Origin of the sequence: Brucella pseudogrignonensis (genome assembly GCF_032190615.1) — a bacterium.
Lineage (GTDB): Bacteria > Pseudomonadota > Alphaproteobacteria > Rhizobiales > Rhizobiaceae > Brucella > Brucella pseudogrignonensis_B.
Window position 1 is genome coordinate 1,120,016 of sequence record NZ_JAVLAT010000001.1, and the last position, 229,805, is coordinate 1,349,820.

Consider the following 229,805-nt stretch of genomic DNA (forward strand, 5'->3'; position numbering starts at 1 on the left):
TCAGGAATATTCTCGAGGCCTTCAATCACGTAGTCGGTGCCTGCAATATATTTCTGCAACCACAGATTAACACGTGCCCATGTCTTCGGTACGATCCATGCCTTCTTGCGCGGAAGCAAAAAGTAAAATGGTGTGTAAAGAACCATCTGCACGAATGTGCCGATGTAGAAGGCGAGATTGAACAAAATGGAGCGCAGATAGAGAAGCATCGTATCGGCGATAACCTTGGTTATACCCATTACTCCAAATTGCAGCATTTGGAGCAACTAAGCAGAGAAACTGAATGCTTTTGTGAGAAAGCAGCGGCACCCGATATATCAGGATGCCGAGAATTTTCCATAAGGAAATCGTTGCACAAGACGATCAATAGCGCATGATCACAAAAGGATTAGGCCGCTTCGCCGAAAATCTTCGCTCCGCCCACACGAATGGCCGCGCCAATATATTTAATATACTCGATAAATAGCACGCGCAGCGTATCGCTTTCAGCCACCCAGCTATGAGCGCGCTTCTCACCGTTGACCACCGGATAAGGCACGAATTCCACGTCCTGCATCCGCGATGACATCTCAAGAATACTGCGTGGGATGTGGTAATTGTTCGTAACGACAATCACGCGGCGATACTTGTTGGCACGTATCCAGCGTTCACTTTCAGTCGCATTCCCCACCGTATTCAGCGCTGAGCGATCAAGATCGACGCAACAGTTAAACAGGCTCGCATCCGTATGTGTGGCGCGCTGCAAATCTTTTTCATTGGTCGAAGGATGCACGCCACTGATCAGCAGTCGCTTGCCCTGCTTATTTTTCAAAAGGTCAAGCGCCGCCTGAATACGCGACTGGCCACCTGTCAGAACGACAATTGCATCAGCAGGCGAATCCAATGCAGGCGATTGCATGCTTGTCACTTTCTCACTGAACACAACAAAGCCGATCAGAAAGGCGACAATCACCAAAAACAGAAAAATGGAAACAGGCTGAAGTCGACGGAATATACGCATTAAAAGCGACCATAGAAATTTAGCGCCCGCCAGTGCAAGTCCAGAGGGCGGGTCAATAGTGCTACTGCGGCGCCATACCACAGCGCCCATATGCGCCCCTGCTTCTTGGCGTGCCGCTGCATCATTGCTTTCCCGATATTCAACTGCGTGTTCGTTCGACTTGCCATCATAGCTACCATTGCGGCGATATGTCGGAAAGCTGCCAGAAATTCGCGATTTGCGATCGGTATGAGCAAAAAAAGCTGTCATTCAGCCCGTACTCCCGGACCATCCATCGTAGCAAGCTGGCGAACAACCGTCAGCCGGCTTGTCAACATCGTCAAAAAGCTCACAAGAATGATGATTGCTGCAGCACCGATATAGCCTTCACGACCAATAGCAAAATTGCCAAACATGGCCGCAGCCTGATCGCCAGCCGGTGTTCCCATACGTCGGGACGCCCACCAGGAAAAGCAGAAGAACACAAACATAGCCGTACCGCCGCCAAACAAGGCGCCCTTGAGCGCCGTGCGGAAGAAGTGCCATTCAAATTCGCGCGCAACGAATTTTGATTCTGCGCCGATAAAATGCAGAACTTCAATGATATGGCCGTTGCCTGACATCGCGCCGCGCGTGGCAAAAATCACCGTCAAAACCGTGGCAGCAATAACCAGTGACAGAACGCCAGTCCCTATAAGCACAGTCGTATTGGCCATCGAAACAAGTCTGTCGACCCAGGTGCGATGATCATCAAAACTGGCACTTGGAATAGCGCGCGAAATCTCCGTCCGCATGGTTTCAAAATCCGGCGGCGCGTTTTCATCGATCGTGACCACGACAAGACGCGGCACTGGCAGTTCGTCAATATTCAGACCACTGCCAAGCCATGGCTCAAGCAACCGTGCCGTTGCGTCCTTGTCGATAATATTGGTGTCTTTGACCCCGGAAAAACCGCGAGCAATGCTGCTGGCATCCGACAGCGCCTTATCCATGTCCAGCCCGTCGACAGGCCTGATCTGGATAGTTGCTTCACGTGCAATCTGGCTTTGCCATTGCGCAGCCGATGTTCGCACAAGGGTGACACCGCCAAGCGTGAGGCAAGCAAGAAAGGTCATGATCGCAATGACGGTGACCAAAGCTGTTCCGGTTACACTTCCATCAGGAACAATGGGATTTGGTCCCTGACGCTTTCTGCGTTTACCGATGCGCACCAGCAGCATATCTTTGAGATCTTCAAAGCGTATGCGGAGATCTGTCATGGCTTTCGCGAAAGCGTTTTGGCTGTTTCTGCGCGCATTATTCATAAATATCGAGCCGTCCATGTTCTATGATCATACGGCGCGCATTCACCTGATCCATCAAAGATAAATCATGCGTCGCAATAATAACCGCGGTGCCCGAACGATTAAGCTCAGCGAAAAGCCGTAACAAACGCTTTGCAAGTGGAGGATCGACATTGCCTGTCGGCTCATCGGCCAACAGCAGTTCCGGCTGATCAATCAGCGCACGTGCAATCGCCGCGCGCTGCTTTTCTCCACCTGAAAGGACAGGTGGCAGCACGTTCATACGATCACCAAGACCAACCCAATGCAAAAGCTCTTCGACTTCATGACGATAAGTGGCTTCTTCTTTGCCACGTACACGCAAAGGAAGCGCAACATTTTCATAGGTCGTCATGTGATCGAGAAGACGAAAATCCTGAAACACAATTCCAATACGGCGCCGAAGTAAGGGCACAGCTTTATGGTCGAGACGCGCAACATCTTTGCCGAAAATATTGATAAGTCCACGAGTTGGCTTCAGCGCCATGAACAGCAGTCGCAATAGCGAGGTCTTGCCCGCGCCTGACGGGCCAGTCAGAAACTGGAATGAGCGCGGTGGAATATGGAAGCTGACATCCCTCAGGATTTCTGGCCCCATGCCATATCTCAGGCCAACATTCTCAAAACGTATCACCGCTGCGCTTCTCTGAATTGTCCGCCCACCAATCGGTGCTGCGGATGAAATCTAATTTAAAATGACCTTTAACCCCCATGGTTAATGTGAGGTTAATTATATTAAAATCACCTGTAAAAATTACGAGAGATTTGATTTTCTATAACGCAGAAAAATTTGGCAAATCTTGGAGCGGACGCACCAAATCACTCCGCAAAAAATAATTGCGGAATAAACGATGCAAATTATCCACGAAAGCCGATGTTAATTATTCCCAGCAGCCCAGATTACGGCCCTTGAGGTTATGAGAGTCAATGTCAGTGACGAGGCGCGCGTCTTCCCGCAACAAAATCATCGTCGTGCGCTGTTTAAGATCAATCCTCTGCCAGCCTGCACATTCCGTTGGCATTGGTGGCCTGCTATCGATCCTGACCGTTTCTGACCACGTCGTCGCGGTGCACCCGGAAACAGCCGCACCGATTCCAATCACCATGGCCGATTGTAAAACCAATCTGCATGTTCGCGCCTGAAATTGACTATTCAAGACTGGCAACTCCCTAAAACGCCCCACGAAACACCCGCGTACCTAGATCGATTTCATCGCAATTATCTGCCTGAACAAGCTTCTTATAGCCCGTGCTCACCCATTACCGCAATATACTCGCCAAAAACAAACACGATTTAAATTAAGGCATAAAGGCGGCTAAATTACGGATTTATAAAGTATATTTAATATTTCACCATAAATTGAAGCAAAATCCATCAATCCAAATGTACTTTATATTAACACATTAAATATTAGAAATATTTATTAAATATAAGTCCTATAAAATGCGATTGAAGCAATAAATTCATAGATATATATTTGAGAAATTGATTCGCATTGGCATCATCACGACACCAACACTGGGGACTTCCATGTTGAATAAATTGTCTGCGGAATTTTTCGGAACATTCTGGCTTGTTTTCGGCGGCTGCGGCAGCGCCATATTTGCTGCTGCATATCCTGAGCTCGGCATTGGCTTTGCCGGTGTCGCTCTTGCTTTTGGCTTGACGGTCCTGACAATGGCTTACGCCGTTGGTGGCATCTCCGGTGGCCATTTTAACCCAGCCGTCTCGCTCGGCCTTCTGGTCGCCGGTCGTTTTGAGGCCAAAAATCTCATCCCTTATTGGGTCGCGCAAGTTTTGGGCGGCATTGCTGCGGCTGCGATTCTCTATCTTATCGCCACAGGCAAGGCTGGCTTTACAGTTGGTGGCTTTGCATCCAATGGCTATGGTGAACTTTCACCCGGCGGCTACAGCCTAACTTCTGCATTGATTGCGGAAATCGTGCTGACAGCATTCTTCCTCATCGTGATCCTCGGCTCAACATCCTCTTCTGCGCCAAAAAGCTTTGCACCGATCGCCATTGGTCTTTCCCTTACGCTGATCCATCTTGTGGCTATCCCCATCAGTAACACCTCGGTGAATCCAGCACGTTCAGCGGCAGCAGCTCTCTTTGCCGAAACCAACGCGCTCGGCCAGCTGTGGTTATTCTGGGTGGCTCCACTACTTGGGGCTGCGATCGGTGCAATTATCTGGAAAGGCCTACTCGGTAAAGACTGATCAGCATCCCTAGAGCATTTCCAGTTTTCATTGAATCATTAGAAATGCTCTATCTTTTTGTTTTTTATGCGCAATCATCGAAAAGGCCGGGTCAAACCGGTCTTTTTATTTTTCAACTATGTGTTTTAAAGCAAACCACACCAGATCTTTCAAAAGTTTCGATTTTCCAAGAAAAAGTGATCATTGCTCGCAATAAATTACTATAAGATAGAACTCCCTTTTACAGATGTTCTGAGCAATGTCCCCCAGCACTGATGCCACCCACGCGGATCGCTATGCCGCATTCCGTCATACGTCGTTCAAAAAATATTGGGCCGCACGCTTCCTGAGCGCATTTGCCGTTCAGATCGTCAGCGTCGCGGTCGGCTGGCAAATTTATGACCAAACCCGCGATGCCTTCAATCTTGGCATGGTAGGGCTCGTACAGTTTCTACCCGCCCTGCTGCTGGTTTTGTTGACGGGTGCCGCTGCTGACCGGTTTGGCCGACGCCTTGTCATGGGCTTGTCGCTCATATTGGAAGCAGGTGTCACTGCATTTCTGCTTTTGCTCACGCTGTTGAGTGATTTCGAGCCGATAATTGTCTTCGCAGCCCTTCTGGTGTTCGGGATTGCCCGCGCATTTCTTGGACCATCGTCAGCCTCTCTAGTTGTAAACCTCGTTCCGACAGAAGATTTTGCCAATGCAGTTTCATGGAACTCATCAGCCTGGCAGGTAGCAACAATTGTCGGCCCGGTTGCCGGTGGATTGCTCTATGGTATCTCACATCTTGCAGCTTATGGCGTCGCAACAGTTTTTCTGATTTCAGGCTCGGTCCTGATTTTCTCGATCTCAAAACCAAGGCAACATACGACGATGGAGGAGCGTTCGCTCACCTCCATGCTTGCTGGCTTCCGCTATATCTGGAAAGAAAAGATTGTTTTGGGAGCCATCTCGCTTGATCTCTTCGCTGTTCTGCTTGGTGGCACGGTCGCGCTTTTACCGATTTATGCCCGCGACATTCTCGATCTCGGACCATGGGGATTAGGTCTGCTACGCTCTGCACCCGGTATTGGCGCCGTCCTGACCGCGATCTGGCTTGCAGGTCACCCGATCCGCGATCATGCAGGTCGCGTGATGTTCGTCTTTGTCGGTCTATTTGGCTTATTCAATATCATCTTTGGCGTGTCGACACTCGTTTGGCTGTCGATTATCGCTTTGGCTCTTGCCGGTGCTGCCGATATGATCAGCGTTTATATCCGCGAAACGCTGATGCAGCTCTGGACGCCAGACCACGTGCGCGGACGCGTCAATGCGGTCAATATGGTGTTTGTCGGCGCATCAAACGAGCTGGGTGAATTCCGCGCCGGGCTTATGGCCGCAGCTATTGGTGCGGTACCTGCCGTTGTTATTGGCGGAATAGGTTCCATCGTTGTTGCGGCTGCGTGGGCTGCTATGTTCCCGCAACTGCGCAAAGCGCGCAATTTGCAAGGGCGCACCTAATTTCCGATCAGAGCGTCAGGCATCTGACGCGCTGATATTCCCGGCCTGAACACGCGTTTCGATCTGATCCCGATCTTCAGCTTTGATGCCAATCAGATCGGCAACACGCCACATCACATCAACCTCGACTTCGCTTGCAACACCATCGGCATAGACAATGTTCCACATCAGGGCGATGAAATCGAGCCGAGCCTGATAATCCAGATGGCGTTTGAGAACAGACGTAAAATCCGACAGGCTGATTGATTCCTGATCAGCCTCTTCGGCAGCTCGGAGAAGCTGCTTAAGAGCATCGCCCTTTAGTCCATATTTCTGTGCAAGCGTGACCGAAAGCTTGGCGCGCTCTACTTCACGCGCATCACCATCAGCATCCATGATGTGAAACATCAGCGCTGCTGCAGCCAGTCTTGGATCATCGTCGGAAAACTTTTCGCCCCGCTCACGTAAACCGCTTCCAGGCAACTCTTTCAGAAAATCCAGCAACCGCTCGAACATTCACCCTCGCCAAGTCTCAAACCGCAAAAGACCAACTCGGTCTGCTCTTCTTTAGAAACTTTAAAACTAACGGGATGGAAATATGAGACAAGACTGGAAAGCGACGATGCCGTCTTTCAACAGCGAAAGACGGCATCGCGTGGTCTTTAAGCAACAATCTACACGCCAATGCGCCAATTCAGAACAGACGAAGCCCGCTTTGCGGCTTTTGCGATGCTTTGCTTTCATCAACACCCGGGTCATCCACAATGATATGAGCCGTCCGTTTTTTGTCCGTCTCATCACTGTCCGGCCCGGCTGCATCGATAAATGCGGGCTTCTCAACCTGCTGAATTTCAGGTTTTGGGGGTTCTGGCTTAACCTCAACAGGCTTTGGCGATACCACCTCCGCCTCAATCACATCATCATTTTGCGGCTTGGGTTTAAGTTTTTCAGCCGGAATAATCGCATTGCTTGTCAAAACAGAATCTTCAACAGCCGCTGCAATTTCGGGCTTTTCCACTTCAATCACCGGTGAAAGCTGCTCGACAGGTACTTTCCACTCAAAGCTGTTCAGGCGTCCGGTCACAGGCGATACAGGCGACCACTGTTCAGACACATAACCATCAGCGGTCCATGCCGGATCGCGCGGTGCTTTCACCGCCTGTGCAAGCCACTGACGCACCTTGCCCTGATCGCCTGTTTCGGCTTCCTCAATGTCTGCCAGCAAAAGATAAGCGCTTTCACGCGGCGACCCGCGCAACACCTTATCGGCATTTTCTCGCGCCAGACGATAATCGCCCGCATCGTAAGCAGCCCGCGCAAGCGCCAGACTGCCTTCGGCATTGTTGGACCTGAGCGTCACCAGGTGCTTTGCCCGCTTGAGACGGTCCTGCACCGTGTCTCCAGCGCGACCATAAATATAGGTCGATGCAATATCGGGATGCGGAGCACGCTTCCACGCAGCCTCTAGAATTTTCGACCCCTTGCGCACTTCGCCATCAGCAAACAATGCCCGCGCTGCAACGACAGCCGCGGGCACCAGATCAGGCGCAAGCTTGTTGGCTTCAAGCGCAATCGCCTTGGCATTTGCATGATCGACATCAACAGTTGCGATTGCTTTGGCCGTCAGAAGCGCTGCACGCTCCTTCTTCACAACATCTTTGCTATGCGAGAGGGCCTGTTTACGCGCATCAACCAATTTAAGCGCGCCATCCCAGTCACCTTCCGAGCAAAGCTGCCCCATAACGGCAGACGACGCCCATTCAAGCTGCGGTGCATGTTTCGCGGCTTCTGTCGCATAGTGACGTGCCGCTTCGCGTGCGCCCACGCGCTGCGCCTCAATATAAAGTCCGCGCAAGCCCAGAAGTCGGGTTTCAGGGTCCTCAACCATGGCCTCAAATGCCTTGCGCGCATCATCCGAACGGCCTTCAAGCATGGCCGTCTGAACTTCCAGCAACTTGATCATCGGCTCCAGATCAGGATCAAGCAGGGTACCGGCCTGCTTTGCCATACGGCGGGCAGCTTCTGCATCACCGGCACCAGCGGCAATCAAGCCTGTTGAAAGCGACTGATACCCCCGGTCGCGTTTGCGCGAACGAAAATGACGGCGCAACGTGTAAGGCGACTGAATGGTGCTTTTGATGACCCACCAGAGGATCAGAATTGCAGCCACAATTGCCACGACACCTGCGGCAGCAGTAATCAGCGGCACATTGTAATGATTGCCAGCAAAGGTGACATCAAGTTCGCCGGGTCGATCAGCCAGCCATGAGAAACCAAAACCGAGAGCAACAACGATAGCGAAGTAAAAAATCACACGCAGCATGAACGGCTCCTTAGTTTGGCGCCGTGGCGTCTGTTGCGTTCTTTGGCTTAATGCTTTCAGTGACGACGCGCTGAATAAGCGCATCAGCGTCACGACGCGCCTTCATCTGGCTCGCAAACTCTGCCGAAACAGCTTTCGCGTCAGGGGTCAGCTGCTCCCATTCAGCAATCGCGCGCTCAAGATCACCAGCATGCAGGGCCGCTTCCATGCGGGCCGTTGTCGGACCTGCGCCAGTGCCGCTGACATTGCCCGCGACGGGACGCACACTGACAAGCCCCTTCGCGCTGGCTACCAGCTGATCCCACACACCGGCATCGGCAGGCAGCTTGTTTTCAGTGGCGATGATTTTGTTAGCGACCGGCCCAAACCATGCATTCAGATCAGCAACTGTCGGCACACCTGAATGTGCAAAGGCATTCAGTCCTTCAATTGCCTTATCCTGCGGAGCAACCGAGGCATATGTATCGAGCTCAGCCTTATATGAACCACCGCGATCAATCGCAGTCTTCAGTGCATTGGAAGCAATCAATACGGACGCATCGGGCTGGCGCGCGTTTTCACTCACCTTGCCCTCAAGCGAAACCAGCTTCTGTTCAAGGTTTGAAATTGTGCCGCTGTTGCCAGAAACACCAGCTGCCGCCTGATCAGCCTGATTCTTTGCATCACTTAACTGCGTTTCGAGCGCACTAAGGCGCTCCGTCAAGGCCGAAATGTCCACGGGAGCGGCATCTGACTTTGGAAGCGACGCAAACTGCTGTTGAACTTCTGTCAAAGTTGCGGCCACGGCTTCCGCCTTAATTTCAGCTGCCTCAACATTTTTCTGCAAATCTGCAAGCTGCGCCTTGCTGGCGTCATCAAGTGGCGCAGGCGCTGGATTGGAGCGTAAATCTGCAATCTGCTGCTCCATATGGGCCAGCTGTTCGGCGGTGAATCTTGCGCCGGGCGATGGCACGACATTGCCCCACTGCAATGCAAAAAGACCAGCCAGTGCAATCACACCACCTGCAACACCTGCCAGCAAGTGAGAGCCGCCTGAACCCGATTTCTGCGCTGGTACGGAAGTAGCTGCACTAGCACGCGGTGCCTCCGGCTTCACGCCCGCAGTAAAGGGCGGCTTTTCTGTCTTAGCTTCTGGCTTGAACACAGGCTTTTCTTCTGGCTTGGGGTCCATTTTCACTGCTGCATCACCCACTGGCTCAGCAGCCGGCGTCACCTTCGGCGCTGCTGCTTCATCAACGCGTTTAACATCCGACGGATCAAGACTGATCGTCACGGGTTTGGTGGTCGGTTTGGAATGCCGCGGAGTGCCAGATTTCGCCATGGGTCCTCTCGGTGTGCAAAGAATTTTTGTGAAGCTTATCAGATAAAATCACGAGATGAAGGAAGGTTGCGCCCAAAAGAGTCAAAGTTTGGAAAACAAACGAAAAATTCCCTTCTCGTCAGGATGATCGGCGATGCGTCTCTGCGCTTTCCATTTCTCCGGCAATTGCTCCGCAACCCGGCCAGAAATGCACAAAAACTGCGTATCCGAGCCAAATGCGGCCTCAATCTGCGGCGCGATCCGAGCCAGATACTGCGCAGCGACGCCCGAATAAAGCAAAACCGCGACAAATGGACTTTGGGGCAAAAGCGCTTTGATTTCATCATCTGAATAGCCAATCTGCTCGACGTCATAAACATCGCAGACCCGCATTTTAAGGCCAGCCTGCAGCACACGTTCTTCAAAGATTGGCTGACGTATCCGTCCAGCGAGATAAAAAACCCGTGCGCCTTTTGGCAAATGTTCTGCCATGCTCGCCGCCAGACGAACGGCATCACCGCCGCCCTCAATCACCTGATCAAAACCCGCTGCACGCGCGGCACGCGCCGTGCCCTCACCAACGGCAAACAGCGGCAATGCTTTATAAAGCTGGAGAAAATCGTCCTGCACATGCCGGAATGCATTGGCGCTGGTCACAGCAAGTGCGTCGAAGGATTGATTCGCGGCAGAAAACTCCAGAGCAACCGTACGGCTTAAAGGCATCAAAACCGGCGAAAAACCGAGTGCGGCAAGCTTTGCTGCCGTCACTGATGCCGATGGTTCGGGCCTTGTGATCAGAACAGGGCCGCACGTTCCTGTCTTGTGCTCAGCTGCCAATGTTACTCCCAGCCCTCAAAAAAATCTGGACCCGCTTCCGCGCGCACGCGCTTGGCGGCATCCGATCCAAGCTCGGCTGCATCGGACGCCAAACCTTCAGCCGTCACTTCGTGCGCCTCACGACCATCCGGCGTCAGGATCATCCCACGAAATGAAATCGTGTCACCATTCACAATCGCAAGACCGGCAATCGGCGTGCGGCAAGAGCCGTCAAGCGTCGCGAGGAATGCACGTTCACAGGCCAGCGCCACATGCGTATCATGATGCGCCAATGGCTTTAACAGCGCATCGATTTTTTCATCGCCAATACGAGTTTCAATCCCGATTGCACCCTGTCCCGGCGCAGGCAGAAACGCCGACGGATCGAGCAGATCGGTAATTACATCTGCCAGATCAAGCCGTCGCAAACCGGCACAAGCAAGAAATGTTCCATCCACTTCGCCTTCTTCGAGTTTACGCAGACGTGTCTGGACATTGCCACGGAACATCACCACCTGAAGATCAGGCCGCAGACGTTTGATCATCGCCTGACGACGCAACGAAGATGAACCGACCACGGCACCCTGCGGCAGATCGAGAAAGCGCTTGGAGGTGCGACCGACAAAAGCATCACGCGGATCTTCGCGCTCAAGGAATGCGGAAAGATGAAGACCTTCCGGCAAAACAGTCGGCATATCCTTGGTAGAATGAACAGCCAGATCAATGCGGCCATCTTTCAGCGCTGCTTCGATCTCTTCGGTAAACAGCCCCTTGCCACCAACCTGCGACAGCGGGCGATCCTGGATACGATCTCCGGCAGTGGACATGGGCACGATTTCGATCGCATCTTCATTGAAGCCATGCGCGGCAATCAGACGGGAGCGCGTTTCATAGGCCTGCGCGAGCGCAAGCTTGCTGCCCCTTGTACCGATCTTCAAGCTGCCAATCTTCAAGGATGCTGTTTGCATATCGCGCCGTCCATGATACCGGGTTTCCGGGAAATATTATGTAAAGTTATGAGACAGGCAGGGTCTAACCGCAAATGCGCGTTCTTGGAATAGAAACAAGTTGCGACGAAACAGCCGCCGCCATCGTTGAACGCGACGATAGCGGCAAAGGGCATATTTTGTCCAATGTGGTGCTCAGCCAGATCGCCGAACACGAACCTTACGGCGGCGTGGTGCCGGAAATTGCCGCCCGCGCCCATGTTGAAGCGCTCGACCGGCTGGTGGAACGTGCGCTGAAAGACGCCAATGTGAAGCTCGATGATGTGGACGCGATTGCCGCGACCGCCGGTCCGGGCCTTATCGGTGGTCTGATCGTCGGCCTGATGACCGCCAAGGCGATGGCCATGGCTGCGAACAAGCCGTTTTATGCGGTCAATCATCTGGAAGGCCACGCGCTCACCGCACGACTGACGGACAACCTGCCATTTCCTTATCTGCTGCTGCTGGTATCCGGCGGTCACACACAGATGGTGCTTGTACGCGGTCTTGGCGATTATGAACGCCTTGGCACGACAATCGATGATGCGCTGGGCGAGGCTTTCGATAAGACTGCCAAGCTGATGGGCCTGCCTTATCCGGGTGGTCCGGCTGTTGAACGCATGGCGCTAACGGGCGACCCGAAAAGGTTCCCGCTGCCACGCCCACTTAAGGGTGAAGCCCGGCTCGATTTCTCATTCTCTGGCCTCAAGACAGCTGTGCGCCAGACCGCAACAGAACTTAGCCCTCTTTCTGATCAGGATGTAGCGGACATTTGCGCATCGTTTCAGGATGCGGTTGCCGATACGTTGTCAGATCGTGTGAAGCGCTCGCTCGAGCGGTTCAAGGATGAGTTCCCGGATTGCGACACACCCTCGCTCATCGTCGCGGGCGGTGTTGCCGCCAACAAGACGTTGCGCGCCGCGCTGGAGAAGCTTTGCGAAAAGCATGGTTTCAGCTTCATCGCCCCACCGCTCAATCTCTGCACCGACAATGCAGCGATGATTGCTTGGGCAGGTGCCGAGCGGGCTGCAACCAAAGGCCCTGATTCGCTCAATCTTGCTCCGCGTTCACGCTGGCCGCTTGATGAGAAATCAGCGCCCATGTTCGGCACCGGACGACGGGGAGCAAAGGCATGAGTGAGCGCGCTAAAATCGCCGTTCTGGGTGGCGGCGCGTGGGGAACAGCCCTTGCAGTCATGGCAGCCATCAACGGTCATGACGCATGGCTTTATGCACGCGATGCGCAAATTGTGACCCAAGTGAACGACCAGCGCCGCAATCCCTCCTATCTCGGCGAGATCGAATTGCCCGCAGGCATTCGCGCCAGCACGGATGCCAAGGCTGTCCTTGAAAAGGCCGATGCGGTTCTCGTTGTTATTCCAGCACAGGCTATGCGCAAAGGACTGATGGAACTAAGCGCGCATATTCCGCAATCCGCACCCGTCATTCTTTGCGCCAAAGGCATCGAGCGCGAGACAGGACGCCTCATGTCAGAAGTGGTGTCGGAAGTGCTTCCACACCATACAATCAGCGCGCTGTCCGGCCCAAGTTTCGCAACCGACGTAGCACGCGGTCTGCCAACCGCAGTCACCATTGCCTGCGAAGACGCCGCCATTGCCGATCAACTTGCAGCGATGCTCTCCGGGCCAGCCTTCCGCTGCTATTCGACCACCGATCTCAAAGGCGTTGAAATCGGCGGCGCGCTGAAAAACGTGCTGGCGCTTGCAGCAGGGGCTGCCATCGGGCGCGGCTATGGTGCCAGCGCGCAAGCAGCCCTTGTTACGCGCGGCTTTGCCGAACTGCGCCGTGTTGCGCAGGCCATGGGCGCAAAGCCAGAAACCATTATGGGCCTTTCCGGACTTGGCGATCTGATGCTGACCTGCTCATCATCGCAATCGCGCAACTATTCTTACGGGCTGGCAATCGGTCGTAGCGAAGATCTCACCAACCGCCCACTGGCCGAAGGTGTGGCGACCGCTCCGATAGCTGCCGAACTTTGCAGACAACATGACGTGCCTGCACCAATTATCACGGCAGTCGCTGCACTTCTTGCAGGAAAAATCACGATTGATGAAGCCGTTACCGCGCTTTTAAACCGACCACTCAAGACCGAGGATTAAAGCATGATCCTGAAAAGTGCGTAGCGGTTTTCAGATAAGATCATGCTCAAACAAAATGCATGATCCCGAAAAGTGGGAAGCCAATTTCGGATAAGATCATGCATAAACAAAAAGGTTAGAATAACATGCTTTTTGCTCTTTTGTGCAACGACAAGCCCGATCATCTGCAAGTGCGACTTGATACGCGTCCGGCCCATCTCGACTATCTCAAATCGCTGGGTGATGTGCTGAAATTCGCAGGCCCATTCCTTGGTGAAGATGGCAAGCCAAATGGCAGCCTCGTCGTTGTGGAAGCCGCCGATAAGGCAACAGCTGAAAAGATCGGCGCGAATGATCCTTACGCACTGGCTGGCCTTTTTGCTGATGTGACCGTGCGCCCATGGAACTGGGCGATCAACAATCCAGCAAACGCATAAGGGCAGGTCATGGCTTACTGGCTGTTCAAGTCTGAACCATTCAAATGGTCATGGGAAATGCAAAAAGCCCGTGGCGAACAAGGCGAACAGTGGGACGGCGTGCGCAACTATCTGGCACGCAACAACATGCGCGCCATGAAGATCGGCGACAAAGGCTTTTTCTACCATTCCAACGAAGGTCTGGAAGTGGTCGGCATTGTCGAGGTCTGTGCGCTTTCGCATCCTGACAGCACCACAGACGATCCGCGTTGGGATTGCGTGGACATAAAGGCTGTGCGCGATATGCCGAAGCCGGTGACGCTCAAAGATGTGAAAGCCAATCCGAAACTCGAAAAGATGGCGCTCGTCACATCCATGCGCCTTTCGGTGCAGCCGGTAACGGAAGACGAATGGATTGAGGTCTGCCGCATGGGCGGATTGGACGCTAAAGATATTTAATGCATGTTGCGGAAAAGTGGAGACCGGTTTTCCGATAACGACATGCACAATGAGAAAAATTGATGCTTGATCCGGCACATAAGGCGACGCGCGATTTCATATTGACCAATACAGGCCTGCAAGCACCGCCACATGTGCCGGAAATCAACCTCTATCTGGCCGATGAAGCCCACGACCTCTGGCATAAAACCGAGGAAGAACTGGCAACCATCGGCCTGCCGCCGCCTTTCTGGGCCTTTGCCTGGGCGGGTGGTCAGGGCGTAGCACGCTATATTCTCGATCACCCGGAAATGGTCTTCGGCAAAACTGTGCTGGATTTCGCTTCCGGCTCAGGTCTGGTTGCCATTGCAGCGATGAAAGCAGGCGCAGACAGCGTGCTTGCTTCCGATATTGATCCATTTGCGCTGCCAGCTATCGAAATCAACGCGGCTGCAAACAGTGTTACCATCACCCCGACACTCACCGATCTGATCAATCAGGATCATGGATGGGAAGTGGTGCTTGCCGGCGATGTGTTCTACGAAAAGCCGCTCGCAGATCGTCTGATCCCATGGTTTGCAAAGCTTGCCGCTCGCGGTGCCCACATCATCGTCGGTGATCCGGGCCGCGCCTATCTGCCCAAAGACCGGCTTGAACAGCTTGCCGTTTATACAGTGCCTGTCACACGAGCGCTTGAGGATGCCGAAGTCAAACGCACGACAGTCTGGGGATTCATATAACGCTTGTCGTTATCCCAAAACTGGTTCCCACTTTTGGGCGACAAGCTTGTCTAAGCAAACCGTTTGGCTCCAGCCACGCAGAGCACCACCACACCGGCAGTCAGCACCATACCCATACTAACCGGTTCACCGGCAATCGATGCGGCCAGCATCAGGCCAAAGAATGGCTGTAACAATTGCAGTTGGCCAACGGCTGCCGCACCGCCTTGCGCAAGCCCGCGATACCAGAAGAAAAAGCCGATCAGCATCGAGAATAGCGTCACATAGGCAAGTCCACCCCATGCCATGGCGCCGATGCCAGCCCATGTCTCAGGGCGTGTGAGAATGCTGAGCGGCAACATCACCGGCAGCGAGAAGACCAGCGCCCAGCAGATCACCTGCCAGCCACCCAGCCTGCGCGAAAGGCTCGCACCTTCTGCATAACCAAGCCCACAGGCAATGATCGCGCCGAGCATCAGCACATCGCCCAGTAACGTGGACTGAGAACCCTGCCCGTAAGCATAAGAAGCAACAATAGCGCTACCCGCCACAGAGAACAGCCAGAACAGTGGGCGCGGGCTTTCACCGCCACGCAAAACAGCAAATACGGCTGTCGCCAAAGGCAGCAGGCCAATAAACACAATTGCATGGGCAGAGGTCATGTGTTGCAGTGCAATGCCTGTCAGCAATGGAAAACCCACCACCACACCAAGCGCCACAACAATCAGCGAAACAACGTCATTTCGGCTGGGAAATGGCGCGCGGAAGGCGAGCAGCAGCGCAAGGCCCAGCAGCCCCGCAATCGACGCGCGCGTCATCGTTAAAAACGTCGGGTCTATATCGATCACCGCCAGACGTGTTGCGGGTAACGACCCACTAAAAATAAGAACACCGATAAATCCGTTAATCCAACCCGCAGTCTTGTTCATATGTGTTTTCGATCTGTTGCAGTTTCATGGAGATGATTCTGGCAAAGTGTCGTGAATTCGGCAAAATAAGCAGAGACAGTTTCCATACAATTTTGCTAAACTGTACTGATACGAAGGATGGTACAGATGATTTCAACAGGCCTGTTACGCAGTCTTGAAGCAGTGGAAGCCGCATATCTCGGTGGCAACAGCGAAGAGAAAACGACTGCTGAAAAAATCTCGCTCGTTGAAAAAGTCATGACGATTATTCGTGACCGTATTGCCGCTATGAGCCTCGCACCCGGAGCACGTCTGCCATCAATCCGCCGTCTGGCCGAAACCATGAATGTCTCGAAATCCACTGTGGTTGAAGCCTATGATCGGCTGGTAGCGGAAGGCGTTATTCAATCGCGCCGGGGTGCAGGGTTTTATGTATCTGAGCGCGGACGCCAGCCATTTACGGTTGCTGCAACCACACCATACAAAGACCGGCAGATTGATCCTTTCTGGGTCATGCGCCAATCTCTTGAAACGGATAACGAAACCTATAAGCCCGGTTGTGGCTGGCTGCCTGATCAATGGCTGCCGCTTGAAGGCATTCGTCGCGCCATGCGCACCATCGCACGCGATGAAGACAGCAATCTCGTCGCATATGGAGAGCCGCTCGGCTTTCTTCCTCTGCGCAATCATCTGGCGCGCAAACTGTCTGAACAGGGCATTGATATGTCCGGCGGCGATATCTTGCTGACCGATTCAGGCACACATGCTATCGATCTCATCTGCCGCTTTCTGCTGCAGCCCGGCGACACAGTGCTGGTCGACGACCCCTGCTATTTCAACTTTCAGGCTTCGCTTCTTTCGCATCGCGTCAAACTGATCGGCATCCCCTACACCCATACAGGCCCCGATCTGGAGGCCTTTGCCAAGGCCGCTGAAGAACAAGCGCCAAAGCTGTATATTTCCAATGCTGGGCTGCACAATCCGACGGGCGGCATCATGACGCCCGCCACAGCACACCGTTTGCTGAAGCTTGCCGAAATCCACGACATAAAGCTTGTAGAAGACAATATCTTTGGCGATTTTCATCCGTCACCAGCACCGCTTCTTGCCGAGCTTGATGGCTTTGACCGGGTGCTCCATATCGGTAGTTTCTCGAAGACACTCTCGGCCGCAGCGCGTGTCGGCTATATCGCAGGTCGTCGTGACTGGATCGACGGAATTACTGATCTGAAACTTGCGGCCTCATTCAGCAGCAACGTTCTGTCCGCCCAGATTGTGCACGCCCTGCTCACCGATGGAACCTATCGCCGCCATATCGACGGCCTGCGCGCTAAACTCGCTGACACCATGACCATGACGGCAAACCGGCTCAAAGCAATCGGGCTGGAACTCTGGACCGAACCGCAGGGCGGTATCTTTCTCTGGGCACGCTTGCCTGAAGGCATGAATTCAGGCCAGATTGCCCGTTATGCGCTTGAGAAGGGCGTATTGTTAGCACCCGGCGACGTCTTCAGCCCATCGCGCAGTGCAACCCGCTATCTGCGTTTCAACGTCGCGCAATCACTTGAGCCTTATATCTTCACCGTTCTCAGTGATGCCATGCGCGAAGCGCCTGCCTAACCCATTAGGTCGCTTACATCGAAAACAACTTCAAGCAAAAGCAATGCAGTCAGTCTGTGTGTGAGGAATATACTCGCCCCCTGTCTTTGAGGAGAGACATCGGGAGGAATAATCGTGAATGCACACCCAACAGGGATGATGGCCAGTCCGCGTCCTGAAGACGAAAAACTATCCGTCGCCGCCAATCTTGCCTATGGATTTCAGCATGTTCTAACCATGTATGGCGGCATTGTCGCCGTGCCGCTGATTATCGGTCAGGCGGCAGGCTTGAGCGCCAGCGAGATCGGTTTGCTGATTACCGCGTCGCTTTTTGCCGGTGGCGTCGCAACCGTCCTGCAAACCATCGGCATTCCATTTTTTGGCTGCCAGCTTCCGCTGGTGCAGGGCGTATCATTCGCTGGTGTTGCGACGATGGTTGCCATTGTCACCTCTGCCGAAACCGGCGAGGCAGGCATTCAGGTCGTGCTGGGCGCAGTGATAGCAGCAGCGCTCATAGGCTTTCTCATCACCCCAATCTTCTCACGCGTCACACGTTTTTTCCCACCCCTTGTTACAGGCATTGTGATCACCACCATCGGTCTCACTCTCATGCCGGTTGCCGCGCGCTGGGCGATGGGCGGCAACAGCAAAGCGCCCGACTTTGGCAGCATGGGTAATATTGGTCTTGCAGGTCTCACACTGCTAATCGTGCTTTTGCTCAGCAAAATCGGCAATGCCACGATCTCACGTCTTTCGATCCTGCTTGCAATGGTCATCGGAACAGGCGTCGCATGGTTGCTCGGCATGACAGATTTTTCGCGTGTAGCAGAAGGCCCGGTGATGGCCCTGCCCGAAATCTTCCATTTCGGCTGGCCGATTTTCAGCATCGCAGCAACGCTGTCGATGTTCATCGTAATTGTCGTGACACTGGTTGAAACCTCTGCCGATATTCTGGCGGTCGGTGAAATTCTGGGAACCAAGGTCAATTCCCGCCGTCTCGGCGATGGCCTGCGCGCCGATATGGCGTCGAGCATTCTCGCACCTGTCGTAGGCTCATTCACTCAGAGTGCCTTCGCACAAAATGTCGGTCTTGTTGCTGTAACAGGTGTGAAAAGTCGCTATGTGGTTGCCACGGGCGGGCTTATCCTGATCACGCTTGGTCTTCTTCCGGTGATGGGCCGTGTGATCGCCTGTGTGCCGCCAGCCGTGCTCGGCGGTGCCGGTATCGTTCTGTTCGGAACGGTTGCCGCAAGTGGCATCCGCACACTGTCAAAGGTCGATTATCAAAACAATATCAATCTGATCATCGTGGCAACGTCGATCGGCTTCGGTATGATTCCGATTGCAGCACCCGAATTCTATCACCATTTTCCGGCATGGTTTGAGACGATCTTTCATTCGGGCATCAGCTCAGCTGCATTGATGGCAATCGTGCTCAACCTGATGTTCAACGAGTTCAAAGCTGGCAACTCAAACCAGATGTCAGTCTTTGCTGAGGGCACGGAACGCATTATTCGCCACCACCAGATCGCAGAACTACATGATGGCGATTATATTCAGAACGGTAAACTCTACGATGTTGAGGGCAATGAAGTGAAAATCGTTCCGGCGGGGGCACACTAATTACCTGACAACACGAACAACCGTTCTATTGGTCAGATGCGGTAAGAGGCGCGCCATGTCGGCGCGCTTCAATGCTATACAGCCTTCGGTCGGCGTATAACCCCGACGCGCAAGATGAAAGAAAATCGCGCTGCCACAGCCACGTTTGCGCGGGCTGATATTCCAATCCATTACAATGCAGGCATCGTAAACGTCATCATTGCGCCACATCTTCTCGTGGCTTGGCTTAAAAGGAAGATGGACCGGACGATTGTAATTGGCGTCGTTGGGCGCATCGCACCAGCCATCGAGCTTGCGCACACGCTTCAACGGCAAAGGCGTGAGAGGCCATTGCCGGGCATCGCCACGACGATATCCATAAAGCAACCGCATGGAAGAAAGTGGCGTCGCACCGTCACCTTCGCGCTTGAAAGCGCTGATTCCCCCCTTGCCAAGCGCACATTCGAGCACCAAATTGCCAGCAGCAAGCAGGCCGCGCGTTTTATGGCCGGGCTTTGCCCGTACCTCGATGACGCCAATTCCGCGGTTGTTGTGATATTTGGACAAGCCTGCCTCCGTTTTCTGCCTGCTGGTAAAGTTTGGGTGATCGCCTGAAAAGCTGCTCTGTTTTTTCACGGCTTCAACTTGTCGCCATTAAATGTCATAAAACACGAACCACTATTTGAATCAAAGAGTAACGAGGACAGGCATGACAGGTCGCACAATACTGCTCGTGGACGATGACGAAGATCTCCGCTCCATCCTCGTAGAACAGCTGGAGCTATGCGAAGAGTTCCAGATTCTTCAGGAAGACAATGCCACCAAGGGCATTCAGACGGCGCGCAACGGCATTGTTGATCTGCTGATCATGGACGTTGGTCTGCCGGATATGGACGGTCGCGAAGCAGTCAAGCTGCTGCGTAAAGGCGGGTTCAAGGCGCCTATTATTATGCTGACCGGTCACGACACCGAATCGGACACGATTCTCGGTCTCGAATCAGGTGCGAATGATTACGTAACCAAGCCGTTCAAGTTTGCCGTGCTGCTTGCGCGTATCCGCGCGCAATTGCGCCAACATGAGCAAAGCGAAGACGCGACATTTATCGTTGGGCCTTACACATTCAAGCCGGGCCAGAAGCTGCTTCTCGATGAGAAGGGCAGCAAGATCCGCCTGACCGAAAAAGAAGCGGCGATCATCAAGTATCTCTATCGCGCTGGCGACAAGGTCATTGGCCGCGATGTGCTGCTTGAGGAAGTTTGGGGGTATAATTCTGGTGTCACAACACACACGCTGGAAACCCATGTTTATCGTCTGCGTCAGAAAATCGAGAAGGATCCATCCAATGCATCGCTTCTGGTTACAGAAAGCGGGGGATACAAACTTGTCCCATGATGGACAGCGCATGATGCGGGTGTCATGACAAGCTATGGCGCTCGATGACGATATCCGCATTCTCAGTTTAGTCAGCCTGTTCGAGTCTTTTTCACCCGAACAGTTGCGTCTGCTCGCTTTCGGCGCAGAACGTCTTGTGCTGCGTGCTGGTCGCGAATTATTCCGCGAAGGCCAGAGTGCTGATTGCGGCTATATTGTCGTATCGGGCAATATCAGCCTGTTTCACGATACAGACGAAGGGCGGGTCACAATCCGCCCCGTCGGCCCCGGCGCCATGCTTGGCGAAATGGCGCTGATTGCCCAAACCTCCCGTATGACCGGTGCGCTGGCTGAGGAAGAAACCGAAGTCATCCGCATCAGCCGCTCAGTGTTTCGGCGCATTTTGGAAGAATATCCGGAAGCTGCAGCCTCGCTACACGCGCATATCAGCAGAAACCTGCTGCAACTGATTGCCGATATTGAAAAAGTAGCACCTCAATTTGACGGCAACGACTAAGTCATAATTCAATGACCCGCTCGATACCTATAGCGTCGAGAAATGCCTGATCATGGCTCACCAGCAGCAGGCCACCCTCATAATCATTCAGTGCTGTTTCCAGTGCCTGAATTGAATCAAGATCGAGATGATTTGTCGGCTCATCCAGACTAAGCAGTTCAGGTCTGCGCGTTCCTGCAAGCACACACGCCAACGCTGCACGCAGCAATTCACCACCGCTTAAGCTACCTGCCAGACGTGACGCACTCTCACCACGAAATGAGAAGCGCGCCAAAGCCGAATGAGCATCATTATCACTGGAACCTTTGTTCAACCTGCGGAAATTCTCATAGAGCGTCGCATCTCGATCCATCAAGCTCATCTGCTGATCAAACACGGCAATAGACGCAAAGCGCTTCACCTCACCTGAAACAGGCTGCAAATCGCCCGTGATCAATCGCAACAGCGAGGTTTTGCCAGCACCATTTGCGCCGCGAATGACAATGCGTTCTGGCCCGACAATTTTCAGCGAGAAGTCCCGGATAACTGGACGCTCCGGTACTGGCCCGCCAGAAACATTGAGCATTTCCAGCATCACACGCCCGGAAGACGAAAGCGCAGCCTCAATATCAAAACGCATTGGCTTATTGCGTTCGACCTTGGCTTGCGCTTCACGCAACTGGTTTTGCGCGCGCTCTGCATTGCGCTCAGGAAGCAATTCACCACGACCGCCAGTCTTTTGCGCCTTATCGGCACGCGCATCCAGCAGCAGCTTGCTCATGCCCGCATCGGCGCGAGACTTTTTCCCTCGTGCATCGCTTTTTGCCTGCCGTTCGGCAGCTTCCTGCGCCTTGAGCCTGACCTGTTTCACATCGCGCTGCGCAAGCTCAAGATCACGCTGCGCCCCTTCCCGCTCTGCTTCCTTCCGCTCGTGATAGAAATCCCAGTTGCCGCCATAAAGCGTCAAAGCGCCTTGCGAAAGCTCGGCTATCGCATTCATTCCCCGCAACAATTCACGATCATGACTAACGACAACAGCAGCCCCCTGCCATTTCGCAAGCATGTCAGCGACAGCCTGACGACCATCGCGATCAAGATTGTTGGTGGGTTCATCGAGCAGAATAAGATCGGGCTTCTGAAACATTAAAGCTGCGAGTGCTGCCCGTGTCTGCTGCCCGCCGCTTAATGCTGAAAGCAGGGTTTGTGGCGCAAGCGAAAGCCCAAACAGCTGCAAGGCTTCATCAAAGCGCTGTGGCAACAGCCAGTCGGCCTGCTCGAAATCAGCATCAGTGCCCGCACCTGCTTCGATACGCGCAAGCATGTCAAAGGCAGCACCCGCCTCAAACAGATCGGCTACAGTCTGCTGACCATCACTGCCGATATTCTGCGCAAGCACACCAATCCGGCCAGTGCGCGCAACATTGCCACTTGCAGGCAACAACGCCCCGCTCATGATTTTCAGAAGGGTGGATTTGCCAATACCATTCCTCCCGACAAGTCCAATACGGCCTTCAGTGACGCTGAAATTGATACCGGAAAAGAGTGTGCGGCCATCAGCCGTGAGCGCGGAAATACCTTGTAGCGTGAGAAGAGAAGACATGAAGAACCCCGGAAACGTTGCAAACACTGGTCATTGAAAACAGTGCTGAACGATCCATGCTCTTATCTCCTCTTCTAAACTTCGCTCTATATAGGCTTGCGCGTTCGATTAATCCAGATTGAATGTCGCAATCACTGGTACGTGATCGGATGGACGATCCCAGCCACGCGCTTCGCGCAGAATTTGCAAGCCTTGCATATGCGCTTCCAGATCAGCAGAACCCCAAACGTGATCGAGCCTGCGGCCACGATCGGCTGCATCCCAATCCTTCGCGCGATAGCTCCACCATGTATAGATTTTCTGGTCTGCTGGAACAACCTGACGCATCAGATCGCTCCAGCCGCCTTTGACGCGAAGATCTTCAAGTGTGGTGGTCTCGATCGGTGTATGGCTGACGATTTTTAACAATTGCTTATGCGACCAGACATCGTTTTCCAGTGGCGCAATGTTGAGATCACCCACGAGGATCGACGAATTGCCATCCTGCCTGTCAGCAACAATCGCGCGCATCTCTTCAAGGAAACCAAGCTTGTGCGCAAATTTTGGATTGATTTCCGGGTCCGGCTCATCGCCACCCGCCGGCACATAGAAATTGTGAATGCGCAGTTTTTTGCCGCCTGCTTCGACGACCGCGCTTAAATGACGGCAATCGCCCATTTCGCAAAAACCGACCTTTTCAACGTCGCTCAGCGGCCGTTTTGAGATCGTTGCAACGCCGTGATAGCCCTTCTGGCCACTGATCGCGATATGCTCATAACCAAGCGCACGAAAGCCTTTGGAAGGAAACTGATCGTCGGGACATTTTGTTTCCTGAAGGCAGAGAACATCCGGCTGATAATCGCTTAAAAACTGCTCAACCAGCGGCATACGCAGGCGAACGGAATTGATGTTCCAGGTAGCAACAGAAAATGTCATGGAAATAAGACTCACAGCCATCAGAAGATGGCCGCGAACCTAACGATTTATCCGAAAAATGCAAATATCGAGCGTAAGATTTACTGGCCCTTGCGCTTCATCGCGATGCGCTGATAGTCAATCTTGAACATGTCGTCGGTAAAGCGAACGCCACTGCGAACATTAAACACCATGATCGTTGTGTCGAGCCCCTGCGCGTCAGTGATGGTCCATTGCTTAAGGTCCATGGTCTTGGGCTCAAACATCATGGTTATTTTTGAGTTTCCAAAAGCTGATTTGTCACCAACCACCAGTGTGGTCATGTCAGGGTCTTGTTTGACGCTCTGAAGGCGGCCGCCACCCAGATCAATCCGGTCAGCAAGAAGCATCCGCAAAGGCGTTGTGTTCAGCGCGTACATATCCCAAGTGTCGAGCTTGCGATTGTTGATGACAACCTGATTGCCATCGGAAATCACGCGGATTGGCGACTTGTCATAGTTGAAACGAATCTTGCCCGGACGTTCCAGATAGAATGTGCCGCCTGTCTGTTCACCCTTGGGGCCGAATTGAACAAATTCACCGGTCAGCGTCCGCAATGATGAGAAATGATCTGCGATCTGCTGTGCAGCGGCAGCACCGCTTGCGCCTTGTGCATGGGCTGCCACCGGCACCAAAGCCGGAGCCACAACACCAAGACTCAATGCTCCCAATCCGAGGACGGCCACTAAGCGGCTGGCTTTCATAAAGCTCGAAATACGGGAGATCATCATGAGCAAACTCTCTTTTTTCATCATTCTCTTAAAATAATCGGGCAGTTAGGCACGAGTGTGGCAACCATCAAGCCGATGAGATCCTGAGAATTAATAGTCGTCTTCTGTCGGCACAAGTATCTCGCGCTTACCCGCATGATTGGCAGGACCGACAATGCCTTCTTCTTCCATGCGCTCAATGATTGAAGCCGCACGATTATAGCCAATGCCCAGGCGACGCTGGATATAGGACGTTGAAGCCTTCTTATCGCGCAATACCACCGCAACAGCCTGATCATAAGGATCGTCGGAGTTTTCAAGGTTGGACGTTCCAGCCGGACCGCCACCTTCGTCTTCTTCCTCATCCTCGGTGATCGCGTCGAGATATTCCGGCACGCCCTGAAGCTTGAGATGCTGAACAATACGCTCAACCTCGTCATCGCCCACGAATGGACCATGCACGCGCTGAATGCGACCGCCACCGGCCATGAACAGCATATCGCCCTGACCAAGCAGCTGCTCAGCGCCCTGCTCACCCAGAATGGTGCGGCTATCGATCTTAGAAGTAACCTGGAAGGAAATTCGGGTCGGGAAATTCGCCTTGATCGTACCCGTGATCACATCGACCGATGGACGCTGCGTTGCCATGATTACGTGGATACCTGCCGCACGCGCCATCTGCGCCAAACGCTGTACTGTGCCTTCGATATCCTTGCCCGCAACCATCATCAGATCGGCCATTTCGTCGATAATCACGACGATATATGGCATTGGCTCCAAATCAAGCTGTTCGGTTTCATAGATCGCTTCGCCCGTGTTCCGGTCAAAGCCGGTCTGCACAGTGCGCGCGATGTTCTCACCCTTTTTCTGGGCTTCGCCAACGCGCTGATTGAAGCCGTCGATATTGCGCACACCAACCTTGGACATTTTGCGATAGCGGTCTTCCATCTCCCGCACAGTCCATTTGAGCGCAACCACCGCCTTCTTCGGATCGGTCACAACGGGCGTCAGAAGATGCGGAATACCGTCATAAATCGAAAGCTCCAGCATCTTCGGATCAATCATGATCAGGCGGCATTCTTTTGGTGTCATGCGATAGACCAGCGACAGGATCATCGTGTTGATCGCAACCGATTTACCCGAGCCCGTCGTACCTGCCACCAGAACATGGGGCATTTTTGCGATATCGGCGATGACCGGCTCACCATTGATGGTTTTGCCGAGTGCCAGCGCAAGCTTTGCTTTGGTTTGCTCAAAATCACGGCTCGCCAACATTTCGCGCAAATAAACCATTTCGCGCTTCTGGTTTGGCAGTTCGATGCCGATCACATTGCGCCCCGGAACAACAGCAACACGCGCTGCAATCGCGCTCATCGAGCGGGCAATATCGTCAGCCAAGCCAATCACGCGGGACGATTTGATACCCGGAGCAGGCTCAAGCTCGTAAAGCGTAACAACAGGCCCCGGCTTCACATTGATGATCTCGCCGCGCACGCCGAAATCTTCCAGCACACCTTCCAAAAGACGCGCATTCTGTTCGAGCGCTTCCTTGGACAGCGATGCATCGCGCTGCACAAGCTTCGGTTCAGCAAGGAAATGCAAGGATGGCATTTCAAATGCGCCACCATCTTTCAGGAACGAAGACTGCGCTTCACGCTGAATGCGCGCACCGCTCTTTGGTGCTGGTGCACGTTCAGCGATCCTCGCTTTAGAACGCTGCGGCGGTGCATCGTGCCACTCTTCACCGGCAAGCGGCATATCATCGCCATCACCATCCATATCAAATGGCGGTTCTTGCGAAGATGCGCCTCCAAAGCCCGGCTCATGGCGGGCACTGCCACGCGCTTCCGCACTGCGGCGTACCTGACGCATATCGCCATATTCATCTTCGCGCGGCTTGCGGCGGTTCATTCCGGTCAGACGTTTGAAAGTTGCAGTTGCGCTGTAAATTGTGTGGGTAAGAGAACCAACAAACGCAGAGAGGCCACCAGAAGGTGCTTCATCGTCTGCATCTTCATAATCCGAATAGTCATCTTCAGCCGATGCGCCGCGTTCGCTCGCGCCATCAGTCGCGGCGTTGCCTCGTCCGATGATCCCGCTTGCAAACAAGCACAGCCAAAGCGCCGGGAAAGCCAGAACCAGCGCAATGCCAGAAGCAATTGCGCCTTGCGGGAAGGAACCTAAAAAGATGCCGGGGATGCGCAGAACCAGATCACCGAAAACACCGCCAAGACCAATCGGCATCGGCCAGCTTTCGGGAACCGCAAAGCAGCTTGCTATGGCTGCAAACAGCAAAGCCGCGCCAAACCATGCGATACTGCGCTTTGCGATCCGGCCAATGCCACCGCGCGTCATCATTAGCAGCGACCAGACTGCAAGCGGCAAAAGTGCAGGAACACTGGCAAGGCCGAAGAACTGCATGGCAATATCGGAGAAGACCGCACCCGGATAGCCAAGCGCGTTGGTGACGGGATTATCCGTGGCGTGGCTGAGGCTGGGATCAGCCACATTCCATGTCGCAAGCGCGCCAACAGCCATCGCTGCCAGCGAAAGCAGCGCCAACCCAAAGAGGATATAGAACTGCCTGCGGAAGATATTGACCAGTCGCAGTCTATCTTCCGAAATCCGCTCGTCACGCAGCGGGTATGAGGGCGAATATCCTTGCCGCATAAAGCCTGTCCCGAACTATGGTTTGTTGCCCTCAGGCTTAAATGGCCCTGGGCGCAATGAATCGGGACGATCCTAGCCTTGCGATGGTTAATTCCTCATTAACCATGCAGCATCCTGCACAGGCAAATAATGCTGAACGTGAAAAAGGCGCGGTTTCCCGCGCCTTTTTCTTCTTGAGACAACCCTGTTCTACTGAACAGACTCGCCGTGCAACGCGATGTCGAGACCTTCCATTTCTTCCTGCTTTGTCGGGCGCAGACCCATGATGGCCTTGATCACATAAAGGATGATGGCTGTCGCAACTGCGGTGTAAACAATCGTAACTGCCGCACCGAAGAACTGCTTGCCCATGGTTGCACCTTCACCAGCAGCATTGATTGCCACATCAGCAAAGAAGCCGGTCAGGATCGCGCCAACAAAGCCGCCAACACCGTGTACACCGAAGGCATCGAGCGAGTCGTCGTATCCAAGGGCGTGCTTGAGCTTAACCGCTGCCACGTAGCAGATAAGGCCTGCAATGATACCGATGATCAGTGCGCCCGTTGGGTTGACGAAACCAGCGGCAGGCGTAACGGCAACGAGACCTGCAACGGCACCCGAGATGATGCCAAGAACGCTTGGCTTACCGGCGATTGCCCATTCAGCAAACATCCAGGCAAGCGCTGCACCAGCGGTCGCAACCTGTGTGTTGAGCATAGCCACAGCAGCGAGCGAATTGGCACCAGCAGCCGAACCAGCGTTGAAGCCGAACCAGCCCACCCACAGGAGAGCCGCACCAATGACCGAGAGAACGAGGTTGTGCGGTGCCATGTTGATGTGGCCGTAACCATCGCGCTTGCCAATGATAAGGGCTGCAACAAGACCGGCAACACCAGCATTGATGTGAACAACCGTACCACCAGCAAAGTCGAGAACACCGTCAGAACCGAGGAAGCCGCCGCCCCATACCCAATGCGCCACCGGCACATAGACGATGAAGAGCCACAGAACCATGAAAACGAGCATGGAGGAAAATTTCATTCGTTCAGCAAACGAACCTGCAATCAGCGCAGGCGTGATAACCGCAAAGGTCATCTGAAACACGATGAAGAGATATTCAGGAATGGTTCCGGTGAGCGATTCCATCGTCACGCCCGACAGGAATGCCTTATCGAAACCACCGATGAAAGCGTTCATCGAACCGCCATCGGTGAAAGCAAGCGAGTAGCCAAAGAACATCCACAAGACCGACATAAGGCAGGTGATGGCGAAGCTCTGCATCACAGTGGAAAGCACATTTTTCTTGCGAACCATACCGCCGTAGAAAAGTGCGAGACCAGGAATGGTCATCATCAGCACGAGCGCGGTTGAAGTCAGCATCCAGGCGGTGTCGCCCGTATCAAGGCTCGGGGTCGCTTCGGCTGCATCCTGTGCAAAGGCTGTTCCCGCTAATACGAGCAGCGCAGGAAGGGTGGCAAATGCCGTCTGCTTGAATCTTTCAGTTATGAGCATCGAGTATCTCCGTCGAATGGCGGCTTCAAACGCGTCTGCGCTGAAAAGACCGGTTCGAACTAAGAGAAACAAAAATCGTGCCAGTTATCGACCACCACTCCATAGAAATGCAATTTTTCTGATGTCTCATGCTCAATGATGTCTCAAAACTATCAGTTGGACGCTATATTTTCGCCCAAAATGCGGGCTTTTCGGTAAACTCGATAAAAGGTGAAAGCACCGAAAAATCTTTCGATGAGAAAATAAAAGCGGTCTCGCCCGGATGGGCAAAACCGCTTTAAGTGATTCATCGGATTCAATTTTTAGCCGTAGAGTTCATTTTACGCCAACGACCGTTGCATAAAAATTAAACACGCGCATTGCCGATGATTAAAATATCATCATTTGGCTTTTTCATGCACACGAATAAGCCCTTCCTGCGCAACCGACGCGATTAACAAGCCATCGCGGGTGTAAAGGGCACCACGGTTAAATCCACGTGCGCCGGAGGCGCTTGGGGTATCCTGCGTGTATAAAAGCCAGTCATCAAGCCTGCATGGGCGATGGAACCACATCGCATGATCAAGGCTCGCCACCTGCAGATCACGATCAAAAATCGTGCGTCCATGCGGGTGAAGCGAAGTGTCCAGCAATGTCATATCGGAGAGATAGGCAAGAATGGCCGCCTGAAGCGCACGATCATCCGGCACGATGCCGCGCGCGCGCACCCATACATGCTGTCTTGGCGCCAGTTTTTCCCGCGAAAAATAGTGTTTGAGCGACACCGGCTTAATCTCGATGGGACGCTCCTGCTCCCAGTATTTGCGCACACCCGACGGAGCCAGATGCAGATATTCGTCTTTCAGATCATGATCGCCCACCAGTTGCTCAGGCATCGGCAGGCCCTCCGGCATTTCGATCTGATGATCAAGACCCGGCTCATCAATCTGAAATGAGGCGGAGAGAGTGAAGATCGCCTTACCGTGCTGCTTTGCCAAAACGCGACGCGTGTTGAAGCTCGAACCATCGCGAATACGGTCAACTTCATAAATAATCGGGATTGCCGGATCGCCCGGACGCACGAAATAGCCATGCAAAGAGTGAACCTGCCGCTCTGCCTCCACCGTGCGCTGGGCTGCAATCAGCGCCTGACCGATCACCTGTCCGCCAAAAACCCGCTGCCAGCCCACTTGCGGGCTGTTGCCACGGAAAAGATCCACTTCCAGCGTTTCAAGATCAAGCGTTTCAAGAAGCTGCTGCATGGCAGCCGTTTGCTCGGCCTTTGATAGATTGGTCTTTTCATTATTGGACATGGACAGCCTGTCTCCTGAAACCCTATATAGAGAACATATTCTTGATGAACTGTTTGGGCTTGCACAAGGGAAACTGTCAAGTTCCCACAAACTGTCGCAGCCTTATCTGCTTCATCGAAGAACGATCTGAAAGGAAGAGCTATGTCCGCCGAAGCCACACAAAATGCAGCCAACAAACGCGATCTGGTGATTGCAGGTGGTGGCTATGTCGGCCTTGTGACTGCTGTTGCTGTCAAATCCGCAGCCCCGCATCTTTCCGTAACCGTCATTGATGGTGCACCGGCTGGCGCATGGAAAAATGACCCGCGTGCTTCTTCCATTGCCGCTGCAGCCTCGCGCATGCTTGATCAACTTGGCTGCTGGCAGGAGATTGTCACAGATGCACAGCCAATTACCGAAATGGTCGTCACAGACTCCCGCACCTCTGATCCCGTGCGTCCAGTCTTTCTGACATTCTCTGGTGATGTTAATCCCGGCGAACCCTTTGCGCATATGGTGGAAAACCGCGTTCTCAACACCGCCCTTCACAGAAAAGCGGATGAACTCGGCATCACCTTTATCGAAGGCATGAGTGTCGAGAATTTTGAAACACTGCCCGAATCCGTCACAGTTTCTCTGGCCAATGGCGAAACAATCTCCACGCGCTTGCTGATTGCCGCTGATGGAGCGAAATCGCGCCTGCGTGATATTGCAGGCATCAAAACCGTTAACTGGGATTACGACCAGTCCGGCATTGTTTGTAATGTTTCCCATGAACGCCCACATGGAGGCCGTGCCGACGAACATTTCCTGCCTGCTGGTCCATTTGCAATCCTGCCGCTGAGAGGCAATCGCAGTTCACTCGTCTGGACAGAACGCACCGCCGATGCGGAGCGTCTCATCCGGGAAGATGACTTCATCTTCGAAACAGAACTCGAACAGCGTTTTGGCCATCGCCTTGGCGCACTCACAGTCGAAGGCCCACGCCGCGCCTTCCCGCTCGGCCTCACCCTGGCACGCGAATTTGTAAAACCGCGTTTCGCGCTTGTGGGCGATGCAGCCCATCGTATTCATCCGATTGCAGGCCAAGGTCTCAATCTCGGTTTCCGCGATGCTGCAGCGATTGCAGAAGTGATCGTCGAGACAGACCGCCTTGGCCTCGACATCGGCTCTTTTGCGGCACTGGAACGCTATCAGGCATGGCGCCGGTTCGACACGGTACAGATGGGTGTCACCACAGACGTGCTGACCAAACTCTTCTCCAACGACAATCCGGCTGTGCGCACCATTCGCGACATTGGGCTGGGTCTTGTGGATCGCGTTCCGAGCCTCAAGTCGTTCTTTATTAAACAGGCGGCTGGTCTTTCGGGCGACACTCCGCGCCTGCTGCAAGGAGAAGCGATTTAGTCTCAGCACGACCACTGGAAAAAGCTTTCACGTCTGCTAAAAAAGCGAAATGTAATATAGGCGTGGGGGCCTCGGGGCATGTATATCAATAAACGATTGATCGATGTGATCCTGCACGCCCAGGCAAGCTTGTGGTCAACCACACGCGTACACAAACTATCCAAAATAGCGGGTGCGATTGCTATCATTACCGCTATGGCGTCCGCCGTCATCTATTCAGCCGTTAAGCCTGACAATAATTGGGATATGATCGCCTATATCGCGACAGCCCTGGAAAACCGTTATCCCGATGCAGAACAGCTACATACGGAAACATGGCGGCAAGTCGCCGAAGTGGCATCAGAAGGTGAACTTCAAGTCTTGAAACACGATGGGGGCTTTCGAAGTGCCCAATGGGAGAGCCCCGACAGTTTCAAATCACTGTTGGTGATGTATCGTGTCAAGGCTGGCTATATTCAATTGCTGCGCTGGGTTGAGCCTTATACAGGCCTTGTGCGCGGCGGCCATCTTATCAGTATTGCAGCCTCGATTACGATTGGGCTTCTCACGCTGTGGTTGCTCGCCAGCTATCAATCGCTTCAGGCTGGCCTCATCGTGGGCCCCGTACTTTTGCTAGCCGGCTATGGACCGATATCGTCAGCTGTGTTTCCTGATATCATCATGGCAGCGCTATCCCTCGCTGCCATTTTTGCCATTCTGCGTAAACATGACTGGCTGGGTGCGATGCTACTCGTGCTCTCCTTCACAGTTCGCCCGGATAATATCATCATGATATTCGCCCTATTGATCACAGCATTCCTGTTCGGCTGGCGAAAACTCCCACTTCTGATCGCCTTCGCAGTGTGCATCGCAGCAGGATTAATAATGGAGAAAACTGCGGGGCATCCGGGGTGGTGGGCGCACCTCTATTTCACTTGCATTAATATGCCAAACTCTATGGCTGGTTTTAATCCGGATTTTTCGCTCGTCCTTCTGATCAAAGCCTATATTCGAGGTATCATACTCGCACTTTATCTCGAAAGCTGGCCCTCAATACTTCTGATAGCACTGGTCGCATGGATCGCAATGGCGAGAGCTGGGATCCGGTCAGATATACCGCGACTAAATGGTATCATCTTCGCTATGGTCATCGGAATTCTTGGAAAGTTTGTTTATTTTCCGATGCCCTATGATCGCTTCTTCTTCAACATGATTGTAATCATGGTCCTCATGCTTTCACTGGCATGGGCAGACGATACAAACCGTAAGATTGGCCAGAGATGACACTGGAACCCATCTGAATGCGCCCTATGTGGTTTTTAAACCCAACAGAGGAGTTTCATCATGGATAGAAAAGCAACAGCCGTCTGGAAAGGCACGCTCAAAGAAGGCAAAGGTACGCTCAATACACAGAGTGGTGCCTTGAAAGATCTGCCTTATGACTTCAAAGCGCGCTTTGAGGATGAAAGCGGCCGCGCTGGCACCAATCCGGAAGAATTGCTTGGTGCAGCGCATGCAGGCTGCTTTGCTATGAACCTCTCAGCACTTCTGACAAAAAATGGCACGCCGGCTGAAAAGCTTGAAGCAACAGCGGCGGTCACAGTGGTTCCTGCCTCTGGTGGTGGCTTTGAGATTACGCGCAGTGCTTTGACGCTGAATGCAACCATTCCCGGCATATCAAACGACGATTTTCAGAAGCTCGCTGAAACAGCGGAAAAGACATGCCCGCTTTCTAAAGCACTTGGTGCCATAGAAGTTACGCTGGACGCCAAACTGGTATCATAAAATAGAAGCGGGCATTGCCCGCTTTTTCATTCTGGCAGATGACAGACGGCTTCGATGTTATGGCCGTCGGGATCGGTGACGAAAGCCGCATAATAATCGGGGTGATAATGTTCTCGGATTCCGGGTTTACCATTATCGCGCCCACCAGCCGCGATAGCCGCCTCGTAAAAGCGGTCGACTTCAGACCGGGTTCCCGCTGAAAAGGCCACATGCAAAACGCCCTCCAGCTTTGAACCCTTCTGCTTGCCAATCCAAAACTCCGGCTTACCGTTGCGGCCATAGCCAACCCAGTCACCAAATTCCATCGCACGCGAAATACCAAGTGGTTTTAGCGCGGCATCGTAGAATGCACTGGACTTGGGCATGCTGGAAATATTGAAACCGATATGATCAAGCATGATGAAACCTTCAAACGAGGAGTAAACTTCTGCTTTCTGATCAGATATGGGCAACACGAAAAAATCAAGTATCAGCCAGATCGTCGGCAAAAGAAAAGGGAGGTAAAACCTCCCTTTAATTCTTCATTTGACTGCCGCGATTACACGCGGCGCTCAACCATCGTTTTCTTAATTTCGGTACAAGAGGCGTTGAGGCCACAGGCCGAAAGGGAAACAAAAAGGCGATTGCCGCGATTACACGCGGCGCTCAACCATCATTTTCTTAATTTCGGTACAAGAGGCGTTGAGGCCACAGGCCGAAAGGGAAACAAAAAGGCGATTGCCGCGATTACACGCGGCGCTCAACCATCATTTTCTTGATTTCGGCAATCGCCTTGGCAGGGTTAAGACCCTTCGGGCAAGTCTGCGCGCAGTTCATGATCGTATGGCAGCGATAGAGACGGAACGGATCTTCGAGATTATCGAGACGTTCGCCCTTGGCTTCATCGCGGCTGTCAATCAGCCAGCGATAGGCCTGAAGCAGCACAGCCGGTCCGAGATAACGGTCGCCGTTCCACCAGTAGCTTGGGCACGAGGTCGAGCAGCAGGCGCAAAGAATGCACTCGTAAAGACCATCGAGCTTCTGGCGATCTTCGTGGCTCTGCAACCATTCCTTCTGTGGCTCTGGAGAAACCGTCTTGAGCCATGGCTCAATCGAACGGTGCTGCGCATAGAAGTTGCTGAGATCAGGCACAAGATCCTTCACAACCGGCATATGCGGCAGCGGGTAAACCTTGATAGAACCCTTGATTTCGTCCATGCCCTTAGTGCAGGCAAGCGTGTTCGCGCCGTCGATATTCATCGCGCAGGAACCGCAAATGCCTTCACGGCATGAACGGCGCAGCGTCAGCGTCGGATCAATCTTGTTCTTGATATAGAGAAGACCGTCGAGCACCATCGGGCCGCAATCGTCGCGGTCGATATAATAGGTATCGATGCTCGGATTTGCGTCGTCATCCGGCGACCAACGATAAATGCGGAACTCCGTTACATTCTTGGCTCCATCTGGACGCGGCCAGGTCTTGCCTTCCTGCATACGGGAATTCTTGGGAAGTGCGAGTTCAACCATTGCTCATTCCCTCGATTAGTAAACGCGCTTTTTCGGCGCGATTTTGGCCAGACTGATACCGCCTTCTTCCTCGGTCGTCAGCGGATCGAGATGGACAGGGCGATAATCAAGCTTCACGTCGCCATTTGGCGACAGCCAGGACAGGGTGTGTTTACGCCATTCGGCGTCATTACGATCCGGAAAATCCTCATGCGCATGTGCGCCACGGCTTTCCTGTCGAGCTTCAGCCGAAACAACTGTCACCATGGCGTTTGCCATCAGGTTTTCCAGTTCCAGCGTTTCAACCAGATCGGAATTCCAGATCATTGAGCGGTCAGACACCTTAAGATCAGGCAATTCTTTCCAGATTTCCGCCATACGCGCCACGCCCTGCTTGAGCGATTCTGACGTCCGGAACACGGCGGCATCTTCCTGCATCGTGCGCTGCATCTTTTCGCGCAGTTCTGCGGTTGGCGTATTGCCGTTCGCATAACGAAGACGATGGAAACGTTCCATGATCTTGTCGCACGCAGCTTCGTTGATGTCCGGGATCTTTGCAGAACGATCAATAACTTCGCCAGCGCGGATAGCCGCCGCACGGCCAAACACAACAAGATCGATCAGCGAGTTGGAGCCGAGACGGTTTGCACCATGGACCGATGCGCAACCAGCTTCACCCACAGCCATCAGGCCCGGCTGAACGCGGTCCGGATCTTCCTTGGTCGGGTTGAGCACTTCGCCCCAATAATTGGTTGGAATACCGCCCATATTGTAGTGAACGGTCGGCAGAACCGGGATCGGTTCCTTGGTCACATCAACGCCTGCGAAAATCTTGGCCGACTCGGAAATACCGGGCAGACGTTCATGCAGAACAGCCGGATCAAGATGGTCGAGATGCAGGTAGATGTGGTCTTTGTTCTTGCCGACGCCGCGACCAGCGCGGATTTCCATAGTCATGCAGCGCGAAACGACGTCACGTGAGGCCAGGTCCTTGGCAGAAGGTGCATAACGCTCCATAAAGCGCTCGCCTTCGGAATTGACGAGATAACCGCCTTCGCCGCGTGCGCCTTCGGTAATCAGGCAGCCTGCGCCGTAAATGCCGGTCGGATGGAACTGAACAAATTCCATATCCTGAAGCGGAAGGCCCGCGCGTGCCGCCATACCGCCACCGTCGCCGGTGCATGTATGCGCGGAGGTTGCAGAGAAGTACGAACGGCCATAGCCACCCGTCGCCAGAACCACCATCTTGGCAGAAAAGCGATGGATCGTGCCGTCATCAAGGTTCCAGGCCACAACGCCGGTGCACACACCGTCGGTCATGATCAGATCAAGCGCAAAATATTCGATGAAGAACTGCGCATTGTTTTTCAGCGACTGGCCGTAAAGCGTGTGCAGGATCGCGTGGCCGGTACGGTCGGCAGCAGCACAGGTGCGCTGAACCGGAGGGCCATCACCAAAGTTCTGCATGTGGCCACCGAACGGGCGCTGATAAATCTTGCCCTCTTCGGTACGCGAGAACGGCACACCGTAATGTTCAAGCTCGTAAACCGCAGCAGGAGCCTCACGCGCCAGATATTCCATCGCGTCGGTGTCACCCAGCCAGTCCGATCCCTTAACGGTATCGTACATATGCCACTGCCAGCTGTCCGGGCCCATGTTTTTGAGCGATGCCGCAATTCCACCCTGCGCTGCAACCGTATGGGAGCGCGTCGGGAAAACTTTGGTGATACAGGCTGTCTTCAGCCCCTGTTCGGCCATACCAAGTGTTGCGCGCAGACCGGCACCACCGGCACCCACCACGACAACATCAAATTTGTGATCAACGAATGTGTAGTTCTTTTCGCCCGCAGCACCAGCTGCATTGTTTTGTGCACTAGCCATCGGGCTATCAACCTCCGAAGCTCAGCTTGAGGATCGCGTAAACGCAAACCACGCCTACAACCACCGTGAAAAAGGTGTTGAGCATGACCAGCAGAACCTTCAGGCCTTCGCTGTGAATGTAATCTTCAATAACAACCTGCATGCCAAGACGCATGTGGTAAACGCCGGTCAACACGAACAGCGCCATCACCAGAGCGGTGAAAGGATGCGCCAGAACGGCTTTCACTTCCGCATAGCTTGCGCCTTGCAGCGAAATGACGAGACCAACGAAAAACAGAACCAGCGGAACGAGCGCCAAGGCGCTCATCCGCTGAAACCAGAAGTGGCCCGTGCCTTCCTTGGCAGACCCCAGACCGCGAACCTTGCCGAGAGGTGTACGCATATCGTTCATGTCAGAACTCCTTTCAGCGCACTGCTAAAGCAACAACCCAGACAAGGATTGTTACAGGCAATGAGAAGGCAAGCGTTGCCCAGGCAATCTTGCTGGCTGTGTGCTTTTCAAGTCCGGCACCCATGTCCCAGATGAAATGGCGCACGCCACCAGCCAGATGGTGCAGCAACGCCCAGGTGTAGCCAAACAGAACAATGTAGCCGATCCACGAATTGTAGACCCAGCTCACAGTGTTAAAAGCGTCTTCACCGATGGCAGCGGCAATCAGCCAAGCAGCGAGAAGAACGGTTCCGAAATAAAGCGCAACACCGGTGATACGATGGATGATCGACATCGTCATCGTAATCTTCGGTCGATAAATCGACAGATGTGGCGACAAAGGACGCTGACGCGTAACAGTCGGTTGTGTCATGGCTCTCGTGGGCTTCCCTGACGTTTCCACCCGCCTCATCACTGACCAACTTTGTTTGGCATGACGAAGCAGATGTGGGCTTGTAAAAAGCCCAGTTCGATGTCGTTCGCAGCGCAAGGAAACAGAATTGTTCGATCCTGCGCCAGCACGACCCAGAAAATATGGCTTGATCGTGTCGAACGACCCTATGTGGCGCTTTCTACTGCGCTTTTACCACCACGTCAAAGAAGCTTTTTCACGAAAAGACTAACAATTGGTCGCACCTGGACGACACTTTCACGTGATTTAGGAATTCAAACGATTGAAGCCCCGTATTTGGCAAAACATGTGTAATTTCATCCACTTTTACCAATGAAACTCAGCTCCCGAAGCGAATCACATAGCTGGACCAGTCAGCGGCCGTAGCGACCTGTTCATAGAGCTTGCGACCATCTTCCGGAACGCGCGGCGCATTGAGCACAAGCTTTGACCAGCTGCGCTCTTCGGCCTTGTCAGCCAGAACATCAATCAGCGCTTTCGCAATGCCTTTGCCACGATGATCATGATGAACGTAAATGTGATCCACCTGCCCTGCACGCAGGCCGGAAACCGGCTCCGGCAGATCAAAGAAAATGACAAAACCAACAAGATCGCCATCAACGCGCGCACCAAGGATTTCGGTCGCACGATCCTGCAACAGATGCTCGGCATAAAAATCATCCGGTCGACGTGGCGCACCGCGTTTCAATGCCTGCGCATAGCTTGCAAGCAGAGGCGAGAACTCATGAGCATCACGCAAATGCAAAAGTGCAATATCGACGGCATGATCTGTGGTCATTTCAGTCCTTTCCTCCAAACGCATCCCCAAAAACGGGAGTGCGGCGATTGTAGACAACAGCCCGCCCATAGGTAAAGCATATCCGTATAATTCAACGTGTTTTATCGGGCTCTGTTGGTGCCACGCAATTCGACAACATTGTCATCAAGCATCATAGGTAAAGCCGTGCGGACGCAATTACGGCCATTCTTCTTGGCCTCATAAAGTGCTGCATCAGCGCGTTTGTAGACATCAGAGAAAAAGTCATCAAACTCCATCTCAGTCACACCGAAACTGACCGTGAATGTAACTTCACCACCGGAGGTGGGCAGGGAAATATCGGCACAAGACAACCGCGCACGCTCCGCAAAACGCCATGCTGACTGGATCGTATGACCGGGCAACAGCACAGCAAACTCCTCGCCCCCCATACGTGCCGCAATGCCACCCTTCGCTGCTGCCGTGCGGCGTAACTCATCAGCAAATACCGCGATCACCCGGTCACCCAGAGCATGTCCGTGCGTATCGTTGATGAGTTTAAAGTAATCAATGTCGCAGACGATCAGCGACAGTGCCTGCCGCATCCGTTTGGATTTTTCGATGGCGGCTTCGGCTCTAAATTCGAAACCACGCCGATTGAGCAATCCCGAAAGCTGATCAGTCTCCGAACGCAGCGTCACATCGGAAATCAGCTCTCCCATGAGGCTTAAAAGCAGCAGCAAACCTCCAGCGACCGAAAGCCCTGCACCAATCGACTGGACCAAAAGCGCATAGTCCGTGCGAATATAATCATCAGGCGATGCACCAGCCCCACCAACCAGATTGGCCAGCACAGGCTTGATCAGAAAATGAATTGCACTCACCGTAAACAAGCCCGCCATCAAGCCATCAAGAGCACCCCAGGCACGGCCAAAAGGCCTTGTACGAGCTCTACTGCTTGTTCGGCTATGAATCACAATCCAGACTGCAAGCATGAGGATTAAAAAATACGGCAATTGATAGAGAATACGACCCAGCATTTCACTGCGCGCAATATCGTAAATACTATAAATTAACAGCAGGGAGGCGGCAGAAAGAATACCCAGCGGTAGCCATGGCACGGGCAACGAATACATCCGTGCAAGGCCAATCACGAGAAATGCCATCGTGAGAAAATACATACTAAAGCCAAGCATGTAGGCGAATTTCGGGTTTGGAATTGACGGCGTCAGAAGCTCTGTGAGGAAGTAGAGCATCGCAAAAACAAAGCCGATGCCAAAAACCGGTGCCGCACTATTGTCACGCGCATAGGCCGCAATACCAAAAAAAGTAAGCGCAAACAGACCGGAGACGGTCATATTGATCAAAAGTATGAACTCAGCGCCGTCCATCCGTGCGTCCCGGCATATATGTTTGCTGACGCTAAATAACGGCGTCTTTTAAAAAACTATATTAGACCAAAAAAGTGAAAAAGCATCTAATTTAGATCAATACATCGCGTGCCCTTCAAAAAACAAAAAGACCGCCGGATTGCTCCGGCGGCTTTCAGATTCATAGACTGGAAAAATCAGTTCCAGTCGCGAATGTCGACGAAATGACCGGCAATTGCCGCAGCCGCGGCCATCGCTGGCGACACAAGATGTGTGCGGCCCTTGAAGCCCTGACGGCCTTCAAAATTACGGTTCGAGGTCGACGCACAACGTTCACCTGGCTTCAAGCGATCATCATTCATCGCAAGACACATTGAGCAGCCCGGCTCACGCCAGTCAAAGCCTGCTTCGATGAAAATCTTGTCGAGACCTTCGGCCTCCGCCTGCTCCTTCACAAGACCAGAACCCGGAACGATCATGGCGCTGACACCTGCAGCAACTTTCTTGCCAGCAGCCATACGGGCTGCATCGCGCAGATCTTCAATGCGTCCGTTCGTGCACGAACCAATGAAAACACGATCGATCTTAATGTCGGTCATCTTGGTGCCCGGCTTCAGATCCATATAATCAAGCGCACGCCACTTCGATGCGCGCTTGGTTTCGTCCTTGATTTCGTCTGGATTCGGAACGATGTCGGTCACAAAGACCACGTCTTCCGGCGAAGAACCCCAGGAGACAACTGGCGAAATTTTAGCAGCATCCAGTTCAACGATCTTGTCGAAATGCGCACCTTCATCCGAATGCAACGTCTTCCAGTAACCGATTGCCTGCTCAAGAGCCTCGCCCTTCGGCGCGCGTGGCTTGTCGGCGACATAAGCAAAAGTTGTTTCGTCTGGCGCGATCAGTCCGGCGCGGGCACCACCCTCAATCGACATGTTGCAGACGGTCATGCGACCTTCCATCGAAAGAGAGCGAATGGCGCTACCTGCATATTCGATCACGTAACCGGTGCCACCTGCGGTGCCGATTTCGCCGATGATAGCAAGTGTGATGTCCTTGGCGGTAACGCCCGGAGCCAGTTCGCCTTCAACACGCACCAGCATGTTCTTGGCTTTTTTCTGGATCAGCGTCTGGGTCGCGAGAACATGCTCGACTTCCGATGTGCCGATACCGTGTGCCAGCGATCCGAAAGCACCGTGAGTTGACGTGTGGCTGTCACCACAAACAATCGTCATGCCCGGCAGCGTAAAGCCCTGCTCCGGTCCGACAATGTGCACAACGCCCTGACGTCGGTCCCGTTCCGAGTAATATTCGACATTGAAGTCGGCCGCATTTTTTGCAAGCGCTTCAACCTGAATACGGCTTTCTTCGTTATTGATACCGTTTACGCGGTCTTTTGACGTTGGAACGTTATGATCGACAACCGCGAGCGTCTTCTCAGGGTGACGCACTTGCCGACCCGCCATGCGCAAGCCTTCAAAAGCCTGCGGGCTTGTCACTTCGTGCACAAGATGGCGATCAATATAAAGGAGGCAGGTACCATCGTCCTGCTGGTCCACTACATGGTCATCCCAAATCTTGTCGTAAAGTGTACGCGGCGCGCTCATTGCGAGAGTTCCTTTGAATAGTTCTTAATTTGAGCTGTCATATGCACCCGCCTTGGCGTTTCGTCAAGAAACACAAACCGCAACAGGGTGTCGCAGTAACAATCTTGCGCAATATTGGCGGAATTATGCAATATGTTACGCAGGCATTTGGATTTTGCAAATAAAAAAGGCGGTCCGGAGACCGCCTTTTTCAGATTCTTGCGAAAACTGGCTTATTCAGCAGCAGTCTTTGCAGCTTCTGCCTTAGCAGCAGCGGCCTTGTCGGCCTCGCGTTCTGCCTTGGTGCGGTTGTCTTTCTTCTCAGCAATACGTGCAGCCTTACCGGTGAGGCCACGAAGGTAGTAAAGCTTCGCACGACGGACCTTACCGCGGCGAACGAGTTCAACACCTTCTACGATTGGCGAGTAAACTGGGAATACGCGCTCTACGCCTTCGCCGTAAGAAATCTTACGAACGGTGAAGCTTTCATTGATGCCAGCGCCGGAGCGCGCAATGCAAACGCCTTCATAGGCCTGTACGCGGGTACGTGTACCTTCGGTAACGCGAACCTGAACGCGAACGCTGTCGCCTGGCTGGAAATCTGGAAGCTTACGCTTTTCTTCGATCTTTGCTGCCTGTTCGGCTTCAAGCTGACGAATAATGTCGGTCATCGTCTGACTCCTTTACGAATTATTCTCAAACAGCCAGAGCGCTCTGCACTTACCACCAAGCATCTTGGCCCTGTGGTTATGCCCGATAAATCAGGCAGGAGCGGTGCACCATTTATTAGTTAAAAGACGTCGGGTTTTCCCGAACTGGCGCGGCAATACACCATTGCGTGAAATGAATCAATATCAAGACGACGATTTCACGACTTACCGCCAATGCGTCCAAGATGCGTGTCCTGAAAACCAGTTCCATATTTAAGGCCAAAGCCGAGGGCGCGATCAATACCAATATGAACCGCCCAGATAAGCGCAAGCGCGAAGCAAAGCGGCCAGCTCATCACCCAGCCAAGAACTGCCACAAGCACAACACCAATCCAGCTATGCGCGATATTGTAAATGATAGCGCCCGTGCGCGGACCTTTGAGATAGGCAAAGAACGACAGATCAGGCGCGAGGATGAGAATCGCAAACAGCCACCAGCTCACGCCACTCACCCAATAAGCACCCAGCGCCAGCAGCGCGAGTGAAAGACTTTCGAGCCGCTGAATCAGGTTCATTTGCGTTTGCCCTCGCAATAAGTGTTCCAGAGATCAGGACGCCGCTCTTTTGTAATTCGTTCAGCCTGCGCATGACGCCATTTCGCTATTGCACCATGATTGCCCGATGTCAGTACATCAGGGATTGCACGGTCTTCCCATACTTGCGGACGCGTATAATGCGGATGCTCCAGAAGCCCGGTCTCAAAACTTTCCGTCTCGCCGGACTCCTGATTGCCCATTACACCCGGAAGCAACCGGACAATCGCATCAAGCAACACAATCGCCGCCGTCTCTCCACCTGAAAGAATGTAATCGCCAATTGAAATCTCTTCGAGTTGACGAGCTTCAATCACCCGCTCATCGACGCCTTCAAAACGACCGCAGAGAATGATGGCACCCGGACCGTCGGCCAGTTCGCGCACGCGCTTTTGCGTCAAGGGCGCACCACGCGGGCTCATCAGCAGCATTGGGCGATCATCAGAAACAGAATCAAGCGCACGCGCAACCACGTCCGCTTTCATGACCATGCCAGCGCCGCCACCCGATGGCGTGTCATCGACCATGCGATGCTTGCCTTCGGCAAAATCACGGATCTGAATTGTATCAAGCGACCATGTATTATCAGTAAGCGCTTTTCCTGCCAGCGATACACCCAGCGGTCCCGGAAACATTTCAGGATAAAGGGTCAGCACCGAGGCATGAAATCCCTGCTTATCTGTTTCAGGCAAATCACTCATGACTTCTTCGGCCGCTTCTGTTGTTTTTCAGATCTATCACGCGCGTTGAGCGGATTATCATCGTCATCAGCAATCAGCCCGGCAGCATAAGGCTCGACGGTAATCGTTCCCTTGTCAAAATCAATGTCCGGCACAGCCGCTTCCGTGAACGGAATCAGCATCGGACGTTTTCCCTTGAGGCTCAATTCAATCAGATCACCGCCGCCAAAATCAAAAAGGGCACTGATAACACCGTAAGATTTGCCGTCAGCATCAAAGGCTTCAAGTCCGATCAGATCAGTCTGGAAAAACTCGTCTTCATCGAGTTCTTCATCATGAAGCTGCGAACGGTCGATGAAAAGCTCGGTGCCGTTCAAGGCTTCAGCAGCATTGCGGTCATTGACGCCTTTAAAGCGAACAACAACGACAGTCTTGGCCGCACGCGCTTCAAGCACTTCATACGCCTTGCCCTGCGCATCATAAAGCTGGCCATAATCGGCAATAGCGAGCGGATCATCGGTATAAGTCTTAACTCTCACTTCGCCACGGATGCCATGAGCGGCGCCAACAACGGCAAGCTGGATTGGATTTTCTAGGCGCGACATGAATATTTCCGTATTTGAAGGGTGATTTTCTATCGCTTACCCAATTTCCCCTAAAAACGCCAAGAAAAACGAAAAGCGGTATCTTTACCGCCCGGCAACCTATCGCTGGCAAACTACACCAAGCCCTACTCAAGCAGCGAATCCCGACCATGACGAGCAAAAGCGAATTCCTTATCCCTGCCCGCGCGGATCTTGCGGCTGCACGCGAGGAGTGGCTGAAAACGCTCAAAGACATGCGTCGGCTGTCGGAAAATACGCTGGAAGCCTATGAGCGCGACACCCGCCAGTTTCTGCAATTCATGACCGGGCATTTGGGCGAGCCACCGTCCATCAAAGATATTGGCAGTCTGCGCGTCGCTGATCTGCGCTCCTATCTGGCAAACCGCCGCAGCGATGGTGCCGGTGCCCGCACATTGGGGCGCGGTCTTGCTGGCGTCCGCTCCCTGCTCAAGCACCTGGAAAAACGCGGTCTGGTCAATGCCGCAGGCGCGAGCGCCATACGCGCGCCGCGTCAGCCAAAATCACTGCCAAAGCCCTTGACCGCAGAGGATGCGCGCAAGGTTGTCGCCGCCGATGGCCAGATGGCGGAAGAGCCTTGGATTGCGGCACGCAATGCGGCTGTTCTGACATTGCTTTATGGCTGCGGTCTTCGTATTTCCGAAGCACTGGGCCTCGCGGGTGATGCATTGAGTGACGCGTCAGCGCTTTCGATCACGATCACGGGTAAAGGCAGCAAATCCCGCATGGTGCCGCTGCTTCCGGCAGTCCATCGCGCTGTTGCCCAATATCGGGAACTCTGCCCGTTTGATCTTTCTGCCGACAAGCCTTTGTTCAGAGGGGCCAAAGGCGGCGAACTTCATGCAGCCATCATCCAGCGCGAAATGCAAAAGCTGCGTGCAGGTCTCGGCCTTCCTGATACCGCAACGCCACATGCGCTGCGCCATTCCTTCGCAACGCATCTGCTGGGCCGCGGCGGCGATCTTCGCACCATTCAGGAACTGCTTGGCCACGCAAGCCTCTCAACCACGCAGGTCTATACCGGCGTCGATAGCGCAAGGCTTCTGGATGTTTACGACAAAGCGCATCCGCGCGCTTAATCAGGGGTGCTATCCGCCGCTAACCACCCTATATTCGGCTTATGAAAAAGCTGTTCTTTCTTTTTGCCTGCGCCCTCATCGTCAGTTCCGCCCACGCCCGGGCTGAAAGTTCGGAAGTCACCTGTACTCCACACGGCGTCAATCTGATTGATGGTCTGGACAAAAAAGACCCAAAACTCTGGTCCGAGCTTCAGAATGAAGCGATCAAAATGCCCAATCACAAGGGCATCTTTTGGAAAATCAAAAAGGATGGGCTAAAGCCATCCTATTTGTTTGGAACCATTCATCTGAGCGATCCGCGTGTGATAGCCCTGCCCGAGGCCGTAACGAAAGCCTATAATGATGCGGACAGGATTGTCGTCGAGGCCACAGATATTACCGATCCGAAAGCGTTTCTGCGGGTTAAACTTGAACAGCCGGAACTGATCCAGTTCACCGATGGCTCCACGCTGCAATCGCATCTGCCACAGGACCAGCTTAAAGAAATCGATAAGAAACTGGAAGCGCGCGGCATCATTCTTGGTGCCGTTAGCAAGATGAAACCGTGGATCATCACAAGTCTGCTGGCGCTTCCCAAATGCGAAAGACAGAGAAAACTCGACGGTGCAGACTTCCTCGATGAATACTTGATCACAGAAGCGCAGGATCAGGGCCGGCCAGTTCTCGGCCTTGAAAACGCGGTCGAGCAGCTTGAGGCGATGAACCGGCTTCCGCTCGATTTTCATATTCGCAATCTGATATCTGCCGCGCAATATGGCGATAACATCGAAGATGCCATGGAAACCACGATTGCGCTCTATCTTCAGGGTGAAATCGGGATGATTATGCCCGCATTGCGAAAAATCGTGCCGGACAGTCTGTCAGAGGAAGACTACGATCTTTTCCAGAAAGTTTTGCTCACAGACCGCAATCATATCATGGCAAAACGTGCAGCCCCAATTCTTGCGAATGGCGGGGCTTTTGTTGCTCTTGGTGCATTGCACCTTCCCGGAAAAGAAGGGCTGATCGAACTCCTGCGTGCGCAGGGCTACACCATCACCGCAATGTAATCCGGAACAATTGCAGCGTGCTCGCGTTCAATCTTCCAATGGTCACGACCAAAAGGAGGAGCGCAAATGGTTGACCCACTCAATCCCAGCAATGATCCATTAAACAATCCACGTCAGACGGACCCGCTTGCAAACCCGGCTGGACGGCCTCCACAGCCAAAAGGAAGTAGCGGCCTTGTGCTTGCCGTCATTTTGCTCATCGCAATCCTTATTATGGGTTTCTTCTTTTACAGAAGCGGAACCAGCGATACGTCAGCGCCGCCTCCACCTGCGACACAGAGCGAAACAACAATGCCATCTGCGGCACCGCCCACAACACCACCCGCACAGAACTAATCATACGAAAAAGGCCCGCCTAAGCGGGCCTTTGATTTTTTAGTAGAAACCAGATCTTACATGTGAATTGGCTTGGCAAAAGTTGCCAAGGCCGATTCACGCACCGCTTCCGACATGGTTGGATGCGCATGGCAGGTGCGTGCCAGATCTTCGGACGAACCACCAAATTCCATCAGCACAGCCAGTTCGTGAATCATTTCACCGGCATTATAGCCGAGGATATGAGCACCCAGAACGCGATCGGTGGCCTTGTCGGCAAGGATCTTCACGAAGCCGTCTGTATGCTGCATGGCGCGTGCACGACCATTTGCCGTGAACGGGAACTTGCCGATCTTATATTCAACACCAGCGGCTTTTAGTTCTTCTTCGGTCTTGCCAACGGAAGCCACTTCCGGCTGCGTGTAAACAACGCTTGGAATGACGTCGAAGTTTACGTGTCCGGCCTGACCAGCGATGATTTCAGCAACCGCAATGCCTTCATCTTCCGCCTTATGCGCCAGCATCGGACCCTGAACCACGTCGCCAATCGCATAAATGCCTTCGATATTGGTACGCCAGTGGCCATCAATGGCCACGCGACCGCGATCATCGACACTCACGCCAGCTTCCTGAAGACCCAGACCATCGGTGTAAGGACGACGCCCCGTCGAAATCAGAACTGCATCGGTTTCGATGGTTTCTGCGTCGCCACCCTTAACCGGCTCAAAGGTCACTTTCGCGCCCTTAGCCGACTTTTCAACACCGGTTACCTTTGCGCTGAGCTTAAACGCAATGCCCTGCTTTTCCAGCAGGCGCTGGAACTGCTTGGACACTTCACCGTCCATCGCGCCGAGCACCTTGTCGAGATATTCGACAACAGTCACTTTCGCGCCGAGACGCGCCCACACAGAACCAAGTTCCAGACCGATCACACCGCCGCCAACAACGACGAGATGCTCAGGAACCTTGTCGAGCGCGATTGCGCCGGTCGAAGAGAGAATAACCTTCTCGTCAATATCGACCTTAACCCCAGGAATGCCAGCAACATCCGAACCGGTTGCGATGATAATGTTTTTCGCTTCAATTTCCTGAACGCTGCCGTCTTCGGCAGTTACAGAAACCTTACCCTTGGCAACGATCTTGCCGGTGCCGATGAAAGCAGTGATCTTGTTCTTCTTGAACAGGAATTCGACGCCCGATGTGTTCGACTTAACGGTCGCATCCTTATGCGCCATCATCTTTTCGAGATTGAGCTTCGGCTTGCTGATTTCAACGCCGAGCGCATCAAATGAATGTCCGGCTTCCGCAAAAACTTCAGATGCATGCAGCAGCGCCTTGGAAGGAATGCAGCCAACATTGAGACAGGTGCCGCCAAAGGTCTTGCGCTTTTCCACGACAGCGACCGATAGGCCAAGCTGTGCCGCCTTGATTGCAGCAACATAGCCGCCGGGGCCGGTACCAATGACAACCACATCATAAGACATTGAACTATCCTTCTTACGTCTGAGCCACTCCTGGCTCGTCAACTATTTTCAACCAGAAATCCGGTTATTCCTCAGGTGTGCAGGATTTAAAGCGGAAGCTTTCAAACTGAAGCGGCTTATCCGGCTTCGCTGCACCAAAATCATATCCGTCCAGCGCCGACACCAGATCGGGAAACAAAATTGCCTGCGCTGCCGGTTCATCGGCCTTTGGCAAGACATCAGCTTCCGCTCCCTCTTTCAACGCATAGACGACACTCTGCCAGAGGCTGCAATCATCCAGATCTTCCGGATCAGTACCGCCATTCTTGCAATTATAAGTGATCAGCGCATAAGGACGCGCAACGCCCTCTTCCGGCCAGATCACAAGGCCGGACAATTTGAAATCCGGCTTATCATCAGCAGTGATTGTGAATTCATTGGTCGGTGCCGGGCTCATCTTGAGCGCATTCGACTGCGCCTCGTTGAAGGTGAGCGTGTAAGCATCGCCCTGATCGCGATAAGTCGCGCGATTCTGCGTACAGGCGGCCTGAGCAGCGCTCGAGAAAACAGTCACAGCAAGCGCTGATGCAGCCATTACCTTGAAAAGCTTTTTAACGTCATGCATCTGTCGGTTCTCCTCAATCATCCGGCAGCGATTACTGCGCTTTAGCGATGGCAAGTTTGAGACCAAGGGCAATGAAAACCACGCCGCTTGTCCTGTCGATCCATTTTGAAGCACGCGAGAACACCGCGCGCATCTTAGGCGTCGTCATGAAAAGGCTGACACCGATGAACCACGAAATCAATGCCGAGGCCATCACAACACCATAGCCGAGCTTCACTTCATTGGGGGTGTGCAGACTGATAACGGTTGAGAAAATCGAAAGGAAGAAGAACACGGCTTTGGGGTTCAGCGCGTTGGCAGCAAAACCGAGACTGAAAGCTTTCAGTGCACTCTGCTGAACACGCGCTTCCTGTGTGCTTATATCGACATCAATCTTGGTTGAACCGGCACGCAATGCCTTGATGCCGATATAGACCAGATAGGCCACACCGCACCATTTGACGATATTAAACAAATAGATCGACTTGGAGATAATCAGTCCAAGACCCAGCACCGTATAGGTGACATGCATCATCAGTGCAGCGCCAATACCGAAACTGGTAATGATTGCCTCACGACGACCATGCATCAGTGACTGACGAATAACCATCGCCAGATCAGCGCCCGGCGAAACGATAGCAAAAACGAAAATCGCCATCAGAGATGCAAGTTCAAACAGATAGGGATGCATCGCTTTTCCTTCGCCCGGCACCGTTCAGATGCAGGAAATCGCCTAAAAAACCAGATTGAAAAACATGAGTGCAAGCCCGGCCAGCGAACCGACCCAGACCAGCGAGCGGATATACGGAATACCCGCCAGGTAAAGCGGCACATAGATGATGCGGCAGATAAACCAGATCCACGCACCATAAAGCCCGAGAGTTGCCGCATCGCCCTTGAACACAAGCGCAAGTGCGAGCGCAACAAATGCAGGGTAGGTCTCGCGGAAATTGTTGGACGCGCGTTCCGCACGACCGGCCAGATGACCAGAGGCTTTCAAGCCATTATCGCGCGGACCCGCATTCCATTTGGAGCCGAGTTCCCTTGTCACCGTCCAACCCTGCAGGAGGATATGAACCACCAGCAAGACAACACTCCAGCCAATCAGCGGGAGAAAAGGCGACGCGGAAAAGATACCCGGCTCCATAGCTCTATTCCTTACAGGTCAAGAACCAGACGTTCTGGATCTTCCAGGCTTTCCTTGACGCGAACGAGGAAGGTCACGGCTTCCTTGCCGTCAACGATACGGTGATCATAGGAAAGCGCAAGATACATCATCGGGCGGATGACGATCTGGCCGCCGACAACAACCGGGCGCTCCTGAATCTTGTGCATGCCGAGAATACCCGACTGCGGCGAGTTGAGGATCGGCGAAGACATCAGCGAGCCGTAAACACCACCATTGGTGATGGTGAAGGTGCCGCCCTGCATGTCAGCCATCGAAAGCGAACCATCGCGCGCAGCTTTCGCAAGACGACCGAGTTCCTTTTCAACGCCAGCAATCGACATCTGATCGGCATCACGGATAACAGGAACAACGAGGCCCTTATCGGTGCCGACAGCCATGCCGACATGCGCAAAGTTCTTGTAGATGATGTCGGTGCCGTCGATCTCAGCGTTAACAGCTGGGATTTCCTTCAGCGCGTGCGTCACAGCCTTCGTGAAAAAGCCCATGAAGCCGAGCTTGACGCCGTGCTTCTTCTCAAAAATGTCCTTGTAACGAGCGCGAAGCTCCATCACAGCCGACATATCGACTTCGTTATAAGTCGTCAGCATTGCGGCGGTGTTCTGTGCGTCCTTAAGGCGCTTGGCAATGGTCTGGCGCAGACGGGTCATCTTCACGCGTTCTTCGCGCGGAGCATCGTCAGCCGACGAAGCAGGACGTGCAGCAACAGGCGCAGCTGCCGCTGGAGCAGCCGAAACGCCTTTAGCAATTGCGTCGAGAACGTCGCCCTTGAGAACCTGACCGCGCTTGCCCGAGCCATCAACCTGATCAGCCGAAAGGCCTTTTTCAGCGAGAAGCTTGGAAGCAGCCGGTGCTGGCTGCATGGCTGGACCCGACGATGCGGAAGCAACAGGCGCCGCCGCCGGAGCAGCAGCTGCTGCTGGCTTGGCTTCTTCCTTCTTAGGGGCAGGAGCGGAGCCCTCGCCGGAAATCTGGCCGAGCAGTGCGTTCACCTCAACAGTGTCGCCTTCCTGCGCCACGATTTCAGCCAAAACACCCGCAGCCACAGCTGGAACTTCAATTGTCACCTTGTCGGTTTCCAGTTCCACCAGCGGTTCGTCAGCAGCGATTGCGTCGCCAACCTTCTTGAACCACTTTCCGATGGTTGCCTCAGTAACGGACTCCCCAAGCGTGGGAACGCGAATTTCGGTGGCCATGGTTTCTTCTTCCGTGATCTTCGATCTTTAGATTTATGTTCAACTCAGGATGAAGCGGCTTTTTCAAACCGCTTCTTACTGACAATTCAATTAGTTTCCGAGCGCATCCTCGAGGAAAGCTTCAAGCTGCGCAAGGTGCTTCGACATCAGACCCGTTGCAGGCGACGCCGCTGCCGGACGACCGGTGTAGCGAACGCGCTGATGCTTTGCGTCGATATGTGCAAGAACCCATTCCAGATACGGATCGATGAACGACCACGCACCCATGTTCTTCGGCTCTTCCTGACACCAGACGATTTCTGCCTGACGGAAGCGAGACAGCTCATTGATGAGCGCCTTTGCCGGGAACGGGTAAAGCTGTTCGACACGCAGCAGATAGACATCATCGATGCCACGCTTTTCGCGCTCTTCGTAAAGATCGTAATAGACCTTACCCGAGCACAGAACGACGCGGCGGATCTTGGCATCCTTTTGAAGCTTAATGCCTTCATCGCCCTTGTTGTACTGCGCATCATCCCAAAGCAGACGGTGGAACGAGGAATCGCCCGACAGTTCGTTGAGGCTCGACACAGCACGCTTGTGGCGCAGCAGCGACTTTGGCGTCATCATGATCAGCGGCTTACGGAAGTCACGCTTCATCTGACGGCGCAGAATGTGGAAGTAGTTAGCCGGCGTGGTAACGTTGGCAACCTGCATGTTATCTTCCGCACAAAGCTGGAGATAACGCTCAAGACGCGCCGACGAATGCTCAGGACCCTGACCTTCATAGCCATGTGGCAGAAGGCAGACGAGACCCGACATACGCAGCCATTTGCGTTCACCCGACGAGATGAACTGATCGAACACGACCTGCGCACCGTTGGCGAAATCACCGAACTGGGCTTCCCAGAGAACCAGAGCACGTGGATCGGACAGCGAATAACCATATTCGTAGCCGAGCACAGCTTCTTCCGAAAGCATCGAGTTGATGGCTTCGTAGATCGCCTGCCCCTTCTGAATGTTGTTCAGCGGGATATAGCGGTTCTGGGTTTCCTGATCATAGAGAACCGTGTGGCGCTGCGAGAAGGTGCCGCGTTCCACGTCCTGACCGGACAGGCGGATTGGGCTGCCTTCGGAAACCAGGGAACCAAATGCCAGCGATTCAGCAGTTGCCCAATCGATGCCTTCACCCGTTTCGATCATCTTGGCGCGATTATCGAGGAAGCGCTGGATCGTGCGATGGACATTGAAGTCCTTTGGCACTTCAACAAGCTTCTTGCCGATTTCCTTGAGTGTCTTGATCGGAACGCCGGTCTTGCCGCGGCGCTGTTCGTCGGCATTGTCTGCCGTACGCAGGCCACTCCACGCACCGTCAAACCAGTCAGCCTTGTTTGGCTTATAGCTCTGACCCGCTTCAAATTCCTGCTCAAGCTTTTCGCGCCAGTCAGCCTTCATCTTGTCGATGTCAGCCTGTGCCAGCAAACCTTCAGCAATCAGCTTGTCGCTGTAAAGCTGAACAGTTGTCTTGTGCGCACGGATTTCCTTATACATCAATGGCTGAGTGAATGAAGGTTCGTCACCTTCATTGTGACCAAAGCGGCGATAGCAGAACATGTCCACAACAACAGGCTTGTGGAAGATCATGCGGAATTCCATCGCAACTTTCGCTGCGAAGACAACCGCTTCTGGATCGTCACCATTGACGTGGAAGATCGGCGCTTCAATCATCTTCGCCACGTCCGATGGATAAGGCGACGAACGCGAGAAGGCCGGATTGGTGGTGAAACCGATCTGGTTGTTGATGATGAAGTGCAGTGTACCGCCAACGCGGTGACCCTTCAGACCCGAAAGACCGAGACACTCGGCAACAACACCCTGACCTGCGAAAGCAGCATCGCCGTGCAGCAGCAGCGGCAGAACCTTTGCGCGTTCAGTCAGTGGCACCATATCGTCGCGGGTACGGCCAACGAGCAGATCCTGCTTGGCGCGTGCCTTGCCCATGACAACCGGGTTGACGATTTCAAGGTGCGACGGGTTGGCAGTCAGCGAAAGGTGAACCTTGTTGCCATCGAACTCGCGGTCCGACGACGCACCAAGATGGTACTTCACGTCGCCCGAACCTTCCACATCGTCAGGCGCATAGGAGCCGCCCTTGAATTCGTGGAAAATTGCGCGGTGCGGCTTGCCCATAACCTGGGACAACACGTTCAGACGACCACGGTGCGCCATGCCGAGCACGACTTCCTTGAGGCCCATCTGACCGCCGCGCTTGACGATCTGTTCCAATGCCGGGATCAGCGATTCACCGCCATCAAGACCAAAACGCTTGGTGCCCTTGTACTTGACGTCAATGAACTGTTCAAAGCCTTCGGCTTCAATCAGCTTCGACAGAATGGCCTTCTTGCCTTCAGCGGTGAAAGCATAGCCTTTATCCGGGCCTTCGATGCGTTCCTGAATCCAGGCCTTTTCGACCGGATCGGAAATATGCATGAATTCAACGCCGATATTGCCGCAATAGGTGCGCTTGAGAATTTCAAGCATCTGCGGAACGGTCGCGTATTCTAGACCAAGAACATTATCGATGAAGATCTTGCGATCGTAATCGGCAGGCGTGAAGCCATAGGTTGCCGGATCAAGTTCGCTGAAATCATTCGGCTTTTCAGCAAGACCGAGCGGATCAAGATTGGCATGCAAATGGCCACGCATACGGAATGCGCGGATCATCATGATGGCGCGAACGCTATCGCGTGCAGCCTGTGCAATCTCTTCGGATGTCAATGCCGGAGCAGACGCTTTTGCATCGCCCTTTGCAGCCTTGCCCTTGAGCTTGTCGGTGACATGCTTTTCAACTTCAGCCCAGTTGCCGTCGAGTGCCGAAATCAGCTCGCCATTGGCCTGAATTGGCCAGTTCTTGCGGGTCCAGCTTGCGCCCTGTGCGTTTTTACGCACATCGTCGGCATCGTCCTTCAGCTGTGCGAAGAAATCGCGCCACTCGGCATCGACCGAGTTAGGATCATCCTCGTACTTGGCATAGAGCTCCTCAATATAGTCGGCATTGCCGCCATAGAGGAACGAGGTAAGGGCGAAAACGTCGTTGGCTTGTTCTTGCCTTGCCATAACCTAATCCGGAGCCTCCGCTCCGTCTCCTTGTAGTGGCTCATCATGCGCGGGCCGGAAGCTTTTGACCTTCATCCCTCACGCCGCCGGGGAGGAACCACAACAGACCCCGGCATAACTCAATCGCGAACTCTATTCCTGCGGAAGAATGATGGCCAAAGCCTGACATTCTCTTAAACCGACCGCTGCGGCTGGTATATTAAACCCGGCAGCGGCTTTCGCCACTGCCGGTTCATTTCAATCAATAACGCAGTCTCAGCCCTTGAGGACTTCAACCAGCGTCTTGCCGAGCTGTGCTGGCGAAGGAGACACGCGAATGCCAGCCGATTCCATGGCTGCAATCTTGTCTTCTGCGCCGCCCTTGCCGCCCGAGATCACGGCGCCAGCATGGCCCATGGTGCGTCCGGCAGGAGCCGTACGGCCAGCGATAAAGCCAACCATTGGCTTCTTGCGACCGCGCTTTGCTTCGTCCTTCAGGAACTGCGCTGCTTCTTCTTCAGCGGAGCCACCGATTTCACCGATCATGACGATCGACTTGGTTTCGTCGTCGGCGAGGAACATTTCCAACACGTCGATGAACTCGGTGCCCTTGACCGGATCACCGCCGATACCAACAGCAGTGGTCTGGCCGAGGCCTTCGTTCGAAGTCTGGAACACTGCTTCATAGGTAAGCGTACCGGAGCGCGAAACAACACCCACCGAACCCTTCTTGAAGATATTGCCCGGCATAATGCCGATCTTGCATTCTTCAGGGGTCAGGATGCCTGGGCAGTTTGGTCCAAGCAGGCGCGACTTCGAGCGTTCCAGACGCTCCTTGACGCGAACCATGTCCATGACCGGAATGCCTTCGGTGATGCAGACGATGAAGCCGACTTCAGCCTCAATGGCTTCGATGATGGCATCGGCTGCACCTGCTGGCGGAACATAGATCACCGATGCGTCTGCACCTGTGCGTTCCTTAGCTTCTGCAACAGTTGCGAAGATCGGAAGCTTTTCGCCTTTCGAACCTTCCCAGGTTTCGCCACCCTTTTTCGGGTGGATACCGCCGACCATCTGCGTGCCGTAATAAGCAAGCGCCTGTTCGGTGTGGAAAGTACCGGTCTTGCCGGTCAGGCCCTGTACGAGAACCTTGGTGTCCTTGTTAACGAGAATGGACATGCCTTAGTTTCCCTTCACTGCAGCGACGATTTTCTGCGCCGCATCGTCGAGATCGTCAGCCGAAATAACATTCAGGCCGCTCTCGTTGATGATCTTCTTGCCAAGCTCAACATTGGTGCCTTCAAGACGGACAACCAGAGGAACCTTGAGGCCAACTTCCTTAACGGCAGCGATAACGCCTTCGGCGATCACGTCGCACTTCATGATCCCACCGAAGATGTTGACCAGAATGCCCTGAACAGCCGGATCAGCGGTGATGATCTTGAACGCAGCCGTAACCTTTTCCTTGGAAGCGCCGCCACCAACGTCGAGGAAGTTAGCTGGCTCAGCACCGTAAAGCTTGATGATGTCCATGGTTGCCATGGCAAGGCCTGCACCGTTGACCATGCAGCCGATGTTGCCATCAAGAGCGACGTAAGCGAGATCGTGCTTGGAAGCTTCGATTTCCTTTTCGTCTTCTTCCGACAAATCGCGCAATTCCTGAATGTCAGGATGACGGAACAATGCATTGCCGTCGAACGATACCTTGGCATCGAGAACACGCACACGGCCATCGGTCATGACGATCAGTGGGTTGATTTCCAGAAGGCTCATATCCTTCTCGGTGAATGCCTTGTAGAGGATCGGGAACAGCTTGAGGCCGTCTTCACGCGCTGCATCCTTAAGCTCTAACGCATCAGCGAGCTTGTTGGCGTCTTCATCGGTCACGCCCTTGGCAGGATCGATAGCAACGGTGATGATCTTTTCTGGCGTTTCTTCAGCAACAGCTTCAATGTCCATACCGCCTTCGGTCGAAACGACGAAAGCAGGACGACCAACCGTGCGGTCGATGAGGACCGAGAGATAAAGCTCACGCGCAATGTCTGCACCATCTTCGATGTAAAGACGGTTGACCTGCTTGCCAGCTTCGCCTGTCTGCTTGGTCACGAGCGTGTTGCCGAGCATTTCCTTGGCATGGGAAACAACTTCTTCGATCGACTTTGCAAGACGAACGCCGCCCTTTGCATCAGGACCGAGTTCTTTGAACTTGCCCTTGCCGCGTCCACCAGCATGGATCTGGCTCTTGACGACATAAAGCGGGCCTGGAAGCGTCTTTGCCCATTCTTCCGCCTGTTCGACGGAATAAACAGCCACACCATTGGCGATCGGTGCGCCGAAGGTATGGAGCAGGCGCTTGGCCTGATATTCGTGAATATTCATCTGGTTGTCCTCTGCGGATTAACAGCCGGAAAAGGCCGGGACTGCGTATGCGTAGCCATCCGGCCTGATCTGGAACTTATTTCAGTGACGGAGCGATACCGACGCAAGCTTCACAAAGACCGGCAACCGAAGCGACCGACTTTTCGAACTCGGCCTGCTCGCTCTTATCGAGATCAATCTCGATAATACGTTCAACGCCATTGGCGCCGATTACGGTTGGAACGCCGACATACATGTCCTTGACGCCATACTGACCGGTCAGCTGTGCTGCGACTGGCAGAACGCGCTTCTTGTCCTTGAGATACGATTCAGCCATCGCGATTGCCGAAGAAGCAGGTGCGTAGAAAGCCGAACCAGTCTTGAGCAGGCCGACGATTTCTGCACCGCCATCACGGGTACGCTGAATGATCTTGTCGAGCTTTTCCTGTGTGGTCCAGCCCATCTTGACGAGGTCTGGCAGCGGGATACCGGCAACGGTCGAGTAACGAGCGAGCGGAACCATAGAGTCGCCGTGGCCACCAAGCACGAATGCAGTGACGTCTTCGACCGACACGTTGAATTCTTCCGACAGGAAGTAGCGGAAACGGGCGCTATCGAGAACGCCAGCCATGCCGACAACCTTGTGCGCTGGCAGACCGGAGAACTTCTGCAAAGCCCAGACCATCGCATCAAGCGGGTTGGTGATGCAGATAACGAAAGCTTCAGGAGCGTATTTCTTGATGCCTGCGCCGACCTGTTCCATGACCTTCAGGTTGATACCCAGAAGATCATCGCGGCTCATGCCCGGCTTACGCGGCACGCCTGCGGTGACGATGACAACGTCTGCGCCTTCGATTGCGGCATAGTCGTTTGCACCGGTGAACTTCGCATCAAAACCGTCAACCGGTGAAGATTCTGCAATATCCAGTCCCTTACCCTGCGGAGTACCTTCCGCAATATCGAAAAGGACGACGTCGCCGAGTTCCTTCAGACCAGCAAGATGAGCGAGCGTGCCGCCGATCATACCGGAGCCGATGAGGGCAATCTTGTTGCGTGCCATGATTGTTTCTTTCCTCAAGTTTGATCCAGAAACGCATGAAGCTATCCGGTTTCCTCCCGGAAAACGCGTCTGCGCTGCGAGGGTTCGATAGGACTCTTTCAAAAAAAACTCAACTCATTATTTTGCGACCAATGTTTTCAATCGGTTAGATTTATATGGACTTACGTAAACGTAAGACATTTTGGCAAATTCGGGGCAAATGAGTCTCTTCGTCCGGCTGTTTCATATCCCCGGAAACGAGACAGCGCGTCCGCACATTGGTTCTGCTGGGGAGTACAATCGATTAAACGAAAACCGCATCCCAACCAAGCTACGTTGCGTTAACATAGCCCGCGAATGCTATAAGTCGAGTCTGTGGCAGTTCGATGATAGATCGCATCTCAAAAGGAAAGGAATGCGATCCGTCTCAGCCTGTTGATTTTTCAGAAAATGCATCGAGATATTCCGCGCTCTGCATTTCAAACAGGCGCGATGCTGTGCGGTCAAACTCGAAGGCTTCCACCCCTTGTTTTGCCTGATAGAGCTTTTCAGGCTGCGCTTCGGCGGAAACAAAAAGCCGTGCGTGATGATCATAAAGCACGTCAATCAGCAAAATGAAGCGCTTGGCCTCATTGCGGCGTGAAAGATCAAGCACCGGCACATCGTCAATGAACAGCGTCTGATAGCGTGAAACAATCGCGATATAATCATTGGCTGCAAGCGGCTGCGCGCAAAGCTCGTCAAAGGTGAAACGTGCGGCCCCCGGTACGGCCTGACGAACGACAATATCGCGACCCTTGATATGAATAACGTCTGGCTGTTCTTGCTGACCATCCTTATGGGCCGTCCAGGCCGCATCCATACGCTTAGTGGTCTCGGAATTGAGCGGCGTCAGATAAACCGGCTGACGGTCAAGCTTTTCCAGTCGGTAATCCGTGCGGGAATCAAGATTGATCACATCGACATGCTTTTTCAGAATATCAACGAATGGCAGAAACAGCTGGCGGTTCAGTCCGTCTCGATAGAGATTGTCAGGCGCAACGTTAGACGTTGCAATCAGCACCACACCATGGGCAAACAGAGCATTGAACAGGCGCGACAGGATCATCGCATCGGCAATATCTGTGACGGTAAATTCGTCAAAGCACAGCACCCATGCCTGCTGCGCTAAGGCTTCCGCAACGGGTGGTATCGGATCTTCCTGCTTGGTTTCGCCCCGCTTCAAAGCCTGACGATGCGCATTGATCCGCTCATGCGCATCCGCCATAAAATCATTGAAATGCACACGGCGTTTACGTTCAACCGGCAAAAGCTGAAAGAACATATCCATCAGCATGGTTTTGCCGCGGCCCACTTCACCGTGAACATAAAGCCCTTTGACGGTGGCAATTTCCTTGCGCTTGCCAAACAGCCAGCCAAGCGCGCTCGATTTGCGCGACAGACGCTTGGTGCAGATTTCCTCGATCAGCCGGTCATAGCGCGCGGTCAGCTCAAGCTGTGCAGGATCGGAATCAACCTCGCCAGCTCTGACCAGCGCATCATATTGCTCGCGAACCGATGGGAACGCCTTCAGATTACCGTCGAAAGACATGATAGCTTGTCCAACCGCCTAATTGCAGAAAAGGCGGAGCGTCTTGCGACTGCCCCGCCTGTCTTTAACTCAAGTGCCTGATCAGCGCGACAGCGAAACAGACTGTCCGCTTGTGGTCTGACCATCGAAGCGACCCTGACCGGACGAATAAAGTGTCGCGACCGTGCCGCCATTCGCGTCATAGAGCGATAGCTGCTTGCCATTGACTGCCCATGAGGCGAGGCTACCCAGTTCACCCGGGCAGCGCAGTGGACCAGCGCGGAAACCCTGACCATATTTGGTCTGCGGCGTTGCAATCTTACACTGCTGACCGGCAAGTGACGCATTCCATACACCAGCGACCTTACCCGGTGTCAGATCAGGCGCTGATTCGGGCGGAAGGCTTGCCACCTGCGTACCAGCTTCTGACTGCGACATGTCGGTTGCAGGCGCAGTCGGGAACGAATTTGGAGCATCCAGATTGCCGGACTGTACGGAACTGACAGGAGCAGAGCGCAGCGGCGCTGGTGGTGGTGGCGACATATTGTTGTCAAAGCCTCCAACCCGCGAGCTCTGGCAACCAGCCAGAATAGCACCCGCTGCAGCAATGCTGAGCAAACTTGCTTTTGAAATTCCCATCTGGTTCTCCAATTCCTAAGTCGTCTTTCTAAGACATCCTGGGGCTGACTATTTTGGGGAAGTGCCCCTCGTATCATCGAGTTTGAAAGCTCGAGCTAAAACAATATTGCACCGATAAAATGGCGATATGGTTAAAAAATCAACAGTAGTCAGCTGTGAATTTAACCTACCAGCGTCAATAACGCTTGAAATGGCTTAGAAATTTTTGGAATGGCACAGGAAGGACACAGTTTTTGAAGAAATTGCGATCAATAATGAAGCCCATCAAACACCAGTGCCGCCAATAGTGCGCCGGTACTGGCAATTTGTGGGCTTTTCCGCCATATAAGGCGCATCCCGAAAAGTGTGAAACGGTTTTCGGACTAAGATGTGGCTTGAAGGAATAAGTTGGAGCGCGGATCGGATCAAATCAGATCGAAATGCGCTCCAGAAACTTTCCAGAATATACGGGATCCAGAACCAGCAATGAGTAAGGCTATCTTCGCCAAAATGAACGGACTAGGCAACAAGATCATTGTTGCCGATATGCGCGGGCGCGGCGATCACATCGCACCGGCTGCTGCAATCCGTTTGGCCGGTGACGAAGCCACCTCGTTCGATCAGATCATGGCGATCCATGATCCAAAAACGCCCGGCACCGATCATTACATTGAGATCATCAATTGCGATGGCACGCAAGCGCAAGCTTGTGGCAACGGCACACGCTGCGTTGTGCAGTGGCTTTCCAATGAAAGCGGCAAGCAGGATTACACTTTCCAGACCCTGGCAGGCATTCTAACTGCCAATCAACACGAAGACGGGCTGATCACGGTCGATATGGGCAAGCCGCATTTCGGCTGGAAGGAAATCCCCCTCGCCCATGAAGTGGACGACACCCGCGCCATTGATCTGTCTGCTGGCCCTGCCGATGCGCCTGTTCTGCAAGCGCCGTCGATTGCATCGATGGGCAATCCGCATGCGATCTTCTGGGTCGAAAACGATGTCTGGTCCTATGCGCTCGATCAATATGGTCCGGCACTGGAACATGACCCGATTTTCCCCGAGCGTGCTAATATTTCCATCGCGCAAATCACATCGCGCGACAGCATGAATCTGCGCACATGGGAACGTGGTGCAGGCATTACCCGCGCTTGCGGTTCTGCCGCCTGCGCTGCCGCTGTTTCAGGCGCACGCACGGGCCGCACTGAACGCAATGTCACCGTCCATGTCCCCGGCGGCCCGCTTAAAATCGAATGGCGCGAGGATGATCACGTCATGATGACCGGCCCTGCCGAATGGGAATTCGACGGCACATTTGATCCTGCAACCGGCGCATGGGAGTACGCCCCAAAGACGAGCCGGGGAGCTGCCTGATGGCTGTAGAAGTCGTAACCTTCGGATGCCGGCTCAACACCTATGAATCCGAGGTGATGAAACGCGAAGCCGATAGTGCTGGCCTTGGCGAGTTGAAAGATGGCGCGATCATCTTCAACACCTGTGCGGTCACATCGGAAGCCGTACGTCAGGCCCGTCAGGCCATCCGCAAAGCGCGCCGCGATAATCCGCAAGCGCGCATCATTGTGACGGGCTGTGCCGCACAAACGGAATCGGCCAAATTCGAAGCCATGGACGAAGTCGACCTCATTCTGGGCAATGAGGAAAAACTGAAATCCAACTCCTACCGCATGCTGCCTGATTTCGGCGTAAACCAGTTTGAGAAAGTCCGCGTCAACGAGATTATGGAAGTGCGCGAAACCGCGAGCCACATGGTCGATGCCATTGAAGGCCGCGCCCGCGCATTTGTGCAGGTGCAGAATGGTTGCGATCATCGCTGCACCTTCTGCATTATCCCTTATGGCCGCGGCAATTCGCGTTCGGTGCCGATGGGCGGCGTGGTCGATCAGGTCAAACGCCTTGTCGATAATGGTTATGCCGAAGTCGTGCTCACCGGCGTGGACATGACCTCTTATGGTCCCGATCTGCCGGGTAGCTTACGCCTTGGTAAGCTGGTGAAAACCGTTCTCGCTCAGGTGCCGGATTTGCAGCGCCTGCGTCTGTCATCCATTGATTCAATTGAGGCGGACGAAGACCTGATGGATGCAATCGCCAATGAAAAGCGCCTGATGCCGCATTTGCATCTGTCGCTTCAGGCGGGCGATGACATGATTTTAAAGCGCATGAAGCGCCGCCATCTGCGCGATGATTCCATCCGCTTCTGCGCAGATGTACGCGCTCTTCGCCCTGACATTGTGTTCGGTGCCGACATCATCGCCGGTTTCCCGACCGAAACCGAAGAGATGTTTGCAAATTCGATGAAGATCGTTGAGGAATGCGGACTGACGCATTTGCACGTCTTCCCTTACAGTGCCCGCGAAGGCACACCGGCTGCGCGTATGCCGCAGGTCAGGCGCGACATCGTCAAAGATCGCGCAAAAAGGCTGCGCGCTGTGGGCGACAAGGCTTATGAAAAACACCTCGCTTCTCTCAACGGCACTCACCAGCGCCTGTTGATCGAGAAGGAAGGCATTGCCCGCACGGAAGGCTTTACGCTGGCCGCTGTGGATCAAGGCAATGCTGGCGAAATTATCGAACGAATTGTGACGGGGCATGACGGTGAAAAACTTCTCACCCGTCAGGCAGAGCCCAAAGCGGCTTAAACAAGGCATTAAAATTCATGGCAATGGGTTTCATCAAGAAAATGTTCTCCTTCGGCAAGAAGGAGGTTGAAGAAAAGCCGGTCGAACAACCGGCCCCTGATGCTGTGGAAGCAGCGCTTCCTGAAGCCGTCGAAGCGCTTGAAAAAGCTGAAACTCCTGCTGCTGAAGTGGTCGTTGCCGAACCGGAAGCACCTGCGGTCGTTCCTGAGCCGGTTGAAGAACCCGATGCTGTGATCGAACATCCGGTTGCCGAAATCGAAATTCCGATTGAACAACCTCCGGTGATGGAACCGATCGTGGTGGAAATGCCAGCGCCGGAAGCAGTTGTCGAACCAGAGCAGGAACCTGCTGCTGAACCCGAAGTCGCAGAATCTTCAGAGACTTTGGGGGAGGAAACGGTCGAGCCGTCACCTCAGCCAGAGCCGGTAAAGCCCAAAAAGGTCAAGGTCGCCAAGGCCGTTGAAGAACATCGGGACGAAGCACCGGTTGAGGCTGCGCCTGAACCAAAGCTTTCGTGGTTTGAGCGGCTGCGTCGCGGTCTGCTGCGTTCATCGAATTCATTGAGTGATTCCATTGGCAGCATTTTCACCAAGCGCAAGCTTGATGAAGACACCTTGCAGGATCTCGAAGACGTGCTCATTCAGGCCGATCTTGGGCTGGAAACCGCCATGCGTGTGACCGATGCGCTCTCATCCGGCCGCTATGGCAAGGACGTGACTGGCGAAGAAGTGCGCAACATCATGGGTGCGGAAATCGAAAAGGTGCTTGGGCCAGTCGCAAAGCCTTTGGAGCTTGATCTCTCGCATAAACCGCATGTCATTCTGGTTGTCGGCGTCAATGGCACTGGCAAGACCACAACCATCGGCAAACTTGCCGCAAAGCTGACCGCTGGCGGCCTCAAAGTCATGCTTGCGGCAGGTGATACTTTCCGTGCTGCCGCGATTGAACAGCTCCATATCTGGGGCGAGCGCACCGGCTCGCCTGTTGTTTCAAGCAAGCTTGGCGCGGACGCCGCTGGCCTTGCCTATGACGCATGGAAACAGGCGAAAGATGCGGGCAGCGATGTTTTGATCATCGACACCGCAGGCCGTTTGCAGAACAAGGCCGAACTGATGGACGAACTCGCCAAGATCGTCCGCGTTCTCGGCAAGCACGACCCGGAAGCGCCGCACACGATTCTTCAGACACTGGATGCCACCACCGGACAGAATGCGCTCAATCAGGTTGAGATTTTCAAGAATATCGCTGGCGTCAACGGGCTCGTCATGACCAAACTGGACGGTACGGCACGCGGCGGCATTCTCGTCGCAATCTCGGCCAAACATAAACTTCCGATCTATTTCATCGGCGTCGGCGAAGGTGTCGATGATCTTGAACCATTTGCGGCCAAGGATTTTGCCCGCGCCATCGCAGGAGTTGCCTGATGGAGCATCCCGTTTTTGAACGCGATCCCTCGCAAAAGACAGAAGCTGAACGCAAGGAAGTGCCGCCGCCTCTCAAGCTTGCGCTGGAACTCGGACCACTTCTCGTTTTTTTCTTCGCCAATGCGCGTGGTGAAAATCTGATCGAGCGTTTTCCGGTGCTTGCACAGATTGGCGAACCGATCTTTCTGGCAACCGCCCTGTTCATGGTTGCGACCGTTATAGCACTTGCTGTTTCATGGTCGATGACACGCACTCTGCCGATGATGCCGCTTATCTCCGGCATCGTGGTTCTGGTGTTTGGTGCGCTGACGCTTTGGCTGCACAACGACACCTTCATCAAGATGAAGCCCACCATCGTCAATACGCTGTTTGGCGCAATCCTGCTGGGGGGACTGCTGTTCGGCAAATCCCTGCTCGGCTATGTGTTTGATTCAGCCTTCAAGCTTGATGCAGACGGCTGGCGGAAGCTCACTTTCCGTTGGGGCCTGTTCTTCATTTTCCTCGCAGTGGTGAATGAAGTCGTGTGGCGCAATTTTTCGACCGATGCCTGGGTTTCCTTCAAGGTCTGGGGCATCATGCCGATCACCGTTGTCTTCACACTTTTACAAATGCCGCTTATTCAGAAGCACACTTTGCCAGAAGCCCGTAAAGACTAAGGTTAATCAGGGAGGACGCCATGGCCCAAATCGACAAAAGGCTGGACATTGAACAATTCATTTGCCGAAGCGATAATTATGGCGTTCTCATTCATGATCCTGAAAGCGATCTGACGGCGGCAATCGATGCACCCGATGCCGCAGCCGTTGAAAGCGCTCTCAAGCGCTGTGGCTGGACACTGGATTTCATTTTCACAACGCATCATCACCTCGACCATGTCGAAGGCAATGCGGCACTCAAAGCCAAATTCGGCGTCAGCATCATTGGCCCAAAGGCTGAGGCCGATAAAATTCAGACGCTTGACCGCACCGTGCAGGATGGCGACGCGTTCACCTTCGGGCTTTTCAAAGTCAAAGTGATCTCCACGCCCGGCCATACGAATGGCGAGGTTTCCTTCTATTTGCCGGAAGCAAAAGTCGTGTTTACCGGCGACACGCTGTTCGCGCTGGGCTGTGGACGTCTGTTGGAAGGCACACCCGGCACGATGTTCCAGTCACTGCAAAAGCTTGTGGCCCTTCCGGGCGACACGGCAGTCTATTGCGGCCACGAATATACCCAGAGCAATGCGCGTTTTGCCCTCACAATCGATCCAGACAATTCAGCCCTGAAAGAACGAGCCGCCGAGATTGCGCGGCTGCGCGCGGCTGATAAGATGACGCTACCCACAAGCATAGCACTTGAAATGGCCACCAATCCGTTTCTGCGCTGGCACGATGCCCGCATTCGCACCCGCCTTGGGATGCAGAACGCAACTGATGAAGCTGTTTTTGCGGAAATCCGTAAGCGCAAGGATTTATTCTAGGATTCGATCATGACAAAGATTTTCCCAATGAAACGCTTCCAGACCGCAGCCCTGCTGGGTCTCTCGCTTGTGATGCTGCCGCAAACCCTTCAATCAGCTTTTGCGGAAGACATCATTGCAATCGCAACACCGCTGAAAACACCAGAGGAAATCAACAATTTCAAGCTGAGTGAAGATCTTCTGACGCGTATGGAAAAAATCCATAACCAGCTTGAGGCAATGCAGCTTTCACCCACAGCAGAGGAAGGTCTGGATGCGCGACCTTCAATGGACTCAATGGTCAAAAGCATTGAGTCACGCCCGCAGGTGGTCGAAGTGATGAAGGCGGAAAATATTGCACCCCGCGATTATCTGCTGGCCTATTTCGCCATGATGAGCGGACTTGCAGCGGCAGACGCCGAGGAAGAAGACCAGCTTGTCGATGAAGTGAAACAGATCAACCCGGAACACGTCACCTTTGCCAAGCAATATGGTGATCGCATCCGCGATCTGATTGGCGAATAAGTTTTAAAAAAACCGGCGAAGGAAATTTCGCCGGTTTTGTGTTTAGAGCGCATCCCGAAAAGTGTGAAACGGTTTTCGGTTAAAAATGCGCGTTCTAAGAAGGCTATCTCAGCAAGCGCAATGCATTGATCGTCACCAGAACGGTTGCGCCCGTATCGGCCAGAATCGCCGGCCAGAGGCCGGTAATCCCAAGCACTGTCGTCACGAGAAAAACAGCTTTCAGCCCAAGCGCGATTGCAATGTTCTGATGAATATTGCGCATGGTCCGCTTGGAGAGATCAACCATCGCGGCCACATCACCCACACGACCATGCAACACGGCTGCGTCCGCCGTTTCCAGCGCCACGTCGGTACCGCCACCCATAGCGATGCCAACATCAGCCGCAGCAAGTGCTGGCGCATCGTTGATGCCGTCGCCGACCTTGGCAACGATCTGACCTTCATTGCGAAACTCGCCAACGATACGCTGCTTGTCTTCCGGCAGGAGTTCGGCACGCACCTCAATATCAAGATCCTTGCCAATCGCTTCCGCCGTGCGGCGATTATCACCGGTCAGCATAACGGTGCGAATACCGGCAGCTTTCAGCGTCTTTAGCCCGCCAATCGCATCGGCACGCGGCTCATCACGCATGGCGATAGCACCCGCGATTTTTCCATCAGCAACAAGAACTGAAACTGTCTTGCCTTCATCATTACAGGCTGCAATCTGTGCTGCCAGCTCTTCCGAAAGAGCCGATATTTCATTGGCAGCCTTGCGCGAACCCAAAAACAGCTCAATTCCGTCAGCCACACCCGACACACCCTTACCGCCATGTGCCTTGCCGGTCGAAACGGGTGAGAGTTTCAAACCGCGCGCATCGGATGCGCTCACAATGGCAAGAGCAAGCGGATGGCTGGAACCTGCATCAAGCGAGGCAGACAAACGTAGCACTTCGTCCGCTGAAAGGGCGCCAGCGAGAACATCCGTCACCTGCGGCTTCCCTTCGGTCAACGTACCGGTCTTATCAAAACAGGCGGTCGTGATTTTGCCGATGGTCTCTAAAACCGCGCCACCCTTGAGCAAAAGTCCGCGACGCGCACCGGAGGAAAGCGAAGCTGCAATGGCCGCAGGTGTCGAAATAACCAGCGCACAGGGGCAGCCGATCAACAAAATAGCCAGACCCTTATAGACCCATTCGCCCCATTCAGCGCCTGCAACAAGCGGCGGGAGAATAGCAACCAGGGCCGCAACAACAACCACACCCGGCGTATAATAGGTCGAGAAACGATTGATGAAACGCTCTGTGGGCGCCTTGGCTTCCTGTGCTTCTTCAACAAGCCGCACAACACGCGCAATCGTGTTATCCTGCGCTGCGGCTGTCACTTTCACCCGCAGCAAACCATCGCCATTAATAGTGCCAGCAAAAACACTGTCGCCCACGGCTTTGCCAACCGGCGTGCTTTCACCCGTCACCGGCGCTTCATCAATAGCGCTTTCGCCAGCAATAATCTCGCCATCAGCAGGCATACGGTCGCCGGGACGCACCGCAATCACGTCACCGACATTCAGCTCTTCCGCTGGCACTTCTTTCGTTTCGCCATTGCTCTCAAGAAAAGCTGTTTTGGGTACCAGTGCTGTCAACGACTGTATGCTGTCACGCGCCTTGCCAGCCGCCACACCTTCCAGCAATTCGCCAACCAGAAACAGGAAGACGACCGCTGCGGCTTCTTCCGTTGCCCCAATAATGACCGCGCCGATCGCCGCAATCGTCATCAGCATTTCAATCGAAAACGGCGTGCCGTTGATCGCCGCTGAATAAGCACGTTTTGCAATCGGTATCAGACCGATCAGCATAGCGGCCGTAAAGGCCCATAGTTCAATCGGCGGATAAAGATGGCCAACAATATAGGCAACCACCAGACCACCGCCACAGGCGAGCATCATCTGGCCCTTAGCGCTCTGCCACCAGCGCTTTTGTTTTACACGTGCCGGTGGCTTCAAAGTTGCATCGGTGGTCGATTGTACACTGGCCTTATAACCAAGCTGAGAGACTTTCGCCGCAATATCATCAGCCAGCGATGAGCCATCATGATTGACGATCATCGTGCCATTGGTCACGGACACCGAAACATCCTGAACACCTCCAACACGACGCACAGCCGTATCGATCTTGGTCGCACAGGACGCACAATCCATCCCTTCAACACGGAAACGGAAACTGTCCGCACCGGCTACAATTTGCGTTGCTTCGGGTTCCTCATGAGCGTGGTCATGATGATCGTGGTCGTGCTTATCATGATCATGGCCGCTGCAGCCTGCATGATCATGATCGTGATCGTGATGCTCATGCTTGGCAGGCGCTTTTTCGTCAGCCAATGGTTCGATGCCATAACCAAGGCTGCGCACCTTTTTGGCAACGCTTTCCAGGTCGCTGCTGCCATCATGGCGCACCGTCATCATGCCTGTTGTCACCGATACGGAAACATCCTCCACGCCCGAAACCCGGCGCACCGCTGTATCGATCTTCATTGCGCAAGAAGCGCAATCCATACCTTCCACGCGAAACCGGTTTTGTGTCAGAATTTCGTTCATAGCCTGCCCCTAGCGAGATCGCACTTGAAATGTCCGAAACAAGGTCTACATCCTCTAGTGACTAGAGGAGCAAGTGAAAAAATGATGACCAATGTTCCGATTGGCGAAGCATCGAAAGCCAGCGGTGTGAAAGTGCCAACTATCCGTTATTACGAGCAAATCGGGCTTTTACCCGTGCCACCGCGCACGGAAGGCAATCGCCGCCTCTATGACAACGCCGATATTCAGCGGCTGTTATTCATCCGCCATGCGCGTGATCTGGGCTTTGAAGTGGATGCGATCCGTACACTTTTAGACCTTCAGGACAATCCCGACCAGTCATGTGCGGCAGCTGATTCTATTGCACGCGCGCGCCTGATCGATGTCGAGCATCGCATTGCAAAACTGATGTCATTAAAAACCGAGCTGTTACGGATGCTTGACTGCACGGCCCATGGTCGCATTGATCAGTGCCGGGTGATCGAAATTCTCGGCAATCATGACGAATGCCTGCATCCCAGTCACTAGTATGGCGGACCAGAAATTCGCTTCACTGCAAAGCAACCAACTGAGCGAATTTCGGGTCCAAAGCTATACCAGCAAAATATTGAATCTAGTGTGATTTACGGATTTAAAGTTCCTCGAAGTGAATGCAGCGCGAATGATACGAACTTTAAATCCACCACACTAGCCAGATTTAAGCGAAGAATCGGAACCACTTTCCTGTTGGAATGCAGTTTAATCTGATTGCCCTGATAAAGCTTCTTTCCGCCGGATAAAAATCATATCTTTTGCAGCGAGCGCCGCACCTGACGTGATTAAAAGACAGGCTGCCAGGATGCGCATAGAAGGTTGCGCCATACCGGCTGAAATGAGCACAAGCGTCGAGAGAAGCGGGGCGGCATAACTCACCGCGCCCAGCACCTGAATATTACCGCGCTTCACTCCGAAATCCCACGCATAGAAAGCCGCGCCTACAGGCAACAGACCGAGCGCAATGACGCTAAGCCACTGCGCTGTCGTTTCCGGCCATACAGTCTGCTCTAGCGTAAGATGACATATCAAAGACAAGACAGCTGTTGCCACACAAAAGCCTGTAACAGCATCTGTTGGCACCTTGGAAAAGCGCCGGGAGAGCAGCGAGTAGCTTGACCACGTCAAAGCACACAATGCGGCCATGGCATAACCAAAACCATAGCGGACATCAAAACCGATGCCATTACCTTTGCTCACAATCAGCGCAGTCCCGCCAAGCCCAAGAAGCGCACCAACGATATGATACCAATGCAGCCGTTCACCCGGCATAACGGCAGATCCGACCACGATCAGGAGTGGCCAGAGATAAGCAATCAGGCTGGCATCCACCGCTGGAGCATTTCGGAGTGCTGTAAAATAGAAAAAATGGTAACCGAAAAGACCAATAACCCCAACAAGCCAGACGATAGGTGGCTGACGAAGATGTCGAACAGCACTCGGCCGCCACAGCCAGGAGACGAGACCAAGAGCTGCACCAACCGAAAAAGTCATGGCTGAAAGCTGAAACGGCGGAACCTGACCTGAACCAGCGGTAAAAAGCGCCAGAAGTGCCCACATCGCTATAGCTGAAAAACCGATCAGCGTTGCCAGTTTCATGATTAATCCCCCAATTGCGGGATTACAGGCGCGCCTTAAAGCGTCTTTTTGTATCCCTTACATAATTTTTTCAAATCGTGTCGCCTGGATTTTCAGAGTCCCCAACTGTGTACCGATGCGTGCCACGACCGGCGCATAAATACCGGAATCGCCCAAGGAAGCAAAAGAAATTGTTATCTTGCTGCGATTGGCGAGATAATCGATAGCCTTTTTACCCTTCTGATAACCAGCAAGCGGCACAAACTTCGCCGAGCAGATAACAGACTCGCCGGTAAAACCTTTGGTGGTGAAGGATTCCGTGCCATTGAAGCTCAGCTGAATGTCAGCGCGGGTCTGCCCGTCAAAAACTCTAAGCGTTCGATTGCAGACAGCTTTCGGGTCTTTGGTGGGAATCATAAGTGCACTCAGCGGATCGCTGACATTGATGAGGTCCTGCGGTGTTATTTCCACCCAGGGGGCGCGCTTTTTGACTGGCGGCACATTCTCAGAAGACGTCACATTCCCGCCAGAAAAGCGAATAGTCGTACTCTTGTTTTTTCGCCCATGCTTATAAGCGAGATCAAAGGCAGATGGCGTTACCTTGCTCCGCGTCGAACTGCCGCCCACATAGACAGTACCATCGGTATCATCAAAAATGCGGGCAATGCCGGAGGTTTTGAAACGGCCATTCACGCCATAATTTGCACCTTTAACAACCGTCTCAATTGCAGAGCGAGCAATAGAAAGCGCAAACATGGAAATATCGTATTCGGTCCGGTAGAGATCATCCGCTTTCGCGGAACTCATCATTGACACGGTCGCAATCGTCAGTCCGGTTAGAAATGCAAGTCTTCTCCTGACGACCCGCTTGTTAACCGGTTGCTGGAAATACGATTGCATGATCATGCCAGACTTTCCTTTCGTCTTAATCAGCGTCACATCAATCTGCTCGCAAGAATGATGCCCGGCCACTTGATCCATGAACTACACCTGTAACCGATTCTCTTTCTCGACAGATGCTGTGTCTTGCTTTTAAGCTTTCGACTATCAAGAGCTCAAAATCTGCGCCAGATTTCTAATTGACATGCTGTGTCGAACAGAAAAAGCTGGCAAAGTTATGATCGGCTGGCATGATCCGGGCTGAAAACTGCCGGAATTGCGCGCCTTTAGGTCATGCTGACGGAATCTATCTTGACTGTAATCGCTACTCTCACTATAGAAACGCGACTTTCCCAATAGGCCGCCTGTCCGAGATCGCGCGCCAGCAGCAGTAATACTGCTATGATTGCGTTGAATTCGGACATTCGAGTCGGGGCCTGAGAAACAAAAATTTGAAGGTGAGACCAAAATGTCCCGCGCTTGTGAATTGACCGGCACCTCGGTCCAGTACGGCAACAATGTTAGCCACGCGAACAACCGTACGCGTCGCCGCTTCCTGCCGAACCTCTGCAATGTTACGCTTATGTCCGAAGTTCTCGGCCAGAGCTACCGTCTTCGCGTTTCCGCTTCTGCTCTGCGTTCGGTTGAGCATCGCGGTGGCCTCGACGCTTTCCTCGCAAAGTCTGACGACAAAGAACTTTCGCAGCGCGCTCGCCTGCTGAAGCGTCAGATCGCGAAGAAGCAGGCTGAAGTTGCTGCATAAGCAATCAGCTTTTTAAGTTTTGACAAAAAAGGCTGACTCGCGTCAGCCTTTTTTACTGGTGACATCACCCAGGATAAAAAAATGTTTTCTGCTAGCCCTGCGTTGTCCCGGCTTTTGCCGGCTATATTGTGCATGTGCGCGGCTGTCGCCGCTTCCAATATCCTTGTGCAATATCCATTTGAGCACTTTGGCCTCGGCGAAATGCTGACCTATGGCGCCTTCACCTATCCATTTGCCTTCCTCGTTAATGATCTGACGAACCGTCGCTTCGGTCCTGCGGCCGCGCGCAAAGTCGTCTATGCGGGTTTTGTCCTTGGCGTTTTCATGTCAATCTGGCTGGCAACACCGCGTATCGCCATTGCGTCCGGTTCGGCATTTCTGATCGCGCAATTGATGGACATTACGGTCTTCAACCGTCTACGTCAGAAGACATGGTGGAAAGCACCTTTTGCGGCTGCGATGTTCGGCTCGATTGTCGATACGGTGCTGTTCTTCTCTATCGCCTTTGCCGCGCAATTTGCATGGATCGATGCCATAACCGGTCTGCCCGATTCATCGCTGACCGATCCTGCCGCTTTCCTTGGCCTTGGCATGCCGCTCTGGGCCTCACTGGCTATCGGCGACTTCTTTGTGAAGGTTGTGATGGGAACACTGATGCTTGTGCCTTACGGTGCCATTCTGGCGGTTTTCGCCCCAGCGCTTTATGCGCCGGATCGTAAATGAAAGGGGCCTTCAGGCCCCTTTCATTTATGCAGTCTTATCTGCCTGAACGCCTGCGTCCGCGCCCTGCCCCGCCTGCACCCTGTTCTTCAAACAGGGACGCGAGCTGTTCGGTCATTGCACCGGCGAGCTCTTCAGCATCCACAATCGTCACAGCACGCTGATAATAGCGCGTCACATCATGGCCAATACCAATGGCAATCAGCTCAACAGGCGAGCGGGTTTCAATCTCTTCGATGACAGCACGCAAATGGCGTTCCAGATAATTGCCCGGATTGACCGAAAGTGTGGAATCATCCACCGGCGCACCGTCAGAAATCATCATCATGATCTTGCGCTGTTCAGGACGTGCCAATAGACGCTGATGCGCCCAGATCAGCGCCTCACCATCGATATTTTCCTTGAGCAGCCCTTCCCGCATCATCAGGCCAAGATTGTTGCGTGCACGCCGCCACGGCGCATCTGCGCGTTTGTAAATGATATGACGCAGATCATTCAGGCGGCCCGGATTGGATGGCTTGCCACGACCAAGCCATGCTTCGCGTGACTGCCCACCCTTCCAAGCCTTGGTTGTAAAGCCCAAAATCTCGACCTTCACGCCGCAACGCTCGAGCGTACGGGCCAGAATATCGGCACAGGTCGCTGCAACCGTAATCGGGCGGCCACGCATCGAGCCGGAATTATCGATCACCAGCGTGACAACCGTATCGCGGAAATCCGTATCCCGCTCCATCTTGTAGGATAGCGGCTGTGTCGGGTCGATCACGATACGCACCAGACGCGCACTATCGAGATAACCCTCTTCCAGATCAAAGTCCCATGAGCGGTTTTGCTGCGCCATCAGGCGACGCTGCAAACGGTTGGCAAGCCTGCCAACAACACCTTGCAAATTGGCCAGTTGCTTGTCGAGAAAGCCGCGCAGACGCGCAAGTTCGGCCTCGTCACAAAGATCGGTGGCCTCAACCTCTTCATCAAACTCATGGGTGAAGACATTATAATCAACATGTTCGGCAAAATTGGCAAAAGGCTGGTTTTGACGGCGTGTGTCGCCCGGCGTTTCCGCGTCAACATCCTCGCTATCGTCCAGATCATCGGAAGAGGCGTCAGTGGCCTCCATTTCGCCCTGCTCGCCTTCTTCGCTGGAATTGTCCGATTCGTCGCTTTCCGCAGAATCAGAACCTTCCTGATTTTCCTCGCCGCCCTCTTCGTTTTCGTCCTGCTCCGGCGTCTGCTCGTTATCCTCGTCCTGCTCGTCGCTCTGCTCTTCCTGCGAAAGCTCCTCAGCCATATCCATTGAGGCCAGCATGTCGCGCACGGTGCGCGCAAAGGCCTGCTGGTCTTCGAGATTTTCGCCAAGACGTGCGAGTTCAGGACCAGCCTTCTGCTCAATCCATTCGCGCCAGAGATCGAGTACAGGACCAGCTTCAGCTGGCGCTTTGCGTCCGGTCAGCTTTTCACGCAGGAGAAGCGACACAGCTTCTTCAAGCGGTGCATCTTCTTTGTCAGTCACTGCGGAAAAATTGGCGCGGGCATATTTATCAGCCAGCATCACCGAAAGGTTTTCGGCAACACCTGCCATGGCGCGTGCGCCAATCGATTCGACACGCGCCTGCTCAACCGCGTCATAGATCGCGCGCGCCTGTTTGCCTTCCGGCGCAAGGCTCGCATGAATGCGGGCATTATGGCGCGCCTGACGCAGCGCCATGGAATCGCCAAGGCCGCGTGTGACGGCAACATCATGAGCAGTCGGGCGCTTTGGAAGATCAGGCAGGCGGGCACGGTTGCCAGTCAGCGCAGGGCGATCATTGCTGAAAGCCACTTCCAGCTCGTTCTCACCGGAAATGGCGCGCATGGTCACGGTCATCGCCCGCTTGAACGGCTCCGAATCCACTGGTCCGTTTTTGCGCTCGCGCGAATTATCGCCAATTCCTGCCTTCTGGCCCGACATCTGCTTTTCCTGACTTTATATAAAGCATGTCGCGGAAAAGTGGGAACCGGTTTTCCGATAACGACATGCGTTAAAAGCGCTGCCGCTCTCAATGAGCGGCAGGCATCATCCAGTCTTATGCCAAAACGATATTGGCAGCCGATTCTGGAAGTTCCTCACCGAAAGCGCGCTGATAGAACTCAGCCACCGTCTGGCGCTCAAGTTCATCGCACTTGTTGAGGAAGGTCAGGCGGAATGCAAAGCCGACATCATTGAAGATCGCGGCATTTTCAGACCAGGTAATGACGGTACGCGGGCTCATCACGGTGGAAAGATCACCATTGATGAAAGCCTGACGGGTCATGTCGGCAACGCGAACCATCTTGTTGACGATCTCGCGACCTTCAGCATTCTGGTAATGCTTGGATTTAGCGAGAATGATGTTCACTTCATTGTCGTGCGGCAAATAATTCAGCGTCGTCACGATCGACCAGCGGTCCATCTGTGCCTGATTGATCTGCTGCGTGCCATGATAGAGGCCGGTCGTGTCGCCGAGACCAACGGTATTTGCTGTTGCAAACATGCGGAACGCTGGATGCGGCCGGATCACGCGGCTCTGATCGAGAAGCGTCAGACGGCCAGAGGTCTCCAGAACGCGCTGGATCACGAACATGACGTCCGGGCGTCCCGCATCATATTCGTCAAAAACCAGCGCAACATTGTGCTGATAGGCCCAGGGCAGAATACCGTCTTTGAATTCGGTAACCTGTACGCCGTCTTTGACGACGATTGCATCCTTACCGACAAGATCGATACGGCTGACATGGCTGTCGAGATTGATACGGACACAAGGCCAGTTGAGGCGGGCTGCGACCTGTTCGATATGGGTCGATTTACCCGTACCATGATAACCGGAAACCATCACGCGACGATTATAGGCAAATCCTGCGAGGATCGCGAGCGTCGTGGTGCGGTCAAAAATATAATCCGGGTCTATTTCCGGCACATAGGAATCGCCTGCCGCATAGGCTGGCACACGCATGTCGGAATCGATCCCGAACACTTCGCGTACCGAAACCGTCGTATCCGGCAAATTGGCTATATCCCGCTCAACCTTGTTCATCATGCCTCCAGAGCGACAGGAACTGTCCTGCCGCGACATTCAAATTCAATCAGGAGGCCGATTTCCAGCGAGCCGGATGGCGCCCCTTGAGTTCAGTTGCGGGCATCCGTAATCGCATCTGCACGAAAGCGCAGTAGATGAATGTCCGTCAGGGCAAAGAATGCCCTGATACTCGGCTCATAAAGCCCAAACAGGCTTTAGCAAAAACCTGCCGTCTTGAGCAATTGATAAGCCTGAATGACCTCGCGAAATCTTTCTTCAGACCCGCGGTCACCACCATTTGCATCGGGATGGTGTTGCTTCACAAGTTCTTTATAGCGAGACTTAATCATATCGCTAGTTGAATTTGCATCAAGACCGAGTGTTCCAAGTGCCTTTACTTCCAAAGTGCGCGGTTTGCGCTGCACAGCCTTGGCGGTACCGGTGTTGTTTTTAGCATCCTTCACGAAGCCAAACGGATCACGCATACGGTTCTGATAGGCAGCAGAACCCGAACGCCGTGTCGCCATATCCGGCGACGTACGGGTTTTGGCTGTCGCGTTGGAAGCCGTAGACCAGGTTGGACGATTGCCAGTGATAGCGTCCTTCTGGAATTTCGAAATATCGCTGTCTGTCAGACCGGAGAAATAATTGAAATTCTTATTATATTCGCGGACATGATCCACGCAGAAACGCAGATACTCACCCTCGCGCTCACGCCCAACCGGGGCACGATGCGTACCAGGCTTGTCACAACCATCCCATTGGCAGCAGGGACCACTGGACTTCTTTTCCGCTTCCTTCTTGGGACGGATGCGGATGCTGTCGAAAAATTTTGAGTTCGTTGTCATCGAATCGGATTATGCGGAATAAGAGTGACGAAACAAGAATTGACTTTTCGTCCTGAATGGTTTTGGCCAAGAGGTCAGGGCGAAAATTTTATACAGATAACAATTCCTGTGCGGATTTGCCCCACCGATTGTCGCCAAGGCGACGTCTATATGAGGCACAGCGTCTATATGGGGAGAACTGGCCCAAATGTCCATTCACAATAGCAAACAATCTTCGATGGAAGCAAAACTGCAAGCAGCTTTTGCGCCCGAAAAGCTTGAAATCATCAATGAAAGCCATCTCCATGCCGGCCATCATCACGAAGATCGTGGCAATCATGAGGTCTATGACGGCACCGGCGAAACACATTTTCGCGTGCGCATCGTGTCCGATGCTTTCACAGGCTTAAGCCGCATTGCGCGTCACCGCGCGATCAATGATCTGCTGAAAGATGAACTTAATACGGGCGTTCACGCGCTGGCGCTGGAACCATCAGCACCCGGCGAACAAACCCGTCGCTGATAGTTTTTATGTCTCAGCCTTAAGCCATTTGCCCAAACGTCCCCGCGCATTGGCATAGGGCGAGGATGTATTGAACTGAATCATGCGTCCGAGCGTATATTTCTCGTACCACGAAACACCATAAAGCTCTGCATCCGTGCGCGCCTTAATCAATGCGACCAGCGCATTTTTGGCAATTTCGAACCGGATCAGAAGCGCGCTAAACGATACATCTTCATAATCACGATAAAACTTTGCCGCGAGCTTGCCCAGTTCATTCCATTTGAAACCCGTTTCCGGAAAATCAACGCTAAACCCCTGATCCCTTCGCGCGCACCATTTGATCACAAGCTCGTTCCAGCCAACCAGATAAGCAACCAAATCATGCACACTCATCAACGTGCCTTTGGCATGACCTTCCATGGTTTTGAGCGCGGATTGTTCAGGCGCCACCCGACTAAGATCAAGCACCAGTCGCGCATAATTGGTTTCAATCGCCGCAAGCAATTCCTGCTTGTTTGCGGGAACGGCCATTAATTTAGCACTCGCCCAGCAACCGGATTGGAAACAGGCTTACCATCTGCATCGAGCGGTACGATTCGCAGACGCATTAGTCGATTCTTCTCTTTTCTCAGCACTGAAAAACGCTTGCCGTGAAAGGTAAAAGCTTGCTTCACTTCTGGAATCGACTGCGTTTCATGGATGACAAGACCGGCGATTGTCGTCGCTTCCTCATCAGGAAGATTCCAGCCCAATGCACGGTTGAGATCGCGGACCGGCAATGATCCATCGACAATTAAGGAACCATCGGGTTGCAGTCGAACGCCCTCAATATCAATGTCGTGCTCATCTGCAATATCTCCGACAATCTCTTCGAGAATGTCTTCGAGCGTCACCAACCCCTGCACATCACCATACTCATCGACGACAATGGCGATATGCGCTTTGCGGCGCAAGAATGCGTCGAGCTGGTCCTGAAGCGTGGTTGTATCGAGCACAAACCAGGGCTTGCGCGCCACGTCCATAATATTGATGCGCGAAAAATCATTGTCGACGCTGTAAAGCGCACGCAGCAAATCCTTGGTGTGAATAATACCAACGATATTATCAATCTCATCACGCCAAACAGGCATACGGGTATGCGGACTTGCAAGAATCTCGCCAACGATCTGATCGGCAGGCGCATCAGCGTTGATGATCCCCATGGACGTGCGATGCACCATCACGTCGCTGACTTCCAGTTCCTTTAAGTCCAGCAAACCACCAAGCTGGTCACGGTCTTCCTTCACCAGCGATTTGTCGCGATGCAGAACCTCGACCGCTCCGCGTAATTCGTCCTGAGCAGAAAGCATTGAATGGCCGGATACGAGATTGACGCCAAACAGTCGCAGGATTTTGCGCACAATCCAGTTTACCAGACCCGAAACCGGACCAACCAGCGTGACAACAGCGGAAACCGGGCGTGCAACATTCAGCGAAAAGCGGTCAGGGCTGGAAATGGCCCAGGACTTTGGCAGCACTTCTGCAAAAATAACCAGAATAACCGTCATGGCGAGCGTCGAATATGCAACGCCAGCGTCGCCAAACATCTGCAGAAAGATATTGGCGGCAATAGACGATGCAAGGATATTGGCAAGGTTATTACCAATCAGAAGAACGCCGATCAATCGATCCCGCTTGCTGATCAGATATTGCACGACTGTGGCACGCTCATCGCCATTATGCTCATAGGTGAGCATGCGAGCGCGAGATGCCGCAGTCAGCGCTGTCTCTGCACCGGAAAAAAAGGCCGACAAAATGATGCAGAGCAGGATAATACCACACATGATCCATAGCTCAAAAATCATTCTCGTAATCCTTTTAGGGTTAGACGGAGAGACGTTCCTTCAGAAACTCCAGGACGGCGGTCGCCGGCACATCCCTGGCAATGAAAGACTGGCCAATTCCGCGTGTCAGAATGAAGGTCAGCGCTCCACGCGAGACTTTTTTGTCCTGTGCGATGTAATCCATCAGCTTTTCAGCGTCCGGCAGACCACCCGGCACATCATTTAGCGATGTCGGAAGACCAACAGTCTTCAGATGCGCCTCGACACGTTCCGCGTCTTCAATGCCGCAAAGGTTCATCTTCACCGAAAAGCGATGTGCGAGCGCCATACCGATGGCAACGCCTTCGCCATGCACCAGACGGCTTGAATCATATCCTGTCGCTGTTTCCAGCGCATGACCGAATGTATGACCGAGATTAAGCAGTGCACGATCACCGTTTTCATGCTCGTCGCGTGCGACAACTGCAGCCTTCGAGCGGCATGATTCAGCAATGGCTTGCGTGCGTGCTGCCCCGCCTGCAAAAACCGCTTCCCAGTTTTTCTCAAGCCATGCGAAGAAATCCGGGCGATCAATCAGTCCGTATTTCGCAACTTCGGCATAGCCTGCACGAAATTCGCGTGGGCTTAATGTGTCGAGCACGTCTGTATCGGCCAGCACCAGCCGCGGCTGATAGAAAACACCCACAAGGTTCTTGCCATATTGGGTGTTGATGCCCGTCTTGCCACCAACGGAGGAATCCACCTGCGACAAAAGCGAAGTCGGCATCTGCACGAAATTCATACCGCGCCGCACAATGCCCGCAACAAAACCGGAAAGATCGCCGACCACGCCACCGCCAAAAGCAACCACCGCGTCACCACGCTCAAGCCGCGCTGCAAGCACAGCATTGGTGACGGTTTCAAGCACTGAAAACGATTTCGACTTTTCACCAGGAGCAACGATCACCGGCGTTGATTCGATGCCTGCGCGCGCAAAGCTCTCTGTGAGTGCTTCAAGATGCGCTTTGGCGACATTTTCGTCGGTGACGATTGCCACACGAATGCCCGGCATACGCTTTGAAACTTCTTCGCCAGCGCGTGCAACCAATCCTTTGCCGATCAGAATTTCATAAGACCGGTCCCCCAGCGAAACCGGAACTGTTACATTGTCGGCACTCATTGCATTCTCCCCGAGGCTTTAAACCTGATCCTTATCCAGATGCGCGATCAGAACATCGATCAGCTCTCCGGCAATCACTTCTTTTTTGTCGTCGCGCGTCATGGCATGAACATCTGCCAGCGCATAAACAGGATAGCGTACATCCATCAGCCGCTGCATCACGCCACGCGGATCATCATTCTTGAGAAGCGGACGATTTTGGCGGCGCGAAACGCGATCCATCAAGACATCCAGCTCCGCATTGAGCCAGATCGAAACACCGTTTGCGGCGATCGCTGCCCGGGTTTCGGCGTTCATATATGCGCCGCCGCCAGTGGCAAGAACCATCGGACCATCTTCAAGCAGACGCAGGATCACGCGGCGCTCAAGATCACGAAACTCCGCCTCGCCATAGGCATCGAACAATTCAGGGATCGTCATGCGGGCCGCAGACTCGATCTCGTTATCCGCATCCTTAAACGGCAAGTTGAGCATGGCTGCCACTTTGCGGCCAACCGTCGATTTGCCTGCACCCATCAGCCCAACAAGAACAACCACTTTCGCGCCAAGAAGCTGACGAACAAGGTCCGCCTTCTCGTTAATATCTGTTTGTTTTGTTGTACTGCTCATTGGCCTCATCCATTTCTTCCGGTTCCATATCAAAAACCGTGCGCCGTCAATCCTTTCATCGACAAAACCGAACCAAATACGGCTTTTTAGCGCCAAGCGCGGGTGCTCCTTGCTTTCGTCTCAATAGCCGAGCATAAACAACACATGCCCACGCTGACGCGCATCCTCCTCCTGCTCGCTGTGATTGCTGTCATAATTTATGGCGCAATGTTCTCGCTCGCTACTTTCGTGAAGCCCACCACCCACGAAATCACAATCGAGATTCCATCATCGAAGTTGAAGCAGACCGTCATTGCGCCGCCGACACAACCAGCGCCAGTCGTGGAAGACAACACGGATGCTCAGGAATAGACATGCGCGCATCACTCGCGATTGAAAACTTTCTTGAAATGATGAGTGCGGAACGCGGCGCAGCGCATAATACGCTGGAATCCTATCAGCGCGATCTGGAAGCAGCAGCTGATATGCTCACAGCGCGCGGCATCAATCTCGCTGAGGCCAAGACCGACGATATCCGCCATGTTCTCAATAGCATGGCCGATGAAGGCTTCGCGGCCACGTCACAAGCGAGGCGTCTGTCTGCACTCAGACAATTTTATCGCTTTCTCTATGCGGAAGGCTTTCGGCAGGACGATCCGACCAGTGTGATCGATGCGCCAAAGAAGCAGAAGCCACTACCAAAAATCATGAGCGTCGAAAATGTCGGTCGCCTTCTCGACCGTGCAGCACAAGAAGCACAGGAAGCAACGGAGCCAGCCGAGCATTTCAAGGCCTTGCGTCTTCATGCGCTTCTCGAAACGCTTTATGCGACCGGCTTGCGTGTCTCTGAGCTTGTCGGTCTGCCAGTAAGCGTTGCTCGTACCGACCATCGCTTTCTGATTGTGCGTGGCAAAGGCTCAAAGGACCGCATGGTGCCGTTGTCGCCCAAAGCGCGCGAAGCACTGCAAGCCTTTATCGTGGTGCGCGATGGCTTACCCGGCAGCGATGATAATCCGTGGCTCTTTCCCGCCTTTTCTGAAACCGGGCATCTGGCGCGACAGGTTTTTGGCCGCGAGCTGAAAATTTTGGCAGCACGTGCCGGGCTTTCAAGCGCGTCCATCTCTCCGCATGTGCTGCGTCACGCCTTTGCCAGCCACCTTTTGCAAAATGGTGCAGACTTAAGAACTGTGCAGCAATTGCTGGGTCATTCCGACATTTCAACCACGCAAATTTATACGCATGTTCTGGAAGAAAGACTGCATAAGCTGGTAAGTGAACATCATCCGCTTGCCGATTAAGCGCGCGGCGTTTAAGAGAATTTCAGAAAAATTTGCAAGATGCGCTCGAAGTAAATATGTAAGGCGTCGTAAAACAGCCGTTATCTGGGGTGTTTTATGGCCAACATCTCTGGAAACGCACAATAGTCAGGCCCGATGTATAACTATCTCGATTTTGAAAAACCCGTCGCAGACCTTGAAGGCCAGATCCTTGAGCTGAAAAAACTCGCTCAGGAACAGGGCAGTGTTGAGATGAGCGACGAGATCAGTCGTCTCGAGAAACGCTCGGCCGATGCGCTCAAGGATATTTATCGCAAGCTGACCCCATGGCAGAAGGCGCAGATCGCCCGCCACCCGGATCGTCCGCACTGCCTTGAATATATAAACGCGCTTTTCACCGAATTCACGCCTTTGGCCGGTGACCGCCAGTTTGCCAATGACGAAGCCATTCAGGGCGGTTTCGCCCGTTTCAATGGTCAGGCTGTTGCCATTCTCGGTCAGGAAAAAGGCTCAGACACCAAGACGCGCCTCAAGCACAATTTCGGTTCGGCCCGTCCTGAAGGCTACCGCAAGGCGGTACGCATCATGGAAATGGCCGACCGTTTTCAGCTGCCGCTGATCACTTTTGTCGATACCGCCGGTGCTTATCCGGGCGTGAGCGCAGAAGAGCGCGGTCAGGCCGAAGCCATTGCGCGTTCGACGGCAGAATGCCTCAAGCTGCGCGTGCCTGTCATTTCGATCATCATCGGTGAAGGTGGTTCGGGCGGCGCAATCGCGATTGCTGTCGCAAACCGCGTCTATATGCTTGAACATTCGATCTATTCGGTGATTTCGCCGGAAGGTGCGGCCTCAATCCTCTGGCACGATTCAACGCGCGCCAAGGATGCAGCATCAAATATGCGCATCACCGCGCAGGATCTGTTCGATCTCAAGGTCATCGACGGTATCATCCCGGAACCGCTCGGCGGCGCTCATCGCGGCAAGGAATCGACCATTGCAGCCGCTGGCGACATCATCACCGCTTCGCTGCGCTCGATGAAAGATGTCGATGGTGAAACGTTGAAACAGGAACGCCGCCAGAAGTTCCTGGAGATCGGTCGTAACCTTTAATTTACCCTAAAATTTAAAAACCCGCTCCGGCGCAGCTCAAACTGCGCCGGATTTGCATCATGCCGCCATTTCCGCCATATTGCGGACACGCTGTTTTTTAGGTATTTGAGCAAGGAATTATCAACGATACTGAAAGGTTTTGTTGTTAATAAACGAATACTGAAAATTCAGATTTCGAAACAGGCTTGATGCGATATGAAGATCAGAACCGCACTTTTTGCAACTCTCATGGCCTCCGCTCTGCTTGCGGGTTGTCAGGGTTCGTCCGTTTCCGATCTCAGCCTTCGGGCTGAAAAGCCACTTTCCGCGAAGATGGTCGCCAAGATGAAGTCGAAGGGCATGAGCCGCACTTCGCCCGTCATGGTCCGCATTTTCAAGGAGGAAGGCGTCCTTGAGGTCTGGAAGCAGAAGAATAACGGCAAATACGACCAGATTGCCTCTTATGAGATTTGCAAATGGTCCGGTAAACTTGGCCCGAAATTCATCGAAGGTGATCGTCAGGCGCCTGAAGGGTTCTATACAGTCCGCCCGGCGCAGATGAACCCGAATTCGCAATACCACCTTGCTTTCAACATCGGCTTCCCCAACGCCTATGACCGTGCGCATAACCGCACAGGCCAGAATCTAATGGTCCATGGCGCCTGTTCCTCGTCAGGCTGCTATTCGATGACCGATGAGAGCGTGAGCGAAATTTATGCTTTTGGGCGCGACGCTTTCAAGGGCGGACAGCGTGACTTCCAGATTCAAGCCTTCCCGTTCCGTATGACCGCAGCCAATATGGCGCGTTATAAGAACGACCAGAACTATGCTTTTTGGAAAATGCTCAAGCAGGGCTATGACGCCTTTGAAGCAACCAAAGTGCCGCCAAAAGTTGACGTTTGCGAAAAGCGCTACGTTTTCAACGTACCGACACCAAATGGTCAGCCGCTTTCCGCAACCGATGCCTGCCCACCTTCTGCCAATGCTGAATCGATGGCCTATACGACATCGTATGAAAAGACATTCCAGTCGGCCTTTAGTGCGGCACAAAAGAAGCCTGCACCATCCATTCAGGGCCTAACCGAAGCGAAGCTTGTCTCGGCATGGAGTGCAGCGCGCGCGCGTGGCGAGAAAGTAACGCGTGAACCACCGTCACTTTCGCCTTCATCGGCTGAAACACCAAATGCTCCGGATATTGCGCCTGCGGCAACACCGATCTCGGTGCAGCCAAACACAGCAATTGCAGCAACACCAGCGGTCGTTGATGCAACACAAACAGCTTCCGTGCCTGTTCCGCAGCAGAACCCAGCCACTGTTTCGCCCATGACCACGGCAAACACCGTTGCTGAATCTGTGGCAGCACCAGCGCCTGAAAAGAAAAAGGCATGGTGGAAGCTCGGCGGAAACTAAAACGCAATGCGTGAAGACATTCCGGTCTATGATTTGAGAGGGCTTAAATGCCCTCTTCCCGTTTTAAAAACACGCAATCGCCTGCAAAACATGCCAGCCGGTGCGCTTCTTTGGGTCGAAGCAACCGACCCGCTGTCGGGCATTGACCTTCCACATTTCTGCACACAGGAAGGTCACGCTCTGCTTTCGCAAGAGCGCCATGAAAACCTTCACCGTTTTCTCATTCAGAAAAAATAATTATCGCGTCGAAAATCCGGGAATTGCCAGCGGATTATCCATCATCGCGGCACGGTCTGGACGATCAATCCCCGCTTTGCCGAGAAATGCATCGAAAAGCTCACGCACATAGGCTTCCGGCAAATCCTTGACGATCATCACCAAAAGCGTTTCATGCTCATCCTTGGGCCATTTTGGCAGACGTGCGGGGGGATGGAAAATCTTCTGCACACCATGAATGACCAACGGACGCTCCGGGTCTTCTGCAATCTGCACGATGCCTTTCACGCGCAGCAGCTTCTCGCCGTGGGTCGAACGCAGCAGATCAAGAAACATTTCAAACGTTGAGAACGGAATCGGCTCCTTATGACGCAGCGAGAATGAACGGATCGCATCATCATGATGATGGTGGTGATGCCCATGGTGATGGTGATGCTCATGATCACAATCAGGGCCGCACACATGATCATGGTCATGGCTGTGGTCATGCCCATGGTCATGATGGTGCGAATGATCGTGATGATGATCATCCTCATAGGCTTCGGCGTTCAGCCAGTGCTGCACATCCGCCGTTTTGGTCTCAGGATTATAAAGCCCGCATTCAAACAGAGCTGCATAGCCCGTGCGTGTATCGGATGCTTCCAGAATATCCGCACCCGGATTAAGCAGCTTCAGCCGCGCTTTGAGCGCTCCAAGTCCTGCCTGCGCTTCCGGCATGTCAGCTTTGGTGATGATGATACGATCAGCCATTGCCGCCTGCTTGACCGCTTCCTCATGATTATCAAGCGTCGCCATGCCATTGACGGCATCAACGGTCGCCAGCACGCCATCGAGACGAAGCGCCTGAATCAGAACCGGATGACCCATAATCGAATGCAGCACCGGAGCCGGATCGGCAAGACCTGTTGTCTCGATGATTATCCGCTTCAATGCCTTGATCTTGCCCGTCTGAAGACGGTCAATCAGATCGGCCAGCGTATCCACCAACTCGCCGCGCACCGTGCAGCACAGGCAACCATCGGCAAGTTCGATCACCCCTTCGCTGGCTTCTTCAACCAGCAGATGATCAATGCTGACTTCACCAAATTCATTGATGATCACAGCCGTATCGGTCAGCGCCGGGTCTTTGAGCAAGCGATTAAGCAGCGTGGTCTTGCCCGACCCAAGAAAGCCGGTCAGCACGGAAACAGGAATTGGATGCGGCATGGGTCTATCTTAGTTGATTGAAGCGGATGTGCGCTGCGGACGTGGCATTGGCACCGGAACCTGCGAAATATCGAGCTGACCAACGCGGGTGATCTTTGCCGGCGGAGCCGAAACAAGTCCGACCTGAACCGGCACAGGCTCGCGGGTCATCGCGTGGATATAAGGCGAATTGAGCTGCAACCGCCCTTCCACATCGCGACCATCCCAGCGATCAGCCATAGCCTGCTGGCTGCAAATGGTTTTGCGCATATCCACGGCCTGATGAACCGCGCTGCTTGCGGGCGGCACCATGTTGCCAAGCGTCGGCACACCGGCACCATTGGAGCGGAAAGCATCGGTCATCAGCTGCGCTGCCTGAACTGCGCGGGTTTCCTGACGATCGGCCCCCAGAACCACAGCCAGAATTGTCCGGCCCTGACGCGTTGCGGAACTGGCCAGATTAAAGCCGGATGCACAGACAAAGCCGGTTTTCATACCGTCCGCGCCGTCGAAACGACCAAGCAGAATGTTGTAATTGGCCTGTGGCTTCTTACCATCACCCGCATCAATTGCTTCCGTATTGAAATAATGCGCATATTGCGGGAACTCACGACGCAGCTGCACGCCAAGCACCGCCAGATCATGCGCAGTCGAATAATTATTGGGATCATGCAAACCGTTCGGATTAGCGAAATGGGTTCCACTCATGCCAAGGCGCTGCGCTTCTGCATTCATGCGCTTGACGAAAGCAGCCTCGCTGCCGCCAACCGCTTCTGCAACGGCAACCGATACGTCATTGGCCGACTTGACCAGCATGATTTTCAGCGCGTTATCCAGCGTCAGCACCGAACCAGGGCGATAGCCCATCTTGCTTGGCGGCTCTTTGGAAGCATTGACGGTCATCTTGACCGGTGACTCAAGCGTCAACTGTCCCGACTGGAGCGCCCGAAATGTAACATAAGCCGTCATCATCTTGGTGAGCGACGCCGGATACCAGCGCTGAAATGGATCCTGAGCCGAATAAACCTTACCGGTGGCCACATCGACAGCAATTGATGGGTTCGCCAGAGCGCTCGACAAAGCCAGGGCTGAAAGAGCCGCGGCTGCACAAAGGATTTTCAACGACTTCGAGATCATTCGTAGTTCCAATCAGCAAGAACGATAACCGCTTGCGAATACATCAATCAAAAAGAAGAATTTACTTTCTGTTATCTATGCCATGTGGCAATCAAAAGGCAAATAGGGATTGCCCGCTTTCACCGAAACGTCATATCCTGACAACTTCTGTACATAAAGAATCTCAGGATATTTTTGAAATGCCAGTGCTTAATCGTGTCGTCGAAACTCAAGCGGAGATCGCCGCATGGCGCCGTCATCTGCATCAGAACCCTGAACTGCTTTATGACGTTCACGAAACCGCACGATTTGTCGAAGAAAAGCTGAAGTCTTTTGGTTGTGATCTGGTCGAAACCGGCATTGGTCGCAGCGGTGTTGTCGCCGTCATCAAAGGTCGTCACGGAGAGGGTCCGGCGATTGGTCTGCGCGCCGATATGGATGCACTGCCGATTAACGAGACCAGCGGCGTCGAATGGGCCTCCAAAAATCCGGGTAAAGCGCATTCCTGCGGTCATGATGGTCACACGGCAATGCTATTGGGTGCAGCGCAATATCTCGCTGAAACCCGCAATTTCCGTGGCTCTGCTGTCCTGCTTTTCCAGCCAGCCGAAGAAGGTGGCGCAGGTGCACTCGCCATGGTTCAGGACGGCGTGATGGACCGTTTCGGTATTACGGAAGTCTATGGCGTGCATAATCTTCCAAGCCTGCCGGTCGGCCAGTTTGCTATGTGCAAAGGCCCGATCATGGCAGCCACCGATGAATTCGATTTTTTAATCAAAGGACGCGGTGGCCACGCAGCACAGCCACACCGCACAATTGATCCGATCCTAGCCGGTTCACAACTGCATATCGCCATACAGAGCGTCGTTTCGCGCAATATCGACCCGCTCGATTCGCTCGTGATTTCGGTCACGAAATTCAACGCTGGCGAAGCCTATAACGTCATTCCGGAAACAGCAAAACTTTCGGGCACGGTGCGCACGCTCAGCAAAGAAACGCGCGCCTATGCCGAAAAGCGCATTCGCGATGCAGCGGCTGGTATCGCGGCTGTAACTGGTGCGGAAATCACCGTTCGCTACAAGAATAATTATCCGGTTACGTACAACCACGATGACCAGACCGATTTTGCCGCCCGCGTTGCAAAAAATGTCGCTGGCGAAGGCAAGGTGAAAACCGATGTGGCCCCGATGATGGCTGCGGAGGATTTTTCCTATATGCTGGAAGCGCGTCCCGGCGCTTATATCTTCCTTGGCAATGGCGACACACCGGGCCTGCATCATCCCGCTTACGACTTCAATGACGAAGCCATTCCTTATGGCGTGAGTTATTTCGTGTCGGTGATTGAAACCGCCCTCGCCGCCTGAAACGCAATATGCAAATAAATGCGCCTGCCCCGCTTTTTGCGGGGTTGGCGAAAGCCATGAAAAACAGTATGTGTCGGAAAATGCTCAGCGCAAGCAGGGCTTTGATGGTGCTGGTCCCGTAGCTCAGTAGGATAGAGCGCAAGATTCCTAATCTTGAGGCCACTGGTTCGAATCCAGTCGGGATCACCATTTACCCAATTCTTGTGCAGGTGCATTGCAAATATCAGAGCTGATTTTATGCTCCGTTTTGCCGACGCGAAAAGAGCGCCTCAAAATCATTCTTGTTCATAGGTTTACCGTAATAAAAACCTTGAAATTCATTACAGCCATTTACCTTCATAAATTCGAACTGATCCTTATTTTCTATCCCCTCTGCTAAAACATCCATACCAAGATCCTTGCCCATTCTTATAATATTTTTTGCAAGTGCAGCGCCGTGGAGGCTGCTCGAAACATCCGCAACGAAGCTTCTGTCTATCTTAATCTGGTTTATTGGAAGTCTTTTAATATAGCTAAGAGATGAATATCCCGTACCAAAATCATCAATTGAAATATAAAATCCATTCTCTTTCAGCTTACGTAAATTTTTTTCCACTTTGATAAAGTCATTTATAAATGCGCTTTCAGTAATTTCTAAACGCAATAACTTCGAATTCACGTCGTAAGCCAATATTGTATCCATAATAATTTCATGGAAATTATCCAGAAGCACGTGATCAGCTGTGATATTCATTGAAATATGAAGTCTTTGGAAACCGGGTCTGTTCTGCCACTCGGCCAATGTCTTCGAACATTCGTTCAAAACCCAACCGCCAATTCGCGGCATTAATCCCAGTCTTTGAGCGGCAGGAAGGAAATCATTGGGCGCAACATATCCTCGCTCAGAGTGCCTCCAGCGCAACAACGCCTCAACACCAATGATATCGCGATCTGAGTTGACCTGAGGCTGGTAGAACAATTCAAGTTCATCATCGACTATCGCACTCTGAATTTGCTTTTTAAGCCTTCCATCTTCCTCAAATTCATTTTTGAGAAGAAAAACAGCAGCTGAAAACAGTGAAACACTTAAAATCGCATTTATCCACTCACTACTATGCCTTATATGATCAGGAAGAACGTCATATTTAGTAGATAAACTAAAATTAATCATAAAAAACATGTATAATATTAGCGATAATATCATAACCAATAATTGTAATTTTGATTTAAATCTGATATAATTCACAAATCCAACAATAAATACGATAGGTATATATTGATGGGTTGTTCTGGAAAACTTTTCCGTTGGAAAATCAAAAAAAATACAATAAATAACTATAAAAGTTAAAATACTCAATTGATTTATTATTAAAGCAGACGAGTAATATCCATATTTGGCTAAAATTATACCAAATATTGCGAATACTCCGAGAGACAAAAGAAAAAATACGAGCCAAAAATGGCCGATGTATAAAAATACGAATACCCAAACAAAGCCTATTGTAATGCCAGCTATGGACATCGTTTTAATCATGATTGTCCAAACAAGCTTATTTGTTTCGGTAATTATAACAACCTCACACACTTAAAAAGGGGGATTACGATTCTGAAAAACGTTGTAAATTAGTGTTTTTTTAAATTCCAGCACCCAGAAGGCGAGAGAAACCATAAGTTTCCCTCAATAATTACAATTTAGAAAAAATCGGGAAGTATTCAGAAAACAACTTGATGTTGTTCGGCTATGCTGAGCATCTAAGGATGCCCAAATAACCCATCGGTTTTATTGTTTCATCTGTCATAAGCCCAGTTGGCTTGTGAAAACACGCCGCCATCCACCCACAGTGTCTGCCCGGTCACGAAGCCGGCGGCATCCGATGCTAGAAACAACACCGGCCCTGATATATCCTCGGCAGAACCAACGCGTCGCAATGGAGTAATCCGGCTCCAGCTTGCCGCATAATCTGGCTGTTCTTGCATCGTGCGCTCGTTGAGAATAGCGCCCGGTGCGACGCAATTGACCCGGATGCCCTTCGGTCCGAGTTCTACCGCCGAAACCTTGGTGAATTGTTCAATCCCGCCTTTTGACGCCGTGTAAGAAACCAGATTGGGAAAAGCCAGCTTGTTGCAACCCGAGCCTATATTGATGATCGAACCCGCTTTACCAACATCAACCATGCGTCTGGCTGCCGCTTGTGTATTCAGGAAACAGCCCTTCATATTGGTGCGAATAACATCGTCCCAATCATCTTCGGAAAGTTCGAGCAATGATGCCCAGGCCTGAATTCCAGCATTGTTAACGAGCACGTCCGGCGCATCACCATACCAACTGCAAACCTCGTCAAAAAAAGCGTCAACGTCACTTCCAACGCCGACATCACAAGCGACACCCAGCGCCTGACCACCTGAAAGCTCAATCTCTTCCATGAGTGTCTCTGCAGCGTCTTCATCGCCAAGATAGCTGAAAGCCACAGTGTAACCTGCTTCGGCAAATGCCGAGACCAGATGCCTGCCAATGCCTGTGCTGCCACCGGTGACGACCGCAAACCCACTCATTCAACCCCTCCCGAATTAACGTACATTCTTTTCTGAATACTTTTTCAAGCACTGCCACAAACCCAATATTCTGTAAAGAATAGCAGGTGAATTTCACCATTCTGGTAAATATTATAAGCGGAATCTTTCATAAGGATTTATCATGACTAACAGAATTCTAGATAATTGGTATATTCCATCAATAGATCGAGAGAAATCTCTGCTCAACATGTCATACAAGTCGTTGATAGAAGGAATAAATTCCAGGAAAATTCCATCGAATATTAGACATATTTTACCACTAGATCTTCAAACAAGTGATCATTTTCCAAGTGTTTTATACAGTCGAAAAAATGAAAATTTTGAACAAGACAATAAAATAAATGTAAAAATTCTAGATAAGGATCAATATTTTCTTCAGTCCGAATTTAGTTATTCATTTACTGATGAGATAGAAGGGAAAATAAGATTAAATATAGTTGAAGATGATTTAGTGTTTATGAGAATTAATTTACATAATAATTCTCTCAACATAGAAGGCGTATCATCTGGGCTTTTCAATCGTATTGACCATTTTAAAAATGAAACAAACTTCGACCGCATAAATTTAATAGAAAAAGTGCCAAGTTCATCGAATTTTATACAATCTTTCCTAAATGAGGAAAAAACTCACGAACACGCTTTAAGTTTGGGAAAAAGAATTTCTTATCGATACAAAATGCCAGTTACATATAATATGGCCGAAACCAAAGTCGTCCCAAGAAGTGAAATTATAAATAACTCTATCAAATTTCAATCGACAAGAAACAACCAATTTCCGGCAGGATCATTAACACATGATGGTAATGAATTCAGATATATGACGAAAGGATCTCGATCTTTCTTAATAGGATCAGAGTTTATGTATGATATGTAAAAATAACATTTTTCTAATAAGAATTAAATATTACTATCATATCAAACGACACCTCAGCGATCTTCACGCCGCTTGTGTTCGTTTTTCTCCCATGAAAATACAATAGGCGGTAGCGGGTCGAGACCGCGAATAATATCCGCACCCTTTTCGCCGACCATGATGGTCGGTGCATTGGTGTTGCACGAGGGAACGCGCGGCATGATCGAGCTGTCGCACACCCGCAGACCTTCAAGACCGCGCACTTTAAGATCCAGATCGACAACGGCCATCGCATCCGCCCCCATCCTGCAGGTGCCGACCGGATGATGATCGGTCTTGGCATTGGCGCAGGCATAGTCAAACAGATCATCGTCACTGACGACCTTTGGCCCCGGCAGACGCTCGGCCATCACGTAAGGTTTCAATGCATCCTGGCTCATAATTTCGCGCGCGATCTTCAGACCTTCAAGCGACATCTTGCGGTCATGCGGATCACTCCAGTAATTCGGGTCGATCAGGGGTGCTGCAACCGGATCATTGGAAGCCAGCCGCACGGTTCCACGCGAACGCGGATGCAGATAAGCAGAATTAAGCGTCACGCCTGCATTCTTGAGCTTCTCGACGCCAGCTTCAATGCCCGAACCAAGACCCAGATGAAACTGAATATCCGGTGAGCGGGCATCCGGATCAGCATACCAGAAGCCGCCGGTTTCAAAGAGGCTGGACGCCACCGGACCAGAGCGCAGAAAGATATATTGCAGGCCAGCGCCCAGCGTCCGATGCAACTTTGCCACGCCATCATAGGTGTGATCGCCTGTGCATTCGGCAATAACAAACAGATCGAGGTGATCCTGCATGTTCTCACCCACACCCGGCAGATCGTGCCTCACATTCACGCCAGCCTTTTTAAGATGGTCAGCAGGGCCGATACCCGATTGCAGCAGAAGCTTCGGCGAGCCGATAGCACCGGACGAGACAATCACCTCACGGTTTGCGCGCAAAACCTCGCCGTTCATCAGTGTTACGCCGGTGACGAGAGTCTTTTCCAGATCGATACTGCGCACCGGCGCATTCATCCGCACGGTAAGGTTCTTGCGATCCCTGATCGTTGCGAGATAGGCAAGGGATGCTGACGAGCGGCGGCGATTGCGCTGGGTGAGCTGATAAAAGCCGACGCCTGCCTGCTCACGACCATTGAAGTCCGGGTTATACGGAATGCTGAGCTCTTGACCCGCCCGGATATAGGCGTCGCAAATCGGCAATGGTGCGGAAGGCATCGAAACGCCAAGCGGCCCGCCATAGGAGTGAAAATCATCGTTAAAACGTTGATTGTCTTCAGCGCGTTTGAAATAGGGCAACACATGACGATAGTCCCAGCCGGTACAGCCGTCCTCAGTAGCCCATAGATCATAATCGGCTGCATTGCCGCGTGTATAAATCTGCGCATTGATGCTGGAGCCGCCGCCAATGACTTTTGCCTGCGTATAGCGCAACACACGGTTTTTGAGATGCTTCTGCGGAACGGTTTCCCAGCCCCAGCTCGCCACACCCTTGGTCATCTTTGCAAAACCGGCAGGCATGTGAAACAGCGGATTCCAGTCGCTTCCACCTGCTTCCAGCAACAGCACTTTGATCGCTGCATCTTCGCTCAGACGATTGGCGAGAACGCAACCGGCAGGTCCGCCGCCAACGATGATATAGTCATACGTCATGCGTTTCTCCTCCCGAGAAACTAAAGCTTCGCAATCGACAGGCCACCATCGGCATTGATCGCCGAGCCCGTCGCAAAAATGAAATCACCACCGGCAAGCCCGGCCACAATAGCGCCGACATCGCCTGCCTCGCCCCAGCGTTTCATCGGCACCAGACCACCTTCGATCAGTCCGTCATAACGCTCGGCAACACGCGCTGTCATATCGGTGCGGATGATACCGGGACGTACTTCGAACACGCCGATCCGTACTTCGGCGAGGCGCAGAGCAAGCCCCTGCACGAAGGCTGTCAGCCCCGCTTTGCTGATGCAGTAATCAAGCCTTTCAGGTGAAGTCATCACCGACGAAACCGAACTGATCGTCACGATACTGCGCGGAAAACGCACATCCGTCACCGCCAGCATGGATTTCACCACCGCTTGCGTAAAAAACACAGTACCGCGCAGGTTCACATCAATAATCGTGTCGAAATTCTCAGGTTTCAGCCCGAGAAAATCCCCGCGCTCGACCGAACCCATACCTGCATTGTTGACCAGACAATCGATGCCTCCAAGCTCATTCACAACGGCTTCAACCGTCGCTTCGTGCGTTTCGATAGATGCCAGGTCGCTTTCAAAGAAAGCCACCCTTCCCCCAAGCCCGCGCAATTCTTGGATAACCGCCTCATCACGTTCACGGTCGGTAATCGCCAGATCAAACCCTTTGGCGGCTAAAGCGCGGGCAATGCCAAGCCCGACACCACGCCGCCCGCCAGTCACAAGTGCCACAGGTCTTTGACGGTTCATGCCAGTGCCTCCGCATGAATGTGATCAGCAACGCGCAGAGCCTGCGCCGCAATCGTCAGCGCAGGATTAACCGCCGCCGATGTCGGCAGAAACGATGCATCAACCACATAGAGATTGGGATGGTCATAAGCACGGCAATAGGGATCAAGCGGCGCTGTCGCGCAATCATTGCCAATGCGCACCGTGCCGCATTGGTGCGATGGTGTTCGCCTGTCGAACGCCCGCGAAAGCACCACCGGAAATCCTGCTGCACGCAGCGCGGATTTAAGCTTATCAACCAGCATCAGATGCGCCTTCCAGTTAGAACGCACCCAATGCAAAATGATGCGATCGCCATCGACGCTCACGCGACTTTCCGGCGATGGTAGGTCTTCGCTCATCGCATAAAAATCAATCGTATGCCCGGCAATGCGGTTCAGCATCCATTCCGGCACCTGACGCATATTGGCTTTCAGGATCGCACCCGACACCCGCCCCAGCAATTGCACATTGCCAAGCGGCGGCCCACCTGCCCCATCGCTGAGATAGTAATCATTGAAGCCAAAGGTCTTCTGGTAGACGCTGTCATTGCGATAGCGCGGATCAAATCCGATCACCGCGCTCGAATTGTGGTTCATAAAATTGCGACCGACCTGATCGGAACGGTTCGCCAGTCCCGAACGCAGCAAAAGCGCAGCCGACTGCACCGCTCCCGCTGAAAGAATGACGAGCTTTGGACGTAGGACCAGCGCCTCGCCATTCTTCACATAGTGAACTGCCAAGATGGTTTTACCATCGGGCCCGGTTTCCAGCTTCGTTACCCGCGCCGAAGTTTCAAGCCGGACATTTGGATGTTTGAGCGCAAATGCTAACGGACAAGTTTCCGCATCCATCTTGCCATCATTGCTGTTGGGATGCGCGTCCCACGGCGTTTTGGCCTTCGCCAGCCAGCGTTCAATATCAACACCCAATGGCAAGGAAGCCGGATGCAACCCCGCCTTCTTCAGCCGCGCACGCAGATCTGCAATCGGGCTTTCATCACGGATAGCCGGATACGAATAGGGCTTTGAATGATAGGGTTCTGTCGGGTCATCGCCCAATTCACCGCGCACCTGAAAAAGCTCTTCCGCCTTGCAATACCAGGGCTCAAGCTCATCATAGGCGAAGGGCCACGCCGGAGACACGCCTTCCAGATGCGCAAGCTCCTCAAAATCCTCGCGCCGATAGCGCACCAGCACTGCGCCATAGAATTTGGAATTGCCGCCGACATTGTAATAATTTCCGGGATTAAACGGCGTACCATCCGTCTCATACCAGAACTCTTTCGGGCGAAAGAAACCACGCTGGAAAATGGCGCGTGGGTCGCGGTTTTCGGGTCTGTCCGGCAAATGCTCGCCCGCCTCCAGAATGAGAATATCTGCACCAGACGCGGCCAGACCAGCGGCCATCGTTGCGCCGCCGATGCCTGATCCGATAATGACAATATCCGGCTGTCCTCCCAAAGCCGTCACTCCTTATTTTGCTTGCGGCATCCACCAGCCGGTACGCGCACCGATATGCATATTGAGCGTCTTGGTTTCCGTGTAATCCTCCACCGCATGACGACCCAATTCGCGGCCCAGACCCGACTGGCGATAACCGCCAAAAGGCAGTTCCGGCGTGCCATCCATGAAAGTGTTCATCCAGACTGTGCCAGCCCGCACCTTGCGGCCAATGGTCATGCAGGTATCGAAATCGCGGCTCCACACGCCAGCCGACAAGCCATAATCAACCGCGTTGGCAATGGAGATCGCCTCATCCACCGTATCAAAAGACAGCACCGACAGAACCGGCCCGAATACTTCTTCACGCGCCACGACCATGTCGGCTTTCACGCCTGCAATGATGGTCGGCCCCATATATTGGCCAAGGCCGAGATCCAGCACATCGCCGCCATGGGCAATTGCAGCGCCCGCCTTTTTGGCCTGATCGACATAGGTGCCAACCTTGCTCAAATGCTGCGGCGTGATGATCGCGCCCACCTGCGTACTAACATCGAGGGGATCGCCGACGATCACCTTTTTCGAAAGATCAGCAACGCGCCCAACAATCTCATCGACAATCGAGCGATGCACGATCAGCCGCGAACCAGCATTACAGCACTCGCCCGCATTGAACCATGCTCCGAAAACGGCTGCATCGATAAAGGCATCCATATCCGCATCCGGGAACAGGATTTGCGGGTTTTTACCGCCAAGCTCCAGCGATACTTTTTTCAGCGTTTGCGCGGCATTGGCCATGGTCAGCTTACCCACCCCTGTGGAGCCGGTAAACGACACCATGTCCACATCTGGATGCGTGCTCATATGCTGGCCGACATCAGCGCCCGTTCCGGTGATGATGTTGACGACACCGTCAGGGACGCCTGCTTCAGCCAGAATTTCACCAAGCAACAAAGTCGAACCAGACGTCAGTTCCGATGGTTTCACCAATGCCGTACAACCCGCAGCAAGCGCAAATGGCAGCTTTTGTCCCACGATCAGGAACGGGAAATTCCACGGCGTAATGATCGAGACAACGCCAATCGCCTCGCGCAGCACGACACCAAGCGTCCCATCGCCCAGATTATTGTAGCTCTCACCATGCAGATCACGCGCCAGTGCTGCCGCATAGCGCCAAATGTCTACCGACCCTGCAATCTCGCCGCGCACTTGAGAAATCGGCTTACCCGCTTCAATTGCATCGAGATAAGCAAGTTCCTCTGCCCGCGCTTCAATCAGATCCTCGGCTTTCAACAAGATCAGCGAACGTTGCGATGCGGTTTTAGACGACCAGCGCCCGTCATCGAAAGCCTTACGCGCGCTCGCAACCGCGCGTTCCACATCGGCCTTATTGCCAGCAGGATAGCGGCTTACCGTGACGCCATGGCCGGGCGCGACACGTTCAATTGTTTCACCGCTTTGGCTGCTAACCCATTTGCCATCAATCAGCATCGAGAATTCACGCACTTCCAGCCCATTCAGCGGCTGCGGTTTTACGACTACGCTCATCACCATTTTCCTTCAAAATTTGCTTCGCGCTTTTCGGTAAACGAGCGCACGCCTTCTTTCAGATCGCCGGTCTTGGCGACCAGAATGGAACCCAGCGCCTCGACTGCCGTGCCATTATCCTCGCCATTGGCGACCGACAGCATCAGTTTGGAAATTTCCAGCGCAGCGGGTCCGCGCTTGGCCACCCGCGTCGCATAGTCCTGCGCGGCCTGCAGAGCTGCACCCGTCTCCACCACAGCATCGACCAGCCCGTGCGACAGCGCCTCATCGGCTGTGAACATTTCACCGCCCAGCACCATGCGGCGCACGATCTGCGCACCGAAACGGCGCACCAAACGCTGCGTACCCGACCAGCCGGGGATCATACCAAGCGAGGTTTCCGGCAGGCCGATTTTTGCCTGCCGTTCGACAATGCGGATATCAGCGGCACCTGCCAGTTCCAGACCGCCGCCCAGTGCATGACCGTTCATCGCTGCGATGAGCGGCACCCGCAAAGTCGCAAGCCGCTCGAACACACGATGACCATAGCGCACCCATGCATGGCCGAACTCTGCTGGTTCCATGCCGCCCCACGCCTTGATGTCGCCGCCGGCGGAAAAGGCTTTGCCCTCACCGGTCAGGATCGCAACCCGCACCGAGCCATCGCCTTCCACTTGATCACAGGCAGCCGACAATTCCTGCAAAAGCTCGATATCAAATGCGTTGAGCTTTTCAGGCCGCTGGATCATCATGACAGCGATGTGGTCCTCAATCGAGATGTCTATCCGTTGAACCATTTATGCCTCCAGCTTTCGCGCAGGCTTTTGCGGCAGCGTCAAACCAATCGGCTCATCACGGAACAGTGCCTCATCCATGCGTTTAAGCTGATCCGAAACAATCAGCGGAAACTCAGCCTGGTCCAGAATATGCGTCTGCAAATCCACACCCGGCGCAATCTCGGTGAGAACAATCCCTTCCGGCGTGAGCTTCAAAACCGCGCGTTCGGTGACATAGGTGATATCCTGCCCCTGTTCGACACCACGCGGACCTGAGAAAGTAACATGCTCAACCTCATCAACGAGCTTTTTAAGCTTACCTTCCTTCTCGATCACCAGCTTACCGTCAGCGACCGACAATTTCGCCCCTGCATTAAACATGCCCGAGAAGACAATCTTCTTAGCCCTTGCAGTAATATCGACAAAACCGCCTGCACCAGCCGTCACATGCGGACGGAATGACAGCTTCGATACGTTGACCGAGCCGTCGCGTCCGATCTCAAGGAAGGACAGAAGCGATGCGTCGAAGCCTGCGCCCTGAAAATAGGTAAACTGATAGGGTGACGGCATATAGGCATCTGCATTCGACGCGCAGCCAAAGGCGAAGTCGAGAAGCGGCACGCCACCAACAGCCCCCTGCTCGATCACCCAGGTCACTGCACCATGCAGGCCCTCTTCCAACAATATGCGCGGCACATTGGCAGAAATGCCAAAGCCCAAATTGACCGCACTACCTGCTTGCAACTCCTGCGCCACACGCCGCGCAATCGCCTTCTGAATATTGAACTCCGGTAAGCGGAATGTATCGAGCGGACGGAAAATCTCGCCGGAAATTGCCGGATCGTAAAGTGTCTGCGTTGTCTGCTTCTGGTCGGGATCAACGACGATATAGTCAACCAGAACGCCCGGCACGCGCACATCATGTGGTTTCATTGTACCTTCCTTGGCAATGCGCTTCACCTGCGCAATGACAATGCCGCCATTGTTGCGCGCAGCCAGCGCCTGATCCAGCCCACCAAGATATGCGCCCTCATGTTCATAGGTGAGATTGCCGCGTTCATCGGCAGTGGTGGCGCGAATGATCGTGACATGCGGCACGATATTGGGGAAATAGAGCCAGTCCTCACCTTCAAAACTAACATGTTTCACGACCGGTTCTTGCGTTGCTTTCTCGTTCATCGCAGTGCCCTGGCGCTTGGGATCAACGAAAGTATCAAGCCCCACCTTGGTCAGCACTCCAGGGCGCTTCGCCGCTGCCTCGCGATGCATATCAAACAGGATACCTGATGGAATATTATAGGCTGGAATCTCATTATTGGTGATCATTTGCCAGATCAGCGGCGGCTCAGCACTCGATGGTCCCGACGGATAGGACCCGCCGATGATCTTCTTCAAAAGTCCCTTTTTAGCGATATAATCAACACCCTTGATACCGCTCATATCGCCCGCAGCGATCGGGTGCAGCGTGGTGATATTCTGGGGATGACCGGTTTCATCAAAACGCTCGCCAATGGCTTTCAGCATCATATCCGGACAGCCGAGGCCACTCGATGAAGAAACCGAAACGACAGCGTTGTCGGGAATAAGGGATGCTGCTTCCGCAAATGAAATATGTTTGCTCATAATTTTCAAAGTCCTGAATGAACAGCGGTTGCCTTACCGGTCTTTGCAGCCTCAAGCACGGCAAGCCCGGTCGCCAGCGACCAAATTCCATCCTCCAGAGTTGCGGAAGGCTGGCCTTTACCTGCGATGGCGTTATGGAAAGCCCGCAAGGCGGTTTCGTAGAGATTCTTCTGGTCGAGCTGCAATTCGTGCTCGCCATTCTTGTCACGCAGAATGACGGTTCCCACCGGCTTCTGCATCATGACATTGCGTGCAATCAGCGAGCCTTCATGTCCATGCACTTCAAAGCCGGTTTCCGCATATTTGGTGGTGAATGCATCGTGGAACTGAGCAATCGCGCCGGAGGAGAAGCGCAGCACACCCATCACACCGTCTTCCAGCCCTGCGCCGCTTAAGCCACCCTGCTGGCTGAAAGCCACAGCTTCGACCGGGTCTTCACCCAGCACAAAGCGTAATGTATCGGCATCATGCACGGTAATATCGAGGATCACACCACCGCCCGCATCAGGGCGTTCAATGCGCCAGCCTTGCAAATGCGGCGGCAGATAAACCGCATGAAAAACCCGCGCGCCAAGCACCTTGCCGATCTTGCCTTGAGCGATCGCATCACGCATGGCGCGGTGGCTTGCAGCATTGCGCAAGTGATGATTTGTGCCCGCCACAACGCCCGCTTCGCGCACAGCTTTTAGCATCTGATGCGCGTCGCCAATCGTCAGAGCCAGCGGCTTTTCGCACAGAATATGCTTGCCTGCTTTTGCGGCTGCAATCGCCTGATCACGATGCAATTCATTGGTGGTGGAGATATAAACAGCGTCAATTTCGGGATCATTCAACAGTGCATCAAGGCTTGTCACAGAGCGGGCTATACCGTTTTCGCGAGCATAGTTTTCACCGCGTTCAGCATTGGTGCTGTAAACCGAAACGACTTCGCCACCGGTCGCGCGAATGGCTCCGATCATCCATTCTTTTGCAATGGTGCTTGCGCCTATAAGTCCCCACTTTGCCATGCGAATTTCTCCTCATTTTTGAACGGCGCACCACAACTTGCACGCACGGCAAGACGTACCGCCAAACGCTGCGCCTCCGCCTCCACCCGTTCCGAATTGATCTGTTTCAGCAAAAGCTGCGCCGCACGTTCTCCCAAACCTTGCGGATCAACAGCAACAGTTGTGAGTGCCGGAACAGTGGTCTTTGCTTCGATCACATCGTCAAAACCAACCACAGCGAAATCCCGGCCCGGCTCCAGTTGAGCGCCGCGCAAACCATCACAAACGCCAAAAGCCACAGCATCATTGAAACACACCGCTGCCGTCGGCTTCATGCTGTGCCGCAACACGCGCTCAACGGCTTCAACACCGCCAGCACGCGAGGGGGCTGAGGTGAAGACCAGCGCATCATCAAACACGATGTCCGCCTGCTCAAGCCCCGCACGATAGCCCGCAACTCTCTCAGCAAAAACAGCGGTATCCGCATAGCCGCCGATGAAAGCGATTACGCGATGCCCCAGCGACACCAAATGTTCAACCGCCTTTGCCACGCCGCCACGATTATCCGAAACAATCGACGACACACCCGACCCCGGCACATCGCGCACCATCTGCACAACAGGCAGGCCACTTTTTGCCAATGGTTTCAGATCACCAGCCTCGGTGCCACGCGCGGGCGAAACGATCAGCCCGGCAATGCCATGCTCACGCATCGAGGCAATCACTTCGCGCTGGCGGTCAATGCTTTCCGCTGTATTGGCGAGAAACTGCACATAACCTGCCGATTGCATGACACGATCAACACCCACCGCAAGCTCGGCAAAGAAGCTGTTGGTCAGATCATTGACCACAAGCCCGATGATCTTCGATTTCGACTGCCGGAGATTGGCGGCCGAGCGATTATAGACATAGCCGAGCTTCTCGATCGCTTCCTGAACCTTCGCCCGGGTCTCGGCATGAACCAGAGGACTGTCACGCAAAACCAGCGATACGGTCGACTTCGACACGCCTGCTTCACGTGCAATATCGATAACCGTAATGCTGCTCTTGCTCATATCTGTCTCCTGCTGCGGTAAGTTAATTGGAACGTTCCAAATTTGTCAACTTTTTTAATAAACACGAAATTGCCATATTCTCAACATCGGTTTGCCTCAATTTTTGCGGTGTTTTGCAAGCTAAAACGCAAAATCAGGTTTCGAAATTTCATTTTCTAAGCACTCTCTTGAAATTTGGAACGATCTAAAATATTCAATTCGTCCTGGAGCCGGAGGAGTGATATGAGCGCATTATCGGAAAATATGCTGAGCCTACCATGCGCTGACGGCAGCATAAAACCCTATCGCTTGATCGGCACCCCGACACCGCGCCCAGCATCTCCCCCCCGATTCAACCGCATTGCCTATGCGGCAGCGCATGTGGTTTCAGACCCGCTCAAAGACAGCAATCCGTGGAACAATCCGGCGATTGATTGGGATGCGACTATGGCTTTCCGCCATCACCTCTGGAGCCTCGGCTTTCAGATTGCGGAAGCGATGGACACCTCGCAACGCGGCATGGGGCTTAGCTGGGCTGGCGCGCAGGAGCTGATCCGCCGCTCACTGGCAGAAAGCAAGACCGTAGCAGGTGCTGATCTCGCCTGTGGCGCTGGCACTGACCATCTTGATCCGTCTAAGGCAAAAAGCCTTGACGACGTGATTAGGGCTTATGAAACCCAGGCTGAATTCATCGAAAAACACGGCGGCCGTTTCATTCTGATGGCCAGCCGCGCACTCGCCCGCATCGCCCGCTCGCCAGAGGATTATGCCAGGGTCTATGGCCATATTCTCACCCATGCCCGCGAAAAGGTCATTCTGCATTGGCTCGGAGATATGTTCGACCAACAACTCAAAGGCTATTGGGGTTCAGACACGTTTGAAGACGCGCTTGATACGGTCATCGGCATTATAGAGACCAATCGCGACAAGGTTGAAGGCATCAAGATTTCGCTGCTCGAAGAACGCTACGAGATCGCGCTTCGCAACCGCCTGCCGGATGGCGTTCTCTGTTTCACGGGCGATGATTTCAACTATGCGCCATTGATCGAAGGCGATGGAAACAAGCACAGCCATGCGCTGCTTGGCATCTTTGACGCCGTAGCACCACAGGCTTCAAGCGCCCTTGCCGCCCTCGCCGACGGCGACAATTCCCGCTTTCGCGCGATCATCGAGCCAACTGTGCCGCTGTCACGCAAAATCTTTGAAGCACCGACGCAATATTACAAAGCTGGCGTTGTATTCCTTGCCTGGCTCAACGGACACCAAAGCCATTTCACCATGCCCGCCGGAATGCAATCGGCACGCAGCATTCTGCATTATGCGGATATTTTTCGCCTCGCAGATCAGGCCGATGTTCTTGATCATCCAGAGTTAGCTATAAAGAGATTCAATCAACTTTCAGCCATTTATTTATCGCCGCGATAGTTTCACAGCTTCCACCGAGATTGCAAGCAGGCACTGGCGGATGATTGGGATTGAGAGAGCCGCATTTTGACGGCTTTCAAGGACTGCGCGTTGCAGGCGCTCCATGACGCGCGAAAGGCTTTCGGCATTCCATCGACTGACCGCATTTTCAATCAGCTTCTTTCGATTAAAGAATACCGGCGGACGCGCTGAAGCGACTACGACAGAAGCACTTTTACGCTCGGTGTCTGCGATATGACGTAGCGTCTGAATCTGCTGGAACTGACGCGCGGCGGTATTGAGCACCAGGAAAGGAGCAGTTCCCGATTTCACAACGCGGTCAAATGTTGTCTCAAAACGGCGTAAATCGCCCGTCAGAACCGCATCCACGACTTCGTCCGTAGAAAGTCCTGCAACATCGCCCACGGCTTCACGCACATCATCTATGTCGATGCGCTCCTTGCCCCGCGCATAGAGGCAAAGCTTTTCCAGCTCGCCACGCGTGGCCAACCGATCACCGCCAAGACTCGCGCGCAGCAGCTGACGGCCATCCATGGTGATCTGTATTTTCCATTCGGCCAGCACATCGTCGATAACACCATCAATGCCGCGTGCATCATCTGAATAGCAAGGCAAGGCCATGCCAGCTGGTGCATTTTCAACCGCGCCGCGCAGACCAACGCCTTTTTTGAGATCGCCAGCTTCGACCAGAATATAGGTTTCACGCGGCGGCTCGGTCGCCAGAAGTTTCACAGCTTCGGCAAGCTTCTTTTGTCCACCAGCATTCTTGATCCAGATGAGCCGCTCGCCGCCAAACATTGAAATTGTGCGCGCTTCATCGGCAAGCTTTGCCGGATCAGCATCGATTTCGTCTGCTTCCATACGAATAACAGCAAAGGGATCATCGAGCGGCAATTTTGTCGCCTTTGCATAGCGACGCGCACGTTCGTTCACCAGCCCCTTATCAGGCCCATAGAGCAACACAACCGGAAACGAGCTGCTCGGTTTGCTGAGAAATTGATCTACTTCGTGTGCTTTCTTCTGCGCCATAGAGGATGTACTAGCGCAATTCTCATTCAAACAAAACAGCCGCCGGTCAAACTGAGCGGCGGCTGTGAACAAAGCTGTTTGCAACGCTATTCGATCAGCAAAGCATCATCATCAAGCGTCTGTCCACGCACCTTGCGGAACATTTCGATGAGGTCTTCAACGCTGAGCGTCTTGCGCTTGTCGCCCGTCACATCAAGCAGGATCTTGCCGCCATGCAACATGATCGTGCGGTCGCCATAATCAAGCGCCTGACGCATGGAATGCGTGACCATGAGCGCTGTAAGCTTGTTCTCAGTAATCAGCGTACGGGTCAGTTCCATGACAAATTCTGCCATGCCCGGATCAAGTGCTGCGGTATGTTCATCAAGCAGCAGCACTTCTGAACCAGCAAGGGTCGCCATAATCAGCGAAAGTGCCTGACGCTGACCGCCGGAGAGAAGCTCCATGCGATCCTGCATGCGGTTTTCGAGGCCAAGATTGAGGCTTGCCACGCGTTCGCGGAACCACTCACGGCGCTTGGAATTGAGCGCATGGGTCAGGCCACGGCGTGTTCCACGCGATGCAGCCAGCGCCAGATTTTCCTCAATCGTCAGTGTTCCACAGCTGCCAGCAAGCGGATCCTGAAACACGCGGGCCACAAGACCGGCCCGCTCTGCGGTTGATTTGCGGGTCACGTCCTGCCCGCTGATCACCACCTTGCCAGCGGTCGGGATAACATCACCTGCCAGCACGCCGAGCATAGTCGATTTGCCAGCACCGTTGGAACCAATCACAGTAACGAACGAACCCTGTTCCATCGTCAGGTTGATCTTGTTGAGCACCTGCTTTTCAAGCGGTGTTCCACGACCGAAGATAACGTCTAGATTGGAGACTTCGATCATGATGATGCTCCTCCACGGCGAAGGCGTGGCAATATCAGTGCGAAGGTAACGAGAAGTGCCGTTGCAATGTTAAGATCGGAAGCCTGAAGGCCCACAATGCTGCCATTGGAAAGCGCAAGCTGAATAGCGATACGATAGATAATCGAGCCAAGCACACAGCCGATCAGGATCACGAGAATCAGACGCGAACGCAGCAATGTTTCACCGATGATTACGGCAGCAAGACCAACCACGATTGTACCAACGCCAGAGGTTACGTCCGCAAAGCCGTTTGTCTGGGCAAAAAGCGAGCCACCAAGCGCCACCAGCGCGTTCGAGAGCGCCATGCCGAGATAGATCTGTCGGTCAGTGCGTACGCCTTGCGCACGCGCCATTTTCGGGTTGGCACCGGTTGCCCGCATGGCAAGGCCCATGTCGCTTTCAAGGAAGCGCCAGACGAGGAAAACCGTGATTGCCACCAGCACGAAAAGGAAAGCCGGGCGCACGTAATATTCAGGAATGCCATGACCGAAGAATGGCGACAGCATGGTATCCTGATTGATCAGCGCGATATTCGGGCGTCCCATAATACGCAGATTGACCGAGAACAGCGCAATCATCGTCAGAATGGATGCCAGAAGGTTGAGAATCTTGAAGCGCACATTCAGCGTTGCAGTCACAAGACCGGCAATCGATCCCGCAATCATTGCAACACCGGCAGACAGCCAAGGGTTCCAGCCAGCAAGGATCAGAACGCCGGTTACAGCTGCACCGAGCGGAAACGAGCCATCCACGGTCAGATCGGGAAAATCAAGCACGCGGAAAGCCAGATAGACGCCGATAGCAACAAAAGAGAAGACGAGGCCCAATTCGACCGCACCCCAGAAGGCGATCTGACTCACATTGAGATTCCTTGTTCTTTGCCGTGACTGAACATGAATATGGCCTTGCGGCACACACTATTCATTGGCCTTCAAGCATGATGACTTCTGCCACTCATGCCCGCAGGCCTGTTTCAATCACGACCGGTTTTGGTTTGAGTTCGTTTCGAAGGCTTATATCTTCCGAAACCATTCCCCGGTTTTCATGCGCAATCGCATTGATTGCGACTGTTCTGGCTAGTTATCTTTTGCGATACAACTCAAAAGTTTCAACACGCAAGCATTATCGATGGAAAGGCGCTGAAAAGCCGCGTTCTGTGGGCTTGTTACAACATTTTGGCCGCTTATTTCAGCTTACACTTCTCCGCGCGCGCGCCACAACTCCCATGCGAAACGCGCACGCACGCCAATATCAAGGAAAGGCCGTGGCGGAAGTTCGGTCGGGGATCCAAGTTTCAACATGTCATCAATCAGTGGATTGTCGATGTCACAGGCCATGTCGGCTGCGAGAATGCCACCGATAGTTCCCTTGGTGATGCCGACACCATTCTGGCACAGCGATGTAAAAACATTCTTTGCAATCTGCCCAAAACCCGGTGCGCCATTGCGTGACAGGCAGATAAAGCCTGTCCATGTATGTTCCATATCGACACCAGCCAGCATCGGGAAACGCGCATCAAACAGGCATTTGTGTTCCCGCTTGATGGTTTCACGGCGCGTATCTGACTGACGAAGCGACGGGCAAAAGTGTACATTCTGCCGAACCAATATGCGCCGGTCCGATGTCAGACGCATGGTGATGCCAGCAAAGGAATTGGCAGGCGTGAGACCCCATGGTGCAACTTCGCCGATGGCTTTGTATTCAGCATCGGTCAGCGTGCGGCTGAGGCTCGCATGCGCGGCGAAATTCAGCAGTTTTCGTCTGAAGAAGCCGAATTGTTCCCCAAACCCATTGACGGTCAGGATCATTGCCGGTGCCTGAACGCTGCCATGCGCAGTGGTGATCAGGATACGCTCGCCATAATCGATTTTGGTGACAGCGGAGTTTTCATAAAGCGTCACATTGTCTGGCAGGCTATCGGCAAGGCCGCGCACCAGAGCAGCCGGGTTTAACAGCGATGTGCCATACGTGAAAATCGCTGCCTTGAAATGACTTGTGCCAAGCCTTTGGGTGAGCGCATCGCCTTCCAGCCAGTCAAACGGTTCTTTGAGACGTTCGAGTTCTTTAACCGTCGGCTCCAAAACTTCACGCATCCCCTGATCGGAGACGGCTGCGTGAAACTTGCCGTCCTGTCGCCAGTCGCAGTCGATTCCATGCTGATCGATTTGCTGTTTGAGATGATCAATGGCCGCACGCGCCAATGCGCGGTAGCTGTGGGACTTTGCCAGTTCTTCCATCGATGAGCTGACATTATGTGGCAGATCAATCGCAAAGCCCGCTGCACGGCCTGATGTGCCTTTGCCGACCTCTTGCGCATCGATCAGCGCGATTTGATCATTGGGGCGGTTCTCCGCGAGCCGTCGCGCCGCAGCCACACCCGCATAACCCGCACCAAGCACGATCCAATCAGCCTTGATGTCGCCTTTCAGCGATACATTCGGGGTGCGAGCGCTGAGGATTTTGCTCCAGCCATTGGTGTTATCATCGGCTGGAAGAATGCAAATTGCGGGCATTTCAGAAACTCGACAGGTTTTAAACAAAAGGGCGGGATAAATTCCCGCCCTTTGTATCTACAATATGGATCGCAATCAGTCGATCTTGCTGGTGGCGCGGTCGATCACAGCCTGCGGGAGCTCAACGCCCATCTTCTTGGCTGCACCAAGATTGATGACGAGATCTGTACCCTTGGCGATTTCAACCGGAATATCGCCCGGCTTTTCGCCGTTAAGAATGGCCACGACCTTTTCACCGGTCTGCTTGCCGACATCGTAATAGTTGAAGCCAAGAGCAGCCAGCGCACCGCGCTTCACAGAGTCCGTATCAGCGGTGAAGAGCGGCAACTTGCTTTCTTCGGCAACACCGACGGCGCTTTCAAGAGCCGAAACAATGGTGTTGTCGGTTGGAACATACATCGCATCCGCACGACCAACGAGCGCACGCGCTGCGCCCTGAACTTCTGCCGACTTGGTGGCGGCCGATTCAACGATTTCGATGTCTTCAGCCGCAGCCGCAGCCTTCAGTGCTTCCAGCAGCGAAACAGAATTGGTTTCGCCGGAATTGTAGAGATAACCGAGCTTCTTGATGTTCGGCATCACTTCCTTGATGAGCTTGATATGCTCAACAACCGGCGACATGTCGGAAAGGCCAGTGACGTTGCCGCCCGGCTTTGCCATGTCCTTGACGAGCTGCGCGCCAACCGGATCGGAAACCGCAGTGAAGACAATCGGAATATCCCGCGTTGCGGAAACAACGGCCTGCGCTGATGGTGTGGAAATTGGAACAATTACGTCCGGGCCATCACCAACAAACTGACGCGCGATCTGTGCGGCGGTTGCCGGATTGCCCTGTGCTGACTGATAGATGAAGGTAAGATTTTCACCTTCTTTGAAGCCAGCCGCAGCCAGCGCATCCTTAACGCCATCACGCGCAGCATCAAGTGCCGGATGTTCCACGATAGCGGTGACAGCAACGGTCACATCTTTGGCCTGAGCCGATGTGGCAAGCGCTGTTGCGGCCAGCAAGGCCAGAAGCATAGAACGCATGAAAATCTCCCCTGTTTTGGTGCGTCGCCTGTGAAGGCATTTTTGGCTTACACCCGAATGTTCAACAACGACTATCTGCCGGAATTGAAGGTTTATCCGCCTGATAACAAGGCTTAATCGGGTCCGTATAGACTGTCAACGTGTCCGCATTCGCTGTTTTAATACGCCACTACATTCTGTTTCATGAACACTGTGTTCAACCCACTTTCAAAGACTATCGCGCAAAGCCATATTCTGCGAGAACACTTGAAAAGTACCGTCACGCTCATAGGGCGGGGACTTGAGGAAAATGAATATGAAAAAGATAGGTTTTCTTTCATTCGGTCATTGGTCGCCTTCGCCACAATCGGGCACCCGCTCGGCAGGTGACGCTTTGTTGCAGTCAATTGATCTGGCCGTTGCAGCCGAAGAACTTGGCGCAGACGGCGCTTATTTCCGTGTGCATCATTTTGCCCGCCAGCTTGCGTCACCCTTCCCGCTGCTTGCAGCCGTGGGTGCGAAAACCAGCAAGATCGAGATCGGCACGGCCGTCATCGACATGCGCTATGAAAACCCGCTTTACATGGTGGAAGATGCGGGTGCTGCTGATCTTATCTCGCAAGGCCGCCTTCAGCTTGGTCTGAGCCGTGGCTCACCCGAACAGGTGATCGATGGTTGGCGCTATTTCGGTTATGCACCGGAGGAAGGCGCAAGCGATGCCGATATGGGCCGCAAACATGGCGAGGTTTTCTTTGAGGCACTCAAAGGACAAGGATTTGGCCAGCCAAATCCGCGCCCGATGTTCCCAAACCCTCCCGGTCTGTTGCGTCTCGAACCGCATTCGGAAGGTCTGCGCGACCGTATCTGGTGGGGTGCAGGCTCCAATGCGACGGCACGCTGGGCCGCAAAGCTTGGTATGAATTTGCAAAGCTCCACGCTCAAAGATGATGAAACGGGCGAGCCATTTCATGTCCAGCAGGCCGCGCAAATTCGTGCTTATCGTGAAGCCTGGAAAGAGGCTGGACATACGAGAACGCCACGCGTTTCAGTTAGCCGCAGCATTTTTGCGCTCGTTGATGATCGCGACCGCGCTTATTTTGGTGGCGGCAGCAAGGAGCAGGATTCCATCGGCTATATCGATGAGAATACGCGCGCTATTTTTGGTCGCTCCTACGCGGCTGAACCGGATGCGCTAATCAAAGAACTCGCTCAGGATGAAGCGATTGCTGAAGCCGATACGCTATTGCTGACCGTCCCAAACCAGCTCGGCGTCGAATACAATGCGCACGTGATCGAAGCGATCCTCAAGCATGTGGCACCAGCGCTCGGCTGGCGCTGAGTTTCTATGGTTAAAAGCAGCCACGCAAGGTTCGATTGTTGCGTGGCTGTCGGGTTTAACTAGGACGATGCGGAAAACTGGGTGAAGCTGAATATTTCCGCCAAAGCGAAACAAGCCAACCGCCGAAATAGCCGGCTGAAGCGCCTGAAACCACGGCAGTGACATACATCAACGTAGTATGCTCTTCCGGGTGGATCACATTGAGAACTGCCAAGACATATTGCGCACAGAAGAAAAGTAGATTGCGTATCAGCGGCAGCGTTGTGCCTGCTCGTTCTATGCGCTTGGTTTCACGATCAACCGCCAGAATGCGCGGACCAGTCAAAAAACCCAGCGGCGCAAACAGTGCCAATCCTAAACACCAGGCGATTAGAAACGAACTAAACTGGTCCGACGTATCATCAAAGTGCAAGAAGCCAACGCCGATGAAAATCACCGGCACAAAAAGCATTTTCCAGAGCGAAACCGTTTGTGTTTCACGCCCCTTGATGCCCGTTATGATCAGATAGACCAGCAATCCCCAAACATAGACTGGCGTGTGAATAATGATTTGCGTCAGCAGTTCCATGAATTGCGCTCTCTCCCGCCCCTTTGATCTGGACGCTCTATCTTTTATTCTTATAAGATTTTAGCGCTTTGAGGGAAAGCCGTTAAAAGCAAGCAGGCTGCAAAGTTTGAGAACCCGATCAATCGGCTGTGAGATCATCATCCCGATCTTGAGTTTAAACGCCTGTTCATCAATATTAGAGCCAACGTAATAATCGACAATTCCCTTAATCTGGCGCCTTATTACCCATCTCACCTCAGGCAGCCATCTCATACAAGTCATTGGAATAATTGCATGATTGGCTGCATTCCTCCCATTTTCCTGATCATGATCGGCGCATTTATCGGCTGGCTCATTGGTGGCGACTACGGAGCTTTCTGGGGAGGTTCAGCAGGTATGATCATGGGTGCGATCATCATGATCATCCTCGTCTTTTCGCTGATTAAGGCACGCGGACGATAAGAAAAAGCCGTGAAACAAATCACTGTTCCACGACTTCAAATGTAACCCTGATGAGAGATTATCAGCTCTGCAAGCGACGGCAAATCTCATCAAGCTGCTCAAGCGAGCTGTAGCGCACCTTCACTTCGCCACCGCGCTCGCGATGATTGATCTCCACCTTCATGCCAGTGACATCAGAAAGCAGCTTTTCAAGTGCCTTAGTATCAGCGTCTTTCTCGACCGGCGCACTCTTGTTAGCCTTCGGCTCTGCACCATTGCGTGCCTGCGACAGGGCTTCAACCTGACGCACGGACAAGCCTTCTTTGACCACACGTTCCGCCAACGCAGTTGGATCTTCCATGGTGATCAAGCTACGTGCATGACCAGCTGAAAGAGCGCCATCCGAGATAAAGTCCTGCACGCGCTGTGGCAATTTCAGGAGACGCAGCGTATTGGCAACATGGCTTCGGCTCTTGCCGATGACCTGTGCGAGATCATTTTGCGTATAGTCATGATTATCGATAAGCTGTTGATATCCCAACGCTTCTTCAACTGCGTTAAGGTCTGCACGTTGAACGTTTTCAACGATAGCAATTTCAAGCGCCACACGATCATCCACATCGCGGATGATGACAGGAATCGTATCGACACCTGCGCGCTGCGACGCACGCCAGCGCCGTTCACCCGCAATCAGCTCGAACCGTTCCGGTTCACCTGGTGCCGGGCGAACCACAATCGGCTGAACGACACCATGTTCCTTGATCGACTGTGCCAAATCTTCCAGTTCGACTTCCGAGAACATACGCCGCGGATTGCGTGGATTACGCGTTACGAACTCGATAGGAACATTACGTTCACTGGAAATAGGCACTTTGCGCTCTTCCACCGGGCGATCGATTTCACCAATCAGGGCAGCCAAGCCGCGGCCAAGGCGCTTTTTTGAAGGATCATCGTTCATCGTCGTCAGTTCCTGAAATTGTTACGGTGTCGAATCGGTATCAGCCCCGCATGCGCGGTGCTAGCTCATTATGCGGCTTTAAGCTGCCGCTCACGTTGAATAACTTCGGATGCCAGTTGCAGATAGGCCTGACTGCCCGCGCATTTCAAATCATAGAGAATAGCAGGCTTTCCATGCGATGGTGCTTCCGACACCCGCACATTGCGCGGAATGACTGTGCGATAAACCTTTTCGCCCATAAATTCGCGCACATCGTCAACGACCTGCGATGCAAGATTGTTACGGCTATCGAACATTGTCAGGACAATTCCCTGAATTGTCAGCTCGGAATTGATGCTCGAACGCACCTGATCGACTGTTTGCAGGAGTTGGCTTAGACCTTCAAGCGCAAAAAACTCGCATTGCAAAGGCACCATCACGGAATCGGCTGCAGCCATAGCATTCAGCGTCAAGAGATTCAGCGACGGTGGGCAATCGACGAGGATATAAGAAAACTTTTCCGCAACAGTCGAATCAAAACGCAATGCATCGCGCAAACGACGGGTGCGATCCGGGGCCTGAGCAATCTCCATCTCGAGACCGAGAAGATCGAGCGTCGACGGCACAATATAAAGGTTCGGAACATCGCTCTGCATGGCGGCTTCATTTGCGGACGCAGCCTGTGTCAGCACATCATAGGATGACAAAGGACGGTTCAGCCGATCTATACCAAGCCCCGTGCTGGCATTGCCCTGCGGGTCAAGGTCAACAATCAGCACCGTCTCGCCAATGGCGGCCAGCGCTGTCGCGAGGTTAATAGCGGTCGTGGTTTTGCCAACGCCGCCCTTCTGATTTGCAATGGTTATGATCCGGGATCTTTTGCTCATTACCGTCGCCCTGCTGCTTTCTGTCATATCGATGCTGGTTTAACTGGAGATGCGTCGCAGATTGCTAATCTCAAGTATCACCGAACTGGTATCGATAGCACTTTCATGTTGTACCAGATCAAAACTCCAGCCGACACGGCTTTCATCAATTTCCCTCTGGTAATCCCGACCTTTTTGAAAAAGTGCCTTGGAACCGGTCGTCAACCAAGGTTCAGCAAGCTCAAAAAGCAGGTTGAGCGACGCAAGCGCACGGGCAGTCACCACCTCTGGCGTCTCAATTTTATCCCACATCGCCTCAATACGCTCAGAATGAACACGCGCAGGCACGCCGACATGTCCGGCAGCTGTGCGCAAAAAAGCGGCTTTTTTTCCAGCACTCTCGACCAAGTCAATCGAAGCACCCGGAATCTCTTTGAGAAAACAAGCGGTCACGATACCCGGAAATCCACCTCCCGACCCGAGATCGAGCCAGCGCTTTGCCTCAGGTGCCAGCGGAAATATCTGCGCGCTATCGAGGATATGCCGGTTCCAAAGATCGGCAAGTGTAGATGGAGATGCCAGATTGATGGCTGCGGACCATTTGCGAAACAGTTGTTCGAAAGCCATTAGGCGTTCAGTTGTTTCACGTGAAACAACGGGAACAATCTTTTTCAAGCTCGAATATCGGCTATCCACAGTCATGCTACGCCTTTCTCGGCGTTCAGTTCGAGAGCAGCACGCTCACGTGCGCCATGCTTCTTGATATGCGTAATCAGCAAAGCGAGCGCTGCAGGCGTAATGCCCTCTACCCGCTGCGCCTCGGCAATGGTCTCTGGTTTACGCTGCTTGAGCTTGAACTTAAGCTCATTAGAAAGACCAGAAATCACATCGAAGTCCAGCGTTGCGGGAACGAACAAACGCTCTTCACGCTCCATAACAGCAATGTCGCTTTTCTGTCGGTCCATATAAACCGAGTACTGCGCTTCAATCTCAAGTGCCTCGCGCGCAATCGGATCAATGCCGTTCAGCTCTGGCCAGATCGCCTGCAACTTCCGCAGATTGATATCTGGATAGGACAGAAGATCATAAGCAGAGCGACGAACGCCATCCTGATTGAGATGGAGGTCAAAACGGCTTGCCTGATTAGGGGTAATTGTCAGTTCTTTTGTCAAATCACGCGCCGCTGACAATGCATCCTGACGAGCCGCAAATTTATCACGGCGCTGAGAGCCAAGAATGCCAAGCTGTTCGGCCAGCGGTGTCAAACGCTGATCCGCATTATCCGCGCGCAGTGACAAACGGAACTCAGCGCGGGACGTAAACATACGATAAGGCTCGCTGACGCCGCGTGACGTCAAATCATCGACCATAACACCGATATAGGCTTCCGTGCGCTGAATAATAACCGGCTCACTGCCGCCTGCCCGCTTCGCAGCATTCAATCCGGCGAGCAAGCCCTGTGCGCCAGCTTCTTCATAACCGGTGGTGCCATTGATCTGACCTGCAAGGAATAGGCCCGTCACACGGCGAGTCTCCAGACTGCGCTTCAACTCTCGCGGATCGATAAAGTCATATTCAATCGCATAGCCAGGCTGAAGCATAATCGCTTTTTCCAGACCTGGAATGGTCTTGAGATATTCAAGCTGCACTTCTTCCGGCAAGGACGTGGAAATGCCGTTTGGGTAAACCGTATGATCGTCCAGCCCTTCGGGTTCTAGAAATACCTGATGCCCATCGCGATCGCCAAACTTGACGATCTTATCTTCAACCGACGGACAATAGCGCGGGCCGATCCCTTCGATGGAACCGGAATACATCGCAGAGCGATGCAGATTAGCCCGGATGATTGCATGGGTTTCTGGCGTTGTCCGCGTAATGCCGCAATCGATCTGTGGCGTGGTGATCTTATCGGTCATCAGCGAGAAAGGAACTGGATCCTCGTCTGCCGACTGCATATCGAGACTCTGCCAGTCAATGGTTCGTCCATCGAGACGTGGCGGCGTGCCGGTCTTGAGACGCCCAACGGCAAAGCCAAGACCGCGTAACGTGTCCGACAGCCCTAAAGCCGGATTCTCACCCATGCGTCCTGCCGGGATTTTCTTCTCGCCTATATGAATCAGACCATTCAGAAAGGTACCCGTCGTCAGAACGACAGATGCACAGCTGAGTTGGCGACCATCGGTCAGGACAACACCAGTAATACGACCATCGTCCACACGAATATCCGATGCACCGCCTTCAACAACGGTTAGATTTTCCTGCTCGGAAATCAGCTCCTGCATTGCCAGACGATAGAGTTTACGGTCGGCCTGTGTGCGTGGGCCGCGAACGGCTGGGCCTTTTCGACGATTGAGCAATCTGAACTGGATGCCAGCCTTATCAGCGACGCGACCCATCAATCCGTCCAGCGCATCAATCTCCCTTACGAGATGGCCCTTGCCCAAACCACCAATCGCAGGATTACAAGACATGACGCCAATTGTATCAAAACGGTGCGTAACCAGCGCAGTGCGAGCACCAGCGCGTGCCGAAGCTGCCGCAGCCTCACAGCCGGCATGTCCCCCACCGATTACAATCACGTCGAAAGCTGTCGCTTCGGCCGAACTTTTGATGTTCATCCTGATGCATCCGAATCCAGTTTAGAAAGAAGTCTCTTTGACACGTTTGCGTCTACAACGGAAGGGGTAACCGGACTGAGCGTCGATCAACTCTTTGATAAACTTGATACAGATATCGACTCACGGATTGATATGGGAGTCAATAAGTCTGGGCAGATTCCACAGATGTTTCACGTGAAACATTTCTCACAACAATCTTGAAGATCGCCACTGTTTCACGTGAATCACTCACTTACCGATACAGAACTGAGAGAAAATAACGTCCAGAATTTCTTCGACATCAACATCGCCTGTAATCCGTCCAAGATATTGCGATGCCCTGCGCATATTCTCCGCACGTAGCTCCAGGGGTAAATCTTCGCGCTCAGCTGCTATATCAATTTCCGAGATTGTTGATTGTAAAAGATTAATGTGTCTCTGTCGCGTCGGTACCGCATCATTGATCAGACCAATACGTGCTTCTGCAAACTGCTTCAATGCATCCAGCAAATGATCGAGCCCATCGGTATTTCTGGTGGAAATCCGATACTGCCAGTTTTGGCTATCGCTTGTAACAAGGTCCGCCTTGGTCCCAACAGTCCAGATGTCAGCTTCACCGTTTTCAAGCGACACTGGAATTGGGTTTTCCATGTCCTCAAGCAGCAAAACCAAATCAGCTTCAGCTGCGCGTTCACGCGCGCGCTCAATTCCAATACGCTCAACCTGACTTGTCGTCTCGCGCAGTCCGGCAGTGTCTGTCACATAAACCGGAATGCCACCGAGGTTCAATTTGACTTCCAGAAGATCACGCGTGGTGCCCGCCTCTTCTGAAATAATTGCAATCTCGCGGCCCGCCAGAAAATTAAGCAGACTGGATTTTCCAGCATTTGGAGCGCCAGCGATTACAATATGCAAACCATCGCGCAGCATTGCTGCCCGCTTGCCACCTTCAATATGGCGGATGATTTCGCTACGCAGGGTTTTGAGTTGCTCCCATACCTGCCCCGAAACGGAACCCGGCACATCACTCTCATCAGCAAAGTCAAGTTCTGCCTCAATGAGCGCACGCGACCGAACAAGCCTCTGTCTCCAATCGGTATAGAGCTGGCGCTGCGCACCCGATGCGACTTGTAGTGCAAGACGACGCTGCCCTTCGGTTTCTGCGGCTATGAGATCGGCAAGGCCTTCAGCAATCGTCAAATCCATCTTGCCATTGGTAAAAGCACGACGGGTGAACTCACCCGCTTCCGCGATACGGCAACCTGGAAAAGTGCCGAGTACTTCGAGCAATTTCTCGACGACTGCAATCCCACCATGAAGATGAAATTCCGCACAATCCTCCCCCGTAAAGCTGTTGGGTCCCGGAAAAAACAGCGCAAGTCCCTTATCAATGGCATCACCATTACACGCGCGAATGGTTTTATACGCGGCAAATCTTGGCTCGATGATAGCGCCAAGGATCGTTTCGATTACGAATCGAACTTGCGGTCCGGAGATCCGCACCACAGCAACGCCGGAAGGAAGGCGTCCGCTCGACAATGCGAAAATCGTATCGATAAGATGTTGGCGCTCGCTCATTTGATTTCCCGTTCTATATTGATACTCACACGCATATTCATTCATGCCCGGAAAGAAAAGCCTTATGACCGATATCAGCAGCAACAGGCTCAGAACCGCTCCAAGCGCCTATCTGCGTCAGCACGCCGATAATCCGGTTCACTGGCAGGTTTGGAGCAAAGAAGCGCTGGATGCAGCGCAGGAACTCAACCGCCCTATTCTGCTGTCGATAGGCTATGCCGCCTGCCACTGGTGTCATGTCATGGCGCATGAGTCTTTTGAAGATCCTGCCGTTGCAGACGTCATGAATGAACTTTTCGTCAATGTGAAGGTTGATCGGGAGGAACGGCCAGACATTGATCAGATTTATATGGCAGCCCTTGGTGCTATGGGACAGCAAGGTGGTTGGCCGCTGACAATGTTTCTGCGTCCCGATGGTAAGCCATTCTGGGGCGGAACTTATTTTCCGCCGAAAGCACGACATAATCTGCCGGGATTTATCGACGTGCTAAAAGCTGTCGACAATCTCTGGCAAGGAAATAAAGAAAAAATTAACCATAATGCGGAGGCTGTGTTTAATCATCTGGAGACACGTCTTGCCGCACAAAGCGAGGCGAGCCCGAATGATATTGCGCATTTCGACACGGTAGCAGATCGGATCAATGCGATGTTTGATCCTGTTCGTGGCGGCATCGATAATGCACCAAAATTCCCAAATGCTCCCTTCATGGATTCCTTGTGGCTGTCGTGGCTCTATAGCGGCCAAAGCCATCATCGCGATACGTTTCTGCTATCACTGAGAACAATGCTGCAAGGCGGCATTTACGATCATCTCGGCGGCGGGCTTTGTCGTTACAGTGTCGATGCTGACTGGCTGGTGCCGCATTTTGAAAAGATGCTCTACGACAATGCGCAGCTGATCAGACACGCGACTTATGCCTATGCGGAAACGCAAGATGAATTGTTCCGTATCCGAATCGAAGAAACCGTAAACTGGTTGATCCGCGAAATGCGGCTTCCTGACGGAAGTTTTGCGTCCAGTCTCGATGCCGACAGCGAGGGTGAAGAAGGGAAATTCTATATCTTCACCGAGGCCGAGATTAATGCCGTATTGGGTGATCAGGCCGCCGCATTCAAACACTGGTATAATGTGAAAGCTCTAGGCAATTTTGAAGGCAGTACTATTCTCAACAGGCTTCACGCGGTGAATGAGAAGGCAGAGCTTCCTGCTGACATTGAGGCATCGAGAGAAAAGCTTTTTGATTATCGCAGCACACGCATTCGTCCGGGCCGCGATGAAAAGGCACTCACCGACTGGAATGCACTGGCAATCCGGGCGCTGGCAGAAGTGGGCCGCAGTTTCAGAAAGCCGGAATGGATTGATCATGCCATTGCCGCTTACCGTTCGATTGGGTCATCGTTTGAAGCCGGACGCATGGCGCATTGCCGAATGGATGCTGAATTGGTCTACCCTGCCCTGTCATCTGATTATGCGGCCATGATCAACGCAGCGCTTTCGCTTTATGAAGCGACAAGCGACAAAACATTCATTCACGATGCACTTGCACTGAAAGATGCACTCAATCAAAACAATCGCGATGCATCGGGTAATTACCGGCTTTCAGCGATAGAGGCAGAAGACGTCATTCTTCACAGCTATGGAGATTATGACGAGGCCATTCCATCTGCCACCAGTCAGATTATCGAAGCATTCACGCGGCTATTTTTGGCCACCGGAGATATGAATCTTTATCGCCAGAATGAACGGCTGGTTGAGCAGGCAATGGGCCGTGCACGCGTTCAGCAATATGGGCAAATCGGCATTCTGAATGCAGGCCGTTTCGCCGCTGAACCGCTCTCTCTGGTAATAGCTGACACAGGTACGGACGGCGAACTTGTGGCAGTGGCCACGCGCAATCCTGATCCGCGACGGTTGGATAAGTTTGTTGCCTTTGAAGCGGGGACATTGATTGAGCTTCCAACAGGCGGCACATCACATGCGGATAAACCGTCAGCGTGGCTCTGTAAGGGACAGGTTTGCCTGGCGCCCGTCGAGACTGCCTCAGCACTCGAAATCCTGCTCAGAGGCCATTCCTGAGCTTTTATGGAGTATAAAAAACGCCGCGATGATTTCTCAACGCGGCGTTTTTGAAATGATAATCGAGCAGAATTTACGTGTTCATTGAATCGAAGAAATCGCCATTGCTCTTGGTCTGCTTGAGCTTGTCGATCAGGAACTCAATCGCATCTGTCGTGCCCATTGGCGCGAGAATACGACGCAGAACGAAAATCTTCTGAAGATCGGCGCGTGGAACAAGCAGATCTTCCTTACGTGTGCCGGATTTAAGAATATCCATAGCCGGGAAGATACGCTTGTCAGCAACCTTACGGTCGAGAACGATTTCCGAGTTACCCGTGCCCTTGAATTCTTCAAAGATCACTTCGTCCATACGCGAACCCGTATCGATCAGCGCGGTTGCGATAATGGTGAGCGAGCCACCTTCTTCGATGTTACGGGCTGCACCAAAGAAGCGCTTTGGACGCTGCAAGGCATTTGCATCCACACCACCGGTCAACACCTTACCGGACGACGGAACAACTGTGTTGTAAGCGCGGCCAAGGCGGGTGATGGAATCGAGAAGAATCACAACGTCACGGCCATGTTCGACAAGACGCTTCGCCTTTTCGATGACCATTTCCGCAACCTGAACGTGGCGTGTTGCTGGCTCATCGAAGGTAGAAGAAACAACTTCACCCTTCACCGAGCGCTGCATGTCGGTTACTTCTTCCGGCCGCTCGTCGATCAGGAGAACGATCAGATAGCATTCAGGATGGTTAGCCGTGATCGAATGCGCGATGTTCTGCAACAGAACCGTCTTACCGGTACGCGGCGGAGCGACGATCAGACCGCGCTGGCCTTTACCAAGCGGCGCAACCAGATCGATAACGCGCGAGGACAGATCCTTATTGGTCGGAACTTCGAGTTCCATCTTGAAGCGCTCATTTGGATAGAGCGGTGTCAGATTGTCAAAATGGACCTTGTGTTTGATTTTTTCAGGGTCATCAAAATTGATCGTGTTGACCTTGAGCAGTGCGAAATAACGTTCGCCCTCTTTCGGACCACGAATTGGACCTTCAACCGTGTCGCCGGTCTTCAGTGAAAAGCGACGCAGCTGGGAAGGAGAAATATAAATATCATCCGGGCCGGGCAGATAATTGGCGTCGGCGGAGCGCAGGAAGCCAAATCCGTCCTGCAGCACTTCAACAACGCCTTCGCCGATAATTTCGACGTCCTGAGCAGCGAGACTCTTGAGGATCGCGAACATCAGTTCCTGCTTGCGCATTGCGCTCGCATTTTCGACCTCAAGCGTATCGGCAAAGGCCAGCAGCTCGACCGGAGTTTTGTTTTTAAGTTCTTGTAGTTTCATTTCCTGCATGGGTGAGGAACTCTTTTGAAATAAAATAGGAAAATGCAGTTGTTCGGAAAGGTGGGTCACTTGGATCGTGACCGGCATCGAAGGCCTGCTGTCATGGTGGGAAGAGGACTCACTCATACCGTTTTGCAGCATGAAGAGCAAGTGTCAGTTAAGAATTGGCGAGATTTTATTCAATAGGAAGAAGGTCGAAGCCCGGTTCAAATCGCTGAAATTCCGGGCTTCCTGGAAATAATCATTAAAATTAGAACGGTTTCACGATCACCAGAATAACAATCAGGATCATCAAAACCGTCGGAACTTCGTTAACGATTCGCCAATGTTTGGCTGATTTGGTGTTCTTATCTTGTGCAAATAGACGTGTTGCCTTCGACAGATAGCCGTGGACACCGGACATCAACACAACCAGCAGAATTTTTGCGTGCAGCCATCCGCCTTTGAAATCAAAAATTTCCCATGCAAGCCAGAGACCAGCAATCCACGTTACAATCATAGCGGGATTTATGATGAAACGCAGCAACCTGCGTTCCATAATTTTGAACGTTTCAGAGGTTTCGGAACCAGGTTTAGCTGCGCAATGATAAACGAAAAGCCGCGGCAGATAGAGCATCCCGGCCATCCATGCGATCACTGCAATGACGTGGATCGACTTGACCCAAAGATAAGCATCGGCTGGATTCACGTGAAACAATCCCCATAAACCGAGTGCCACGACGACCAGAGCCACGATGATACGCATCAGCGCAGCCTTGCCGCTGTTTGTTTTATTCGAAGCGTTCATCAATAACCTCCGCGAACCCGGTCAATCATCCGCTGCACATTTTCAATCGGTGCCTGTGGCGTAATTCCATGGCCAAGATTGAAAATCAGTGGACCTTGACCCAGATTTTTGAGGATCACATCAACGCCTTCATCCAGCGCCGCACCGCCAGCGACTACGCGTAGCGGATCAAGATTGCCCTGAATAGCGCCTTCCTTTTGTAACTCCTGCGCAAAGGAAACCGGCACAGACCAATCAAGGCCCAGAACATCAACGCCGGTCTTTTCGCGATAGCCTGCATAAAGCATTCCGGCACCTTTCGGAAAGCCGATAATACGGGCTTCGGGATATACTGCCCTCACCTTTTGCACGATGCGGGCAACCGGGCGAACACAGAAGCGCTCAAAGCAATCTTCGTCCAGCACGCCGGACCATGAATCGAAAATCTGTACAGCATCAGCGCCTGCATCAAGCTGTTCAATCAGATATTCGGCTGAAACATCCGCCAGATCATTCAAGAGCTTTTCAAAGGCTTCCGGGAAGCGATAGGCAAACAGACGAGCAGGAGCCTGATCAGGTGTCCCATGACCGGCGATCATATAGGTCGCAACGGTCCAGGGAGCGCCACAGAAACCCAGCAGCGTTGTTTCATCTGGCAATTGCGCACGCAGCAGCCGAACCGTCTCATAGACCGGCTCAAGGCGTTTTGCGACACCTTCTGTCTCAAGCCAGAAAATCTCATCTGCATCAATCGGTGTCATCAAAGGCCCTCTTCCTTCTTCAAAGCGAAGGTCTCGTCCAAGGGCATGAGGGACAACCAGAATATCTGAAAACAGAATGGCTGCATCAAAGCCATAACGGCGGATTGGCTGAAGCGTCACTTCAACAGCCAGATCAGGTGAATAGCAAAGGTCGAGAAAGCTTCCTGCTTGTTTGCGCACTTCGCGATATTCAGGAAGGTAACGTCCGGCCTGACGCATCATCCAGATTGGTGGTGGAAACACTGCTTCACCGTCTATGACTTTCAAGACTTTGCGCTTCATCGCATTCCACCCTGTCTGATTTTCGTTATCGTGTGTGAAAGTTTTCCCATGCCTTCTTCATAAAGAAAGGAGGAATCTAGAGTCTTCTTATTCTTAGAGTCTGTTGGAATCGGGGATTACGTTTTACCTGCCTTTTTCCCACAGCTCTGCTTAGACACAGATTGGCCTGTGCGATCATTCACCGATCATCTTGATAAAAGCAATGAAAACTCAAATCATTCATTGAATCTAAGGAGTTACCAATTGCCGCACTTTGGCACTCTTTGTGGACAAGCTGGGAATATCACAGGCATTTTCCAAATGTTACGAGTCTTGTACACAAGCGCTTTCTAAAGCTTCCCACATGTGTACTCGCTGTGGATGACTTGCCAAGTTTCCCACCGCCTGCCATGGCTTGTGGATGGAGCCTTAAAATTACGCACAGTCGTCAACAGGGAGGGGAGAAATCTGTGACCAGACCGCTTTCTTACTTTCATCTTCATCTGATTTCTGATGCGACGGGAGAGACTCTCCTCGCTGCAGGCCGTGCCGCAGCCGCCCAATATGCCAGCGCGCGGGCGATTGAACATATTTATCCGCTCATCCGAACCGAGAAGCAGCTGCGCAAAGTTCTGGAAAATATCGACGCCGAACCTGGTATCGTTCTCTATACAATTGTCGATCAGAAGCTTGCTGCGATCATTGACGAAGCTTGCGCGGAAATGGGTGTGCCAAGTGTTTCCGTGCTCGAACCTGTGCTCAATACATTTCAATCTTATCTGGGCGCGCCCGCGCATCGTCGCGCCAGCGCGCAGCACGTGCTCAATGCTGATTATTTTCGCCGGATCGATGCGCTCAATTTTACGATGGAGCATGATGACGGGCAATTGCCACCCGATATAGAGGAAGCAGACGTAATTCTTGTCGGCATTTCGCGAACGTCCAAAACGCCGACCAGCATTTATCTCGCTAATCGCGGCATCAAGGCCACCAATGTGCCGATTGTGTTGGGTATCCCCCTCCCCGATCAGCTTTTTAGCGCAAAGCGTCCGATGATCGTCGGGCTGGTGGCAACGGCTGAGCGTATTTCGCAGATCCGGCAGAACCGTCCGCTCGGCAGTGTTCCATCGCTTGATACCGGACTTTACACAGACCGCGTTTCAATTTCCGAAGAACTGGCTTATGCCCGCAATCTCTGCAACCGGCATGGCTGGCCGATCATTGATGTATCGCGCCGGTCGATTGAAGAAACGGCAGCAGCTATTCAATCTCTGCTGCGTGATGGCAAGAAGGAAGATCTGACATGATGACAAAGCTTATTCTGGCCTCCAAAAGTCCATTTCGCTCGGCTCTGCTGAAAAATGCCGGCATCACCTTTTCGGCTGAAAGTGCGGATATTGACGAGCGCTTGGTCGAAGCGCCGCTTTATAAATCGGGTGCCACGCCCGAAGAGGTCGCACAGGTTCTGGCTGAGGCGAAAGCCTTGTCGGTCAGCGAAAACCACCCCGATGCGGTGGTGATCGGCTGCGATCAGACGCTTTCGCTGGGCGATGAGATTTTCCACAAGCCTGCGGATATGGAGGCGGCACGCCGCCAGCTTTTGCAATTCTCCGGTAAAACCCATCAGCTTAACAGTGGTGTGGTGCTGGTTAAAAACGGTGAGACACTGTGGCGTCATGTGAGCATCGCACGCATGACCATGCGTGATCTCGATCCGGGCTTTATCGGACGCTATCTTGGACAGGTCGGCGATATTGCCCTTTCCAGTGTTGGCGCTTATCAGGTCGAAGGTCCGGGCATTCAGTTGTTCTCAAAAATCGACGGCGATTATTTTACCATCGTCGGACTGCCGCTTCTGCCCCTGCTTGATGAATTGAGGAAGGAAAATCTGATTGATGGCTAACAAGGCATTCGTCACCGGCTTTCCGATAAAGCATTCGCGGTCGCCGCTCATTCATAGCTTTTGGCTGAAAGAGCATGGCATTGAAGGCTCTTATAAAGCCATTGAAGTAGCGCCGGAAAATTTCGCAGAATTTGCTTCCTCGCTTGCAAAAAATGGCTTTGCTGGCGGCAATGTCACGATTCCACATAAGGAAGTTGCCTTTGCAGCCGTTGAAAGTCGCGATGCGGCTGCGGTTGCTATTGGCGCGGTGAATACGCTCTGGTTCGAGAATGGAAAGCTCTGCGGCGGCAATACCGACGCTTATGGCTTTGCCGCTAATCTTGATGCATTGGCCCCGGGCTGGGACAATGCCGATACGGCACTGGTTCTGGGTGCTGGTGGTGCAGGACGTGCGATTGTGCATGCTTTGCAGACGCGCGGTTTTTCACGCATTGCTATTGTCAACCGCACGCTGAGCCGGGCGCAAGAACTGGCAAGCCATTTCGGTGCTGGCGTTTCAGCCTATGGATGGGATGCGGCGCAAGCCTTGGTCAAAGATGCCGGTCTCATCGTCAACACAACATCGCTGGGCATGAGTGGACATGGTGAGGCGACCGATTTTCCACTTGATCTGCGTGCAGCGCAGAAATCAGCCGTTGCGACGGATATTGTTTATATTCCATTGAAAACACCGTTTTTGGCCAGCGCTGAAGCGGCAGGTCTCAAAACCGTTGATGGTCTTGGCATGTTGTTGCATCAGGCGGTTCCGGGATTTGAACGCTGGTTTGGCAAAAGACCAGAAGTGACAGAAGCGCTGAGAAATCATATTCTGGATGATATGAGGAAGGCTGGCGCTTTATGATCATCCTCGGACTGACCGGCTCAATCGGCATGGGAAAGACCACCGCATCCAATATGTTTGCGGAAGCTGGCGTGCCAGTCTATAGCGCCGATGATGCCGTGCATGCGTTATATGCGGGTCGGGCAGCTCCTTTGATCGAAGCCGCCTTCCCCGGAACGGTTCAGGACGGCACTGTTGATCGGGCAAAATTATCGGCAGCCGTTCTTGGCAAGCCGGAAGCGCTTAAAAAGCTTGAATCGATCATTCATCCGCTCGTGCATGAAGAGGAAGCCGCCTTTCTTGCACGCGCGCGTGCGGATGGCGCCGATATTGCGCTGATTGATATTCCGCTGCTGTTTGAAACGGGTGGCAACAACCGCGTGGACAAGGTGGCTGTTGTTTCCGCCCCTGCCGACATTCAGCGGGCGCGGGTTCTTGCACGCCCCGGCATGACGGAAGAGAAGTTTGCGGCCATTCTTGCGCGGCAAATGCCGGATGCCGAAAAGCGTGCGCGTGCGGATTTTATCATCGATTCTTCGGGCGACTTTGAAGAAACCCGCGCGCAGATCACAGCCATCATCGCTGAATTGCGTGGAAAGCCTGTTGATCAATTCTGATTGCTAGCGCGAGCGTGTTATAGAGAACAAAATTATTTAAGAGGTTGCCATGCGTGAGATCGTTTTCGATACAGAAACCACCGGCCTTGAACGGCTGGAGGATCGGGTCATTGAAATCGGCGGTGTGGAATTAATCAACCGCTTTCCCACCGGAAAAACTTTTCACAAATTCATCAATCCGCAGGGGCGAAAAGTGCATCCTGATGCGCTCGCCGTTCACGGCATTACCGATGAGCAATTGCTCAAAGAGCCGAGCTTTGCTGAAATCGTAGACGAATTTTTGGCGTTTTTCGACGGTGCACAGCTCGTCGCACATAATGCCATGTTCGATCTTGGCTTTATTAATGCGGAACTCGACCGACTGGGCAAACCGGGAATCGCGGTTGACCGGATTGTTGATACGCTGGCGTTGGCGCGTCGCAGAAATCCGATGGGCCCGAATTCGCTTGATGCGCTTTGCAAGCGCTATGGCATTGATAATTCGCACCGCACATTGCACGGCGCTCTGCTCGATTCTGAAATTCTTGCGGAAGTTTATATTGAGCTGATTGGCGGCAAGCAGACAGCGCTTGGCCTTAGCATGTCTGGAAATTCAGGCGGCAATAATGGCACGGATAACAATAGTGGTATCGTTTTGCGCCAACGCCCGGTTCCGCTTGCCTCACGCATTTCAGAAAAGGAACGCGCTGCCCATGCTGCACTTGTGGCAAAAATGGGCGACAAGGCGATATGGAAAAAATATCTCACCTAATTCAGGCATAAAAGAAAACCCCGCATAAAGCGGGGTTTTCTTTTGATAGGAACCTAAGATCAGCTCTTTACAGCGTTCTTGGCTTCTTCTTCGGCCATACGGGCCTGGAACATCTGTGCGAAATCGATTGGATCGATCATCAGTGGTGGGTAGCCACCATTGCGGGTTGCGTCAGCAACGATCTGACGTGCAAACGGGAACAGCAGACGCGGGCATTCGATGAACAGAAGTGGAAGCATATGTTCCTGCGGGATGCCCTGAATGCGGAATACGCCGCCATAAGTCAGCTCTGTGTTGAACAGAACATCTTTGCCGTCGACAGCCTTGGCTTCGAGTGTCAGCACAACGTCGAAATCCGTTTCGGAAAGCGGATTGGCGTTTACGTTGACATTGATGTTGATCGAAGGAGCCTTTTCGCGTGGGCGCAGCGACAGAGGCGCGCCTGGGCTTTCAAAGGAAAGATCCTTGATGTACTGGGCCAAAATGTTGAGGGACGGCTGGGCGGTCGCGCCATTGCCGTTCTTTACTTCGCCCGCAGCGGCCTTATCGCTCATTATCGGTATGCCTTCTCTTTAGTGATTTATCTTGTTGCCAAAAAGCAGTGCTGCTTGGCTAGCATGTGTCGGAACATCAAGCAAGGAACGCTTTTTACGTTAGTATTTGTTCGATTACCGATCTTTGCGGTCCGGATTCCATGGTGAGTTTTCATCCGGCTTTGCTGTGTAATCTTCCGGGTCGAGATCGATTACGTTGTTATCCTGACGCTGATAGGGGCTATAGGCCTCCGAATAGCGTGTGGAAGCGGTCGCCACCACCACACGATTGCGGACAAACTGGTTCCAGACGAGATCGCGAATAAAGGGAACAAACAGCAGCAGGCCAATCGCGCTTGTCACAAAGCCCGGAACAATCAACATAATGGCCGCGACGACGATCATCGCGCCATGCATCATTTCACGATCCGGCACGCGTCCGGCGGCACTTTCAGTGCGAATGCGCTGCAACAGGCCAAAACCTTGCACGCGCAGCAGGAAAAAACCAAGCACGGCACTCAAAACAACAAGACCCAGCGTTGCCAGAACACCGATTTCACTGCCGACGATCACAAAGCCAGCAATTTCGATGAACGGCATGGCCAGCATGAGAAGAGGGGCGAAAGAAGGTGACACGGCAATTAAGACCTTATGTTGATGGGTGTTTGTAAAAAAGAAACGGAATTGAAGCAGTCTATCATAGATTATCACATAGGTATTCGTGATCGGGATTTGAATGATCTATCAAGCCGATCTATATATATATGCAACGAAATTGGTGGCGGGAGCAAAATTTGCGGTCGTTATCCGTTAACTGGTGGCAGGCGGTATGGAATTTTTTGATTTTGGCACGATATTTTTCTTCATAGCAGCGGTGGTAATATTTCTTCAGCTGAGGAATGTTCTTGGCCGTCGCACAGGAAACGAAAAACCGCCATTTGATCCTTATACCTCTAACCGCAGTGCTGACACACAGACCAATGGTGTGGAGGCCGATAATGTTGTGTCGCTGCCGCAGCGCACTGGCGAAAAAGACTTTTCAGCGGTCGATAAAATTGCGCCTGCGGGCACTCCAGTCAATGATGGGCTTCGCGCTATTCAGGCAGCAGACCCGTCTTTCAATCCTGACACTTTTGTTGATGGTGTGAAGATCGCTTATGAAATGATCGTCATGTCTTTTGCCGATGGTGATCGCAAAGTTCTCAAAAATCTTCTCTCCAAGGAAGTTTATGAGGGCTTTGTTTCAGCTATTGATGAGCGCGAAGCACGTGGTGAAAGCGTGCGTTCGACCTTCGTGGGCATCGACAAGGCAGATATCGCCAATGCTGAAATGAAGGGTTCGGAAGCGCATGTGACGCTCAATATCGTCAGTCAGATGATATCTGCGACCTTCGATAAGGACGGTAAAGTGGTTGAAGGCGACCAGGAAAATGTCGTCGAAATTCGCGATCTTTGGACCTTTGCCCGCGATACGCGTTCGCGCGATCCAAACTGGAAGCTTGTCGCGACAGAAGCGGAAGACTAAAGAGAGTTTACGATTCAAGGGCCGCTTATTCAGCGGCCCTTGAAGTATGCGATAAACGGATGCGGCTTGTGCATAATCTGGCGAACATCATACGACCGGTCAGCTATTCAGACTGTCCCGGCTGGTATCAGGACGATCAGGCTTTAGCCTTTTCGGCCTTTCGTCGTTCAGCCGATTATGCGGAACATAATCGCTATAACAGTGGTAGTCTCGGAATCAGCTTTGAAGCACTGAAACCGGCCTTTGCTGCGGCGCGCGCGCTCACAAATCCCAATACCGCTCAGGCGCGTGCGTTTTTTGAAGAGCATTTTGTCCCTTGCCGTATTGATGCGGAAGGCTTCGTGACAGCTTTCTACGAGCCGGAAATTGCCGCATCACGAACGCCTGATGCGCATTTTACGGTTCCGTTTCTCAAAAAGCCTGATGATCTTGTAAAAGTCACCGATGAAAATCGTCCCGTGGGCATGGACGCGTCTTATGCTTTCGCGCGACAAACAGCGAATGGTGTTGAAGAATATGATGATCGTCAGGCCATTGAGCAAGGCAGTCTGAATGGACGCGGGCTGGAGTTGGCTTATGTCGCCGACCGGGTTGATGCATTTTTCGCGCATGTGCAGGGTGCAGCTAGGCTCAAGCTTATCGATGGCAGCTTTATGCGGATCACCTACGCTGCTAAAGCTGGTCATCCTTTTACCGGCATTGGGCGTATTCTGGTGGCAGAAGGCGAAATTCCTGCCGATCAAATATCCATGCAGACCATCCGGCAATGGCTGAAGGATCATCCGGAAAAAGCCGATGATTTGATCTGGCAAAACCGTTCTTACATTTTTTTCCGCGAAGCACCTGTTGATGACCAGAATCTCGGGCAGATCGCAGCTGCCAAGGTTCCGCTGACGGCAGGGCGTTCCATTGCTGTCGACCGGCTTTTGCATACATTCGGAACACCGTTTTATGTGCATGCGCCAAGCGTAATCGCGTTCGACAATGCGCCCTTCTCCCGGCTCATGATCGCACAGGATACCGGAACGGCGATTGTCGGCCCGGCGCGCGGCGATCTTTTTGCGGGTTCGGGTGATGCGGCGGGCGAAATTGCTGGCGGTATTAAAAGCCAGGCCGATTTTTATGCGCTTGTTCCGCGCGCTTTGGTGGTCTGAACCATGGCATCAAAGAACGAAAACGCCGATAAAGATTACCTCCGCCCCGAAGACCGTATTCTCTGGGAAACGGTGGCTAAAACTGCTAAACCTTTGGCGGGTAAAAAGCTTCAGTCTGAAGAGCTTTCGGTTTTCAGCGAATTGATGGCGGAGAAGGCAGAGAAGAAGCCAGCGAAACAGGTGCCCTCGCCTGTCGCCGAAACCGTTGAGCCTAAAAAGAAAATCACCGCTCTTAAAGAAATGCCGATCCACGCATTTGACAAGCCAACGCACCGCAAGATTTCCAAGGGGCGTGTGGATATTGAAGCGCGGATTGATTTGCACGGCCTGACGCAGAACGACGCTTATGAACTGCTCTATGGCTTTTTGCTGGGTGCGCATGCACGCGGCTTGAAGCACGTGATGGTGATTACCGGCAAAGGCCGCTCATTTGGCAGTGAAGGCGTGCTCAAACAGGCAGTTCCGCACTGGTTCTCGACGCCGCTCTTCCGGCTTCTCGTCAGTGCCTATGAAGATGCAGCGCATCATCATGGCGGGCATGGTGCGCTTTATGTGCGCCTGCGCAAGCAAACGCAAAACGGAGGTCTTCTCCGATGACTCCATTTGGCAAGCGTTTGCGGGAATTGCGTGACGAACGCAATGTTACCCAGAAAGAAATGGCCGCAGCTTTGCGTGTGTCGCCGGCCTATCTCTCGGCGCTGGAACACGGACGGCGCGGCCAGCCGACATGGGATCTGCTGCAACGCATCATTACATATTTCAACATTATCTGGGATGAAGCGGAAGAGTTGCAGAACCTCGCTTCCGTGTCGCATCCGCGTGTGGTGATCGACACGTCGGGCCTGTCTCCACAGGCGACAGAACTTGCCAATCTGCTGGCGCGCAACATCCGCATCATAGATCGCGAGACGATAAAGCATCTGAGTGATGAAATCGAAGCGGCGCGTAAGCGCCGCCGTGGCTTAAAGCCTTTAGCCTAACGCATATTCTAAAACAGCGCCTTCAATTCATCGAGTTTGGAATTGACCAGCCAGCCGTAATAGTTTTCCTGCGGCATCAAAGGCGCCTGACCCGATGCTTTGCGCTGTGCATTTTCGTTAGCGAGTACGCGGGCGCGGGAATCCGCCCCACCTGTATTATAGAGCGTAGCGGTCAGGCCGGGATTTTTGGAAATATCAAAATCCGCAATCTGGCGATAGGCTGTGATCGACTGTTTCAGCGTGGCTGCAATATATGGCAGCGTCAGATCGGGGTCCATAATAGTTTTATAGACCGTGTTGCCGTTTTCGGCGTCAAGTTTTGGCAGGCCGGAAACGCGATTGACCATATCCGACATCTGCAATGCAGTGAGGGGGTTCATCTGTCCGAGGCCGAAAGTCTGACCAGCATAAAACGGCTGGAAGAAGACCGCGCTGAAGCGGTTGTTCGGATAGCTTTTACCGCCGACTGATTTGCCGCGGAACTGCTTGTTCCAGATATTCTCGCGGCAAGCCCATAGCGAATAGCTGTCTTTGAACTTGAGGCATTCGGAAAACTCCGGACGCTTTACGAACTGGCCAATGTTCTCGCCATTATAGCCGAAGCTCACGCCCTGGTTCACATAGGACATAGCCTTGACGTAATAGGTCTGTAAACGATCATAGACATCGACATTATAAGTGTGCTCACCAACAATGGCCCCGACAATATGGATCGGATCAATGCCATAAGCCGAAGCCGTCGATTTGATCTTCGAGCGCAACGATGCATCCTTTTTCAGAAGGTTATAAATCTTCTGATATTTCTTTTCATAGGTGGTGCTGAGTTCCTTGGTACGCTTGGCAGAAGCGCCGGGAATGGATGGCTGTTCAGCATTGCGGTTGCCGGGTGGCACCGAAACGGCAGCATATGCGCTCTGGCAAGAGAAAGCGACGGCAAGGCAGATGCCCGCAATACGGTTCAGTCGGCTGGTCATTGCGCGGAAAAAGCCCCAAATATGGTAAATCATGCGTAAAAGTTGGCGCAAAATAAAAAAAAACCTCGACGAAGTCGAGGGTAAAAAGTGTGCCCACATTTATGAGAGCAGGAAGTGTCTTTGATGACACGCTGCACATTTTCTATCGCTTGCGCTGATTTACATAATTCAAAGACATGCTCCAAACCACAAAGGGTTCCATGCATAGAACTTACAAATATTTAAGCACTTATCGGCGTCTTGCCCAAATGCCTTGCAATCTAATGCACTTGCTGGTGTTGCATATGCCAGAGTACTAATTGTTATTATGGATAAAAATTTTATCAGTATACTTCTAATATTCATAAAAAAGCCTCATATTGATTATTAAAAATATATCTAAAATAAAAATACATAAAATAACAATTTATTGCCCAATATAACCCGCCTAGACAATACTAGACGGGTTATATCTTTTTACAGAATGAAGCGCGACAGATCTGTGTTTCGGGCAAGATCGCCGACAGTCTTGCGGACATAATCGCCGTCAACCTTAAAGTCCGAGCCAGCCTTGTCAGGCGCGGTGTAGGAAATATCGTCCAGAACCCGCTCCATAACTGTCTGCAAGCGGCGCGCGCCGATATTCTCAACTGTCGAATTGAGGTCGACTGCAATATCAGCCAAAGCGTCAATCGCGTCGTCGGTAATATCGAGCTTCACCTCTTCCGTCGCCATCAAGGCAATATATTGCTTGATGAGGCTCACTTCGGTTTCCGTCAGAATCCGGCGGAAATCTTCACGCGTCAGAGCGTTCAATTCCACACGGATCGGCAAACGGCCCTGCAATTCCGGCAGAAGGTCAGACGGCTTTGAAACGTGAAAAGCGCCCGATGCGATGAACAGAATATGATCGGTTTTCACCGGGCCATATTTCGTTGCGACGGTGGTGCCTTCAACGAGCGGCAGCAGATCGCGCTGTACGCCTTCGCGTGAGACCCCTGCTCCCATTCCGCCTTCACGTGCTGCGATCTTGTCGATTTCGTCGAGGAAGACGATACCGTCATTTTCGGTCGAGCGCAGGGCTTCCTGAATGAGCTGGTCCTGATCGAGCAGTTTGTCGGACTCATCATTGATCAGGATTGCATAGGATTCCTTGACGGTGGTTTTGCGCGTCTTGGTACGCCCGCCCATCGCCTTGCCGAAAATATCGCCGATATTGATCATGCCGATATTGGCACCTGGCATGCCTGGAATTTCGAAATTCTGACCATTGCCTGTATCGGCAACTTCGATTTCGATTTCCTTGTCGTCAAGCTCGCCTTCACGCAGCTTCTTGCGGAAACTGTCGCGGGTGGCAGGGCTTGCGGTTTTGCCAACCAGACCGTCAAGCACGCGCTCTTCGGCATTGATATGCGCCTTGGCCTTCACATCCTCGCGCTTCTTTTCGCGCACGAGGCCGATTGCCGCTTCAACCAGATCGCGGATGATTTGCTCGACGTCGCGGCCCACATAGCCCACTTCGGTAAACTTGGTGGCTTCCACCTTAATGAATGGCGCACCGGCTAGCTTGGCAAGACGACGGGAGATTTCCGTCTTACCAACGCCGGTCGGTCCGATCATCAGAATGTTTTTTGGCATCACCTCTTCGCGCATCTGACCTTCCAGCTGCTGGCGGCGCCAGCGATTGCGTAAAGCGATAGCCACGGCGCGCTTGGCGTCGTTCTGGCCGATGATGAAGCGGTCAAGCTCGGAGACGATTTCGCGGGGAGAAAAATTGCTCATGATTATAACCCGGTTTGCCACTGCCTGATGAACTCGAACGGATGCAGCAGCATGATCACGTTGAGCGTAAGATTGTCGCGAATGATGATAAGCGCCAGAATTTCGAAGAACAGCGCGATGGCGACGGTGATTTTAGTCGGTAGTTTGGCAGCCAGCAGAAAGCCGATCATTGCGAAAACCGTATCGGAAACCGAATTCACGATGCTGTCGCCAAAATAGTCCACGGAGGAGGTATTGGCGCGATAGCGCTCGATAATGAAGTTCGAGTTTTCGACCAGTTCCCAGACGGCTTCAACGCCAACTGCCATGGCAAGCCGCAGACCCAGCGGCGCTTTTGGCGCGATGATTGTCAGAAGCCAATAGAACAGAAAGCCATGAATGATGTGCGAGAGCGTATACCAGTCGGATATATGCTGCGAGTTTTCGGACATCAGCGAACCGGACCATAATTTTATGGTGCCGCATTCGCATATGGGAATCCGTCCATCGAGATAAAGCCAAAAGGCCTGTATCGCGAGAATGGCAACAACAATCAGAGCACCTAAGCCCCAACGCTGTGGTTTAGAGGCTTGCACGGTTGCGGTCATTCGGCGTTGAGGCTTTCAACCAGAATGCTGTGATTGGTGTAGATGCAAATGTCGGCTGCAATGCCCATCGCCTTGCGGGCAATTTCCTCGGCATCCAGATCGGTGTCGACCAGAGCACGCGCTGCCGCCAGCGCATAATTGCCGCCCGATCCGATGGCCATGACGCCATGCTCCGGTTCAAGCACGTCGCCGGTTCCGGTCAGTGCCAGCGTCACCTTGCTGTCGGCAACAAGCATCATGGCTTCGAGTTTGCGCAAATAGCGGTCGGTGCGCCAGTCTTTTGCGAGCTCGACGGAAGCCCGCATGAGCTGATCGGGATATTGTTCAAGCTTGGCTTCAAGGCGCTCTAGCAGCGTGAAGGCGTCAGCGGTGGCACCGGCAAATCCGGCAATCACGTTACCCTTGCCAATGCGGCGCACTTTTCGCGCATTGCCCTTCATCACGGTGTTGCCGAGCGAGACCTGCCCGTCACCGGCGATAACAACCTTGTTACCCTTGCGAACGGTAACGATGGTCGTGCCGTAAATTGTCGTGGGATTGTGTTCGATCATGGATCACTCCTTTGGCGGCTTACAGGTTTCCATGTGGCAAACGCATAAGCCCCTGATATGGGCGAAGCCCCTACTCTGCTCTTTCAAGAGCTAACTGAATCGGGTTTCGTTGTGAATATTTAAGAACCATCTGCCAAAATGCAAATGGGACCAAACCAGAATATTGGCGCAGGCGCTAAAAGCATTGGCAAAACCGGCCAGCTGTTCTAGAACGCGAAAAGATTTTAACTGAGGAAATGCAATGACGGCTGAAAGCGCCCGCAAAGCAAGTATCGAACGTTCAACCAAGGAAACGAGCATCGCCGTTTCTGTCGATCTGGACGGCAACGGCAAGTTTGACATTACAACTGGTGTCGGCTTCTTCGATCATATGCTGGAGCAGCTTTCCCGACATTCGCTCATCGACATGCGCGTGATGGCCAAGGGCGATCTGCATATCGATGATCACCACACAGTCGAAGATACCGGCATTGCGCTCGGTCAGGCTGTGGCTAAAGCCCTTGGCGAGCGTCGCGGCATCGTGCGTTATGCATCGATGGATCTCGCCATGGACGACACGCTGACCGGCGCAGCCGTCGATGTTTCGGGCCGTGCATTTCTGGTCTGGAACGTGAATTTCACCACGGCCAAGATCGGCACATTCGACACCGAGCTGGTGCGCGAGTTCTTCCAGGCTTTTGCGATGAATGCAGGCATTACGCTGCATATCAACAATCATTATGGTGCCAACAATCACCATATTGCAGAGTCGATCTTCAAGGCCGTGGCCCGGGTTTTACGCACAGCGCTCGAAACCGATCCGCGTCAGAAGGATGCAATTCCATCGACCAAGGGGTCGCTGAAGGGATAAGCAAATGGCGCAATTCGTCGTGTTGGAGAAAGAAGGCGCGAACAGTGCTGAAAACTCTGTCTTCGTGCGCGACGGATTCTACACATTGGCGCTGATCCTGCCGGTCGTCTGGCTGTTATCGCAGCGGCTGTGGTTTGAAGCGATCGCCGCTCTTGGCGTAACAATCCTGCTGGGAGTGGCAGGTTCTGCGTTTGGTATCTCGAATGCGGTTCCGCTGATCACTTTGTTGTTTTCGCTGTTTGTGGCGCTGGAAGGCGCCAACTGGAAGATCGCCAAACTCAAACGTCAGGGTTTCGTTGAAAAAGCCATTATCGATGCTTCCGATCTGGAAGAAGCAGAGATGCGCTATTTCTATTCTAGCGAAGATGAAGCGGCCCCTGTTGAAGCCTCAGCACCCGAATGGGCTCAGCAGCCCCCTCGTCCCACATATTCCTCATTTGGCTCGACGATCGGATTTGTCGGTCATCGCGGAGAAAACTGAAAATGCGTGTTGCAATTATCGACTATGGTTCCGGCAATCTTCGCTCGGCCACCAAGGCCTTTGAGCGTGCCGCCCATGAGAGCGGTGTGAAAGCGGAAATCGAACTGACAGCAGATGCGGATCGCGTGGCAAGCGCCGATCGCATCGTTCTGCCGGGCGTTGGTGCTTATGCCGATTGCCGTCGCGGCCTCCATGCCGTGCCGGGCATGGTTGAAGCACTGGAAGATGTGGTTCTGAAAAAGGCGCATCCTTTCCTCGGCATCTGCGTGGGCATGCAGTTGATGTCAGAGCGGGGCCTTGAAAAAGAAGTCACGACAGGTCTCGGCTGGATCGCGGGCGATGTGCGTGAAATGACGCCGACCGATCCGACGCTCAAGATTCCGCAGATCGGCTGGAACAGGATTCACGTGAAACATTCGCATCCGGTGTTCGACGGTATCGCCACCGGCGAGAACGGCTTGCATGCCTATTTCGTGCATTCCTACATGTTTGACGCGAAGAACAAAGCCGACGTGCTGGCCGTCACCGACTATGGTGGCGATGTCACCGCAACGGTTGGGCGCGACAACATGATCGGCACGCAATTCCATCCTGAAAAGAGCCAGCTGCTTGGCCTTTCGCTTATTGCCAATTTCCTGAAATGGAAGCCTTGAAACTATGATCCTTTTTCCCGCCATCGATTTGAAAGACGGTCAATGCGTGCGCCTCAAGCTTGGCGACATGGATCAGGCGACCGTTTACAATGAAGACCCTGCAGCGCAGGCCAAAGCTTTTGAGGATCAGGGCTTTGAATGGCTGCATGTGGTCGATCTCAACGGTGCCTTTGCTGGCGAAAGCGTCAACGGCAAGGCAGTTGAAGAGATCCTGAAAGCCACCAAGAACCCGGTTCAGCTTGGCGGCGGTATTCGCACCCTCGCCCATATCGAAAGCTGGCTTTCCAAGGGTCTGCGCCGCGTGATCTTGGGTACGGTTGCTGTACGTGATCCGGCGCGGGTGATCGAAGCGTGTAAGGAGTTTCCGGGACAGGTTGCAGTCGGCATTGATGCTAAGGGCGGCTATGTTGCCGTTGAAGGCTGGGCCGAGGCTTCCGAGCTTGGCGTGGTGGAACTCGCGAAAAAGTTTGAAGGTGCGGGCGTGGCCGCCATTATCTATACCGACATCGACCGCGACGGCGTGCTGGCTGGCATTAACTGGGATTCCACACTTGGCCTCGCCGACAGCGTTTCCATTCCGGTAATCGCGTCGGGCGGCCTCGCTTCGATGGATGATATTAAGCGCCTCGCCGCTCCCGATGCCCGCAAACTGGAAGGTGCGATTTCTGGCCGTGCGCTTTATGACGGTCGCATCGATCCGGCCGAAGCATTATCCCTTTTGAGGGCCGCATCATGACACTTAAAGCACGTGTAATTCCCTGCCTTGACGTTAAGGATGGCCGTGTCGTCAAGGGCGTCAACTTCGTCGATCTGATTGATGCCGGTGATCCGGTTGAAGCCGCGCGTGCCTATGATGCGGCGGGTGCCGACGAATTGTGCTTCCTCGACATCACGGCGTCTTCGGACAATCGCGAGACAATTTTCGATGTCATCGCCCGTACAGCGGAACAGTGTTTCATGCCGCTGACTGTTGGCGGTGGCGTGCGTCAGGTCGCTGATATTCGCAAGCTGTTGCTCGCCGGGGCCGACAAGGTTTCGATCAACACGGCTGCGGTGAAGAACCCGGAATTTGTTGCGGAAGCCGCCGACAAGTTTGGTGATCAGTGCATCGTTGTGGCCATCGACGCCAAGAAGGTTTCGGGAGCTGGCGAGAGCGACCGCTGGGAAATCTTTACCCATGGTGGACGCCAGACGACTGGCATTGATGCAGTCGAATTTGCGCAGAAGGTGGTGAGCCTTGGTGCGGGTGAAATCCTGCTGACCTCGATGGATCGTGATGGCACCAAGGCTGGCTATGATGTGGCCCTGACGCGCGCTGTTGCTGACAGCGTGCGCGTTCCGGTGATCGCGTCGGGCGGCGTTGGCAATCTCGATCACATGGTTGATGGCATCCGCGAAGGTCATGCGACGGCAGTTCTTGCAGCATCCATCTTCCACTTTGGCACTTATACGATTGGCGAAGCCAAGCGCTATATGGCCGAGGCTGGCATCCCTATGCGGCTGGATCCGGTCAGCTAATTATAAAATCCGAAGGAAGTTCGATGGCTGAGTTCACCCTTTCCGATCTTGAACGCATTGTTGCGGAACGTGCGACTTCGACGGATGGATCGTCCTACACGGCGAGTCTCTTTGCCAAGGGGCAGACACGCGCTGCCAAGAAGCTTGGTGAAGAAGCCGTGGAAACGGTGATTGCCGCAGTCAGTGGCGATCGCGCGGAAGTGGTCACAGAAAGCGCTGATCTGCTTTATCATCTGCTGGTGGTTTTGAAGATTGCAGACGTGCCGCTTGAAGACGTTCTTGCAGAGTTGCAACGCCGCACGGCGCAGAGCGGCCTTGAGGAAAAGGCCGGGCGACCAAAGGCATAAATGCAAACGAAACAGGATATACGTGAATTGGCGTTGAGGGAGAGCAGCGACAATATGTGGGAAAAAGTGGACCAGTTAACGCCGTCGCGTTACTCGCCTTACCGTTTCTTTTCGGCGGAAGAGTGGGCAGGCTTTCGCGCCGACACCCCCCTCACCCTCACCTACGAAGAAGTCAAACGGCTGCGCTCACTGGGCGATCCGATTGATCTGGATGAAGTGCGGCGCATTTATCTGTCGCTGTCCCGCCTGCTCTATGCGCATGTGGAGGCGAGCCAGCTTCTTTTCCGCCAGCGCCAGCAGTTTCTCAATATGGAAGAGAGCTTCAAGACACCTTTCATAATTGGTATTGCAGGCTCGGTTGCGGTTGGCAAATCCACCACTGCGCGTATTCTGAAGGAACTGCTTGCCCGCTGGCCGTCAAGCCCGAAGGTCGATCTGGTGACAACGGATGGCTTCCTCTACCCCAACGCGGTTCTGCGTGATCAGAACATGATGGAGCGCAAGGGCTTTCCCGAAAGCTATGATGTGGGCGCGGTCTTGCGTTTTCTGTCAGCGATCAAGGCAGGCATGAGCCATGTGCGTGCACCGCTCTATTCGCATTTAAGCTATGACGTGCTGCCGGGCGAATATCAGATTGTCGATAAGCCCGACATTCTGATCTTTGAGGGCATCAATGTGCTTCAGGTCCGAGATCTGCCAGAAGACGGCAAGATGGTGCCTTTCGTATCCGACTTCTTCGACTTCTCGATTTACATCGATGCAGAGCCCGAGCTGATTCACAAATGGTATATTGATCGCTTCATGCGGCTTCGTGAAACCGCTTTCGTTAATCCGCAATCCTTCTTCCATCGCTATTCGCAACTTTCAGAAGATGCGGCCCGTTCGATCGGTGAAGGCCTGTGGCACAACATCAACATGAAGAACCTGCTTGAAAACATTCTTCCCACCCGCCCTCGTGCCGATATTATCCTGCGAAAAGGCAGTGATCATCTGATCGAGGAAGTGGCACTGCGGAAAATTTAAAGCGCATCCCGAAAAGTGTGAAACGATTTTCGGCACAAGATACGCTTAAAAAACAAAGAGATAGAGCATTTCTAATGATTCAATATAAACGCTCTAAAGATACGACAGCAGCCATTATACGTAAAATGGCGGCCCTTAGAGCCGCCATTCAAACCAGATAAAAGACGATGTACGACTTATTCGCCGCGTGTGTCAGCTGAACTTTTCAGTTCTTCCAGCGTTGGCATCGAAAGGATGTTGTAGCCTGAATCCACATAATGGATTTCGCCCGTTACACCGCTCGACAAATCCGACAGCAGATAAACAGCCGATTTGCCAACATCATCGATATCAACAGTACGGCGTAGTGGCGAATTGCGGCGCTGATAGCTGAAAATCGCGCGTGCATCGCCAATGCCGGCACCGGCCAGCGTGCGCACCGGACCTGCCGAGATCGCGTTGACGCGGATACCCTGCGGACCGTAATCGGCAGCAAGATAGCGAACCATGGCTTCAAGGGCTGCTTTTGCAACGCCCATGACATTGTAGTTCGGGATCGTGCGTGTCGAACCGCCATAGGTCAGCGTCAGGATCGAGCCGCCGTCCTTCATGAGCTTTTCTGCGCGCTGTGCCATTTCCGTGAAGGAATAGGCAGAGATCACCATGGTACGGCTGAAATTGTCGCGTGTGGTGACGTCTGCGTAACGTCCCTTCAGCTCGGTCTTGTCCGAGAAACCGATGGCATGAACGATGAAATCGAGCTTTCCCCATTTCTTCTCGATTTCGGCGAAAACGGCATCGACCGAGGCAATGTCTTCCACATCGCAAGGGAGCACCATATCCGATCCGACCTGTTCGGCCAGTGGCTTAACGCGTTTGCCAAGTGCATCGCCCTGATAGGTGAATGCGAGTTCGGCACCCTGTGCTGCGAGTTGCTTCGAAATTCCCCAGGCGAGTGAGTGGTTATTCGCGACCCCCATAATGAGGCCGCGTTTGCCTTGCATCAAACCTTGCATATTGTCCCTCTCCGTCAGCCCTGATAGCGCTGGAACACCAGCGTTGCATTGGTGCCGCCAAATCCAAACGAGTTGGAAAGGACGGTATTGAGCTGAGCATTGTCGATGCGCTTGCGAACGATAGGCATGTCCGCGAAGGCAGGATCCAGTTCTTCGATATGAGCGCTTTCGCAGATGAAGTTGTTCTGCATCATCAAAAGCGAATAGATAGCTTCCTGAACGCCCGTTGCACCGAGCGAATGGCCGGTCAGTGACTTGGTTGCCGCAATCGGCGGGCAGGCATCGCCTGAACCAAATACCTGACGGATCGCTTCGATTTCCGGAGCATCGCCAGCAGGTGTCGAAGTCGCATGCGGATTGATGTAATCAACCTTGCCCTTGACGGTCGAGAGCGCCATTTTCATGCAGCGGATTGCGCCTTCACCCGATGGAGCGACCATGTCGTAACCATCTGATGTTGCGCCATAGCCAACGATTTCACCGTAAATCTTGGCACCGCGCGCAAGTGCGGTTTCAAGCTCTTCGAGCACGAGAACGCCTGCACCACCGGCAATAACAAAACCGTCGCGGTTTTTGTCATAAGCGCGTGAAGCAGTTGAAGGCGTGTCGTTATATTTGGACGACATGGCGCCCATCGCGTCGAACAGCACCGAAAGCGTCCAGTCGAGGTCTTCACAGCCACCGGCGAAAACGCGGTCCTGCTTGCCATATTGGATCATTTCATAGGCATTGCCGATACAATGGTTCGATGTCGCACAAGCGGACGAGATCGAATAATTGACGCCCTTGATCTTGAAGAAGGTCGCAAGCGTTGCCGATGCGGTCGAGCTCATGGCTTTGGGCACGGCAAAAGGACCAACGCGCTTTGGGCCTTTTTCACGGGTAATGTCGGCGGAGTCGACAATCGTGCGTGTCGAAGGACCGCCAGAGCCCATGATGATGCCGGTACGATCGTTGGAGACTTCTTCCTCCGAAAGACCCGCATCGGCAATGGCCTGATCCATGGCGACATGATTCCATGCCGTACCGCGACCATGAAAACGCATGGCGCGGCGGTCTACGAGTGCTTCGACATCGATCTTTGGAATGCCGTGAACCTGGCAACGAAAACCGAGTTCGCCATATTCTTCAGCACGGGAAATGCCGGATCTGGCTTCACGCAAAGAGGTGGTGACCTCTTCTGTGTTGTTTCCAATCGAGGATACAATCCCCATACCCGTTACGACCACACGCCGCATCGCGTTCTCCTTTACACCTGTTCCGTGTGATCAACCCGTATGAGCTGACCCTTGTTCCCGGTTACATAGGTGCGATCTTCGCATGTTTTGAGCGCGGCCGCATGAAAACTCGTGTTTTTCTGCGTCCGCGCCCGTGAATGATGGATTGGAGCACAATTTTTTAAACTCAAAACCGTTTAAGAAAAAATTATGCTCCTGTTTTAACGTGTTAGAGCGACCTTTGTGCGCCCAAGAGGGCGCACGGCGCTCTAATTAAGCGCTGTCGCCGTCTTTAGACAGGCCGACGCGCAGGTCACTTGCCTTATAGATGGTCTCGCCATCGGCCTTGAGCCAGCCGTCGGCTGTACCAAGAACAAGGCGGCCACGCATAACGCGCTTGAAGTCGATACCGTATTGCAGAAGCTTTGTGTGCGGGCGAACCATGCCCTTGAACTTCACTTCGCCGGTCGAAAGCGCCATACCGCGACCCGGCTCACCGAGCCAGCCGAGGAAGAAGCCTGTCAGCTGCCACATGCCGTCGAGACCAAGGCAGCCCGGCATAATTGGGTTGCCCTGAAAATGGCATGGGAAATACCAGTCGTCGGGGCTGACATCGTATTCAGCACGGATATAGCCCTTGTCGAACTCTCCGCCGGTTTCGGAAATTTCGGTGATGCGGTGCACCATCAGCATTGGCGGCAGGGGGAGCTGTGCATTGCCGGGACCGAACAACTCGCCACGTGCGCAGCTTAAGAGCTCTTCATACCCGTAGCTCGATTTCTGTTCTGCCATTACGCCTCCCTTGAGGGTTATTCTTATGATGGCTCCTGGCTTCAGGAACGATCAAGTTTCGTCAATTCGGAAACACCTCTATCATAGAGTGTTTCCATCAGTAAAATAGTGCGCGTGGTTTTCCAAAAAAAGGCGGGATTACCATGCCTATTGATACTTAATTCGCAACGGCATATATCAATGTCAGTAGGCAATGGGCAACAGCCCGTTTAATCTTTGACGAAATTGCTACAAGCTTGTGACGGATCCAAGGGTGAATATGCAGAATTATCATGCCAGCCACTCGATGGTTTCAATGGAAGAACGCCTTCGCAGCGCGGGTCTGCGCCCGACGCGCCAGCGTGTTTCGCTTGCCAGCCTGATCTACGCGCAGGGTGATCGCCATCTTTCCGCTGAAGACCTTCATGAAGAAGCAGTCCTCGCGAATGTTCCCGTATCGCTAGCAACTGTTTACAACACACTGCACCAGTTTACCGAAGCCGGTATGCTGCGCATCATCGCGGTTGAAGGTTCGAAAACCTATTTCGATACCAATATCTCCGATCACCAGCATTTTTTCCTCGAAGGCGAAAATGTCGTGTTCGATATTCCGCATGGCGAGCGCGGTCAGCCAACGGTTTCCAATATGCCGGAAGCACCGGAAGGCATGGAAATCGTCAATGTGGACATTATCGTCCGCCTTCGTCGTAAAACACGTTAAGTGATTTGGTAAAAGTTTCTAAAAAAGCGGCCTTTTGGGGCCGCTTTTTTGTTGCTCATCTTAGCATAAAGTGATTCACCCAACACATTCCGTTTAACGCGCGCATCTCTTCGTGGACCTCCCAACCCCGTATGAATGCGCCGATAACAATTTGACTGGAGATACCCATGCGCAAGTTGATCGTTGCTGCTACCGCTTTTGCCCTGTTCTCAACAGCAAATGCTTTTGCTGAGAAAATTCGCATTGGTGTAACGCCCGGACCGCATGCGCAGATCATGGAAAAGGTCAAGGAAGTCGCTGCCACGAAAGGAATGGAAATCGATATTCAGGAATTTTCTGATTATGTGATTCCCAACATGGCGCTGGCTGATAAGGCGCTTGAAGCCAATTCCTTCCAGCATCAGCCTTATCTCGACAATCAGGTTGCAGATCGTGGCTTTCCAATTGAAACAGTGGCGCCAACGGTCAACTTCCCGATGGGCCTCTATTCAAGCAAGCTGAAAAACATTACGGAACTGGCGGATGGTGCAACCATCGCGATCCCGAACGATCCGACCAATGGTGGTCGCGCGCTTCTGGTGCTGGCAGACAATGGTCTGATCAAGCTCGATGCTTCCAAGGGCCTGAAAGTCACAACAATTGATGTGACGGAAAACCCGAAGAACCTGAAATTTGTTGAGCTGGATGCTGCACAATTGCCGCGTTCGCTTGAAGATGTCGATGCTGCGGTCATCAACACCAATTACGCGCTGGAAGCAGGCCTTGATCCGGCGGGAGGCGCATTAATCCGCGAAGGCGAAAAGGCACCTTATGTCAATGTGCTGGTCGTGCGCACCGAAGACAAGGATGCCGATTGGGTGAAGACGCTGGTCAGCAGCTATCACAACCCGGAAGTGAAGCAATTTATCGCTGATACCTTCAAAGGCTCGGTCATTCCGGCCTGGTAGTGTTCGATGAAAAAAGCGGCTTTCGAGCCGCTTTTTTGTATTCTTTAATCAAAGACCTCATCCGGGTAAACGCCCCAAAGTTCTGACTGTTTGATCCAGCCGCGTACACCCTGAATATCCATCCGGCACCACTGGCCATTGCATTCGCGTGCGGTGCCGACGACATTTGGTTCAACTTCGGCTGACAAGCTCGACGTTTCGCTTGGATCGCGACGCATGGTAATCATCGCACCCTGATCGTTTTTAAGCCATGGGGCGGTAATTGCTGTGCGCTTGCCAGATAGAAGCGACTGATAGACCCAGCCTTCCGTACCGTCGGCATCGCGGATACGGCGCCAGTTATCATATTCCTGAATAATTTCGACAGGCAGGCCGGCTTTCATAAACAGCCACGACACTGCGTAATCACGTCCCGGTCCGACACGCAGATTAACGCGTGCTGGCTTCAGGCTGACAAAGCGCGGGACAGGCAGGCCACTTGCACCCAGAGGCGTACGGGATTGCGCCTGCGCATAGGCGCCGTGTTTTTGCGATGCCAACAATGGCGCACCAACGAGCAGCAGGGCAATGCTGCAAAGTGTTGCGATAAAAAAGCGTTGCGAAAGTACCCGGTACAACTCTGACCTCTCGCTGTCCTGTCATGTGGGGCAATTTCAGCACTGGGGGAGGAGCGTCTGAAACTGCAGAATGAATGAATTGCGCGGTTGCCCGCATTTGAAGCCGCTCTCGCGGTTCTGTTTTTCTTTGTCTTTGCAGCGCCACCTTGCTAGAGATGAGCAACTGAAGCAAAATCGCATATTGCACCTTCTTGGTTAAGGAGGTCTCAACGTGTAAAACGGCCGCCTAGGTTTCATGAGAAATCTGCAAGCTTTTTACCGCTGGCTTTGCTCAAAAAATGGGGTGGAGATGTCGAACAAGAAAAAACCACTGGTGGTACTGACCCGGAAACTGCCCGACCCGGTGGAAACCCGAATGCGGGAACTGTTCGATACACGCCTGAATATAGATGACCATCGCATGTCGCAGCCCGAAATTATTGCCGCGATGAAAGAAGCCGATGTTCTGGTGCCCTGCATTACCGATGTGATTGATGCCGCAGCCATTGAGCAGGCTGGTCCCAATCTCAAGCTCATCGCCAATTTCGGCAATGGCGTTGATAATATTGACGTTGCCGCCGCTGCAAAGCGCGGCATCACCGTCACCAACACCGCCAATGTGCTGACTGAAGATACCGCCGATATGACGCTGGCGCTGCTGCTTATGGTGCCGCGCCGTCTGGTGGAGGGTGCGAATGTGCTCAACGAGCGCGATGGCGAGTGGCCAGGCTGGTCGCCGACCTGGATGCTTGGACGTCGCATTTGGGGCAAGCGCCTCGGTATCGTCGGCATGGGCCGAATCGGCACCGCCGTTGCGCGTCGTGCAAAGGCATTTGGCCTGTCGATCCATTATCACAACCGCAAGCGCGTGAACGCGCAGGTTGAGGAAGAGCTGGAAGCGACTTATTGGGATAGTCTCGATCAGATGTTGGCTCGCATGGACATTATTTCGGTCAATTGCCCGTCGACGCCAGCCACATTTCATTTGCTCTCGGCACGGCGCATCGCGTTGATGCAGCCAACCGCTTATCTGGTGAACACATCGCGCGGTCAGATTATTGATGAAAATGCGCTGGTCGATCTGATCGAACAGGGTAAAATCGCCGGCGCAGGGCTCGACGTTTTCGAGAATGAACCCGCCGCCAATCCGCGTCTGTTGTCTCTTGCCGAAAAAGGCAAGGTCGTGCTGTTGCCGCATATGGGATCAGCGACGATTGAAGGCCGTGTCGATATGGGCGACAAGGTCATCATCAATATCAGAGCGTTTTTTGACGGTCATCGCCCACCGGATCGTGTGCTGCCAAACCGTATTTAGAGCACATCCCGAAAAGTGGGAGCCGGTTTTCGGAACAAGATGTGCGGTGAAACAAATAGATAGAGCATTTCTGCTGACATAATGAAAACTGGAAATGCTCTGATCTACTTGTTGGCGGTTTTTGGATCGCTCTGCTTATCGTTCGCAATGAATTTTAGCACTGCATGCGCGTAAAGCCGGGGATTCTCAGCGGGAACGCCGTGGCCCGAATCGGGCAGAATGATCAGGCTGGCGCCCGGAATATGATGCGCCATAAATTCGGTATGTTCGCGCGTGATTGCCGTGTCGCGATCACCGATCACGATCGCTGTGCGCACATTTATCTTTGAGAGATCATCCGCAGTATAATTCGGCTCATTGGCCCAAAGTGCATGGATTTCCTTATCGATGCTCTCATAATGGCGCAGCTCAGGCAGTGGCTTGCCTTCGGCGCGCGCCAGCGCATAGCCGGTCGAGCCTTCCGGCGAAATATTGGCCGCCTGCGCAAACACGCTTTTCAGCCTGCCGGGATAGCGCATCGCCATGATGAGACCAATAATGCCGCCATCGCTCCAGCCGACAAGGTCAACCTTGTCGATCTTGAGATAATCGAGCAGTGCTACATAATCGTCGGCCATCAGTTCATAGCTGAGCGGCTCCGTCGTACGGGTCGAACGCCCCTGTCCGCGACTGTCAGCAACGATGACCATGTGATTGCGTGCGAGAATCGGCAATTGCGCATCCCAGACATGCTGGTCGGACAGACCGCCATGAATAAGCAGAATCGGCGGTCCCTTACCGACAACGCGATAATACATCTCAATGCCGTTGACGTTGGCAAAGCTCGCTGGTGCAGCGGTGATGGTCATGCGGGCGATTCTTTCAAAGGAGATGGCAGAAGGGAAAAAGGCCGTGAGGCCAAGTGCCAGCCCTGCAATCCATAATGTCCCTTTGCTCTTCATTTATGGCCTTCTGATGAGCGTCGGCAGATCGTAAAGATACGCGATGCGTTGAATTGCGTCCTTCAGCGGTTCAAGCGTTACGGTCATGGTGTGACCACTGGCATGAAGAAGCATCTCCGGCGATTGGCAGATCGCGACATGGCCTTTCCAGAAGACGAGATCGCCGCGCTTGAGATTGGAATAATCGGCATTAGGCTCGATGATGTCACCGAGCGAATTTTCCTGCATGTCCGAATCGCGCAGAACTGATCTACCAGCAACCCACATCGATAATTGCACCAGACCAGAGCAATCGATGCCAAAGCCTGATGTGCCGCCCCAAAGATACGGCGTGTGCAGAAGCGTTTCGGCAACCGCTACAAAGTCATCCGCATGTTGGCCCAAAGGCGCCAGATGCTTTGCGATCAGTGCCTCTCCACTCTCAAGCAAGGCATATTCGGTACCGCGCTTTTCCGACGAACCAACGATTCGTACCCGTGAACCAAGGGATAGCGCCTGAGAATGCGGAAAACGAAGATCATTGCCGGGATAGACGAACGTGCGTGGAACAATCACCATATGCGTCGACTCGCCAACAGGCTTTGCCAGTGAAGCAGCCGAGACGTAGCCGGTATAGCCGTCGCGTTCAGCCTGAACCCAGCACCAGCCGTCCTGCTCTTCAAAGACGCGCACCATATCGCCGAAGATGATTTGCGTCTGCGGCCCGCTGTCGGGGCGTGGCTCTGCACGCAGATCGACCACGGAATCAGAAACCTGCATCAGCGTGCCTGCGGTAAAGCGGCTCGCTTCCACCTGACCATTCAGCCGCTCATCGGCAAGATCGGGACGGTAGGCGTTGAGACGACGATCAAGCATGCTCACAATGGTAACTCCCGGGCGTTAGCAATCACGAGATCACCCAGTCTTTCGACATACAGCGCACCCGTGACCGTTCTTTTTACTAGCACATTTCTGCGATCTTTTTCATCACGATGCCGGGAGACGAGATCAAGCGTTCCCATCGTGTCGAGCGCTCGCGTAATCACCGGCTTGGTGACATCAAGCTTGGCTGCGAGCCCCCGCACCGTATGCGGCGGCGGCTCGAGATAAATGGTTAGAAGAATGGCGGTCTGCCGCGTTGTAAGGTCAGGCATTTCATCCCGCACCTGCGCCAGTGACAGCGTTCTCAACAATGTCAGCGCCTGCAAAGGCTTCAATTCAACGGGCATATTTTACGCAACGCTTGATATCGTTTCGGTTCCGTATCATTCAACGCCGTTTTCGCTTTGCAAGCAAGCGATTTCATTTCGCCGGATATTTTTGCTTGAGAAGCGCATAGACCGCACGAATGGCCTGTGCTTCGCCACCGACAGGCGAGGCAGGCTTTTCAACGGGCACCCAGCCGAAAATATCGAAATGCGCCCAGCTCTTTGCCTTTTCGACAAAGCGGCTGAGGAACAGAGCAGCGGTAACCGAACCGGCGAAGCCATCGGTGGTGACATTGTTGATGTCCGCCACGCGCGATGAAAGTTTCTGCGCATAAGGCTGCCAGAGCGGCATCCGCCACAGCGGATCGGCGGTTTCAATGGCCTTCTCCGCAATGCTTTCTGCAAGGGCATCATCATGCGTGTAGAAAGGCGGCAGATCAGGGCCGAGCGCCACACGTGCAGCCCCCGTCAGCGTTGCCATATCAATGATCAGTTCCGGCTCTTCTTCATCGGCCAATGCCAGTGCATCAGCCAGTACCAGGCGGCCTTCCGCATCGGTGTTGCCGATTTCAACCGTTAATCCCTTGCGGCTTTGCAGCACGTCGCTTGGGCGGAACGCGTTGCCTGCAATCGAGTTTTCAACAGCCGGAATGAGTACGCGCAGACGAATGGGCAGTTTGGCATCCATGATGATGGAGGCAAGACCCAGCACATTGGCAGCGCCGCCCATATCTTTTTTCATTAGCAACATGCCGCTTGCAGGCTTGATGTCGAGACCGCCGGTATCAAAGCACACGCCTTTACCGACCAGCGTAATCTTTGGATCGCTGTCCTTGCCCCACGTGAGATCGATCAGGCGTGGTGCAATGCTGCCCGCACGACCAACCGCATGGATCATCGGGAAATTCTGCTCGAGAAGCGCCTCACCCTCAACGGTGCTGAGTTTTGCGCCACTTTTCGCCGCAAGATCACGCGCTGCCTGTTCCAGAGCATCCGGCCCCATATCATTGGTCGGCGTGTTGATGAGATCGCGTGTGAGCGTCACGGCATCAGCTATGCGCTGCGTTTCTGCCGCATCAACACTGTCGGGTACGGCCAGACGGATGAGCTTGTCGCTGCCCTTGCGGTAACGCGTAAAATTATAGCCGCCCATCAGAAAGGCGAGTGTTACCAGTTCTGCATGATCTGGCGTGCCTTCAATATGCCAGTCGCCTTCGGGAAGGCTGCGTGCAAGCTTTCCGGCAAGAAGCTGTGACTGTCCGCTCTGTTCCGCATCACCTGTGCCAAACAGCGCACCTGCAATCGCGCCGTCTTGACCGGGCAGCACGAGAACACGGCCGGCCTCACCATTAAAATCATTCGCCTTTGCCCAGGCTGCCAAATCCGGCGATAGTCCGGCCTGATCGACGGCATTCTTCGAGATGAACCAGACAGGGCGGCTATCGGCTGATTTCGCGGTAATGATTTCAACGGTCATGACATTCCTCGGCGATTAGAATTTCTGGTTCAATCAATAAACAAATAGCCACCCGGCGTGAACCGGGTGGCTATTCAAATCTCTATGCAGTGAGACAACTTAATTGCGTTCGGTCATCTGAATCTGCGCTGCTTTATAATCAAAGGCAGAAGCAGGCTTTCCGGCAAACAGTGCCATGCCACTAATGACGGCAATAATCGCAAGCGCACCGATGAGTGTGCATTCGATCATCGCTGCACCCGATCTGTTTTTGATAAAGCGCGTCATCAAAGTCGGCATGTTACTTACCCTGAACTAAAGTCTCATTGGGTTTCCTTTTAGTGCCTGCCAATTGTGATGAGTTTAAGAAACAAGGAAAATAAAACGTTAATATAGGTTCTATGCGACCTGGATGTGGTTTGGGTTAACGGATGGCAAATGCCGCTAAGCAGCATTATATCATTGCAACCGCTTGTTACTTTTCCTGCCCGAAAGATGAAAAATGCCCGAATTGCCTGAGGTTGAAACAGTTCGCCGTGGTTTGCAGCCTTTTATGGAAGGTTCAAAAATAGAACATGTCGAGCAGAACAGGCCTGATCTACGCTTTGCTTTTCCTGATCAATTTGCGGAGCGCCTTACAGGACGCAATATTGATGCTTTGGGGCGACGTGCGAAATATCTGACCATGCATTTGGATGACGGGCTGTCGATCATCAGCCATCTGGGCATGTCCGGCTCGTTTCGGATAGAGGCGGATGACACGGAAGAAATGCCGGGCGACTTCCATCATGAGCGTTCCAAACTCACCAAACATGATCATGTGGTTTTTCATCTAAAACGCGCAAATGGCTCAGCTGCACGCATCATCTATAATGATCCGCGACGGTTTGGTTTCATGCTCTTTGCAGAAGATGGCGCTTTGAATGACCATCCTTTTTTGAAAGGTCTGGGCGTTGAACCAACCGGCAACAGCCTTTCAGGCGAATTGCTTGGCGCACTCTTTGAGGGCCGCAAGACGCCTTTAAAAGCAGCGCTGCTTGATCAGCGGCTGATAGCAGGGCTTGGCAATATCTATGTCTGCGAGGCGCTTTGGCGCTCACGTCTGTCACCAATGCGAGCTGCGGGCTCTATTGCTAAGGATAAAAAACTTCTTGATCAGCTGGCGCAGGATATTCGCACTGTGATTGCCGAGGCGATTGCCGCGGGCGGCTCAAGTTTGAAAGATTACATTCAGGCAGATGGCGCACTTGGCTATTTCCAGCATTCATTCTCCGCCTATGGGCGGGAGGCGCAGCCCTGTCGTGCACCCGGCTGCAAAAATAAGATTGAGCGCGCGGTACAGTCGGGACGTTCCACGTTTTTCTGCGCTTCGTGCCAAACTTAACTATGCGCTGGTCTTGTTAAATTGAAACGTCTGGTCCAGCTTGTCGGCGGAATACGTACTGGTTTTGGAGGAGAGACTTTCTCATGGCTTATGAAACGATCGTTGTAGAAACACGCGGCGGTGTAGGACTTGTTCGGCTTAATCGGCCACAGGCGCTCAATGCATTAAACAGCACTGTTCTCAAAGAGCTGACCGAAGCGCTTTCAGTTTTCGACAGCGATGGCAAAATTGGTGCGATCGTGCTCACCGGCTCTGAAAAGGCTTTTGCTGCTGGTGCAGATATCAAGGAAATGCAGCCTATCAACTTCGTCGATGCTTATTTGCAAGACATGTTTGCCGACTGGCGCAAGGTTGATCGCACCCGCAAGCCGATCATTGCAGCTGTTTCCGGCTATGCGCTGGGCGGCGGCTGTGAGCTTGCCATGATGTGTGATTTCATTATCGCGGCCACCAATGCCAAATTTGGCCAGCCGGAGATTACACTGGGCGTTATGCCCGGTATGGGTGGCTCGCAGCGCCTCACCCGCTATGTCGGCAAGTCCAAGGCCATGGATATGTGCCTGACAGGCCGCATGATGGATGCGGAAGAAGCCGAGCGTTGCGGTCTGGTCTCACGGCTTGTCGCACCCGAAGAGCTGATCGAGGAAGCATTGAAAGCGGCCGAGCGTATTGCGTCTTTCTCGCAGCCTTCGGTGCAGATGGTCAAGGAATCGGTCAACCGGGCTTATGAGACGACGCTGGATGAAGGTCTGCGTTTTGAACGCCGTCTGTTTCATTCGCTTTTCGCGACCGAAGATCAGAAAGAAGGCATGTCTGCATTTATCGACAAACGGACGCCATCCTTCAAGAATCGCTGATGTGATGAGCGTGAGAGGCTGAAAATGAAGCGCTCTCGCTGGCTTGTGCGCCATAATTTGCGCCAGAAGGCCGCATATCCGGCCTTTTGACAGGGCTTCAGATCAGAATCCTCGTTGACGCGCAGGCAAAGCTGATCTATAAGCCCGCCACGGATCGGCGGCCCTAGGCATTATGGCTGCCCTAGAGGTTTTTGTGCCTGACGGTTATTGACCGTGGGCTGCTGACAGAAAAAGAGAGGCATTTATGGCCAATACTCCTTCGGCGAAGAAGGCAGTGCGCAAGATCGCTGCCCGCACCGAAATCAACAAATCGCGTCGTTCGCGCGTTCGCACTTTCCTCCGCAAGGTTGAAGATGCGCTCCTGAGCGGCAATAAGGAAGCAGCAACGGTTGCTTTCAAGGCTGCTGAGCCAGAACTGATGCGCGCTGCTTCAAAGGGCGTTGTTCACAAGAATACAGCTGCTCGTAAGGTTTCGCGCCTTGCTGCACGCGTTAAGGCTCTGAACGCCTAATCTAGTCTAAATTAGAATTAGATTTTGGAAACCCGGCTCATTGTTAGCCGGGTTTTCTTTTTTTGGAGTTTTTCTAAACAAAGTGATGTGTCATTCCAGGTCTATGATTCTTTAGTAATTTTTCATGTGATTAGTGAAATCCTCTAGTTTTTTACTTATCTGCAATCAAAATTTTCTCATTTTTTTCAAAAGCTTGCTTGTCGTTGTCCACACTTATCCACAGCCCGTCGAAAGGACTCGGAAGAGGGGCTGAGTCAAGCAAATTTAAAAAATTTATTTTCTCGGAGAACATATCGTGGCCACCTAAAAAAACGCCAAACGAAACGTATTGAATCCAAAGGTGTTATTTCTTCTGCACGCGATTCTCAGTCCTCTCTCTCAAGCAGTGCAAGTCTTAATTGAAGAAAAAACTGAAGATTCTAGGCTTGCTCTTTGCCGCAAGGCTTCGTTAAAGTCAGAGCTCAAGAGGGGTGGGTCTTAGCCCGGAGTTAGCATACAATTGAAAAATCTTTTGACGCGGGAAATTGAGTCCGCGATTGCTTAATTCTGGTCGTAAGTTCCTGTTCCTATTAAGTTTGTCTCTTTTGACGCTTGCTTACTATTCATTAACCGGAATGCTGTTTTAGGCACATCCTCGTTAATTGAATGGTTGTCGCGAGAGTCGTTCCGGGCAATCAGCCTTGAGTAAGAATTGTGTGAGTCGTAACGCGTAGCCGGAAAGGAGCATCCGGACACCGGTCCGTGATAGCTGTTTGAGCGTAGAGAAGTTTGAGTTTGGCCCTCAGGGTTGAGGTGTCAGTGTAGTGTGAGTACCAGCGAGGCGACCAGATCAGAAGATCAGGCGACCTTAAGCAGGAAAAAACGATAAGCGCCATAAAAATGGCGCGTAAGAATGTGAAGGCAGGCGAGACGATGGCAATGATGACTGGTAAGTCGACGGCAACGATGGGTGATGATGCGCATGCGAACCGTATCCATGGATCTTCTGCAACCGTAAAAGAAAACAGCCTCGTGGTGAGCGCTGAGAATTCAGTTGGTGATGACGTTTTTGAGCGTCTGACAGCAAAGCTTAAAGCCCGCGTTGGCAGCGAGATCTATTCGAGCTGGTTCGGTCGCCTTAAGCTTGACGATCTTTCCAAGAGCGTTGTTCGCTTGTCGGTTCCAACAGCCTTCTTGCGCTCTTGGATCAACAATCACTATTCCGACCTGCTGACAGAGTTGTGGCAGGAAGAAAACCCTCAGATTCTCAAAGTCGAAGTTGTCGTGCGCGGAATGAGCCGTGTGGTTCGTGCTGCAGCACCTGCTGAAACCAATGAAGTCTCTGAAACAAAGCCGCTTTCAGGTGTGCGCGAGAAGGTGGCTTTTCCTGTCGGCCAGCCAAGCGCGGAGAAGCGTGGTTCTGCCGTTGTTGCTGACTCTGTCGCCGCCTCTGGTGCTGTTCTCGGCTCACCGCTCGATCCGCGTTACACGTTTGATTCCTTCATTGATGGTGCGTCTAACCGTGTGGCCTTGGCGGCCGCCCGTACCATTGCAGAAGCAGGCACAAGTGCAGTTCGCTTTAATCCGCTTTTCATTCATGCCTCCGTTGGTCTTGGTAAGACCCACCTGCTTCAGGCAATCGCCGCAGCCGCTCTGCAGCGCCAGGAAAAGGCACGCGTCGTTTATCTGACCGCTGAATATTTCATGTGGCGCTTTGCGACCGCTATCCGCGATAACAACGCGTTGTCTTTCAAGGAACAGCTGCGCGACATCGACCTTCTGGTCATCGACGACATGCAGTTCCTGCAAGGCAAGTCGATCCAGCATGAGTTCTGTCATCTGCTCAACACATTGCTCGATAGCGCCAAACAGGTTGTTGTTGCCGCTGACCGCGCACCATCGGAACTGGAATCGCTTGACGTTCGCGTTCGCTCGCGTCTTCAGGGCGGCGTGGCTCTTGAAGTTGCAGCACCAGATTATGAAATGCGCGTTGAAATGATGCGCCGTCGCCTGACTGCGGCACAGGTTGAAGATCCAAGCCTGAACATCAGCGATGAAATTCTTTCGCATGTTGCCCGCACCGTCACCGGATCGGGGCGTGAGCTGGAAGGCGCGTTTAACCAGCTTCTGTTCCGTCAGTCGTTTGAGCCTAATCTTTCGATTGATCGCGTTGATGAATTGCTCGGTCATTTGACCCGCGTTGGTGAGCCAAAGCGCATTCGCATTGAAGAAATTCAGCGCATCGTTGCACGCCATTACAACGTCTCGAAGCAGGATTTGCTGTCGAGCCGCCGCACCCGCACCATCGTCAAGCCGCGCCAGGTTGCCATGTATCTGGCCAAGATGTTGACACCGCGCTCTCTGCCGGAAATTGGCCGACGCTTTGGCGGTCGCGATCACACCACCGTTCTTCACGCGGTTCGCAAGATCGAAGATCTGGTCGGTGCTGACGCCAAGCTTGCGCAGGAATTGGAATTGTTGAAACGTCTGATTAACGATCAGGCTGCCTAGTTTCGCAGACATCCCCGCTGTTCACAGTGGTTATCAACAAAAAGCCCATACCGTGTCGATTTGAGATGCGGCATGGGCTTGCTTTTAAGCTTATAAATCTGGCACTCTAACAAACCTTCGGGCGCGGTAAGTGCCTTATTGATAAGGGTGTCTGCTCGTCGCGCGGTTGCCCAGTCCTAGAGAGCGAGTGCGTTTCAATATGCGTGTAACCCTGGAACGGTCGAACCTTCTTAAATCCCTCAATCACGTGCATCGCGTTGTTGAACGCCGCAACACGATTCCGATTCTGTCCAATGTGCTTTTGCAAGCCGAGGGCGCGAGCCTTGCACTGAAAGCCACCGACCTTGACCTTGAAGTCAACGAAGCAACGGCTGCGATGGTCGAACAGTCCGGCGCTACGACAGTTCCAGCACATCTGCTTTACGATATCGTGCGCAAGCTTCCCGACGGCGCAGAGGTGATGTTGTCGACCAATCCTGATGGCGGCTCGATGTCGGTTGTCTCAGGCAAGTCGTCATTCCGCTTGCAATGCTTGCCACAGTCCGATTTCCCGGAACTGACTTCGGGTTCATTTACCCATACGTTCCGCATTGAAGCGCAGGCTTTGAAGCGTTTGATTGATCGCACCCAATTTGCGATCTCGACGGAGGAAACCCGGTATTACCTCAACGGTATTTATTTTCACCCGATTGAAAGCGACGGGGCGCTCAAGCTCCGTGCAGTAGCGACCGATGGTCATCGTCTGGCGCGTGCTGAACTTGAAGCACCTTCGGGCACGGAAGGCATGCCGGGTATCATCATTCCGCGCAAAACCGTCGCAGAGCTTCAGAAGCTCGTCGACGTGCCCGATACGGTTGTGGGTGTGGAGTTATCTGACGCAAAGATCAGATTTACTGTTGGTTCGGTTGTTCTGACGTCCAAGCTGATCGACGGTACATTCCCGGATTATCAGCGCGTGATTCCTTCGGGCAATGATAAGAAGCTCACGATTGGCCGTCAGGATTTTGCAGCTTCCGTTGATCGTGTTTCGACAATTTCGAGCGAGCGCGGCCGTGCGGTCAAGCTTTCGATTGCCGATGGTCAGCTGACGCTCACCGTCAACAATCCCGATTCGGGCAGCGCGACGGACGAACTTGCAGCCGATTATAATGATGATCCAATCGACATCGGCTTCAACTCGAAATATCTGCTCGATATCACCAGTCAGCTTTCGGGCTCGGATGCGGTCTTCATGCTGGCTGATGCTGGCTCGCCAACGCTTGTACGCGATACCGGCGATGAAGATGTGCTCTATGTTCTGATGCCGATGCGCGTCTAGGGCGTCTATTCAGGCTCTGGCGGCCTGCAAATGGCGCTTTTCTCCGCATCCGGTGCTCACGTACTATCAGTACGCTGCGCTCCGGTTCTCGAAAACCACCATTTTCGGCTCGCCATAACCAGAATAGCGACAGCCCTTAAAGAAGCGGATAGTGGAAACAAGAAACAACATAGAAAGCCGCCCGGATCGAGTATCGGTCCGGCGGCTTAAACTTTCTGATTTCCGTAACTATGCGGAACTCACGCTTCCACTCGGCCCCGGACATGTGGTGCTGACAGGCGAAAACGGCTCCGGCAAAACCAATCTTATTGAAGCGCTTTCTTTTCTATCTCCCGGGCGGGGGCTGCGGCGTGCATCTTATGATGATGTCGCGCGTACAGCCGGACATGATGGCTTTGCCATTCACGCCACACTGGATTGCATGATCTACGGTGATGCCGAAATCGGCACCGGGACGGCGGGCGGCGGCGAAGGTGGCCGCAAGGTTCGTATCAACGCTAATGCAGCGTCCGGTGACGAGCTTCTCGATTATGCGCGTATTTTGTGGGTGGTGCCGTCAATGGACGGGCTGTTCACGGGTGGCGCATCGGACAGGCGGCGCTTTCTTGACCGCATGGTGCTGGCCATTGATACCGGCCACGGCAAACGTGTGCTGGATTATGAAAAGGCAATGCGCTCGCGCAATCGCCTTCTCAGTGACGGCAACAGCGACAATCAATGGCTGGATGCGATTGAAAGCCAGATGGCTGAGCTTGGTATCGCTATAGCAGCAGCGCGTGCGGAAGCGATGCGGCTGATTGCTGCGATGATTGAGCGATTACCCAGCGATGGTCCATTTCCGAAAGCTGATTGCTTTCTGGAAGGTTCGCTTGAGCAGCGCATCGGTCTGGAAGCAGCCCTTGATCTGGAAGAGGATTTTCGCCGTCTGTTACGCGATGGCCGTCCGCGTGATCGCGCTTCAGGACGCACGCTGGACGGTCCGCATCGCACCGATCTGATTGTGCAGCATCGGCCCAAATCAATGCCTGCCGCGCTATGCTCGACAGGTGAACAGAAGGCTCTCCTGATTGGCCTCATTCTCGCCCATGCGCGCCTGACCGGCGAGCTTTCCGGCATGGCGCCGATTCTGCTGCTCGATGAAATCGCCGCCCATCTCGATACGGGACGCCGTGCGGCTCTGTTCGGCATTCTTGATGATCTTGGCGGACAGGCTTTCATGACCGGCACTGACCGTTCGCTGTTTGAAGCGCTTGAAGGCGACGCGCAGTTTTTCAATGTCGCAGCAGGCGAACTGACGAAAATCTGAAAATAGTCGCTGACAGCGCATGTGAGCAGGCTTATGTTCAAGCATCATGAATGCATCATCAAAGCCTTTTTCATCTGAAGAATTAGAGCGCTATGCGCGCCATATCGTGCTGCCGGAAATCGGTGGACCGGGGCAGCAGAAGCTCAAAGCTGCTCGTGTGCTGATTGTCGGCGCAGGTGGGCTTGGCGCGCCGGTGCTGCAATATCTGGCTGCCGCAGGCGTTGGCACACTTGGCCTTGTCGATGACGATACCGTTTCGCTCTCCAACCTGCAAAGGCAGGTGATCCACGACACAGACAGCGTAGGGCAGAGCAAGGTTGAGAGCGCCAAAGCATCTGTCGCCCGCATCAACCCGCATGTGAGTGTCGAAACGCACGCCTTGCGGCTGAATGGCCAAAATGCGCAGGCTTTAATCAGCCAGTATGATGTGGTGGTTGATGGGTCGGACAATTTCGCCACCCGTTATGCTTTGGCCGACGCAAGTTGGCTTGCCGAGCGTCCGCTGGTTTCAGGCGCTATGGGGCGCTTTGATGGCACGCTGACGGTCCTCATGCCCTATGCAAAAGGCGCTGACGGCACACAAAACCCGTCCTATCGAGATCTGTTTCCAGACATGCCGCCAGCGGGGTCCGTTCCCACCTGTGCTGAGGCTGGAGTTCTTGGCGTATTGCCGGGTGTGATTGGCAGTTTGCAAGCCATGGAAGTGATCAAGCTTGTAACAGGCATTGGTGAACCCCTTGTGGGCCGCTTATTGCTCTACAATGCATTGAACGTGCGTTTTGAGACCATTCGTTACAAGACCCGCAAACCCAAATGAATTCTGTTCGTATCGCTTTTATTGGTGCAGAGTTTCAGCAATGGGGCGAGCTTCTCAAGCTTATTCGGGATAGCTTTGCTTATATGGATGGCGTGATCGACCCGCCATCGTCCGCACATTTGTTAACGGTTGAAAACTTGCAGACCAAGGCCCGGGACGAACTGGGCTTTGCAGCTTTTCTCGGTGACCAACTCGCTGGTTGTGTGTTTATCAAGGAAAAAGACGATCACTTCTATCTCGGGAAGCTCGCAGTCGCGCCCGCTTTTGAGGGACAAGGCATCGGTCGCAGGTTGATGGAAGAAGCAGAGCAGCAGGCTGTTGCGCATGGCAAGCCAGAATTAGAACTGCAAACGCGGATAGAACTCACGCGTAATCACGCTGTTTTTGAAAAGCTTGGCTTTCGCAAGATTGCCGAGACATCTCATCCGGGTTTTGACCGCACAACGTCGATCACCATGCGCAAGTTAATCGCGCACGGTGATTAGCCGGGTAACCTGTTAATATTGCGTAGCGCGGTCAACCACGTTTTCGAGCGTTCCGTCGCGTTCAAAGGCTTCAATCTGACGAATAATCTGCGGAACAATCGCATTCGCAGACGAGCTTGCGGCTGCATGTGGGGTGATCGTCACCTTCGGATGCGTCCAGAGCGGGCTGTCAGAAGGCAAAGGTTCCTGATTAAACACATCAAGTGTCACCGCTGACAGCAATCCACGATCCAGTGCCGCGAGAATGTCGGCTTCATTCTGCAATCCGCCACGTCCCGCATTGATCAGCACAGGCGCACCCAGTGGGCCATCGCTTTTCAATTGTGCGAACATGGTCATGGACAGGATGCCCTTGGTGTCTGGCGTCAAAGGCAGAAGACAGACGAAAATATCGGCAGTTTTGAGGAAGCGTGTAAAGCCTTCTTTGCCGTTGAAGGTCTGCACGCCGTCGATCTCCTGCGGGCGGCGGCTCCAGCCGGTAACATTGAAGCCTAGCACTTTAAGCTTGTCTGCTGCATCGCGGCCAAGCACGCCAAGCCCCATGATGCCCACTGTCACTTCATGGGCTGCTGGCTGGCGTGGATCCTCGTGCCAGACGTGGTTCTTCTGCTGCTTGCGATAGCTTGCGCCCAGACGGTGATGATCAAGCACCTGCCAGACCACATATTCGGTCATGCGCATGGTGAGATCATCGGAAATGACACGCACCAAGGGCACATCCGGGATATGCGGATCATGGAAGACATGATCCACACCAGCGCCCAGCGAAAAGATAACTTTCAGGTTCGGCAGATTGGCCAGAGAACCGGGCTTCTGCTTCCACACAAGCGCATATTCGATGTTTGGATCATTCTCAGCACGCTCTGTCACGACATTGCGTTCAGGCGCATGCGCCTTGAAGCTATCGGTCCAGGTTGCCGGGTCCCAATTGGTTATTGCGAGAAGAATGTTGCCATCATTTTTGCCTGTCATTGCTTAACTCCTCCCGGTGTGGCCTCCATGTGGAAAGCCGCTGCCATCAACGCTTTTGTATAATCCGTCTTTGGATTGGCAAAGACTTCCTTTGACGTTCCGTATTCGACTGCTTTGCCATTGCGCATAACCAGTACATCATTGGCCAGTGCCCGCACTACTTTCAAGTCGTGGCTTATGAAAAGATAAGCCAGATCATGCTTCTTCTGCAATGCACGCAAAAGATCGACAACCTGCGCCTGAACGCTCATATCAAGCGCCGAGGTTGGCTCATCCAGCATCACGAATTTTGGATTGAGCACCATGGCACGCGCAATCGCGATGCGCTGACGCTGACCACCGGAAAACTCGTGCGGATAGCGGAAGCGGGTTTCAGGATCGAGGTTCACTTCGTTGAGTGCAGAAACAACCCGCTCGTCGCGATCATCGGCGGACAGCTTTGGTTCATGCACCAGAAGCCCTTCCGCAATAATATCTGCGATGGTCATGCGTGGGCTGAGGGATCCGAATGGATCCTGAAAAACGATCTGCATTTCGCGCCGCAGCGGACGCATATCCTTGAAGCTGAATTGCGCAATATCGCGACCGTCAAAACGAATCTCACCTTTTGATGAGATCATCCGTGAAAGCGCAAGACCAAGTGTGGTTTTGCCGGAGCCTGATTCCCCCACAACGCCAAGCGTTTGGCCAGCACGCAGTTGCACATCAATGCCGTCCACGGCTTTCACATGATCGACTGTCTTGCGCAGAAAGCCCTTCTTGATTGGAAACCAGACGCGAACGTCTTTGCCTTCCATCACCGTTTTGGCATTGAGATCCGCAGCAGGCGGCTCGCCCTTTGGTTCTGCCGCGAGCAGATGCTTTGTATAGTCATGCTGCGGATTTTCGAAAATTTCTTTCGTCGGTCCAGCTTCGACAATCTTGCCTTTGCTCATCACGCAGACCCGGTCAGCGATCTTGCGCACAATGCCAAGATCATGCGTGATGAAGAGCATCGACATCCCCTGCGAGGCTTTGAGTTCCGCAAGAAGCTCCAAAATCTGTGCCTGAACGGTCACATCGAGCGCGGTTGTCGGCTCGTCGGCGATCAGCAGCTTTGGCTTGTTGGCGAGCGCCATGGCGATCATCACACGCTGACGCTGCCCACCTGAAAGCTGATGCGGGAAGGACGCAAGGCGTTTTTCTGGTTCGCGGATACCAACCTCATGCAGAAGCTCAAGCGTGCGCTTGCGCGCCGCCTGATCACCCATGCCCTGATGCATTTTCAGGATTTCAGCGATCTGTCGTTCCACCGTATGCAACGGATTGAGCGACGTCATCGGCTCCTGAAAGATCATCGTCACATCATTGCCGCGCACGCGCCGCAACTCTGGCTCGGATGCCTTCATCAGATCCTTGCCGTTGAAGATAACCTCACCGGAAGGATGGCTCGCAGCCGGATAGGGCAGAAGCTTGAGGATGGAGAGGGCTGATACCGACTTGCCAGAACCCGATTCGCCCACAAGTGCTATGGTTTCTCCTTCAGCAATGTCGAAGGAAACGCGGTCCACGGAAATGCGCTCTTCACCATTCTGGCGAAAAGCGACCGAAAGATCGCGGACAGAAAGCAACGGCTTATTCATCGACCCACTCATTGAAACGCCTTTCGTGGATCGAATGCATCACGCGTTGCTTCACCGATGAAAATCAGCAGCGACAGCATCACCGAGATCACCACAAAGCCGGTAATACCAAGCCAGGGTGCCTGAAGGTTGTTCTTGCCCTGAGCGAGCAATTCGCCGAGCGAAGCCGAACCGGGCGGCAGACCAAAGCCTAAGAAATCTAGCGCGGTCAGCGTGGTGATCGAACCATTGAGAATGAACGGCAGGAAGGTGAGCGTTGCCACCATCGCATTGGGCAGCAGATGCCGCCACATGATGGTGCCGTTTTTTACGCCAAGCGCACGGGCTGCATTCACATATTCAAAGTTTCTGGCACGCAGGAATTCGGCACGGACAACGCCAACGAAGGCAACCCATGAGAACAATAGCATAATGCCGAGCAAGACCCAGAACCCGGGTGGTAATATCGCAGCTATAATGAGCAACAGATAGAGAACCGGAATCGAAGACCAGATTTCGATGACACGCTGGAAGATCAGATCGACCCAGCCGCCGAAATAGCCCTGCACAGCACCAGCGGTCACGCCGATGACGGCGGAGAAGAAGGTGAGGATCAGGCCGAACAGCACCGAAATGCGGAAGCCATAAAGCGCACGCGCAAACACATCGCGCGCCTGATCGTCTGTGCCGAGCCAGTTGAAATTGCCAACAATACAATTCGGATCATTCACACCCAGCGGATAACGCTGGCAGCGTTGTTCTTCTGTATAAAGCCAGAATGGCTTGGATGGTGCAGCTTCCGGAATGTCGTTATTGACGGTGTTGTAGGAATAGCGGACTGGCGGCCAGATCGCCCAGCCATTGTTGTTGATCTCGTCCTGTATCACCGGATCGCGATAATCTGTGACCGCATAAAAACCGCCAAATTTCTCTTCCGGGTAATCAACAAAAACCGGCGTCAGCAGCTCGCCCTTATAGGAAACGAGGATGGGCTTATCGTTGGCGATAAACTCGGAGCAAAGTGCCGCCACGAGCAGGAACAAGAAAATCCACAGCGACCAGTAACCACGCCTATTGGCTTTAAAATTCTGCCAGCGCCGACGATTGAGCGGCGAGAGAAATGGGCGCTTTACGGGCTTTGCGGCAGGGGTAAGAGTGGTGTCTGTCATCACACATCCCTCCGGTCAAAGTCGATGCGCGGGTCAATCCATGTGTACATCAGATCAGACAACAGCCCGACCAAGAGGCCGATTAGCGAGAAAATAAACAGGCTGGCAAACACGACCGGATAATCGCGATTGATAATCGACTGATAGCCGAGCAAGCCTAGACCATCGAGCGAGAAGATCGTTTCAATCAGCAGTGAGCCGGTAAAGAAGGCCGAGATAAATGCGCCTGGAAAACCGGCAATGACGATCAACATGGCGTTTCGAAACACGTGGCGGTAAAGCACCTGATGTTCCGTCAGACCCTTCGCGCGTGCCGTTGTTACATATTGTTTGCGGATTTCTTCCAGAAATGAATTCTTGGTCAGAAGCGTTGTCGTGGCAAAGGCTGAAAGCACAAGTGCTGTCACGGGTAGAACCATGTGCCAGAGATAATCGCCAATCTTGCCCCAGAGCGACATTTGCGCAAAATCAGGCGATGTGAGGCCGCGCAGCGGGAACCAGTCGAAGAACGAGCCGCCCGCAAAAAGTACAATCAGCAGGATTGCAAACAGAAAACTCGGAATTGCGTAGCCGACGATGATGATCGCGCTGGTCCATGTATCAAAGCGCGTGCCTTCCTTGATCGCCTTGCGAATGCCAAGCGGAATCGAAATCAGATAGGAAAGGAATGTAAGCCAAAGGCCGAGTGAGATTGAAACCGGCATTTTTTCTTTGATCAGGTCGATGACGCTGATGTCACGGAAGTAGCTACGGCCAAAATCGAAACTCATGTAGCTCCAGAGCATATGACCAAAACGCTCAAGCGGCGGCTTGTCGAAGCCGAATTGCTTTTCAAGGTCGGCAATGAATTGTGGATCAAGACCTTGCGCACCGCGATATTTGGAATTGACCGAGCCGCTATCGATAGCGGTTTGTCCGGCATCAGCGCCACCGCCGGAAATACGATCAAGAGCGTCGCCACCCTGACCGGAGAGCTGCGCGATCACGCGTTCAACAGGTCCACCGGGCGCAAATTGAACGACCGCAAAAGATATGGCCATAATGCCGAGGATCGTCGGGATCATTAAAAGCAGGCGGCGTAAAATATATGCGCCCATCAGCTCTCACAGCTCCACATGTTCAGATTGCTCTCACGGCTTGCCAATAGTTTCGCCTTTATATTTTTAAAAATTACGGTTTAGTCCACCAAAGCGTCTCGACCGGAAAGCCATAATCGGGCTTCGGCTCCTTAAAGCCAAACCGATCCCAATAGGCAACCAGATGATTCGCTGCTGTCCAATTTGGAATCCACTCCAGCCGGATACGCAAGTAGCGATCTAACACCCGTATCGTTGCAATGAGCTCGTCGCGAGTGGAAACCCGTCCGACATCGTCGATCAATGCATCGATTATCGGGTCGGAAGTACCCGGAAGATTATAGCTGCCCGGTGTCTTGGCTGAGTCCGAGCCGAACATGCTGGCGAGCGATTCTTTTGTCGGCGTTGCACCAAACTGCATCGCTATGCCCACCAGATCGAAGTCGAAATCCTGTATTCGCGCCTGATATTGGCTTGGATCGACCAGTCGCAAACTGGCATCAATGCCGATTGCCCGCATTTTTTGCACAAACGGATTATAGATGCGCGAAAAGCTTTCCGAATTGCTGAGGATCTCCAGCGAGAATTTTTCGCCGCTCTTGCCGTGGAACTGGCCGTTTTTGCGTTCAAAGCCCGCTGCATGCATCAGCTCAATCGCGCGCGAAAACTGTTTGCGGTCGCGACCGGAACCGTCCGAGACGGGCATGAGAGAGACTTCACCAAAGGCTGCATCGGGAATTTTACCGCGATAGCGTTCCAGCACTTTCATTTCATCTGGTGTCGGCAAGCCCACGGCCTGAAAATCAGAGCCATTGAAATTGGATTGCGAGCGTTCATAGGTCGAATAGAACAGGTTCGCATTCGTCCATTCAAAGTCGAAACAGAGATTGATTGCTTCGCGCACCCGTGGATCTCGAAAGCGTTCGCGGCGCTGGTTGAGCGCCCATGCCTGCATCAAAGGGCGCTTTTCTCGCGGAAAAGTCCGTTTGATAATCTTCTTCTGCTCAATGGCCGGGAAGTCGTAGGCCGTAGCCCAGTTTTTAGCGATGCTTTCCCGCCGGAAGTCGATATTGCCTTTCTTGAAAGCTTCAAATTCCGGCTGACGATCACGATAAAACTCGATCCTCAGATGATCGAAGTTATTGGAGCCGCGCTGCACAGGCAAATCTTTGGCCCAATAGTCATCAACACGATCATATTCGATTGACTGACCAGCAACCACTTTTCCGACGCGATAAGCGCCCGATCCGAGGATGACGTCCATATTGGCTGTATCGAAATCGCGATCCTTAAACCAGTCTTTCGATAATATCGGTAGCGTCACCGCATCAAGAATAGCGCCGACACCGCGGTCTGCAGCAAAGTGCATCTCGACTTGGCTGCTCCCAATTTCCTTTACAGTCTCGAGCGCGGCAAGCGTTTGCCGGATAAGCGGATGGCCCTTTTCTTTCAGCGTCGTGTACGTGAATACCACGTCTTTCGCTTCAATCGGCGAACCATCGTGAAAGCGTGCTTCCTTGCGCAGTTTAAAGAGACAGGTGCGCCGATCTTTGGAGAGCGTGACGCTTTCAGCAATCAGTCCATAGACCGCATCCGGCTCATCAAGCGCTGATGCCATGAGCCCATCAAAGGTCAGCTCCATGCGTGGCGGCGCGTCACCCTTGAAAGTTAACGTATTCAGCGTGTTGAAGGTGGCAGTGTTTTGATTCCAGTACCATGTATTGGGCGCGAGCGTGAACGTTCCGCCTTTGGGTGCATCCGGGTTCACATAATCGAAATGCGTGAATTCGGGCGGGTATTTCAGTTCGCCAAAGGCTGATAATCCATGCAAGGGCTTGTCGACGGCAAGCTTTGCAAAAGCAATTTCCGGCAGGTAGACAGCGATCGCTGCAATGCCTGAGAGCCCGAGAAAATGGCGGCGATCCATGCGAAGAGTTGTCATTCTATCGATACTCTACTGGGCGCCAGTCTTGATCTTTGATTCCTTTGCAGGATCTATCCACCACGAAAACGGGTCAATTCCCATATAATCAGGTTGCTTATCGGGCATACCAAACTTGTTCCAATAAGCCACATTGATGTGGTCCGAATACCATTGTGGAATGACGTAGTAGTTCCACAACAATGCACGATCGAGGGCATGGCTTGCCGCTACCAGTTCGTCGCGATCTTTCGCATAGATGATGCGATCAATCAGCTTGTCGATGGCTGGATTCTTGATACCCGCATAGTTGCGGCTGCCTTTAAAGTCCGCTGCTTTCGAGCCCCACATATCGCGCTGCTCGTTGCCCGGCGAGGCAGTTTGCGGGGTGACAGACGATATCACATCATAGTCGAAGTCATTGAGGCGAGCCTGATACTGTGCAGCATCGACGGTGCGAATTCGCGCATCAATACCGATCTTTTTCAGGTTTTGGATATAGAGATTGTGGACGCGTTCAAATGTTGGGCCGTCATCTAAAAACTCAATCGTGAACTGCTTGCCATTGGCATCAACCAGCTTGTTGTTCTGTAGTTTCCAGCCTGCTTCACCAAAGAGTTGCAGCGCTTTTCGCAAATTATCGCGTGTTGCCTGTGGCGTGTCATAAACGGGCGCTTTGAACTCGTCTGTGAGGGCTGCTGCGGGCAGCGCATCCTTTACCGTTTCAAGAATGGCTTTTTCTTCAGCCGTTGGCGGACCATCGAGCTGCAATTCATTGCCGGAGAAATAGCTGTTGATGCGGGTATATTGGTTGAAGAATAGCAACCGGTTCATGGTTTCAAAATCGAAAGCGTATGTCAGCGCTTCACGCACTTTCGGATCCTTGAACTTGTCTTTGCGGGTGTTGAGGAAATAGCCCTGCATCCGCCCGACAGCATTATATGGGAACGACTTTTTCACCACATCGCCGCGCTGTACTGCCGGAAAATTATATTGCTCGGCCCAGCGCTGCGCCCGGTTCTCATTGCGATAATCGTATTGGCCGCCTTTTTTGAAGGCTTCCCAGGTTGCGTCCTCGCTTAAGTAATACTCGTAACGCACTTCATCAAAATTGTTGCGGCCAACACTATCGGGCAAATCCTTGCCCCAATAATCGGCAACGCGCTCCCATACGACCGAACTTCCCGGGACGGCGCTTTTGATTTTATAAGCAGCAGACCCCAGCGGAATTTCGAGTGTCGGGCGGCTGATGTCGCGTTGTTTTCCCTGCGCATCTTTGCCTTCCCACCAGTGCTTCGGAAGAACGGCAAGCTGTCCTAAGATTTGCGGAAGTTCGCGATTGCCCTTTTCTGAGAAGGTGAACTTCACTTCATGGTCGCCGGTCTTTTCGGCTTTTTCGACGTCGCCATAATATTTATTATACATGGGAGACTGCTTTTTCAGCACGTCGAACGACCAGATGACGTCATCGACAGTGATTGGCTGCCCATCATGCCATTTCGCATTGGGATTGAGCTTGAACTTCACCCACGAATAATCATCAGGAAATTGTAGGGCTTCGGCGATCAGCGGATATTGTGTTGAGCCTTGATCAAGAGAGTCGCTCATCAATGTGTCGTAAAGCATCCCGCCGCCGAATGGGGCGAGGCCAGCGGCTGGCACACCTTGAACAACATAAGGGTTGAAGCTGTTGAATGTGCCAACCGCGACCTGATTGAGCGCGCCACCTTTCGGCGCATCAGGATTCACATGGTCATAATGCTTGAAACCAGCCGGATATTTGGGTTCGCCAACGAGGCTGGAAGAGGTGTGCCATTTTGGCTCGCTGTCTGCAGCGTACCCAAAAGATACCGTGCTCGCTAACATGGTGACTGCGAAAGCGCCCGCCCAAAAACCCTTCATCCAGCATCTCCGTTTCTGCTTCGGATATTGTGGAAGTGATTTTTATGGGTTTTTGCGGAGGAAGAAAGGCACAAGTTGAAAAAACACGCATGCACCGAAAACTCTTTGCTCTTCCAATTGTCTTTTCTCATAGATCGGTGCGGATGCTTATAAAAAGACAACGCCTCACTGCTTTAAACAGCGAGGCGTGTTGCATAGGGTTGAATATCAGCCTTAGAGCGGCGGAATGCGCAGCACCTGACCCGGATAGATTTTGTCCGGATGCGTCAGCATCGGTTTGTTGGCTTCAAAGATGATGTCATTCTTTGCGCCATTGCCTTTGCCATATTGCGCTTCGGCAATTTTCCAAAGATTGTCGCCCTTCTTGACTGTGTAGAAGACAGGCTCAGCGCCGGTCGTTCCGGAGCCACCGACTTTCAGTTCCGAGGCTTCCACTTTGGAAACACCAAGCGAGTTGCCGACAGCGATGATGGCTTTTTCAAAAGCCGATTGATCCTTCACGTTGCCGGTCAGGACTGCCTTGTCACCCTGCACACTCACCTGCACGCCATCGGTGCCAAGATTATGTGAGTCGAGCTCTTTCTTGAGGTCATCGGCTTTGGGTTCATTTTCTCCGAAACCAAGCTTGGTTCCAACTGACTTCACGAAATCGAAAATTCCCATGGGCAAATCTCCCTGCTGTTGCAAACCTATAGATGCATAAAATCTAATATCAGAACCAGAGATATCCCGCGCTTATCGCGGCCAATCAATAGGTTACAGACTACATCTCACTATAAAATGGTCAAGACAAGAAAACATTCAAAAATACGCTCTCCGTTCTTCTAGCCACCTATTTCTTGGATTTGACGTGATAGTTCAGAAGGTTCAAGAAAAAGCCTGTCAGGCAGGACTTCATTTCATAAAATGATGGCCTGATCTAGGAATGAGCATATGAGTTCGGTCCATATTCAAGGAGCACATCATGAGTGACGGCGCCAGTAAGCTCGCTGCATTGATGCTGACGGGCACGGTGCAGCGGGCATTTCTTTACTGCAAATCCAACCCTTATCGACCGCATAGGCCATAGAAGCCGCGCTCTCGTCTGTCCTGATTTGAAGGACTGTGTTGACCGCTTTTCTGCCTTAAGTGCGGCGGGAGGCGACAATGAATACCAACACGAAAAACAAGAACGTTAAGACGGCTCCAAATAGTAATCATCAGTCGAGCCAACGGCTTTCCATGCGGGCTGCGCGTGAAGCCCAAAACAGCATTGAAACCACACTTGCCAATGTGCGGGGGCAATTGAATGGCCTCACTTTTGCAGAAGCCCGCATTCGCTTACAGCGAGACGGTCGCAATGAGGTTGCTCATGAGAGGCGGCCTCATGCACTGCTGCAATTGCTGCTTGCTTTCAAGAATCCTTTCGTTGCAGTTCTGACGACGCTGGCCGTTGTCAGCAGCTTCACGGATATTATCTGGCCGCTTAAAAACGGTGACGACGCAGATTATACCGGCGTCAGCATCATAATGACGCTCGTGCTTTTGTCCGGCATTTTACGGTTTTGGCAGGAATATCGCTCCTGCAAGGCCGCCGAAGCCTTGCAGGCTATGGTACGTACCACAGCCACTGTGCAACGACGCCCGGAAGTTCATTCTGAGCCTCAGTTCATGGAATTGCCAATTCAGGAACTGGTGGCTGGTGATGTTATCCGGCTATCTGCTGGTGATATGATCCCGGCCGATATAAGGCTTATTGTTTCGCGCGATCTTTTTGTCAGTCAAGCTGCACTCACTGGCGAATCTATTCCGGTGGAGAAATACGACACGCTCGGCTTTGTGATGGAAAAATCAGCGAGTGGTGTCATTGACGCGGACGCGGGTCCGCTTGATTTACCCAATGTCTGCTTCATGGGCACCAATGTTGTCAGCGGTACTGCCACCGCACTTGTGGTCGCCACAGGAGCGCGTACCTATTTTGGTTCGCTGGCAAAAGTGCTGGTTGGATCGCGTGCCGAAACCTCGTTTGATCGTGGGGTGAACAGCGTAAGCTGGCTTTTGATCCGCTTCATGCTGGTAATGGTTCCACTCGTTATGCTGATCAATGGTATTACCAAAGGCGATTGGGGCGAGGCCTTTTTGTTTGCATTGGCAGTTGCCGTCGGCCTCACACCCGAAATGTTGCCGATGATCGTTTCATCCAATCTTGCAAAAGGTGCGGTTGCACTTGCGCAGCAAAAGGTGGTGGTTAAGCGCATCAATGCCATCCAGAACTTTGGAGCGATGGATGTGCTGTGCACTGACAAGACAGGCACGCTTACACAGGATCACATCATTCTTGAGCATCATCTGGATGCTAAGGGAAAAAGCAACGAACGTGTGTTCAAGCTTGCCTGGCTTAATAGTTATCATCAAAGCGGCATGAAAAATCTCATGGATCAGGCCGTGTTGAATTTTGCTGAAAAGGCGGGCTTTGGCAAAGACAAGTTCTACCAAAAGGTCGATGAGTTGCCCTTCGACTTTGTGCGTCGTCGTCTATCGGTCGTCCTTGAGGGGCCAAATAATGAAAATCTGATGGTGGTAAAAGGTGCGGTAGAAGAGATGCTTGCAATCGCAACGCATTTGCGTGACGGTCCCACCATTTTGCCACTTGATCAAACCCAGCGTGATCGGCTGAAAGCATTGGCCCGATCCTATAATGAAGATGGGTTCCGGGTGCTTCTGCTGGGAACACGCGAACTCACTGGCGATGCCGTCAAGCCGGAATACAGCACCGAAGATGAATCCGATATCGTTATTGAAGGATTTCTAACCTTCTTTGATCCGCCAAAGGATAGCGCACGCGCTGCCCTTGCAGCGCTTCGGGACTATGGAGTTACTGTAAAGCTTCTGACAGGTGACAATGAAATTGTCAGCGTCAAAGTCTGTCGTGAAGTGGGGCTGGAGCCGGGCATTCCGCTTTTGGGGCGCGAGATTGAAAAATTCGACGACGCTACCCTGCAGAAACTGGTCGAAGAACGCACTGTTTTTGCCAAGCTCACGCCGTTACAGAAATCGCGTGTTCTCAAGATGCTGCAGGCCAATGGTCATACAGTTGGATTTCTTGGTGACGGAATTAATGATGCCCCAGCCCTTTGCGATGCCGATGTCGGCATTTCAGTGGATAGTGGCGCGGATATTGCCAAGGAATCTGCCGACATCATACTGCTTGAAAAAAGCCTGATGGTGCTTGAGAAAGGTGTTATCAAAGGTCGCGAGACTTTCGGAAATATCATTAAATATCTCAATATGACGGCAAGTTCGAACTTCGGAAATGTCTTCTCAGTTCTGGTTGCCAGCATTTTCTTACCCTTCATGCCGATGCTGGCGATACAGCTTCTGATACAGAATCTGATGTACGATATTTCGCAGCTTTCCCTGCCTTGGGACCGAATGGACAAGGAGTTCGTGCAAAAACCACGTAAGTGGGATGCGCCCAATATCGGTCGGTTTATGATCTTTGTTGGACCGACGTCATCGATCTTCGATATGACGACTTTCGCACTTATGTGGTATGTGTTCGCAGCCAATTCGGTCGAAATGCAATCGTTGTTCCAGTCGGGCTGGTTCATTGAAGGGCTATTGTCGCAGACGCTGGTGGTCCACATGCTGCGCACGAAGAAAATTCCTTTCATTCAGAGCACAGCAGCTGTGCCGGTGATGCTCATGACAGCGCTCATTATGGCCATCGGCATTTATCTGCCATTCTCGTCGATTGGCGCCTCTGTTGGCCTGGTGCCTTTGCCTCTGAGCTATTTCCCATGGCTTGTTGTGACATTGGTTGCATATTGCGTGCTCGCGCAAATCACCAAGGCTTTGTATATCCGGCGCTTCGGGCAGTGGTTTTAAAGGCTTCTCTTAAAAGCATGATGAAAGCGGGCGGCTTGATCTTGCCGCCCGCTATTTTTTACCGGCCCAGATTGGTCTTTGCCAATTCGACGATTTCATCACCACGACCGCTGATGATGGCTTTGAGCATATAAAGGCTGAAGCCCTTCGCCTGCTCGGCCTTGATCTTGGGTGGCATCACCAGTTCCTGCTTGGCTGTCACAACATCGACCAGAACCGGACCGTCATGCGCAAAAGCCAGCTTTAATGCCTCCGGCAGATCTGCGGATTCCTCTACGCGAAAACCTTTGATGCCGATGGCTTCCGCCATGGCTGCAAAATTCGGGTTTTCGAGGTCGGTCCCGGAGGTCAGATAGCCACCCGCTTTCATTTCCATGGCGACGAAGCCAAGTGAGCCATTGTTATAAACAATGATCTTGGCGGGCAGATTGAGCTGTTTCAATGACAGGAAGTCGCCCATCATCATGGTGAAACCACCATCGCCCGACAGCGAAACGACCTGCCGTTCCGGTGCCGCAGCCTTTGCGCCCAATGCCTGAAGCATGGCATTGGCCATTGAGCCATGATTGAACGAACCAAGCAGGCGACGCTTGCCATTCATGGTGAGGTAGCGCGCAGCCCAAACAGTTGGCGTGCCGACATCGGCGCTGAAGATTGCATCTTCATCGGCAATCTCATTGACGAGTCGGGTGAGATATTGCGGATGGATTGGCTGGCCGGGTTTTGATGGCGCTGCCAGATCATCCAATGCCTCGCGCGCCTTCGTGTAATGTGTTTTTGCAGCATCAAGGAATTTCGTGCTGCGACCCGATTTGAGCTTCGGCAGAAGGGCTGCGATTGTTTCCGATACATCGCCCGTCACACCCAATGTAAGCGGCGCACGGCGTCCGAGCTGTGAAGGATCATTGTCTATCTGAACGATCTTTGCCTTGTCGGGATAGAAGTTGCGATAAGGGAAACTGGTGCCAAGCATCAGCAGCGTGTCGCAGTTGAGCATGGCGTGATAGCCGGATGAAAAGCCGATCAGGCCGGTCATGCCAACATCAAAGGGATTGTCCCATTCGACATGTTCTTTGCCGCGCAGCGCATGAACCACAGGTGCTTCCAGATGTTCGGCCAATGAAACGACTGCATCATGCGCACCCGCGCAGCCACTGCCTGCCAGAATGGTGATCTTCTCAGAACCGTTGAGAATATCTGCGAGCTTTGTGACATCCTGATCTGACGGAACCATGCGGGGAAGCGAGATCGGCGTCCAGGTCTGTTTTGCTCCTTCAGGTGCCTGCTTGAGTGCAACGTTACCCGGAATGACGATCACGGCCACGCCGCGCTTGCCGATGGCCGCACGCATGGCGCGGTTCAGCACTTCGGGCATTTGTGCAGGGTTGGAAACCAGCTCAACAAAATGGCTGCATTCGCGGAACAGTTCCTGCGGATGGGTTTCCTGAAAATAGTCGAGACCGATTTCCGATGAAGGAATATGGGCTGCAATCGCCAGCACAGGTTCGCGGTTGCGGTGACAATCAAAAAGTCCATTGATGAGGTGCAGATTGCCGGGCCCACAGCTGCCAGCACAAACGGCCAGTTCGCCGGTGACAGCCGCTTCTGCCCCCGCAGCGAAGGCCGCGGTTTCCTCATGCCGCACATGCATCCAGTCGATCTTGCCAAGTCGTCTGAGGCTGTCATTGAGCCCGTTAAGGCTATCGCCCGTAACCCCCCAGATGCGCTTAACACCTGCTTCGGCCAAGGTTTGAGCCAGAAGATCCGCAACAGTCATGCCCATGATTTTACCCTTTTCACAATCCTTAAGGATTACCTAGGGTACTGGCCTGATGAGGAAACCGTCAAACGACATCAAATGATGCCGGGTGAACTGAAAAAGTTATTTTGTGCAACTCTCGATGAAACGCGCAAGATAGGCATCAAATTCCGCCGGCGTTTCGCGAAATGGCGCATGTCCAGCATTGTCGATAACGTGGGTTTTACCTTCCCAAAGATTCCCGAATTTCACCTTGGAGACAAAGTCGAGTTCGACGAAAGGTTCATCGCGTCCATTGACGACTGCAATGGGAAGCTTCGCTTGAGCAACGATGTCGCGCTGGTTGCCGCCAGTGCCAGCGGCAAATTTTTCAAACATGATGCGGCGAGCGCGGCCGTCAGTGCGGGCAACAATATCGAGAAGCGATGCCTCGAACGGTTCGCCACAGGTGCTGCGTGCGTAAGAATCCACGTCACGCTCCGAAAAGACTTCCTGTCCGGCCAGCGCCATGTCTGGCCCGCTCTTAAACCCCTGCCCCACTTCCTCACGCGCTACGGGTGGGGTTCCGGTAATCATAAGGCCACGCATTTCAGGATAACGGGCAATCATCTCGATGCCGATATGACCACCGAGCGACCAGCCGAAAACGACAGCATCGGCAATGCCGAGCTGTTGCATGACTTCCGTCATCGCATCCGCATAGCCTTCCATCGAATAGCTGCGATCAGGATCAATCGCATCAGAAGATTTGCCATGGCCCGGAAGATCAGGCGCGATCACGCGCCATTTCTTGCCGATGGCACTTTCGAGCTGTGGTGCGAAAATTGCGCCGGAGCTTGAATTGCCATGGATCATCAGCAGCGGCGCACCTTCGCCTGAACTTTCACGCACAGCAATGCGGCCATGGCTGGTTTCAAGCTCGTGATAATTGATCGTCATGTTGTCTGTTCCCAAAGTCTGAATGGTCTATTTGCTTTTACGCGCATCTGTTTCCAAAAACCGGTTCCCACTTTTCGGGATGCGCTTAATCGTAAGAAACCTTGCCGCGGCCTTTTTTAATGTCCGATCGGCCTGACTTGGCCTTGAGGCGGCGTTCGACAGAACCTTTTGTCGGCTTTGTTTTCCTGCGCGGTGGCGGTGGCGGAACTGCTGCATCCTGGATCAGCGCAATCATCCGCTCACGTGCATCTTCGCGATTGCGCTCTTGTGTGCGAAAACGATTGGCCTCGATCAGTATATCACCGTCCTTGGTGCCGCGCTGACCGGCAAGCTTGAAAAGACGCGCAAGCACATCTTCCGGCAGACCGGACTGGCTTGCATGAAAGCGCAACTGTACGGCCGTCGATACCTTGTTGACGTTTTGACCACCGGGACCAGACGAGCGAATAAAGCTCTCCTCGAGATGATCCTCGTGGATCGTCAGGCGGTTTGTGATGCGGATGATGGTGCAGCTTTCTTCCATAAGGGCAAGTGATACACCGCTTTCTAACGCATGTCTTCCAAAAGTGGGAACCGGTTTTGGGATAAAGACTTGCGCAAAAACAAATGGATAGAGCGAGCGCGGTGGATGGGATCAAGCGCGAGACGCTCTATCCATTGTAAAAAAGAAAAACCCGGCCTTTCAGCCGGGCTTCCCCTCCTCCTCAGGATTTCATTTTCGCTTACTCGGCCGCAATCTGCGTTGCTGGCGCGGCATCGCGCACATCATGATCGACATGGCTTTCGAACTTCTCGAAATTATTCACGAACATATCGACAAGTTTTTGCGCCTGTGCGTCGTAAGCTGCCTTGTCAGCCCAGGTCGAACGCGGATCGAGAATGGCGGTATCCACGCCCGGCACTGCAACCGGCACGGCGAAGCCGAAATTCGGATCCGTACGGAACTCGGCATTATTGAGCGAACCGTCTAGCGCTGCTGCAAGAAGCGCACGGGTTGCCTTGATCGGCATACGCTTGCCGGTGCCATAGGCGCCGCCGGTCCAGCCGGTGTTGACCAGCCAGCAATCGACCTTGTGTTCTGCGATCAGTTTGCGCAGCAGATTGCCGTATTCCGATGGATGGCGCGGCATGAATGGTGCGCCAAAGCAGGTCGAGAACGTTGCTTCAGGCTCGGTCACGCCCTTTTCGGTCCCTGCAACCTTTGCGGTGTAGCCGGACAGGAAGTGATACATGGCCTGCGCAGGCGTGAGCTTGGCAATCGGAGGCATAACGCCAAAAGCATCGGCGGTCAGCATGATGATGTTCTTTGGCTGGTTGCCCTTGCCCGATGCAGACGCATTCGGAATGAAGTCGAGCGGATAAGCGCAGCGGGTGTTTTCGGTCAGCGAACCATCGTCGAAATCCGGCTGGCGGTTGGCATCCAGCACGACGTTTTCCAGCACAGTGCCGAAACGCTGCGTGGTTGCGTAGATTTCCGGCTCGGCTTCAGCAGAAAGGCGGATAGTTTTGGCATAGCAGCCGCCTTCAAAGTTGAAAACGCCATGCTCGCCCCAGCCATGCTCATCATCGCCGATCAGCGTGCGGCTCGGTTCAGCGGAAAGCGTCGTCTTGCCGGTGCCGGACAGACCGAAGAAGACAGCCGTATCGCCGTTCGGGCCTTCATTGGCCGAACAATGCATCGGCATGACGCCCTTGGCAGGCAACAGATAGTTGAGGACGGTGAAGACCGACTTTTTCATTTCCCCAGCATAGGACGTGCCGCCAATCAACACGATCTTGCGGGTAAGATCGACCGCGATCACCGTTTCGGTGCGCACGCCATAGCGTGCAGGATCGGCTTTGAAGGAAGGCAGATCGATAATTGTCATTTCCGGCAGGTAAGACGCTAGCGCCGATTCTTCCGGACGGATCAGCAGGTTGCGAATGAACAGCGAATGCCATGCATATTCAGTCACAACACGGGCATTGATCTTGTTGTCTTCGTCAGCGCCGCCGATCAGGTCCTGTACGAAAAGCTCTTTGCCTCTCGCATGATCAATGAAATCGGCATAAAGAAGCTCAAAGGCTTCCGGCGTCATCGGCTTGTTGTTGTCCCACCAGACCTGATCTTCGGTGTTTGCATCGCGCACAACGAACTTGTCTTTTGGCGAACGACCCGTGTGCTGACCGGTACGAGCAACAAGGGCTCCTTTTGCCGAAAGCTCTGCTTCGCCACGGCGAATGGTCTCTTCATAGAGCCGGGCCGGTCCAAAATTATAAAAGACTGCGGACAGTTCCTTCAATCCTGAAGTGGAAATGGAAGCGGCAGTATTATGGATGCCGATCTCTTTCATGGTCTCTCCGCCATATGGTTTAAAATTTGGTTGGCCCCGCTCTTTTTAAACGGGATGGCTGTCAGAAACAGATTAATCAAATTAAATCAAATATTTAATCGATTTAAAAATCTTGAAATTTTTTTAAATCGTTTAATCTATACGTTATGATGGCTATCCACAGTCCGGAACTGTTCTCAGGAGTGTTAACCACGCCACCAGCAATCGCGAAAAAACCAATCTGTGGTCTTGCCGGGAAGTTGAGCCGTTGCCACATTTTGTACCTAATTTGTACTGCACAAGCGGCAGGACTGTAATAAGATCAACGCGCTTACTGGCGTTTGGTGATTTGCACCGCTGCTGTAATGGGGCGGTTAACAAAGGAGAAGGTTCGCATGAAGGAAGCTTCGGTAACGCAGACAATTGCGCTGGTCGACGATGACCGCAATATTCTGACCTCCGTTTCCATTGCTCTGGAGTCGGAAGGCTATCGCGTCGAGACCTATACCGATGGGGCTTCTGCTCTGGACGGGTTGATGTCCCGCCCGCCGAACCTCGCAATCTTCGATATCAAGATGCCGCGTATGGATGGCATGGAATTGCTGCGCCGTCTGCGCCAGAAGTCTGACCTCCCCGTCATCTTCCTGACATCTAAGGACGATGAGATCGATGAATTGTTCGGCCTGAAGATGGGCGCGGATGATTTTATTACCAAGCCGTTCTCGCAGCGCCTTCTGGTCGAGCGTGTCAAGGCTGTTCTGCGCCGCGTTGCTGCGCGTGATGGCACAGCAAAGCCCACTGGACAGCAGGCAAAGTCGCTTGAGCGCGGCCAGCTTGTCATGGATCAGGAGCGTCATACCTGCACCTGGAAGGGCGAACCTGTCACGCTGACTGTCACCGAATTCCTCATCCTGCACTCGCTTGCCCAACGTCCCGGTGTTGTGAAAAGCCGTGACGCGCTGATGGATGCCGCTTATGATGAGCAGGTCTATGTGGATGATCGCACCATCGACAGCCACATCAAGCGTCTTCGCAAGAAGTTCAAGTCCGTCGATGACGACTTTGAGATGATCGAAACGCTTTATGGCGTGGGTTATCGCTTCCGCGAAGCATGATATAGAGATTAAATCGCCAGACAATTTCAGTCTGGCGATTGTTTCAGAAGGCAAGATTGCAGCGACATGGTCGCCGAAACCCGTAAAGATAGCGCAATGACAATGAGAGAACGCAGGGCACGGCGGCAACGCTCGCTGCTTCTGCGGCGTCTGTTTGCACCTTTCAGCCGGTTTCTCGGTCAGTTTCTGTTTTCAAGCCTGACGCGCCGCATTCTGTTTCTGAACATTGCAGCACTTGGCGTTCTGGTTTCCGGTATTCTTTATATGAATCAGTTCCGTGAGGGGCTGATTGATGCCAAAATTGAGAGTTTGCTGACGCAGGGCAAAATTATCGCGGCAGCAATTTCTGCATCCGCAACGGTTGATACCAATTCGTTGATGATCGATCCTGAAAAGCTGCTGGAGCTTCAGGCAGGCCAAAGCATCACCCCCTCGCCTGATTCTCCGGACAATTGGGAATTTCCGATCAATCCGGAAAAAGTCTCACCTCTGCTGCGTCAGTTGATTTCGCCGACCAGCACACGCGCCCGCATTTACGATCATTACGCAAATCTTCTGCTGGATTCCCGTTCGCTTTATGCCCCGGCATTTGCTTCGGGCGGTCCTGTATTCCGCTATGATCTGCCGGCTATTGAAGAAGACGCACCGAGCCCATGGGAACGCTTTACCATGTGGTTCTCACGTCTGTTTTATGGTGGTGGCCTGCCTCTCTATCAGGAACAGCCAGGCGGCAATGGTCTTGCCTATCAGGAAATCGTTCGCGCATTGAGCGGCTCGCCGCAGACTGCGCAGCGCCGCAACCAGCAGGGTGAACTGGTTGTTTCGGTGGCCGTTCCTATTCAGCAATCACGTGCGATTTTGGGTGTGCTTCTGCTTTCAACCGAAGGCGATGACATCGACAAAATCGTGCAGGGCGAACGCATGGCGGTTTTCCGTGTATTCGGCGTTGTTGCGGCGGTGATGGTGATCTTGTCGCTGTTTCTGGCGTCGACCATTGCAAGCCCGTTGCGCAAACTTGCAGCCGCTGCCGACCGCGTGCGCCTTGGCGTAAAAAGCCGCGAGGAAATTCCGGATTTCTCCGCGCGTCAGGATGAAGTGGGCCATTTGTCAACTTCCATTCGCGCGATGACCGATGCGCTCTATACGCGAATCGAGGCGATTGAAAGCTTCGCAGCCGATGTGAGTCACGAGCTGAAAAACCCCCTCACCTCGTTGCGCAGTGCTGTTGAAACGCTGCCGCTTGCGAAAAATGATAATTCCCGCAATCGTCTGCTTGATGTCATTCAGCATGATGTGCGGCGTCTTGATCGTCTGATTACCGATATTTCGGACGCGTCACGCCTTGATGCGGAGCTTGCGCGCGAACATTCCGACCGCGTGGATATGAAGACGCTGCTCAACAATCTGGTTCTTGCAGCGCGCGAAGTCCGTCGTAACAAGGTTGGCACCGAGATTGTGTTCAATACAGGCAAATTGCCGTCTGGCAAGAAGGGCTTCTTCGTTGCAGGACATGATCTTCGTCTTGGACAGGTGATCAGCAATCTGATCGAAAATGCGCGGTCTTTTGTGCCGGAAGATACGGGCCGTATCGTGGTTACGTTAAGCGGTGAAGGCAATCGTGTGCGCGTTCTTGTCGAAGATAATGGCCCCGGCATTCCGATCGAGAATATCGAACGCATTTTCGAGCGGTTCTACACGGATCGCCCGGCTTCAGAGGCTTTTGGTCAGAATTCCGGCCTTGGTCTCTCGATCAGCCGCCAGATCATTGAAGCGCATGGCGGTACATTGAGTGCAGAAAATATCGTCAATGATGATGAGCCGGATCAGATGAAGGGTGCACGCTTTATCGTTGATCTGCCAGCTATCGCGTGACGTGACATGACACCGGAAGAACAGAAAAGTGGTCTTCACGCAACGACGGTGCAAATACGCGGTCGTGGCGTGATGCTGATGGGGAAATCAGGCGCTGGAAAAACAGAGACAGCGCTGACGTTAATTGAGCGCGCAGTGACGCGCGGGGAAGAGGCTTTACTCGTTTCTGATGACCGCACGTTGTTGCATGTGGATGGCAGTAAGCTGATAGCCAGCGTTCCCGATTCTCTCGCCGGCGGTGTTGAAATTCGTGGAGCGGGTCTTTTCACTGTTGCTTATGTGAAACAGACGCCACTCGATCTTGTTGTCATTCTGGTTAGCCGCGAAGAGGCTGAACGTTATCCAAGCGGCGAGAATTGGCAGTTTGAAGGCATCGAAATTCCGCGTCTGTTGTTGCCTGAACTCTCGTCAAACGGCGATTCTAACGCAGTTTCGCGTGCTATCGAGGCAAGCCTGTTTTATAAAACCTGGCCTTAAGTGCTTCGCTGAAAGAAATGCTCAACACTGCGGCATTTTGCTTTTTTCAAGGCAAAAGTGAAATTTTTCACTTGCTATCAAGATTTGCAATGCCAAGATGCACAACTCGTCGGCTGGGTTCCGGCGATTTTTGTGTCATCTGCGCCTTTGAAGGGGTTGAGCGGCGGGCACGCGACAGGAGCTTTTAAAGTATGATCGGACTCGTGCTTGTTACGCACGGAAAGCTGGCCGAAGAGTTTCTCCATGCTGTGGTGCATGTGGTTGGCCCGCAAGACAATTTCGAGACCGTTTGTATCGGTGCCGAAGATGACATGGAACAGCGCCGCCGCGATATCGTGGATGCGGTGGAGCGGGCCGATAGTGGCAGCGGTGTTATCGTTCTGACCGATATGTTTGGTGGAACTCCGTCCAATCTCGCAATTTCGGTGATGGAAGAGGGCAAGATCGAGGTCATCGCAGGCGTGAATCTGCCGATGCTGATCAAGCTTTCCAGCGTTCGTATCGGTGGAGACATCAAGACAGCTCTGCGCGAGGCGCAGGACGCAGGACGCAAGTACATCAATGTTGCAAGCCAGGTCCTGACAGGAAAGTAATTCATGCATCCCACCGTGGTTGTTACTGGCGAATATGATGCTGATAGCGCGCTCTCCCGCTCCTTCGAGATCGTCAATAAGCGTGGTCTTCATGCGCGCGCTTCCGCGAAATTTGTACAGCTTGTGGATAGCTTTGATGCCCATGTCCGCGTGAGCAAGGATGGCATGACGGTGGGTGGCACCTCTATCATGGGCTTGATGATGCTGGCAGCCTCGCCGGGCTGCTGCATTGAAGTGCACGCATCGGGTGAACAAGCTGATGCGGTGCTCGATGGGCTTCAGGCGCTGATCGCTGATAAATTTGGTGAAGAAGCCTGATATTCAAAAAATATCGCTAAGTTAATATGCACACATAAAGAACTCTTTATGTGATGTTGTGCTGATGCGGTTGATCTGCTAATCAAATGGCCAGTCGAAGCCCCTTCTCCGATAGTTTTTTGTTTCGGGGCTTCAAAATCAATTTGATTGGAGCAGATGATGACCGCAAGTCAGGATTTCGTCGTCAAGGATCTTAGCCTCGCCGATTGGGGCCGCAAAGAACTCGATATTGCCGAAACGGAAATGCCGGGCCTGATGGCCGCGCGCGAAGAGTTTGGCAAATCACAGCCGCTCAAGGGCGCACGTATTTCTGGTTCGCTGCATATGACGATCCAGACCGCCGTGCTCATTGAAACGCTGAAGGCACTGGGTGCCGATGTGCGCTGGGCGTCCTGCAATATTTTTTCGACTCAGGATCATGCTGCGGCAGCAATCGCTGCAACTGGTACGCCGGTTTTCGCTATCAAGGGCGAAACGCTTGAAGAATACTGGACTTATACCGACAAGATCTTCCAGTGGACGGATGGCGAACCATCCAACATGATCCTTGATGATGGTGGCGATGCCACCATGTATATCCTGATCGGCGCACGCGCTGAAGCAGGTGAAGACGTTCTTTCCAAGCCTGAAAGCGAAGAAGAAGAAGTTCTGTTCGCACAAATCAAGAAGCGCATGGCTGAAACGCCTGGCTTCTTCACGCGTCAGCGCGATGCGATCAAGGGTGTGACGGAAGAAACAACCACAGGCGTCAATCGCCTCTACCAGTTGCAGAAGAAAGGCCTCCTGCCCTTCCCGGCAATCAACGTCAATGACAGCGTCACCAAGTCGAAGTTCGACAACAAGTATGGCTGTAAGGAATCGCTGGTTGACGGTATCCGTCGCGGCACAGACGTGATGATGGCTGGTAAGGTCGCTGTCGTTTGCGGTTATGGCGATGTTGGCAAAGGTTCTGCTGCCTCGCTCGCCGGTGCTGGCGCCCGCGTGAAGGTCACGGAAGTTGATCCAATCTGCGCGCTTCAGGCTGCCATGGACGGATTTGAAGTCGTAACCCTTGATGATGCGGCTTCTACTGCTGATATCGTGATCTCGACAACCGGCAACAAAGACGTCATCACGCTTGATCATATGCGCAAGCTGAAAGATATGGCGATTGTTGGCAATATCGGTCACTTCGATAATGAAATTCAGGTTGCAGGACTGCGTAACCTGAAATGGACCAATGTTAAGCCACAGGTTGATCTGGTCGAATTCCCGGATGGCAAGCGCATTATCCTTCTGTCGGAAGGCCGTCTGCTCAATCTCGGCAACGCAACCGGCCATCCAAGCTTCGTGATGTCGGCTTCCTTCACCAATCAGGTTCTCGGTCAGATCGAACTCTTCACGCGTACGGACGCGTATAAGAACGAAGTTTATGTTCTGCCAAAGCACCTCGATGAAAAGGTTGCTCGTCTGCATCTCGACAAGCTCGGCGCTAAATTGACCGTGCTTTCGGATGAACAGGCCGCTTATATTGGTGTCACTCCACAAGGCCCATTCAAGTCGGAACACTACAGGTATTAATTACCTGTTAACCATACTGCTACATCTTGTAGGCTGGACAGTTTAACACTGCCCGGCCTTTATTTTTGCGCGTATCATGCTTCACGCGGAATCCCCGGAAGGGTATTGTGAAGACGAATCAATGTGTTTTGACGGGTGTCTGCGTTCAGCGTTTTTTGCCATTTGGGGTGGAAGACGGGTGGCGTATTCATCTGCGAGACATGTCTGGCTCTTTGCATTTGGCGATGTGAGAGAGACAGAATGACGTTTTTTGAAATACGGCAGCGCCTTTTTAAGGATCGGCAGCCGGGCGGCGGAGACACTGAAGATATGCCAGAACTTGGCTCAACGGGGAGTTTGCGGAGTAAATCTGCAATCAGCGCAGGCAGGCACCTGAAAGCATCGCTTTCGCTTGGCTTCCATCCTCTGAAACGGGTTGTTCTGAAGGCTTCAGTCTCTTTCGCCGCGTTGATTGCGGTTGTTCCAGCTTTTGCACAAGGCACTGAGAACGCAACGCGTATTGCTCTGCCCTTTGGTGGCAGCGTGGGTGCTTTTGAAGTCATCCAGTTTTCGATTTTTCTGGGCGCCTTGGGTGCAGCCCTCCTCTCGGCTGGCTGGCTGATCCGGGACCGTTCCAAAACCGCACAGGAAAACAATGAGCTTCGGTCGCGCCTTTCAGATATGAATCTGGCCGTGCAGCGCAGTGAGGCGCTGCTTAATCTCAAAGATCAGCGCGCAATTGTCTGGGACGCAAATGGCGCACGCGCTGATGTTGTCGGCCAACTCCCCTTTGATAGCGGGGCGCCACAGGATCGCTCGCATTTCCTCGCTTTTGGCCGGTGGCTGCGTCCGCAATCCGTGACCGAGCTTGAGCGAGCGGTAACTGCCTTGCGTGAGCAGGCGAATGCTTTTGATTTGACGGTCGAAACCAGCAATGGCACCCTGCTTGACGTCAATGGCCGCACCTCGGGAAGTTTTGCCATTGTGCGTTTCGTTGGTCTTGAGGGTGTTCAGGCCGAGCGCGCAGCGCTTCAGGCGCAGAACCGCGAATTGTCTGAAAAATTGTCACTGCTGCGGCATTTGCTTGATCGTCTTGAGCAGCCGGTCTGGCTGCGCGGTACAGATGGTCGCTTGGAATGGGTTAATGCTGCCTATGCACGTGCTGTGGATGCAGTGGATGGCACGCAGGCCATATCTGAGCGTCGTGAATTGTTTGGCGTGCAGGCGCGTCAGCGTCTGGAACGTGATCGTTTTGTCGAGCCGGATATTTATGAAAAGCTGCCTGCCGTCGTGCGCGGCGACCGGCGTGTTTTCGATGTAACCGATGTGAGTGCAGAGGCTGGTTCTGCCGGTCTGGGCTTTGATCTCAGCGAAGTCGAGCAGATCCGCGAAGAATTAAGTCGCACATTGAAGAGCCATGCCGAGACGCTCGATCAGCTTTCAACCGCTGTGGCGATCTTCGATCCAGATATGAAGCTGCAATTCTTTAATCAGGCTTTCGTTTCGCTCTGGTCGCTCGATACGGCCTGGCTTGAGACACATCCGAGCAATACGCTGCTGTTTGATCGTCTGCGTTCGGAAGGCAAGCTGCCGGAACAGCCGGAATGGCGCAAGTGGAAGGATTCCATGCTTGCTGCTTATCGCGCTGTCGAGCCGGAAGAGCATATGTGGCATCTGCCGGATACACGCATATTGCGCGTTGTCGCCAATCCGCATCCGCAAGGCGGCGTGACGTGGTTCTTTGAGAATATGACGGAACAGCTACAGCTTGAAGCCCGCTATAACACACTCATCAAGGTGCAGGGCGAAACGCTCGACCATCTTGGTGAAGCGGTGGCGGTGTTCGGTTCCGATGGTCGTCTGCGTCTGTCTAACCCGTCTTTTGCCGATCTCTGGTCATTGCCTGATGCGATCACCGTTGAAGGCACGCATATTTCGACCATTTCCAAGCTTTGCGGTCAGCGTGGCGGCGATGGCATCTGGGACGATTTCGTTTCCTCTGTCACTGGCTTCCTTGATGAGCGCAATGGCCGTATGGGACAGGTCGAACTGGATGATGGTGTTATCCTTTCCTATGCCGTCGTGCCACTGCCAAAGGGGCAGACGATGCTGACCTTTATCGATGTCAGCGATACGGTGCGTGTTGAGCGGGCACTGAAGGAAAAGAACGAAGCGCTGTCGCTTGCCGATCAGATAAAGAACGATTTCGTGCAGCATGTTTCCTATGAACTGCGTTCGCCTCTGACCAATATCATCGGCTTCACCGAACTGCTGCAAACGCCAGCCTTCGGTTCGCTCAATGAGCGTCAGCTCGAATATCTCGATCACATTGGCACATCGTCTGCCGTGCTTCTGACCATCGTTAACGATATTCTTGATCTCGCGACCGTCGATGCTGGTATCATGCAGCTTGATATTGACGATGTTGCTGTGATGGACGAGATTTCGGCAGCGGCAAAGCGCGTGAGTGAGCGTTTGCAAGAGCACGACATCGCGCTCAATATCGAAATCGCAGACGATGTTGAGGTGTTCAGAGCTGATGCCAATCGCGTTCGTCAGGTGCTGTTCAATCTCCTGTCCAATGCTTCCAATTATGCACCGGAAGGCTCGACCGTTTCGCTGCAAGTTGTGCGCGATGGCACGGATATTCTGTTTGCAGTGCATGATGACGGTCCGGGCATGCCGGGTGATGTGCTGGATACGGTGTTCAAGCGTTTTCAGGCCTATCAGAATGGCGGTCGCAGACGCGGCGTAGGGCTTGGTCTCTCCATCGTGAAGAGCTTTGTCGAGCTGCATGGCGGTCGCGTGGAAATTGAAACTGGTGCAGATATTGGTACGACCGTTATTTGTCGCTTCCCGGCGGAAGCACGCAGCTTCCGTGTTGCCGCCGAATAAGGTAAATGGGGCTTTATGAGCACCCCAATCAGTAACCCTATACTCCATCTTGAATTGTTTCTGCCCGATGAGGCTGCGACCAAACGCTTTGGCGAAGACTTTGCCCTTGCTCTGGTCAAAGGCGACCTCGTCACCCTTTCGGGTGATCTGGGCGCTGGTAAATCCTCGCTCGCACGCGCCGTCATCCGCGCGATTGCCGATGATGAGGGGCTTGAGGTGCCAAGCCCGACATTCACGCTGGTGCAGAGCTATGAGGCGCTGCGCTTGCCCGTGGCTCACGCTGATCTTTACCGGATTTCGCATGGCGAAGAGCTGGACGAGCTGGGGCTGGTCGAGTTTCTCGAAGATGGTGTTGTGCTGTCCGAATGGCCGGAACAGGCGGAAGGCTTTTTGCCGGAGCCGAGCTTTGCCGTCACCTTGACCCATGAAGGAGCAGGGCGTCGCATTGTAATTCGCGGGACAGAAGCTGCGATTGCTCGTCTTGAGCGCACGTTGAAAATTCGCACTTTTCTCGAAAAGAACGACCGGACAGGGGCCACGCGCCGCTATTTGCAGGGCGATGCTTCACCCCGCAAATATGAGATTATCAACAGTGCGCACGGCGTTGAAATTCTGATGAATGCGCCCGCGATGCCCTATGATCCGCCATTGCGCAACGGCAAGTCCTATCGCCAGCTTGCGCATATTGCAGAGAATATTCAGGCCTTCGTGGCCATTGATGATTTGCTTGCGAAAAATGGTCTGCGCGTGCCGCAAATGCGCGCTGTTGATATTGATGCAGGACTGCTGATCCTCGAAAATCTTGGGCTTGAGGGCATCAGGGCTTCATCGGGTGAGCCGGTGGCTGAACGCTATGAAGCGGCTGGACGGTTTCTTGCCCACCTTCATGGGGTTCAGTGGCCTGATCATGCGCCGGTTGAAGGCTATCCAGATCACATCATTGCACCTTTTGATCGTGATGCGATGATCATGGAAGTGAGTCTTGTCGGGCAATGGTATGCGCCACGTATGATGGGTCGCAAGCTGACTGATGCAGAAGCGGAGGCTTATGAAGCGGCATGGAATACGGTTCTCGACGACATTTCCGATTGCGAGAAAAGCCTGCTGCTGCGCGATTATCATTCGCCAAACCTGTTCTGGTTTGAGGGTGCGCAAGGCGTAAACAAGATTGGCACAATTGACTTTCAGGACGCGATGATCGGCCCTGCTGCCTATGATGTCGCGTCGCTGGCACTCGATGCGCGCGTGACGATTACGCCGGAGCTCGAAAAGGCAGTGGTGGATGCCTATTGCGATGAACGCCGCAAGCTTGGCCATGTGTTTGACGAAGCGGCTTTCCGAATGGCTTATGCCGCCATGGGGGCGCAGCGCAACGCCAAGCTGCTGGGTCTGTTCGTGCGGCTTGATGAACGTGATGGCAAGCCGCATTATCTCGCGCATCTGCCGCGCATTCACGACTATCTTGGCCGCGTCTTAAAGCATCCGGTCATGGCGCCGGTCGCGCGCTGGTTTGATGATCTCGCATTGCTGGAGAAACAATGACACGTCCTGATACAGCGATCATGCTTGCAGCAGGTCTTGGCAAGCGTATGCGCCCGATCACCGAAACCATGCCCAAGCCACTGGTTAAGGTTTCCGGCAAGCCGCTGATCGATTGGGGCTTGGATGCGCTGGCGGGTGCAGGCGTTGAGAATACAATCGTCAATGTTCATTATTTAGCCGACCAACTGATCGATTATCTTGGTAGTCGCTCAAAGCCCAAAATCACGATTTCCGACGAGCGTGATCTACTGCTGGATTCCGCAGGCGGTATCGTCAATGTGCTGCCACAGCTTGGAGGCAAGCCGTTCTACGTACTCAATGCCGATACATTCTGGGTTGGTGATGAAGCGCAGCCGAATATTTCGGCGCTGGCGCATGTCTGGGACGATGCCCGCATGGATATTCTTCTCATGACGGGAAGGCTCGATCAGGCAACAGGTTTTGAAGGCAAGGGCGATTTCGTCGCGGATGAAGAGGGCCGCTTGCGCCGTTTGCGTGATGTCGCCGGCGACCCGGTCATCTATGCTGGTGCAGCAGTCATTCATCCGCGTATTTTTGCCAAAGCCGAGCCGGGTGTTTCATCGCTCAACCGCTATTTTGATGAAGCCATTGCAGCCGGGCGTCTTTATGGTATGCCCATGACCGGGCATTGGCTTACGGTGGGAACACCGGAAGCAATCGGCGAGGCGGAGGCTGTGCTTTCCGCAATTGCGTAAGGAGAGCAGGGTGGAATGACCATTACGAGGCCGAAGCTTTTTTCGATTCCATCCGGCACAGCGTTTCTACCGGCCTTTGCCAAGGCACTTCTGGAAGGCCGCCTGATTGAAGGCTTTCCGGGCAATGCTTCTGATCCGCTGGCATTAGCGAACGCGACCATCTATGTGCCGACGCGCCGTGCAGCGCGTGCGCTTCGTTCCATTCTGGTTGATATGAATCCGGCTAAATCTGCGATCCTTCCGACCATTCGCCCGCTGGGTGATGTGGATGAGGACGCTGCTTTTTTCAACGCAGCCACAAGCGGCGTATTTGATCTTAATCCGCCAATTGGCAAGGCTGAACGGCTGTTGCTGCTGGCGAGGCTCATTCGTCCATGGCGTGAATCGCTGCCTGCGCATGTGCGGGCGCTGTTCGGCACCGATGATGTTTCGGTTCCTGCAACAACCTCTGACGCGATTTGGCTTGCGCGTGATCTGGCTGGCCTGATGGATCAGGTCGAAACCGACAATGCCAAATGGAGTGAGCTTGCCAGCATTGCGCCCGATGATCTTGCCGATTGGTGGCAGGTCACGCTCGGCTTTCTCGATATTGTCACGAAACTCTGGCCGGAAATTCTGGAAGAGCGCAAATTGTCCAATCCGGCAGCGCACCGCAATGAATTGATCTGGGGCGAGGTGCGGCGACTGCGTGATCATTCGCCGCAAGGTCCTGTGATTGCGGCTGGTTCCACAGGCTCTATTCCCGCGACTGCCGAGCTCGTTTCAGTCATTGCCCGACTGCCGCAAGGTGCTGTGGTTCTGCCGGGACTGGACCGTGATCTTGATGAAGGCGCGTGGAACCTGCTGGGGGCTTCGGATGATAATCCGTCCACCTTCGGACATCCGCAATATGGTCTTCACAAGCTGTTGCAGGCTATTGGGGTATTACGCGAAGATGTCGAGCATATCGAAGATATGCCGGTTAACAAGCGCGTTTTGGAACGCGTGGTCGCGGAAGCACTGCGTCCGGCAGAAACCACGGATGCATGGAGCCTGCTGAACCGCGATGCGGATATGCGTCCTGAAGCATTGCAGCAGTCAGCACAAAAGATCGATCTGATCGAAACCGCTAATGAGCGTGAGGAAGCGCTGGCAGTGGCCCTGGCGCTGCGCGATGCGATCAGTGATGAAAACAAGACTGCAGCATTGGTGACCGCCGATAGAAATCTCGCGCGCCGCGTGGTGGGCGAACTCGCCCGCTTTGGCATCGACGCCGATGATTCCGGCGGTCGCCATTTGCGCGATATCGAAACCGCGACGCTGATGCGCCTCATGGTCGAAACCGTATTCAACCCCGGCGATCCTGTGGCCCTGTTAGCGTTGGTCAAGCACCCGATGCTACGGCTTGGCGGCAAGCGCATCGAGCGGCGACTGGCTGCGGAAACGCTTGAACTGGTGGCGTTCCGGGGCGGTACGGGCAGGGCATCGATCATCGATCTTCCCGGCTTTTTTGATCGCCGCATGGAAGAAAGCGCCAGCCAGTCATGGCAACCGGCATGGCACGCGACTGTTACGCCTGACATGATTGAAGCGGCGCGCGCGCTTTGCGTGAGCTTGTCGGAAGCTGTTGCGCCGCTGGCACCTTTTGCCATCATTAACCGGCGAACGGATATTGGTGAGATTACGCGGGCCACTGTGGAAGCGCTGGAAAATCTCGCACGCGATGAAAGCGGCAGCGTTACGCGGTATTATTCCGGCGAGCATGGCGAGAAGCTGGCTTCATTTCTGCGTCAGCTTGTCGCGAGCGAAGCGGGACTGGACTTTGAGGCTATTGAATGGCCCGCAATTCTTGACGCTCTGATGTCGGGAGAAACCGTCAAGCCGCATCCGGGTGGGCATCCCCGCGTCTTCATCTGGGGTGCGCTGGAAGCGCGTTTGCAGACCATGGATACGTTGGTGATCGGTGGTCTCAACGAAGGCACATGGCCCGCCAAGACGCGCAATGACCCGTTCATGTCGCGCCCTATGAAGGCGATGATCGCGCTTGATCCACCTGAGCGCCGTACCGGCCTTGCAGCACATGATTTTCAAATGGCGCTTGGCATGGATCATATCGTGCTTTCGCGTTCGCAGCGTTCTGATAATGCGCCAACCATTCCGTCGCGCTGGTTGCAGCGGCTTGAAACGGTTCTGGGTTCAGATGTGACCAAAGATATGCGCTCGCGTGGGCAACGTTTTATCCATTGGGCGCGTGAAATTGATCAGGCACCTGATGTGCCTTTTGTCAAACGCCCGGAACCGACACCGCCTGTAAGCGCGCGGCCCAAGCATTTTTCAGTCACGGAAATCGAAACCCTTCGTCGCGATCCTTATGCGATCTTTGCCAAAAAGATTCTGAAGTTGCGTCCGCTGGAGCCGCTGATCCGCGATCCGGCAGCCACAGAACGTGGAACACTGTTTCACGATATTTTGGGGCATTTTACCCAGGAAGGTATCGACCCGCTTTCACCAGATGCAGCCACGCAACTGGAAGAGTTTGGCCGACATTTCTTTGCAGACATGGATCTGCCCATTGAGATCGAAGCAGTCTGGTGGCCGCGTTTTACCGCACTTATTCCGCAATTTCTCGAATGGGAGCGGGAACGCGCCTATAATGTTCAGACCCGCTTTGCCGAAATTTCGTCGGACAAGCGCGAGGTTGAAAGCCTTGGCATCACCCTGTCGGGCCGCGCTGATCGTATTGATCTGATGCGTGACGGAACTGCGGAAGTGATCGACTATAAGACCGGCTCCACGCCATCGCCAAAGCAGGCGCATGTCCTCTTGTCGCCACAGCTGGCGCTTGAAGCAGCCCTTCTCGTGCGTGGTGCGTTTCGCGAACTGGGTTCTGTCCGCGCGTCTGATCTGACCTATGTGCGCTTGCGCGCTGGTGGCGAGGTGAAGCCGGAATCGATTTTGAAAATTGGTCGGCCACCATCGGAAAAGACGGCACCCGCCCTTGGCGAAGAAGCCTGGCAACGATTGGCGCAGCTGCTTGCTGAATATCAGAATCCGGCTAAGGGTTATCTTTCCCGCGCGTTACCGTTTAAAGAAACAGAACTTTCAGGTGATTATGATCATCTGGCGCGTGTGCTGGAATGGTCCGCCGGTGGCGATGCTGGCGGGGAGGGCGGCGAATGAAAAAACAACGTTTCATTCCACAGGAAACCATCGACGCACAGGCGAGTGCCGCCAATCCACTGGCCTCTGTCTGGGTGTCGGCCAATGCGGGCTCTGGCAAGACCCATGTTCTGACTGAGCGCGTGATCCGGCTACTGCTCGAAGGCACTGACCCGTCGAAAATCCTTTGTCTCACCTATACAAAGGCGGCAGCAGCCGTCATGCAGAACCGCGTCTTTGCGCGGTTGTCGGAATGGGCAATGTTGCCGGATGAAGATCTCACTGACAGGCTTATCAAGCTTGAAGGCAGGCGTCCGGGAGCCACACGGCTTGCTTTAGCACGCAGGCTTTTTGCGCGCGCGCTTGAAACGCCGGGCGGGTTGAAAATCCAAACCATCCACGCATTTTGCGAGGCGATCCTACATCAGTTCCCGCTTGAGGCGAATATTGCAGGCCACTTCGAGATGATGGACGACCTCATGCAGGTGGCTCTTGTCGGCGAAGCGCGACGCACCCTGCTTGAGACTGCACATGGCGGCGGTGATCCGGAACTGGCAAGCGCTTTTGCCGATGTGATGCAGGCAGCGGGCGAGATGGGTTTGCAGGCACTGCTTGATGAGGCTGTTGGTCGCCGCAATGGCTTGCAGCAATACATTACGGCGCTTGGCACTGCGGATGAGCGCAGCGAGGCTTTGCACCGGCATTTCCGGTTCCGGCCAGACACGCGTGAATCCGATTTGCTGGATGAGATGTGGCCGGTGCCGGAATTTTCCGACGATGCGCTTGATCTCATTTTGTCGATCCAGAAGGGCGCGGCACGCGCACATGATTTTGCGTTGCAGCTCAAGCAATATGACAAGGTCAAAAGCAGCTTCGACAAGGAAGCCGTTCTGCGTGCTTCCTTCCTGAAAGCGACCGGCGAAGCCAAATCCGGTTCCTATGTTGGCTCGGCTGCGGTCAAAAAGCTGCTGCCGGATTTCGAGGAAGATTTTAATGCCGCAGCTGCGCGTGTTGAACTTGGTCTCGACAAGATCAAGGAATTGCGGCTTATCCGGCTCAATCTGGCCGGGCTCACACTCATCGATAATCTCCTGCAGCGCTATCATGATTTGAAGCGCAAGCGGGGTCTGCTCGACTTTGAAGACCTGATTACCCGCACGGTGGCGCTGCTTGCGCGCAATGGGGCAGGGCAGTGGGTCCAATATAAACTCGACCGCGGCATCGATCATATTCTCGTCGATGAAGCACAGGATACCAGTCCTGACCAGTGGCAGGTCATCCGCATGCTCTCGGAAGAGTTTTTCTCTGGCCTCGGTCAGCGCAATGTGCAGCGCACACTGTTTGCCGTGGGTGATGAAAAACAGTCGATCTATTCGTTTCAGGGCGCTGTACCGGAAGACTTTGCTGCACAGGGCAGGGCGGTTAGCCTCAGGGCTGCCGATGCAGAGCTTAAATTCGAGCGCGTCAGCCTCAACTTCTCGTTCCGTTCGGCTCCTGATGTTTTGCAGGCCGTGGATGAGGTATTTGCACGTCCTGAGGCTAATCGCGGCTTGTCAGGTGCCACTGTTCACTCCGCCATTCGCGAGAACGAGCCGGGCGAGGTGGAAATCTGGGATATGCTGACGCCGGACGTGGTGGAGGAGCCAGACGACTGGCGCGTTCCGGTCGATCATTTGCAAGCTCCTGCTATCAAACTTGCCGAACAGATCGCAGCAACCATTCGCTACTGGCTTGATCGCGGCGAAACCATTCCGGGCCAGAACCGCAAACTTGCGCCGAAAGACATTATGGTGCTGGTGCGCAAGCGCGATCAGTTCATGCCAGCGCTTTCGCGGGCGCTCAAAAATCTCTCTGTACCCGTGGCCGGTGCCGACCGGCTCAAGCTTACAAGCCACATCGCCATTCAGGATTTGATGGCGCTGGGGCGCTTTGTATTGCAGCCGTCCGATGATTTGTCATTGGCTTCGCTTCTCAAAAGCCCGCTATTTGGCTGGGATGATGACAGGCTGTTCGCGCTGGCCCATCCGCGAAAAAGTGGCGAAACGCTTTTTGAGCGCCTTTACCATGCATCCCTTGAAGAACCTGCATTGATCGGTGTGCATAAGACGCTGAGCCGTTGGCGCAATATGGCCGACACCATGCCGATCTTCGAGTTCTATGCGCGGGTTCTCAGCGCAGATGGCGCAAGGCGTAAGCTTCTGGCGCGGCTTGGACCGGAAGCAGGCGATATTATCGATGAATTCCAGAACTATGCGCTTTCGGCTGAACGCGCTGGTCTGCCGGGTATGCAGGCATTTCTGGAAACGCTTGATGCAGCGTCGCCGCAGATCAAACGCGAACTGGATCAGGGCCGTAACGAAGTTCGTATCATGACGGTTCATGCCGCCAAGGGGCTTGAGGGTGCTGTGGTGTTTCTGGTCGATCCGGGCAATGCCGTCTGGAGCGGAACACGCGCGCCCAAGCTGATCCCGTTTGATTTCGGCAATGATGGTCCACAGGTCAAAGGCTATCTCTGGCAACCCAATGCGGGCTACCAGACCGGCTTTTTGGCGTCACAGATTGAAGGTCTGAAAGCGCGCGCCGAAGAAGAATATCGCCGTCTTCTTTATGTTGGCATGACGCGTGCGGAAGATAAGTTGATTGTCTGTGGTTATCGCGGATCGCGTGAAAGCGGCGAGACATGGCACAGGCTTGTTGAAGATGCGCTGACCACAAAGGCCGAAACCTTTGTGCATCCGGTTTCGGGTGTTGCCGCCCGACGCTATCGCAACACGCCGCGCGGTCTGACAGAAATTGCGGAGCCTGAAGTGGAAAAAGCGGTTGAGCTGCCACCGTTGCCGCTCGACTATCTCAAGCCCATAAAGCCGGAACCCGGACTCCCGCGTCCGCTTGCGCCATCCGGTGCATCGGCCCTGATTGAAGGGGATGAAGAACCACCGCTTGATACGCTGTCGCCGGTGCTGGGACTGAGCGGCGAGACCTCGGCTTTCGCGTTAAGGCGCGGTACGGCGATTCATATGTTGCTGCAATATCTGCCGGAAGTGGCCGTGAATGAGCGTGAGAAGCTTGCACAGGATTATCTGGCACGCATTGCTGCTGACTGGCCGGAAGCGGAACGCGCGAAAGCCTGGGCGAGTGTTGCAACCATTCTGGCTGATCCGAAATTCGCACCAGTTTTTGCCAGCGGATCGCGTGGTGAAGTGGCCGTGATGGGGACGATCAATCTCGGCGGAAAAGATCATGCCGTGTCGGGCCAGATCGACCGCATCAGCGTTGATGAAAACCGCGTATTGATCGTGGATTATAAAACCAATCGCCCGCCGCCAAAGAGTGTTGAAGCTGTGCCTTTTGCCTATCGCGCACAGCTGGCGCTTTACCGGGAATTGCTCGCACCTTTATATCCGGGACGGGTTGTTGAAGTGGCTTTGCTCTTCACGGAAGGCCCGTATTTGCTGCCATTGCCGGAAAACGTGCTCAATGAAGCATTGAGGGCTCTGAGTGACTCTCAAGGAAAGGTTACTAACCAGAACTTGACGGATGGCAGTCAACACGCCACATGATATGGTCAAAGGAGCGATTTCTCAGTGAGTCTTTCGCTCTCAAACAGATATGAGGATAGCCCTATGGCAACCGTAAAGGTCGATAACAGCAATTTTCAGTCGGACGTTCTTCAGTCGAGCGAGCCAGTCGTCGTGGATTTCTGGGCTGAATGGTGCGGTCCTTGCAAGATGATCGCTCCTGCTCTGGACGAAATCGCTGCTGAAATGGCTGGTCAGGTTAAGATCGCTAAGGTCAATATCGACGAAAATCCAGAACTCGCAGCACAGTTTGGCGTTCGCTCGATCCCAACACTTCTGATGTTCAAGGACGGCGAACTTGCAGCCAACATGGTTGGCGCAGCTCCAAAGAGCCGCCTTGCTGACTGGATCAAGGCTTCTGCTGCTTAATCAGCAGAGTTTGTTAAATATGAAAAACCCGGCCTTAGAGCCGGGTTTTTTGTTTAAAGCATGTCGCGGAAAAGTGGGAACCGGTTTTCCGATAACGACATGCGTAAGAAAAAAGAGTTAGAGCGAGCGCTGTGGATAGGAATAAGCGCGACACGCTCTAGTTTGGCGGTGTTCCATTGTCGCGCAGCACTTCGCCTGCCAGATAAAGCGAACCACCGATCAGAATGCGCGGCGGGGCTTCATCAGGCGCCCATGTATCACGCAAAATCTTGAGTGCGTTTTCAACCGAATGCACCGGCTCTGCCGAAAGTCCGGCCTTCTGTGCGCTGATGGCGAGTTCGTTGTTCGGGATGCCAGCGTCACTTGACGGGATCGGCACGGTAAAGACATGGCGTGCCATGCCTGCAAAGGCCTCAAAATAGCCGACAGGGTCTTTGGTGTTGATCATGCCGGTAATCAGGAACAAAGGCCGTGTGGACCGTTCCTCGAGATCGCCAAAGGCTTCTGCAATCACCATACCCGCGCCGGGATTATGCCCGCCATCAAGCCAGATTTCCGATGCCGTTGGTGCAAGATCGACAAGCGTGCCATGGGTCAGGCGCTGCATACGTGCAGGCCAGTCCACAACCATCATGGCTTTTTCTGCGGCCTTGTCGGTAATGGTGAAGCCCGCCATTTGCACCGCTTCGATGGCGGCGGCAGCATTTGCAAGCTGGTGACGGCCCGGCAGGCGCGGCAGAGGCAGATCAATCAGACCGTCTTCATTCTGGAACACCATCCGGCCATGTTCCTCGAATGCTAGGAAATCCTGACCATAGATCGAAAGCGGGCAATCAAGCCGGTCAGCCGTTGAGATCAGCACCTCACGCGCGGCGTCAAAAGGCTGGAAGCCGATAACGACAGGGCAGTCCTTTTTGATGATGCCAGCTTTTTCAGCGGCAATCAGCTCAACCCGGTCGCCCAAAAATGCCTGATGATCAACAGAAATAGGCATAATCAGCGATACGGCGGGATCAGTAATCACATTGGTCGCATCAAAGCGTCCGCCAAGGCCGACTTCCATGATCACGACATCGGCAGGATGCTCGGCAAACAGAACGAAGGCAACGGCCGTCAGGATTTCAAAAACCGTGATGTGTCTACCGTCATTCGCAGCTTCAACGCGTTCAATGGCCTCCGCCAGAACATCGTCAGAAACGAATTTTCCGCCATTTTTGGAGGCGAGGCGGTAGCGCTCGTGCCAGTTGACGAGATGCGGCGATGTATGGACGTGAACGCCAAAGCCGCTCGCTTCTAAAAGTGCGCGGCAGAAGGCTGTCGCCGATCCCTTACCGTTGGTTCCGGCAATATGGATCACAGGCGGCAGGTTCAGGTGCGGATTGCCGAGCTTTTCCAGCAGACCGCGAATGCGGTCCAGTGAAAGATCAAACCCTTTGGGATGCAATTGCATCAACCGTTCGATGACGGCATCCGCTTTTCCTGTCACGATTAAGCCGCCTTGCTGTCAGCTTCTGGCTTCTTTGGCGCAGGTGCTTTGACCGGTGCATCCATATTGGCTGGCTGACGGGTCATGATTTTGAGCAGGCTTGCGATAGTTGACTTGAGCTCAAGGCGCGAGCAAACCATATCGACCATGCCATGTTCCATCAGATATTCAGCGCTCTGGAAGCCTTCTGGCAGCTTTTCGCGAATGGTCTGCTCGATCACGCGTGGACCAGCAAAGCCGATCAGAGCGCCGGGTTCTGCAATGTGAATATCGCCAAGCATCGCATAGGAAGCCGTCACGCCGCCCGTTGTCGGGTTGGTGAGAACGACGATGTAAGGCAGGCCTGCTTCTTTAAGCATTTCGACCGCAACAGTGGTGCGTGGAAGCTGCATGAGCGACAGAATGCCTTCCTGCATACGTGCGCCACCGGAGGCTGCAAACAGAACCAGCGGACGCTTGAGTTCAATAGCCTTCATGAAGGCCTGAATGATCGCTTCACCGGCACCCATGCCGAGCGATCCGCCCATGAAGCCGAAATCCTGCACGGTTGCGACAATTGGCAGGCCTTCAATCGTGCCAAGACCATTGATGATTGCGTCTTCCATGCCGGTGCGCGCACGATAGTCTTTCAGACGGTCGATATATTTCTTTTCATCACGGAATTTCAGCGGATCGGTTGGAACCTTCGGGCTTTCCAGTGCTGTGTATTCGCCATTGTCGAAGAAGAAACGCAGGCGGTCCTTGGCCTTGATGCGCATGTGATGGCCCGAACCCGGAATCACGAACTGATTGCTTTCAAGGTCCTTATGGAACACCATTTCGCCGGTCGATGGATCCTTGATCCAAAGATTTTCCGGCATCTCGCGACGTCCGAGCATCGAATTGATCTTTGGACGAACGTAGTTGGTGATCCAGTTCATGACGTTTGCTTCCGTTTCTTCTTCTAAACTAACGAGCTGCCTAAATGGACGATTTATTGGGCAGCTTCAAGGCGTGTTGCGCGAACACTTGCCGCCAATGCACTGACAAGTTTGGTCACAGCGGCTACCGGATCGCCCTTTACCTTGCCATTTTCATCGAGCTCGAGCGCCACAGCATTGACGATTGCAGTACCCACAACCACGCCGTCAGCAGCTTCCGCAATGGCTGCGGCCTGTTCCGGGGTCTTCACGCCAAAGCCCACACAAATTGGCAGATCGGTGCTTTTCTTAATGTGCCGGACAGCATCGGCAACGCGGCTTGTATCGGCAATCGCCGAGCCAGTAATGCCGTTCATTGAGACATAATAGACAAAGCCAGACGAATTATGCAGCACTTTCGGCAGGCGCTTGTCGTCGGTGGTTGGCGTGGTCAGGCGAATGAAGTTGAGGCCCGCATCCGTTGCCGGAATGCAGAGTTCCTTGTCCATTTCGGACGGCAGATCGACAATGATGAAGCCATCAATGCCGGATGTTTTTGCATCGGCAAGAAAGCGTTCGACGCCATAGATATAGATCGGGTTGTAATACCCCATCAGCACGATTGGTGTGGTGTCGTCTTCCTTGCGGAAATCAGCAGCCAGTTGCAGCGTCTTTTTCAGCGTCTGACCGGCATTGAGTGCGCGCAGACCAGCGGCTTGAATGGCAGGGCCATCAGCCATCGGATCAGAAAAAGGCATACCGAGCTCAATCACATCGGAGCCTGCTTTTGGCAATGCTTTCATCACAGCAAGCGATGTCGCATAATCCGGGTCGCCGCCCATGAAATAGGTAACCAGCGCTGGACGTCCTTCGGACTTGAGCGATGCGAATTTGGTGTCGATGCGTGTGGTCATACCGTGCCCCGTGGCAAAATGCGCGTAAGATAATCGGCGGTGGATTGGCCGGACATAACTGTCTCCATCCAGGCGCGCCGTTCAAAGTCAATGATTCCCAGCTCCCAAACGCATGCCATCAAGAGAGGCTGCGCTGGTTCGAATTCGATCTCGTCACTGAGTTCGGACTGCCAGAGAATCTGCGTTGCGATGCCACCTTCCAGCCACCAGTGCAGAAGCAGCCACAGGCTTTCTTCGCCCTGATGCAGAATGGCAAAGCCAGCACCCAGATGCGGCGTATGCTCCAGCTTTTCTGCAACAGATGCGATCTGCCTGCGGGCAATGCCGAGAGCGGCTTCAGCAAGTGGATTGGAAGGATCAGCTTCGATGATGTTGAGCTTGATTGTTGCCGGACCACACTCCGTCAGTCCGTCGAACCATGCGGCGCGCGGTCTGTAAGCATTGGTGTCAACAACGGCCTTGCTCATGCAATCCTCACATGTCCATGCCGAGCAATTGCCCGACCGTGTGAACATCCTTGTCGCCGCGACCGGAGAGATTGACGATCATCAGCTGATCTTTGCCCATGGTTGGGGCCATTTTCACGGCTTGCGCAATCGCATGCGCGGATTCAAGCGCCGGGATAATGCCTTCAACGCGGGTGCAAAGCTGGAAAGCGTCGAGCGCTTCGTCGTCGAGGATTGGCACATAGTCAACGCGGCCTGAATCCTTGAGCCATGAATGCTCAGGACCAACGCCCGGATAGTCAAGACCTGCGGAAACCGAATGGCCTTCAAGAATCTGGCCGTCTTCATTCTGCAATAAATAAGTGCGGTTGCCATGCAGAACACCGGGGCTGCCAGCGCTCATCGATGCGCAATGCTCCACACCCTCAAGGCCGCGACCGCCTGCTTCAATACCGACGATTTTGACTGACTTGTCATCGAGGAACGGATGGAACAGGCCGATTGCGTTCGATCCACCGCCAACAGCAGCGACGATCACGTCTGGCAGACGGCCTTCCAGCTCGAGAATCTGTTTGCGCGCTTCTGTGCCAATCACCGACTGAAAATCGCGCACCAGTTCCGGATAAGGATGCGGACCAGCAGCGGTGCCGATCAGATAATAGGTGTCTTCAACATTGGTGACCCAGTCACGCAGCGCTTCGTTCATCGCGTCTTTGAGTGTGCCATTGCCAGCTGTCACCGGTTTTACTTCAGCGCCCAGCAGCTTCATGCGGAAAACATTTGGCTTTTGACGCTCAACGTCAGTGGCACCCATATAGACCACGCAAGGCAGGCCAAAACGCGCTGCAACGGTGGCTGATGCAACGCCATGCTGACCAGCGCCGGTTTCAGCGATGATGCGGGTCTTGCCCATGCGCTTGGCAAGCAGAATCTGGCCAAGGCAATTGTTGATCTTATGGCTACCAGTATGGTTCAGGTCTTCGCGCTTGAAGTAAATCTTCGCGCCGCCCAGATGTTTGGTCAGGCCTTCGGCATAATAAAGCTTGGAAGGGCGACCAGCATAATAGGTCGAGAGATTGGAAAGCTCCGCCTGAAATTCAGGATCGTTCTTTGCCGTCTCATAGGCTTCCTGCAATTCGAGGATCAGCGGCATCAGCGTTTCGGCGACAAAGCGTCCGCCAAAAATGCCGAACATGCCTTCTTCGTCCGGGCCTGTTTTGTAGGAATTGGGTTCAACCGGCTTGTTCACTGCTGCCACTCCGTCATGTGCAGGCTATTGTCTGGCATCAGACACTGCCTGAAAAAATTCATTGATAAGACGCACATCCTTTTGACCGGGTGCGCGCTCTACGCCGGACGATACATCGATACCCGGCGCACGCGTTTTGTGCAGCGCCTCGGCAATGTTGCCCGCATTCAGTCCACCGGAAAGCATGTAATCGACACTGTCGTCAAGCGCGTCGAGCAATGCCCAGTCAAAGGATACACCATTGCCACCCGGAAGGTCAGAACCTTTCGGCGGTTTGGCATCAAAAAGAAAGCGATCAGCAATGCCCTGATAGGGCGCGATCACGCTGAGATCGGCGGCCTCGCGAATGGCAAAGGCTTTGATTACCGGCAGGCCATAGCGCTTTTTTACATCAGCCACGCGCTCAGGCGTTTCATGGCCATGGAGTTGCAGCATGTCTGGCTGCAATTCACGCACGATTTCATCAAGCACTTCATCATCCGCATCAACGGCGACGGCAACCACTTTGGCACGGCCTTTCGCTGCTTCACGCAAGCGACCGGCATCGGCAGGGTTCAAGTGCCGCGGGCTTTTGGGAAAGAAGATAAAGCCAATATGCGTCGCACCGCCATCAAGCGCAGCAGCGACTGCTTCCGGCGTTTTAAGGCCGCATATTTTTATATCAAAAACCATGGCGTTTCCGTCGCACATATTGCGGGCCGACTCAAGCTGTTCCGGCCTCAACGCGAGGAGCCGCGTCATCATAGCCCTGTGCTATAAGGTAATCATAGGCTTCCATGACCTCAAGAGGAACGGCTTGTGCAACCTGAAAGCCAAGTGCCGGATATTCGAGAATGCGGCGCAGATCACCCACCATTTCGCGCACCAGCTTCTCAAAATCATGGCCTTCTGTCGGCTGATCTCTAAAAGACGTCGCAGGTGCAGTGACAAATGCGCGTGCTTCCGGCCATTGTCGGTCAACGGTTGCGCGCACCCGGCGCTGGGTCTGCGGTTTGGTCACAAAGATCGGGCTGATTGTTCCTGCAACCATGATGTCGCGCGCGAAAAGAATGTTCTCGCCGATATTGGTCGCTTTCGGTTCAATGATGATAGCCTCTTCCGGAACACCTTCAGCAATGGCTATTTCGGCAAAGGCTTCGGCCTCTGAAGCCTTGTAAAGCCCTTTGGTCCAGTTGCCGCTGTGGCCGGTGAACATGAGCCAATTGGCAAGGCCTTGCCGATAAAGATCGGCCGCATGTTTTGCAACACGGGTATCGTAGCTGCCAAGACCGATAATCACATCGGCGGCAACAGGTTCATCGGAGAGGCAATGGTAATCCCACAGCGCCCGTGCAGCAGTTTGAATGTCTGATGTCATGTAAAATCGATAGCCTGTAATGCGCTGCCATTGCGCTTCAGCCATGCTTTGCAACGCTCTGTATCAGGGCAAAGCTCATGGCAGAGTTTCCAGAATTTCGGCCCGTGGTTCATCTCAATCAGATGGGCCACTTCATGGGCGACGAGATAATTAATGACGGGCGCAGGCGCCATGCCGATACGCCACGAAAAAGAGAGCACACCATCGGACGTACACGATCCCCAGCGGCTTTTGGTATCTTTGAACCGGACCGCTTTGGCTTTACGGCCCACGGTTGCCGTGTGACGGGCAACAAGCTGTTCAATATCGCGTTTGACTTCACGCTTGAGGTAATCGGCGATACGCCGCGAAAGATGCGCGGGATCGCCATGAACGAGCAGAATATTGCCTTCCAGCAAATCCACCGTACCGCGTCCGGACTGATGGGTTATGAGATGCGGCACCCCGCGAATGGGTATTTTCACACCGGCACGAAGGCCAGCCTGATCAGGCATTTTGGCAATGCGGCTTTCAATCCAGCCCTGATGACGGACCAGAAAACTCTGAACTTCGCGGTCGGGTAGGCCGGGTGGGATGGTAACGCGTAGCCCTTTGCCGCCGGTCTCAATCCGCAGCGTCAGACGTTTTGCACGTGGATTTTCCAACACACGCAAAGTCAGTTCGCGGCCTGCGACCGCATGCATACGTTCGCGTGTGACGACAGACGGCTTTTTGGCTGCAGATCGAAATAAGGAAAAACCCATGCTTTAAAGATAGGTGATTCGCATAAAAATCCAGAGATTTTTAATGTTCCAAGCAAAACGGCGCAGACAAAGCCCGCGCCGTTTACAGTTCAGATCAGGGTTGTAGCCACTAGATCGTGGTTACGTCGCCGCCGTCGTTTTTCTTTGCCGAAGCGCGGCGCTCATTCATGAAGCGGTCAAACTCTTCCTTGTCGCGGGCGCGGCGCAGTTCTGTGGCATAGGCTTCAAACTCAGCGCGGGCTTCTTCCAGCTTGCGGCGTTCTGCGGCGAGCCGGTCGAGTTCTTCGCGACGCCATTCATCGAAAGCAGCATTGCCGGTGGTGCCGCCAAAATTAAAGCTTTCGCTTTTGCTACAATTGCGGAAAGAGCCAAACACAGAGTCGGTCTTTTCGTTGAGGCTACGTTTAAAATCACCGAGGCGATCACCCCAGATGATATAGGCAAGCATGGCGAGGCCAAGCGGCCAGAAGAAGATAAAGCCCAGCACCATCAGCGCAATTGTCGCTGGTGTCCATGCGGGGCGGATCAATGCAGAATTTGTCATGGTCTACTCCGTTTCATTCAGGGCCGTTTGTTAATCTCGCGGCTTGAAATTGACGTGGTAAACCAATTGCGGCTTTTCAAGAATATCGTCTGCCTGCTCCCGCCAAACGGGCGCTAAGCAATGTGATTATCTCGGAAATTTTTTACGTAAATGTTCGAGTGCGGCTACACCAAGTCCGGCAACCAGCGCCCAGAAAGCAGAACCAACGCCAAAAAAGGCAATGCCGGAGGCAGTCACTGCGAAGGTGACAATGGCTGCAAGCCGCTCTTCTTCAACTTTGAGCGCTAGTGCCATGGCATTGATGAATGGACCACTCAGCGCAAGGCCAGCAACCAGCGCAATGAGGGTGACAGGCAGAACGGCGAAGATCGCCACCAGCGAAGCACCAAACAGCGCAAAGATGACATAATAAACCGCATAGACCGGGCCGGTCATCCAGCGCTTTTTAGGGTCCGGATGCGCATCGGGATTGGTGCAAAGCGCCGCTGAAATAGCTGCAAGATTGCTGGTTGCGGCTCCAAAGGGCGCGGTCAGCAGTGAGAAAAATCCGGTTACACGCAGCGCGGCGCTGGTCGGCGGCTCATAGCCGGAGGCGCGCAACACCGCAAAGCCCGGCAGATTTTGCGAGGCCATGGTCACGATATAAAGTGGCAGAGCGATGCCGATCATCGCGCCGATGTGAAACTCCGGCCAGATCAGTGTGAGCGTCGAAATCTCCGGTGCAGGCAATTCGGGTACACGCGCGGACATCAGGGCATAGGCCATGCCAAGCACAAGCACGGCAATGACCGCGAGCGACGGATTAAACAGCCGCACGATGAAGAATAAAGCCACCAGAGGCAGTACAAAAGCAGGATCAAGCGAAACGGATTTCGCAGCTGCAATCACAAAACTCAGCAATACACCTGCCAGCATGCCCGATGCGACCGATGCCGGAATGCGCGCAACCAGTGTCGAAAGTGGACGGATCAGCCCGGTCAGGATCAGCGCTAGTGCTGTTACGATGAATGCGCCGACCGCTTCTGGCATAGTGAAGCCGACGCTTGCACCAATCAGGGCCAGTCCGGGTGTGGACCATGCCGCAATGATCGGCATTTTGTAACGCACGCTCAGCCATGCGGATGAACCGGCAATGGCCAGACACACCGCTGTCACCCAGCTTGCGGTTTCGGCTTGCGTTGCACCGAGTACACCGGCGGCTGCAACAATCAGCGCCAGCGTACTACCAAAGCCAACGATTGCAGCGACTGCCGCAGACGCAAAAACCGAAAAGCGCATGCTTATTCTCCAACAGATATGCGTTCAGCGAGGCCAGAAACGGTACGGATCAGCAGTTCCAGATCCTGCGGACGCGACAATCGATGGTCGCCATCACGCACCAGTGTCAGCGTCACGTCATCAACCGGCAGATGCTCGACGAGCTTGAGCGCATGCTGATAAGGCACCGCCTCATCCTGCATCCCTTGCAGAATATGCACAGGGCAGCCTGTCTCGATGATTCCTTTGAGAACCAGATTGTTACGCCCGTCTTCGATCAGCGCGCGGGTGTAGATGTATGGGTTTGGTGAATATTCCGAAGGCTCTTCAAAATAGCCCTGCTCGATCAGGTCTTTCTTTTGCGCATCGGTCAGGGATGGTTCGACAAGCTCGGCGGTAAAATCCGGTGCCGGTGCGATGAGCACGATCCCGGCAGGCGATTTGCCAATCTTTTTCAGTTCCTGCGCCATGCGCAGCGCGATCCAGCCGCCCATGGATGAACCGACCAGAATCTGCGGACCTTTCGCATATTTTGCATAAACTGCGAGACTTTCATTCAGCCAGCGTGAAATTGTGCCCTCGTTGAAGTCCCCACCCGACTCACCATGGCCTGAATAATCAAGGCGCAGAGCGGACCGCCCGGTCTTTTCAGCCCACGCATCAAGAACCACTGCTTTGGTGCCGAGCATATCGGAGCGATAGCCACCGAGCCAGACAACACCCGGTGCAACCTGTCCGCTACGATTACGGACGGCAATCTGTGCGCCATCAACTTCAATAAAATCCGGTTCAGCTGTGCTCATGGTTCGTCTCCTGATTTGGCAGGCAGTTTTTCAAGTGATCTTCATTTGCCATTTATGACAGGCGGAGAAAACCTCACTCCCTTGAAATATTGAGGAATGTGACCGATATGTCGCTTACCACCTCCGAAACACTTCTTTCTTTGCCTTTATTCTTCCGGGGGTGCTTTTCCCTGTCAAAGATGCTATTGACTTTACCGCTCGCTTGACCACATTTCCGCGTTAAACAGGGGTTTGATCGGAAAAGGCCGTCGCGGGCCACGAAATTGAATTGCCTATATCGTTAATAATCAGGAGATAACGACCATTCGCCGACCGTTCAGAGCGACGCCGGTCCAGAAAGACGGACCGCGCTCCAACCGTGATATCCGGGTTCCCCGGGTCCAGCTTATTGATGCCGAAGGCCACAACCACGGCAGTATCCCGACGCAGGATGCCATTGCGATGGCAGAAGAAGCGGGTCTCGATCTCGTTGAGATCGTGCCAAACGCTGAACCGCCTGTGTGCAAGATCGTGGATCTCGGCAAGCTGAAGTATCAGAATCAGAAAAAAGCCTCCGAAGCACGCAAGAAGCAGAAAACGGTCGAAATCAAAGAAATTAAGATGCGACCGAACATCGACACGCATGACTATGAAGTGAAGATGAAGGCTGCGCAGCGTTTCTTTGACGATGGCGATAAGGTGAAGTTCACCCTGCGTTTCCGTGGTCGTGAAATGGCGCACCAGGAGCTTGGTATGAAGCTTCTCATCCGCGTCAAGGAAGACACTGTGGAGATCGCAAAGGTTGAAGCAGAGCCTAAGCTTGAAGGCCGCCAGATGATGATGGTTCTGGCTCCACGCTGATCTAATAATTTCTAGCCTTTGAAAAGCCGCCTTCGGGCGGTTTTTCTCTGCCCGAAACAATCCTCACTTAGAGATCATCATGAAAACACTAAGCGAACTGGGCAAATATCAACAAAGACGCCGTCTTGCGATTGCCATTGTCATTGGGCTTCTTGTCGTAGCACTCCTTTTCGTGCGCTCGCGGTCCGATGGTCATTTGCATGAATATATCGAAGCGTTCGGCATCAGCCTCATTGTAGCAGCGATTCTTGGACGTATGTGGTGCACGCTTTATATTGGCGGGCGCAAAAGCGCGGAAATCGTGCAGACCGGCCCTTATTCGATCACACGCAATCCGCTTTATGTGTTCAGCAGCATCGGTGCGATCGGTATAGGTGCACAGACTGGAAGTATCATCATCGCGCTGGCTTTTGGTGTTCTGTGTTATCTGGCTTTTGCGATGGTCATCCGCACCGAAGAGAAGTTTCTCAAGGCCAACTTCGGTAAGCCCTATGAGGCTTATTGCGCGAGTGTGCCGCGCTTTTTCCCAAAGTTCTCGCTATTTCGCGATGAAGTTGAATTGCGCGTAAAGCCGGATCGGCTTTATCGGACATTCACCGATGGACTGGTGTTCTTTGTGGCCTATCCATTTTTTGAGGTTATTGAATATCTGCAAAACATTCATGCTTTGCCGGTTTTGTTACGACTTTATTGATGTTGAAGCATGATCCAGCCCAATTCGGTCTGATTCAGGCATTGCGTTTTCTGGCCTTTAAGCCTATAAGGCCGCGTTCGAACCGCCCGGCAGGGCATGCCGTGGCGGTTTCGTATGCTTTTCAGACTTGGTCGGTCTGGAAGTAAAACAAGGTTTCTGTCTGTCGCAGATACGGACGCCACTAAAACAAGAGACGTCGAGTGCCGAAGGCACGAGGGGGATCGTAAAATTAAGAGGCGTGGAGTGCTGCAAGCATGACAGGGACTAAACAAAGGAGTAGCAAAATGCCCAAGATGAAGACCAAATCGGCTGCTAAAAAGCGGTTCAAAATCACAGGCACTGGCAAAGTTGTAGCTGCGGCTGCAGGCAAGCGCCATGGCATGATCAAGCGCTCGAACAAGTTCATTCGCGATGCACGCGGCACCATGGTGCTCTCGGACGCAGATGCGAAGATCGTAAAACAGTTCCTGCCTAACGGCCTCTAAGCCGTCTATCCTCTAAGGAGATCATAACATGGCACGTGTAAAACGCGGCGTTACCGCCCACGCCAAGCACAAAAAAGTTCTCGACCAGGCTTCCGGTTTCCGTGGCCGTCGTAAGAATACAATCCGCACTGCTAAGGCTGCTGTTGATCGTTCGAAGCAGTATGCTTACCGCGACCGCAAGAATCGCAAGCGTACGTTCCGCGCGCTCTGGATTCAGCGTATCAACGCTGCTGTTCGCGAGCAGGGCCTGACCTATGGCCGTTTCATCGATGGTCTTGCTAAGGCAGGTATCGAAATCGACCGTAAGGTTCTTTCCGACATCGCAATCCATAAACCTGATGCATTCGGTGCGCTGGTTGCGTCGGCAAAGAAGGCTCTCGAGTACCTTAAGAACACCGAGACGCCAAACGCTTTTGAAGGCGCTGTTCGCTAAGCCAGCCCTTCCCAAGTGATATTTTGAATTTGGGAAACCCGCGCTGGCTCGGCTGGCGCGGGTTTTTCTTTCGCATTTGATGCCACTGGCACGAGCGGGAAGCCAAACAAGAGGCGTGGAGTGCTGCAAGCACGACGGGAAGCAAATCAAGAGGCGTCGAGTGCTGCAAGCACGACAGGGAAATAAATCAAGAGGCGTCGAGTGCTGCAAGCACGGCTGGGAAATAAATCAAGAGGCGTCGAGTGTCCCTTGGACACGAGAGGGATGTAACCAAGAGGCGTGGAGCGCGATCAGCGCGACAGGGATATAGACAATGAGCGATCTTGAACAACTCGAACAAACTATTCTTGGCGAAATCGCTGCTGCCAGCGACGAGCAGGCGATTGAAGCGGTGCGCGTTGCAGCACTTGGCAAGAAGGGTACGGTCTCTGAAAAGTTGAAAACGCTCGGCAGTATGTCGCCTGAAGAGCGTCAGGCACAGGGGCCGGCCATCAATGGTTTGAAGAACCGCGTCACAGAAGCGCTCAACGAACGCAAGACTGAGCTGCGCAAGCAAGCCATTGCAGCGCGCCTTGAGCGTGAGAAGGTTGATGTGACGCTTCCCGTACGCGAAAGTGCTGTGTCGCGGGGTCGTATTCATCCGATTTCTCAGGTTATCGATGAAATCACTGCGATCTTTGCAGATATGGGTTTTTCGATTGCCGAAGGTTCGGATATCGAGACTGACTATTACAATTTCACAGCGCTGAACTTCCCTGAAGGTCATCCGGCGCGCGAAATGCACGACACCTTCTTCTTCAATCCAGACGAGAAGGGCGAGCGCAAGCTGCTGCGCACGCACACCTCGCCGGTGCAGGTGCACACGATGGAGAAGTTCGCTGCACTTCGCGACAAGGAAGGCCGCGACGAGCCGATTCGCATCGTCATTCCGGGCAAGACCTATCGCATGGATTCCGACGCCACTCACTCGCCGATGTTCCATCAGGTGGAAGGTCTGGTCGTCGATAAGTCGGCCAATGTCGCCAATATGAAGTGGGTGCTGGAAGAGTTCTGCAAGGCATTCTTTGAAGTACCAAACGTCACAATGCGTATGCGTCCGAGCTTCTTCCCGTTCACTGAGCCATCGGTGGAAGTTGATATTCAGTGCGACCGTTCCGGCCCGCATGTGAAATTTGGCGAAGGCACGGACTGGCTCGAAATTCTGGGCTGCGGCATGGTGCATCCGAATGTGCTGCGCGCTTCCGGCTTCGATCCGGACGTTTATCAGGGCTTTGCATGGGGCATGGGGATCGACCGTATCGCCATGCTGAAATACGGCATGCCTGATCTGCGTGCCTTCTTCGATGCCGATGTGCGCTGGCTCAATCATTATGGTTTCCGTCCCCTCGACCTGCCCACATTGTTCGGCGGACTGAGCGCGTAAAGACAGGAAGGAACAGAGAAATGAAATTCACACTTTCCTGGCTCAAGGATCACCTTGAAACTGATGCGACGCTCGACCAGATCGTCGAAAAACTCACCGATATTGGTCTGGAAGTGGATGGCGTCGACGATCGTGCTGCATTCAAAGCTTTCAAGATCGCTAAGGTTTTGAATGCTGTTCAGCACCCCGATGCCGACAAGCTGCGCGTTCTCACCGTTGATACAGGCGAAGGTCAGCCGGTTCAGGTCGTTTGCGGTGCCCCCAATGCCCGCACAGGTCTGGTCGGTGTTCTGGGTCGTCCGGGCGATTATGTGCCGGGCCTTGATGTCACGCTTTCGGTTGGTAAAATCCGTGGTGTCGAAAGTTTTGGCATGATGTGTTCCGAGCGCGAGCTGGAACTTTCAGATGAACATAACGGCATTATTGATCTGCCAGACGATGCGCCTGTTGGCACAAGCTATGCAGCTTACCTTGGCATTGACGATCCGATCATTGAAATCGGCCTGACGCCCAATCGGGCTGACTGTGCAGGCATTCGCGGTATTGCACGCGATCTGGCTGCCGCTGGCCTTGGTACGCTCAAAAACACTCTGCCGGAAGCGGTTAAGGGCGAAGGTCAGACACCTGTTAAGATCATTCTCGATCAGGATTCTGAAAATCCGTTCTGTAACGGTTTTGCGCTGCGGCTGGTCAAGGGTGTTAAGAATGGCCCAAGTCCGAAATGGATGCAGCAGCGCCTGAAAGACATTGGCATGCGCCCGATTAACGCGCTGGTGGATATCACCAATTATGTGACCTTCGATCAGGGGCGTCCGCTGCATGTGTTTGATGCAGCCAAGGTTAAGGGCAATCTGACCGTGCGTCTTGCAAAGGATGGCGAGACGATCCTCGGTCTTGATGGGCGTGAGCATAAGTTCAAGCCGGGCATGTATGTGATTGCCGATGACAACGGTCCCGAATCAATTGCCGGTATCATGGGCGGCGAGCATTCGGGCTGTGATGAAAACACCGTCGATGTGCTGATCGAGTCGGCCCTTTGGGATCCGCGTATGATCGCACGCACGGGCCGCGAACTCGGTATCGTCACCGATGCGCGCTATCGCTTTGAACGCGGCGTCGATCCTGAAATGATGGTTCCGGGTGCGGAAATTGCAACCAAAATGGTGCTTGAACTTTGCGGCGGTCAGCCGACGGTTCTCGACGTAGTTGGTTATACAGCCCCAGCGGCGCGCGTGATTGATTTCCCGGTTTCGGAAGTCAAACGCCTCACCGGTATCGACGTGTCCTATGATGAATCATTTGACATTCTGAAGCGTCTTGGCTTCGGCGTTGAAGGTGACGGCAAGGTTATTAAGGCGACCGTTCCAACATGGCGCAATGACGTAGAAGGCAAGGCTGACCTCGTCGAAGAAGTCATGCGTATCCACGGCATCAACCAGATTGCACCTCAGCCGCTGCCGGGTCTTGGCACGGTCAATGGTCGTATTCTGACAACGCTGCAAATCCGCACGCGTCTTGCACGCCGCACGCTTGCTTCGCGCGGCATGATGGAAGCCGTGACTTATTCCTTCATCTCCGAAGCGCAGGCAAAAGCCTTTGGCGGCGGCAAACCGGAACTGAAGCTGGCAAATCCGATTGCAGCCGATATGTCTGACATGCGCCCATCGCTGCTCCCGGGTCTGCTGTCTGCGGCTCAGCGCAATGCGGATCGTGGTTTTGGCGATACGGCCTTGTTCGAAGTCTCGGGCGTCTATGAAGGCGACAAGCCGGACCAGCAGCGTCGTGTGGCGGGCGGTGTCCGTCGCGGCACGGCAGGTGTCGAAGGCGCGGGGCGTTTCTGGGCGGGCAATGCATCACCTGTTGGCGTATTCGATGCGAAGGCCGATGCGCTGGCAGCACTTGAGGCTGCCGGTGCACCGGTTGATCGCATCCAGATCGAAGCCGGTGGTCCGGAATGGTTTCATCCGGGCCGTTCAGGCACGCTGAAACTCGGACCAAAGGTCGTGCTTGGCTATTTTGGTGAATTCCACCCGGATACGCTGGAAGCACTTGATGTGTCGGGCGCGCTCTGCGGCTTCGAAGTCTATATTGATGCGATCCCAGAGCCGAAGGCAAAGGCAACCCGCACCAAGCCAGCGCTCAGCCTCTCGCAGTTCCAGAGCCTTAAGCGTGATTTCGCCTTTGTGGTGGATGCAAGCGTTGAAGCGGGTAATGTCGTGAAGGCGGTCTCGTCTGCTGACAAGAAGCTGATTGCGGGTGTACAGGTGTTTGACGTGTTCACAGGCGCTTCACTTGGTGAAGGCAAGAAGTCGATTGCGGTCGAAGTGCTTCTTCAGCCACAGGATCGCACGCTCACCGATGAAGATCTGGAAGCACTGGCGAAGCAGATTGTTGCGAATGTGACCAAGCAAACTGGTGGCGTCCTTCGCGGATAAGCACAAGACTAAAAGCCCGGGTTGTTCCGGGCTTTTTTCGTGCCCATTAACTCAGGCTGATTTGTAGCTATTTCTTATTGCGACCTTCCAGCTTGCCTTGTCTTTTAGAAATTGTCCCCTTTATATCCCAAGACATTAGTATGATTGCGGAATTTAGAGGCTGCGCGAATGGTGCAAGACAATAATTCGGGTGGTGCAACTGCTGTTGAACCGTTAAAAATTCAAGACATCAAAGTCATCGACAATGCTAAGCTCAAAAAAGCAATCACCGCTGCTGCACTTGGCAATGCAATGGAATGGTTCGACTTTGGTGTTTACGGCTTTGTAGCCTATGCGTTAGGCCAGGTTTTCTTCCCAAATGCGGCACCCGGAATTCAGACGATTGCAGCACTCGCAACGTTCTCGGTGCCTTTTTTGGTGCGCCCGCTAGGTGGCTTGTTCTTCGGCGTGATGGGCGATCGTTTTGGGCGGCAAAAAGTCTTGTCGCTGACAATCATTATCATGGCAGCCAGTACTTTCTGTATTGGACTTATTCCATCCTATGCGACGATTGGCATATGGGCACCAATCCTGCTGCTTGCCTGTAAACTCATTCAGGGCTTTTCGGTCGGTGGAGAATATACCGGCGCTGCCATTTTCGTTGCCGAATATGCACCTGATCGCAGAAGAGGCTTTCTTGGCAGCTGGCTTGATTTCGGGTCGATTGCGGGCTTCGTGATGGGGGCTGGGCTTGTGGTGTTCTTAAGCACCATGATGGGAGAAGCGGCGTTTCTGGACTGGGGATGGAGGATTCCATTTTATCTCGCTGCACCTTTGGGGCTTATCGGTCTTTACCTTCGCCATGCTGCCGAAGAAACGCCAGCCTTTACCCAACAGCTTGAGCGCATGGAAAAAGAAGACCAGGATGCGATAAAAGATCGTCCGATGGTTTCTTTTACGGAAATTGTGCGAAACTACTGGAAGTCGCTGTCCGTGTGCATAGGCATGGTGCTGGTCACAAACATCACTTATTATATGTTGCTGACCTATATGCCGACTTATCTGTCGCAAAGCCTCGGCTATTCAGAAGATCATGGTGTTTTGATTATCATTGTTGTGATGATCGGCATGTTGTTTGTTCAACCCGTCGTCGGTTTCCTCAGTGACAGGTTTGGACGCAGACCATTTTTGTTGGTCGGCAGCCTTGGCCTGCTGTTTTTATCGCTTCCAGCATTTCATCTCGTGACGAGTAACAACACGCCAAAAATTTTTGCTGGTTTGTTGATGCTGGCCGTGTTCCTCAATTGCTTAACAGGCGTGATGGCGTCAACCTTGCCAGCCTTGTTTCCTGCAAGAATACGCTATAGCGCATTGGCAAGCGCCTTTAATATATCGATTATCATTGCAGGTTTAACGCCGACAGTTGCAGCGTGGCTCGTGGAGACGACAGATAGCCTGTATGTTCCGGCTTATTATTTGATGGCCGCTTCAATCATCGGGTTAATAACGGCATTTTTTCTCAGCGAGACTGCAAACAAACCGCTTCGAGGCGATACACCAAGTGCCTCGAATAAATCTGAAGCAAAGATTTTGCTGAAAGAGGCTTATGCAAATATCGAAGAGCGTGTTGACGATATCGACGAAAAGATCGCTTCCCTTGAGAGTGATATTGAAGCGCTTAAATTGCGCAGACAAACCCTCGTTGACAGGCATCCAAAGTTAACCTGATGCTATTCTGAACGTCACAAATCACATCGAAAAGGCCGGGACATGTCCCCGGCCTTTTTCAGACCGTATCTATATCCGAAAACTGTTTAACGTCTTTCGAGATCAGTTCTCATGGCTTTTCATTCTCAAAACGGCGAATGTGCAGGCATGGCAAGCATGGCCATATCGATGATCTTCTGTACGGCTTCGCGCGAGTTGCCGTCACGGGCTTCAAAAGAAATGCTCTGCTGGACCATGTGGTAGAACTCGGTCATCTGCGCGATGTCTGTCTGCTCTGGCAAGTCGCCCGCTTCCATCGCGCGCTTCAACCGCTTTGAAAGACGCTGATGATTGGTGTGACGGACCTGTTGAAGGAACGCCTTTACATTGGCATTTTCCGGTTTGCACTGGATTGAGCTGACACTGATCATGCAGCCGCCAGCGGGGCAGGCAAAAGCGCTGTCGGCACTTAATTCCAGCCATTGGCGCATGCCGTCCTGAATAGTCGACGCATTTTCGAGCGCATCGAAAGGACCGGCACCGATGGTACGATTATAATAGTCTACAGCCTCGCGAAACGCCTGTTCTTTGTTGCCAAAGGCTGCATAAAAGCTCGGCGGCGTAATGCTGATCGCCGATGTGAAATCGTTGATCTGGGCGCATTCATAGCCCTTCGCCCAGAAGACTTTCATGACTTTTTCCAGCGCAGCATCGCGGTCGAAACTGCGCGGACGCCCGCGTGGAACCATTTTTCGTCCTTTCTGTAGTCATGTTTATATAATTTGCTTGACGCTCCGGCGCAAGACGATATGAATTATATAGTATCGACTATATAAATAGGATTCGCCCCATGAACGAAGTGTGTGATTCTGCCCTTGCGGCGGAACAGGTCTCTGCGTCTTCAAATCAGGCGCGCGCCATTCCGCTGGTGGTCTATTGCCTGACGCTGGGTATTTTTGCGCTGACCACGTCTGAACTGATGATTTCCGGCATGATGCCAGCGCTACAGGAGGCTTTTGGCCGCTCGATTTCGGATATTGGCAATCTCATCTCCGTCTATGCTTTGGGCATGACGATTGGTGGTCCGCTGGTGACAATAGTGTTTCTGGCGCTGAAGATTGAAAACAAGCGCGGGCTGTTGTTGCTTCTGATCCTTTATGCTGTCGGACAAAGTGTGGCTGCCTCAACCAGCAATTTTCATGTGATGCTGGTGGCGCGTGTTTTCACCGGTATGGCAGCGGCGACCAGTTTCGGCCTGATGCTGGCGATCACCGCGCAGCTTGTTGTGCCTGAACTGCGTGGTCGCGCATCGTCGCTGGTGTTTGCTGGTCTCATGCTGTGCACTGTTCTTGGCGTGCCGCTGGCAACCGCTATCAGCAATGCGTTTGGCTGGCGTGCGAGCTTCTGGGCGATTGTGGTGCTGGTGCTGTTTTGTGCGCTGGTGATTGCGCTCAAAATCGAGGCTAAGCCAAATCATGGGGAAGTAAATCTGCGCTCTGAGCTCAATGAAATGCGAAAGCCAAGGCTTTGGGCCGCTTATGCAACCAGCGCTCTGGTGATTGGTGCTTCGTTCTCGGTCTATAGCTATTTATCGCCGATCACGGCGCAACTCGCAGGCTTTCCGGAAGCGCAATTGCCCTTTTTGCTGGCGATTTATGGTGCTGCAAACATTATTGGCAATTACGTGATTGGTCGTTTCGCTGATCGTCATACGATTGCGACGATCTTTATCGGCATTCTGATCATGCTGACAGCCATGCTCATCTTCGCGCTGTTTGCTGAACTAAAGTTTGCGACGATTCTTGCGATAGTCATGATCGGCCTGACGGGTATTGCGCTTAATCCAGCCTTCATTGCTCGCGTCATGCGGATTGCGCATCCGGGCGCGCTGGTCAATGCAATGCATGCATCCGTCATCAATATTGGGCTGGGACTTGGTCCATGGGCGGGCGGTTTTGCGCTCTCGACAGGCTATGGTCTTCATGCGCCACTCTGGGTGGGTTTCATCATGACGCTTCTTGGCTTGCTAACCCTTGCACCGCGCGCCTTGCGCCGGATGTAATGCGCAACAGCAAACAAAAAAGCCGGGGTCGGTGCCCCGGCTTTCGTATCGGAAGGGATGATTAATCCTTCGAAAACATGGTTGCGCTCTGCGAGGTCGAAACCATGGTGTTATAATCATTGACGATCCATTGCAGATCAGAGGCAACATTGCCCTTACGGGCGTCGCCTTTGGTCTTTTCTAGCTTTTCCTGGAAGTCGCGCAGCTTGCCCAACAGGCTTGCAGGACGGGATTCAAAAACATGGAACGAATTTGGATGTTCGGTTGCGTAATCATCCATTTCACGAACGGCGGCGGCATAGGCATCCATAGCCTTGCCAAAGGCTTCCATATCGACAACCGGCTTCTCGTTTTCCGGCAGCAATTCAACAACCGCATTGGCACGCATCATAACATTGCGAACCTGCCAGTTGGCTTTTTTGCCCTCAGACTTTTCAAGCGCATCAAGCTCAGCCAGATCGATCTTGGCCTTCTCCTCGCTCAGCAGCGCATCGACACGCTTACGTTCTTTGGTGAACTCTGGCGCATATTCCGCGATCTGCTTGTGAAACTCTTTCGCACCGGCAAACTTGTCAGACTTATAGTCCTTGCGGTCATAATATTTGCTCGCCTTTTCAACGACCGGGGCAAGCTTCTGATAGATCGCAATATAGCTCACCATTGCTTCATCAAGCGCAGGGAGTTTCGGGTCCGCCTTTGTGGCTTCTTCGGCTGCCTCAATTTCGCTGCGCACATCATAGAGCGAGTAAAGGCCGTAGACATTGCGCTCCTTGCCGGTTGGTCCCTTTTTCATATCGACCCAGCTATCGTAGCGATCGAGCGATTCCGAAGCGCGAATGGTGCGGTTGAGAAGCGAAACATAGGCGTTCATTTTGCCAATCGCAGCGTTCGGGTCAGTCTCATCGGCAGATTGTGCAAAGACGGTAACTGGCAGGATGACCGCCAGAAGCGTGAACAGGATCGCACGAGGCGAGAAGCGTTTCATATGTTTTTCCCTCATTGAGTAGATTCTAAAAACTGTGAAATGATTGCAGTGCTTTGATTTTCAAGGCTGGTAGTCTGTCCCCTTAGCCCTCATCATTGTTTGGCTCATCATTGCTTGGCATTGTCAGGGAGCCAGTTGCTCCCGGATCGATTTCTTATGACGGTGATGATTGTGGTGACGATTGAAAGCACAACCAGATATTCAACAAAGCGGAGCGGAAACACAAACCAGCCGCTGATCGTTCGTTCGATTGCGCCATAGAGATTGACGATCTGGAACTCGTAATTCACGCCGGTGCTGCCGCCGCCATGACTGACGATTTCTTTGATTTGAAGATGACTGTCGGGGCTTCCGAACAGCCATGAAAGCGGTTGATTGTAGACAGGGTTGCCACGGCTATCGAAAAACATGGCCACAAATGACATGAATGAAATCATGATGGCTGCGGCTTCCGGCTTTCTCCAGTCGACTTTCGAGAACCAGAATATGGCGGAGCAGACGATAAGAAGAAAAATGCTCGCAACGCCGTCGATAAAGATGACACCATACATCCCATACATGAGGCCAAGCCCCACAAGGGAGAAGCAAGCAATAGCAGCGGCGGCGATGGCAAATATGCCAAGCACTTTCGTGATGGTTCCTGTTTGCATAAAGCGCAAAAAGCATGCATCCGCAAGAATGACAAGCTTTATTAGAGCTTTCTACTTTATGAGGGTGCTCTAAATGTTTGTTTTATTTTGCAAATGTGAAGGGCAGGGATGATCCCCGCCCTCCTGTTTGAGCATCTCAGTTTTAAAGTCCGGTCATCGCCAGCGATGCGTCCGTATATCGTTTACCCGCAATCTTTTGGAAATCAAAAAGACTGTTGAGCTGTGCCAGATCATCGCTGCTCAAAGATATATTTGCAGCTCCGGCATTGTCTTCGAGGTGATTGACCTTGCGGGCTCCGGGGATCGGCACGATGAAATCGCCCTGATGCAGAACCCAGGCAAGTGCCAGTTGTGCGGGTGTTACTTGCTTTTGGGCGGCCATATCGACGATGAGATCGACCTGCTTGTTATTGGCTTCGAGATTGCCCGGTTGGAAGCGTGGCAGCGTCTTGCGGAAATCATCCGCTGCGAGATCAGATTGCGAACGCACCTTGCCCGTCAGCATGCCGCGACCCAGCGGGCTGTAAGGCACAAAACCAATGCCAAGTTCGGCGCAGATTTTCAGCACATCCTCTTCAGGATCGCGTGCCCAGAGGGAGTATTCACTCTGAAGAGCCGCAATCGGATGAACCGCATGAGCACGGCGCAGCGTGTTTGCACCGGCTTCCGAAAGACCGATGGTGCGGATTTTACCCTCACCAATCAGGTCTTTCATTGTGCCGATGACATCTTCGATTGGTACATTCGGATCAACACGATGCTGATAGAACAGATCGATCGTTTCAATGCCAAGGCGTTGCAAAGAAGCCTCTGCCACTGCGCGGATGTTTTCAGGGCGGCTGTCCACACCCACGGGGGTGCCGTCTGCAATTTTAAAGCCAAACTTTGTGGCAATCGTAACTTTATCGCGGATCGGCTTCAGTGCCTTGCCGAGCAGCTTTTCATTTTCGTAGGGGCCGTAGACTTCGGCTGTATCAAAAAATGTGATGCCAAGATCAAATGCACGGTGCAATGTCGCAATGGCATCCTGTTCGTCCTGTCCACCATAGGCATAGCTCATGCCCATGCAGCCGAGGCCGATTGCAGAGACAGTCAGATCCTGGCCAAGCTTGCGCGTTTTCATGGATATTCCTTTCGGGACAATTTTTAAAATCTGGTGGCACGGTGCTCTGAAAGCGCAGAGCGTCCGGCGAGGCTGAAAATACGCTCCGGTCCTGCGTTCGATAATACTGATTTATTTTCACGGGCTATTCGATATTTTAGAACAATGAATCGAAATCAGCTTTCCCAACTGGCCGTTTTGGCCGCCGTTGCCGCCCATGGCAGTTTTCGCGGCGCAGCGCGTGAATTGTCGATTGCACCATCTGCGGTCAGCCATGCCGTCTCAGCTCTTGAAGAGAGCCTTGGCATCCGGTTGTTATCACGCACCACGCGCAGTGTTGCGCCCACGGATGCGGGGCGACAATTGCTGGAGCGTCTTGCTCCGGCGCTGCAAGAAATTCATCAGGCGCTTGGTGCCGCAATCGAGGCGCGCGACCGCCCTGCGGGCATGCTGCGCATTACGATGCCGCATATCGCAGCGCAGTTTGTCATTGCGCCGCGGCTACATACTTTCGCTGCAGCTTATCCTGACATTACACTGGATTTAACAATAGAAAGTGCGCTCACTGACATTGTTGCTGAAGGTTTTGACGCTGGCATGCGGCTTGGTGAAAGCCTTGAGGCTGATATGATCTGCGCCCGACTGACAGGCGATTTGCGCGCAGCCATTGTTGGGGCGCCGTCCTATTTTGAAACGAAAGCGATCCCCGAGCACCCGCATGATCTGATGCAGCATCGGTGTGTGCGGCAACGCTTTTCCAGCGGACAGATTTATAACTGGGAGTTTGAAAAAGACGGCAAAGAAATAGAGGTGGCAATCAAAGGGCCGCTCATTCTCAACGATGACAGGCTGATTCTCGATACGGTTCTGAATGGCACCGGCCTTGCCTATCTGTTTGAAGATCACGTTCGCGACGCGCTTGTAGATGGACGACTGGTCAGAGTGCTTGACGACTGGTGCCAGCCATTTGCCGGGCTGTTCCTTTATTATCCAAGCCGCCGCCAGATGAGACCAGCTCTGCGCGCATTCATCGATTTCTTTCGCGGATCTTACGAGATGCAGAGCCGCTTTCTGGGGGCTTGAGGCGCTTCGCGGCAAAAAACTTATTCGACGGCTTTGGTGGGGGAACATTTTTTGTTTCGTATTTGGCACCAATCATGTCATCGATAGCCGCAAATATGGGATCATAGCGCTTTGCGCTCACTGAAACTCGGCCTGAAAGAAAAACTGAGCAAGTTTGGAAGAAGGGAAACGCATGTTTCGTTGGGGTATTCTTTCCACCGCCAAGATTGGCGTCACGCAGGTTATTCCGGCACTTTGTGCTTCGGACAATGGTGCTGTTCATGCCATTGCCAGTCGTGATGAGGCACGTGCGCGTGCTGTTGCAGATCGCTTTGGTGCGCCGCTGGCTTTTGGTTCTTATGAGGAATTGCTGGCAAGCGACGAAGTTGACGGTGTCTATATTCCGCTGCCGACCTCACAGCATATTGAATGGACGCTGAAAGCAGCCGAAGCTGGCAAACATGTGCTTTGCGAAAAGCCGATTGCGCTTAAAGCCGACGATATTGATCAGCTGATTGCCGCACGCGACAAGCATAAGGTCACAATCGCTGAGGCCTTTATGGTGTTTTACCACCCGCAATGGATCAAGTTGCGTTCTCTTCTCGAAGACGGTGCGATTGGAACGCTGCGTCATGTGCAGGGCGCGTTCAGCTATTTCAACAATGACCCAACCAATATGCGCAATCAGCCGGAGCTTGGCGGCGGTGTGCTGCCGGACATTGGCGTCTACCCGACTGTAGTGACGCGTATGGTTACGGGCAAGGAGCCGCTCTCGGTTCAAGCGACTGTTGAGTATGATCCGAATTTTGGCACGGATCGCTATGCCAATGTCTCAGCCCGATTCGATGGTTTTGATCTGAGCTTTTATGTTGCTACCCAGTTGGCTGGTCGTCAGACGATGGTTTTCCATGGCGATAAGGGCTTTATCGAAGTTCACGCACCATTCAATACCGGCAAATATGGTCATGGCCGCATAACGCTCTATAATGCGGAACATACGGAGGCGACAGAGTGGTCTTTCTCCGATACAAACCATTATCAGCTTCAGGCGGAAAACTTCGTTCGCGCCGCGAAGGGTGCCAAGGGAGAAAGTAGTGTGATGCTGTTTTCTCTGGAAAACTCAAAAGCCAATCAGAAATTTATCGATGCGATTTATCGCGCTGGTAAAAGCGACGGTTTCGTGAGCGTTTAAAGCATGTCGCGGAAAAGTGGGAACCGGTTTTCCGATAACGACATGCGATATACAAAAAGACAGAGCGAGTACAGCGGTTGCGATTAAAATGCGTCACGCTCTGAGGGCTGAAAAGTTTAACAGGCAGGAATCTTTCATTGTGATGCGTCTTGTGACTTGCAGTGAAAAACTGCCTTTCTTATATACGCCTCGCACAGGGCTTTGATAAAAGGCCGGGTGGCTTGAAAAATGCTTCCCGACTTCACACCTTGAAGCAGGCATTGTGAAACCGATAGGAACCGCACATGAAACGCTCGGTAGAGGTTTTTGCGGTTTGCTGAATGGAGAGAAATATGGCTAAAGTTATTGGTATCGATCTGGGAACGACCAACTCCTGCGTAGCCGTCATGGACGGAAAAAGCGCGAAGGTCATTGAAAATGCTGAAGGTGCGCGGACGACACCTTCGATCATCGCTTTCAGCGATGGTGACGAACGTCTCGCTGGTCAGCCTGCGAAGCGTCAGGCCGTCACCAACCCGGAAGGCACCCTGTTCGCCGTAAAGCGTCTGATTGGCCGCCGCTTTGATGACCCAATGGTCACCAAGGACAAGGATCTTGTGCCTTACAAGATCGTCAAGGGCGACAATGGCGATGCATGGGTTGAAACCCACGGCAAGAAATATTCCCCATCGCAGGTTTCCGCGATGATCCTTCAGAAGATGAAGGAAACCGCTGAATCTTACCTCGGTGAAACTGTGACGCAGGCCGTTATCACGGTTCCGGCATACTTCAACGATGCACAGCGTCAGGCAACCAAGGATGCCGGCAAGATCGCTGGTCTTGAAGTTCTGCGCATTATCAACGAGCCAACGGCTGCGGCACTTGCTTACGGTCTCGACAAGAGCGAAGGCAAGACCATTGCTGTTTACGATCTTGGTGGCGGTACGTTCGACGTTTCCGTTCTCGAAATCGGCGACGGCGTGTTTGAAGTGAAGTCGACCAACGGTGACACGTTCCTCGGTGGTGAAGACTTTGACATGCGTCTGGTTGAATATCTGGTTGCCGAGTTCAAGAAGGAAAGCGGTATCGATCTGAAGAACGACAAGCTTGCTCTTCAGCGTCTTAAGGAAGCTGCTGAAAAGGCAAAGATCGAACTTTCGTCGGCACAGCAGACCGAAATTAACCTGCCATTCATCACCGCTGACCAGACCGGTCCGAAGCACCTTGCTATCAAGCTTTCGCGCTCGAAGTTCGAAAGCCTGGTTGACGATCTCGTGCAGCGCACGGTCGAGCCATGTAAGGCAGCGCTCAAGGATGCTGGCCTCAAGGCTGGCGACATCGATGAAGTTGTTCTGGTTGGCGGTATGACCCGTATGCCGAAAATTCAGGAAGTCGTGAAGGCTTTCTTCGGCAAGGAACCACACAAGGGCGTGAACCCGGACGAAGTTGTTGCCATGGGTGCAGCAATTCAGGGCGGCGTTCTGCAGGGCGACGTCAAGGACGTTCTTCTGCTCGACGTGACCCCGCTTTCGCTCGGCATTGAAACGCTCGGCGGTGTGTTCACCCGTCTGATCGAACGCAACACCACGATCCCGACCAAGAAGTCGCAGACCTTCTCGACCGCTGAAGACAATCAGTCGGCTGTGACGATCCGCGTTTTCCAGGGCGAGCGTGAAATGGCTGCCGATAACAAGATCCTCGGCCAGTTTGACCTCGTTGGCATTCCGCCAGCACCGCGTGGCGTTCCACAGATCGAAGTGACCTTCGATATCGACGCCAATGGTATCGTGAATGTGTCTGCGAAGGACAAGGGCACCGGCAAGGAACACCAGATCCGCATTCAGGCATCGGGTGGTCTTTCGGACGCCGACATTGAAAAGATGGTCAAGGACGCGGAAGCAAACGCTGAAGCTGACAAAAAGCGTCGTGACGCTGTCGAAGCCAAGAACCAGGGCGAAAGCCTCCTTCATTCGTCTGAAAAGTCGCTGAAGGAATATGGTGATAAGGTTTCGGCTGAAGACAAGCAGGCTATTGAAGGTGCAATCGCAGCTCTCAAGACCGCGCTTGAAGGTGATGATGCTGAAGACATCAAGGCGAAGACGCAGACTCTTGCCGAAGCTTCGATGAAGCTTGGTCAGGCCATGTATGAAGCAGCGCAGGCTGATGAAGAAGGTGGTGCTGCAGGCAACGAGCAGACTGCTTCTAACGACGATGTTGTCGATGCCGATTACGAAGAAATCGACGACGACAAGAAAAAGTCGTAAGCCTTGTCCGTAAACGCTCAAGCCCGGGTCACTCCCGGGCTTTTGCGGCCTTTCGGGACGGTTGCACCGGACGGACAAAACTAAAAATAGTCCAGCAGGCAAACACATGTCTGCACGAAATGGGACCGTGGAGCCGCACGTGTTGGACGCGCTCCGGCCGTCGGGATAACGAACTATGAAAATCGATTATTACGAAGCTCTGGGTGTGGAGCGAACAGCAGACGATAAGGTTCTTAAAAGTGCCTTTCGTAAGCTTGCGATGGAATATCATCCGGATCGCAATCCGAACAACCCGGATGCGGAACGCAAGTTCAAGGAAATCGGCGAAGCCTACGAAACGCTGAAAGACCCGCAAAAGCGCGCAGCCTATGACCGTTACGGTCATGCAGCCTTTGAAAATGGCGGCATGGGTGGCGGTGGTTTCGGCGGTGGCTTTGGCGGCGCTGGTGGTTTTTCGGACATTTTCGAAGATATTTTCGGCGAGATGATGGGCGGCGGTCGTCGCCGGTCAAATGGCGGACGCGAACGCGGTGCCGACCTTCGCTACAATATGGAAGTCAGCCTTGAAGAAGCATTTACAGGCAAGGCTGCGCAGATCAGGGTTCCGACCTCGATAACGTGTGATGAATGTTCGGGTTCCGGTGCCAAAGCGGGTTCCCAGCCAACCACGTGTACAACGTGCGGTGGCGCTGGTCGTGTGCGTGCAGCGCAGGGCTTTTTCTCGGTTGAACGCGCTTGCCCGACCTGTAACGGCCGCGGTCAGATTATCAAGGATCCTTGCGGTAAATGCCATGGTCAGGGCCGTGTCACGCAGGAACGCTCGCTTTCGGTCAATATTCCAGCTGGCATTGAAGACGGCACCCGTATTCGTCTCGCAGGCGAAGGCGAAGCTGGAACGCGCGGCGGACCGTCGGGTGATCTCTACATCTTCCTTTCGGTCAAACCGCATGAGTTCTTCCAGCGCGATGGCGCGGATCTCTATTGCAAAGTGCCGATTTCGATGACGACGGCGGCGCTGGGTGGTGAGTTTGAAGTTTCCACGCTTGATAGCACCCAGACCCGCGTCAAAGTGCCGGAAGGGACGCAGAACGCCAAGCAGTTCCGCCTCAAAGGTAAGGGCATGCCGATTCTGCGCCAGCAGGCGACCGGTGATCTTTATATCCAGATCGATATTGAGACACCGCAGAACTTGTCCAAGCGTCAGCGCGAATTGCTTGAGGAATTTGAACAACTCTCGTCCAAGGAGAATAGCCCGAAATCGTCAGGCTTCTTCTCCCGGATGAAGGAGTTTTTTGAAGGAATAAGTGATTAAAAAAAGGAGCCATTCGGCTCCTTTTTTTATGTTTACTGCTGATCTTGTTGTGCTGATCGCGCGTCCAGAAAAGCGTGTCTCTGTTTTCGGTTAAAGAGGCACTGTGAAGCGTTCAGAAGGTTGCCTCTATCACTGAGGAGCATGTCATGCGGTCTTTTAACTGTGGAATTGATACTAAATGGCTGAAAATAGTGTTTTATGATCTGTTGGCCGCATAAATGACACTGAGGTCGTTGAAAATGCCGCATCGCTCGTTCCAAAAATCAGTTTTGATTTTTGGACTGATACGGATAACTTGTCTGATAACGACAATGGGAGCAGTAAGAATGGCAGGACAACTCGGCAGGAAACTGGCCGCTAAGTTCGATGAGGAAATCCGTTTTTTCAAAGGTTGGATAGACGGACCCAAAGCGGTTGGCGCAATATTGCCGACAAGTTCGATTACGGCGCGTCGTATGGCGAGCGTTATAGATACAAAATCAGGCTTGCCTGTTCTTGAACTCGGACCGGGTACAGGGGTTATCACCAAAGCCATTCTCGCACATGGCGTGAAGCCATCCGATCTTTACTCGATCGAATATTCTCCTGCTTTTGTCGAACATCTCGAAAAAGCCTATCCCGATGTGAATATCATCGAGGGCGATGTGTTTGATCTCGATACTGCACTTGGTTCTATGAGAGATCAGCAGTTCGACAGCATTGTTTCAGCCGTGCCGATGCTGAATTTCCCAATGCCAAGCCGTATTCAACTCATGGAAGATCTTTTGTCGCGCATTCCGCGTGGGCGTCCGCTGATCCAGATCACCTATGGCCCACGCCCTCCGGTGCCTGCTGGTAAAGGCAATTATACCGTGCAGCATTATGATTTTGTCGTGCGCAACGTTCCGCCCGCACAGCTTTGGGTCTATCGCCGCCCGATCACCTGATATTTGGAGAAACAATGACTGCACGAATTCTCGTTTTCGCGGGTTCTATTCGCATAGGTGCATTTTCGGCTCATATGGCTGATGCAGCTGAAAAAGAACTCACGCAACAGGGTGCGAAGGTCACGCGCATAACGCTAGCCGATTATCCGCTGCCGATTATGAATGAAGATCTGGAAGCCGAAGAAGGTATTCCTGAAAACGCCATGAAGCTTGGCCGTCTGATGGCTGAGCAAGACGGGCTGATGATTTGTTCGCCGGAGTATAATGCATCGATCCCACCACTTTTGAAAAACACGATTGACTGGGTCAGCCGGATTTCAAAGGATGGCGATAAGCCATTCAAGCCTTATGTGGGTTTGACGGTCGGGCTATGCTCAACGTCCAACGGAGCATTTGCTGGTATGCGCGGGCTTTATCACCTCCGCGCTGTTCTGATGGCGGTCGGCACGCAGATTATTACCGAGCAATGCTCTGTGAGCGGTGCTGCCGATGCTTTCAACGAGGACGGCTCGCTCAAAAACGAACGTCAGGCAAAAATGCTAAGCGGCGTTTGCAAAAGTCTGATTACGCATTCGGCCAAATAGATAAGCCAATAATCAATAGTTTTCATATTTCAGGGCGCGGTATCTTTCGTACCGCGCCCTGTTGTGCGAATAAAACAAAAATCACAGCGGAGATTACCATGACGACGACAGACTTGCGGGGCGAAACATCTGGGCAGCTGATCGTGGGCCTCGACGTGCCAAGTGTTGCTGATGCGGAAAAGGTGGTCGAAGAACTTGGCGATGCAGCGACTTTCTACAAAATCGGCTATCAGCTGGTATTTGCTGGCGGTCTTGATTTCGCAAAGAGCCTGATTGCAGCGAAGAAAAAAGTCTTTCTCGATATGAAGCTTCTCGATATCGACAACACCATCGCCAAAGGCGTGGAAAATGTCGCGAAAATGGGCGTTTCCATGCTCACGCTGCATGCTTATCCAAAGGCGATGCGTTCGGCTGTTCAGGCCGCGCAAGGCTCTGATCTCTGCCTGCTTGGCGTGACGGTGCTGACCTCGATGGATGATGCTGATCTGAAAGAAGCGGGCTATTCCGATACGCCGGCAGAGCTGGTGCTCAAACGCGCTCAGCAGGCACGCGATGCGGGCATGGGTGGGATTGTCGCTTCCGCTGCCGAAGCTTTCGCCATTCGTCAGGCCATTGGCCCTGATATGGCGGTTGTCACCCCAGGTATTCGCCCGGCAGGAGCGGAGAGGGGCGACCAGAAGCGTGTTATGACGCCCGCCGATGCGCTGAAAGCCGGCGCAAGCCATCTTGTCGTTGCGCGACCAATTGTCGGAGCTCAGGATCGCAGGGCTTCTGCGCTTGCCATTCTCGATGAAATGCGCTCGGTTGCATAACCATATTTCGAGGAGGACAACATGACCAAAGCCTATTGGATCGCCCGCGTGGATGCCCGTGATACGGAGCGCTACAAGGATTATGTTTCGACAGCCAAGCCTGCTTTTGAGCGCTACGGCGCGAAGTTCATCGCGCGCGGCGGCAAAGCTGAGGCTGTTGAGGGACCGGGCCGCGCGCGCAACGTCATCATCGAATTTGAAACGATGCAACATGCGCTGGATTGCTACAATTCGCCGGAATATCAGGCGGCAAAAGCCATCCGACAGACTGTAGCGGATGGCGAAATCGTGATTGTCGAAGGCGTTTAATCTTTAAAGCCTGACCGGCGGGTCGTGACGACCACTGACGGAAAGATCAAGTAACACGACTTTGCCCGCATGCGGATCCGCATTGCGGGCATTTTCATTCATGCCTTCATGTGCGCTGGTAACGATCAGAACCGATGCATCCGCACCGATAAAGGCCGGGCATGTCGGCTGCGTCACGGGTAGTTTGATTGAGCGGACCAACCGTCCTTGCGGCGAATAGGCATTGAGCGCGCTGCCACCCCAGCAGGCGTTCCAAAGTGTTCCTTCGGTATCCACCACCGAGCCATCGACGCCACCATCTTCCACACGATGATGAAACACGCTCTTTTCCGATGTCGGCAGCCCGGTTTCGGGATCAGTATCGACCCGCCAAATGATGTTGCGGTCTGTATCTGCAAAATAGGCGATCTTGCCGTCGGGCGAAAAGCAGATCGAGTTGGTGATTGTAATGCCAGAGAAAAGCTTCTTCACCTGTCCCTCGCGATACCACCAGATCGAACCGGCATCCTTCTCGGCTTTTTTGCCCATTGTACCGATCCAGAACGAACCGGATGGATGCACACGCGCATCATTGGAACGGGTGACATCATTATCGGCTTCCAGAGGATGGTGCAGCGTGAGGCGTCCGCTCACGCGTTCGCGTACAAACAGTCCATGCTCGCTGACGATCAGCTGCCGTTCGCGATCAATCACTGCAAGCGCGCTGGCTTTCATGCCAAGATCATGCGCGCGGATTTCACCGCTATCGTCTCGTTCAATCAGACGCTGGCCGAGAATATCAAACCACCAGCAATGACCAGTCAGTGGATCATAGCCCGGGCCTTCGCCCAGCTCAGCAATATGGTCGGCAAATATGGTTGTCTTGACTGCGCTCACCTGTTCCTCCCCGGGGTCATGCTGCTTTAACATAATCAAGCAGGCCGATACGATCCAGTTGCAAATATTTAAGTGATCAGAAAGTTCTATGTTGCTTGGCGAAACCGTTTTAAGTTCCCGCAACTAAGAATCGCGAGGAAATCATGTCGCTAAAAGTTGCGGTCCAGATGGACCATATCAGCACCATCAATATCACTGGTGACACCACTTTTGCTTTGTCGCTAGAAGCGCAGAAGCGTGGCCATGAGTTGTACCATTATACACCCGACCGCCTTTCTATGCGCGATGGCGTTGTGACAGCACGTCTTGAAAAGCTGGAAGTCCGCGACATCAAGGGTGATCACTACTCACTTGGCGAGCCGATGCGTCGCAACATGCTGGATATGGATGTGGTGCTGCTTCGTCAGGATCCGCCATTCGACATGAACTATATCACCAACACGCATTTGCTGGAGCGCATTCATCCCAAGACGCTGGTGGTTAATGATCCAGCATGGGTGCGCAACAGCCCGGAAAAGATTTTCGTCACCGAATTCCCGGACCTGATGCCGGAAACGCTGATCACCAAAGACCCGCAGGAGGTGCTGGAATTCCGCCGCGAGTTTGGCGACATTATTCTGAAGCCGCTTTACGGCAATGGCGGTGCGGGCGTGTTCCATCTGGCCGATGGCGACCGCAACCTCACTTCACTGCTGGAAATGTTTGGCCAGCTCTTCAAAGAACCGTTTATTGCCCAGCGTTATCTTAAAGATGTGCGTTCAGGCGACAAGCGTATCATTCTGATCGACGGCGAGCCGGTCGGTGCGATCAACCGTGTTCCTTCAGAAAGCGATGCACGTTCTAACATGCATGTCGGTGGCCGTGCCGAGAAGACGCTGCTGACAGCGCGTGAACGCGAAATCTGCGAACGCATCGGACCGTCACTGAAAGAACGCGGCTTCATTCTGGTGGGTATCGACGTGATTGGCGATTACATGACCGAAATCAATGTGACCTCGCCAACCGGCATTCGTGAAATCGAACGTTTCGACGGCACCAATATTGCGGCCCTGTTCTGGGATGCAGTGGAAGCCAAGCGTAAGTAACGTACAATCGCAGAGAAAACTTAAAGGGCCGGTCTGAAACAATCAGATCGGCCTTTCTCTTGATTGCATGTATCGAAAATGCTTAAATCGTATGGTTGTATTTAAGCATTTTCTCACGTTTGAGATGTGCTGCGTGTTATGCGGGGGCATATGGTAGCGCGGGTAGGGACGGTTGCCTTTCAGGGCATAGAGGCGGTGCCTGTGGATGTGCAGGTCATGGTGGCACCGGGCAAGATGGGCATGTCGATTGTCGGCCTGCCAGATAAGGCTGTGGCAGAAAGTAGAGAGAGAGTGCAGGCAGCGCTCCATGCTTCCGGGCTTTCCATGCCAACCAAGCGGGTGACAATTAATCTTGCACCCGCCGATCTTCCAAAAGAAGGCTCGCATTATGATCTGCCGATTGCCGTCGGCTTGATGGCCGCGATTGGGGCTATCCCGGCTGATGCGATCCAATCCTACATGGTGCTGGGTGAATTATCGCTCGACGGCACAATTACGGCTGTTGCCGGGGTGCTACCTGCCGCTATCAGTGCGAACCGTGAAGATAAGGGCCTGATCTGCCCTCATGCCTGCGGCTCGGAAGCTGCATGGGCGGGGGCGGATATTGATATTCTTGCGCCGCGCAGCCTGATTGCACTGGCCAACCATTTCAAAGGCACACAGGTGCTGACACCGCCTGAGCCTTCTATGCGGGTTTCAAGCGAAGTGCAGCCTGATCTGGTTGACATTAAAGGTCAGGAGACTGCAAAGCGCGCGCTGGAGATTGCAGCGGCTGGCAATCACAATCTGCTAACATTGTGCTACATTAAGTTCATTGCCTGCCAAGAGTGTGATTTGATCAAGGTTCGCGTCCCACGTGAACAGCTAAAATCACCATAATACACAATGCACCCCCCTCATCTTGGAACGTGATTTCTTTACCTCTCTTTGCTACGTCAGATGCATATTAAGATTGGTGTGGGAAGTGGGATGTTTCCAATTAGTGAGCAAACGCTCAAGCTGCTTAGGCTATTGATTGACGACTATCCGGATGTGACGTCATTCATCCGCTCTGAAATTGTTACAGGTAAACCCGTCAGTCTTGATGACGAAGAGGATGGTGGTTTTTTCGTGCCTTATAGTGAAGAGGAGCAACTAGAAATTTGCAGGGATTTCGTTGTTGATTTCATCGAAACACCTTGCCGGGCAGCGATTAATTTCAGGCAGATAGCATCCGCGTTCGACGTTGCAACAGTTGAATTCATGTTGTCGGAAACAGCAACGCAGCCCTTCCCTCACCCAAGCGTTGAGGATGCTAAAAAGCTTGACGAATTCATGTGCCTGGTAAATGCGTTTATCGACTCTCTCAAGCCAGAGCCTCCTGCTAGACTTCCGTTCAGATCGGGGGGACGTTGAATGGTCAGTGATACCCAAGTCAAGAATGCTGCAAGCGCCCTTGCTCGGGCCTTCCCCTTGTCAACCTCCGGGCAATCTGCGGGAAAGCTCTATGAAGCCTGGTTGATGTTAGAGATTGGATTGACTCTGCGTAATTTTGGATGGCAGGTGACTTGGATTGATCCGTCGTACACTCGCCCCTCGACTATGAGATTCAGGGGCGGACCAGGCTCCTTGTATAGCCGCACTGGCGTAGCTCCAGGATACCTTTCTCTTATAAAGGACAACAAGCATTTTATAGAAATACACAACTCTGTTAGGTTTCGTGGCTTCTCTGACACTCTCCACGAGGTGGACATCTCTGTGATTTACGAAAGCGTCGCGAAAGTCTGTCGGCGCAAGAACGTCCACCCACGTGGGCTGCCCAAGATGGCGTTGGAGTTAAAACATTACACTGGCGATCTGGGGTTAGGGCTTACCAGATCAATGCTTCTCGCGTCCAATGATCTGGCTCAGGAAAGATCCTTCAGTCAGCGTAGCGGTCGATCATTTCAAATGAGTCGCAACAAGTCTCGGACTGCAGTCGGCAACCTAGATAAGTCTCTCGTCCGCGTTTTGACGACAGCCAAACGGGTAGGTCGCTCAAAAATACTTGCAGATTTCTACGGGCCGCAGGTAATTGCGCAAATGATGATTCCATCAACATACGTCCTTGGTTCACATGATGATGTGGTGGACCTTTGTTGGGAATTTGACGCAATGTTCCCGTAGACGACAGATCGAATCTGAACGTTTACGCTCCGGGTGAGGTAATAGTCTAACATTGTTATAAACAAATAAAGAGCGCGCATTTACGTGGATGAAGCTTATTGTATAGGTGGTTTTGAGTTTGCGACTGAACATGGTGTTAGCGTAGGTTCTGATATTGGGGTGATTTAAAAGCGATTCGACGGCGGGGATTAGATGAACAACCGGGTTTTTAATGCCTTTTTCGCCTATCCGGGCCAACCCAACGAGTTAGCCTCGACGATAGACGCGGCTGTGAAGCGTGCTAATAATCTAGGGAAGACTTCGGTACTTGCTTGGCCGGAGATGGGCAATTTTGGGACAATGATACCTGATGATGTCCGAAGCAATATCGCGAACGCCAAGGCCCTTCTCTTTGATATCACCCGTCCAAACCTAAATGTATATTACGAGGCTGGTTATGCAATCGGCTTGGGGAAAGCAATTGCACCTGTTATAAACAGGTCTTTTGAGAGTGCGATTGTGGATGTCCAGCGCGATGGAATGTTCGATAATATCGCGTACAAGTCTTACGAGAATAGTGAAGAATTGGTAGCAATTCTTTCTGAACTACCTAACAATAAATTGCTCGAACTTTACAGTAGAGAGTTTGATAGTCAGCAGCCACTTTTTGTCCTCGACACCCTGAGAAAGACCGACTTCCGAAATTGGATCGTTTCGGCGATTAAAGGGTCGAAATTACATTTTCGCAGCTTTGATCCCGTAGAAGTTCCGCGCCTATCGGCTGTGACAGTAATTTCTCAAGTATCTGCATCATCAGGGATAGTCTTACCGATCCTCGCCGATCATATAGAAGATGCTAAAAGGCACAACCTACGAGCGGCATTCACTGCGGGAATCTGTCATGGAATGGGCAGAGAGACAATGCTAATCGCACTAAAACGATTTGATGAAGCCCCCGCAGATTATCGAGATCTTATTACGCCAGTTGCAGATGAAAAATCGATTTACGAGGTCATTGAGAAATTCTCTCAGCAGGCCTGGGTCGCTAGTCAGTCGATACAACGTGTTTCCAAGAAAAGCAGTAAATCTGCTCTCCAATCACTGACATTGGGAGCATCAGCTGCCGAAAACGAATTTAGAACTTTATCTAGTTACTTTGTTGAGACATCAGAATTCTTGCGAACACTACGTGGAGAAGTAAACGTTGTTGCCGGAAGAAAAGGCGCTGGCAAAACTGCCATTTTTTTCCAGTCAAGAGATTCTTTTCGAGCCATAAAGGGGTCGATTGTAACCGATCTAAAGCCTGAGTCACATCAGCTGAGTCTTTTCAGAGAGGAATTGCTCAAGATTGTTGATGTGGGAGCATTCGACCATTCGTTGGCAGCGTTTTGGTATTTTCTTCTATTGTCGGAGGTTCTCCTAACGATAAAACGTAACTTTGAATTCAGGTCCCGCGTGGATGGGAGACTTCTTGAGAGCCTAAAGGAAATTGATGATGTCTTGGACTCGTATCAAATCAACGAGAGTGGTGACTTTACCACCCGCATCAATCGACTAAGCAGATTCGTAGTACATGAAGTTGAGGCTGCTAAGAAAAGACGGCAAGCTATTTCAGCTGATTTTCTAACAAATGTGATTTTTCGCGGCGGTATCAATGATCTTAAGAGAGTCGTGTTCAAATACGTTGGCCCTCAAGACACTGTAACATTGTTGTTCGATAATATCGATAAAGGCTGGCCCACCAATGGTGTGGATGAATTTGATGTGCGTTTAGTACGTCTGCTAGTTGAGGCTTTGGACAAGCTGAAGCGTGACTTTTCAGCTTCGAAGCGTGAATTTCTATCAGTGGTATTTCTTCGAAATGATATCTATGAGATGCTTGTAGAGGGTACGCCTGATAGGGGTAAAGCTGGACAGGTGCGGATCGACTGGACAGACCGAGCGAAACTAAAGCAGGTCATTTTCAGGCGTCTGCAGGCATCAACGGGGTCTACTGCAACAAATTTCAATGAAATTTGGATTAAGTTCTTCACTG

At 53.1% G+C, this 229,805-nt stretch carries 218 protein-coding genes, 1 tRNA gene and 1 pseudogene (2 of these 220 running past the window's edge); 101 read left to right on the top strand and 119 right to left on the bottom strand.

The window, feature by feature from the left end:
* The 5 genes from RI570_RS05475 to RI570_RS05495 all read right to left on the bottom strand — a co-directional run.
* Positions 1-209, bottom strand: partial view of a 1-acyl-sn-glycerol-3-phosphate acyltransferase gene (locus RI570_RS05475; protein WP_313828565.1) — the 5' end (the start) only. It extends 592 nt beyond the left edge of the window; 209 of the gene's 801 nt are visible here — the first part of the coding sequence; the start codon lies at positions 207-209; the stop codon falls past the left edge of the window.
* 179 nt (positions 210-388) lie between these two features.
* On the bottom strand, positions 389-1,249 hold the full coding sequence (locus tag RI570_RS05480; RefSeq protein WP_313827382.1) for a YdcF family protein: 861 nt from the start codon (positions 1,247-1,249) through the stop codon (positions 389-391).
* Positions 1,246-2,238, bottom strand: a complete 993-nt coding sequence (locus tag RI570_RS05485; protein WP_313827383.1) for an ABC transporter permease — start codon at positions 2,236-2,238, stop codon at positions 1,246-1,248. Before RI570_RS05485 ends, RI570_RS05480 begins: the two co-directional genes overlap by 4 nt.
* Positions 2,239-2,275: 37 nt before the next feature.
* Positions 2,276-2,899, bottom strand: a complete 624-nt coding sequence (gene ftsE, locus RI570_RS05490) for a cell division ATP-binding protein FtsE (protein ID WP_313827384.1) — start codon at positions 2,897-2,899, stop codon at positions 2,276-2,278.
* Between the two features lie 283 nt (positions 2,900-3,182).
* A complete protein-coding gene (locus tag RI570_RS05495) occupies positions 3,183-3,458 on the bottom strand; it encodes a hypothetical protein (RefSeq protein ID WP_409558621.1) in 276 nt (91 codons plus the stop codon).
* A 374-nt stretch (positions 3,459-3,832) separates the two neighbouring features.
* On the opposite strand from RI570_RS05495, the gene aqpZ reads away from it, so the two are divergent.
* Both aqpZ and RI570_RS05505 read left to right on the top strand, forming a co-directional pair.
* Positions 3,833-4,519 carry an aquaporin Z gene (gene aqpZ / locus RI570_RS05500; RefSeq protein WP_313827386.1) on the top strand — a complete coding sequence of 229 codons (687 nt, stop codon included), beginning with the start codon at positions 3,833-3,835 and terminating at the stop codon, positions 4,517-4,519.
* A 238-nt stretch (positions 4,520-4,757) separates the two neighbouring features.
* Positions 4,758-5,999, top strand: coding sequence for an MFS transporter (locus tag RI570_RS05505; RefSeq protein WP_313827387.1), 1,242 nt, complete (start codon positions 4,758-4,760; stop codon positions 5,997-5,999).
* 15 nt (positions 6,000-6,014) lie between these two features.
* Here RI570_RS05505 and RI570_RS05510 read toward each other — a convergent pair whose 3' ends face one another.
* The 5 genes from RI570_RS05510 to hemC form a co-directional block, all read right to left on the bottom strand.
* Complete coding sequence (locus tag RI570_RS05510) at positions 6,015-6,494, bottom strand: TerB family tellurite resistance protein (RefSeq protein ID WP_313827388.1); 480 nt, start codon at positions 6,492-6,494, stop codon at positions 6,015-6,017.
* 178 nt (positions 6,495-6,672) lie between these two features.
* On the bottom strand, positions 6,673-8,301 hold the full coding sequence (locus tag RI570_RS05515; protein WP_313827389.1) for a heme biosynthesis protein HemY: 1,629 nt from the start codon (positions 8,299-8,301) through the stop codon (positions 6,673-6,675).
* Positions 8,302-8,311: 10 nt separating this feature from the next.
* Positions 8,312-9,622: a mitofilin family membrane protein gene (locus RI570_RS05520; protein WP_313827390.1), complete on the bottom strand. Its 1,311-nt coding sequence runs from the start codon at positions 9,620-9,622 to the stop codon at positions 8,312-8,314.
* An 81-nt stretch (positions 9,623-9,703) separates the two neighbouring features.
* Positions 9,704-10,438, bottom strand: a complete 735-nt coding sequence (locus tag RI570_RS05525; RefSeq protein ID WP_313827391.1) for a uroporphyrinogen-III synthase — start codon at positions 10,436-10,438, stop codon at positions 9,704-9,706.
* Positions 10,439-10,440: 2 nt separating this feature from the next.
* A complete protein-coding gene (gene hemC, locus RI570_RS05530; protein WP_313827392.1) occupies positions 10,441-11,385 on the bottom strand; it encodes a hydroxymethylbilane synthase in 945 nt (314 codons plus the stop codon).
* A gap of 74 nt (positions 11,386-11,459) precedes the next feature.
* Here hemC and tsaD point away from each other — a divergent pair, with 74 nt between their 5' ends.
* From tsaD to RI570_RS05555, 5 genes are all read left to right on the top strand, one after another.
* Complete coding sequence (gene tsaD, locus RI570_RS05535; protein ID WP_313827393.1) at positions 11,460-12,539, top strand: tRNA (adenosine(37)-N6)-threonylcarbamoyltransferase complex transferase subunit TsaD; 1,080 nt, start codon at positions 11,460-11,462, stop codon at positions 12,537-12,539.
* Positions 12,536-13,522, top strand: coding sequence for an NAD(P)H-dependent glycerol-3-phosphate dehydrogenase (locus tag RI570_RS05540; protein WP_313827394.1), 987 nt, complete (start codon positions 12,536-12,538; stop codon positions 13,520-13,522). The genes tsaD and RI570_RS05540 overlap by 4 nt, the downstream gene beginning before the upstream one ends.
* Before the next feature lie 125 nt (positions 13,523-13,647).
* Positions 13,648-13,938, top strand: a complete 291-nt coding sequence (locus RI570_RS05545; RefSeq protein ID WP_313827395.1) for a YciI-like protein — start codon at positions 13,648-13,650, stop codon at positions 13,936-13,938.
* Positions 13,939-13,947: 9 nt separating this feature from the next.
* Complete coding sequence (locus RI570_RS05550; protein WP_313827396.1) at positions 13,948-14,376, top strand: EVE domain-containing protein; 429 nt, start codon at positions 13,948-13,950, stop codon at positions 14,374-14,376.
* Between the two features lie 62 nt (positions 14,377-14,438).
* The gene (locus tag RI570_RS05555) at positions 14,439-15,095 is read left to right on the top strand and encodes a methyltransferase (protein ID WP_313827398.1); all 657 of its coding nucleotides are present in this window, start codon (positions 14,439-14,441) and stop codon (positions 15,093-15,095) included.
* A 50-nt stretch (positions 15,096-15,145) separates the two neighbouring features.
* Here RI570_RS05555 and RI570_RS05560 read toward each other — a convergent pair whose 3' ends face one another.
* A complete protein-coding gene (locus RI570_RS05560; RefSeq protein WP_313827399.1) occupies positions 15,146-16,003 on the bottom strand; it encodes a DMT family transporter in 858 nt (285 codons plus the stop codon).
* Between the two features lie 126 nt (positions 16,004-16,129).
* On the opposite strand from RI570_RS05560, the gene RI570_RS05565 reads away from it, so the two are divergent.
* On the top strand, positions 16,130-17,602 hold the full coding sequence (locus tag RI570_RS05565) for a PLP-dependent aminotransferase family protein (protein WP_313827401.1): 1,473 nt from the start codon (positions 16,130-16,132) through the stop codon (positions 17,600-17,602).
* Between the two features lie 135 nt (positions 17,603-17,737).
* A complete protein-coding gene (locus tag RI570_RS05570) occupies positions 17,738-19,204 on the top strand; it encodes a nucleobase:cation symporter-2 family protein (protein ID WP_313828566.1) in 1,467 nt (488 codons plus the stop codon).
* Here the strand turns inward: RI570_RS05570 and RI570_RS05575 are convergent, their stop codons facing one another.
* Positions 19,205-19,750 (bottom strand): L,D-transpeptidase, encoded by a 546-nt coding sequence (locus RI570_RS05575; protein WP_313827402.1) that lies wholly within the window; start codon positions 19,748-19,750, stop codon positions 19,205-19,207. It abuts the gene before it with no gap.
* Between the two features lie 142 nt (positions 19,751-19,892).
* Between RI570_RS05575 and RI570_RS05580 the strand changes: the two genes are divergently transcribed.
* On the top strand, positions 19,893-20,576 hold the full coding sequence (locus tag RI570_RS05580) for a response regulator transcription factor (protein ID WP_250041544.1): 684 nt from the start codon (positions 19,893-19,895) through the stop codon (positions 20,574-20,576).
* 34 nt (positions 20,577-20,610) lie between these two features.
* Positions 20,611-21,072: a cyclic nucleotide-binding domain-containing protein gene (locus RI570_RS05585; protein ID WP_313827403.1), complete on the top strand. Its 462-nt coding sequence runs from the start codon at positions 20,611-20,613 to the stop codon at positions 21,070-21,072.
* 1 nt (position 21,073) lies between these two features.
* Here the strand turns inward: RI570_RS05585 and RI570_RS05590 are convergent, their stop codons facing one another.
* The 6 genes from RI570_RS05590 to tesB all read right to left on the bottom strand — a co-directional run bounded on the left by RI570_RS05590 (position 21,074) and on the right by tesB (position 29,747).
* Positions 21,074-22,651, bottom strand: a complete 1,578-nt coding sequence (locus RI570_RS05590) for an ABC-F family ATP-binding cassette domain-containing protein (protein WP_313827404.1) — start codon at positions 22,649-22,651, stop codon at positions 21,074-21,076.
* Positions 22,652-22,759: 108 nt separating this feature from the next.
* Positions 22,760-23,566, bottom strand: a complete 807-nt coding sequence (locus RI570_RS05595; RefSeq protein WP_313828567.1) for an exodeoxyribonuclease III — start codon at positions 23,564-23,566, stop codon at positions 22,760-22,762.
* An 80-nt stretch (positions 23,567-23,646) separates the two neighbouring features.
* Complete coding sequence (locus RI570_RS05600) at positions 23,647-24,315, bottom strand: outer membrane lipoprotein carrier protein LolA (RefSeq protein WP_313827405.1); 669 nt, start codon at positions 24,313-24,315, stop codon at positions 23,647-23,649.
* Between the two features lie 90 nt (positions 24,316-24,405).
* The gene (locus RI570_RS05605; protein WP_313827406.1) at positions 24,406-26,964 is read right to left on the bottom strand and encodes a DNA translocase FtsK; all 2,559 of its coding nucleotides are present in this window, start codon (positions 26,962-26,964) and stop codon (positions 24,406-24,408) included.
* Positions 26,965-27,153: 189 nt separating this feature from the next.
* The gene (locus tag RI570_RS05610) at positions 27,154-28,455 is read right to left on the bottom strand and encodes an ammonium transporter (RefSeq protein WP_313827407.1); all 1,302 of its coding nucleotides are present in this window, start codon (positions 28,453-28,455) and stop codon (positions 27,154-27,156) included.
* A gap of 380 nt (positions 28,456-28,835) precedes the next feature.
* Complete coding sequence (gene tesB / locus RI570_RS05615) at positions 28,836-29,747, bottom strand: acyl-CoA thioesterase II (protein WP_313827408.1); 912 nt, start codon at positions 29,745-29,747, stop codon at positions 28,836-28,838.
* A 141-nt stretch (positions 29,748-29,888) separates the two neighbouring features.
* On the opposite strand from tesB, the gene RI570_RS05620 reads away from it, so the two are divergent.
* From RI570_RS05620 to RI570_RS05630, 3 genes are all read left to right on the top strand, one after another.
* Positions 29,889-31,133, top strand: coding sequence for a ubiquinone biosynthesis hydroxylase (locus RI570_RS05620; RefSeq protein ID WP_313827409.1), 1,245 nt, complete (start codon positions 29,889-29,891; stop codon positions 31,131-31,133).
* Between the two features lie 78 nt (positions 31,134-31,211).
* Complete coding sequence (locus RI570_RS05625) at positions 31,212-32,396, top strand: hypothetical protein (protein ID WP_313827410.1); 1,185 nt, start codon at positions 31,212-31,214, stop codon at positions 32,394-32,396.
* Between the two features lie 60 nt (positions 32,397-32,456).
* Positions 32,457-32,897 (top strand): OsmC family protein, encoded by a 441-nt coding sequence (locus RI570_RS05630; protein ID WP_313827412.1) that lies wholly within the window; start codon positions 32,457-32,459, stop codon positions 32,895-32,897.
* Positions 32,898-32,923: 26 nt separating this feature from the next.
* Here RI570_RS05630 and RI570_RS05635 read toward each other — a convergent pair whose 3' ends face one another.
* On the bottom strand, positions 32,924-33,295 hold the full coding sequence (locus RI570_RS05635; protein WP_313827413.1) for a VOC family protein: 372 nt from the start codon (positions 33,293-33,295) through the stop codon (positions 32,924-32,926).
* Here RI570_RS05635 and RI570_RS05640 point away from each other — a divergent pair.
* Positions 33,284-33,655: a hypothetical protein gene (locus RI570_RS05640; protein WP_313827414.1), complete on the top strand. Its 372-nt coding sequence runs from the start codon at positions 33,284-33,286 to the stop codon at positions 33,653-33,655. The genes RI570_RS05635 and RI570_RS05640 overlap by 12 nt on opposite strands.
* Here the strand turns inward: RI570_RS05640 and RI570_RS05645 are convergent.
* From RI570_RS05645 to rimM, 11 genes are all read right to left on the bottom strand, one after another.
* Positions 33,624-34,403 carry a succinate dehydrogenase iron-sulfur subunit gene (locus tag RI570_RS05645; RefSeq protein WP_007872174.1) on the bottom strand — a complete coding sequence of 260 codons (780 nt, stop codon included), beginning with the start codon at positions 34,401-34,403 and terminating at the stop codon, positions 33,624-33,626. The genes RI570_RS05640 and RI570_RS05645 overlap by 32 nt on opposite strands.
* 15 nt (positions 34,404-34,418) lie before the next feature.
* Positions 34,419-36,263, bottom strand: a complete 1,845-nt coding sequence (gene sdhA, locus RI570_RS05650; protein ID WP_313827415.1) for a succinate dehydrogenase flavoprotein subunit — start codon at positions 36,261-36,263, stop codon at positions 34,419-34,421.
* Positions 36,264-36,270: 7 nt separating this feature from the next.
* Entirely contained in the window at positions 36,271-36,654 is a 384-nt protein-coding gene (gene sdhD / locus RI570_RS05655) for a succinate dehydrogenase, hydrophobic membrane anchor protein (RefSeq protein WP_313827417.1), read from the bottom strand.
* A gap of 13 nt (positions 36,655-36,667) precedes the next feature.
* On the bottom strand, positions 36,668-37,066 hold the full coding sequence (sdhC, locus tag RI570_RS05660) for a succinate dehydrogenase, cytochrome b556 subunit (protein ID WP_313827418.1): 399 nt from the start codon (positions 37,064-37,066) through the stop codon (positions 36,668-36,670).
* 358 nt (positions 37,067-37,424) lie between these two features.
* The gene (locus tag RI570_RS05665; RefSeq protein ID WP_313827419.1) at positions 37,425-37,883 is read right to left on the bottom strand and encodes a GNAT family N-acetyltransferase; all 459 of its coding nucleotides are present in this window, start codon (positions 37,881-37,883) and stop codon (positions 37,425-37,427) included.
* 101 nt (positions 37,884-37,984) lie between these two features.
* Entirely contained in the window at positions 37,985-39,232 is a 1,248-nt protein-coding gene (locus RI570_RS05670) for a GGDEF domain-containing protein (protein ID WP_313827420.1), read from the bottom strand.
* 176 nt (positions 39,233-39,408) lie between these two features.
* Positions 39,409-40,818 carry a 3-isopropylmalate dehydratase large subunit gene (gene leuC / locus RI570_RS05675; RefSeq protein ID WP_313827421.1) on the bottom strand — a complete coding sequence of 470 codons (1,410 nt, stop codon included), beginning with the start codon at positions 40,816-40,818 and terminating at the stop codon, positions 39,409-39,411.
* Between the two features lie 212 nt (positions 40,819-41,030).
* Positions 41,031-41,468, bottom strand: coding sequence for a 50S ribosomal protein L19 (gene rplS / locus RI570_RS05680; RefSeq protein ID WP_310013191.1), 438 nt, complete (start codon positions 41,466-41,468; stop codon positions 41,031-41,033).
* Positions 41,469-41,665: 197 nt separating this feature from the next.
* Complete coding sequence (locus RI570_RS05685) at positions 41,666-42,022, bottom strand: DUF4260 domain-containing protein (protein WP_313827422.1); 357 nt, start codon at positions 42,020-42,022, stop codon at positions 41,666-41,668.
* Positions 42,019-42,741 (bottom strand): tRNA (guanosine(37)-N1)-methyltransferase TrmD, encoded by a 723-nt coding sequence (trmD, locus tag RI570_RS05690; RefSeq protein WP_313827423.1) that lies wholly within the window; start codon positions 42,739-42,741, stop codon positions 42,019-42,021. Before trmD ends, RI570_RS05685 begins: the two co-directional genes overlap by 4 nt.
* On the bottom strand, positions 42,738-43,325 hold the full coding sequence (rimM, locus tag RI570_RS05695) for a ribosome maturation factor RimM (protein ID WP_313827424.1): 588 nt from the start codon (positions 43,323-43,325) through the stop codon (positions 42,738-42,740). Before rimM ends, trmD begins: the two co-directional genes overlap by 4 nt.
* Before the next feature lie 149 nt (positions 43,326-43,474).
* Here rimM and RI570_RS05700 point away from each other — a divergent pair, with 149 nt between their 5' ends.
* From RI570_RS05700 to RI570_RS05710, 3 genes are all read left to right on the top strand, one after another.
* Complete coding sequence (locus tag RI570_RS05700) at positions 43,475-44,422, top strand: tyrosine recombinase XerC (RefSeq protein ID WP_313827425.1); 948 nt, start codon at positions 43,475-43,477, stop codon at positions 44,420-44,422.
* Positions 44,423-44,463: 41 nt separating this feature from the next.
* Positions 44,464-45,471, top strand: coding sequence for a TraB/GumN family protein (locus RI570_RS05705; RefSeq protein WP_313827427.1), 1,008 nt, complete (start codon positions 44,464-44,466; stop codon positions 45,469-45,471).
* A gap of 66 nt (positions 45,472-45,537) precedes the next feature.
* Positions 45,538-45,807, top strand: a complete 270-nt coding sequence (locus RI570_RS05710) for a hypothetical protein (protein ID WP_313827429.1) — start codon at positions 45,538-45,540, stop codon at positions 45,805-45,807.
* Between the two features lie 56 nt (positions 45,808-45,863).
* Here RI570_RS05710 and lpdA read toward each other — a convergent pair whose 3' ends face one another.
* From lpdA to RI570_RS05765, 11 genes are all read right to left on the bottom strand, one after another.
* Entirely contained in the window at positions 45,864-47,270 is a 1,407-nt protein-coding gene (gene lpdA / locus RI570_RS05715; protein WP_313827431.1) for a dihydrolipoyl dehydrogenase, read from the bottom strand.
* A gap of 64 nt (positions 47,271-47,334) precedes the next feature.
* A complete protein-coding gene (locus RI570_RS05720; protein ID WP_313827433.1) occupies positions 47,335-47,874 on the bottom strand; it encodes a hypothetical protein in 540 nt (179 codons plus the stop codon).
* A gap of 31 nt (positions 47,875-47,905) precedes the next feature.
* Positions 47,906-48,544, bottom strand: a complete 639-nt coding sequence (locus tag RI570_RS05725) for a LysE family translocator (RefSeq protein ID WP_313827434.1) — start codon at positions 48,542-48,544, stop codon at positions 47,906-47,908.
* Between the two features lie 42 nt (positions 48,545-48,586).
* Positions 48,587-49,000, bottom strand: a complete 414-nt coding sequence (locus RI570_RS05730; RefSeq protein WP_313827436.1) for an MAPEG family protein — start codon at positions 48,998-49,000, stop codon at positions 48,587-48,589.
* Between the two features lie 11 nt (positions 49,001-49,011).
* Positions 49,012-50,235 carry a 2-oxoglutarate dehydrogenase complex dihydrolipoyllysine-residue succinyltransferase gene (gene odhB, locus RI570_RS05735; RefSeq protein WP_313827438.1) on the bottom strand — a complete coding sequence of 408 codons (1,224 nt, stop codon included), beginning with the start codon at positions 50,233-50,235 and terminating at the stop codon, positions 49,012-49,014.
* A 90-nt stretch (positions 50,236-50,325) separates the two neighbouring features.
* On the bottom strand, positions 50,326-53,331 hold the full coding sequence (locus RI570_RS05740) for a 2-oxoglutarate dehydrogenase E1 component (protein ID WP_313827440.1): 3,006 nt from the start codon (positions 53,329-53,331) through the stop codon (positions 50,326-50,328).
* A gap of 255 nt (positions 53,332-53,586) precedes the next feature.
* A complete protein-coding gene (gene sucD / locus RI570_RS05745; RefSeq protein ID WP_024898520.1) occupies positions 53,587-54,489 on the bottom strand; it encodes a succinate--CoA ligase subunit alpha in 903 nt (300 codons plus the stop codon).
* A 3-nt stretch (positions 54,490-54,492) separates the two neighbouring features.
* Positions 54,493-55,689 carry an ADP-forming succinate--CoA ligase subunit beta gene (gene sucC, locus RI570_RS05750; protein ID WP_313827441.1) on the bottom strand — a complete coding sequence of 399 codons (1,197 nt, stop codon included), beginning with the start codon at positions 55,687-55,689 and terminating at the stop codon, positions 54,493-54,495.
* A gap of 76 nt (positions 55,690-55,765) precedes the next feature.
* On the bottom strand, positions 55,766-56,728 hold the full coding sequence (gene mdh / locus RI570_RS05755) for a malate dehydrogenase (RefSeq protein ID WP_310013153.1): 963 nt from the start codon (positions 56,726-56,728) through the stop codon (positions 55,766-55,768).
* A gap of 406 nt (positions 56,729-57,134) precedes the next feature.
* Positions 57,135-58,298, bottom strand: a complete 1,164-nt coding sequence (zapE, locus tag RI570_RS05760) for a cell division protein ZapE (RefSeq protein ID WP_313827442.1) — start codon at positions 58,296-58,298, stop codon at positions 57,135-57,137.
* An 81-nt stretch (positions 58,299-58,379) separates the two neighbouring features.
* Positions 58,380-58,916: a protease inhibitor Inh/omp19 family protein gene (locus RI570_RS05765; protein ID WP_313827444.1), complete on the bottom strand. Its 537-nt coding sequence runs from the start codon at positions 58,914-58,916 to the stop codon at positions 58,380-58,382.
* Positions 58,917-59,381: 465 nt separating this feature from the next.
* On the opposite strand from RI570_RS05765, the gene dapF reads away from it, so the two are divergent.
* Genes dapF through RI570_RS05795 form a run of 6 tightly spaced genes read left to right on the top strand, consistent with a single transcriptional unit; the run spans position 59,382 to position 64,939 of the window.
* Positions 59,382-60,269 carry a diaminopimelate epimerase gene (gene dapF / locus RI570_RS05770; protein ID WP_313827445.1) on the top strand — a complete coding sequence of 296 codons (888 nt, stop codon included), beginning with the start codon at positions 59,382-59,384 and terminating at the stop codon, positions 60,267-60,269.
* Positions 60,269-61,552, top strand: a complete 1,284-nt coding sequence (mtaB, locus tag RI570_RS05775) for a tRNA (N(6)-L-threonylcarbamoyladenosine(37)-C(2))-methylthiotransferase MtaB (RefSeq protein WP_313827446.1) — start codon at positions 60,269-60,271, stop codon at positions 61,550-61,552. The genes dapF and mtaB overlap by 1 nt, the downstream gene beginning before the upstream one ends.
* Before the next feature lie 17 nt (positions 61,553-61,569).
* The gene (gene ftsY / locus RI570_RS05780) at positions 61,570-62,976 is read left to right on the top strand and encodes a signal recognition particle-docking protein FtsY (protein ID WP_313827447.1); all 1,407 of its coding nucleotides are present in this window, start codon (positions 61,570-61,572) and stop codon (positions 62,974-62,976) included.
* Positions 62,976-63,632, top strand: a complete 657-nt coding sequence (locus RI570_RS05785; RefSeq protein WP_313827448.1) for a septation protein A — start codon at positions 62,976-62,978, stop codon at positions 63,630-63,632. The genes ftsY and RI570_RS05785 overlap by 1 nt, the downstream gene beginning before the upstream one ends.
* Positions 63,633-63,652: 20 nt before the next feature.
* A complete protein-coding gene (gloB, locus tag RI570_RS05790) occupies positions 63,653-64,435 on the top strand; it encodes a hydroxyacylglutathione hydrolase (protein ID WP_313827449.1) in 783 nt (260 codons plus the stop codon).
* Positions 64,436-64,444: 9 nt separating this feature from the next.
* A complete protein-coding gene (locus RI570_RS05795; RefSeq protein WP_313827451.1) occupies positions 64,445-64,939 on the top strand; it encodes a hypothetical protein in 495 nt (164 codons plus the stop codon).
* A 103-nt stretch (positions 64,940-65,042) separates the two neighbouring features.
* Here RI570_RS05795 and RI570_RS05800 read toward each other — a convergent pair whose 3' ends face one another.
* Positions 65,043-67,499 (bottom strand): heavy metal translocating P-type ATPase, encoded by a 2,457-nt coding sequence (locus tag RI570_RS05800; RefSeq protein ID WP_409558648.1) that lies wholly within the window; start codon positions 67,497-67,499, stop codon positions 65,043-65,045.
* 96 nt (positions 67,500-67,595) lie between these two features.
* Between RI570_RS05800 and RI570_RS05805 the strand changes: the two genes are divergently transcribed.
* The gene (locus tag RI570_RS05805) at positions 67,596-68,018 is read left to right on the top strand and encodes a helix-turn-helix domain-containing protein (RefSeq protein ID WP_313828568.1); all 423 of its coding nucleotides are present in this window, start codon (positions 67,596-67,598) and stop codon (positions 68,016-68,018) included.
* 210 nt (positions 68,019-68,228) lie between these two features.
* Here RI570_RS05805 and RI570_RS05810 read toward each other — a convergent pair whose 3' ends face one another.
* On the bottom strand, positions 68,229-69,122 hold the full coding sequence (locus tag RI570_RS05810; RefSeq protein ID WP_313827453.1) for a DMT family transporter: 894 nt from the start codon (positions 69,120-69,122) through the stop codon (positions 68,229-68,231).
* Between the two features lie 57 nt (positions 69,123-69,179).
* Positions 69,180-70,007 (bottom strand): DUF3108 domain-containing protein, encoded by an 828-nt coding sequence (locus RI570_RS05815; protein WP_313828569.1) that lies wholly within the window; start codon positions 70,005-70,007, stop codon positions 69,180-69,182.
* Between the two features lie 442 nt (positions 70,008-70,449).
* Between RI570_RS05815 and rpmB the strand changes: the two genes are divergently transcribed.
* Positions 70,450-70,743 (top strand): 50S ribosomal protein L28, encoded by a 294-nt coding sequence (rpmB, locus tag RI570_RS05820; RefSeq protein ID WP_094578447.1) that lies wholly within the window; start codon positions 70,450-70,452, stop codon positions 70,741-70,743.
* Between the two features lie 81 nt (positions 70,744-70,824).
* A complete protein-coding gene (locus tag RI570_RS05825; RefSeq protein WP_313827455.1) occupies positions 70,825-71,466 on the top strand; it encodes a queuosine precursor transporter in 642 nt (213 codons plus the stop codon).
* 34 nt (positions 71,467-71,500) lie between these two features.
* On the opposite strand, the gene cobT is transcribed toward RI570_RS05825, so the two are convergent.
* The 3 genes from cobT to RI570_RS05840 all read right to left on the bottom strand — a co-directional run bounded on the left by cobT (position 71,501) and on the right by RI570_RS05840 (position 75,343).
* On the bottom strand, positions 71,501-73,411 hold the full coding sequence (gene cobT / locus RI570_RS05830) for a cobaltochelatase subunit CobT (protein ID WP_313827456.1): 1,911 nt from the start codon (positions 73,409-73,411) through the stop codon (positions 71,501-71,503).
* Positions 73,412-73,526: 115 nt separating this feature from the next.
* On the bottom strand, positions 73,527-74,513 hold the full coding sequence (gene cobS / locus RI570_RS05835; protein WP_313828570.1) for a cobaltochelatase subunit CobS: 987 nt from the start codon (positions 74,511-74,513) through the stop codon (positions 73,527-73,529).
* Between the two features lie 197 nt (positions 74,514-74,710).
* A complete protein-coding gene (locus RI570_RS05840) occupies positions 74,711-75,343 on the bottom strand; it encodes a J domain-containing protein (protein WP_313827457.1) in 633 nt (210 codons plus the stop codon).
* 187 nt (positions 75,344-75,530) lie between these two features.
* On the opposite strand from RI570_RS05840, the gene RI570_RS05845 reads away from it, so the two are divergent.
* Positions 75,531-75,845, top strand: coding sequence for a BolA family protein (locus RI570_RS05845; RefSeq protein ID WP_313827458.1), 315 nt, complete (start codon positions 75,531-75,533; stop codon positions 75,843-75,845).
* 6 nt (positions 75,846-75,851) lie between these two features.
* On the opposite strand, the gene RI570_RS05850 is transcribed toward RI570_RS05845, so the two are convergent.
* The 4 genes from RI570_RS05850 to RI570_RS05865 are packed head-to-tail and all read right to left on the bottom strand — an operon-like array spanning position 75,852 to position 79,418.
* Positions 75,852-76,358, bottom strand: coding sequence for a ClbS/DfsB family four-helix bundle protein (locus RI570_RS05850; protein ID WP_313827459.1), 507 nt, complete (start codon positions 76,356-76,358; stop codon positions 75,852-75,854).
* Positions 76,358-77,671: an HlyC/CorC family transporter gene (locus RI570_RS05855; protein ID WP_313827460.1), complete on the bottom strand. Its 1,314-nt coding sequence runs from the start codon at positions 77,669-77,671 to the stop codon at positions 76,358-76,360. The genes RI570_RS05850 and RI570_RS05855 overlap by 1 nt, the downstream gene beginning before the upstream one ends.
* Before the next feature lie 19 nt (positions 77,672-77,690).
* Complete coding sequence (gene aroB, locus RI570_RS05860; RefSeq protein ID WP_313827461.1) at positions 77,691-78,809, bottom strand: 3-dehydroquinate synthase; 1,119 nt, start codon at positions 78,807-78,809, stop codon at positions 77,691-77,693.
* A gap of 18 nt (positions 78,810-78,827) precedes the next feature.
* Positions 78,828-79,418 (bottom strand): shikimate kinase, encoded by a 591-nt coding sequence (locus tag RI570_RS05865; protein ID WP_313827463.1) that lies wholly within the window; start codon positions 79,416-79,418, stop codon positions 78,828-78,830.
* Between the two features lie 144 nt (positions 79,419-79,562).
* On the opposite strand from RI570_RS05865, the gene RI570_RS05870 reads away from it, so the two are divergent.
* The 5 genes from RI570_RS05870 to RI570_RS05890 all read left to right on the top strand — a co-directional run bounded on the left by RI570_RS05870 (position 79,563) and on the right by RI570_RS05890 (position 83,410).
* Positions 79,563-79,769 (top strand): recombinase, encoded by a 207-nt coding sequence (locus RI570_RS05870; protein WP_313827464.1) that lies wholly within the window; start codon positions 79,563-79,565, stop codon positions 79,767-79,769.
* A gap of 2 nt (positions 79,770-79,771) precedes the next feature.
* Positions 79,772-80,695, top strand: a complete 924-nt coding sequence (gene xerD, locus RI570_RS05875) for a site-specific tyrosine recombinase XerD (protein WP_313827466.1) — start codon at positions 79,772-79,774, stop codon at positions 80,693-80,695.
* A 135-nt stretch (positions 80,696-80,830) separates the two neighbouring features.
* Entirely contained in the window at positions 80,831-81,784 is a 954-nt protein-coding gene (locus RI570_RS05880; RefSeq protein WP_313827467.1) for an acetyl-CoA carboxylase carboxyltransferase subunit alpha, read from the top strand.
* Between the two features lie 195 nt (positions 81,785-81,979).
* Positions 81,980-83,173 carry a hypothetical protein gene (locus RI570_RS05885; RefSeq protein ID WP_313827468.1) on the top strand — a complete coding sequence of 398 codons (1,194 nt, stop codon included), beginning with the start codon at positions 81,980-81,982 and terminating at the stop codon, positions 83,171-83,173.
* Positions 83,174-83,179: 6 nt separating this feature from the next.
* Complete coding sequence (locus RI570_RS05890) at positions 83,180-83,410, top strand: sulfurtransferase TusA family protein (protein WP_313827469.1); 231 nt, start codon at positions 83,180-83,182, stop codon at positions 83,408-83,410.
* On the opposite strand, the gene RI570_RS05895 is transcribed toward RI570_RS05890, so the two are convergent.
* Together RI570_RS05895 and RI570_RS05900 are read right to left on the bottom strand one after the other, a co-directional pair.
* A complete protein-coding gene (locus RI570_RS05895) occupies positions 83,411-84,595 on the bottom strand; it encodes a GTP-binding protein (RefSeq protein WP_313827470.1) in 1,185 nt (394 codons plus the stop codon). It lies immediately after the preceding gene.
* Positions 84,596-84,604: 9 nt separating this feature from the next.
* Positions 84,605-85,711, bottom strand: coding sequence for a D-alanyl-D-alanine carboxypeptidase family protein (locus RI570_RS05900; protein ID WP_313827471.1), 1,107 nt, complete (start codon positions 85,709-85,711; stop codon positions 84,605-84,607).
* A 179-nt stretch (positions 85,712-85,890) separates the two neighbouring features.
* On the opposite strand from RI570_RS05900, the gene RI570_RS05905 reads away from it, so the two are divergent.
* Entirely contained in the window at positions 85,891-87,054 is a 1,164-nt protein-coding gene (locus tag RI570_RS05905; RefSeq protein WP_313827472.1) for a M20 aminoacylase family protein, read from the top strand.
* 112 nt (positions 87,055-87,166) lie between these two features.
* Positions 87,167-87,243 (top strand) — tRNA-Arg (locus tag RI570_RS05910).
* A gap of 46 nt (positions 87,244-87,289) precedes the next feature.
* On the opposite strand, the gene RI570_RS05915 is transcribed toward RI570_RS05910, so the two are convergent.
* On the bottom strand, positions 87,290-88,555 hold the full coding sequence (locus RI570_RS05915; protein ID WP_313827473.1) for an EAL domain-containing protein: 1,266 nt from the start codon (positions 88,553-88,555) through the stop codon (positions 87,290-87,292).
* A 266-nt stretch (positions 88,556-88,821) separates the two neighbouring features.
* Positions 88,822-89,586 carry an SDR family NAD(P)-dependent oxidoreductase gene (locus RI570_RS05920; RefSeq protein WP_313827474.1) on the bottom strand — a complete coding sequence of 255 codons (765 nt, stop codon included), beginning with the start codon at positions 89,584-89,586 and terminating at the stop codon, positions 88,822-88,824.
* A gap of 142 nt (positions 89,587-89,728) precedes the next feature.
* Here RI570_RS05920 and RI570_RS05925 point away from each other — a divergent pair, with 142 nt between their 5' ends.
* Complete coding sequence (locus RI570_RS05925) at positions 89,729-90,481, top strand: hypothetical protein (RefSeq protein WP_313827475.1); 753 nt, start codon at positions 89,729-89,731, stop codon at positions 90,479-90,481.
* Positions 90,482-90,534: 53 nt separating this feature from the next.
* Here the strand turns inward: RI570_RS05925 and RI570_RS05930 are convergent, their stop codons facing one another.
* From RI570_RS05930 to RI570_RS05965, 8 genes are read right to left on the bottom strand one after another with little or no spacing between them, the layout of a single operon-like run.
* On the bottom strand, positions 90,535-92,172 hold the full coding sequence (locus RI570_RS05930; protein WP_313827476.1) for a GMC family oxidoreductase N-terminal domain-containing protein: 1,638 nt from the start codon (positions 92,170-92,172) through the stop codon (positions 90,535-90,537).
* Between the two features lie 20 nt (positions 92,173-92,192).
* Positions 92,193-92,957, bottom strand: a complete 765-nt coding sequence (locus RI570_RS05935) for a 3-ketoacyl-ACP reductase (RefSeq protein WP_313827477.1) — start codon at positions 92,955-92,957, stop codon at positions 92,193-92,195.
* The gene (locus RI570_RS05940) at positions 92,954-94,438 is read right to left on the bottom strand and encodes a GMC family oxidoreductase (RefSeq protein ID WP_313827478.1); all 1,485 of its coding nucleotides are present in this window, start codon (positions 94,436-94,438) and stop codon (positions 92,954-92,956) included. The genes RI570_RS05935 and RI570_RS05940 overlap by 4 nt, the downstream gene beginning before the upstream one ends.
* Positions 94,439-94,450: 12 nt before the next feature.
* The gene (locus RI570_RS05945; protein WP_313827479.1) at positions 94,451-95,971 is read right to left on the bottom strand and encodes an aldehyde dehydrogenase family protein; all 1,521 of its coding nucleotides are present in this window, start codon (positions 95,969-95,971) and stop codon (positions 94,451-94,453) included.
* Complete coding sequence (locus RI570_RS05950) at positions 95,965-96,741, bottom strand: enoyl-CoA hydratase/isomerase family protein (RefSeq protein WP_313827480.1); 777 nt, start codon at positions 96,739-96,741, stop codon at positions 95,965-95,967. The genes RI570_RS05945 and RI570_RS05950 overlap by 7 nt, the downstream gene beginning before the upstream one ends.
* The gene (locus RI570_RS05955; protein ID WP_313827481.1) at positions 96,742-98,343 is read right to left on the bottom strand and encodes an acyl CoA:acetate/3-ketoacid CoA transferase; all 1,602 of its coding nucleotides are present in this window, start codon (positions 98,341-98,343) and stop codon (positions 96,742-96,744) included.
* 5 nt (positions 98,344-98,348) lie between these two features.
* Entirely contained in the window at positions 98,349-99,350 is a 1,002-nt protein-coding gene (locus RI570_RS05960) for a Gfo/Idh/MocA family oxidoreductase (RefSeq protein WP_313827482.1), read from the bottom strand.
* Positions 99,329-100,384, bottom strand: coding sequence for a LacI family DNA-binding transcriptional regulator (locus RI570_RS05965; protein WP_313827483.1), 1,056 nt, complete (start codon positions 100,382-100,384; stop codon positions 99,329-99,331). The genes RI570_RS05960 and RI570_RS05965 overlap by 22 nt, the downstream gene beginning before the upstream one ends.
* Positions 100,385-100,606: 222 nt before the next feature.
* On the opposite strand from RI570_RS05965, the gene RI570_RS05970 reads away from it, so the two are divergent.
* A complete protein-coding gene (locus RI570_RS05970) occupies positions 100,607-101,788 on the top strand; it encodes a dihydrodipicolinate synthase family protein (RefSeq protein WP_313827484.1) in 1,182 nt (393 codons plus the stop codon).
* On the opposite strand, the gene holA is transcribed toward RI570_RS05970, so the two are convergent.
* From holA to RI570_RS05995, 5 genes are all read right to left on the bottom strand, one after another.
* Positions 101,774-102,817, bottom strand: a complete 1,044-nt coding sequence (gene holA, locus RI570_RS05975; protein WP_313827485.1) for a DNA polymerase III subunit delta — start codon at positions 102,815-102,817, stop codon at positions 101,774-101,776. The genes RI570_RS05970 and holA overlap by 15 nt on opposite strands.
* 86 nt (positions 102,818-102,903) lie before the next feature.
* Entirely contained in the window at positions 102,904-103,698 is a 795-nt protein-coding gene (locus RI570_RS05980) for an ABC transporter ATP-binding protein (RefSeq protein WP_313827486.1), read from the bottom strand.
* The gene (locus RI570_RS05985; RefSeq protein ID WP_310013062.1) at positions 103,695-104,579 is read right to left on the bottom strand and encodes an ABC transporter permease; all 885 of its coding nucleotides are present in this window, start codon (positions 104,577-104,579) and stop codon (positions 103,695-103,697) included. The genes RI570_RS05980 and RI570_RS05985 overlap by 4 nt, the downstream gene beginning before the upstream one ends.
* Before the next feature lie 333 nt (positions 104,580-104,912).
* Positions 104,913-106,232 (bottom strand): FAD-dependent oxidoreductase, encoded by a 1,320-nt coding sequence (locus RI570_RS05990; RefSeq protein ID WP_313827488.1) that lies wholly within the window; start codon positions 106,230-106,232, stop codon positions 104,913-104,915.
* A 75-nt stretch (positions 106,233-106,307) separates the two neighbouring features.
* Positions 106,308-107,261 carry an ABC transporter substrate-binding protein gene (locus RI570_RS05995; RefSeq protein ID WP_313827489.1) on the bottom strand — a complete coding sequence of 318 codons (954 nt, stop codon included), beginning with the start codon at positions 107,259-107,261 and terminating at the stop codon, positions 106,308-106,310.
* A 295-nt stretch (positions 107,262-107,556) separates the two neighbouring features.
* Between RI570_RS05995 and RI570_RS06000 the strand changes: the two genes are divergently transcribed.
* A complete protein-coding gene (locus RI570_RS06000) occupies positions 107,557-108,579 on the top strand; it encodes an LLM class flavin-dependent oxidoreductase (RefSeq protein ID WP_313827490.1) in 1,023 nt (340 codons plus the stop codon).
* Between the two features lie 55 nt (positions 108,580-108,634).
* On the opposite strand, the gene RI570_RS06005 is transcribed toward RI570_RS06000, so the two are convergent.
* Entirely contained in the window at positions 108,635-109,147 is a 513-nt protein-coding gene (locus tag RI570_RS06005; protein ID WP_313827491.1) for a hypothetical protein, read from the bottom strand.
* A 273-nt stretch (positions 109,148-109,420) separates the two neighbouring features.
* On the opposite strand from RI570_RS06005, the gene RI570_RS06010 reads away from it, so the two are divergent.
* Positions 109,421-109,588: a hypothetical protein gene (locus tag RI570_RS06010; protein WP_313827493.1), complete on the top strand. Its 168-nt coding sequence runs from the start codon at positions 109,421-109,423 to the stop codon at positions 109,586-109,588.
* A 61-nt stretch (positions 109,589-109,649) separates the two neighbouring features.
* Here the strand turns inward: RI570_RS06010 and RI570_RS06015 are convergent, their stop codons facing one another.
* The 5 genes from RI570_RS06015 to mnmE all read right to left on the bottom strand — a co-directional run bounded on the left by RI570_RS06015 (position 109,650) and on the right by mnmE (position 115,545).
* Complete coding sequence (locus tag RI570_RS06015) at positions 109,650-110,525, bottom strand: ParB/RepB/Spo0J family partition protein (protein WP_313827494.1); 876 nt, start codon at positions 110,523-110,525, stop codon at positions 109,650-109,652.
* Between the two features lie 68 nt (positions 110,526-110,593).
* Positions 110,594-111,391: a ParA family protein gene (locus RI570_RS06020; protein ID WP_313827495.1), complete on the bottom strand. Its 798-nt coding sequence runs from the start codon at positions 111,389-111,391 to the stop codon at positions 110,594-110,596.
* A 39-nt stretch (positions 111,392-111,430) separates the two neighbouring features.
* Entirely contained in the window at positions 111,431-112,072 is a 642-nt protein-coding gene (gene rsmG / locus RI570_RS06025; RefSeq protein WP_313827496.1) for a 16S rRNA (guanine(527)-N(7))-methyltransferase RsmG, read from the bottom strand.
* On the bottom strand, positions 112,069-113,988 hold the full coding sequence (mnmG, locus tag RI570_RS06030) for a tRNA uridine-5-carboxymethylaminomethyl(34) synthesis enzyme MnmG (RefSeq protein WP_313827497.1): 1,920 nt from the start codon (positions 113,986-113,988) through the stop codon (positions 112,069-112,071). The genes rsmG and mnmG overlap by 4 nt, the downstream gene beginning before the upstream one ends.
* 228 nt (positions 113,989-114,216) lie before the next feature.
* Positions 114,217-115,545 carry a tRNA uridine-5-carboxymethylaminomethyl(34) synthesis GTPase MnmE gene (gene mnmE / locus RI570_RS06035; RefSeq protein WP_313827498.1) on the bottom strand — a complete coding sequence of 443 codons (1,329 nt, stop codon included), beginning with the start codon at positions 115,543-115,545 and terminating at the stop codon, positions 114,217-114,219.
* A gap of 64 nt (positions 115,546-115,609) precedes the next feature.
* Between mnmE and RI570_RS06040 the strand changes: the two genes are divergently transcribed.
* Positions 115,610-117,622: a thioredoxin domain-containing protein gene (locus RI570_RS06040; protein ID WP_313827499.1), complete on the top strand. Its 2,013-nt coding sequence runs from the start codon at positions 115,610-115,612 to the stop codon at positions 117,620-117,622.
* A 73-nt stretch (positions 117,623-117,695) separates the two neighbouring features.
* Here RI570_RS06040 and rho read toward each other — a convergent pair whose 3' ends face one another.
* From rho to hemE, 3 genes are all read right to left on the bottom strand, one after another.
* Positions 117,696-118,961, bottom strand: coding sequence for a transcription termination factor Rho (gene rho / locus RI570_RS06045; RefSeq protein ID WP_250041384.1), 1,266 nt, complete (start codon positions 118,959-118,961; stop codon positions 117,696-117,698).
* 241 nt (positions 118,962-119,202) lie between these two features.
* Complete coding sequence (gene hemJ / locus RI570_RS06050) at positions 119,203-119,739, bottom strand: protoporphyrinogen oxidase HemJ (protein WP_313827500.1); 537 nt, start codon at positions 119,737-119,739, stop codon at positions 119,203-119,205.
* On the bottom strand, positions 119,739-120,761 hold the full coding sequence (hemE, locus tag RI570_RS06055) for a uroporphyrinogen decarboxylase (protein ID WP_313827501.1): 1,023 nt from the start codon (positions 120,759-120,761) through the stop codon (positions 119,739-119,741). The genes hemJ and hemE overlap by 1 nt, the downstream gene beginning before the upstream one ends.
* Positions 120,762-121,210: 449 nt before the next feature.
* On the opposite strand from hemE, the gene RI570_RS06060 reads away from it, so the two are divergent.
* The 5 genes from RI570_RS06060 to dnaQ are packed head-to-tail and all read left to right on the top strand — an operon-like array spanning position 121,211 to position 124,831.
* Positions 121,211-122,047 (top strand): pyruvate, water dikinase regulatory protein, encoded by an 837-nt coding sequence (locus tag RI570_RS06060; RefSeq protein WP_313827502.1) that lies wholly within the window; start codon positions 121,211-121,213, stop codon positions 122,045-122,047.
* Positions 122,044-122,643, top strand: a complete 600-nt coding sequence (locus RI570_RS06065) for a Maf-like protein (protein ID WP_313827503.1) — start codon at positions 122,044-122,046, stop codon at positions 122,641-122,643. Before RI570_RS06060 ends, RI570_RS06065 begins: the two co-directional genes overlap by 4 nt.
* A complete protein-coding gene (locus tag RI570_RS06070; protein ID WP_313827504.1) occupies positions 122,636-123,484 on the top strand; it encodes a shikimate dehydrogenase in 849 nt (282 codons plus the stop codon). The genes RI570_RS06065 and RI570_RS06070 overlap by 8 nt, the downstream gene beginning before the upstream one ends.
* On the top strand, positions 123,481-124,080 hold the full coding sequence (gene coaE, locus RI570_RS06075; RefSeq protein ID WP_313827505.1) for a dephospho-CoA kinase: 600 nt from the start codon (positions 123,481-123,483) through the stop codon (positions 124,078-124,080). The genes RI570_RS06070 and coaE overlap by 4 nt, the downstream gene beginning before the upstream one ends.
* 49 nt (positions 124,081-124,129) lie before the next feature.
* Positions 124,130-124,831, top strand: a complete 702-nt coding sequence (gene dnaQ, locus RI570_RS06080; RefSeq protein WP_313827506.1) for a DNA polymerase III subunit epsilon — start codon at positions 124,130-124,132, stop codon at positions 124,829-124,831.
* Positions 124,832-124,890: 59 nt separating this feature from the next.
* On the opposite strand, the gene secB is transcribed toward dnaQ, so the two are convergent.
* Positions 124,891-125,385, bottom strand: a complete 495-nt coding sequence (secB, locus tag RI570_RS06085; RefSeq protein WP_313827507.1) for a protein-export chaperone SecB — start codon at positions 125,383-125,385, stop codon at positions 124,891-124,893.
* 114 nt (positions 125,386-125,499) lie between these two features.
* On the bottom strand, positions 125,500-126,000 hold the full coding sequence (locus RI570_RS06090) for an FxsA family protein (RefSeq protein ID WP_313827508.1): 501 nt from the start codon (positions 125,998-126,000) through the stop codon (positions 125,500-125,502).
* Between the two features lie 193 nt (positions 126,001-126,193).
* Between RI570_RS06090 and RI570_RS06095 the strand changes: the two genes are divergently transcribed.
* From RI570_RS06095 to RI570_RS06110, 4 genes are read left to right on the top strand one after another with little or no spacing between them, the layout of a single operon-like run.
* A complete protein-coding gene (locus RI570_RS06095; RefSeq protein WP_313827509.1) occupies positions 126,194-126,889 on the top strand; it encodes a Tim44/TimA family putative adaptor protein in 696 nt (231 codons plus the stop codon).
* Positions 126,890-126,948: 59 nt separating this feature from the next.
* A complete protein-coding gene (locus RI570_RS06100; RefSeq protein WP_313827510.1) occupies positions 126,949-128,043 on the top strand; it encodes a murein transglycosylase A in 1,095 nt (364 codons plus the stop codon).
* Between the two features lie 3 nt (positions 128,044-128,046).
* Entirely contained in the window at positions 128,047-128,640 is a 594-nt protein-coding gene (locus RI570_RS06105) for a Smr/MutS family protein (RefSeq protein ID WP_313827511.1), read from the top strand.
* Entirely contained in the window at positions 128,637-129,023 is a 387-nt protein-coding gene (locus tag RI570_RS06110) for a helix-turn-helix transcriptional regulator (RefSeq protein ID WP_310013022.1), read from the top strand. The genes RI570_RS06105 and RI570_RS06110 overlap by 4 nt, the downstream gene beginning before the upstream one ends.
* An 8-nt stretch (positions 129,024-129,031) precedes the next feature.
* On the opposite strand, the gene RI570_RS06115 is transcribed toward RI570_RS06110, so the two are convergent.
* The 4 genes from RI570_RS06115 to hslV form a co-directional block, all read right to left on the bottom strand.
* Positions 129,032-129,997, bottom strand: a complete 966-nt coding sequence (locus tag RI570_RS06115) for a DUF1402 family protein (protein ID WP_313827512.1) — start codon at positions 129,995-129,997, stop codon at positions 129,032-129,034.
* A gap of 456 nt (positions 129,998-130,453) precedes the next feature.
* Complete coding sequence (gene hslU / locus RI570_RS06120; protein WP_313827513.1) at positions 130,454-131,758, bottom strand: ATP-dependent protease ATPase subunit HslU; 1,305 nt, start codon at positions 131,756-131,758, stop codon at positions 130,454-130,456.
* Between the two features lie 2 nt (positions 131,759-131,760).
* Positions 131,761-132,345 (bottom strand): DUF2585 domain-containing protein, encoded by a 585-nt coding sequence (locus RI570_RS06125; RefSeq protein WP_313827515.1) that lies wholly within the window; start codon positions 132,343-132,345, stop codon positions 131,761-131,763.
* Positions 132,342-132,896 (bottom strand): ATP-dependent protease subunit HslV, encoded by a 555-nt coding sequence (gene hslV / locus RI570_RS06130; protein ID WP_310013014.1) that lies wholly within the window; start codon positions 132,894-132,896, stop codon positions 132,342-132,344. The genes RI570_RS06125 and hslV overlap by 4 nt, the downstream gene beginning before the upstream one ends.
* Positions 132,897-133,137: 241 nt before the next feature.
* Here hslV and hisB point away from each other — a divergent pair, with 241 nt between their 5' ends.
* Genes hisB through coaA form a run of 7 tightly spaced genes read left to right on the top strand, consistent with a single transcriptional unit; the run spans position 133,138 to position 137,768 of the window.
* A complete protein-coding gene (gene hisB / locus RI570_RS06135) occupies positions 133,138-133,746 on the top strand; it encodes an imidazoleglycerol-phosphate dehydratase HisB (RefSeq protein WP_007872453.1) in 609 nt (202 codons plus the stop codon).
* 4 nt (positions 133,747-133,750) lie between these two features.
* Positions 133,751-134,227: a DUF2628 domain-containing protein gene (locus RI570_RS06140; protein ID WP_313827517.1), complete on the top strand. Its 477-nt coding sequence runs from the start codon at positions 133,751-133,753 to the stop codon at positions 134,225-134,227.
* A gap of 2 nt (positions 134,228-134,229) precedes the next feature.
* Complete coding sequence (hisH, locus tag RI570_RS06145) at positions 134,230-134,880, top strand: imidazole glycerol phosphate synthase subunit HisH (RefSeq protein WP_313827518.1); 651 nt, start codon at positions 134,230-134,232, stop codon at positions 134,878-134,880.
* Between the two features lie 4 nt (positions 134,881-134,884).
* Positions 134,885-135,616 (top strand): 1-(5-phosphoribosyl)-5-[(5-phosphoribosylamino)methylideneamino]imidazole-4-carboxamide isomerase, encoded by a 732-nt coding sequence (gene hisA / locus RI570_RS06150; protein WP_313827519.1) that lies wholly within the window; start codon positions 134,885-134,887, stop codon positions 135,614-135,616.
* Positions 135,613-136,398, top strand: a complete 786-nt coding sequence (hisF, locus tag RI570_RS06155; protein WP_313827520.1) for an imidazole glycerol phosphate synthase subunit HisF — start codon at positions 135,613-135,615, stop codon at positions 136,396-136,398. The genes hisA and hisF overlap by 4 nt, the downstream gene beginning before the upstream one ends.
* Before the next feature lie 23 nt (positions 136,399-136,421).
* Positions 136,422-136,745, top strand: a complete 324-nt coding sequence (locus tag RI570_RS06160; protein ID WP_313827521.1) for a phosphoribosyl-ATP diphosphatase — start codon at positions 136,422-136,424, stop codon at positions 136,743-136,745.
* Between the two features lie 54 nt (positions 136,746-136,799).
* Positions 136,800-137,768 (top strand): type I pantothenate kinase, encoded by a 969-nt coding sequence (gene coaA, locus RI570_RS06165; protein ID WP_313827522.1) that lies wholly within the window; start codon positions 136,800-136,802, stop codon positions 137,766-137,768.
* Between the two features lie 176 nt (positions 137,769-137,944).
* Here the strand turns inward: coaA and fabI are convergent, their stop codons facing one another.
* The 3 genes from fabI to fabA all read right to left on the bottom strand — a co-directional run bounded on the left by fabI (position 137,945) and on the right by fabA (position 140,772).
* Positions 137,945-138,763, bottom strand: coding sequence for an enoyl-ACP reductase FabI (gene fabI, locus RI570_RS06170; protein WP_250039353.1), 819 nt, complete (start codon positions 138,761-138,763; stop codon positions 137,945-137,947).
* Positions 138,764-138,777: 14 nt separating this feature from the next.
* The gene (fabB, locus tag RI570_RS06175) at positions 138,778-140,001 is read right to left on the bottom strand and encodes a beta-ketoacyl-ACP synthase I (RefSeq protein ID WP_313827523.1); all 1,224 of its coding nucleotides are present in this window, start codon (positions 139,999-140,001) and stop codon (positions 138,778-138,780) included.
* A 252-nt stretch (positions 140,002-140,253) separates the two neighbouring features.
* A complete protein-coding gene (gene fabA, locus RI570_RS06180; protein WP_024898331.1) occupies positions 140,254-140,772 on the bottom strand; it encodes a 3-hydroxyacyl-[acyl-carrier-protein] dehydratase FabA in 519 nt (172 codons plus the stop codon).
* A gap of 259 nt (positions 140,773-141,031) precedes the next feature.
* Between fabA and irrA the strand changes: the two genes are divergently transcribed.
* A complete protein-coding gene (gene irrA, locus RI570_RS06185) occupies positions 141,032-141,472 on the top strand; it encodes an iron response transcriptional regulator IrrA (RefSeq protein WP_140904767.1) in 441 nt (146 codons plus the stop codon).
* Positions 141,473-141,639: 167 nt separating this feature from the next.
* A complete protein-coding gene (locus RI570_RS06190) occupies positions 141,640-142,419 on the top strand; it encodes a MetQ/NlpA family ABC transporter substrate-binding protein (protein ID WP_313827529.1) in 780 nt (259 codons plus the stop codon).
* Positions 142,420-142,463: 44 nt separating this feature from the next.
* On the opposite strand, the gene RI570_RS06195 is transcribed toward RI570_RS06190, so the two are convergent.
* Positions 142,464-143,036 carry an SH3 domain-containing protein gene (locus RI570_RS06195; RefSeq protein WP_313827531.1) on the bottom strand — a complete coding sequence of 191 codons (573 nt, stop codon included), beginning with the start codon at positions 143,034-143,036 and terminating at the stop codon, positions 142,464-142,466.
* Between the two features lie 289 nt (positions 143,037-143,325).
* Between RI570_RS06195 and RI570_RS06200 the strand changes: the two genes are divergently transcribed.
* Entirely contained in the window at positions 143,326-144,330 is a 1,005-nt protein-coding gene (locus tag RI570_RS06200) for a 2-hydroxyacid dehydrogenase (protein WP_250039348.1), read from the top strand.
* Positions 144,331-144,434: 104 nt separating this feature from the next.
* Here RI570_RS06200 and RI570_RS06205 read toward each other — a convergent pair whose 3' ends face one another.
* The 5 genes from RI570_RS06205 to RI570_RS06225 form a co-directional block, all read right to left on the bottom strand.
* Positions 144,435-145,271, bottom strand: a complete 837-nt coding sequence (locus RI570_RS06205) for an alpha/beta hydrolase (protein WP_313827533.1) — start codon at positions 145,269-145,271, stop codon at positions 144,435-144,437.
* Positions 145,272-146,126 (bottom strand): NlpC/P60 family protein, encoded by an 855-nt coding sequence (locus RI570_RS06210; protein WP_313828572.1) that lies wholly within the window; start codon positions 146,124-146,126, stop codon positions 145,272-145,274.
* Between the two features lie 2 nt (positions 146,127-146,128).
* Positions 146,129-146,479 carry a MarR family winged helix-turn-helix transcriptional regulator gene (locus RI570_RS06215; protein WP_313827534.1) on the bottom strand — a complete coding sequence of 117 codons (351 nt, stop codon included), beginning with the start codon at positions 146,477-146,479 and terminating at the stop codon, positions 146,129-146,131.
* 73 nt (positions 146,480-146,552) lie between these two features.
* A complete protein-coding gene (locus RI570_RS06220) occupies positions 146,553-147,935 on the bottom strand; it encodes a leucyl aminopeptidase family protein (protein WP_313827535.1) in 1,383 nt (460 codons plus the stop codon).
* 99 nt (positions 147,936-148,034) lie between these two features.
* The gene (locus RI570_RS06225) at positions 148,035-148,214 is read right to left on the bottom strand and encodes a Flp family type IVb pilin (protein ID WP_313827536.1); all 180 of its coding nucleotides are present in this window, start codon (positions 148,212-148,214) and stop codon (positions 148,035-148,037) included.
* A 202-nt stretch (positions 148,215-148,416) separates the two neighbouring features.
* Here RI570_RS06225 and mutM point away from each other — a divergent pair, with 202 nt between their 5' ends.
* The 8 genes from mutM (at position 148,417) to RI570_RS06265 (ending at position 157,082) form a co-directional block, all read left to right on the top strand.
* Positions 148,417-149,298, top strand: coding sequence for a bifunctional DNA-formamidopyrimidine glycosylase/DNA-(apurinic or apyrimidinic site) lyase (gene mutM, locus RI570_RS06230; protein ID WP_313827538.1), 882 nt, complete (start codon positions 148,417-148,419; stop codon positions 149,296-149,298).
* An 83-nt stretch (positions 149,299-149,381) separates the two neighbouring features.
* Complete coding sequence (locus RI570_RS06235) at positions 149,382-150,155, top strand: enoyl-CoA hydratase (protein ID WP_313827539.1); 774 nt, start codon at positions 149,382-149,384, stop codon at positions 150,153-150,155.
* Between the two features lie 244 nt (positions 150,156-150,399).
* Positions 150,400-150,666 carry a 30S ribosomal protein S20 gene (gene rpsT / locus RI570_RS06240; RefSeq protein ID WP_187543721.1) on the top strand — a complete coding sequence of 89 codons (267 nt, stop codon included), beginning with the start codon at positions 150,400-150,402 and terminating at the stop codon, positions 150,664-150,666.
* A gap of 918 nt (positions 150,667-151,584) precedes the next feature.
* Complete coding sequence (gene dnaA, locus RI570_RS06245; protein ID WP_313828573.1) at positions 151,585-153,156, top strand: chromosomal replication initiator protein DnaA; 1,572 nt, start codon at positions 151,585-151,587, stop codon at positions 153,154-153,156.
* 199 nt (positions 153,157-153,355) lie between these two features.
* Positions 153,356-154,474, top strand: a complete 1,119-nt coding sequence (dnaN, locus tag RI570_RS06250; RefSeq protein WP_313827541.1) for a DNA polymerase III subunit beta — start codon at positions 153,356-153,358, stop codon at positions 154,472-154,474.
* Between the two features lie 151 nt (positions 154,475-154,625).
* The gene (recF, locus tag RI570_RS06255) at positions 154,626-155,780 is read left to right on the top strand and encodes a DNA replication/repair protein RecF (protein WP_313827542.1); all 1,155 of its coding nucleotides are present in this window, start codon (positions 154,626-154,628) and stop codon (positions 155,778-155,780) included.
* A gap of 46 nt (positions 155,781-155,826) precedes the next feature.
* On the top strand, positions 155,827-156,597 hold the full coding sequence (locus RI570_RS06260) for a molybdopterin-synthase adenylyltransferase MoeB (RefSeq protein WP_313827544.1): 771 nt from the start codon (positions 155,827-155,829) through the stop codon (positions 156,595-156,597).
* Complete coding sequence (locus RI570_RS06265) at positions 156,594-157,082, top strand: GNAT family N-acetyltransferase (protein ID WP_313827545.1); 489 nt, start codon at positions 156,594-156,596, stop codon at positions 157,080-157,082. Before RI570_RS06260 ends, RI570_RS06265 begins: the two co-directional genes overlap by 4 nt.
* Before the next feature lie 12 nt (positions 157,083-157,094).
* Here the strand turns inward: RI570_RS06265 and RI570_RS06270 are convergent, their stop codons facing one another.
* From RI570_RS06270 to lysM, 7 genes are all read right to left on the bottom strand, one after another.
* Positions 157,095-158,054, bottom strand: a complete 960-nt coding sequence (locus RI570_RS06270; RefSeq protein ID WP_313827546.1) for a glyoxylate/hydroxypyruvate reductase A — start codon at positions 158,052-158,054, stop codon at positions 157,095-157,097.
* Positions 158,051-159,676, bottom strand: coding sequence for an ABC transporter ATP-binding protein (locus RI570_RS06275; protein ID WP_313827547.1), 1,626 nt, complete (start codon positions 159,674-159,676; stop codon positions 158,051-158,053). The genes RI570_RS06270 and RI570_RS06275 overlap by 4 nt, the downstream gene beginning before the upstream one ends.
* Before the next feature lie 8 nt (positions 159,677-159,684).
* Positions 159,685-160,824, bottom strand: coding sequence for an ABC transporter permease (locus tag RI570_RS06280; RefSeq protein WP_313827548.1), 1,140 nt, complete (start codon positions 160,822-160,824; stop codon positions 159,685-159,687).
* A complete protein-coding gene (locus RI570_RS06285; protein WP_313827550.1) occupies positions 160,824-161,921 on the bottom strand; it encodes a microcin C ABC transporter permease YejB in 1,098 nt (365 codons plus the stop codon). The genes RI570_RS06280 and RI570_RS06285 overlap by 1 nt, the downstream gene beginning before the upstream one ends.
* Before the next feature lie 73 nt (positions 161,922-161,994).
* On the bottom strand, positions 161,995-163,842 hold the full coding sequence (locus tag RI570_RS06290) for an extracellular solute-binding protein (RefSeq protein ID WP_313827551.1): 1,848 nt from the start codon (positions 163,840-163,842) through the stop codon (positions 161,995-161,997).
* 12 nt (positions 163,843-163,854) lie between these two features.
* A complete protein-coding gene (locus tag RI570_RS06295; protein ID WP_313827552.1) occupies positions 163,855-165,723 on the bottom strand; it encodes an extracellular solute-binding protein in 1,869 nt (622 codons plus the stop codon).
* Between the two features lie 213 nt (positions 165,724-165,936).
* A complete protein-coding gene (gene lysM, locus RI570_RS06300; protein WP_313827554.1) occupies positions 165,937-166,386 on the bottom strand; it encodes a peptidoglycan-binding protein LysM in 450 nt (149 codons plus the stop codon).
* Positions 166,387-166,869: 483 nt separating this feature from the next.
* On the opposite strand from lysM, the gene mgtA reads away from it, so the two are divergent.
* On the top strand, positions 166,870-169,590 hold the full coding sequence (gene mgtA / locus RI570_RS06305) for a magnesium-translocating P-type ATPase (RefSeq protein WP_313827555.1): 2,721 nt from the start codon (positions 166,870-166,872) through the stop codon (positions 169,588-169,590).
* A gap of 58 nt (positions 169,591-169,648) precedes the next feature.
* Here mgtA and poxB read toward each other — a convergent pair whose 3' ends face one another.
* The 4 genes from poxB to RI570_RS06325 all read right to left on the bottom strand — a co-directional run bounded on the left by poxB (position 169,649) and on the right by RI570_RS06325 (position 174,621).
* The gene (gene poxB / locus RI570_RS06310) at positions 169,649-171,373 is read right to left on the bottom strand and encodes a ubiquinone-dependent pyruvate dehydrogenase (protein WP_313827556.1); all 1,725 of its coding nucleotides are present in this window, start codon (positions 171,371-171,373) and stop codon (positions 169,649-169,651) included.
* 99 nt (positions 171,374-171,472) lie between these two features.
* Positions 171,473-172,288 carry an alpha/beta hydrolase gene (locus tag RI570_RS06315; RefSeq protein WP_313827558.1) on the bottom strand — a complete coding sequence of 272 codons (816 nt, stop codon included), beginning with the start codon at positions 172,286-172,288 and terminating at the stop codon, positions 171,473-171,475.
* A gap of 85 nt (positions 172,289-172,373) precedes the next feature.
* Positions 172,374-172,811 carry an alternative ribosome rescue aminoacyl-tRNA hydrolase ArfB gene (gene arfB, locus RI570_RS06320; protein WP_313827560.1) on the bottom strand — a complete coding sequence of 146 codons (438 nt, stop codon included), beginning with the start codon at positions 172,809-172,811 and terminating at the stop codon, positions 172,374-172,376.
* Positions 172,812-173,010: 199 nt separating this feature from the next.
* Positions 173,011-174,621 (bottom strand): phosphoenolpyruvate carboxykinase, encoded by a 1,611-nt coding sequence (locus tag RI570_RS06325; protein WP_313827562.1) that lies wholly within the window; start codon positions 174,619-174,621, stop codon positions 173,011-173,013.
* A 374-nt stretch (positions 174,622-174,995) separates the two neighbouring features.
* Here RI570_RS06325 and RI570_RS06330 point away from each other — a divergent pair, with 374 nt between their 5' ends.
* The 12 genes from RI570_RS06330 (at position 174,996) to trxA (ending at position 192,752) form a co-directional block, all read left to right on the top strand.
* Positions 174,996-175,715 carry a response regulator transcription factor gene (locus RI570_RS06330; protein WP_313827564.1) on the top strand — a complete coding sequence of 240 codons (720 nt, stop codon included), beginning with the start codon at positions 174,996-174,998 and terminating at the stop codon, positions 175,713-175,715.
* Between the two features lie 66 nt (positions 175,716-175,781).
* On the top strand, positions 175,782-177,587 hold the full coding sequence (locus tag RI570_RS06335) for a stimulus-sensing domain-containing protein (RefSeq protein ID WP_313827565.1): 1,806 nt from the start codon (positions 175,782-175,784) through the stop codon (positions 177,585-177,587).
* A 6-nt stretch (positions 177,588-177,593) separates the two neighbouring features.
* The gene (locus tag RI570_RS06340; protein ID WP_313827567.1) at positions 177,594-178,064 is read left to right on the top strand and encodes an HPr kinase/phosphorylase; all 471 of its coding nucleotides are present in this window, start codon (positions 177,594-177,596) and stop codon (positions 178,062-178,064) included.
* A 191-nt stretch (positions 178,065-178,255) separates the two neighbouring features.
* Complete coding sequence (locus tag RI570_RS06345) at positions 178,256-178,657, top strand: PTS sugar transporter subunit IIA (RefSeq protein WP_313827568.1); 402 nt, start codon at positions 178,256-178,258, stop codon at positions 178,655-178,657.
* A 3-nt stretch (positions 178,658-178,660) separates the two neighbouring features.
* Positions 178,661-178,975, top strand: coding sequence for an HPr family phosphocarrier protein (locus RI570_RS06350; protein ID WP_313827569.1), 315 nt, complete (start codon positions 178,661-178,663; stop codon positions 178,973-178,975).
* A gap of 159 nt (positions 178,976-179,134) precedes the next feature.
* Positions 179,135-180,535, top strand: coding sequence for an adenosylhomocysteinase (gene ahcY / locus RI570_RS06355; protein ID WP_310012980.1), 1,401 nt, complete (start codon positions 179,135-179,137; stop codon positions 180,533-180,535).
* Between the two features lie 309 nt (positions 180,536-180,844).
* Complete coding sequence (locus RI570_RS06360) at positions 180,845-183,409, top strand: ATP-binding protein (RefSeq protein WP_313828574.1); 2,565 nt, start codon at positions 180,845-180,847, stop codon at positions 183,407-183,409.
* 15 nt (positions 183,410-183,424) lie between these two features.
* The gene (gene tsaE / locus RI570_RS06365; RefSeq protein WP_409558622.1) at positions 183,425-184,951 is read left to right on the top strand and encodes a tRNA (adenosine(37)-N6)-threonylcarbamoyltransferase complex ATPase subunit type 1 TsaE; all 1,527 of its coding nucleotides are present in this window, start codon (positions 183,425-183,427) and stop codon (positions 184,949-184,951) included.
* Entirely contained in the window at positions 184,948-185,667 is a 720-nt protein-coding gene (locus RI570_RS06370; RefSeq protein WP_313827571.1) for a nucleotidyltransferase family protein, read from the top strand. Before tsaE ends, RI570_RS06370 begins: the two co-directional genes overlap by 4 nt.
* Before the next feature lie 15 nt (positions 185,668-185,682).
* Positions 185,683-188,826, top strand: a complete 3,144-nt coding sequence (gene addB / locus RI570_RS06375) for a double-strand break repair protein AddB (RefSeq protein WP_313827572.1) — start codon at positions 185,683-185,685, stop codon at positions 188,824-188,826.
* Complete coding sequence (gene addA / locus RI570_RS06380) at positions 188,823-192,365, top strand: double-strand break repair helicase AddA (RefSeq protein ID WP_313827573.1); 3,543 nt, start codon at positions 188,823-188,825, stop codon at positions 192,363-192,365. Before addB ends, addA begins: the two co-directional genes overlap by 4 nt.
* 63 nt (positions 192,366-192,428) lie before the next feature.
* On the top strand, positions 192,429-192,752 hold the full coding sequence (gene trxA / locus RI570_RS06385; protein WP_007872546.1) for a thioredoxin: 324 nt from the start codon (positions 192,429-192,431) through the stop codon (positions 192,750-192,752).
* Between the two features lie 157 nt (positions 192,753-192,909).
* Here the strand turns inward: trxA and RI570_RS06390 are convergent, their stop codons facing one another.
* The 11 genes from RI570_RS06390 to RI570_RS06440 all read right to left on the bottom strand — a co-directional run bounded on the left by RI570_RS06390 (position 192,910) and on the right by RI570_RS06440 (position 202,450).
* The gene (locus tag RI570_RS06390) at positions 192,910-194,202 is read right to left on the bottom strand and encodes a bifunctional folylpolyglutamate synthase/dihydrofolate synthase (protein WP_409558649.1); all 1,293 of its coding nucleotides are present in this window, start codon (positions 194,200-194,202) and stop codon (positions 192,910-192,912) included.
* 38 nt (positions 194,203-194,240) lie between these two features.
* Positions 194,241-195,158, bottom strand: coding sequence for an acetyl-CoA carboxylase, carboxyltransferase subunit beta (gene accD, locus RI570_RS06395; protein ID WP_313827575.1), 918 nt, complete (start codon positions 195,156-195,158; stop codon positions 194,241-194,243).
* Between the two features lie 53 nt (positions 195,159-195,211).
* The gene (gene trpA, locus RI570_RS06400; protein WP_313827576.1) at positions 195,212-196,051 is read right to left on the bottom strand and encodes a tryptophan synthase subunit alpha; all 840 of its coding nucleotides are present in this window, start codon (positions 196,049-196,051) and stop codon (positions 195,212-195,214) included.
* Positions 196,048-196,518: a hypothetical protein gene (locus tag RI570_RS06405; protein ID WP_313827577.1), complete on the bottom strand. Its 471-nt coding sequence runs from the start codon at positions 196,516-196,518 to the stop codon at positions 196,048-196,050. The genes trpA and RI570_RS06405 overlap by 4 nt, the downstream gene beginning before the upstream one ends.
* A gap of 7 nt (positions 196,519-196,525) precedes the next feature.
* Positions 196,526-197,746 carry a tryptophan synthase subunit beta gene (trpB, locus tag RI570_RS06410; protein ID WP_313827578.1) on the bottom strand — a complete coding sequence of 407 codons (1,221 nt, stop codon included), beginning with the start codon at positions 197,744-197,746 and terminating at the stop codon, positions 196,526-196,528.
* Between the two features lie 24 nt (positions 197,747-197,770).
* Positions 197,771-198,418 carry a phosphoribosylanthranilate isomerase gene (locus RI570_RS06415; protein WP_313827579.1) on the bottom strand — a complete coding sequence of 216 codons (648 nt, stop codon included), beginning with the start codon at positions 198,416-198,418 and terminating at the stop codon, positions 197,771-197,773.
* A 31-nt stretch (positions 198,419-198,449) separates the two neighbouring features.
* Entirely contained in the window at positions 198,450-199,103 is a 654-nt protein-coding gene (locus RI570_RS06420; RefSeq protein WP_313827581.1) for a YdcF family protein, read from the bottom strand.
* Positions 199,100-199,846, bottom strand: coding sequence for a M48 family metallopeptidase (locus RI570_RS06425; protein ID WP_313827582.1), 747 nt, complete (start codon positions 199,844-199,846; stop codon positions 199,100-199,102). Before RI570_RS06425 ends, RI570_RS06420 begins: the two co-directional genes overlap by 4 nt.
* A 109-nt stretch (positions 199,847-199,955) precedes the next feature.
* Positions 199,956-200,390, bottom strand: a complete 435-nt coding sequence (locus tag RI570_RS06430) for a DUF2852 domain-containing protein (protein WP_313827583.1) — start codon at positions 200,388-200,390, stop codon at positions 199,956-199,958.
* Positions 200,391-200,516: 126 nt separating this feature from the next.
* The gene (locus RI570_RS06435; RefSeq protein WP_313827584.1) at positions 200,517-201,668 is read right to left on the bottom strand and encodes a benzoate/H(+) symporter BenE family transporter; all 1,152 of its coding nucleotides are present in this window, start codon (positions 201,666-201,668) and stop codon (positions 200,517-200,519) included.
* 2 nt (positions 201,669-201,670) lie between these two features.
* The gene (locus RI570_RS06440; RefSeq protein WP_313827585.1) at positions 201,671-202,450 is read right to left on the bottom strand and encodes an alpha/beta hydrolase; all 780 of its coding nucleotides are present in this window, start codon (positions 202,448-202,450) and stop codon (positions 201,671-201,673) included.
* 303 nt (positions 202,451-202,753) lie between these two features.
* Between RI570_RS06440 and infC the strand changes: the two genes are divergently transcribed.
* The 7 genes from infC to proP all read left to right on the top strand — a co-directional run bounded on the left by infC (position 202,754) and on the right by proP (position 210,467).
* Positions 202,754-203,290: a translation initiation factor IF-3 gene (gene infC, locus RI570_RS06445; RefSeq protein WP_250039469.1), complete on the top strand. Its 537-nt coding sequence runs from the start codon at positions 202,754-202,756 to the stop codon at positions 203,288-203,290.
* Positions 203,291-203,369: 79 nt separating this feature from the next.
* On the top strand, positions 203,370-203,984 hold the full coding sequence (locus tag RI570_RS06450) for an isoprenylcysteine carboxylmethyltransferase family protein (RefSeq protein ID WP_313827586.1): 615 nt from the start codon (positions 203,370-203,372) through the stop codon (positions 203,982-203,984).
* Between the two features lie 284 nt (positions 203,985-204,268).
* Positions 204,269-204,469: a 50S ribosomal protein L35 gene (rpmI, locus tag RI570_RS06455; protein ID WP_007872654.1), complete on the top strand. Its 201-nt coding sequence runs from the start codon at positions 204,269-204,271 to the stop codon at positions 204,467-204,469.
* Positions 204,470-204,497: 28 nt separating this feature from the next.
* Positions 204,498-204,902, top strand: coding sequence for a 50S ribosomal protein L20 (gene rplT, locus RI570_RS06460; protein ID WP_313827588.1), 405 nt, complete (start codon positions 204,498-204,500; stop codon positions 204,900-204,902).
* 313 nt (positions 204,903-205,215) lie between these two features.
* Entirely contained in the window at positions 205,216-206,325 is a 1,110-nt protein-coding gene (pheS, locus tag RI570_RS06465; protein ID WP_313827589.1) for a phenylalanine--tRNA ligase subunit alpha, read from the top strand.
* A 20-nt stretch (positions 206,326-206,345) separates the two neighbouring features.
* Complete coding sequence (gene pheT, locus RI570_RS06470; RefSeq protein ID WP_313827590.1) at positions 206,346-208,760, top strand: phenylalanine--tRNA ligase subunit beta; 2,415 nt, start codon at positions 206,346-206,348, stop codon at positions 208,758-208,760.
* A gap of 168 nt (positions 208,761-208,928) precedes the next feature.
* Positions 208,929-210,467: a glycine betaine/L-proline transporter ProP gene (gene proP, locus RI570_RS06475; protein ID WP_313827592.1), complete on the top strand. Its 1,539-nt coding sequence runs from the start codon at positions 208,929-208,931 to the stop codon at positions 210,465-210,467.
* A 125-nt stretch (positions 210,468-210,592) separates the two neighbouring features.
* Here the strand turns inward: proP and RI570_RS06480 are convergent, their stop codons facing one another.
* Entirely contained in the window at positions 210,593-211,195 is a 603-nt protein-coding gene (locus tag RI570_RS06480; protein ID WP_313827593.1) for a TetR/AcrR family transcriptional regulator, read from the bottom strand.
* Positions 211,196-211,296: 101 nt separating this feature from the next.
* Here RI570_RS06480 and RI570_RS06485 point away from each other — a divergent pair, with 101 nt between their 5' ends.
* Entirely contained in the window at positions 211,297-212,508 is a 1,212-nt protein-coding gene (locus RI570_RS06485; RefSeq protein WP_313827594.1) for an MFS transporter, read from the top strand.
* A gap of 61 nt (positions 212,509-212,569) precedes the next feature.
* Here the strand turns inward: RI570_RS06485 and RI570_RS06490 are convergent, their stop codons facing one another.
* The 3 genes from RI570_RS06490 to RI570_RS06500 form a co-directional block, all read right to left on the bottom strand.
* On the bottom strand, positions 212,570-213,493 hold the full coding sequence (locus tag RI570_RS06490) for a YiiG family protein (RefSeq protein ID WP_313827595.1): 924 nt from the start codon (positions 213,491-213,493) through the stop codon (positions 212,570-212,572).
* A 107-nt stretch (positions 213,494-213,600) separates the two neighbouring features.
* Entirely contained in the window at positions 213,601-214,143 is a 543-nt protein-coding gene (locus tag RI570_RS06495; protein ID WP_313828576.1) for a hypothetical protein, read from the bottom strand.
* A 142-nt stretch (positions 214,144-214,285) separates the two neighbouring features.
* Positions 214,286-215,266, bottom strand: coding sequence for an aldo/keto reductase (locus RI570_RS06500; protein ID WP_313827596.1), 981 nt, complete (start codon positions 215,264-215,266; stop codon positions 214,286-214,288).
* A 144-nt stretch (positions 215,267-215,410) separates the two neighbouring features.
* Between RI570_RS06500 and RI570_RS06505 the strand changes: the two genes are divergently transcribed.
* The 8 genes from RI570_RS06505 (at position 215,411) to RI570_RS06540 (ending at position 223,685) form a co-directional block, all read left to right on the top strand.
* Positions 215,411-216,328 carry a LysR family transcriptional regulator gene (locus RI570_RS06505; protein ID WP_313827597.1) on the top strand — a complete coding sequence of 306 codons (918 nt, stop codon included), beginning with the start codon at positions 215,411-215,413 and terminating at the stop codon, positions 216,326-216,328.
* A 172-nt stretch (positions 216,329-216,500) separates the two neighbouring features.
* Positions 216,501-217,499 (top strand): Gfo/Idh/MocA family oxidoreductase, encoded by a 999-nt coding sequence (locus RI570_RS06510; RefSeq protein ID WP_313827598.1) that lies wholly within the window; start codon positions 216,501-216,503, stop codon positions 217,497-217,499.
* A gap of 332 nt (positions 217,500-217,831) precedes the next feature.
* Positions 217,832-219,742: a molecular chaperone DnaK gene (gene dnaK / locus RI570_RS06515; RefSeq protein WP_313827599.1), complete on the top strand. Its 1,911-nt coding sequence runs from the start codon at positions 217,832-217,834 to the stop codon at positions 219,740-219,742.
* Positions 219,743-219,917: 175 nt separating this feature from the next.
* Entirely contained in the window at positions 219,918-221,054 is a 1,137-nt protein-coding gene (gene dnaJ / locus RI570_RS06520; RefSeq protein WP_313827600.1) for a molecular chaperone DnaJ, read from the top strand.
* Between the two features lie 326 nt (positions 221,055-221,380).
* Positions 221,381-221,980 (top strand): phospholipid N-methyltransferase PmtA, encoded by a 600-nt coding sequence (pmtA, locus tag RI570_RS06525; protein ID WP_250039386.1) that lies wholly within the window; start codon positions 221,381-221,383, stop codon positions 221,978-221,980.
* A 14-nt stretch (positions 221,981-221,994) separates the two neighbouring features.
* The gene (locus RI570_RS06530; RefSeq protein WP_313827601.1) at positions 221,995-222,564 is read left to right on the top strand and encodes an NAD(P)H-dependent oxidoreductase; all 570 of its coding nucleotides are present in this window, start codon (positions 221,995-221,997) and stop codon (positions 222,562-222,564) included.
* Between the two features lie 98 nt (positions 222,565-222,662).
* Positions 222,663-223,376 (top strand): orotidine-5'-phosphate decarboxylase, encoded by a 714-nt coding sequence (pyrF, locus tag RI570_RS06535; RefSeq protein WP_313827603.1) that lies wholly within the window; start codon positions 222,663-222,665, stop codon positions 223,374-223,376.
* Between the two features lie 21 nt (positions 223,377-223,397).
* The gene (locus RI570_RS06540; protein ID WP_007872716.1) at positions 223,398-223,685 is read left to right on the top strand and encodes a DUF1330 domain-containing protein; all 288 of its coding nucleotides are present in this window, start codon (positions 223,398-223,400) and stop codon (positions 223,683-223,685) included.
* Between the two features lie 3 nt (positions 223,686-223,688).
* On the opposite strand, the gene RI570_RS06545 is transcribed toward RI570_RS06540, so the two are convergent.
* Complete coding sequence (locus tag RI570_RS06545; protein WP_313827604.1) at positions 223,689-224,561, bottom strand: SMP-30/gluconolactonase/LRE family protein; 873 nt, start codon at positions 224,559-224,561, stop codon at positions 223,689-223,691.
* 143 nt (positions 224,562-224,704) lie between these two features.
* On the opposite strand from RI570_RS06545, the gene gshB reads away from it, so the two are divergent.
* The 5 genes and pseudogenes from gshB to RI570_RS06570 form a co-directional block, all read left to right on the top strand.
* Positions 224,705-225,646 carry a glutathione synthase gene (gene gshB / locus RI570_RS06550; RefSeq protein ID WP_313827605.1) on the top strand — a complete coding sequence of 314 codons (942 nt, stop codon included), beginning with the start codon at positions 224,705-224,707 and terminating at the stop codon, positions 225,644-225,646.
* 150 nt (positions 225,647-225,796) lie between these two features.
* Positions 225,797-226,438 (top strand): annotated as a pseudogene (locus tag RI570_RS06555) (magnesium chelatase domain-containing protein); the annotation flags it as partial.
* Between the two features lie 177 nt (positions 226,439-226,615).
* Entirely contained in the window at positions 226,616-227,041 is a 426-nt protein-coding gene (locus tag RI570_RS06560) for a hypothetical protein (RefSeq protein WP_313827606.1), read from the top strand.
* Positions 227,042-227,791 carry a hypothetical protein gene (locus RI570_RS06565; protein ID WP_313827607.1) on the top strand — a complete coding sequence of 250 codons (750 nt, stop codon included), beginning with the start codon at positions 227,042-227,044 and terminating at the stop codon, positions 227,789-227,791. It abuts the gene before it with no gap.
* A gap of 192 nt (positions 227,792-227,983) precedes the next feature.
* Positions 227,984-229,805: the 5' portion of a P-loop ATPase, Sll1717 family gene (locus RI570_RS06570; RefSeq protein ID WP_313827608.1), read on the top strand. It continues 500 nt past the right edge of the window; 1,822 of the gene's 2,322 nt are visible here — the first part of the coding sequence; it begins with the start codon at positions 227,984-227,986; its stop codon lies beyond the right edge, outside the window.

What these genes read in the sequence shown, in the direction of transcription:
- RI570_RS05485 (WP_313827383.1), bottom strand. Translation starts at nt 2,238, where the DNA reads ATGACAGATCTCCGCATACGCTTTGAAGATCTCAAAGATATGCTGCTG.
- addB (WP_313827572.1), top strand. Translation starts at nt 185,683, where the DNA reads ATGACCATTACGAGGCCGAAGCTTTTTTCGATTCCATCCGGCACAGCG.
- RI570_RS06110 (WP_310013022.1), top strand. Translation starts at nt 128,637, where the DNA reads ATGACTCCATTTGGCAAGCGTTTGCGGGAATTGCGTGACGAACGCAAT.
- ftsE (WP_313827384.1), bottom strand. Translation starts at nt 2,899, where the DNA reads ATGGGGCCAGAAATCCTGAGGGATGTCAGCTTCCATATTCCACCGCGC.
- sdhA (WP_313827415.1), bottom strand. Translation starts at nt 36,263, where the DNA reads ATGGCTAGTGCACAAAACAATGCAGCTGGTGCTGCGGGCGAAAAGAAC.
- cobS (WP_313828570.1), bottom strand. Translation starts at nt 74,513, where the DNA reads ATGAACAAGGTTGAGCGGGATATAGCCAATTTGCCGGATACGACGGTT.
- RI570_RS06340 (WP_313827567.1), top strand. Translation starts at nt 177,594, where the DNA reads ATGACACCGGAAGAACAGAAAAGTGGTCTTCACGCAACGACGGTGCAA.
- RI570_RS06115 (WP_313827512.1), bottom strand. Translation starts at nt 129,997, where the DNA reads ATGACCAGCCGACTGAACCGTATTGCGGGCATCTGCCTTGCCGTCGCT.
- RI570_RS05545 (WP_313827395.1), top strand. Translation starts at nt 13,648, where the DNA reads ATGCTTTTTGCTCTTTTGTGCAACGACAAGCCCGATCATCTGCAAGTG.
- RI570_RS05520 (WP_313827390.1), bottom strand. Translation starts at nt 9,622, where the DNA reads ATGGCGAAATCTGGCACTCCGCGGCATTCCAAACCGACCACCAAACCC.
- RI570_RS05510 (WP_313827388.1), bottom strand. Translation starts at nt 6,494, where the DNA reads ATGTTCGAGCGGTTGCTGGATTTTCTGAAAGAGTTGCCTGGAAGCGGT.
- RI570_RS05965 (WP_313827483.1), bottom strand. Translation starts at nt 100,384, where the DNA reads ATGAGCAAGAGCAGCATTACGGTTATCGATATTGCACGTGAAGCAGGC.
- ahcY (WP_310012980.1), top strand. Translation starts at nt 179,135, where the DNA reads ATGACCGCAAGTCAGGATTTCGTCGTCAAGGATCTTAGCCTCGCCGAT.
- RI570_RS06425 (WP_313827582.1), bottom strand. Translation starts at nt 199,846, where the DNA reads ATGGGTTTTTCCTTATTTCGATCTGCAGCCAAAAAGCCGTCTGTCGTC.
- RI570_RS05980 (WP_313827486.1), bottom strand. Translation starts at nt 103,698, where the DNA reads ATGATCGAAGTCTCCAATCTAGACGTTATCTTCGGTCGTGGAACACCG.
- RI570_RS05630 (WP_313827412.1), top strand. Translation starts at nt 32,457, where the DNA reads ATGGATAGAAAAGCAACAGCCGTCTGGAAAGGCACGCTCAAAGAAGGC.
- RI570_RS06540 (WP_007872716.1), top strand. Translation starts at nt 223,398, where the DNA reads ATGACCAAAGCCTATTGGATCGCCCGCGTGGATGCCCGTGATACGGAG.
- RI570_RS06530 (WP_313827601.1), top strand. Translation starts at nt 221,995, where the DNA reads ATGACTGCACGAATTCTCGTTTTCGCGGGTTCTATTCGCATAGGTGCA.
- RI570_RS06005 (WP_313827491.1), bottom strand. Translation starts at nt 109,147, where the DNA reads ATGGAACTGCTGACGCAAATCATTATTCACACGCCAGTCTATGTTTGG.
- RI570_RS05720 (WP_313827433.1), bottom strand. Translation starts at nt 47,874, where the DNA reads ATGCATGACGTTAAAAAGCTTTTCAAGGTAATGGCTGCATCAGCGCTT.
- mdh (WP_310013153.1), bottom strand. Translation starts at nt 56,728, where the DNA reads ATGGCACGCAACAAGATTGCCCTCATCGGCTCCGGTATGATCGGCGGC.
- gshB (WP_313827605.1), top strand. Translation starts at nt 224,705, where the DNA reads ATGTCGCTAAAAGTTGCGGTCCAGATGGACCATATCAGCACCATCAAT.
- RI570_RS05610 (WP_313827407.1), bottom strand. Translation starts at nt 28,455, where the DNA reads ATGCTCATAACTGAAAGATTCAAGCAGACGGCATTTGCCACCCTTCCT.
- RI570_RS05605 (WP_313827406.1), bottom strand. Translation starts at nt 26,964, where the DNA reads ATGCGGCAAGGATATTCGCCCTCATACCCGCTGCGTGACGAGCGGATT.
- RI570_RS05900 (WP_313827471.1), bottom strand. Translation starts at nt 85,711, where the DNA reads ATGATCTCGAAGTCGTTGAAAATCCTTTGTGCAGCCGCGGCTCTTTCA.
- RI570_RS05700 (WP_313827425.1), top strand. Translation starts at nt 43,475, where the DNA reads ATGACGAGCAAAAGCGAATTCCTTATCCCTGCCCGCGCGGATCTTGCG.
- RI570_RS05930 (WP_313827476.1), bottom strand. Translation starts at nt 92,172, where the DNA reads ATGACGTATGACTATATCATCGTTGGCGGCGGACCTGCCGGTTGCGTT.
- mnmG (WP_313827497.1), bottom strand. Translation starts at nt 113,988, where the DNA reads ATGAACATCAAAAGTTCGGCCGAAGCGACAGCTTTCGACGTGATTGTA.
- RI570_RS05730 (WP_313827436.1), bottom strand. Translation starts at nt 49,000, where the DNA reads ATGGAGCCGGGTATCTTTTCCGCGTCGCCTTTTCTCCCGCTGATTGGC.
- hisF (WP_313827520.1), top strand. Translation starts at nt 135,613, where the DNA reads ATGACACTTAAAGCACGTGTAATTCCCTGCCTTGACGTTAAGGATGGC.
- RI570_RS05915 (WP_313827473.1), bottom strand. Translation starts at nt 88,555, where the DNA reads ATGTCCATAGCTGGCATTACAATAGGCTTTGTTTGGGTATTCGTATTT.
- ftsY (WP_313827447.1), top strand. Translation starts at nt 61,570, where the DNA reads ATGGCAATGGGTTTCATCAAGAAAATGTTCTCCTTCGGCAAGAAGGAG.
- RI570_RS06435 (WP_313827584.1), bottom strand. Translation starts at nt 201,668, where the DNA reads ATGCGCTTTTCGGTTTTTGCGTCTGCGGCAGTCGCTGCAATCGTTGGC.
- RI570_RS05710 (WP_313827429.1), top strand. Translation starts at nt 45,538, where the DNA reads ATGGTTGACCCACTCAATCCCAGCAATGATCCATTAAACAATCCACGT.
- RI570_RS05950 (WP_313827480.1), bottom strand. Translation starts at nt 96,741, where the DNA reads ATGGTTCAACGGATAGACATCTCGATTGAGGACCACATCGCTGTCATG.
- RI570_RS06200 (WP_250039348.1), top strand. Translation starts at nt 143,326, where the DNA reads ATGTCGAACAAGAAAAAACCACTGGTGGTACTGACCCGGAAACTGCCC.
- RI570_RS06450 (WP_313827586.1), top strand. Translation starts at nt 203,370, where the DNA reads ATGAAAACACTAAGCGAACTGGGCAAATATCAACAAAGACGCCGTCTT.
- RI570_RS06000 (WP_313827490.1), top strand. Translation starts at nt 107,557, where the DNA reads ATGAAAAAGATAGGTTTTCTTTCATTCGGTCATTGGTCGCCTTCGCCA.
- RI570_RS06480 (WP_313827593.1), bottom strand. Translation starts at nt 211,195, where the DNA reads ATGGTTCCACGCGGGCGTCCGCGCAGTTTCGACCGCGATGCTGCGCTG.
- RI570_RS06315 (WP_313827558.1), bottom strand. Translation starts at nt 172,288, where the DNA reads ATGACGATCAATTATCACGAGCTTGAAACCAGCCATGGCCGCATTGCT.
- RI570_RS06125 (WP_313827515.1), bottom strand. Translation starts at nt 132,345, where the DNA reads ATGACCGCAACCGTGCAAGCCTCTAAACCACAGCGTTGGGGCTTAGGT.
- RI570_RS06220 (WP_313827535.1), bottom strand. Translation starts at nt 147,935, where the DNA reads ATGACCGTTGAAATCATTACCGCGAAATCAGCCGATAGCCGCCCTGTC.
- irrA (WP_140904767.1), top strand. Translation starts at nt 141,032, where the DNA reads ATGCAGAATTATCATGCCAGCCACTCGATGGTTTCAATGGAAGAACGC.
- RI570_RS06560 (WP_313827606.1), top strand. Translation starts at nt 226,616, where the DNA reads ATGTTTCCAATTAGTGAGCAAACGCTCAAGCTGCTTAGGCTATTGATT.
- RI570_RS05550 (WP_313827396.1), top strand. Translation starts at nt 13,948, where the DNA reads ATGGCTTACTGGCTGTTCAAGTCTGAACCATTCAAATGGTCATGGGAA.
- RI570_RS06490 (WP_313827595.1), bottom strand. Translation starts at nt 213,493, where the DNA reads ATGAAACGCTTCTCGCCTCGTGCGATCCTGTTCACGCTTCTGGCGGTC.
- RI570_RS05670 (WP_313827420.1), bottom strand. Translation starts at nt 39,232, where the DNA reads ATGGACGGCGCTGAGTTCATACTTTTGATCAATATGACCGTCTCCGGT.
- hemC (WP_313827392.1), bottom strand. Translation starts at nt 11,385, where the DNA reads ATGCAAACAGCATCCTTGAAGATTGGCAGCTTGAAGATCGGTACAAGG.
- dapF (WP_313827445.1), top strand. Translation starts at nt 59,382, where the DNA reads ATGAGTAAGGCTATCTTCGCCAAAATGAACGGACTAGGCAACAAGATC.
- pheS (WP_313827589.1), top strand. Translation starts at nt 205,216, where the DNA reads ATGAGCGATCTTGAACAACTCGAACAAACTATTCTTGGCGAAATCGCT.
- RI570_RS05505 (WP_313827387.1), top strand. Translation starts at nt 4,758, where the DNA reads ATGTCCCCCAGCACTGATGCCACCCACGCGGATCGCTATGCCGCATTC.
- RI570_RS06500 (WP_313827596.1), bottom strand. Translation starts at nt 215,266, where the DNA reads ATGAAAACGCGCAAGCTTGGCCAGGATCTGACTGTCTCTGCAATCGGC.
- mnmE (WP_313827498.1), bottom strand. Translation starts at nt 115,545, where the DNA reads ATGAGCGAGCGCCAACATCTTATCGATACGATTTTCGCATTGTCGAGC.
- RI570_RS05935 (WP_313827477.1), bottom strand. Translation starts at nt 92,957, where the DNA reads ATGAACCGTCAAAGACCTGTGGCACTTGTGACTGGCGGGCGGCGTGGT.
- fabI (WP_250039353.1), bottom strand. Translation starts at nt 138,763, where the DNA reads ATGCAAGGTTTGATGCAAGGCAAACGCGGCCTCATTATGGGGGTCGCG.
- RI570_RS06190 (WP_313827529.1), top strand. Translation starts at nt 141,640, where the DNA reads ATGCGCAAGTTGATCGTTGCTGCTACCGCTTTTGCCCTGTTCTCAACA.
- RI570_RS05810 (WP_313827453.1), bottom strand. Translation starts at nt 69,122, where the DNA reads ATGAAACTGGCAACGCTGATCGGTTTTTCAGCTATAGCGATGTGGGCA.
- RI570_RS05785 (WP_313827448.1), top strand. Translation starts at nt 62,976, where the DNA reads ATGGAGCATCCCGTTTTTGAACGCGATCCCTCGCAAAAGACAGAAGCT.
- lysM (WP_313827554.1), bottom strand. Translation starts at nt 166,386, where the DNA reads ATGGGAATTTTCGATTTCGTGAAGTCAGTTGGAACCAAGCTTGGTTTC.
- RI570_RS06210 (WP_313828572.1), bottom strand. Translation starts at nt 146,126, where the DNA reads ATGCTTGATCGTCGTCTCAACGCCTACCGTCCCGATCTTGCCGATGAG.
- RI570_RS05480 (WP_313827382.1), bottom strand. Translation starts at nt 1,249, where the DNA reads ATGACAGCTTTTTTTGCTCATACCGATCGCAAATCGCGAATTTCTGGC.
- dnaK (WP_313827599.1), top strand. Translation starts at nt 217,832, where the DNA reads ATGGCTAAAGTTATTGGTATCGATCTGGGAACGACCAACTCCTGCGTA.
- RI570_RS05705 (WP_313827427.1), top strand. Translation starts at nt 44,464, where the DNA reads ATGAAAAAGCTGTTCTTTCTTTTTGCCTGCGCCCTCATCGTCAGTTCC.
- hslV (WP_310013014.1), bottom strand. Translation starts at nt 132,896, where the DNA reads ATGATCGAACACAATCCCACGACAATTTACGGCACGACCATCGTTACC.
- gloB (WP_313827449.1), top strand. Translation starts at nt 63,653, where the DNA reads ATGGCCCAAATCGACAAAAGGCTGGACATTGAACAATTCATTTGCCGA.
- RI570_RS06015 (WP_313827494.1), bottom strand. Translation starts at nt 110,525, where the DNA reads ATGAACGATGATCCTTCAAAAAAGCGCCTTGGCCGCGGCTTGGCTGCC.
- dnaQ (WP_313827506.1), top strand. Translation starts at nt 124,130, where the DNA reads ATGCGTGAGATCGTTTTCGATACAGAAACCACCGGCCTTGAACGGCTG.
- proP (WP_313827592.1), top strand. Translation starts at nt 208,929, where the DNA reads ATGGTGCAAGACAATAATTCGGGTGGTGCAACTGCTGTTGAACCGTTA.
- rplT (WP_313827588.1), top strand. Translation starts at nt 204,498, where the DNA reads ATGGCACGTGTAAAACGCGGCGTTACCGCCCACGCCAAGCACAAAAAA.
- addA (WP_313827573.1), top strand. Translation starts at nt 188,823, where the DNA reads ATGAAAAAACAACGTTTCATTCCACAGGAAACCATCGACGCACAGGCG.
- odhB (WP_313827438.1), bottom strand. Translation starts at nt 50,235, where the DNA reads ATGGCCACCGAAATTCGCGTTCCCACGCTTGGGGAGTCCGTTACTGAG.
- RI570_RS05990 (WP_313827488.1), bottom strand. Translation starts at nt 106,232, where the DNA reads ATGCCCGCAATTTGCATTCTTCCAGCCGATGATAACACCAATGGCTGG.
- zapE (WP_313827442.1), bottom strand. Translation starts at nt 58,298, where the DNA reads ATGTCTTTCGACGGTAATCTGAAGGCGTTCCCATCGGTTCGCGAGCAA.
- RI570_RS06260 (WP_313827544.1), top strand. Translation starts at nt 155,827, where the DNA reads ATGAATGCATCATCAAAGCCTTTTTCATCTGAAGAATTAGAGCGCTAT.
- dnaJ (WP_313827600.1), top strand. Translation starts at nt 219,918, where the DNA reads ATGAAAATCGATTATTACGAAGCTCTGGGTGTGGAGCGAACAGCAGAC.
- RI570_RS05765 (WP_313827444.1), bottom strand. Translation starts at nt 58,916, where the DNA reads ATGGGAATTTCAAAAGCAAGTTTGCTCAGCATTGCTGCAGCGGGTGCT.
- RI570_RS05890 (WP_313827469.1), top strand. Translation starts at nt 83,180, where the DNA reads ATGCGTGAAGACATTCCGGTCTATGATTTGAGAGGGCTTAAATGCCCT.
- RI570_RS06440 (WP_313827585.1), bottom strand. Translation starts at nt 202,450, where the DNA reads ATGAGCACAGCTGAACCGGATTTTATTGAAGTTGATGGCGCACAGATT.
- poxB (WP_313827556.1), bottom strand. Translation starts at nt 171,373, where the DNA reads ATGGGCATGACTGTTGCGGATCTTCTGGCTCAAACCTTGGCCGAAGCA.
- pheT (WP_313827590.1), top strand. Translation starts at nt 206,346, where the DNA reads ATGAAATTCACACTTTCCTGGCTCAAGGATCACCTTGAAACTGATGCG.
- RI570_RS06485 (WP_313827594.1), top strand. Translation starts at nt 211,297, where the DNA reads ATGAACGAAGTGTGTGATTCTGCCCTTGCGGCGGAACAGGTCTCTGCG.
- secB (WP_313827507.1), bottom strand. Translation starts at nt 125,385, where the DNA reads ATGAGCGATAAGGCCGCTGCGGGCGAAGTAAAGAACGGCAATGGCGCG.
- RI570_RS05725 (WP_313827434.1), bottom strand. Translation starts at nt 48,544, where the DNA reads ATGCATCCCTATCTGTTTGAACTTGCATCTCTGATGGCGATTTTCGTT.
- rpsT (WP_187543721.1), top strand. Translation starts at nt 150,400, where the DNA reads ATGGCCAATACTCCTTCGGCGAAGAAGGCAGTGCGCAAGATCGCTGCC.
- aqpZ (WP_313827386.1), top strand. Translation starts at nt 3,833, where the DNA reads ATGTTGAATAAATTGTCTGCGGAATTTTTCGGAACATTCTGGCTTGTT.
- RI570_RS05970 (WP_313827484.1), top strand. Translation starts at nt 100,607, where the DNA reads ATGAGCGCATTATCGGAAAATATGCTGAGCCTACCATGCGCTGACGGC.
- RI570_RS06420 (WP_313827581.1), bottom strand. Translation starts at nt 199,103, where the DNA reads ATGACATCAGACATTCAAACTGCTGCACGGGCGCTGTGGGATTACCAT.
- RI570_RS05920 (WP_313827474.1), bottom strand. Translation starts at nt 89,586, where the DNA reads ATGAGTGGGTTTGCGGTCGTCACCGGTGGCAGCACAGGCATTGGCAGG.
- RI570_RS06225 (WP_313827536.1), bottom strand. Translation starts at nt 148,214, where the DNA reads ATGCCGACTTTGATGACGCGCTTTATCAAAAACAGATCGGGTGCAGCG.
- RI570_RS05645 (WP_007872174.1), bottom strand. Translation starts at nt 34,403, where the DNA reads ATGGTTGAACTCGCACTTCCCAAGAATTCCCGTATGCAGGAAGGCAAG.
- RI570_RS05855 (WP_313827460.1), bottom strand. Translation starts at nt 77,671, where the DNA reads ATGATTTTTGAGCTATGGATCATGTGTGGTATTATCCTGCTCTGCATC.
- sucC (WP_313827441.1), bottom strand. Translation starts at nt 55,689, where the DNA reads ATGAATATTCACGAATATCAGGCCAAGCGCCTGCTCCATACCTTCGGC.
- rho (WP_250041384.1), bottom strand. Translation starts at nt 118,961, where the DNA reads ATGCAGGAAATGAAACTACAAGAACTTAAAAACAAAACTCCGGTCGAG.
- RI570_RS06105 (WP_313827511.1), top strand. Translation starts at nt 128,047, where the DNA reads ATGGCATCAAAGAACGAAAACGCCGATAAAGATTACCTCCGCCCCGAA.
- RI570_RS05665 (WP_313827419.1), bottom strand. Translation starts at nt 37,883, where the DNA reads ATGACCACAGATCATGCCGTCGATATTGCACTTTTGCATTTGCGTGAT.
- RI570_RS05635 (WP_313827413.1), bottom strand. Translation starts at nt 33,295, where the DNA reads ATGCTTGATCATATCGGTTTCAATATTTCCAGCATGCCCAAGTCCAGT.
- RI570_RS06070 (WP_313827504.1), top strand. Translation starts at nt 122,636, where the DNA reads ATGGCTAACAAGGCATTCGTCACCGGCTTTCCGATAAAGCATTCGCGG.
- RI570_RS06415 (WP_313827579.1), bottom strand. Translation starts at nt 198,418, where the DNA reads ATGGTTTTTGATATAAAAATATGCGGCCTTAAAACGCCGGAAGCAGTC.
- RI570_RS06430 (WP_313827583.1), bottom strand. Translation starts at nt 200,390, where the DNA reads ATGACAAATTCTGCATTGATCCGCCCCGCATGGACACCAGCGACAATT.
- rpmB (WP_094578447.1), top strand. Translation starts at nt 70,450, where the DNA reads ATGTCCCGCGCTTGTGAATTGACCGGCACCTCGGTCCAGTACGGCAAC.
- RI570_RS05590 (WP_313827404.1), bottom strand. Translation starts at nt 22,651, where the DNA reads ATGTCTTCTCTTCTCACGCTACAAGGTATTTCCGCGCTCACGGCTGAT.
- RI570_RS05515 (WP_313827389.1), bottom strand. Translation starts at nt 8,301, where the DNA reads ATGCTGCGTGTGATTTTTTACTTCGCTATCGTTGTTGCTCTCGGTTTT.
- sdhD (WP_313827417.1), bottom strand. Translation starts at nt 36,654, where the DNA reads ATGAACGATATGCGTACACCTCTCGGCAAGGTTCGCGGTCTGGGGTCT.
- RI570_RS06215 (WP_313827534.1), bottom strand. Translation starts at nt 146,479, where the DNA reads ATGCCCGTTGAATTGAAGCCTTTGCAGGCGCTGACATTGTTGAGAACG.
- RI570_RS06325 (WP_313827562.1), bottom strand. Translation starts at nt 174,621, where the DNA reads ATGAAAGAGATCGGCATCCATAATACTGCCGCTTCCATTTCCACTTCA.
- RI570_RS06360 (WP_313828574.1), top strand. Translation starts at nt 180,845, where the DNA reads ATGCCAGAACTTGGCTCAACGGGGAGTTTGCGGAGTAAATCTGCAATC.
- RI570_RS05625 (WP_313827410.1), top strand. Translation starts at nt 31,212, where the DNA reads ATGTATATCAATAAACGATTGATCGATGTGATCCTGCACGCCCAGGCA.
- RI570_RS05865 (WP_313827463.1), bottom strand. Translation starts at nt 79,418, where the DNA reads ATGAGCAGTACAACAAAACAAACAGATATTAACGAGAAGGCGGACCTT.
- RI570_RS06350 (WP_313827569.1), top strand. Translation starts at nt 178,661, where the DNA reads ATGCATCCCACCGTGGTTGTTACTGGCGAATATGATGCTGATAGCGCG.
- mutM (WP_313827538.1), top strand. Translation starts at nt 148,417, where the DNA reads ATGCCCGAATTGCCTGAGGTTGAAACAGTTCGCCGTGGTTTGCAGCCT.
- xerD (WP_313827466.1), top strand. Translation starts at nt 79,772, where the DNA reads ATGCGCGCATCACTCGCGATTGAAAACTTTCTTGAAATGATGAGTGCG.
- RI570_RS05585 (WP_313827403.1), top strand. Translation starts at nt 20,611, where the DNA reads ATGGCGCTCGATGACGATATCCGCATTCTCAGTTTAGTCAGCCTGTTC.
- RI570_RS06390 (WP_409558649.1), bottom strand. Translation starts at nt 194,202, where the DNA reads ATGCAATTGCATCCCAAAGGGTTTGATCTTTCACTGGACCGCATTCGC.
- cobT (WP_313827456.1), bottom strand. Translation starts at nt 73,411, where the DNA reads ATGTCGGGCCAGAAGGCAGGAATTGGCGATAATTCGCGCGAGCGCAAA.
- RI570_RS05685 (WP_313827422.1), bottom strand. Translation starts at nt 42,022, where the DNA reads ATGAACCTGATTCAGCGGCTCGAAAGTCTTTCACTCGCGCTGCTGGCG.
- RI570_RS05805 (WP_313828568.1), top strand. Translation starts at nt 67,596, where the DNA reads ATGACCAATGTTCCGATTGGCGAAGCATCGAAAGCCAGCGGTGTGAAA.
- pmtA (WP_250039386.1), top strand. Translation starts at nt 221,381, where the DNA reads ATGGCAGGACAACTCGGCAGGAAACTGGCCGCTAAGTTCGATGAGGAA.
- coaE (WP_313827505.1), top strand. Translation starts at nt 123,481, where the DNA reads ATGATCATCCTCGGACTGACCGGCTCAATCGGCATGGGAAAGACCACC.
- dnaN (WP_313827541.1), top strand. Translation starts at nt 153,356, where the DNA reads ATGCGTGTAACCCTGGAACGGTCGAACCTTCTTAAATCCCTCAATCAC.
- leuC (WP_313827421.1), bottom strand. Translation starts at nt 40,818, where the DNA reads ATGAGCGCGCCGCGTACACTTTACGACAAGATTTGGGATGACCATGTA.
- trmD (WP_313827423.1), bottom strand. Translation starts at nt 42,741, where the DNA reads ATGAGTGATTTGCCTGAAACAGATAAGCAGGGATTTCATGCCTCGGTG.
- RI570_RS06565 (WP_313827607.1), top strand. Translation starts at nt 227,042, where the DNA reads ATGGTCAGTGATACCCAAGTCAAGAATGCTGCAAGCGCCCTTGCTCGG.
- RI570_RS05925 (WP_313827475.1), top strand. Translation starts at nt 89,729, where the DNA reads ATGACTAACAGAATTCTAGATAATTGGTATATTCCATCAATAGATCGA.
- aroB (WP_313827461.1), bottom strand. Translation starts at nt 78,809, where the DNA reads ATGAGTGCCGACAATGTAACAGTTCCGGTTTCGCTGGGGGACCGGTCT.
- arfB (WP_313827560.1), bottom strand. Translation starts at nt 172,811, where the DNA reads ATGGAAGAAAGCTGCACCATCATCCGCATCACAAACCGCCTGACGATC.
- fabA (WP_024898331.1), bottom strand. Translation starts at nt 140,772, where the DNA reads ATGGCAGAACAGAAATCGAGCTACGGGTATGAAGAGCTCTTAAGCTGC.
- rsmG (WP_313827496.1), bottom strand. Translation starts at nt 112,072, where the DNA reads ATGACTGTGGATAGCCGATATTCGAGCTTGAAAAAGATTGTTCCCGTT.
- RI570_RS06270 (WP_313827546.1), bottom strand. Translation starts at nt 158,054, where the DNA reads ATGACAGGCAAAAATGATGGCAACATTCTTCTCGCAATAACCAATTGG.
- RI570_RS06370 (WP_313827571.1), top strand. Translation starts at nt 184,948, where the DNA reads ATGACACGTCCTGATACAGCGATCATGCTTGCAGCAGGTCTTGGCAAG.
- pyrF (WP_313827603.1), top strand. Translation starts at nt 222,663, where the DNA reads ATGACGACGACAGACTTGCGGGGCGAAACATCTGGGCAGCTGATCGTG.
- RI570_RS06505 (WP_313827597.1), top strand. Translation starts at nt 215,411, where the DNA reads ATGAATCGAAATCAGCTTTCCCAACTGGCCGTTTTGGCCGCCGTTGCC.
- RI570_RS05895 (WP_313827470.1), bottom strand. Translation starts at nt 84,595, where the DNA reads ATGCCGCATCCAATTCCTGTTTCCGTGCTGACCGGCTTTCTTGGGTCG.
- RI570_RS05945 (WP_313827479.1), bottom strand. Translation starts at nt 95,971, where the DNA reads ATGGTGATGAGCGTAGTCGTAAAACCGCAGCCGCTGAATGGGCTGGAA.
- RI570_RS05870 (WP_313827464.1), top strand. Translation starts at nt 79,563, where the DNA reads ATGCCCACGCTGACGCGCATCCTCCTCCTGCTCGCTGTGATTGCTGTC.
- sdhC (WP_313827418.1), bottom strand. Translation starts at nt 37,066, where the DNA reads ATGACACAACCGACTGTTACGCGTCAGCGTCCTTTGTCGCCACATCTG.
- RI570_RS05885 (WP_313827468.1), top strand. Translation starts at nt 81,980, where the DNA reads ATGAAGATCAGAACCGCACTTTTTGCAACTCTCATGGCCTCCGCTCTG.
- RI570_RS06405 (WP_313827577.1), bottom strand. Translation starts at nt 196,518, where the DNA reads ATGAGCAAGGCCGTTGTTGACACCAATGCTTACAGACCGCGCGCCGCA.
- RI570_RS05580 (WP_250041544.1), top strand. Translation starts at nt 19,893, where the DNA reads ATGACAGGTCGCACAATACTGCTCGTGGACGATGACGAAGATCTCCGC.
- mtaB (WP_313827446.1), top strand. Translation starts at nt 60,269, where the DNA reads ATGGCTGTAGAAGTCGTAACCTTCGGATGCCGGCTCAACACCTATGAA.
- RI570_RS05560 (WP_313827399.1), bottom strand. Translation starts at nt 16,003, where the DNA reads ATGAACAAGACTGCGGGTTGGATTAACGGATTTATCGGTGTTCTTATT.
- RI570_RS06285 (WP_313827550.1), bottom strand. Translation starts at nt 161,921, where the DNA reads ATGGGCGCATATATTTTACGCCGCCTGCTTTTAATGATCCCGACGATC.
- RI570_RS05825 (WP_313827455.1), top strand. Translation starts at nt 70,825, where the DNA reads ATGTTTTCTGCTAGCCCTGCGTTGTCCCGGCTTTTGCCGGCTATATTG.
- RI570_RS06495 (WP_313828576.1), bottom strand. Translation starts at nt 214,143, where the DNA reads ATGCAAACAGGAACCATCACGAAAGTGCTTGGCATATTTGCCATCGCC.
- RI570_RS05595 (WP_313828567.1), bottom strand. Translation starts at nt 23,566, where the DNA reads ATGACATTTTCTGTTGCTACCTGGAACATCAATTCCGTTCGCCTGCGT.
- RI570_RS06010 (WP_313827493.1), top strand. Translation starts at nt 109,421, where the DNA reads ATGATTGGCTGCATTCCTCCCATTTTCCTGATCATGATCGGCGCATTT.
- RI570_RS05540 (WP_313827394.1), top strand. Translation starts at nt 12,536, where the DNA reads ATGAGTGAGCGCGCTAAAATCGCCGTTCTGGGTGGCGGCGCGTGGGGA.
- hisH (WP_313827518.1), top strand. Translation starts at nt 134,230, where the DNA reads ATGCGTGTTGCAATTATCGACTATGGTTCCGGCAATCTTCGCTCGGCC.
- tsaD (WP_313827393.1), top strand. Translation starts at nt 11,460, where the DNA reads ATGCGCGTTCTTGGAATAGAAACAAGTTGCGACGAAACAGCCGCCGCC.
- accD (WP_313827575.1), bottom strand. Translation starts at nt 195,158, where the DNA reads ATGAACTGGATCACCAACTACGTTCGTCCAAAGATCAATTCGATGCTC.
- hslU (WP_313827513.1), bottom strand. Translation starts at nt 131,758, where the DNA reads ATGAGCAATTTTTCTCCCCGCGAAATCGTCTCCGAGCTTGACCGCTTC.
- RI570_RS06335 (WP_313827565.1), top strand. Translation starts at nt 175,782, where the DNA reads ATGGTCGCCGAAACCCGTAAAGATAGCGCAATGACAATGAGAGAACGC.
- RI570_RS05620 (WP_313827409.1), top strand. Translation starts at nt 29,889, where the DNA reads ATGTCCGCCGAAGCCACACAAAATGCAGCCAACAAACGCGATCTGGTG.
- hisA (WP_313827519.1), top strand. Translation starts at nt 134,885, where the DNA reads ATGATCCTTTTTCCCGCCATCGATTTGAAAGACGGTCAATGCGTGCGC.
- RI570_RS06065 (WP_313827503.1), top strand. Translation starts at nt 122,044, where the DNA reads ATGATGACAAAGCTTATTCTGGCCTCCAAAAGTCCATTTCGCTCGGCT.
- RI570_RS05845 (WP_313827458.1), top strand. Translation starts at nt 75,531, where the DNA reads ATGTCCATTCACAATAGCAAACAATCTTCGATGGAAGCAAAACTGCAA.
- fabB (WP_313827523.1), bottom strand. Translation starts at nt 140,001, where the DNA reads ATGCGGCGTGTGGTCGTAACGGGTATGGGGATTGTATCCTCGATTGGA.
- RI570_RS06265 (WP_313827545.1), top strand. Translation starts at nt 156,594, where the DNA reads ATGAATTCTGTTCGTATCGCTTTTATTGGTGCAGAGTTTCAGCAATGG.
- RI570_RS06345 (WP_313827568.1), top strand. Translation starts at nt 178,256, where the DNA reads ATGATCGGACTCGTGCTTGTTACGCACGGAAAGCTGGCCGAAGAGTTT.
- RI570_RS06100 (WP_313827510.1), top strand. Translation starts at nt 126,949, where the DNA reads ATGCGGCTTGTGCATAATCTGGCGAACATCATACGACCGGTCAGCTAT.
- RI570_RS06295 (WP_313827552.1), bottom strand. Translation starts at nt 165,723, where the DNA reads ATGAAGGGTTTTTGGGCGGGCGCTTTCGCAGTCACCATGTTAGCGAGC.
- mgtA (WP_313827555.1), top strand. Translation starts at nt 166,870, where the DNA reads ATGAATACCAACACGAAAAACAAGAACGTTAAGACGGCTCCAAATAGT.
- RI570_RS06160 (WP_313827521.1), top strand. Translation starts at nt 136,422, where the DNA reads ATGGCTGAGTTCACCCTTTCCGATCTTGAACGCATTGTTGCGGAACGT.
- hisB (WP_007872453.1), top strand. Translation starts at nt 133,138, where the DNA reads ATGACGGCTGAAAGCGCCCGCAAAGCAAGTATCGAACGTTCAACCAAG.
- RI570_RS06020 (WP_313827495.1), bottom strand. Translation starts at nt 111,391, where the DNA reads ATGAGCAAAAGATCCCGGATCATAACCATTGCAAATCAGAAGGGCGGC.
- tsaE (WP_409558622.1), top strand. Translation starts at nt 183,425, where the DNA reads ATGAGCACCCCAATCAGTAACCCTATACTCCATCTTGAATTGTTTCTG.
- RI570_RS06280 (WP_313827548.1), bottom strand. Translation starts at nt 160,824, where the DNA reads ATGACAGACACCACTCTTACCCCTGCCGCAAAGCCCGTAAAGCGCCCA.
- RI570_RS05640 (WP_313827414.1), top strand. Translation starts at nt 33,284, where the DNA reads ATGATCAAGCATGATGAAACCTTCAAACGAGGAGTAAACTTCTGCTTT.
- RI570_RS06040 (WP_313827499.1), top strand. Translation starts at nt 115,610, where the DNA reads ATGACCGATATCAGCAGCAACAGGCTCAGAACCGCTCCAAGCGCCTAT.
- RI570_RS05740 (WP_313827440.1), bottom strand. Translation starts at nt 53,331, where the DNA reads ATGGCAAGGCAAGAACAAGCCAACGACGTTTTCGCCCTTACCTCGTTC.
- RI570_RS05960 (WP_313827482.1), bottom strand. Translation starts at nt 99,350, where the DNA reads ATGGCAAAGTGGGGACTTATAGGCGCAAGCACCATTGCAAAAGAATGG.
- RI570_RS05555 (WP_313827398.1), top strand. Translation starts at nt 14,439, where the DNA reads ATGCTTGATCCGGCACATAAGGCGACGCGCGATTTCATATTGACCAAT.
- lpdA (WP_313827431.1), bottom strand. Translation starts at nt 47,270, where the DNA reads ATGTCTTATGATGTGGTTGTCATTGGTACCGGCCCCGGCGGCTATGTT.
- rimM (WP_313827424.1), bottom strand. Translation starts at nt 43,325, where the DNA reads ATGTCGCGCCTAGAAAATCCAATCCAGCTTGCCGTTGTTGGCGCCGCT.
- dnaA (WP_313828573.1), top strand. Translation starts at nt 151,585, where the DNA reads ATGATGACTGGTAAGTCGACGGCAACGATGGGTGATGATGCGCATGCG.
- sucD (WP_024898520.1), bottom strand. Translation starts at nt 54,489, where the DNA reads ATGTCCATTCTCGTTAACAAGGACACCAAGGTTCTCGTACAGGGCCTG.
- hemJ (WP_313827500.1), bottom strand. Translation starts at nt 119,739, where the DNA reads ATGAACGCTTCGAATAAAACAAACAGCGGCAAGGCTGCGCTGATGCGT.
- RI570_RS06275 (WP_313827547.1), bottom strand. Translation starts at nt 159,676, where the DNA reads ATGAATAAGCCGTTGCTTTCTGTCCGCGATCTTTCGGTCGCTTTTCGC.
- RI570_RS05850 (WP_313827459.1), bottom strand. Translation starts at nt 76,358, where the DNA reads ATGGCCGTTCCCGCAAACAAGCAGGAATTGCTTGCGGCGATTGAAACC.
- RI570_RS05815 (WP_313828569.1), bottom strand. Translation starts at nt 70,007, where the DNA reads ATGATCATGCAATCGTATTTCCAGCAACCGGTTAACAAGCGGGTCGTC.
- RI570_RS05600 (WP_313827405.1), bottom strand. Translation starts at nt 24,315, where the DNA reads ATGATGATCTCCCGTATTTCGAGCTTTATGAAAGCCAGCCGCTTAGTG.
- RI570_RS06290 (WP_313827551.1), bottom strand. Translation starts at nt 163,842, where the DNA reads ATGACAACTCTTCGCATGGATCGCCGCCATTTTCTCGGGCTCTCAGGC.
- RI570_RS06140 (WP_313827517.1), top strand. Translation starts at nt 133,751, where the DNA reads ATGGCGCAATTCGTCGTGTTGGAGAAAGAAGGCGCGAACAGTGCTGAA.
- RI570_RS05795 (WP_313827451.1), top strand. Translation starts at nt 64,445, where the DNA reads ATGACAAAGATTTTCCCAATGAAACGCTTCCAGACCGCAGCCCTGCTG.
- hemE (WP_313827501.1), bottom strand. Translation starts at nt 120,761, where the DNA reads ATGAAGCGCAAAGTCTTGAAAGTCATAGACGGTGAAGCAGTGTTTCCA.
- RI570_RS05565 (WP_313827401.1), top strand. Translation starts at nt 16,130, where the DNA reads ATGATTTCAACAGGCCTGTTACGCAGTCTTGAAGCAGTGGAAGCCGCA.
- tesB (WP_313827408.1), bottom strand. Translation starts at nt 29,747, where the DNA reads ATGTCCAATAATGAAAAGACCAATCTATCAAAGGCCGAGCAAACGGCT.
- holA (WP_313827485.1), bottom strand. Translation starts at nt 102,817, where the DNA reads ATGGCGCAGAAGAAAGCACACGAAGTAGATCAATTTCTCAGCAAACCG.
- RI570_RS05905 (WP_313827472.1), top strand. Translation starts at nt 85,891, where the DNA reads ATGCCAGTGCTTAATCGTGTCGTCGAAACTCAAGCGGAGATCGCCGCA.
- RI570_RS06095 (WP_313827509.1), top strand. Translation starts at nt 126,194, where the DNA reads ATGGAATTTTTTGATTTTGGCACGATATTTTTCTTCATAGCAGCGGTG.
- RI570_RS05840 (WP_313827457.1), bottom strand. Translation starts at nt 75,343, where the DNA reads ATGACAACGAACTCAAAATTTTTCGACAGCATCCGCATCCGTCCCAAG.
- RI570_RS05880 (WP_313827467.1), top strand. Translation starts at nt 80,831, where the DNA reads ATGTATAACTATCTCGATTTTGAAAAACCCGTCGCAGACCTTGAAGGC.
- RI570_RS06510 (WP_313827598.1), top strand. Translation starts at nt 216,501, where the DNA reads ATGTTTCGTTGGGGTATTCTTTCCACCGCCAAGATTGGCGTCACGCAG.
- RI570_RS05570 (WP_313828566.1), top strand. Translation starts at nt 17,738, where the DNA reads ATGATGGCCAGTCCGCGTCCTGAAGACGAAAAACTATCCGTCGCCGCC.
- rpmI (WP_007872654.1), top strand. Translation starts at nt 204,269, where the DNA reads ATGCCCAAGATGAAGACCAAATCGGCTGCTAAAAAGCGGTTCAAAATC.
- trpA (WP_313827576.1), bottom strand. Translation starts at nt 196,051, where the DNA reads ATGACCACACGCATCGACACCAAATTCGCATCGCTCAAGTCCGAAGGA.
- RI570_RS05995 (WP_313827489.1), bottom strand. Translation starts at nt 107,261, where the DNA reads ATGCGTTCTATGCTTCTGGCCTTGCTGGCCGCAACAGCGCTTGCCACA.
- RI570_RS05955 (WP_313827481.1), bottom strand. Translation starts at nt 98,343, where the DNA reads ATGAGCAAACATATTTCATTTGCGGAAGCAGCATCCCTTATTCCCGAC.
- RI570_RS06330 (WP_313827564.1), top strand. Translation starts at nt 174,996, where the DNA reads ATGAAGGAAGCTTCGGTAACGCAGACAATTGCGCTGGTCGACGATGAC.
- trxA (WP_007872546.1), top strand. Translation starts at nt 192,429, where the DNA reads ATGGCAACCGTAAAGGTCGATAACAGCAATTTTCAGTCGGACGTTCTT.
- coaA (WP_313827522.1), top strand. Translation starts at nt 136,800, where the DNA reads ATGTGGGAAAAAGTGGACCAGTTAACGCCGTCGCGTTACTCGCCTTAC.
- rplS (WP_310013191.1), bottom strand. Translation starts at nt 41,468, where the DNA reads ATGACCGACATTATTCGTCAGCTTGAAGCCGAACAGGCAGCAAAGATC.
- RI570_RS06205 (WP_313827533.1), bottom strand. Translation starts at nt 145,271, where the DNA reads ATGAAGAGCAAAGGGACATTATGGATTGCAGGGCTGGCACTTGGCCTC.
- RI570_RS06235 (WP_313827539.1), top strand. Translation starts at nt 149,382, where the DNA reads ATGGCTTATGAAACGATCGTTGTAGAAACACGCGGCGGTGTAGGACTT.